We start from the raw sequence: 197650 nt of genomic DNA, 5'->3' as shown, positions 1-197650 counted from the left end.
TAATGGCGCGGGCCGCCGGGGCCTCGCGGACGTCGTGCGGGCGGCGGCCGGGGCCCGGAAGGCGTGCGCCGGCCGCCGGGCTCACTTCTCCTCGTCCTCCGGGGGCTGCACGTTCCTCGGGTGGGTGGACTTCACGTGGGCGCGCAGCCGGGCCGTGACGTCCTCGGGGGGCAGGAAGCGGGACCAGCGTTCGGGGAACTCGGAGGGCATGTCGGGGTCGGCCTCGCCGGCCGCGGTGGTGCGGGCCACGTACTCGGCGACCTGCGCCTGCCGCAGCCGCTCGTTGGCCTCGCGGGCCGCGGCCGTCGCGGCGGCCGGCCAGACCCGGTCGATGGCCGCGTTGACCGCGGCGCCGACGAGCACCGCGAACGCGGACACACCGATCCACAGCAGTACGGCGACGGGGGCGGCGAGGGAGCCGTAGATGGTGGGGCCCTCGACGGTGTTCGTCAGGTAGAGCCGCAGCAGGAAACTGCCGAGCACCCACATGGCGAGGGCGACCAGCGCGCCGGGCACGTCCTCGATCCACGGGGAGCGCACGGGCACGGAGACGTGGTACAGCGTGGTGAGGAAGGCGACGGAGAGCAGGATCACGACCGGCCAGTAGAGGATCTGGACGAGCGTCGTCGACCCGGGCACCACCCGGACGACCGCGTCCGGGCCGGCCACCATCAGCGGCAGCGCGACGGAGCCGATCAGCAGGGCCACGATGAACAGCAGGAAGGCCAGCAGCCGGGTCTTGACGATGCCCCGCACGCCGTCGAGGCCGTACATGACGGTGATGGTCTCGATGAAGACGTTCACCGCGCGGGAGCCCGACCACACGGCGATCAGGAAGCCGAGGGAGATCACGTCGGGCCGGCCGCCCTTGGTGACGTCCCGCAGGATCGGCTCCGCGATCTCCCTCACGCCCCGGTCGGACAGCACCGTCCGCGAGGCGTCCAGCAGGTTGCGCTGCACGCTCTGGATGGTGTCGGCGCCGGTCCAGGCGTCGACGTAGCCGAGCAGGCCGATCAGGCTGAGCAGCAGCGGGGGGACCGACAGCAGCGTGAAGAACGCCGCCTCCGCCGCCAGGCCCAGGATGCGGTACTCCATGCACGAGTTGACGGTGTCCTTCAGCAGCAGCCAGGCGGTCCTGCGCTTGGAGACGTTCCGGTAGAGGGCCCGGGCCCGGTGGAGGCGGCCGGAGGGCGCGTCGGGGGATTCACTTGCTGGCTGCACGACCTAAAGGTATCCGTCGTGCCAGGTCGCACTCACCCACAGGCCGGATCGGCGGGTGAGGCCGGCGTACCGCGGGGTACGTTCGTGGACATGGCAGGCACCACGCACACCGTGACCAATCAGGCTCCCCCACTGGTGCAGTACGACGTGTTCGGCGCCGACCGGGCGCTGGTGGAGGCGGTGGAGCGGCATCTGGCGCCGGACGTGCGGGACGAGGGCCGCTCCGAGCTGTCGGGGCTGGGGCGGAGCGCCGGGTCCGCGCAGGTGCAGGAGTGGGGGGTACTGGCCGACCAGAACCCGCCGCGGCTGCGCACCCACGACCGCTACGGTCACCGGATCGACGAGGTCGACTTCCACCCGTCCTGGCACCGGCTGCTCGGCAAGGGCGTCTCGGCGGGGCTGACGGCGGCCTGGGGGCGGCCGGGCGGGCATGTGCGGCGGGCGGCGGCGTTCGTGGTGTGGACGCAGGTGGAGGCCGGCACCTGCTGCCCGCTGTCGATGACCCACGCGGCGGTCCCCGCCCTGCGCGCGGACCCGGCCCTGGCGGCGGAGTGGGAGCCGCGGCTGACGTCGGTGGTCTACGACCGTGCCCTGCGGCCCGCGGGGCACAAGCCCGGTGCCCTGTTCGGGATGGGCATGACGGAGAAGCAGGGCGGCAGCGACGTACGGGCGAACACGACGGCGGCCCGGCCGCTGGCTCAGGACGGCGCCTACGAGCTGACCGGGCACAAGTGGTTCTGCTCGGCGCCGATGTCGGACGCCTTCCTGGTGCTGGCGCAGGCGCCCGGCGGCCTGACGTGCTTCCTGGTGCCGCGGGTGCTGGAGGACGGCACGCGCAACGTGTTCCTCCTCCAGCGGCTCAAGGACAAACTGGGCAACCGGTCCAACGCGTCCGCCGAGGTGGAGTTCGACGGGACGTGGGCGCGCCGGGTCGGGGACGAGGGGGCCGGGGTGCGCACCGTCATCGGGATGGTGGCGGCGGCCCGGCTGGACTGCGTGCTGGGCTCGGCGGGGCTGATGCGGCAGGCCGTGGCGCAGGCGGTGCACCACTGCGCCCACCGGGAGGCGTTCGGCGGGAAGCTCGTCGACAAGCCGCTGATGCGCAATGTGCTGGCCGATCTGGCGCTGGAGTCGGAGGCGGCCACCACGCTGGCGCTGCGGCTGGCGGCGGCGTACGACGACGACGGCGAGCAGGAGCGGGCGCTGCTGCGGATCGCGGTGCCGGCGGCGAAGTACTGGGTGACCAAGCGGTGCGCGCCCCTCGCGGTGGAGGCGGCGGAGTGCCTGGGCGGGAACGGGTACGTCGAGGAGTCGGGGATGCCCCGGCTGGTGCGGGAGTCCCCGCTGAACTCGATCTGGGAGGGCGCGGGCAACATCCAGGCGCTGGACGTGCTGCGGGCGCTGCGCCGGGAGCCGGCGGCGCTGGACGCGTATCTGCGGGAGGTCGGGCGGGCGCGCGGGGCGGACCACCGGCTGGACGCCGCGATCAAGGACCTGCTGACGGAACTGGCGGACCTGGAGGGCGTCGAGGGGCGGGCGCGGCGGCTGGCGGAGCGCCTCGCGCTGGTGCTCCAGGGGTCGCTGCTGGTGCGGTACGCGCCGCCGCAGGTGGCGGACGCGTTCTGCGCGGCGCGGCTGGGCGGGGACGGGGGCGCGGCGTTCGGGACGCTGCCGCACACGCTGGACCTGGCGTCGGTGGTGGAGCGGGCCCGGCCGGTGTCCTGAGCGGCGGCGGGCGCGACGCGGGGGTGGTGCTGCGCCGACACGGCACCACCCCCGCCGCACAGGCCCCTTACGAGCCGTGGACGCCGCTCGGGACGGCGTCGCCCAAGTCTCGGACGGCCGGGGGTTCCCCACCAGGGTTGCAGGGGGTTGCAACGTGGTGTCGCCGCGGCCGTACCGGGCGTTCGCCCCGGGGGCGGACGGCAGTATGGGTCCCGACAGCCTTTCTCCCGGGAGGACCGGTGGCGCTCTCGCCGATGGACGTGACGCGGTTGGCCGCCGTCGACACGGCGCGTGCGGCGCGGGTGCTCGACGAGGTCCGCTCCGCCGCGCTCTCCGGGCGGCGCGCGCCCGTGGCCCCCCGCCCGGTGATCGGGCAGTCCTGGGAGCGGATGCTGCGCGGCGGGGTGGACCCGGACCACGACTTCCGCAGTGGGCTGCTGTCCCGCGAGGAGGTGCAGCGGCGGCGGGAGGCGTCGCCGCTGCGGCAGGTGCTGCCGGTGCTGCGGGAGGGGCTGCTGTCGGTCGCGGACGCCGCCCACCACATCATGGTGGTGGCCGACGGGGAGGGCCGGGTGCTGTGGCGGGAGGGCAGCGCGCCGGTGCTGCGCAAGGCCGACGGGCTGGGCCTGGAGATCGGCGCGGACTGGCGCGAGGAGGTCGTCGGCACCAACGGGGTGGGCACGCCGGCGGTGACGCGGCACCCCGTGCAGGTGTTCGCCGCCGAGCACTTCGTGCGGTCGCACGCCACCTGGACGTGTGCCGGGGCGCCGATCACCGATCCCCGCGACGGGCGGCTGATCGGCGTGGTGGACGTGAGCGGGCCGCTGGAGACGATGCACCCGGCCACGCTGGCGTGGGTCGACTCGGTGGCCAAGCTCTCCGAGGCGCGGCTGCGGGAGACGCATCTGCGGTCGCTGGAGCGGCTGCGCGCGGTGGCGGCGCCGGTGCTGGCCCGGATCGGCGGGCGTGCGCTGGTCGTGGACCGGCAGGGGTGGACGGCGGCGGTGACGGGGATGCCGTACACGGAGCGGCTGGCGCTGCCCGGGTCGGTGTCGGCGGGCATGCGGTGGCTGCCGGCGCTGGGCCGCTGCTCGCTGGAGCCGCTGGCCGGGGGCTGGCTGGTGCGGGCGGCGGACGAACCGGCGGCGCGCGCCGCGACCCGGATCGTGCTGGATCTCGGGGGGCCGCGCCGCTGGTCGGTGGAGGTGTCCGGCGGGGCGGGCTCCTGGACCCGGGAGCTGAGCCCCCGGCACGCCGAGTTGCTCTACCTGCTGGCCGTGCACCGCGCGGGGCGCAGTGCCGCGGACCTCGCCCGGGACGTCCTCGGCGACCCGGCCCGCACGGTGACGGTGCGCGCGGAGATGTCCCGCGTGCGCCGCTACCTGGGCCCCCTCCTGGACCACCGCCCCTACCGCTTCACGGAGACCGCCGAGGTGGAGACCGTCCTCCCGGACGACCCCCACGACCTGTTCCCCCACTCGACGGCCCCGTTCCTGGGCCGCCGGCGGCGACCGGCGCGGGGGGACTGACCCCCCGCCCGTCAAGACCGCGCGGGGCCGTACGGACGTGCCCCGGAGCGCCTCGGCGGGTCACGGTTTCGCGGATTTGCGGGGTCCTCCTCTCCCGCCCCGGCCCACTGCCGTAGCATCCCGCTACGGGCCACCCCAGCTGCTCCACGGTCAACCCTCGGACCACCGGACGCAGTTGGCTCGTCTCGGGAGGATGTCATGAAGCATCGCGGCAGACACCGCCGGCACAGGCGGAGCAGGGCGCTGCGGGCGGCGCTGGCCGGGACCGCCCTCGCGCTGACCGCGGCCGCCACCATGATCAGCGCCTCCCAGGCCACCGACGCCGACGACCCCGGGGCGCTGAAGCCGCTCACCGCGTCCGCCGAGACCGCGCCGCTGCGGCTGACCGAGCACCCCGTGGAGCGCGACGCGCTGGACCGGCTCTCCGGCGCGATGGGCCGGCCGGTCGGCGTCGGTTCCGTGCTCGCCGATCCCGACGGCGCCCTGGGCGACGCCGAGGAGTGCACGGCCGACGACCGGCGGGCCCTGCCGACCGAGCCCGTCGCGACCCACGCGTACTGCTGGCCGGGCGCCGACACCGACGGCTGGCGGTCCGGCGCGGTCACCACCTCCGGGGACGCGGACGACGACGGCCGCTGGGGCGAGCACCGGGTGATCCTCTCGGGGTGGAGCCGCGACACCGGCACGCCGTCCGGGGACGGTCTCGCCCGCGTCGCCTACGTGGACGCCGGCGACCCGGACGACCTCCGCTACACCTGGGTCCTGCTGGCCGTTCCGGTGGACGGCGGCCGCGACTACCGCGGACTCGGCTCCGCCGTGTCCGGCATGGTCTGGTACCAGGACAAACTGCTGGTCACCGCGGGCCCGGCGGACGACAGCGCGCTGTACGTGTACGACGTGGACCGGGTCCAGCGGGCCACCGTGAACGGCACGGCGGTCGGGCGGGTGCCCGGCGGCTGGTCGGCGGCGGGAGCGCGGTACGTGCTGCCGGCCGTCGCCTCCTACCGGACGGACGGGGCCGGCGCGCCCCGGCCGGGCGGCATCTCCCTGGACCGCACCACCGCGCCCGACAGCGTGGTCGCGCACGGGACGGCGCCCGCGGACGAGGACGGGCCGACCCGGCTGTGGCGGTACGCCTTCAGTACCGGGCCGGAGCGCGCGGGACTGCTCGACCCGGACCCGGTCGGGGTGTACGAGACGGAACTGACCGAGGTGCGCAGCGTGCTGTCGTACCGGTCGGGCTGGTACCTGGGCCGGACGACCGGGACACCGGACGAGCGCGGCACGCTGTGGCGGCAGGACGCGGACGGGGCGCGCCCCACCCGGTGCGGCGCGGACGGGACGCACCGCTGCTGGAGCGCCGGGGCGGTGTCCCTGTCCTACTGGGAGGGGAGCGGCGACGTGTGGTCCCAGTCCGGCCGGATGCTGTTCGCCCTGCCGCTGGCGTCCGTGGACCGTTCCCTGGACCGGTAGCCGTCCGCGCCTTGATCAGGCGTTCGACAGGAGCTCGTGCCGGATGGTTCCCTTTCGGGCATGACGACCATCTCCGTGACCACCTGGTCCCTGGAGCAGACCGCGCCCACCGACCTCCTCCCGGCCGCCGTGCCCGAGGGGGACGTGCGGGTCGTCCGCTCCGAGGTGCCCTCCCCCGAGTTCAGCCGTTTCCTGTACGCCTCGGTCGGCGGGGACGTCCGCTGGACCGACCGGCTGGGCTGGACGTACGCGCGGTGGCTGGAACACCTGGACCGGCCCGAGGTGGAGACGTGGGTCGCCTACGACCGCGGGACGCCGGCCGGGTACGTGGAGCTGGAGGCCCAGGGGGACGGGGCCGTCGAGATCGTCTACTTCGGGCTGCTGCCCGCCTTCCGGGGGCGGCGCATCGGCGGGCACCTGCTGTCGTACGGCACGGCCCGCGCCTGGGACCTGGCGGACCGCCGGCCGGAGCTGAAGCCGACCGCGCGGGTGTGGCTGCACACCTGCAGCAAGGACGGCGAGTACGCCCTGGACAACTACCGGCGCCGCGGCTTCACCCTGTTCGACACCAGGGTCGAGGACGAGCCGGAGGCGCCGACGCCGGGCCCGTGGACCGGGGCCTACCCCGTCTGACCAGCACGGACAAGACCGCCTGCGGCGCTTGTGACCAAGGACACCCTTGTCTCTCATTCCGAGACAAGGGTGTCCGCATCTTGGACGAAGCTGGACTGTGTCCAGATCGCCGTGCCACGCTTCCGTCATGCCTGGAACTGGAATCGCCTTGGTGAGTCGGCGGCACGTCGACCTCGGCCGCATGTCCAGCGCCATCTGTCCGGCGCGCTGAGAGCACCCAGCACCGCCCGACCTTCCTCATCTCCACCACACTCCCGCGCAATGACGCGCACCTGCGCCCGCGCGCACGCACGCGCAGGTCAGAGCATCCCTCCCGCCTGTCCCGAAGGACGTATCAACCATGGCCGCCACCCCGCAGAACCCTGCCTCCGCGCAGCAGCCTGCCACCGCGACTCCCCGCCGCAAGGTGAGCCGTCACCGCGGCGAGGGACAGTGGGCCGCGGGGCACTTCACTCCGCTCAACGGCAACGAGCAGGTGAAGAAGGACGACGACGGTCTCAATGTGCGGACACGCATTGAGACGATCTACTCCAAGCGCGGTTTCGACTCGATCGACCCCAGCGACCTGCGCGGCCGGATGCGCTGGTGGGGTCTGTACACCCAGCGCAGGCCCGGGATCGACGGCGGCAAGACCGCCGTCCTGGAGCCGGAGGAGCTGGACGACGAGTACTTCATGCTGCGGGTGCGCATCGACGGCGGGGCGCTGACGACCCGGCAGCTGCGGGTGATCGGCGAGATCTCCCAGGAGTTCGCGCGCGGCACCGCCGACATCACCGACCGGCAGAACGTCCAGTACCACTGGATCCGGGTCGAGGACGTCCCCGAGATCTGGAACCGGCTGGAGGCCGTCGGCCTGTCCACGGTCACCGCCTGCGGCGACACCCCCCGCGTGATGATCGGCTCCCCCGTCGCCGGCATCGCCGAGGACGAGATCATCGACGGCACCCCGGCGCTGGAGGAGATCAAGCGCCGCGTCCTGGGCAACAAGGCGTACTCGAACCTGCCCCGGAAGTTCAAGACGGCCATCTCCGGCTCGCCCGTCCTCGACGTGGTGCACGAGATCAACGACGTGGCGTTCGTCGGTGTCCGCCACCCCGAGCACGGGCCGGGCTTCGACCTGTGGGTCGGCGGCGGACTGTCCACCAACCCCAAGCTGGGCGTGCGGCTGGGCACCTGGGTGCCGATCGAGGACGTCCCCGACGTCTACGAGGGCGTCCTGTCGATCTTCCGCGACTACGGCTACCGCCGGCTGCGCAACCGCGCCCGCCTGAAGTTCCTGGTCGCCGACTGGGGTGCGGAGAAGTTCCGCCAGGTACTGGAGGACGAGTACCTCCACCGCAGGCTGACCGACGGTCCGGCGCCCGAGCAGCCGGCGCAGCGGTGGCGCGACCACATCGGTGTGCACCGCCAGAAGGACGGCCGCTTCTACGTCGGTTTCGCCCCGCGCGTCGGCCGCGTGGACGGCACCACGCTCACCAAGATCGCCGACCTCGCGGAGGCCCACGGCTCGGGCCGGGTGCGGACCACCGTCGAGCAGAAGATGATCATCCTCGACGTCGAGGAGGACCGGGTCGACTCCCTCGTGGAGTCCCTGGAGGCGCTGGACCTCAGCGCGAGGCCCTCCCCGTTCCGGCGCGGCACGATGGCCTGCACCGGCATCGAGTTCTGCAAGCTCGCCATCGTCGAGACCAAGGCGCGCGGCGCCTCGCTGATCGACGAACTCGAGCGCCGCATCCCGGACTTCGACGAGCCGATCACCATCAACCTCAACGGCTGCCCGAACGCCTGCGCCCGTATCCAGGTGGCGGACATCGGTCTCAAGGGCCAGCTGATGCTCGACGAGCAGGGGCGGCAGGTCGAGGGCTACCAGGTGCACCTCGGCGGCGCGCTCGGCCTGGAGGCCGGCTTCGGCCGCAAGGTGCGCGGTCTGAAGGTCACCGCGGACGAACTCCCCGACTACGTCGAGCGGGTCCTCAAGCGCTTCCAGGAGGAGCGCGAGGACGGCGAGCGGTTCGCGGCCTGGGTCGGCCGCGCGCCGGAGGAGGCCCTGTCGTGAGCGAGCGTGCGGCTCCGTTCCACTGCCCCTACTGCGGGGACGAGGACCTGCGTCCCGGGGAGCAGGGCCACGGCGCCTGGGAATGCGGCGCGTGCAACCGAGCCTTTCAGCTGAAGTTCCTCGGGCTGCTCGCCCGGGGGCTCGAGCGATCCGACACGGGAGGGGACCGGACATGACGACTGTTCAGGACGAGCGCACCGCCGAGGACCTGAAGGCGCTGGCCGAGCAGGCGGGCCGGGACCTGGAGGACGCCTCCGCGCCGGAGATCCTCCGGTGGGCCGCCGAGACCTTCGGCAAGCGGTTCTGCGTGACCTCCTCGATGGAGGACGCGGTGGTCGCCCACCTCGCCTCCCGCGCACTGCCCGGCGTCGACGTGGTGTTCCTCGACACCGGCTACCACTTCCCGGAGACCATCGGCACCCGCGACGCGGTGGAGGCCGTGATGGACGTGAACGTCATCACGCTGACCCCGCGGCAGACGGTCGCCGAACAGGACGCGGAGTACGGCCCGAAGCTGCACGACCGCGACCCCGACCTGTGCTGCAGGCTGCGCAAGGTCCGGCCGCTGGAGGAGGGTCTGAAGGGCTACGCGGCCTGGGCGACCGGCCTGCGCCGCGACGAGTCCCCGACCCGGGCGAACACCCCGGTCGTCGGCTGGGACGAGAAGCGGCGGAAGGTGAAGATCTCCCCCATCGCGAAGTGGTCACAGGAAGATGTGCAAGCGTACGTCGACGAGCACGGCGTCCTCACGAACCCGCTGCTGATGGACGGCTATGCCTCCGTGGGCTGCGCGCCCTGCACCCGGCGGGTGCTGGAGGGCGAGGACGCGCGCGCCGGCCGCTGGGCGGGCCGCGCCAAGACCGAGTGCGGGCTGCACGGCTGACATGACGACCGCCGGACCATCGAGATTCAGGGAGAACCACGTGACGACCGGAGCCACCGTCTGGCTCACGGGTCTGCCGAGCGCAGGCAAGACCACCATCGCCCACGAGCTGGCGGGCCGGCTGCGCGAGCAGGGCCGCCGGGTCGAGGTGCTCGACGGCGACGAGATCCGCGAGTTCCTCTCCGCGGGCCTCGGCTTCGCCCGCGAGGACCGGCACACCAACGTGCAGCGCATCGGCTTCGTCGCCGAACTGCTCGCCCGTAACGGCGTCACCGCGCTCGTCCCGGTCATCGCCCCGTACGCGGACAGCCGGGACGCGGTCCGCAAGCGGCACGAGGCGAACGGCACGCCGTACGTCGAGGTGCACGTGGCGACCCCGGTCGAGGTGTGCTCGGTACGCGACGTGAAGGGCCTGTACGCCAAGCAGGCCGCGGGTGAACTCACCGGGCTGACCGGTGTGGACGACCCGTACGAGGAGCCCGAGACGCCCGATCTGCGGATCGAGTCGCAGAACCAGACCGTGCAGGAGTCCGCGGCGTCGGTGCACGCCCTGCTCAGCGAAAGGGGACTTCTGTGAGCGACGCACGCGCGGCCACTCAGCCGCGGACGACCACGAAGGCCGCACCTCTGCGCCGCGCGGGCGGAGAAGCGAACGAAAGGGGCGCAGCATGACGACCGTCGCCACCGTCGAAGAGGGGACGGAGAACCCGTACGCCCTCTCCCACCTGGACGCCCTCGAGTCCGAGGCGGTACACATCTTCCGCGAGGTGGCGGGCGAGTTCGAGAAGCCGGTGATCCTGTTCTCCGGCGGCAAGGACTCCATCCTCATGCTGCACCTGGCGCTGAAGGCGTTCACCCCGGCGCCGGTCCCGTTCTCGCTGCTGCACGTCGACACCGGGCACAACTTCCCCGAGGTCCTCGACTACCGCGACCGCACGGTCGCGAAGCACGGACTGCGGCTGCACGTCGCCTCCGTGCAGGACTACATCGACCGCGGGGTGCTGAAGGAGCGCCCGGACGGCACCCGCAACCCGCTGCAGACCGTGCCGCTCACCGAGAAGATCCAGAGCGAGAGGTTCGACGCCGTCTTCGGCGGCGGACGCCGGGACGAGGAGAAGGCCCGCGCGAAGGAGCGGGTGTTCTCGCTGCGCGACGAGTTCTCCCAGTGGGACCCGCGCCGCCAGCGCCCCGAGCTGTGGAACCTGTACAACGGCCGGCACGCCCCCGGTGAGCACGTCCGCGTGTTCCCGCTCTCCAACTGGACCGAGCTGGACGTCTGGCAGTACATCGCCCGCGAGGGCATCGAGCTCCCGGAGATCTACTACGCGCACGAGCGCGAGGTGTTCGCCCGCAATGGCATGTGGCTGACCGCCGGCGAGTGGGGCGGCCCGAAGGACGGCGAGAAGGTCGAGAAGCGGCTGGTGCGCTACCGGACCGTGGGCGACATGTCCTGCACCGGCGCGGTGGACTCCGACGCCGACACCATCGAGAAGGTGATCACCGAGATCGCCGCCTCCCGGCTCACCGAGCGCGGTGCCACCCGCGCCGACGACAAGCTCTCCGAGGCCGCGATGGAAGACCGCAAGCGCGAGGGGTACTTCTAACCATGAGCACCATCACGAGCGAGGAGCTCGCGGCCACCACGCTGCTGCGGTTCGCCACCGCCGGTTCCGTCGACGACGGCAAGTCCACCCTGGTGGGCCGGCTGCTGCACGACTCCAAGTCGGTCCTCACCGACCAGCTGGAGGCCGTGGAGCGGGTGTCGGCGAGCCGGGGCCAGGAGACGCCCGACCTGGCGCTGCTCACCGACGGCCTGCGGGCCGAGCGGGAGCAGGGCATCACCATCGACGTGGCCTACCGCTACTTCGCCACGCCCCGGCGGCGGTTCATCCTCGCCGACACCCCGGGCCACGTGCAGTACACGCGGAACATGGTCACCGGCGCCTCCACGGCCGAGCTGACCGTGATCCTGGTCGACGCCCGCAACGGCGTCGTCGAGCAGACCCGCCGGCACGCCGCCATCGCCGCCCTGCTGCGGGTGCCGCACGTCGTGCTCGCCGTCAACAAGATGGACCTGGTCGACTACCGGGAGCCCGTGTTCGCGGCGATAGCCGAGGAGTTCACGGCGTACGCGACCGAGCTCGGCGTTCCCGAGGTCACCGCGATCCCGATCTCGGCGCTGGTCGGCGACAACGTGGTGGAGCCGTCCGCGCACATGGACTGGTACGGCGGGCCGACGGTCCTTGAGCACCTGGAGACCGTCCCGGTCAGCCACGACCTGGCGCACTGCCACGCGCGGCTGCCCGTGCAGTACGTGATCCGGCCGCAGAGCGCCGAGCACCCGGACTACCGGGGCTACGCGGGCCAGATCGCCGCGGGCACCTTCCGGGTCGGCGACGAGGTGACCGTGCTGCCGTCCGGGCGGACGACGACGGTCACCGGGATCGACCTGCTGGGCGAGCCGGTCGACACGGCCTGGACGCCGCAGTCGGTGACGCTGCTGCTCGCCGACGACATCGACATCTCCCGCGGTGACCTGATCGTCCCCAGCAAGGACGCGCCGGCCACCTCGCAGGACGTCGAGGCCACCGTGTGCCATGTCGCCGACCAGCCGCTGACCGTCGGCCACCGGGTGCTGCTCAAGCACGGCACCCGCACCGTCAAGGCGATCGTGAAGGACATCCCGTCCCGGCTGACGCTGGACGACCTGTCGCTGCACCCGCACCCCGGGCGGCTCACCGCCAACGACATCGGCCGGGTGAAGATCCGTACCGCCGAGCCGCTGCCCGCCGACTCCTACGCGGACTCGCGGCGCACCGGTTCGTTCATCCTCATCGACCCCAGCGACGGCACCACGCTCACCGCCGGCATGGTCGGTGAGTCCTTCGCCGCACCGGAGCCCGTCAAGGACGAGGCCGGGGACGACGGGTGGGACTTCTGAGCATGAACCCCACCGACTTCTACTCCGGGTTCGCGAAGGAGGGCGGCCGCGTCGGCAGCGGATTCCTCGGCAGCGGCCAGGGGGGAGTGGACCGATGTGCGCGATGACGCGGACGCACCGCCCGGGCGCCCCCGCCCCCCGCCGCCGTAGACGAAAACCCGCCGACTTCCCGGCCACGGCCTGAGAGACCGTGACCGCCGGGCCTCCGAGAGGAACACCTCCCGTGCCTGCCACATCCGCCTTGCGCCGTGCCCTCGCGGTCATGGCCGTGCTCCCGCTGCTCGCCCTGGCCGCCTGCGGCTACGGCTCCCAGGCCAAGGACGACGACACCGTGAAGGTCGCCGCGGGGGCGAAGAAGGTCGACGGTCTCGACTCCGTCAGGATCGGCTACTTCGGCAACCTCACGCACGGCACCGCGCTGGTGGGCAACAAGAAGGGCCTGTTCCAGAAGGCGCTCGGCGCCACGGAGGCGAAGTACGCCGTCTTCAACGCGGGGCCGTCGGAGATCGAGGCGCTCAACTCCGGTTCCCTAGACATCGGGTTCATCGGCCCGTCCCCCGCCGTCAACGGCTACACCAAGTCGGGCGGCAGGAACCTGCGGATCATCGGCGGTTCGGCGTCCGGCGGGGTGAAGCTCGTGGTGGACCCGGACAGGGTGAAGTCACTGAAGGACGTCAGGGGCAAGCGGATCGCCACCCCGCAGCTGGGCAACACCCAGGACGTCGCGTTCCTCAACTGGGTCGCCGAGCAGGGCTGGGAGGTCGACCCCCAGAGCGGCAGGGGCGACGTCACGGTCGTCCGCAGCGACAACAAGGTCACCCCGGACGCGTTCAGGGCCGGGTCGGTCGACGGCGCCTGGGTGCCGGAGCCGACCGCGTCGAAGCTGGTCGCCGAGGGCGGCAGGGTGCTGCTGGACGAGGCGACGCTGTGGCCGGACGGGAAGTTCGTGATCACGAACATCATCGTGCGCCAGGAGTTCCTGGCGGAGCACCCGAAGGCCGTCGAGGCGGTGCTGAAGGCGTCCGTCGAGACCAACCGGTGGATCAACGCCCATCCGGACGAGGCGAGGACCGCCGCCAACGAGCAGCTGGCGGCCGACTCCGGCAAGGCGCTGCCCGCCGAGGTGCTGGACCCGGCGTGGGAGTCGATCGGGTTCACCGACGACCCGCTGGCCGCCACGCTCGGCGCCCAGGCGGAGCACGCCGTCGAGGCGGGCCTGCTGGAGCGGCCCGACCTGGCCGGCATCTACGACCTCACGCTGCTCAACGAGGTCCTGGAGGCCGCCGGTGAGCCCACCGTCGACGACGCCGGACTCGGCGCCGAATAAGCCCGGATCACGAAGAGTCCCCAGGAGGTGACGACCATGGGCACGACCCTCGCCAAGGCCGCCGACGGCATCGGGGCGGCCACGCACGCCGCCCGGATCGAGCATGTCTCGAAGTCGTTCGCGGGCCCCGCCGGACAGCAGCTCGTGCTGGACGACATCACCCTCGATGTCGCGCCCGGTGAGTTCGTCACCCTCCTGGGTGCCTCGGGCTGCGGCAAGTCCACGCTGCTCAACCTGGTCGCGGGGCTCGACCGCCCCACGGCCGGCACGATCGCCACGGACGGGCGGCCGGCCCTGATGTTCCAGGAGCACGCCCTCTTCCCGTGGCTGACCGCGGGCAAGAACGTCGAACTCGCCCTGAAGCTGCGGGGTGTGCAGAAGAACGAGCGCCGCGAACGGGCCGAGGAGCTGCTCGAGCTCGTCCGGCTGAAGGGCGCGCACGGCAAGCGGGTGCACGAGCTGTCCGGCGGTATGCGGCAGCGGGTGGCGCTGGCCCGGGCGCTCGCCCAGGACAGCCGGCTGCTGCTGATGGACGAGCCGTTCGCGGCCCTGGACGCCATCACGCGGGACGTGCTGCACGACGAGCTGACCCGGATCTGGCGCGAGACGCGGCTCTCCGTCCTGTTCGTCACGCACAACGTGCGCGAGGCCGTCCGGCTCGCGCAGCGGGTGGTGCTGCTGTCCTCCCGTCCGGGCCGGATCGCCCGCGAGTGGACGGTGGGCATTCCGCATCCGCGCCGCATCGAGGACACCGCCGTGGCGGAACTGTCCGTCGAGATCACCGAAGAACTCCGTGGGGAGATCCGCCGTCATGGCCAGCACTGAGACGACCGCGAAGGACAAGGACGGGGGCGACCTCGCCGGTCTGGAGGCGGGGCTCGACGCACTGGAGACGGTGCAGACCGGACGCAAGCCGCTGCGGCAGACCTTCGTGGAGAAGATCCTGCCGCCGGTCGTCGCCGTCGCGCTGGTGCTGGCGGTGTGGCAGGCCCTGGTCTCCTTCAAGATCGTCGACGATCCGACCAAGCTGCCCTCCCCGGGCGCCGTGTGGGACGTCGTCCGCCGGGCGTGGCTCCAGGGGGAGCTGCTCGGCTACATCTGGACCAGCGTCTCGCGCGGTCTGCTCGGCTTCCTCTTCGCGCTGCTGATCGGCACCCCGCTGGGGCTGCTGGTGGCGCGGGTGAGGTTCGTGCGCGCGGCGATCGGGCCGATCCTGTCCGGTCTGCAGTCCCTGCCGTCGGTGGCGTGGGTGCCGCCGGCGGTGATCTGGCTGGGTCTGAACAACCAGATGATGTACGCCGTCATCCTGCTCGGCGCGGTCCCCTCGATCGCCAATGGCCTGGTCTCCGGCGTCGACCAGGTGCCCCCGCTGTTCCTGCGGGCCGGCCGGACGCTGGGCGCGACGGGGCTGAAGGGCACCTGGCACGTCGTGCTGCCGGCCGCGCTGCCGGGCTATGTGGCGGGTCTGAAGCAGGGCTGGGCGTTCTCCTGGCGTTCGCTGATGGCCGCGGAGATCATCGCGTCCTTCCCGGACCTCGGCGTGGGACTCGGCCAGCTCCTGGAGAACGGCCGCAACGCCAGCGACATGGCCATGGTCTTCGAGGCCATCCTGCTGATCCTGACCGTCGGTATCGCCATCGACCTGCTGATCTTCAGTCCGCTGGAGCGGTGGGTGCTGCGCAGCCGCGGTCTGCTGGTGAAGGGCTGAGGGACACCATGCGCCGTCCGGTACTTCTCGTCGTCGCCCACGGCAGCCGCGACCCGCGGCACGCCGCCACCGTGCACGACCTGGTGCGGCGGGTGCGGTCGCTGCGGCCGGGGCTGCGGGTGGAGACCGGGTTCCTGGACTTCAACGTCCCCTCCGTCAAAGGGGTGCTGGAGTCCCTGGACGCGGAGGGCGTCCGCGACGTGGTCGCCCTCCCGCTGCTGCTGACCCGCGCCTTCCACGCCAAGGCGGACATCCCCGCGGTGCTGGCCCAGGCACCGCCCCGGCTGCGGATCCGCCAGGCCGAGGTGCTGGGCCCGTCCCCGCTGCTGCTGTCGGCGCTGGAACGCCGGCTGTACGAGGCGGGCCTGACGCCCGCCGACAAGTCCTCGACCGGGGTCGTCCTGGCCTCGGCGGGGTCCTCCGACCCGGAGGCGATCGCGGTGATCGCAGCAATCGCGCGGGAGTGGCGGCACACCGGTTGGTGCGCCGTGCGGCCTGCGTTCGCCTCCGCATCCCTGCCCCGCACCGAGCAGGCGGTAAGCGAACTGCGCGCCCTCGGCTGCGCGCGCGTCGCCGTCGCGCCGTACGTCCTGGCCCCCGGCTTCCTCCCGGACCGGATCGCCCGGGGCGCGGCCGGAGCGGACGTCCTCGCGGACGTGCTGGGCCCGGCGCCGGAGGTGGCGCGGGTGCTGCTGGAGCGGTACGACGAGGCGCGGGTGCCGCTGCTCGCGGCGGTCGGCGCCTGACCTCACTCCCCGGTGAGTTCGACGAGCCTCACCACGGTGTTCCAGTTGCGGCTGGTGGCGACGACGCCCTTGGTGATGCGGGGCCTGGCCAGGTGCTCGGCGAGTCTGGAGCGGCCCAGGCCGTCCGGGGCGTACAGGTAGAGTGCGCGGTCGCCCAGCCGGAACTCCTCGGGCCGGTACGCCTCCGGGTCGATCCCGGCGAAGCGCTCGGGGGTGACGGGCGCGGAGAAGTACGTGACGTGGAGCTGCCTGGGCTCCAGTTCGTCGGCCGGGTACGGGCAGGCCTCGACGATCCCCTTCAGATAGGCGTGGTCGCGCACGATCACGTCCACGGGGAAGCCGAAGTGCCGCTCGATCGCCGCCGACAGCCCGGCGGCCAGTGACTCCTCGTCGCCGTGCGCGGCGGTGAACACGGCCTGGCCGCTCTGCAGATGGGTGCGCACCCCGTCGTGACCGAGCCCCTCCACGAGGGTGCGCAGTTCGGCCATCGGCACCTTCCTGCCGCCGCCCACGTTGATGCCGCGCAGCAGCGCCGCGTATCTCGTTGCCATGCGCACACCCTAGGACGGCCGTCGTACCCCCCGCACCGGAACCCTGATCACCGGCCCCGGCGTCCCCGGACAGGTGTAGGGGGCCGCTGTCCTCCCCAGTGGGGAGGAGGCGGGCGCCGATGGGATGACCCGGGGTTCCCGAGCTTCACCGGACAGCACGACGAGACGGTCTTATCCGGCCCCTACCTTCGAAAGTGTCAGGTGGCGGCAGGGGGTCGCTGCCGAACACGAGGGAGCGAGCCCGTCATGGGGAACGGAGAATCACGGGTGCGGGGCCTCGCCGCACGGGCCGGCGGCTGGAGCGCCCGGCACCGCTGGGCGGCCGTCGGCATCTGGGTGCTGTTCGTCGTGCTGGCGATGGGACTCGGTTCGGCCGCGGGCCGGGTCGACGTCGGCGACAGCGATCAGCTCAAGGGGGAGACCAGCACCGCCGCCCGCATCATCGAGGACGCCGGCATCGAGGAGCCGGTCGGTGAGACCGTGCTGATCCAGGCCCGGGACGGCGGTCCGAAGGCCACGGACGCCGCGTTCAGGTCGGCGGTCACCGCGGTCGTCACGGCGGTGGAGCGGACCGGCGAGGTCACGGACGTCACCTCGCCGTACGAGAGCGGCACCCTCTCGAAGGACGGGCGCAGCGCGCTGGTCCGGTTCGACGTGCGCGGCGACCCGGACACCGCCGGTGAGCGGATCGAGCCGGTGCTGAAGGCCGTGGAGGAGGTGCAGAAGGACCACGAGTCGCTGCGGATCGAGGAGATCGGCGGCGCCAGCATGATGAAGACGTTCGACGACGCGTTCGGCGACGACTTCAAGAAGGCCGAGTACTCCGCGGTGCCGGTGGCCCTCGGCATCCTGCTGATCGCGTTCGGCGCGCTGGTGGCGGCGCTGCTGCCGGTGGCGCTGGCGATCACCGCGATCATGGCGACGATGGGCCTGATGGGCCTGGTCAGCCATCTGCAGCCGATGAGCGAGACCGCGAACTCGGTGATGCTGCTGGTGGGCCTGGCCGTCGGCGTCGACTACTGCCTGTTCTACCTGCGCCGCGAACGTGAGGAGCGGGCGGCCGGACGGGACGCGCGGACCGCGCTGCGGATCGCCGCCGCCACCAGCGGCCGCGCGATCGTGGTCTCCGGTGTCACGGTCTGTGTGGCCATGGCGGGCATGCTGTTCACCGGGCTCGCCGAGTTCGAGGCGATGGGTCTGGCCTCGCTGATGGTCGTGGCGGTCGCCATGGTCGGTTCCGTCACCGTCCTGCCCGCGCTCCTCTCGCTGCTGGGCGAGCGGGTCGAGAAGGGCCGCGTGCCGTTCCTGCGCCGGCGGCGCACCGGCGGCAGCGGTGACAGCCGGTTCTGGTCGGCCGTACTGGAGCGGGTGCTCGCCAGGCCGGTGCTGTCGGTCGTGGTGGCGACCGGTGCGCTGCTGGCGGTGGCCGCTCCGGCGGTCGGGATGAAGACGCAGAACCTCACGCTGGACCAGGAGTTCGGCGACTCGCTGCCGATCGTGCAGACGTACAACCGGGTCAACGACGCCTTCCCGGGCGGCTCGGAGCCGGCCGAGGTGGTCGTCGAGGCGGACGACATCAACGCGCCCGAGGTGCGGTCCGCGCTCGCCGCGTTCCGTGAGCGGGCGATCAGTTCGGGGGCCTCGCGCGGTCCGGTCGAGATCAAGCTGCACGACCAGCGGAACGTCGCGTTCGTCCACGTCCCGCTGGTGGGAGGCTCCGACCAGGACAAGGCGGGCGAGAGCCTGGACAAGCTGCGCGACGAGGTACGGCCCGCCACGCTCGGCGAGGTCGACGGCGTCGAGGCGCCGATCACCGGGCAGGTGGCCGGTTCGAAGGACTTCAACGACCAGCTGGTCGGCTCCGTCGTCCCGGTCTTCGCCTTCGTGGTGGTCTTCGCCTTCCTGGTGATGCTGCTGTCGTTCCGCTCGCTGACGGTCGCGATCACCTCGATCGTGCTGAACCTGCTGTCGGTGGGCGCCGCGTACGGCATCCTCGTGGCGGTCTTCCAGCACGGCTGGGGCGCGTCCCTGGTGGGCGCGGAGGGCGTCGGCGCGATCATCACCTGGCTGCCGCTGTTCCTCTTCGTGATCCTGTTCGGCCTGTCGACGGACTACCACGTGTTCGTGGTCTCCCGGATCCGCGAGGCCCGGCTGCGGGGCCGCACGACGCGGGACGCGGTCCGGCACGGTGTGGTCACCACGGCCGGTGTGGTCACCAGTGCCGCGATCATCATGGTCGCCGTGTTCGGGATCTTCGGGACGCTGTCCATGCAGTCCATGAAGCAGATGGGCGTCGGTCTCGCGGCGGCGGTGCTCATCGACGCGACGATCATCCGGGGAGTGCTGCTGCCCGCGGTGATGACGCTGCTCGGCGAGCGCAACTGGTACCTGCCGAAGTGGCTGGACCGGATGCCCGACCTGACCCACGACGAGTCGCCGGAGGCGGTGGCGCCGCCGGCGGCACGGGACGACGAGGGCGAGCGGGTGCCGGTGTGATCCGGTAGCGCGACGAGGGCCCGGCGGGTTTCCGCCGGGCCCTTCTCACAACTGCGGGCAATCGTGCCGCAGGGCGGCACGGGTGGGCGGTGGGGGTACCTCCCGCTCGAGCGGAGCCGAGAGTGGGGGAGGCACCCCGCAAGCGCCGGGCCGCGCGACCCGCCCCGCCCGCAGCCACGTCAGCGCCTCGTAGGCAGCTCCGCCTCGATGAGGTCGGCCGCCCTTCGGGTGCCGCCCTCCTCCGCCATGTCGGCCTGGATGTCCTTCAGCCGCCGCGCGACCTCCGGGTCGTCCACCAGGGCGAGGGCCGCCGCCCTCAGTACCTCCGCGTTCGCCTCGCCGGCCGGAACATGCCGAGCCACCCCCAGCCCCTGGAGCATGTCCGCGTTGCCGAACTGGTCCACGGCCTGCGGGACGGCGATCATCGGCGTGGCCGTGGCCAGCCCCTCCTGGCTGCCGCCGGCCCCGGCATGGGTGACGAACAGGTCAGCCTGCCTGAGGATCGCGAGCTGCGGCACCCAGGACCGCACCTCGACGTTCTCCGGCACCTCCCCCAGCTCGGCGCGGCCGACGTGCCTGCCGACCTGGAGCACCAGGTGCCAGCCGGGCAGGCCGCCGAAGGCCTTGACGCACTCCCGGTAGAAGGCCGGCTGCTTGGTGAAGGACGACCCGAGCGACACCAGGACGACCTTCTCGGCGCCGGCGGGCCGCTGCCAGTCGCCCTCGGCGCCGCGGTCGCCCTGGCAGGCACCGACGAAGGAGTACACGCTCTCGTCGACCCGGTCGGCGTGGGGCTGCAGCGCCTTGGGGATCAGGACGATCGAGCGGTCCGGGCGGCCCGCGAAGTCGTCCGGGTGCAGGGTGATCCCGTTCTCCTCGAGCCAGGAGCGGAAACGGGCGTAGTACGCCTGCCCCCGCTCGGTCTTCTTCGGCTCCTCCCACATCGGTTCGGCGACCTCCGCCTCGTACCCGTCCCAGGCGACGAGGTTCGGCGAGAGGGAGACGGCGGGCACGCCCCAGCGGTGGGCGAGCACGCGGGCCGGGTAGGAGGTGATGTCGTGCAGGACGAGGTCGGGGGTGTCGCCCTCGTAGGCCGCGATGAGCTGCGGAAGCGCCTGGACGGCGTCGTCGAGGAACGGCTCCACGTTGTCCAGCAGGGTGGTGCCCCAGGCCTCCGGGTCGTCGTCGGGGCCCGGCAGCGTGCTGTTCCACGGCTTGGGTTCGGCGCCCGTGGCGGCGACCTTCTCGGCGAACAGCGGCGGGATCGCGTACGTGACCCGGTGGCCGCGCGCCACCAGCTCGCGGATCACCTCGAGGCTCGGGTTCACGTGGCCGTGGGCGGCGATGGAGAACATGGCGATGTGAGCGGGACTGGTCATGACCGGACCATAGACGAGACGATACGTCTCGTGCAACGGGTTATCGGGCGGTCGCGCTCAGCGCCGGCAGCGGGCCGGGACCGGATCACCGTCCTCCTCCAGCCGCTCGCACAGCCCGTCCGGACCGGCCGCCCCGCTGCGGTACTCCCGGAGCGCCGGGGCGGCCACCTCGCCCTTCCGCTCCGGATCGCCCCGTGCGGTCCGCGCGGGGGCCGGGCGCGGAGGCGTGGCGAGCGCGGTGCCGGGCGTCGGTGACGAGCACGCGCGGTTCCCGGAGGAAGGGCACGCCCGCGGCCGGGCGCGCGGGGCGCGGATCTCCTCGCCTCGGTCACCGATGTCAGGGAGTCATCCCTTCTGCGCGGCGCGGGCGGGCCCGGTCATGGCCGTGCAGGCGTTCCGCCTCGTCGAGGCACCGCGCGCACCGCCGCCACCGGCGCGAATGCGACACTGGCCGACGGATGGCCGGACACCGGCGGCCGGACGGGGCCGGTGAGCGGGCGTGGACGGACACGGAGGCGGACGGATGGACGAGGCACGGGCGCGGGAGATACTCGCGGCGGCGGGGGTGCTGCCCGGCGCGGCGGCGGACGCGCGGCTGCTCGCCCTCGGTGAGAACGCGGTGTTCGCCGCCGGTGACCTGGCCGTCAAGGTGGGCCGGGACGCCGAGCTGCTGGAGCGGGCCCGCCGGGAGCTGGCCGTCGCGGAGTGGCTGGCGGAGGAGGGCGTGCCGGCGGTGCGGGCGGCCGAGCCGGAGGCGCTGCTGGTCGAGGGGCATCCGGTGACCGTGTGGCACCGGCTGCCGGAGCCCGTGCGGCCCGCCGGCCCCCGGGATCTGGCCGAACTGCTGCGGCTGGTCCACGCGCTCCCCGCTCCCCCGTTCGCGCTGCCGCCCCGCGAGCTGCTGGACGGTGTGGAACGCTGGCTGCGGCTGGCGGGCGACGCCGTCGACCCCGCGGACGCGGCGTACCTGCGCGAGCGGCGTGACGGTTTCGCCTCGGCCGCGGCGGCGCTGACGCCCCGTCTGCCGCCGGGCACCGTCCACGGGGACGCGCTGCCCCGCAACGTGCACATCGGGCCGGACGGGCCGGTCCTGGTCGACCTGGAGACCTTCTCGGCCGATCTGCGCGAGCACGACCTGGTGGTCATGGCCCTCTCCCACGACCGCTACGGGCTGCCGGACGAGGCGTACGCGTCCTTCACCGCCGCCTACGGCTGGGACGTGCGCGCCTGGGAGGGCTGCTCGGTGCTGCGCGGCGCGCGGGAGACCGCCAGCTGCGCCTGGGTCGCCCAGCACGCGCCGGGCAATCCCAGGGCGCTGGCCGAGTTCGAACGCCGGGTGGCGTCGCTGCGGGACGGCGACGAGACCGTGCGCTGGTACCCCTTCTGACCCCGGACCGCCGGACGCGTCAGACGCGCCCGCCCACCGGCTCCCGCAGCGGCCAGGTGCCGTCGATCACCGCGGTGGCGTCGCCCTTGCGGCGCAGGAAGTCCTGGAAGTCCGCCGCCCACCGCGCGTACCACTCGATCTGCCGGTGGTGCAGTTCCGCCGGATCGAGGGCCGCGACCTCGGGGTGGCGGACGGCTATCGCACAGGCCAGCCGGGCCGCGGCGAGGGCGTCGGCGGTCGCGTCGTGCGCCGCGTCGAGGACGACGCCGTACTCCGCGCAGACCGCTTCGAGGTTGCGCTTGCCGCGCCGGTAGCGGTCGACGGAACGGTCGATGGTGTACGGATCGATGACCGGTGCGGGATCGACGCCGCCCAGACGGTCGCGCAGGGACGGCAGTCCGTACCGCCGCAGTTCGGCGGAGAGCAGGCTCAGGTCGAAGGCGGCGTTGTAGGCGACCACCGGGACGCCCCTCTTCCAGTGGGCGGTGAGGGTGCCGGCGATGGCGTCGGCGACCTGGGCGGCGGGACTGCCCTCGGCGGTCGCCCGCTCGTTGCTGATGCCGTGCACCGCCACGGCGTCCTGCGGGATGGGCACGCCCGGGTCGGCCAGCCACTCCCGGCGGTCCGTCGGCTCCCCCGCCCTGACCTCGATCACGGCTCCCGTGACGATCCGTGCCTCGCGCGGGTCGGTCCCCGTCGTCTCCAGGTCGAAGCCGATCAGCGGCTTCCGGTGCCAGCCCATGGACTGCCCCCTTCTGTGTGGTGCGTTCCCCCAGTGGTTCCCACCTTCGCACGCACCACTGACAATCAGAGGATCGCGTTCCGCTTACCGGCCTCTCCCCGGGGCGTTCAGGACACCGGCCGCGAATCCGCCCACATCAGCTCGAACTCCTCGCGATAGGTGGGGAACAGCCCGCCCTCCTCGACCTCGCCCGGCTTGACCACGTTGGCCGCGTTGCGCAGGACCAGTACCGGCGCCTCCATGCCCCGGGTCCGGCGCAGGTGGTTCTGCACGACCGCGACGCCGTCCGACCCGTCCCCGTCCACGAGGTAGGCGGTGCAGCGGGGCGTCTCGTCGTAGACCTGGATCTCGAAGGCGCCGGGGTCGCGCAGCCGGGAGCGGACGCGGCGCATGTGGAGGATGTTCATCTCGACGCTGCGGCCGAGCTCGCCGCGCTTGAGGCCGAGCTCGCGCTCGCGGCGCTTGACCGCGCTGGAGGCCGGGTTCAGGAACAGCAGCCGCACCCGGCAGCCGGACTCCGCCAGCCGCACCAGCCGGCGCCCGGAGAAGTTCTGCACCAGCAGGTTGAGGCCGATGCCGAGGGCGTCGAGCCGGCGGGCCGCGCCGAAGATGTCCTCGGCCGGGAACTGGCGCAGCAGCCGCACCCGGTCCGGGTGGACGGCGACCACGTCGGCGTACCGGTCGCCGACCAGGTCCTCGACCGCGTCGACGGGCAGCCGGCGCGCGGACGGCACGTCGCCGCCGGCGCCGAGCATCTCAAGGAGTCGCGCTGAGGCCCGCTCGGCCTGGCTGAGGACCGCCTCGGACAGCGCGCGGTTGCGGGAGACGACGTTCCGGGTGACCTCCAGCTCGTCCAGGGCGAGTTCGACGTCCCGGCGGTCGTCGAAGTACGGCTCGAAGCAGGGCCAGTGCGCCACCATCAGCTCGCGCAGCTGCGGCAGCGTGAGGAAGGACAGCACGTTGTCGTCGGCCGGGTCGAGCAGATAGCCCTTGCGGCGGCTGACCTCGCGCACCGCGACCGCGCGCTGCACCCACTCCTGCCCGGCGGGCCCGGCGGCGGCGACCACCCAGTCGTCGCCGTGCACGGGCTCGTAGATGGGGCGCAGGACGGCGGCCACGACCGCGCGCAGCCGCTGCTCGACGAGGTTCAGCCAGATGTAGGCGCGCCCGGCCCGCTGGGCGCGGGTGCGCACCTCGCGCCAGGCGTCGGCGCCCCAGTCCAGCTCCGGCCCGATCGAGCCCGCGTCCATCGGCCGTGCCAGGGACACCGCACCGGGCGGGACGTCCGTGGAACTGCTCCCCTCGTGACCGTCGTCACCCGGGGGCAGTTCCAGCCCTCCCGCGCCCACCCGCGTACCGCCTTCCGCTCCCCCGAGCACTCCCGTCCCGACGATCAAGGAGAGTACTCCGCCAGCGGTGCACGGTGCAGCCCGATGGACAGGGTCGTTTCCCAACTTCCCGCATTCACCGGACCGTTCCGCCCCGAGGACCCCCGGGAGTGAGCGGATTCATAGCGGGATCGGCGGCGGACGCGGGTCATCGGAGCCGGAGGCCTGGGTAGAAGGTGATTCCCGTCCTTTCGGGGAGACACGGAAACACTCGGAGCCAAGGCGCCCCACCGGCGCCGTACACCTGAAAGAGTCGTGTCCATGCAGGTCTGGCCTGGCGAGGCGTATCCGCTCGGTGCCACGTACGACGGCGCCGGAACGAATTTCGCGGTCTTCACGGAAGCCGCGGACCGAGTAGAGCTGTGTCTGCTGCACGACGACGGCTCCGAGACCGCGGTCGAGCTGCGCGAGAGCGACGGGTTCGTGCGGCACGCGTACCTGCCCGGGGTGATGCCCGGGCAGCGGTACGGCTTCCGCGCGCACGGGCCGTACGCCCCCGAGCGGGGGCTTCGCTGCAATTCCGCGAAGCTGCTGCTCGACCCGTACGCGCGTGCGATCAGTGGCTCGATCGAGTGGGGCGAGGAGGTGTACGGCTACCACTTCGACGACCCCGGCCGGCGCAACGACCTCGACTCGGCGCCCCACACGATGACGTCGGTCGTGGTCAATCCGTACTTCGACTGGGGCGACGACCGGAGCCCCCGTACGGAGTACCACCACACGGTGATCTACGAGGCGCACGTCAAGGGCCTCACCATGCGCCATCCGGGGCTGCCGGAGGAGCTGCGCGGCACCTACGCGGGCCTCGCGCACCCGGCGGTGATCGAGCACCTGACCGAGCTGGGGGTGACGGCGCTGGAGCTGATGCCGGTGCACCAGTTCGTCAACGACCACCGCCTGGTGGACATGGGCCTGAACAACTACTGGGGCTACAACACCATCGGGTTCTTCGCCCCGCACAACGCCTACGCGTCCTGGGGCGACCGGGGCCAGCAGGTGCTGGAGTTCAAGTCGGCGGTGAAGGCGCTGCACGAGGCGGGGATCGAGGTGATCCTCGACGTGGTCTACAACCACACCGCCGAGGGCAACCACCTGGGTCCGACCCTGTCCTTCAAGGGCCTCGACAACCCCTCGTACTACCGGCTGACCGACGACCCCCAGTACTACATGGACACGACGGGCACCGGGAACTCCCTCCTCATGCGGTCCCCGCACGTACTGCAGATGATCATGGACTCGCTGCGGTACTGGGTCACCGAGATGCACGTCGACGGGTTCCGCTTCGACCTGGCGGCGACCCTCGCCCGGCAGTTCCACGAGGTGGACCGGCTGTCGTCGTTCTTCGACCTGGTGCAGCAGGACCCGGTCGTCTCCCAGGTGAAGCTGATCGCCGAGCCCTGGGACGTCGGGGAGGGCGGCTACCAGGTGGGCAACTTCCCGCCGCTGTGGACCGAGTGGAACGGCAAGTACCGCGACACCGTGCGGGACCTGTGGCGGGGCGAGCCGCGCGCGCTCGCGGAGTTCGCCTCCCGGCTGACCGGCTCCTCCGACCTGTACCAGGACGACGGACGGCGCCCGCTGGCCTCGATCAACTTCGTGACCTGCCACGACGGCTTCACGCTGCACGATCTCGTGTCGTACAACGACAAGCACAACGAGGCCAACGGCGAGGACAACCGGGACGGCGAGAGCCACAACCGGTCCTGGAACTGCGGTGCCGAGGGCGGCACCGACGACCCGGAGGTGCTGCGGCTGCGGGCCCGGCAGATGCGGAACTTCATCGCCACGCTGATGCTCTCCCAGGGCGTGCCGATGATCAGCCACGGCGACGAGGTGGCCCGCACCCAGCGCGGCAACAACAACGCCTACTGCCAGGACAACGAGCTGGCCTGGCTGGACTGGCCCGTGCCCGGCGGGGAGGAGGAGGGCGGGGAGGACCCGCGCCGGCGGCTGCTGGAGTTCACCCGCGCGATGGTGTGGCTGCGCAAGGACCATCCGGTGTTCCGGCGGCGCCGCTTCTTCCACGGCCGGCCGGTGGAGGGCACCCACGACGACCTCTCCGACATCGCCTGGTTCACCCCCGAGGGCGCGGAGATGACCCAGCGGGACTGGGACTCCGCGCGGGCGTCGGCGCTGACGGTGTTCCTCAACGGCAACGCGATCTCCGAGCCCGGGCAGCGCGGGGAGCGCATCACCGACGACTCGTTCCTGCTGATGTTCAACGCCTCCCCCAAGCCGCTGGACTTCGTCGTGCCGGTCGACCACGGCCCGCAGTGGCGGGTGGTCGTCGACACCGCCCGCGCGGACGGCGTACCGCCGGGCACCGGTCCGAAGGTGACGGCCGGCACCCGGCTGACGCTGGCCGACCGGAGCATGACGGTGCTGCAGCGGCCGGCGTAGCGACACGTCCGGCGCGCCGGGCACACCCGGCGCATCCGGCACAGCACGGAACCACCCGTCCGGGCGGCGGGTGGTTCACCGGGAGGAGCGATGACACGAAAGGCGGCCACGCGGGTACGTAGGTTCCCATGACCTCTGAGCGACCTGACCCGGCGGTGCCCACGGCCACCTACCGGCTGCAGCTGCAGCCCGGCTTCCCGTTCGGCGCGGCGGCGGACGCCGTGCCGTACGTGGCCTCGCTCGGCGTGTCCCACCTGCATCTGTCGCCCGTGCTGGAGGCCGTGCCCGGCTCGCAGCACGGCTACGACGTGGTGGACCACACACGCGTGCGCGAGGAACTGGGCGGCGAGGAGGGCCTGCGGGAGCTGGCGCGCACCGCGCGGGAGCACGGTCTCGGCCTGGTCCTGGACATCGTCCCCAACCACATGGCGATGTCCCCGCGGCACAACCGGGCCCTGTGGGAGGTGCTGCGCGACGGCCCCGCGTCGCGCCGCGCGCGGTGGTTCGACATCGACTGGGAGGCGCAGGGCGGCCAGGTGCTGCTGCCGGTGCTCGGGGGGCCGCTCGGCCAGGAGGCCGGGCACCTGAGGACGGACGGCGACGTGCTGCGCTACCACGACCACGTGTTCCCGCTGCGCGAGGGGACGGCCGGGCTGCCGCTGCCGCAGCTGCTGGACGCGCAGTGGTACCGCCCCGTGTGGTGGCGCCTGGCGCGGACCGAGCTGAACTACCGGCGCTTCTTCAGCATCTCCGAGCTGATCGGGGTGCGGGTGGAGGATCCGGAGGTGTTCGAGGCCACGCACGCCAAGATCCTTCAGCTGCTCCGGGAGGGCGTGATCGACGGGCTGCGCGTCGACCACCCCGACGGGCTCGCCGACCCCGGCGCCTATCTGCGGCGGCTGCACGAGGCCACGGGCGGACGGTGGACGGTGGTGGAGAAGATCCTCGCCGACGGGGAGCGGCTGCCCGCCTCCTGGCCGGTCGCCGGCACCACCGGCTACGACGCCCTGCGGCACGTGGACGGGCTGTTCACGGACCCGGCGGGGTCCGGGGAGCTGCTCGGCCGGTACCGGCGGTTCGCGGCCCCGCGGACGGACCGGGGCGGCGACTGGGACGCCACGGTGCGGCGGGCCGCGTACGAGGTGCTCACGCACGAGCTGGCCACCGAGGTGGACCGGCTGACCCGGGTGGCGAGCCGGCTGTGCGCGACCGCTCCGGAGACCGGGCTGCGCGACCGCGCGCCCTGGGCGCTGCGCACCGCCCTGCGGGAGCTGCTGGTACGGCTGGAGGTGTACCGCCCCTACGCCTCCGTGGACGCGGCCGGTGTGGTCACCGAGGAGGCCGCCGCCGAGGCCCGGCTCGCCTTCGCCGTCCCCGAGGAGGCCGGGGCGGTGGACGTCGTGCGGGACCTGGTGCTCGGGCGGTACGGGGACGGGGCGGAGTACGTGGAGTTCCGTACGCGGTTCGCGCAGACCGCGTCGGCGCTGCGGGCCAAGTCCGTGGAGGACACGGCGTTCTACCGCTACGTGCCGCTGCTGTCGGCGACGGAGGTGGGCGGGAACCCCGGTGACCCGGCGGTGTCCCCGGAGCGGTTCCACGCGTACTGCGCGCGCGTGCAGCGCGACTGGCCGTCGACCGGGACGGTCGTCTCGACCCACGACACCAAGCGCAGTGCCGATGTGCGGGCGGCGCTCCAGGTGCTCACCGAGTGCCCGGAGCGCTGGGCGGACGTCGTGGCGGAGGTCACCCGCGCGGGCGAGGGCGTGCCGGACGCGCAGCTGGCGTGGGCGGCCTGGCAGACGGTGTTCGGGCTCGGCCCGGCGGAGGAGGAGCGGGTTCAGGGGGCGCTGCTGAAGCACGTGCGGGAGGCGGGGCTGCACACGAGCTGGACGGAGCAGCAGCCGTCGTACGAGGAGGCGGTGGCGCGGTTCGTGGCGGCGGGGCCGTGCGGGGCGCCGGGCGGGCGGGTGACGGCGCTGCGCGCCTCGCTGGGGGCGCACATCCGGGCGAACGTGCTGGGCACGGCGCTGGTCCAGCTGACGATGCCGGGGGTGCCCGACCTCTACCAGGGCACGGAGCACGAGTACCGGGCGCTGGTCGACCCGGACAACCGGCGGACCGTGCGGTTCACGGACGACGGGAGCGGCAAGGAGGCGGTGACGCGGGCGGCACTGCGGCTGCGGGCGCGGCGGCCGGACGTCTTCGGTGCCAGGGCGTCGTACGACCCGCTGCCGGCCGAGGGCCCCGCGGCCGCGCACTGCCTCGCGTTCGTGCGCTCCGGCGAGGTGCTCACCGTCGTGACCCGCCTGTCGCTGCGCCTGGAGGAGGAGGGCGGCTGGCGTGACACACGGCTGCCGCTGCCCCGGGGACGGTGGGTCGGGGTGCTGGAGGCCGGACGGGAGTTCACCGGGCACGTACGCCTGGACGAGCTGCTCGGGCGGTCACCCGTGGCACTGCTGGAACGGCTCCCGGACCGGCCCGCGCCCGAAGTGCCGCACGGCGGGCTTGCCGTATCGTCTTCATGACGCATCGAATGAGTGTTTGGTGGGAAAGACGTGAGCACAGAGAGCAATACACGCCTGCTGGTCGACACACTGACCGCGCGGCGTGACGATTTCCTCGCGCAGTGGACCCGGACCGTCGGCGAGGACCTGCGCGGCAGGCTGAGCCTGGCCGAGCTCGGACGCGAACTGGGCGAGCTGTACGAAGCCGTCCTCGAGGCGCTGTCCGCCGGATCGCTGGACAGCCGCGGGGAGCAGTTCGCCGAGGCACGCAGCCTGCTGATCGAGCTGTCCCGCAACCGCGCCCGGCAGGGCTTCACCCCCACCGACACCGCCCGCAGTGTCTTCGCCCTCAAGGAGGTGCTGGAGCCCTCCCTCACGGACGACGCGGACAGCGTACGGGCCTACCTCCAGTTCTCCCGCCTGCTGGACGACCTCGGCCTGCTGACCTCCGAGGCCTACCTGCGCACCCGCGAGGAGATCATCTCCTCCCAGGCCGAGCAGCTCCTCGAACTGTCGACGCCCGTGGTCAAGCTGTGGGACGGCGTCGTGGGCGTCCCCCTGGTGGGCACCCTCGACTCGGCCCGTACCCAGGTCGTCATGGAGAAGCTGCTGCAGACCCTCGTCGACACCGACTCCACGCACGCCATCATCGACATCACCGGCGTCCCGACCGTGGACACCCAGGTCGCGCAGCACCTGCTGAAGACGGTGGTCGCCGCGCGCATGATGGGCGCCCGGTGCACTATCTCGGGCATCCGGCCGCAGATCGCGCAGACCATCGTGGCGCTCGGCATCGAGTTCGGTGACATCCCCACCAACGCCTCGCTGTCGGACGCGCTGCGCCAGGCGCTGAAGGAAGTCGCGCTGGACGCCGAGGACGACGTGCGGGGTCTCCTGTGACCGACCGCGTCCCCGTCCTCAAGATCGGTGAGGTCCTCCTGGTCTCCATCCAGACCGACCTGGACGACCAGATGGTCCTCGACCTCCAGGAGGACCTGTCCAACCGCATCGTCGCGACCGGCGCCAAGGGCGTCGTGATCGACATCTCCGCCCTGGAGATCGTCGACTCCTTCGTCGGGCGCATGCTGGCCAACAACGCCGCCGTCTCGCGCATCCTCGGCGCCGAGACCATCGTCGTGGGCATGCGGCCCGCGGTCGCGATGACCCTGGTCGAGCTCGGACTGTCCATGAGCGGCGTGCGCACGGCCCTCAACCTGGAGCGCGGGCTCAAGCTGCTACGGCGCATCGCCGCGGGCCGCGCATGAAGGACTACGCGGCCGCGAGCACCTCGACCGAGAGCGTGCCGGTCGCCACCAGCGGCGACGTGGTCAGCATGCGGCAGACGGTGCGCACCCTCTCACAACGGTGCGGCCTGTCGCTGGTGCACCAGACGAAGCTCGTCACGGCCGCCAGCGAGCTCGGGCGGAACATGCTGGTGTACGGCGGAGGGGGCGTCGTCCGCGCGGCCCCGGTCGTCGACGCGGGCCGTTCCGGCGTCTTCGTGGAGTTCCGGGACAAGGGCCCGGGCATAGCGGACGTCGAGCTGGCGCTGACCGACGGCTGGACGTCGGGCAACGGCATGGGACTCGGCCTCAGCGGCGCCAGGCGGCTCGTGGACGAGTTCGACATCGAGTCCGGGCCGTCCGGCACGACCGTGCGCATTGTGAAGTGGGGCAGGTGAACGGCGGCCTCCTCGTCGAGGCCGGTGACGTGCACTGGCTGCGCGCGGACGTGGCGCTGGCCGCCGCCGCCCGCCGCCAGGCCGCGCAGCTCGCCCGCGGCGTCTGCTTCTCCGAGGACCGGGTGGCCCGCGTCGAGCTGTGCGTGACGGAGATGGCCACCAATCTCCTCAAGCACGCGCACGACGGCTCGCTGGCCCTGCGGGTGGTGCGCACCGGCGGCCGTGCCGCCGTGGAGTGCCTGTCCCTGGACAACGGGCCCGGCATCGACGACCTGCGCCGGGCCCTGCTCGACGGCACGTCGACCGCCGGCAGCCTGGGCATCGGCATGGGAGCCATCGGCCGGCTCGCCGACGTCAGCGGCGTCCACTCCCTGCACGGCCGGGGCACGGTGGTCCAGGCCCGCTTCTGGGCCGACGGGCGGGTACCGGCTCCGCGTCCGGTGGAGGCCGCCGGCCTGACCCGCCCGATCAGCGGCGAGCTGATGTGCGGTGACACCTGGACCGTGCGCACCGCGGACGGTCACGGACCCGACGCCCTGCTGCTGATGATGTGCGACGGGCTCGGACACGGCCCCCTGGCGGCCAGGGCCGCCGAGCGGGCCGCCGGCGCCTTCCGCGAAAGCACCCGGACGAGTCCGGCCGACGTCCTGCAGGACATCCACCGGAACCTGCGCGGCACCCGCGGCGCGGCCGTCGCGGTCGCGCTGGTCGACGTCGCCGCCCAGCGCGTCCGGCTGAGCGGGGTCGGCAACGTCACGGCGCTGGTCGGCGCCGCGGACACCCGGCACGGTCTGCTGTCCGTGCCCGGTATCGTCGGGGTGCAGATGCCCAGGCCGCGCACCTTCGAGGCGCCCTTCCCGCACGGAGCGGCCCTGGTCATGCACACCGACGGCCTCAGCGACCGGTGGAAGCCCGCGGACTTCCCCGGTCTGTTCGCCCAGGACCCGGTCGTGACCGCCGCGCAGATCCTCAACCAGGCCGCGGTCCGCAGGGACGACGCCGGGATCGTCGTCGCCGCGCACGGACAGCGATGACCGCCGGGGCACCCGTCCACGAGTTGGCGACCCTCCTCCTCACGCGGGACGGGGACGTGGTCACGCTGCGCCGGTGCGCCCAGGCCGCCTGCCGGGCGGCGGGCCTGACGGGCGGTTCCCTGGTCCGGCTGACCACCGTGGTGAGCGAGGCCGGGGAACAGCTGAAGGGCGCCTCGGACCTGACCGCGCAGCTGTGCCTCGAGGAACGGGACGGGGTGCGCCTCTCCGTGCGTTTCGACTGGCGGGGAGCCCACCGGCCGCCGTCGGCCCTGCTGACCGCCGCCTCCCGCCTGCTCGACGGCAGCTCCCTGCGGCTCTCGGACGGGGACGGCCGCCACCGGCTCGTGCTCGCCCAGCGCATCCCCGCGCCGACGGCGTCCGCCGCCGAGCTGGCCGGCGAGGTGCGCGGTTCGCTGGTCGGCGCCGACACCGCGGCCGACCTGATCGAGGCCCTGCGCACGCAGAACCGTCATCTGCTGTCCGCGCTGGACGAGTCCCAGCGCCAGCAGGAGGAGCTCCAACGGCTCAATGCCGAACTGGAGGAGACCAACGCCGGCGTCCTCGCGCTCTACTCCGAGCTGGCGAGCGAGCTGGAGGAGACCAACAGCGGGGTCGTCGCCCTCTACGCGGAACTGGAGGACAAGACCCGCCAGCTCGAACTGGCCGACGAGTACAAGACCCGCTTCTGGGCCAACGTCAGCCACGAGCTGCGGTCGCCGGTGAACTCCGTCATCGCCCTCGCCCAGCTGCTGCTGGACACGGCGGCGGACCCGCTCTCCGACGAGCAGCGCCACCAGGTGGCCATGGTGCACGCGTCCGGCAGCACGCTGCTGGCCCTCGTCGACGAACTCCTCGACGTCGCCAAGGCCGAGTCCGGCCGTCTGGAGCCGCACCTCGCCGAGGTGGACCTGCGCTCGCTGCTGCACCAGTTGCGCGGCATGCTGCAGAGCACGGCGCAGCCCGGGGTCACCCTGCGCATCCCGGACCGGGCGTCGCACGGCACGCTCGTCACCGACGAGGTCATGCTGACCAGGATCCTGCGGAACGTGCTGTCGAACGCGCTGAAGTTCACGAGCGACGGCTCGGTGGTGCTGGACGTCGCCGAGGAGGACCGCGAGGACGGCGCCCACGTCGTCTTCCTGGTCGAGGACACCGGCGTCGGCATCCCGGCCCCCGAAATCGAGCGGGTGTTCGAGGAGTTCTACCAGGTGCGCGGGCCGCACCAGCGGGGGCGGCCCGGCACCGGCCTCGGGCTGCCGTACGCCCGCAAGCTGACGGAACTCCTGGGCGGCACCCTGAGGCTGGACAGCGAGGTGGGGGTCGGCACCCGGGTGGTCATCGAGGTGCCCGCCCGGCCGGCGGCTCGGGAGAGGCGGGCCACGGCCGCCCGCGGTCCGGTGCGCTCGGTCCTGGTGGTCGACGACGACGAGGCCTTCATGACCGGTTTCCGGGCCATGCTGAAGGGCGTGGCCGAGACGGTCACCACGCTCGCGGACGGCGCCGAGGCCGTCGCGGCCGTCGAGCGGGGACGGCCCGACGTGGTCTTCCTGGACCTCAACATGCCGGACCCGGACGGCTACGAGGTCCGGCGGCTGCTGGCCCGGGAACCGGCGACGGCCGACGTACCCGTGATCGTCCTGACCGCGCTCGAACCCGCTCTCGTCGACCGGACGCGCCTCGCGGGCGCCCACGCCGTGCTGAACAAGTCGCACCTGACCGCCGCGACCCTCGCGGACGCCCTGGAGCGGCTGCCGGCCGGGCCGCCCGCGGCGCAGGACCCCCTTCCCGCCCAGCCGAAGTCGTCCACGGCCAAGGAACACCCATGACCCTTCCCCTCGACGCGGAGAACCGTCCGGCACGCATCCTGGTGGTGGACGACATCCCCACCAACCGCTACGTCCTCGCCACCACCCTGCGCCGGGCCGGGCACGAGGTCACCGAGGCCGAGGACGGCACCCGCGCGCTCGAACTGCTCGACGGGCCGGGTCCCCCGCCCGAGCTCGCCGTCGTCGACGTCCGGCTGCCCGACATGACCGGCTTCGAGGTCTGCGAGCGCATCAAGGGCAACCCCGCCACGGCCGCGGTCCCGGTGATCAACGTCTCCGCCTCCGCCATCACCGTCGACGACCGGGCGCAGGGGCTCTACCGCGGGGCCGACGCGTATCTGGTCGAACCCATCGCCCCCGACGAACTGCTCGCGACGGTCACCGCCAACCTGCGCTACGCCCGGGCCCGCCGCCGCGCGGAACTCCTCGCGGACCGCCTGAACCTGCTCAACCGCATCACGCTGGCGCTGTACAGCGCCGCCGACGCGCAGGAACTGGCCAGGGTGACGGCCGAGGGGGCGGCGGCCGTCCTCCGCTGCGAGGCGGCGGCCTTCCTCACCGCACCGGAGGGCGGCGCGCTGGTCGCCCACACCTGGCACGACCGGGACGCCTCCACGCCGTGCGACGGGCCGCAGGTGCACGCCGTCCCCGCCTGGCCGCACCGCGGTGACGCCCGGGCACGGCAGGGACAGGCGGCCGCGTTCGGCCTGCCCTGCCTGCCACCGGACCTGAGGGCCCCGGAGGGACGGCGCACCGTGCTCGGCCGCGCCAAGCCCGACCGCCCGCCCGTCGCCGTCGTCATCCCGGCGGGCGCGGCCGTCACGCCGGACGACGAGCAACTGCTCGACCAACTCGTCCAGGCCGGCGCGCTGGCCCTGGAGGCACTGCGCAGCTACAGCGAGGAGCACGCGCTCGCGCTCACCCTGCAGCGCAGCTTCCTGCCCGAGAGCCTGCCGGAGACCGCGCGGGCGGATCTGGCGGTGCGCTATCTGCCCGCCGGCGAGCACACCGAGATCGGCGGTGACTTCTACGAGGCCATCGACACGCCGGACGGCCTGGTCGTGGCGGTGGGCGACGTCGCCGGCCACTCCCTGGACGCGGCCGTGGTGATGGGCCAGGTCAGGCACGCGCTGCGCGCCTACGCGGTGGAGGGGCACCCGCCCGAGGTGATCCTCGAACGGCTCGACCACCTGCTGACCTCCGTCGAGCCCGGCGTCACGGTGACGCTGTGCATCGTGCTGATCGAGTCCGGCTCCGACGCCGTCCGCGTCGCGAACGCCGGGCACCTGCCCCCGCTGCTGCACAGCCCCGACGGCACGACCGCCTACCTCCACGAGCACGGACCACTGCTCGGCCTCGGCCTGCCCCACCCGGCGGCCCACAGGGTCACCGTGACGCCCGGTTCGCTGCTCCTCCTGGTCACGGACGGGCTGGTCGAGCGCCGTCACGTCAATCTCCAGCACTCCCTGGACGTCCTCGCCTCCGTGGTCGGCGAGATGTCCAGGGACCCCGAGGAGGCCTGCGCCCAGCTGCTGGAGCGTCTGCCGCCGGACGGCAGCGACGACGTGGCCCTCCTGGCGGTACGGCTGCACGGCGCCCGGGCCGAACGGCCGCGAGAGCCGCACCCGGCGTCGGCGGAACGCGGACCGCACCGGAAGTGACGCACGCGTGGTGCCCCGGGTCCGGGCGTGCCTCCGGGCGCCCTCCACGGGCTCCCCGTCGCGCTCTTGACACCGCCCCCCGGCCGTGGGGTACTGCGCAGTGCGATGCGGATTCGGGCGGTGACGGGGGGTGGGTCCGCTGCGGGAGTCGCGTTATCCGACGGTGGCCGAACTGGTGCGCTCCGCCCGCGCGCTGGCCGTGCAATGGCCCGGTCTGTGCGTCCTGCGGCAGGTGGGGGCGTCCCGCGCGGGCCGGCCGTTGCACCTGCTGTCCGTCGGACACGCGAGGCGGGCCGTGCTGGTGGTCGCCGGCGCCCACGCCAACGAGCCGGCCGGCGGGGGCACGCTGCTCGCGCTGGCCCGGCGGACGGTCCGGGAGCGGGAGCTGCGCGACGGCGTCTCGTGGCACTTCCTGCTGTGCGCGGACCCCGACGGGGCGAGCCTCCATGTGACGCCGGCGCCGCGCAGTCTGTACGACTACCACCTGGGGTTCTTCCGTCCGGCGGGGCCGGAGCAGCCGGAGTGGGCGCCGTCGGTGCTGCCGCCCGGCCGGCTGCCGCCCGAGACCCGGGCGCTGACCGGGGTCATCGACGAGGTCCGGCCCTATCTGCAGGTGTCCCTGCACGGCACCGATCTGGGCGGCAGCTGGGTGCAGCTGACGAGGGACGTGCCCGGGCTCGCGGAGCCGTTCGCCAAGTCGGCGGCGCAGCTGCACATCCCGGTGGAGACGGGCGCCTCGGACGCGGCGGGCTGGCCGGCGTCCGGTCCCGGGGTGCACGTGATGCCCGTGCCGGAGGCCGCGCCGGCCTATCCGAGCCTGACCGACGACGCGCGGCACAGCACCTGGTACCACGCCCACCGGTACGGCGGTCTGACGGCGGTGATCGAGGTGCCGATGTGGGCCGCCGACCTGGTGGGCGACCCCGCGCCGCATCCGGACCCGGACGCGGCGCTGCGCCGTCTCGCGGACCGGCTGCTGCGGGACGCGGACGAGGTGCGGCGGGTGCTGGAGGAGACGCGACCGCGGCACGGGGACGCGGGCGGGCCGCTGCTGCGGGCGGCCGCCTGGGGGCTGGAGCTGGTGCCGGGACTGGCCGCCGACCTGGTCCGCACGCCGCCCGCGGACGGCACGCGGGCGTACGTGGGCAGCGTGGACGCGTTCACGCGCCGGGTGCCGCTCAGGGCGGCGGCGATGCTGCGGCGGGCGCTGCGGGAGAGCGACGCGGGGGCGGCGGACCGGCTGGAGGGGCTGGTCGCGCGCTGGAGCGCCGCCTTCGCCGGCCGCTTCCGCGCCCGCTGGGTGCCGGTGAACCACCAGGTCGAACACCAGTCCCGCACGGTGCTGGCGGCGGCCCGCCACGCCCGCGACCACGCCCCCTGGACGTAGCCGCGGGCAGTCGCGCCTCCGGGGCGCGGCGGCACCGGGCCGCACGTCGGCGCGGCGGCCCCGCTACGGGGCGTCCAGGGCGAAAACCGAACCCGTCCGGGCGGACATCGTGCAGGTGTTGGGGAAGGTTTCGGTGTATTCGACGGGCTCTCCGCGCCACCTCCCGTGTGCGTGGGCGGTCACCGGGGCGAAGATCATCGGGCAGACGACGTCCTTCGCCGGGATGTCGGCGATGCGCCCGTGCGCCGCGGCCAGCTCCGCGCAGGCGTCGGCGGCGCGCCGGTGTCCCCGGGGCGGGTCGCACCGCAGCACGGTGCCGTTCTCCGCGGTGGACCGCGTCTCCCCGTGGCTGACCGTGAGCATCAGCCGGCTGTCCTCGGCGACGTGCCCGGCGCCGGCCCGCGCGGGCGCCGGGCAGGCGAGCAGGACGAGGGCGGCGAGCAGTCCCGCCCGTACCGCTTTCAGTGAGGTGTGCGTCATTCCCGGTGCATCGGCACGACGGTGTCCGGACCCCACCCCGGCTCACCCGAACGGAAGGCTCCGCGTCCGGCCGGTCCGCACGCGGCGGGGACGGCCCGCGCCCGGTACCCGGCCGCGATCCGGCGGCCGGCGCACCGCGCGTCGATGGGCCGGCCCGGCTCCGGCGGCGCCCCGGCCGGGACGCGCCCGGCGTGCGCACCGTCGGCCACGGCTTCGGGGTGCGTCAACGCCGCGACGAACGCGGGGATTTCGCCGGGGACCCGCCGGGGGGTCAGTGCGCCGCGAGCCGGTAGGTGATCTGCCCGAAGCCGATCTGGTCGCCCTCGCGGACCACGGCCGCGCCGACCACCCGGCGCCCGTTCACCGTGGTGCCGTTGGTGGAGCCGAGGTCCCGCAGCACCCAGAGGCCACCCTGGTGGCGGAGTTCGGCGTGCACGCGGGAGACCGTCTCGTGACTGAGCCGCAGTCCGCTGCCCGGGTCGCGGCCTATGCGCAGGGGGTGGCCGGTCGTCGGGTGCGGCAGCAGCAGCTTGGGGAGCTTCTCGGCCTGCCAGGCCCGGCGCAGCCGCACGGTGAATCCGGAGACGGCCTCCACGGTGCCGAACACCACGCGGGAGAGGCGGCTTTCCTGCGGGAGGTCGGCGGTGAGCGCGGCGAGTTCGTCGGAACGGCGTGCCGCGAGCGCGAGTTCCATGCGCCGGACGAACGTGTCGTGGGACAGGCGGCCCATGGCGACGCCGTCCCGCAGCACGCTCAACGCCTTGTCGCGCTCCGCGTCGGAGAGCCGCGCGGGGTACGTGTGGAACTCGAAGGACGACGTCACGCCGCTGATTGTCGGTCAGTGACGGCCGGGCTGTCCAGGAAGCGGGAAAACGGCCGCCCCGCGCGCGTGCCCGGCGACACCTTCCGCAAAAGGGCGGATCCCCCGGCGAATTGATCTCCCATGAAGCACGATGGACGGGCTACATCACGGTGAGCAGACGAAGGGGAACCGTCCGTGCAGTTCGAGGTGTGGGCACCGCAGGCCGGCCGAGTGACGCTCCAGTGCGACGGCGTCACGCGGGCGTTGGAACGTGATCCGGAGCGGGAGGGGTGGTGGCGGGGGGAGGCCGGGGCGCACGACGGCTCCCGGTACGGCTTCGCGCTGGACGGCGGTCCCGTCCTGCCCGATCCGCGCTCGCGCCGGCAGCCGGACGGACCGGACGGCCTGAGCGCCGTCGTCGACCACGACCGGTTCGCCTGGCGCGCGGAGTGGGCCGGGCGTCCGCTGCCCGGCGCGGTGCTGTACGAGCTGCACGTGGGCACGTACACGCGCGAGGGCACCTTCGACGCCGCCGCCGAGCGGCTCGGTCATCTCGCGGAGCTGGGCGTGACGCATGTGGAGCTGATGCCGGTGTGCCCGTTCCCGGGCCGGCACGGATGGGGGTACGAGGGGGTCTCGCTGTGGGCGGTGCACGAGCCGTACGGCGGGCCCGAGGGACTGAAGCGGTTCGTCGACCGGGCGCACGCGCTCGGCCTCGGCGTCGTGCTGGACGTCGTGCACAACCACCTGGGACCCTCCGGGAACTACCTGCCGCTGTTCGGGCCGTACTTCACGGACACCCATCACACCCCGTGGGGGGCGGCGGTCAATCTGGACGCGCCCGGCTCCGACGAGGTGCGCGCGTTCCTCGTGGAGAGCGCGCTGGCGTGGCTGCGGGACTACCGGTTCGACGGGCTGCGGCTGGACGCGGTGCACGCGCTGGCGGACACGCGCGCGTGCCACTTCCTGGAGGAGCTGTCCGGGGCCGTGGACGCCCTCGCCGCCGACACCGGCCGGCCCCTGTTCCTGATCGCCGAGTCGGATCTGAACGACCCCAGGACCGTCCGGCCCCGCGCGGAGGGCGGCTGGGGGCTGCACGCACAGTGGAACGACGACTTCCACCACGCCCTGCACACCGCGCTGACCGGTGAGGCGCAGGGCTACTACGCCGACTTCGCGCGCGCCCCGTTCGCGGCCCTCGCCAAGACGCTCACGGGCGGCTTCTTCCACGACGGCACGTACTCCAGCTTCCGGGGCCGCAGCCACGGCCGCCCCCTGGACCGCAACCGGGTGGCCGGGCACCGGCTCCTCGGCTACAGCCAGACCCACGACCAGGTCGGCAACCGCGCCCGGGGGGACCGCCTGGCCGCCCTGGTCTCCCCCGGGCTGCTGGCCTGCGCGGCGGCCCTCACGCTGACCGCTCCCTTCACGCCCATGCTGTTCATGGGCGAGGAGTGGGCGGCGGGCACGCCCTGGCAGTTCTTCACCGACCACACCGACCCGGAGCTCGCCGAGGCGGTGAGCGCGGGCCGGCGGCGGGAGTTCGCCGCGCACGGCTGGGCCGAGCAGGACGTGCCCGACCCGCAGGACCCCGCCACCCGCGACCGCTCCTGCCTCGACTGGTCGGAGCCGGAACGCGAGCCCCACGCGCGCGTGCTGTCCTGGTACCGGCTCCTCCTCTCCCTGCGCCGCGAACAGCCGGACCTCACCGACCCCGATCTCGGCGACACCAAGGTGGCCCACGACGAGGAGCACCGCTGGCTGGCCTTCCGGCGGGGGGACGTCCGGGTCGCCGTCAACCTCGGCCGGGAACCGGCGGCGATCCCGCTGGGCGTCCCCGGCGCGCGCGTCCTCGCGGCGTGGGAACCGGTGGACACGCCGGGCCCGGACGGGGTGCTGCGGCTGCCCGCGGAGTCGGCGGTGGTGCTGCTGCAGGACTGACGGCCGCGGCTACGGGGCTTCGTCGCCGCCCCCGAGGTCCGTCACGCGTTCCAGCATGATCGGCTCCCAGGCGCGGCGCAGCCGGGCGTGCAGGACGGGCGGCGGGATGGCGGTGCGGCCGGTGAGGGCCTCGGCGAGGTGGCGGACGGAGTCGCAGCGGGCCAGCCACAGGCCGCGCAGACAGGGGCGGGCGCCGTAGCCGGCGAGGGTGGCGGCGCGTACGGCGGCCGGGGCTCCGACGGCGAGCGCGAGGCCCGCGATGTCCTCGGCGGGGTCGCCGACCACCGCCGCGTCCCAGCCGAGGACGCCCCGTACGCGGCCGTCCGCGCTCACCACGAGGTGCCCGCCGGTGAGGGCGTGGTGGACGAGCACGGCCGTGCCGGGCTGGGCGGCGAGCTGGACCGCGGCGGGCGGGGTGAGCCGGTTCAGCCGGCCCGGGTCGAACTCGTCGGCCTCGGCGAGCCGTCCGGCGGCCTCCGCGGCGGCGCGGCGCAGGGCTTCCAGGGAGCGCGGGGAGACGCGCGGCACGCCGAGCGTCTCCGCCTGCCGCACCGGCACCTCCCGCAGCCCCGTGAGCAGCCCGGCGAGGTCGGCCTCGCCGACGGCGGACACGCGGTGCTCCTCCGCCGTCCCGCCGGTCAGCCGGGTGTCCAGGGTGCAGAGCAGACCGGGCGCCCACTCGCCGTACGCCACGGCGGACGGCAGCGCGACCGCGACGTGCGGGCGGACGAGGTCGCGCAGCCGCAGTTCGCGGCGGCGGCGCAGGCTCGCCTCACGGTCCGGGGCGAGGCGCAGCACGTGGCGGGTGCCGACCCACCAGGCGGCGGGCCCGTCGCCCGCGGCGACGGGCCGGACGTCGGGTCCTGCGGCGGATTCCGTGCCGCCGCCCCCGCCGCCGTCCTTCAGCAGGGAGCGGGCCAGTCGGCGGACGGTGTCCGCGGTGGGTGTCGGTGCCTGGGTCATGATCGCGCCGTTGCCGTTCGGGGAGCCAGGGAGGGGACGGGGGGAGCCGTTCAGTCCACTATGACCATCTCCCGCGCGGTGTTGTTCAGCCGCCGTCCGCCGTCCTCGGTCACGGTCACGATGTCCTCGATGCGCACGCCGAACCGGCCGGGCAGGTAGACGCCGGGTTCGACGGAGAAGCACATGCCGGGCACGAGGGGCTGCTCCTCGCCCTCGATCATGTACGGCGGCTCGTGCGTGGTGACGCCGATGCCGTGCCCGGTGCGGTGGATGAAGTACTCCCCGTACCCCGCGCCGGCGATGACCCCGCGGGCGGCCCGGTCGACCTCCTGGCAGGCGGCCCCGGGCCGCACCGCGCGAAAGCCCGCCTCCTGCGCCTCGCGCACGAGGTCGTGCACCCGGCGCTCCTCGTCGGTGGGTTCGCCGACGTGGACGGTGCGGGAGGTGTCGGACCCGTAGCCGTCCTTGAGGCCGCCGAAGTCGAGGACGACCATGTCGCCGTGCTCGATGACGCGGTCGCCGGTCTCGTGGTGCGGGTTGGCGCCGTCGGGTCCGGAGGCGACGATCGTGAAGTCGACCCGGGAGTGTCCGAACCGGCGCAGCAGGGCGGCCAGGTCGGCGGCGACGTCGGTCTCGCGGCGGCCGGCGAAGGCGACGCCCCTGATCTCCTCGAAGGCCGCGTCCGCCGCGGCCCCGGCGGCGGCCAGGAGCTCCAGCTCCGCCGCGTCCTTGACGGCGCGGAGCATCGGCAGGGCCTCGGTGAGGGAGGCGTACGAGGTGCCGGGCAGCGCCTTCTGCAGGCCGAGCAGGTGCATGGCCCAGGCGTTGTCGCTGACGCCGAACCGCCCGTCCGCGTCCAGCAGGGCGGCGGTGGCCGCGTAGGGGTCCTTGCCGTCGGTCCAGTCGCGCAGGGTGAGGGCCGGGGCGCCGGGGGCGCGCTCGGCGTCCGGGGCCTCCAGGGCGGGGACGACGAGTACGGGTTCCCTGCCGGCCGCCAGGACGAGCAGGGTGAGCCGCTCGGTGACGGCGGTGGGGGTGTAGCCGGTGAGCCACACCAGGTCGGGGCCGGGCGCCACGAGCAGTCCGGCGAGCCCGGCGTCGGCGGCCTGCCGCGCCGCGCGCTCCATACGGGCCTCGTAGTCGTCGGCGGTGAAGGACGCGGACACGGCGCCGGTCATTCGGGGGCCTCCCAGGGCGACAGCAGGGTACGGGCAGCATCCTGCCCGGCGGGCGGGGGTGGCGCGAGCCGGTTCGCGGTGTTCGCCCCGCGGCCCACCACACCTAATGGTGGGGCATTGCTCTTCCATTAGATCTGATGATGTGATCTAGATCTGATGATGTGATCACACTGAACCGTCAACAGGCGCTTCGGGGAGGCCCACGACCGTGCTCGTGCTCGCACACATCAGCGATCTGCATCTGGACGGAACCGCGCGGGCGACGGAGCGCGCCCGGCGGGTGCGGGACCGGCTGTGGGAGCTGCCGGTCCGGCCGGACGCGCTGCTGGTGACCGGGGACATCGCGGACCACGGCACCGAGTCCGAGTACGAGGAGGCGGCCCGCCTGCTGGGACTGCGCGACGGGAGCGCCCCGTTCCCCGTGCTGACCTGCCCGGGCAACCACGACGTCCGGGCGCCGTACCGCACGGCGCTGCTGGGCCGGCCGGCCGCCGACGGGCCGGTCAACAGCGCGCACGTGCTGGACGGCGGCGCGGTGCTGATGTGCGACTCGAGCGTCCCCGGCCGCGACGACGGGGAGCTGGACGCGGAGACCCACGCCTGGATCGAGTCGACGCTCGACGGGCTCGACGACGGCCTTTTGGCCCTGCTCGCCTTCCACCACCCGCCGGTGCCGCTGCATCACCCCCTGCCGGACTCCTACCCCCTGCGCGACCCCGGGCGGCTGGCGGCCCTGCTGGCGCGCCGGCCCGAGGTCGTCGGGCTGATCACCGGTCACGCCCACACCCCGGCCGCCACGACGTTCGCGGGCCGCCCGGTGCTGGTGGGACCGGGCGTGACCTGGACGCTGCGGCTGCCCTGGGAGGGCGAGCAGATCGCGGACCGGGACGCCCCGGTCGGACTCGCCTTCCACGTGCTGGACGACGAGGGCCGGCTCACCAGCCACTTCCGCGTGGTCACGTGACGATGCCGGGGACGGCCGTCAGCTGCCGGTGGTCACCGCCGCGGTGACGCACCGTCAGTCTCACCTCGTCGCCCGGACGGGCCCGGGCGACGGCGCGTGCCAGGTCGGCGGCCGAGTCGACACGGGTGGCGCCGAAGGCGAGGAGGACGTCGCCGCGCACGAGCCCGGCCGAGGACCCCGGTCCGGGCACGTGCACGGCGACGACCAGCGCCCCGGGTCCCCTGTCGTCGGCCACCTCCACGCCGAGCCTGGTGGCCACGGGCGCGGACGGGGCGGGCCGCGGTGCCGCGGCCGGGGCGGCCGGAGGCGTCCCCGGCCGCCGCTCCGGACCGGCGAGCCCGCCCGTGCCGACGACCGCGGCCCCCACCGCCCCCAGCCCGGCTCCGGACAGCACCAGGACCACCCCCGCCGTCACTCCGAGCAGCACGGTCACCAGCCGCCGCCCGCGCCGGCGCCCGGGGCGCCGACCGGGCGGGCCGGAGCCCGGCCCGGCGCCGGATCCGCCCCCGCCCCCGTCGCCGGGCATCGGCCTGGGCCGCAACGCGGTCTGTTCCATGGTTCGCCTCCGGCGGCAGTGCGGGCGGTGCTGGGCGTCAGACGAGGACCGGCGGTGCCGGTACCCGGTCCGGAAGGAAGCCGTGGACCCGGCCGGACAGGTACTCGTCCTTGTACCGGTCGACGCTGCGGTGCCAGTTGAGGATGCCCGCCATCCAGTTCCGCAGGTCCGCCACATAGCCCCGCATGACCGCCCGCGCCTCGTCCGACAGCTGGAAGTCGTCGTAGACGGCGGGCAGTTCGTGCTCCACGACATGCTCGAACTGGCGCATGCGCTGGTTCATCAGGTCCTGCACCACGGGCAGCGCGGTCGGATAGTCGACGCCGAAGAAGTTCTGCACCACGAGGACCGCGTTGTGCATCTCGCCCTCGAACTCGATCTCCTTCTGGTACGAGAAGATGTCGTTGAGGAGGCACGCGTAGTCGATCGCCGCGTTCTCCAGGGAGCGGACGGGACCGCTGCGGTAGACCTCCGGTGGCACCGCCGGTCCGTGTCCGGCGCGGCAGAGGCCCAGGGTGAGGTCGGAGCCGAAGGTGGCGCGCCGCATCTCCAGGTAGTCCACGGGGTCCGGGACGCGGTTTTGGATCTGGTTGGACAGCTCCCACACCCAGGCCTCGGTCATCGTGTCGACGGCCGACCTCAGGGGGCGGCGCTCGTCGGGTGTCATCCCGGCCGTCGTACGCCTCCACAGGTCGATCAGCGCCCGCTCCATGGCGTTGACGGGCGGCGGGACCTCCTCGGAGTCGAGGGGCATGCAGGCCGACAGGCGGGCCGTGGTCAGCCGGGCGGCGGCCAGGTCGCGGCGGTGGCCGTAGACGAGGGGGTAGTAGTCGTCGCCGTAGGTGCCGAAGGCCAGCCAGCCGGAGGCGAGGTCGAGCTCCTCCTGGGTGGCGTCCGGGTCGAGGCCCGCCGCGCACAGGGGGAGGTCGCAGCTGGCGAGTTTGGCCTCGTCCCAGACGCCCTCACCGAGGAAGCCGATCCGCCGGGACCACTCCAGCAGGTGCCGCCGCGCGCCGTCGAGCGCGGGGCTGAGCTCCAGCGGGAACGGCATGCGGATCTCGGGGATGATCGACGGACCGACCTTCCGGAACGGCACGTGCGTGTGGGCGCGCAGCCTCTCGGCCCCCGCGCCGGCGAGCAGCGCGCCGACGTCGGCGGCGGACGTCCCGGGACCGGACGGGGACTGCCAGGGAGCGCCCGCGCGCGCGCCCTCGTTCATGTAGCGGCTGGAGCGCAGGTGCCACTCGTGTCCGCCGGACTGCCAGTCCTGCAGGCCCTTCGCGTACGCCCCGACGGCCGCGGTCTCGGCCGGGGTGAGCCCGTTCTCCAGCGCCACCGCGGGGACTTCGGTGAACGCGGTGTGCTCGAACTGGTGGAGCCGCGAGGTGAGGACGTCGTTGACGATGTCGGCGGCCTCCTGGGTGGTGCAGCCGAAGAAGGTCTCCAGGACGAGCACGCCGTTGCTGAGTTCGCCCTCGTCCTCGACCTCCCGCTGGTAGGAGAACAGGTCGTTGCGCAGGTGCACGGCGTCGGAAAAGGTCTCCATCAGCACCCTCAGCGGCCTGGTCCCGGCGACGGCGGCGGGCACTTCGGCGGTCGCGTACTCCACGAGCCCGGCGGACCAGGGCGCGCCGCCCACCTTGCGGCGCATCTCGATGTATTCGACGGGGTTGGCGATCCGCCCCTCGTTGATGTTGGACAACTCCCACAGGGACTCGTTGAGGAGGTGTTCGGTGGCGAGGGCGAACCGGCGGCGCCAGCCGGCGGACATCGCCGGCACGGTGCGCGCCCACAGGTCGGCGAGGCCCGCCTCGACCGGGTTCCCCGGTTCGGGAACGGGGGCCGCCGGGTCGAGCGGCATGAACAGCGGCAGCCGGTCCAGATGGGCCTTGCCGGCGGCGCGGTCCTGGGTGCGTTTGAACTTCTCCAGGAAGTGGTCGTCGAAGAAGAAGACCCACACGTACCAGTCGGTGATGAGCGAGAGGGCGGGTCCGTCGCAGTCGGGATGGGTGTAGGCGCAGAGCAGGCCGTAGTCGTGCGCGTCGAGGTCGGCCTGCTCCCAGACCCCGCTGCCCTCCAGCATGCCCATCTCGCGCGCCCACCCGGTCGAGTGGGCGCGGGCCTCGTCGACATGCGGGTTGAGCCGCGCGGGATGCGGCAGGTAGAAGTGCGGGAGTTCGAACGGCTGCGTCATGGCCGGGGGCTACCCGCGGCCCGGTGGCGGCATCCACCGGGCCCCGCATGATCACACCATCGCGTGAACCGTGCCCCGTACGGGAGTTGCGGACCCTATGTCCGGACCTGGATCAGCGCGTGGGTGCCGCCGGTGCGCCAGCGCTGCCCCTCCGCCGCGACCAGCGCCGCCTCGGTGTCTGCGGTCAGTCCGGTGATCACGTCGGACTTCAGGGTGCGCAGGGCGGCGACCGGGCCCGGGAAGTAACCGGTGACCTCCGTGAAGGGTGTGGTCGGGGGCCAGTACCGGTCGCCCACGAGACGGCGGTAGTTGAGGTCGCCCTTGACGACGGTGAGCGCGGCGGCCGCGAAGTCCGCGCGGAGGTCGTCCGGCATGTCCGTGTACGGCAGCGGCGAGCAGGAGAACGGGTGGGCGCGGAGGGTGAGCCGGCCGTCGGTGAGCGCGGTCCACAGGCCGCGCCCGTACTCGGCCGCCGCGCCCTCGGCGCCGGTGAGCCGGCGCACCGCGTCGACGACGTCGGCGGTGGTGGCGTCGGAGACGTAGTACGGGTACGGCTTGACGTGCAGCACCGCCCGGGCGATACGGCCGTGGGCCAGCAGGTGGGCGACGAGCAGGAGGTCCGGGACGAGTTCGCGGCCCGCGTTGTCGGCGACCAGGCACAGCGTGCCGGTGCCGGAGGCGCCGAGCAGCGGCCACAGGCGTTCGCCGTCGTCGGCCACCAGGGCGGGTACGGCGGCCGCCTCCTCGGCGCCCTCGGCGGACAGCCGGAAGCCGAGGTCGGCGCGGTTGCCCCACAGGGAGCCGTGCAGCAGGGCGCGGGCCCGTTCGTCCTCCGGCTGCCGGGCGAGGTCGTCGAGCACGGCCAGTTCCTCGTCCGTGGCGGGCGAGTCGAGTTCGGCGAGCTTGGACGGGCGGAACGGGTCGATGCCCTGCCAGGGGCCGGGGGCGAAGTAGCCCACCGCGTGCAGCAGCCGGCGGTAGAACCAGCTCTCGGACCACAGCCACGGCACGTCGTACCAGGAGCGGCCGGCGTAGGTGTCCGCCCCCCATGCCTCCCAGTCGCGCCGGTCGTGCGCGTCGGCGGGGAGGGGTTCGATCGTGCCCGCGGTGCAGTCGGCGAGCAGCGCGTCGAGCGCGCGGTGCTGCTCGGGCCCGTACGGGAAGGCCTCGCGCACCTGCCGGATGATGGCGGGGTGCCGCTCGGCCAGCACGCTGTGGGGGAAGGTGCCGGGCTCGTCGGCGACGATCACGGGCGCGGTGGGGTGGTCGGACATGCGGCTCACCGTAACGCGCGCGGGTCGTCCGCGCCGTGGGTCACACCGGTGCGATCTCCCGCTCCAGCCGTGCGGCCAGGCTGAGATAGCGGGCGCGCCGGGTGACGGGGACCAGGCCCCGGATGAGGATCTGCCACATCTCGGCCGTGCGGCGGGGCTGCCGGGCGACGGATTCACGGGAGCGGCCGACGACGCGGGTGCCGACGAAGAAGCAGACCAGGGAGTGCGCCACGACGTCGATGTCGACGTCCGGGTGGACGTCGGACTCCCTGACGGCGCCCATGAGCCGGGCCGCGACGATGTCCAGCCACTCGGTGAAGGGATGGCTCAGCGGGGGGCGCGGCCGGGTGCCTCCGGTGGCGAGCCGCAGTCCGGCCCGCAGGACGGGGTCCTCGGCCGACATCCTGGCTATGCCGAAGGTGAGGCGCATCAGCGCCTCCAGGGAGGTGTGCCCCCGGACCTCGGTGTCCCGGGCCAGCCGGCGGCTGGTCGCGGACTGGAGCTCCAGGATGGCGTGGGCGAGGTCCTCCTTCGCGGCGAAGTGGAAGTAGAGGGCCCCCTTGGTGACCTGGGCGTGCTCGACGATGTCGCTGAGACTGGTCGATTCATAGCCCTGTCGGTCGAACAGCTCGGCGGCGGCCGTGATGATCGTCGCACGGGTCTGCTCGGCGCGTACCTGCCTCGCCATCGCCTGAACTCCTGAGCCGGAAAGGAACGGGTCGTGCTGTTTGTTTTCACGTTTGGCACACGATATCTCACGATGCGGCCGCGTTCACCACGTGAACAGCCCAAGGGACTTGGGCATATCGGCCATAACGAACGAGCCCCTCCAAAGAAAACAGCACGTCCGGTATCTAAGTGTGTCAGGTGCCGGGGAAAAAGAGAACGGCGGGCCGACCGGTGCCCGTCCGCACCGGTCGGCCCGCCTTTTCGGGGGTGGATCAGAAGGTCAGCTGCCAGCCGTTGAGCCGGCCGGTGTCGTAGGACGCCGTGTCCTGCACCCGCAGCCTCCAGATGCCGTTCGCGGTCTCGGCGGACGCGTTCACCGTGTAGGTGGTCCGCACGTCGTCCGCGGAGTCCGAGGAACCGGCGGACTTCAGGCGGTACACCGAGCCGTCCGGCGCCACCAGGTCGACGACCAGGTCACCGCGGTAGGTGTGGGTGATGTCCACGCCCACCTGGAGGGCGGACGGCGCGTTGCCGCTGCGGCCGCCGACCGTGATCGGCGACTCGACCGCGGAGCCGTTGTCCGGGATGGCGACGGCGGTGGTGCTGGAGTACGTGGAGCCGGTGGACGTACCGCCCTTGACGGCCTGGACGGTCTTGGCGGCGTCCGCCAGGCCCGCGCCGCAGCCGCCGGAGCAGGTGCCGGGCAGCGCACGGGCGTTGGACTTGATCACCGACTCGATCCGGTCCGGGGTGAGGGCGGGGGCGGCCGACTTCATCAGCGCGGCGAGGCCCGCGATGTGCGGGGTGGCCATGCTGGTGCCCTGGTAGTAGGCGTAGTTCTCGGTCGACGGGGTGCGGGTGCCGGAGTTCAGCGTGGACAGGATGCCGTTGGCCGCGGTCGCGGTCTCACCGCCGGGCGCGGCGATGTCCACGGTCGTGCCGTAGTTGGAGTAGGAGGCGCGGTTTCCGGAGCGGTCGGTGGCGGCGACGGTGATGACGTTGCCGCAGTTCGCCGGGGAGGAGTTGGCGGCGTTCTGGTTCTCGTTGCCGGCCGCGACGACCACCGTGGTGCCCCGGCTCACGGCGCCGTTGATGGCGCTCTGGGTGGCGGTGGAGCAGGCGCCGCCCCCGCCGAGGCTCATGTTGATCACCTTGGCGACGTCGGCGTTGGCGGGCACGCCGGAGACGGCGCCGCCGGACGCCCAGGTGATGGCGTCGATGATGTCGGAGTCGTAGCCGCCGCACTTGCCGAGCACCCGCACCGGGGAGATCTTCGCGCCGTACGCGACGCCGGCGACGCCCTTGCCGTTGTCGGTGGCCGCGGCGATGGTGCCCGCGACATGGGTGCCGTGCCAGGAGGAACCGCCGCCGGTCGCCTGGCCGCACTCGCCGGCGGCGTACCAGTCGCCCGGGTCCGCCGGGTCGCCGTCGCGGCCGTTGCCGTCGACGGAGACGGCGGTGTCGGAGATGAAGTCGTAGCCGCCGACGATGTTCGCGGCGAGGTCGGAGTGGGTGACGTACCCGGTGTCGATGACGGCGACGGTGACGCCGCTGCCGGTGGCGAGGTCCCAGGCCCCCGGCACCCGCATGCCGGCGGTGGTCTCGAACAGGTCCCACTGCTTGCCGTACTCGGTGTCGTTCGGGGTGGCCAGCGGCTTGTTGAGGCGGTCCGGTACGACGTAGGCGACCTGCGGGTCGGCCCGGTACGCGGCGACGACGCCGGCGACGTCCGCCGTGGTGGGCTCGGTGCCCAGGCCGACGAGGGCGGCGCCGGTGCCGAGGCGGCGCCGGAAGTCGACGTCCTCGCCGGCCTCCTCGCCCTTGGTGGCGGCGTCCGCGGCGGCGGCCTCGTCCGACTTCGCCTCGGCGGCACCGGACTTGTAGCCGACGATGAGCCGTTCGGCCGGGGTGCCCGGGGCGGCCTCGGTGCGGGCCGCGGGGGCGGCCGGCGCCTCGGAGGGGGTGTCCTGGGCGGCGGCGGCCTGGGCGGACGCGGCCGTCAGCAGGGCGGCGGAGAGCGCGGCGACGGATATCAGCTTCCGTCTCGGGGAGGAGCCGTGGGGAGAGCTCGAGGAGGTGCGCAAGGGTGTGCCTTTCGTGCCGGGACTCCGGGCAGCGCGGAGTGTGGGGAGAGGAATCGATTCGCCTCGTCGTCGAAGCGGCGTGGGGTGAATCGAGGTGCGGCGGATCGGCCGGCCGGGCGCGAGCAGCCGACCGTCCGGGGTGTCCGGCGGGCCGACCGCGGTCGAACGATAGGCAGCGCGCGGGCTGCCCGGATACGGGGGAAACCCTCGATCCGGCCGGGAACCCACCCTCGCCGGAAGGCGGTTGACCGGGAACGGACCGCTATGCCCGCATCGCCGCGGAGGCGAACGCGCCAGGTGTCCGCCCGGTGGTGCGCGGAGGGCTCCCGGCGTTCCCCGCGCGCCGGCGCGTTCCGCGCGGATCCGACGGGCCCGGCCGCGGCCCGGCGGGGCCGCTCACCCGGCCCGGCCCGCCCGGGGAGCCGTCCGCCGAGGTGACGGACCCGTACCGGCGGACGGCGCCCACCGGTGCCGGACCGGACGGAACGTCATGCGCGGTACGGCGGGACGGCGGTGCTCCGGACGCGTACCGCGCGTGCCGGGACGGGGTGTTCCCGGGAGGAGGCCGCACCCGTGGGACCGGCGCCGGGGAGTCAGGCGCCCTCGTCACCGTCCCGGGGCCCTCCGCCCCGCTGCTCGCGGGCGGGAGCCGGAGCCGCTCCGTACCGTCCATACGGTTCGGCGGCGGGAGACGGCCGCACCGTACTCACCGTTCATCACAATGCGGCAGCATCGCCTCACTTCGCGTGGCTGTTCACTTGACGACCGGTGGTCCCACAGGGTTGGCTCCGGGCCAGTGAGAGTCACCCGTTCGGCGCATGCCCTCCGCGGTTCCGTCGGTACTCTCCCCCCTGCTCTTGCTCGGCCGCACAGCGAGGTCCGTACCCCTCATGAACACTCGTCCCCCGTCCCGCCGCCTTCAAAGACGCCGCCTGGCGGCGCTGGCAGCCGCCGTCGGTCTGCTGGCGACCGGCTGCTCGGCCTTCGGCTCGGCCGACGACTCCTCGGACTCCGCCGGCGCGGGCGCCTCCGGCGCCGGACGGATCAGGGTCGCGATGGTCACCCACGGCAGCGAGGACGACGCCTTCTGGGACCGGGTGCAGAAGGGTGCCGAGGCGGCGGCCGCCAAGGACGGCATCGAGCTGACCTACCTGAGCGACCCGGACCCGGCGGGGCAGGCCGCGCTGGTCCGCGAGGCGATCCGCGACGGTGTCGACGGCATCGCGCTGACGCTGGCCAAGCCGGCGGCCATGAAGGGCCCGGTCAACGAGGCACGGGCCGCGGACATCCCCGTGGTCGGGCTCAACTCCGGCATCGACGCCTGGAAGTCGGCGGGGCTGCTGGAGTTCTTCGGCCAGGACGAGAGCGTGGCCGGCCGGGCCGTCGGCGAGAAGCTGGACGAGCTGAAGGCCGAGCACGCCCTGTGCGTCGTCCACGAGCGCGGCAACGTCGCCCTGGAGGCCCGCTGCGCCGGCGTGAAGAAGGCGTTCGGCGGGACGACCGAGAACCTCTACGTGGACGGCACCGACATGCGCGCCGTCTCCGGCATCATCAGCGCCCGGCTGCGGCAGGACCCGACCATCGACGAGGTCGTCACCAACGGGGCGGACTTCGCGCTCACCGCGGTCGAGGCCGTCTCGGAGGCGGACAGCGAGGCCGACGTCGCCACCTTCGACCTCAACGAGGACCTGGTGGACGCCGTGCGCGGCGGCAACGTCCAGTTCGCCGTCGACCAGCAGCCCTATCTGCAGGGCTACCTCGCCGTCGACGCGCTGTGGCTGTACCGGACCAACGGCAACATCAGCGGCGGCGGGGTCGCGCCCGTGCTCACCGGGCCGGCGTTCGTCACGAAGGCCAACGCGGCCTCGGTCGCCGGGTTCGCCGCCGACGGAACCCGCTGACGGGCCCGCCCGTGCGCACTTCCCCCACCATCCGACCGCTCTAGGACCACGATGTCTCCACGGACAGGTGCCCGGCGCCGTCTCGGCTCCATACGTCTCTCGCTGTTCCTCCTCGCCCTGGTGCCCAGTGTCACCCTCGCCGGCATGTGGGGCCTGACGACGATCCAGATGTTCTCCGAGGGCCTGCAACTGCGTTCCCAGACGGGACTGAGCCGGTCGACCGGTGCGATGGGCACGCACGCCGCGCTCGCGCTGCAGCAGGAGCGCAGACTGACCGCCGCGTGGCTGGCCGAACCGGACACCCCCCGGACCGCCCTCGGGGCCCAGCGCGAGAAGACCGACGCGGCGGTGGCGAAGCTGGTCGGTCAGGCGGACGCGATCGCCGAGGCGCCGGCGCGCGTCTCGGACCGCCTGTACGGGGTGCTCGGCTCGGTGGGCAGCCTGGAGTACTACCGGGACCAGGTGGACCGGCCCAGCGACATCACCGCCGAGCAGGCGCTCGACCAGTACACCTCGATCATCGACGACCAGATCCACGCCTTCCAGGAACTCTCCCAGGTCGACGACGGGGACCTGACCTCCCAGGCCCAGCCGCTGATCGCGCTGGAGCACGCGGCGGAGCTGGTCTCCGAGGAGGACGCGCGGCTCACCCTCGCCTGGCCCTCCGGGCGCATGGACACGCAGGACTGGAGCGAGTTCGCGGAGCTGGTGCACACCCGCCGCTGGCTGGTCGAGGACCAGATCATCCCCTCCCTGCGCGGCGAGACCAAGGCGCAGACCGAGCAGATCCTGCGGAGTTCCGAGTGGCGCGCCCTGGAGGCGGTCGAGGACCAGGTGCTCGCGACCCCGCCCACGGGCAGGAGGAGCAGCGTCGAACTGCCGGACCTGCGGGAGCGGTGGGACGACGCCATGGACCGGGTCTCCCCGCAGTACGCCGCCATGATCCGCCAGCAGACCGACGCGCTGCTCACCCGCAGCGCCGACGAGGCCCGCAGCCTGCTGCTGACGGCCGCCTCGCTGAGCGCCGGCGGACTGCTCGCGCTGCTGCTGTGCGTCGGCCTGTCCTGGCGCATCACCCGCTCGCTGTCCCGCCGGCTGCGCGGTCTGCGGGTGGCCACCCTCGGCCTGGCCGAGGAGCGGCTGCCCGACGTGGTGGCCCGGCTGGAGCGGGGCGAGAAGGTCGACGCGGAGTCGGCGACGACCCCACTGGACTACGGCCACGACGAACTGGGCCAGGTCGCCCAGGCGTTCAACGCCGCGCAGCGCACGGCCGTGCACACCGCGGTCGAACTCGCCGACACCCGGCGCGGTTTCCAGAAGGTCATCCTCGGCATCGCGCGGCAGAGCCAGAACCTGGTCAACCTCCAGCTCAGCAAGCTCGACGCGCTGGAGCGCCGGCACACCGACCCCGAGGTCCTCAAGGGCCTGTACGAACTGGACTCCACCGCCAGCCAGTTGCGCCGGTACGAGGAGAACCTGGTCATCGTCAGCGGTGAGCGTCCCGGCCGTTCCTGGAGCGAACCGGTCGCGCTGATCGACATCGTGCGCAGTGCCGTCGGAGAGGTCGCCGAGTACCAGCGGGTGGAGGTGCTCACCGAGGAGGAGGTGTCGCTCGCCCCGCCCGCGGTGGCCGACGTCATCCATCTGCTGGCCGAGCTGATCGACAACGCGACGGTGTACTCGCCGGCCCCGAGCCCCGTCGGGGTGCGGGCGGCGATGGTGGCCAAGGGCCTCGCCGTCGAGATCGAGGACCGGGGCCTCGGCATGTCGGACGACGACTACGCCTCCCTGAACGCCCAGTTGGCCAGGGCTCCGCAGTTCGACGTGGTGGCGCTCGCCGACGACCTCCGGCTCGGCATGTTCGTGATCTCCCAGCTCGCGCACCGGCACGGCATCTCCGTGACCCTGCGTCCCTCGCCGTACGGCGGGACGACGGCGATCGTGCTGATCCCGCACGAGATCGTGGTGCGGGACGTGCCGTCCGGCGGTGACCGGCGGGAAACGCCCACCGAGGTCGCGCGGGACCGGGCCGACGACCGGCGCGAGGAGACCGCGGCGCCCCGGCCGGCGCCCGCCGCCCGTACCGTCCCCGCGCCGGCCGCGGCGGCGCCCGCACCCCGCCGGGACGGGCTCACCCCGCTCCCCCGCCGGGTGCCGCAGACCAGTCTGGCCGCCGAACTCCGCGAGGAGTCCGTGCCGGACGCCGAGGACGACTCGGGCTTCACCGCGGAACATGCCGCCTCCTCCCTCGCCGGCTTCCAGCGCGGCACGTCCCAGGCGCGGGACGACGACACCGACGAGGCCGGGCCGCCGGACGACGCGGACGGGACGGCCGCACCGGCGCGCGTTCCCGCCGGGCTCCCGACTCCGCACGCCGACCGCCGACCGCCGACCGCTTACGAAGGAACACCGTCATGACACGCCCCATCCCCGCCACCCACACCCAGCTGGACCAGCTGCTGACCGGACTCGTCGAGCGGGTCGCCGACGTGAACCAGGCCGTGGTGCTCTCCGAGGACGGGCTGGTGGTGAGCAAGTCCACCGGCTTCCTGCGGGACGACGCGGAACGCCTGGCGGCGACCGCGTCCGGCCTGATGAGCCTCAGCAAGGGCGTCAGCATGGACTTCCGCGGCGGCCCGGTGCGCCAGGCGCTCATCGAGATGGCGCACAGCTACCTGATCCTCACCTCGGCCGGTCCCGGCGCCCATCTGGTCGTGCTGACCGGTCCGGGCGCGGACGTCGGCGTGGTGGCGTACCAGATGAACATGCTGGTGAAGAAGATCGGCGAGCACCTCAGCGCGGCCCCGCGGGACATCGCCGGGCCGGCCGTCGACCCCGGCGTGTGAGGTGGGCGGAAGCGACTCGGCGGGCCGGCTCGTACGGCCGTTCACCCTGACCGGTGGCCGGACCCGGCCCAGCCGCGCCGACTTCACGCTCATCACGACGGTGACGGCGGCGGATCCGCAGCCCGAGGGGGCGGCCCGGCCGCAGCCCGAGCACGTCCGGATCCTGCGGATGTGCGCCGAGCCGGTGGCGGTCGCCGAGCTCGCCGCGCGTCTCGACCTTCCCATGAGCGTGGTCGTCATCATGCTGTGCGACCTGCTGGAGGCGGGCCGGATCACCGTCCGCCCGCCGCACCCCGTCGACCGCACCACTGTGGACCTGGATCTGCTGCAGAAAGTGAGGGAGGGCCTTGGCCGGCTCTGACACCACCGCCCGGGCATCCGCGGCGCGTCCGGCACCCGACACGGTCAAGATCCTGATCGCCGGTGGCTTCGGCGTGGGCAAGACGACCATGGTCGGCTCGGTCAGCGAGATCGTCCCGCTGCGCACCGAGGAGCCGCTGACCATGGCGGGTCTGGACGTCGACGACCTGAACGGCGTCGAGGAGAAGCGGGCCACCACGGTCGCCCTGGACTTCGGCCGGATCTCCGTCTCGGACGACCTCGTGCTGTACCTCTTCGGCACGCCGGGGCAGCAGCGGTTCTGGTTCATGTGGAACGACCTGGCCGTCGGCGCCCTGGGCGCGGTGGTGCTGGTGGACGTGCGCAGGCCCAGGACCAGCTTCGCCGCGATCGACTTCTTCGAGCGCCGGGGCATCCCGTTCGTGATCGCCGTCAACGGCTTCCACGGGGAGCACCCGTACCCGGTCGAGGACATCCGTGAGGCGCTGACGCTGCCGGACGGCGTGCCGGTGCTGCTGTGCGACGCGCGGGAGCGGGAGTCGTGCCGGGACGTGCTGATCGCGCTGATCGACCGGCTGATCGCGCAGGCGGTCCCGGCGCCGTGAACGGCCCGTGGGGTGCGGCCCGTTCGCCGCACCCCGTGCGGGGTCAGTCCAGGCCGGCCGACTTCAGCCAGGCCTTCGCCACGTCCAGCGGGTCCTTCTTCTCCAGCTGCACCTGGGCGTCCAGGTCGAGGAGGGTCTCGGTGTCGAGCTTCGCGGAGACCGCGTTCAGCGCCTCCACGCCCTCCTGCGGCAGCCCCTCCTTGCGGACCAGCGGGGTGACGTTGGCGAAGCCGAAGAGGTTCTCCGGGTCCTTCAGGACGACGAACTTCTCCTTGACTATGGTCGGGTCCGTGGTGAAGACGTCCGCGGCCTGGACCTCGTTCCTGCTGAGCGCCGCCTGGGTGAGCGGGCCGCCCGCGTCGAGCGCCTTGAACGACTTGAACTTCAGTCCGTAGACGGTCTCCAGGCCCTTCAGCCCCTGCTGCCGGGTCTGGAACTCGGGCGAGCCGCCGATCACCATCTCCGGCGCCGTGTCCTTGAGGTCGGCGAGGGTCGACCCGGCGGTGAGGCCGTACTTCTCCGCCGTCTCCGCGTTGACGCCGATGGAGTCCTTGTCCTCGGCCGGCGACGACTCCAGCAGCGTCAGCGACTTGTCCAGCTCGGCCCTGGCGGCCTCGTTCACGGCGTCCGCCGAGCCCTGCTCCGCATCGGGGTCGAGGTAGGCGAGGAGGGAGCCGTTGTACTCCGGCAGGACCGTGATGGAGCCGTTCTTCATCAGGCCGTACGTCGTCTCACGGCTGCCGATGTTGTGCTTGTAGGTGACCTTGAGGCCCTTCGCCCGGAGCGCCTCGCCGTAGATGTCGGCGAGCAGGGTGCTCTCGGCGAAGTTGTTCGAGCCGACGACGACGGTGCCGGCCTCGGCCTTCTCGCCGCCGAGGGGGTTGTCCGGGGTCTCGTCGGAGGAGGAACAGCCCGCGAGCAGCGCCGCCGCGGCGGTGAGCAGGGCGGCCGCCGCGCCGGTGTGCCTCGTCCTGGACCTGCTGCTCTTCGCGGTAGGAGTCATTCGCCGATCCAATCCAGCCGTTCACGGTGAGTCAAGAACGTCCGGGTCACGTTTGCCGTACATCTGACCGGACGTCAGCGCCTGCGCACTCCGGGGGAGACCACCAGCCGTCCCGCCGCCCAGAAGACCACGAGGGTGAGCAGCGCCAGGACGGCCACCAGCGTGGCGCCGCCGACCACCTTCTCGTAGTCGCGCTGGTAGAGCCCGTCGATGATGTACCGGCCGAGTCCGCCGAGACTGACGTAGGCGGCGATGGTGGCCGTCGACACGATCTGGATGGCCGCGGAGCGCAGGCCGCTGAGGATCAGCGGGAGCGCCACGGGCACCTCGACCTGGAAGAGGACCCGCGACTCGTGCATGCCCATGCCCCTGGCGGCGTCCACCGGGGCGGGGTCCACGGAGCGGACCGCCTCGTAGGTGGTCACCAGGATCGGCGGGACGGCCAGCACGACCAGCGGGATCATGACGGGCAGCAGACCGAAGCCGATCAGCAGCACGGCCAGCACCAGCAGGCCGAAACTGGGCAGGGCGCGGGCGGCGTTGGCGAGGAAGGCGAGCGCGTTGCCGCCGCGTCCGGTGTGGCCGGTCAGCAGACCGACGGGCAGCCCGATCGCGGCGGCCGCGGCGAGGGCCAGCACCGAGTACTGGAGGTGCTCCCGGAAGCGCTGCGGGATGCCGTCGTAGCCGTGCCAGTGGGCGCTGTCGCTGAAGAAGGCGTCGACGAAGGTGAGGACGTTCACCGGACCGCTCCCTCCGGGGTGGTCTCCGCCCGCCGCGCGGCGGGCTCCGGGCGGGTGCCGCCGCGCGGCATCCACGGCGTCAGCAGCACCCGCAGCACGACCAGCAGGGCGTCGCAGGCGATCGCCAGGACGGCCATCGTGACCACGGCGTTCACCGCGAGTTCGGGCCGGTCGTACTTCTGCGCGGCGGCGAGCAGGTTGCCGAGGGCGCCCTGGTTGCCGATCAGGGCGCCGACACTGACCAGGGAGATGCTGGACGCGGTGGCGACCCGGAGCCCGGCGATGACGGCGGGCGCCGCGATCGGCAACTGGACCTGGAGGTAACGGCGTACGGGGCCGAAGCCCATGGCGGTGGCCGCGGCGATGGTCTCGTCCGGCACCGAGCGCACGCCGTCGACGACGGCCGGGACCAGGACGACCAGGCTGTACAGGGCCAGCGGGATCATCACGGTGAGTTCGGTCTGGCCGGTGTAGTCGATGAGGACGACGAAGAACGCCAGGGAGGGGACGGCGTACAGCACGGTCGTCAGGCCGAGCACGGGCGGGTACAGCCAGCGGAAGCGCCCGCACAGCTGCGCGATCGGCAGCGCGAGGAGCAGTCCGGCGGCCACCGGCAGCAGGGCCTCCCTCATGTGCAGTCCGATCAGCCCGGCCCAGCTGTGCTGGAGGTCGCTGGGGATGTCGAAGAAGCCGGTCATCCCGCGACCTTCTCCCCGCCCACGCGACCGGCCGCGTGGGCGGTGCGGATGGCCTCGCCGATGGCCTGCTGGGAGACGACGCCGGTCACCCGGCCGCCGTCGTCCACGGCGACCGCCCAGCCGACGGGTGAGAGCACGGCGCGGTCGAGGACGGCCCGCAGGGAGTCGGTCCCGGGCACGAACGGCCGCCCGTACGGCAGCAGTCGGTCGGTCCTGACGTCCCCAGCGGTCAGCTCCTCGCGGGCGGCCCAGCCGAGCGGGCGGCCGTCGGGGTCGGTGACCAGGAGGTGGGGGGCCTCGGTGGCGGCGATCCGGCCGGCGGTGGCGTCGGCCGGGATCACGGCGTCGGTGGTCAGCTCCAGTGCGGTGGAGGGGAAGAAGGACAGCCGCCGGATGCCGCGGTCGGCGCCGAGGAAGTCCTCGACGAAGCCGTCCGCGGGGTTCGACAGCAGTTCGGCGGGCGGCGCGTACTGGGCGAGCCGGCCGCCCTCGCGCAGCACGGCGACCATGGTGCCCAGTTTGACCGCCTCGTCGATGTCGTGGGTGACGAAGACGATGGTCTTGCCCAGCTCGTCCTGGATGCGCAGGAGTTCGTCCTGCAGCCCCTTGCGCACCACGGGGTCGACGGCGGAGAACGGCTCGTCCATCAGCAGCACCGGCGGATCCGCGGCGAGCGCCCGCGCCACGCCGACGCGCTGCTGCTGGCCGCCGGAGAGCTGGTACGGGTACCGCTCGGCCAGCGAGGGGTCCAGGCCCACCCGCTCCATCAGCTCCGCCGCCCGTTCCCGGGCCCGCTGCCTGCCCCAGCCGAGCAGGCGGGGCACGGTGGCGATGTTGTCGACGATCGTGCGGTGCTGGAAGAGCCCGGCGTTCTGGATGACGTACCCCATGGACCGGCGCAGTGCGGTGACCGGCTGCCGCCGGGTGTCCTCACCGTCGAGGAGGATCGTTCCCTCGGTGGGTTCGACCATCCGGTTGATCATGCGGAGGGTGGTCGTCTTGCCGCATCCCGAGGGTCCGACGAGGACGGTGATCGAGCGGTCGGGGATCTCCAGCGACAGCCGGTCGACCGCCACCGTGCCGTCCGGGTACCGCTTCGTGACTGAATCGATCCGTATCAAGACGCGGAACACCCTTCCGGTGGACGGACGGTACTGGCCTGGGCCTGACGGTCTGACGCCGGTCGAGTCTAAACGGCGCCCCCGGCAAGCGCCTTGAAGCGCCGGACACCCGTGTCGCCGGGGGCACGGGCGCCGGGAAACGCTCGGGGGGCGCTGCGGTGCCGCGCGGGACGGGCGGTCATGCCGCCTCCCCCGCCGCGTCCGCCGCCGGGAAGCCCGGGGACCGCAGGACCCGGCGGTCCGCCGTCACGGCGAAGACCTCGCAGCCGGGGCGGGCGGCGGCCCATGCGACGCCCTCCGGGCCCAGGGCGTAGGCCGCGGTGGCGACCGCGTCCGCCCGGGTCAGGGTGGGGGCGGTGACGGTCAGGGCGAGCAGGCCGGTCGCCGGGCGGCCGGTGCGCCCGTCGACGATGTGGTCGCCGCGTTCGTAGCGCGCGGAGGTCGCGACCGCGCCGTCGGTGAGCTCCAGGACGGTGCACAGCCGGTCGGCGTGTTCCGGGTGCCGTACGCCCACCCGCCACGGCCCGCCCGCGGCGACCACGTCCCCGCCGGCGTTGAGGCAGAACCGCCGCGCTCCCGCCGCCCGCAGCAGCTCGGCGCCCTTCTGCACCGACCAGCCCTTCACCACCGCGCACGGATCGAGGCGCCGCCCCGGCAGCCGCACGTCGAACGCGCCCCCGGTGGCGATCCGGTACCGCTCGCACAGGTCGAGGATCCCGGTCAGCTCGGGGCTGATCCGGTCCGGGCCCAGCTCGCCCCGGTCCAGGCGGGAGACCTCGCTGTCCTCGTGGAACGGGCTGAAGCGGGCGTCGGCCTCGCGCAGCCAGGCGAAGAGGCCGTCCGCCGCGGACTCCCCGAACCCCTCGTCGTCGACGCGCAGTGACACCGGGAAGCCCATGACGTGTTCGACGCGCCGCATCTCAGGAGCCCTGCGCGTCGAGGGCGGCCTGCAGCGACTCGCGGTAGCCGTCGCTGGTGACGGTGGCGCCGGAGACCGTGTCGACGTCGGCGCTCTGTGCCTCCAGTGTCTCCTCGATCAGCACCGGTACGGCGGCCGTGGTCTGCGGGTGGTCCGGCTGCCGGAGCATCCGCACCGCGCTGATGCGGTCGCCGTCGAGGGTGACCTCGACCTGGACGGGGCCCTTCTCGGTGTCGACGGTGGGGCCGGCCACCACCCGGGTGGTGCTGCCCGGGGAGCCCGGGGACGCGGACACCGAGGGGGCGGGCGCGGGTCCGGCGACCGCGGGCTCCGGGGCGGACGGGGTGTAGCGCCAGACCGGGACCAGTCCGGCCACGGTCAGGGCCAGGACGGGCAGTGCTCGTTTCACGGTGTTCTCCTCGTTCCCTGCGTTCCCTGCGTTCCCGTCGTTCCCTGCGTTCCCGTCGTTCGCCCCGCGTCCGTCATCCGGCCAGGCTGAAGCGCTCGTAGTGGATCTGCCGCTTCGGTACGCCCAGTTCGCGCAGGCCGCGCAGGACCGCGGTGGTCATGCCGGGCGGGCCGCAGACGTAGACGTCCCGGCCGGTGAGGTCGGGGACCAGGCGGGACAGCTCGCCGGGGGCGAGCCGGTCCGGTACGGGCGGGCCGGTGATCAGGTGGAGTTCGGCGCCCTTGGCGAGGGCGAGTTCGCGCAGTTCGTCGTGGAGCACGGCGTCGGCCTCCGTGCTCACGCGGTAGAGGACGACGGCGTGGCCGTCCAGCTCCTCCAGCAGGGCCCGGATCGGGGTGACGCCCACGCCGCCGGCGATGAGCAGGGCGTCCGGGCGGGTGCGGTGCAGGGTGGTGAAGGCGCCGTAGGGGCCCTCGGCGAAGACGCGGGTGCCGGGCTTCAGGTGGCGCAGGGCCGCGCTGCCGTCGCCGGCCGCCTTCACGGTGAGCCGCAGGGTGCGGCCGTCGGGCGCGGCGGACAGGGAGAACGGGTTCGCCTGCCACCAGCGGTCCTTCGTCAGGAACCGCCACAGGAAGAACTGGCCGGCGCGGGCGGGCAGCCGGTCCAGGTCACGGCCGGTGATGTGGACGGAGACCACGTGGTCGTTCTCGGGGACGACGGCCGTGACCCGCAGCCGGTGGCGCAGGTTCCGCCAGAGCGGGAGGACCAGCCGGCCGGCGAACACCGCGGCGAGAGCGGCGCCCCACAGTCCGTACCAGTAGGCGGTGGCGGCCGTCGAGGCGGTGAAGGTGGAGCCGACGGCGACCTGGTGGGTGAAGGCCAGCACCACGGCGACGTAGGTGTAGAGGTGGATGAAGTGCCAGGTCTCGTAGGCGAGGCGGCGCCGGGCGCGGCGGGCGGAGACCGCGCCGACGACGAGGATCAGCGCCAGCGCGACGACCGCGCGCAGCACGCCCTCGACGGTCTCGGCGAGGTCGACGAGCTGGTTCACCGGGTCCATCGAGGACATCTCGGCGTAGCCGAAGGTGATGAAGACGGCGTGGCCGAGGAGCGTCCACAGCAGTCCGAAGCCGACCCGGCGGTGCCACAGGGTCAGCCGGTCCATGCCGATCCGGCGGTCCAGCCAGGGCAGCCGGGCCACCAGCAGCAGCTGGAGCGCCATCAGCAGGGCGGCGTACAGGCCGGTGAGGCGGCCGAGTACGACGAGGGCGTTGGCGCCGAAGCCCGCCTGGACGAAGAGGACGGCCACCACCAGCGCGTTCGCGGCGGACAGGGCGTACAGGCCGATGCGCGCCGCCGCTCCGGGGCGTCGCCTCGCGGTGGGGGGTGCGGGAGGCGGGTGGACAGCTGTCACGCCGGAAACTCCTTGATCGGGTCCTGTAGGACACCGAGCTTGGTCACAGACGCTGTCGATTCCCTGTCGGTCGACTTTCAGGTTTTTATCGATCAGGACGCGGTGGTGCACCGCCTCTGGCGCCGGAGGCGGTGTGCCGCAGTATGGGCGGGTGGAAAAAGTACGACTCCTCGTCGTGGACGACGACCCGCCGATAGCCGACCTGGTGGCGACGGTCGCCCGCTACGAGGGCTGGGAGGCGGTCACCGCCAACTCGGGTGAGGAGGCGCTGCGCCGCGCCGCCGGGTTCCGCCCGGACATCGTGGTGCTCGACCTGATGCTGCCGGACGTCGACGGCTTCGGCGTCCTGGACCGGCTGCGGCGTTCCGGGACGATGGTGCCGGTGGTGTTCCTCACCGCCCGGGACGGGGTCGCCGACCGGGTGGCGGGGCTGACCCGGGGCGGGGACGACTACCTGGTCAAGCCGTTCGCCGTGGAGGAGCTGATGGCCCGGCTGCGGACGGTGCTGCGGCGCAGCGCGGGGCCGGGGTACCGGCGGTCGGTGCTGCGGGTGGCGGACCTGACGATGGACGAGGACACCCGCGAGGTGCGGCGCGGCGAGCGGCTGCTGTCGCTGACGCCGACCGAGTACGAGGTGCTGCGCTATCTGATGCGGCGCTCGCCCACCGTGCTGACCAAGGCGCAGATCCTGGACCACGTGTGGGAGTACGGCTTCGGGGGCCGTTCCAACGTGGTGGAGCTGGTGGTGAGCCGGCTGCGGCGCAAGCTGGACGACACCGGTGCGCCGCTGATCCAGACGGTGCGGGGCTTCGGGTACGTGATCCGGCAGGCCGCCGAGTGAGGGCGGTCGTCCGGCGGCCGCGGGAGACGTACCGGCGGATGCGCCTGGGCACCCGGCTGGCGCTGGGCCTCGGGGTGCTGTCGCTGGCGGTGTTCGCGGTCGTCGGCACCGCGCTCACCACGTCCATGCACGACTATCTGGAGCGGCAGCTGGGCGACCAGCTGAAGCTGATCCAGGCCGTGCAGGCCAAGGACGCCGCGGCGCACGGCACGGTCCGGCGGAAGCCGTACTACGGCTGGTACACGGCGGTGTACGACGTCTCCGGCGACGCCGTCACCCTGCGCAGGCCCTCCGACGTGCCCGAGGACACCCGCGCCCTGGCCGACCTCGCGCGGGCGATGGCGCGCTCCGACACCGACCTGACGCGCACCGCGCGCATCCGCGGGGAGGGCACCTACCGGCTGCGCGGCTGCGAGGTCGAACCGGGGGTGGTGCTGGTGAGCGCCGCGCCCGTGGAGGACATCGAGGAGACCGTCGGGCAGCTGATCACCGTGCAGGTCGTGGTGTTCGCGCTGGCGCTGCTGGCCCTGGTGGTGTTCGGGCGGCGGATGCTGCGGCGCGGGCTGAAGCCGCTGAGCGACATGGCGCACACCGCGCACGGCATCGCCTCGCACGACCTGACCGAGTCGGCGGCCCGGCTGCCGCTGCGCGCGGGCGGACGGGACGGCGGCCCGGAGGTGGCGGAGCTGCGCACCGCGTTCAACACGATGCTGGAGCACATCGACGGCTCCCTCGCGGTGCGCGCGGAGGCGGAGCTGCGGCTGCGCCGGTTCGTGGCGGACGCCTCGCACGAACTGCGCACCCCGCTGATGTCGGTGCGCGGCTACGCGGACCTGTTCCAGTACGCCGCCGCCAACGAACCCGCCGAACGCGAGCGGCACCTGGCCCGGCTGCGGGCGGAGGCCGCCCGGATGGGCGTGCTCCTCGACGATCTGCTGCTGCTCGCCCGGCTGGACGCGGCGGAGGTGGAGGCGCCGCTGCGGACGGCGGACACGGATCTGGCGGAGCTGGTCCAGCAGGCCGCCGACGCGTTCCGGGCGAGCCACCCGGGGCATCCGCTGACGGTGACGGCCGGCGCCGGCCCGCTGGTCCTGCGGCTCGATCCGCAGCGCGTACGGCAGGTCCTGGACAACCTGCTCACCAACGCCGCCGTGCACACCCCGGCCGGTACCCGGGTGTCCGTGGCGGTCCGCGTCGCCGGTGACTCGGCGCTGGTGCGGGTCACCGACGCGGGCCCCGGTGTCCCGGCGGAGGACCGGGAGCGGGTCTTCGACCGCTTCTACCGGGTCGACAAGGCCCGCAGCCGGGACCGGGGCGGCAGCGGGCTGGGCCTCGCGGTCGCCCGGTCCCTGGTGCGGGCGCACGGCGGCGGGATCGAGCTGAGCGGCGGACCGGGGGCGACGGTCTTCACCGTACGGCTGCCCCTGAGCGGTGCGGACGGGGCGCACCGCGGGGGCCCCTGACGGATCAGCCCTCCGCGGGCCGCAGCCGCAGCGAGATGCTGTTGATGCAGTACCGCTGGTCCGTGGGCGTCGCATACCCCTCACCCGCGAACACGTGTCCGAGGTGGGAGCCGCAGCGGGCGCAGCGGACCTCGGTGCGCACCATTCCGTGCGACCGGTCCTCCACCAGTTCCACGGCGTCGGTGTCCTTCGGGTCGTAGAAGGACGGCCAGCCGCAGTGCGACTCGAACTTGGTGGTCGAGGTGAACAGCTCGGCGCCGCAGGCGCGACAGGAGTAGACGCCCTCGGCCCTGGTGTCGGTGTACTCGCCGGTGAAGGCGGGTTCCGTGGCCGCCTGGCGCAGAACGGCGTACTCGGACGGGGACAGTTCCGCGCGCCACTGCTCGTCCGGCTTCTCCACGTCGTACGGCATGAGAATCGAGCCCCTTACTTCGACAGACGGTCCAGGATGCGCGGGCCGAGGTCGGTGACGTCGCCCGCTCCCATGGTGAGAACGAGATCACCGGGCTTCGCCATTCCCGCGATCACCTCGGGGATCTCCGCCTTGTCGTGGACGGCGGCGACGTCCGCGCCGGCCGCCCGGGCCGCCTCGATGATCAGCTCGCTGGTGACGCCGGGGATCGGGTCCTCGCGGGCCGGGTAGACGTCCAGCACCACCGAGGCGTCGGCCAGGGACAGCGACCGGCCCATCTCCTTGCCCAGCTCGCGGGTGCGGGAGAACAGGTGCGGCTGGAAGACGACGAGGATGCGGGCGTCCCCGACGGCGGCGCGCATCGCCTCCAGGTCGGCGGTCATCTCGGTCGGGTGGTGCGCGTAGGAGTCGACGACCTGCACGCCGGCGGCCTCGCCCTTGAGCTGGAGGCGCCGCTTCACCCCGGTGTACGCGGCCAGCGCGGGGGCCAGCTCGGCGGCCGGGACGCCGAGCGCCACGCCCGCGACGAGCGCGGCCACGGCGTTGTGCGCGTAGTGCCGGCCGGGGACCGACACGGTGAAGGTGAGCGGGGCGCCGTCGAGCTCGACGGTCACCTCGCTCTTCAGCCCCTGCGGGACGACCGACAGCACGCGCACGTCGGCGTCCGCCGACTCGCCGTACGTCACCGTCCGCACCGAGCCGTCCAGCCGCCGGGTCAGCTCGCGGGCGCCCTCGTGGTCGGCGGAGATCACCAGGGTGCCGCCGGGCACGATCCGGCCGACGAACGTCCCGAAGGACTCGTGGATCTCCTCCATGGAGGCGTAGTTGGCGTGGTGGTCCAGCTCCACGTTGAGGATGATCGCGACCTCGGGCGCGTACGTGTGGAAGCTGCGGTCCGACTCGTCGGCCTCGGCGACGAAGATCTCGCCGGCGCCGTGCAGCGCGTTGGAGCCGGGGGCGTCCAGGTCGCCGCCGATCGCGTACGACGGCTCGCGGCCCAGCTCGGTGAGGGAGACGGCCAGCATGGAGGTGGTGGTGGTCTTGCCGTGGGTGCCGGCCACCGCGATCGGCCGCAGCCCGTCCATCAGGGCGGCGAGGGCGTCGGAGCGGTGCACCACCGGGATGCCCAGTTCGGCCGCCCGGACCAGTTCGGGGTTGTCCTCGCGGATCGCGGAGGAGACGACCACACAGCTGGCGTCGTCGGCGAGGTGCCCGGCGGCGTGCCCGATGTGGACGGTGGCGCCCAGCGCGCGCAGGGCGTCGGCGGTCGCGGAGTCCTTGGCGTCGCTGCCGGCCACCTTCGCCCCGCGCTGGGCGAGGATCTTGGCGATGCCCGACATCCCGGCGCCGCCGATGCCGATGAAGTGCGGTCGGTCCATGGCGGTAGGAAGGCCGGGTGCCATGCGTGTTCTCCCAGTGGTGCGACGAGCGGGACGGCGGTCTTCGCGCTCCCGCCGGAGGCCGGGAGAGCGCCGCCCCAGCCTATGCCTTGCTGTGCGAGAAGAGTTTCAGCACCGGCACCCCGACCTTGTGCCGGGCCCGGGAGGCCCAGTCGCGGTGGAAGAACTCCTCCACGTAGTGCGGGTCGGTCAGGACGATCACCTCGTCCGCGCCGACCTCCTCCACGACGGCCTTCAGCGCGTCCAGGGGGTGGTCCTCGACGAGCCGGCCGTCCGCCGTGTCGCCGGTCGCGCGCAGGGCCTGCAGGGACACCTCCAGGGCCCGCTCCCCCATGGTCTTGGCCTCCTCGCCCTCGGGGGTCTCGCCCTCGCGGACGGCCTCGTCGAGCTCGCCGAGCGCGACGTCGTCGATCGCCCTCAGCAGCCGGTCGGCCTGTTCGCCGCGCGGCTGGAGCAGCACGTGGAAGGAGACCGGCTCGTCGCCGTGCAAGGTGGTGACGAACTCCACGTCGGCGGACGTCAGGGCCTTCTCGATCATCAGTACGCTGGTGAACACCAGGCGCCCCTTCTCCTCGGAGGGCCCTGGGGCCCCGCTCTGCTCCGTGGGCCGGGCCCGGCCCTGCGGAAACCATCCTGCCCCGTGTTCGCACGGGTACTGCCGGATTCAGTGTCGCCTCTTCCCGCAGCTGCCGGACGGATGCGTTCCGCCGATCACCGGACAAGCGGCCACCATGGGGCGCTCCCCCGCGGACGTCAGGACCGCTGGTACCGCGTGAAGAGGAAACCGTCCTCCTCCAACATCGACTTCAGCGTGAAACGCCGCGGAAGTGTTACGGACGGTCCACCGGCGATGCGCTGCGCGTCACCGGCGGTGAGCATCGGCGAGACGGTCAGGCAGAGCTCGTCCAGCACCCCGGCCGCCACCAGCCGGCCCAGCAGCCGCGGCCCGCCCTCGGTCAGCAGCCTGGTGTGCCCGAGGTCGGCGAGGGCCCGCACCGCCCGCGCGGGGTCCACCGTTTCCCCCTCCCCGGCGGTGACCACCCGAACGCCCGCCCGCTCGGCGGCGGCCACCCGGTCCGGGGCCGCCCCGGCGCCGGTCAGCAGCAGGGTGGGCACCAGGGGGGAGGTGAACAGCGGCAGCGAGAAGTCCAGGTCCAGGCCGGCCGTCACCACCGCGATCACGGGCGCGGGCCCCTGTCCGGCCGCCTCCCGCGCGGCCGCGAACTCCGCGCGTGCGCGTGCCGGACGGTACCCCTCCTGACGTACCGTCTGCGCGCCGACGACCACGACGTCGGCGAGCGCCCGCAGCGTGCCGAAGATCCGCATGTCGGCCGCGCAGGAGATGGGCTGCGAGCGGCCGTCGTGCTGGGCGGCCCCGTCGAGGGTGGACACCATGTTGGCCCGCAGCCACGGCTCCCGGCCGCCGGGCCCCGGCCCGGGGTAGGCGTACGCGGCGGCGAGCTCGGCGAGGCTCCACTCGCGGGCCGCTGTCTCGTCGGTCACGTCGGTCACGGGGAACAGGCGTCGCATACGGTGCAGTCTTCCACGGGCCGTAGCATGGGGGACCGTGTCGTCCTCCTCCCCCGCCTCCGGCCCCGGTCCCCTGGCCGACGTGGCTCCGCTGTCCCTGTGCGCCCGTGAGCCGCGCGTGCCCGCGGACCGGCTCGTCGCCGAGATGGTGCCGCCGCCGCGGTTCGACTCGGTCCGCTTCGACACCTACATCCCGGACCCGAACCAGCCGAGCCAGACCGAGGCCGTGCGCGTCCTCGGCGGCTTCGCGGCCGGCCTCGACGGGGCGGCGGCCGGCGCCCCGGGCCGGCGCCGGCTGTTCGGCTTCGGCAGGGCGCCGAAGAAGGCCCCGGCCGGGCCGCGCGGCGTCTACCTCGACGGCGGCTACGGCGTCGGCAAGACCCACCTGCTGGCCTCCCTGTGGCACGCCACCCCCGCCGAGCCCTCCCGCAAGGCGTTCGGCACCTTCGTGGAGCTGACCAACCTGGTCGGCGCCCTCGGCTTCCAGCAGACCGTGCAGACCCTCTCCGGGCACCGCCTGCTGTGCATCGACGAGTTCGAGCTGGACGACCCGGGCGACACCGTCCTCGTCTCCACCCTGCTGGGGAAGCTGGTCGAGGCCGGCGTGGCGCTCGCCGCCACCTCGAACACGCTGCCGGGCAAGCTCGGCGAGGGCCGGTTCGCGGCGGCGGACTTCCTGCGCGAGATCCAGGGCCTGTCGGCCCACTTCCGCGCCCTGCGCATCGACGGCGAGGACTACCGCCACCGGGGCCTGCCCGAGGCGCCGGCCCCGTACTCCGACGAGCTGGTGACGCGGACGGCGCAGGCCACCGAGGGCGCCTCGCTCGACGCCTTCCCCGACCTGCTGGAGCATCTCGCGCGGGTCCACCCCAGCCGCTACGGCGCCCTGACCGACGGACTCCGCGCGGTGTGCCTCACCGGTGTGCGTCCGGTGCCGGACCAGTCGACCGCGCTCAGGCTGGTCGTCCTCGCGGACCGGCTCTACGACCGCGAGGTGCCCGTGCTCGCCTCGGGACTGCCGTTCGACCGGCTGTTCAGCGAGGAGATGCTGAAGGGCGGCTACCGCAAGAAGTACTTCCGGGCGATCTCACGGCTCACCGCGCTGGCCCGCGACGCGGGACGGCTCGCCGAGGCCCGGTGAACCGCGTGCCGGATACCCGATCGAGTCGTCACTGATCAAGGGCGTATTCGCGCCAACACACCCTTCCTTTTCAGGCTCTCTTCGCCACGAAACATTGAGTTAACCCTGCAAACGACTTTGCAGGGTTAACGTGTTTCTTGACCAACCGTTGACCAAGCCTTGGTGTGCGGAAGAGGTGTGAACCACCTTGTGGAGCAAGCGTGTTCCAAGGTCCGGTGATCGCGGCCCCACCCCGGCCGCTCACTGTCGCTTTACCTGCGCTTCACTTCTCCGCATTTCCCGCACCCTTCGCACACGTGCACACATTCCGTGAGGCAAAGGCCATGGGTCAGCGGAGTCCGACCTTTGTCATGCCCGTCCGACGCGTCCCCACGCGCGCCAGGAGGAATCACCAGATGCAGCCCCTCATCGACAACGCCCGCACGTTCGGACAGCGCCCTGAGGAGTTCGCCCGCCTCGCCGAGGGTCAGTCCCCCGACGTCCTGTTCATCACCTGCTCCGACTCCAGGGTCGTACCGGCCCTGATCACGGGCGCCCGGCCCGGCGAGCTCTTCGAGCTGCGCACCGCGGGCAACATCGTCCCGCCGTACACCCCCGGACGCCCCACCTCCGAGGCGGCCACCGTCGAGTACGCGGTGGGGGTCCTCGGCGTCACGGACATCGTGGTCTGCGGCCACTCCCACTGCGGGGCCATCGGCGCGCTGGTGCGCGGCGAGGACCTGAACGGCGTGCCCGCCGTACGCGACTGGCTGGCGCACGCCGCCGACGAGCCGGCGTCGGCCGACGCGGCGGACCCGGCCTGCGCCGAGGCGGTCCAGCACCACGTGCTGGCCCAGCTGCTGCGGCTGCGCTCGTACCCGTGCGTCGAACAGCGGCTGGCCTCGGGCCTGCTGCGGCTGCGCGGCTGGTACTACGAGGTGCACACCGGAGCCGTACGCGAACACCGCGCGGACACCGACTCCTTCGAAGCGCTGTGAGCACGGCCGTGTCCAAGTTCCCCCATCTGCGGCAGGACTTCGCCGCCTCACTCGTCGTCTTCCTCGTCGCGCTCCCGCTGTGCGTGGGCGTCGCCGTCGCCTCCGGCGTCCCGGCCGAACTCGGCCTGGTCACCGGCATCGTGGGCGGGCTGGTCACCGGAATGCTGCCGGGCAGCAGTCTGCAGGTGTCCGGCCCGGCCGCCGGGCTGACCGTACTGGTCTTCGAGGCCGTCGACACCTACGGGCTGCCCGCGCTCGGGGTGATCGTGCTGGCCACCGGGCTGCTCCAGCTGGCCATGGGCGCGCTGCGGCTCGGGCGCTGGTTCCGCGCGATATCGCTCTCGGTGGTCGAGGGCATGCTGGCCGGCATCGGTCTCGTGCTCATCGCGGGCCAGCTGTACGCGGCGGCCGGGCTGGCGGCGCCCGCCTCCGGCGTCGACAAGATCCTCGGGCTGCCGGGGGCCGCCGTGGACGCGCTCGGCGACACCGAGGCGCTCGCCTCGCTCGCGGTCGGCGCGGGCACCGTCGCCGTGATGGTGCTGTGGCGCCGGATACCGGGCCCGGCCGGCGCCGTACCGGGCGCGCTGGCGGCGGTCCTGCTGGCGACGGCGGTCACCCTCGCGTTCGGTGTCCCCGTCGCGACGGTCGAGGTGCAGGGCCTGCTCGACGCCGTCCAGCCGCCCGGCGCGGACGTCTTCGGCGGACTGGAGGCCGGTGTCCTCGGCACGATCGTCGCCTTCACCCTGATCGCCTCCGCCGAGAGCCTGTTCAGCGCCGCCGCGGTGGACCGGCTGCACGACGGTCCGCGCACCCAGTACAACAAGGAGCTGATGGCGCAGGGCGCGGGCAACGCGGTCTGCGGGGTCCTGGGCGCGCTGCCGATGACCGCGGTCATCGTGCGCAGCTCGGCCAACGTCCGGGCGGGCGCGAGGACCAAGGCGTCCCGGGTGATGCACGGCGTGTGGCTGCTGCTGTTCGCCGCGCTGCTGCCGTCCGCGCTGGCGCTGATCCCGCTGCCCGCGCTGGCCGGCATCCTGGTCCACGCCGGCTGGAAGCTGATCCCGTTCCGGGCCGTGGCCGCGCTCTGGCGGGGCCACCGGGGCGAGGCGCTGATCCTGGTGGTCACCGCCGTGTCCATCGTCGTGGTGAACATGTTCGAGGGCGTGCTGATCGGTCTGGCCCTGTCGGTCGTCAAGACGGCCTGGGAGGCCTCGCAGGCGAAGCTGGAGGTCGTGGACAAGGGGGCGGGCCCCATCCAGGTGCACCTGTCGGGCAACGCGACCTTCCTGCGCCTCCCGAAGATCCTGGACACCCTGGAGTCCCTCCCCCAGGACCGCCCCGTCGAACTGGACCTCACCGGCCTCCACCACGTGGACCACGCCTGCCACACGGCCCTGAGGAACTGGTCCGAACGCCACAGCACACCGGGCACGGCCCCGGTGAAACTCACGGAGACACCGGTCGCGGCTCCCTAGCGGCGCGGGGAGGCGCGCCTCTTCCGGGGCGCGGGGCTGAGAAAATGTGCGGCTCCGCCGCGTGGGCGCGAACGGAGGTCCGGGGCGGAGCCCCCGGGACGGGAAGGGAAGGGGCGGCGGGGGCGGAACACCCCCCGCCGCCCACCCCGGCGTGGCCCCGTACCGGACAACGGGCATATCGTTGCAGAAGCGGACACAAGCAGACCTCTGATCAGGAGGTCACCATGATCAACGAGATCCTCACCGCAGTCGCTGCCGCAGCCGCCGCCGGCACGGTCTACGTCATGGCGGCAGCCCGGGTCGTCAAGCAGTACGAGCGCGGCGTCGTCTTCCGCCTGGGCCGCCTGCACGGCGCCGTGCGCCCGCCCGGCTTCACCCTCGTCATTCCCGGCGTGGACCACCTGCGCAAGGTCAACCTGCAGATCGTCACGATGCCGGTACCGGCCCAGGAGGGCATCACCCGGGACAACGTCACCGTCCGGGTCGACGCGGTCGTCTACTTCAAGGTCGTCGACGCCTCGGCGGCCATCGTCAACGTCGAGGACTACCGCTTCGCGGTCTCCCAGATGGCACAGACCTCGCTGCGGTCGATCATCGGCAAGAGCGACCTCGACGACCTGCTGTCCAACCGGGAGAAGCTGAACCAGGGCCTGGAGCTGATGATCGACAGCCCGGCGATCGGCTGGGGCGTGCAGATCGACCGCGTCGAGATCAAGGACGTCTCCCTGCCCGACACCATGAAGCGGTCCATGGCCCGCCAGGCCGAGGCCGACCGCGAACGCCGGGCCCGCGTCATCAACGCCGACGCCGAACTCCAGGCGTCCAGGAAACTCGCCGAGGCGGCCCAGGAGATGTCGGAGACCCCCTCCGCCCTCCAGCTCCGCCTGCTGCAGACCATCGTGGCCGTCGCCGCCGAGAAGAACTCCACCCTCGTCCTGCCCTTCCCGGTCGAACTCCTCCGCTTCCTCGAACGGGCCCAGCAGCACGCGCCGGACCACGTGACGGAAGCCCGCCCGGGGCCCGACGGCCGCACCCCCGGCCCGTGACACGTGCTACACGCGTGGTTCCCGGGACCCGGACCAGGTGATAGACACGACCGGGTCACAGTTCCTGTCCGCCAGCAGGAAGGTTTCCCCATGTCAGAAACCGGGTCCGCCACCGGCTCCCCCGCGACCCGCCGTCAGGTGCTCGCCCGTTCCGGCGCCCTCGGCATCGGCATCGCCTTCACCGGTGCCCTCTCCGAACTCTTCACCGGCACCGCCGCCGCCCGGAACCTCGGCCACAGCGGCTACGGCCCCCTGGTCCCCGATCCCGCCGGACTGCTCGACCTGCCGAAGGGCTTCCGTTACGAGGTCCTCTCCCGCGAGGGCGACCCGCTGCGCTCCGGCGAGGGACCGGTCCCCTCCAACCACGACGGCATGGCCGCCTTCGCCGGCCGCCACGGGCGCGTCCACCTGGTCCGCAACCACGAGAACCGCGCGAACGGCAGAACCCCCGTCCCGGTGGTCGACGGCCTGACCTACGACCCGGAGGGCAAGGGGGGCTGTACGGCGCTCACCCTGGACCACCACGGCCGGGTGCTGTCGGAACGGGTCGCGATCGCCGGTACGGCCGTGAACTGCTCGGGCGGACCGACCCCCTGGGGCACCTGGCTGACCTGCGAGGAGACCGAGGACAAGGCCGGCACGGGCGGCTACACCAAGGACCACGGCTACATCTTCGAGGTCGACGGCGCCGACCCGCACCGCACGGGCGCCGTACCGCTGACCGCGATGGGCCGCTTCCAGCACGAGGCGGTCGCCGTGGACCCGAGGCGGGGCGTGGTCTACGAGACCGAGGACGCCTTCGAACGGCCCTTCGGCCTCTTCTACCGCTTCCTGCCCCGAAAGCCCCTGGGCGGCACCGGTTCGCTGCGCGCGGGCGGCCGGCTCCAGGCCATGCGGGTGCCCGGGGTGCCCGACCTGTCCTCGATCCAGGACATCGGCGCCCGCTTCGACGGCATCGAGTGGGTGGACGTGCCCGACCCGCAGGCCGCCCTGACGCCCATCCGCCACCAGGACTTCGGCCCGAAGGGCATCACCCACGCGCAGAAGCTGGAGGGCTGTTACTGGGGCGGACGCTCGGTCTACTTCGTCTCGTCCTTCGCCCGCAGCACCGAGGGGTCGGCGGCCGACCACTACGGCCAGATCTGGCGCTACGACCCGGACCGGCACCGCCTCACCCTGGTGATCGTCTTCGGTCCGGACACGGACATCCGGCTGCCGGGCGAGTCGCCGGACAACATCTGCCTCGCGCCCGGCGGCGGCCTGATGGTGTGCGAGGACGGCGGAGGCGCCCAGTACGTCTACGGCGTCACGCGCCGGGGCGAGGTCTACGCGATGGCGCGCGGGCGCCAGAACATCGGCACCCCCGAGGAACCGGAGTGGGGCGAGTTCGCCGGGGTCACCTTCTCCCCGGACGGCCGCACGATGTACGTCAACTGCTACGTGCCCGGCACGACGTTCGCCGTGACGGGCCCCTGGGGCGGGTAGCCGCGCCCCGCGCGGGGCGGAGGGCGCGCGGGTGCGCCGCCCTCCGCCCCGCCGCGGGGTTCAGCCCGTGACGAGCGCGTCCATCTGGCCGACGGCCTGGCTCATTCCCTCCACCATGCCCATCTCGGCCAGCCGCTCCATCTGCTCCCGGGTGTCGAAGACGGACCGCAGCTCCATCCGGGTGCCGCCCTCGAGCGCGGTGAGCGTCATCCGTACCGAGGTGGTCGGCATCTCGGGGTTCGGCTTCCCCTCCTGGTCGGAGAAGCCGTCGGTGAACTCGAGGGCGGTCGGCGGCGTGACCGAGGAGACCCGCCACCAGCCGCCGTACCTCTCGCCCTCCGGGCCGGTCATGTAGTACTTCATGCCGCCCCCGGGCGTCAGGTCGTGCTCCTCGAAGGTCGCCGGGTAGTTCGGCGGGCCCCACCAGCGCTCCAGCAGCCGCGGGTCGGCCCACAGCTGCCACACCCGCTCCACGGAAGCGGTGAAGTCGGCGATGAGGGTGAGCGTCAGCTTGTCGACGTCCTCGTCCACGGTGGTGACAGTCATCCGTCCGGTCCTTTCGCAGTGTCGCCGTCGGGTTCGGGTCCGGATCCGGGTCCGGGGGGCGGGCCGGCGGGGCGCCCGGTGATCCCGGTGGCCCCGGTGAGCAGACCGGACATCCGGTCCACCCGCGCCCGCCAGGCCGCCTCCAGTTCGTCCAGGGCCTGCCGCGCCCGGCCCACCGCATCGGGATCGGTGCGCACGAGCTGCTCCCGTCCGCGTCGCTCCTTGGTGACCAGGCCGGCCCGCTCCAGCACCGTGACGTGTTTCTGCACCGCGGCGAAGCTCATCGGGTATGCCGCGGCCAGACGTGACACGGACAGCTCACCCCGGACACAGCGACGGAGTATGTCCCGCCGCGTCGTGTCGGCCAGGGCGTGGAACAGCCGGTCCACGGTTTCGTCGGTCTCGCCGATCCCATCTACAACCATTTGGTTGTACGTTAGTCCCGTGCCCGCCGCCGCGCAACAGGAGGGCCCGGCCGGTGAACCGGACGCACCGGGGTACTCGGCGTCGCATGACGGAGAAGCAGCACGCGGGGGGCTCGTACTGGCTCGAGACCGCGCCGGGCGGCCGGTACGCCGCACTGACCGAGGACCTCGACGTCGACGTGGCCGTGATCGGCGCGGGCATCGCCGGACTGTGCACGGCCCGGGAGCTGGCGCGGGCCGGGAAGAGCGTCGCGGTCCTGGAGGCCGGACGGGTCGCGGCCGGCGTCACCGGGCACACCACGGCCAAGGTCACCGCCCTGCACACCCTGGTCTACGACAAGCTGCGCCGCACCCGGGGCGCCGAGGGCGCGCGGCTGTACGCCCGCTCGCAGTCCGAGGCGATCGAGCACACCGCCCGGGTCGTGGAGGAGCTCGGCATCGACTGCGCGTGGGAGCGCCGCAGCTCGTACACCTACGTCCGTGACGCGGACCGGGTGGAGGAACTGCGCGCGGAGGCGCGGGCGGCACGGGATGCGGGCCTGCCGGCCTCCTTCGTGACGGAGACCGGCCTGCCGTTCCCGGTGGCGGGCGCCGTCGAGGTGACGGACCAGGCGCAGTTCCATCCGCGCAAGTACCTGCTGGCCCTCGCGGACGACATCGTCGCGCACGGCGGGCGCATCCACGAGGACACCACCGTCCTCGGCCTGGAGGAGGGCGCGCCGAACCGCCTGTCGACGGCGGCCGGGGCGACGGTCACGGCCCGGGACGTGGTGGTCGCCACCCACTACCCGGTCTTCGACCGGGCGCTGCTGTTCACCCGCCTCTCCCCGCGCCGCGAACTGGTCGTCGCCGGGCCGGTCCCGGCCGATCAGGACCCCGGCGGCATGTACATCACCCCGGAGGAGAACACCCGCTCGGTGCGCACGGCTCCCTACGGGGAGGACGGCACCCGCCGCTTCCTCGTGATCACCGGTGAGCACTTCACGCCGGGCACGGGCGACACGCGTGCGCTCTTCGGCCGTCTCTCCACGTGGGCCCGCACGCACTTCCCCGACGTGGAGCTCACCCACTCCTGGGCCACCCAGGACAACGATCCCACCGACACCGTGCCGCTCGTCGGCCCGCTGCACCCCGGCGCCCGGCACACCTACGTCGCCACCGGCTTCGGCGGCTGGGGCATGAGCGGCGGCATGATGGCGGGCCTGCTGCTGACCGCGCAGATCACCGGCGGGGAGTGCGCGTGGAGCGAGCTGTACGACCCGCGCCGGCTGGCCTCCGCGGTGCGTGAGGCGCCGTCCTTCCTGAAGCACCAGGCGCAGGTGGCCAAGCACTTCGTCGGCGACCGGCTGCGTCCGGCGCCGCCGGCGGAGGCGCTGCCGCCGGGCGAGGGTGCCGTGGTCCGCACGGAGGAGGGCCGGCTCGCGGTCTACCGCGACGACGACGGCGCCCTGCACGCCGTCTCCGCCCGCTGCACCCACATGGGCTGCCTGGTGGACTTCAACGCCGCCGAACGCGCCTGGGAGTGCCCCTGCCACGGCTCCCGCTTCGACACGGACGGCAAGGTCATCCAGGGCCCGGCGACGAGGCCCCTGGAGCGGCGCGACATCTGAGGCGGCGGGGCGGACGCCCACCCGGGTGACACGGGGACCGGCTTCCGGGCACGACGCACGAAAGACCAAGAAGCCGCTCATATTGTCATACGGTGATCACTCTCGTACGCCGAGCAGCCGCCGTATGCGTGCTGGCCACCGCGCTCGCCGCCTGCGCCGCCCCCCGCCCCGCCCCGCAGGCGCCCCGCCCCGCGCCCTCGGCGCCCGCCGTGCCCTCGGCGCCGGTGCCTGCCACGCTCGCCCCGGGACCGTCCGGCCTGACCCCGGTCTTCCGCAACGGCCCGCGCACCGGCGACCGGACGGTCGCCCTCACCTTCGACGCCGACATGACCGCCGACCAGGGTCCGAGGGCGGCGGCGGGCGAGCGGTTCGACCACCCGCGGCTCATCGCCACCCTGCGCGCGCTGAAGGTGCCGGCCACGGTGTTCATGACGGGCCGCTGGGCCGAGGAGTACCCGGACCAGGCCCGCTCCATCGGCCGGGACCCGCTCTTCGAGGTCGCCAACCACTCCTACAGCCACTACGCCTTCACCGGCGACTGCTACGGCCTGCCGACCGTCTCCGCCGACCGGATGCGGACGGACGTGGAGCGGGCGTACGCGGCGTTCCGGAAGGCGGGCGTACCCGACCCGAAGCCGTACTTCCGCTTCCCCGGCGGCTGCTACGACCGCACCGCGCTCAAGGCGCTGACCCCGGCCGGTGTGACGGCCGTGCAGTGGGACGTGGTGGGCGGCGACGCGTTCGCCACGGACGCGCGGGCGGTGGCCCGGCAGGTGCTGGACGGCGTACGCCCCGGCTCGGTGGTGGTCCTGCACTGCACCCGCAGCGCGGCCCCGACGACGGAACGGGCCGTACGGACCGTCGTCCCGGAGCTGCGCCGCCAGGGCTACCGCTTCGTGAAGGTCTCCGAACTGATCGCGGCGGCGAACGGCCGGGGCTGAACCGCCCTGCGCCGGAGCCCCTGTGCCGGAGTCCCCGCGCTGGAGTCCCTACGCTGGAGTCATGAGCGACACCGACGACGACTACTGCCTGATCGACGTCACCCGGCCGCCCAGGGCCGACGGCCCGCCGTACGCGGCGTGCGTGCTGTGCCGGGAGCCGACGGAGTACCCGGAGTCGTACAAGGGCATCACGCTGTGCCCGGTCTGCGAATGGCGGGAGGCCGAGCGCACGTCCTGCTCGGGCTGACGGCACTCCCGCGCGGGTTGGCACACTGGCCCCGTGAGCGATAACCGAACCCCTGCCGCCGACAGCCCCTTCCGCCCCGACCCCGGCGCCCGCGACGAGGCACCCCAGTTCGTCCTGCCCCTGGTGGTCCGCATCGAGCGGGCGGCTCCCCCGGCCCGTACGGACGCCCTGGAGACGGCGGCCCGCGCGTTGCTGGTGATACTGACCGACGAGCGCTCGGTCGGCGAGGGCGAGTGGGCGCGGGCGATGCGCGACTGGCAGGACGCCCGCATCCGCAAGGTGGTGCGCCGGGCGCGCGGTGCGGAGTGGCGCCGCGCGGAGGCCCTCCCGGGGATCACGGTCACCGGCAAGTCGGCGGAGGTCCGCGTCTTCCCGCCCGTCCCCCTGGACGGCTGGCCCAAGGACCTGGCCCGCCTCCAGGTCTCCGGCACCGACCTCGACGACCCGGACCCCGTACCCCCGGCGGACCCGGCGGCCCCCGTCCTCTGGCTGAACCCCACCCTCGACATGTCGGCCGGCAAGGCCATGGCCCAGGCGGGCCACGCCGCCCAACTGGCCTGGTGGGAACTCACCGACGAGGCCCGCGCCGCCTGGCAGGCCACCGGCTTCCCCCTCGCCGTCCGCACCGCCGACCCCGCCCACTGGCCCGCCCTGACGGCCGGCGGCCTCCCCACGGTCCGCGACGCGGGCTTCACGGAGATCGCCCCGGGCTCCTGCACGGTGGTGGCGGACCACCCGGCGTTGCGGTGAGTCCGGGCGGACACGGCTCCTCCTCCCCTTCCGCCCCCGCGGACGCGTCGCTCACGTCACGGAGTTGAACAGGTCGACCGCGCTCTGCTGGCGTGCCGCGTCCACCGTGTCGAGCGGGCCGTACCAGCGCAGCCCGTACTGGCCGAGGGCGTTGCGGTCGTTCGCGTGGGCGCGGTCGGCCTGACGCCGGAGGTACGCGGTGTACGGGTGGTCCGGGAGCACGGCATCGAGCTCGCCCAGTCCCCGTACGTGCGCCCCCTTGAACGACGGTCCGTCCGCTCCGCAGTCGCCGCTCTCGCACGGGTCGCGCAGGATGCCGTCCGCCGTGTTCAGCGCGGACGAGGTGGTGGCGGCGTCGGCGATGCGCCGCGCGTCGGCGAGCAGGGCGCCGTCACCCGTCGCCCGGTGCAGCTCGGTCAGGGCGCCGAGGAGCACGCCCTGGTTGTACGACCAGACCGTGTCGCCGTTGTTGCGGCAGGTGCCCAGGTCGATGCCGTCGTTGACCAGGTGCGAGCCGTTGACCATGCCCGTGCCCCGGAACCAGGACCAGCCGGCCCGTGCCCGGTCCAGGTGGGTCCTCTCCCCCGGCATCCGGTTGTGCAGGGCCGCGTTGAGCTCGATGTAGAGGGAGTTCGCGATCGCGTTCTTGTAGGTCCGCGCGGTGCTCCACCACACCCCGCCGCCGCAGGTGGTGTCCCAGTGGGCGGCCATGTGGTCGGCGTCCGCGCGGGCGGTGGCGAGGTAGCGGCTGTCGCCGGTCAGATCGTAGGCGGCCACCCAGGCCAGACCCCACCAGCCGGTGTCGTCGATGTAGTCGTTGCGGAACCGCCCGCCGTGCGCGTTCACGTTCAGGTCGTAGGTGCGGGCGACAGCGTACGCGTAACTGCCCATGCCCGAGACGCGGATGTTGTCGATGACGGCCGTGAGCGCGTTCGCCGAGTTCCACCAGCCGGTGGTGTCGAACAGGCCCGTCGAGTGGTTGTAGAAGGTCATCAGCCCGGTGGCCGCGGCGGTGCGCCGGTCGCCGGCGTTCCAGGTGGTGCGGGCCCAGGGTGTGCAGGCGATCTCGGGGCGGTCACCGGCCTTGCCGCAGGCCCGCAGCGCGCCCACGCCGTGGGCGCCCCAGTCGTCCACGTTGTACATCAGGGTGCGCCACCCGCGCTGCCCCGGGGGAACACCGGTATTGCCGAGCCGGCTTCCCGAACTCCAGGTCCGGCCGCCGTCGAAGGAGCGGTCGAGCCAGACCTCGTCGCCCGGACCGCCGTTGCCGAGGGAGGCCCAGCCCATCGCGTCGGCGTCGTCGAAGTGCAGGACGACCGACCGTGCGTGGACGGTCGCCGTGACGGGTGTGCGGTCGCCCGGGGAGAGGGCGGGGTCACGGCCGTCGCAGTATGTGTTGCAGATGCCGGCCGCGCTCGCCGTGTCACCGGCGGACGCGGTCCGCGGCAGCAGCGCGCACGAGGCGAGGACGAGGGCGAGGACCGCGGCGGACCGCCGTCGGCGGGGTCTGCGTGAACGGTTCACGGGCGGACTGCTCCCTGGGTGAGGCGCCTTCCTGCCCTGACACGACCCGGCGCATTCCCGTGCCGTCCCTTCGACGAACGCGACGGCTCGGGCGCACGGGGCAGGATGTTCGGCGGATGTGGGGGGTGAGAGCGCTCCCGCAAAGTAGTACCGAGCGCGGGGAACGTCAACGAGCCCGGCCGGAAAGGAGATCGCTCAGGAAACGGCGACCGGGAGCGGTTCTCCCGGCCCCGGGGGCGGCTGCGGCCGTCGTGTCCGCTCGGGGCACCGCGGGCCGCGTCCGCAGGACCCGCGTGGACGGCGCGACGGCCCGCTCCTCTCGGCCACGCCTCCCCCTCCACCGCGGCGCGCGGCCGCCGGGCGGGCTCGTCGGGTGCCGGGCCCGTGCCTGGCGTACCCCGTGCCCGGCCGAAGCTCAAATGTTGCTCTGAAGGTGGCCGGGGCGCGGTTCGCGGGGGTGCCGGGGGGCCATATCCCCCTCACCTACGGGGGGCCGGACATGCCGGTGGAGGAGGGGACGATGGTGCGACTGGGGACGGGGATCGGGTGGCGGCCGGAGATCGCGGAGGCCGTCGAGGGCATGCCGGGGATCGACTGGGTCGAGGTCGTGGCCGAGAACGTGTGTCCCGGGCATCTGCCCGAGTCGCTGGTGCGGCTGCGCGAGCGGGGGGTGACCGTCGTACCGCACGGCGTCTCGCTGGGGCTGGGCGGGGCCGAGCGGCCCGACGGGGGGCGGCTGGCCGCCCTCGCCGAGCGGGCCGGGGCGCTCCGGTCGCCGCTCGTCACCGAGCACATCGCGTTCGTCCGGGCGGGCGGGGCGCTGACCGCCTCGTCGCCGATCGAGGCCGGGCACCTGCTGCCCGTACCGCGCACCCGTGACGCCCTCGACGTGCTGTGCGAGAACGTCCGTATCGCGCAGGACGCGCTGCCCGTGCCGCTCGCCGTGGAGAACATAGCCGCGCTGATCTCCTGGCCCGGCGAGGAGATGACCGAGGGTCAGTTCCTGTACGAGCTGGCCGACCGGACCGGCGTACGGCTCCTCATCGACGTCGCCAACCTGCACACCAACCACGTCAACCGGGGCGAGGACCCGGCCAAGGCGCTCGCCGAACTCCCCCTGGAGGCCATCGCGTACGTCCATGTCGCGGGCGGGTTCGAGCGGGACGGCGTGTGGCACGACAGCCACGCCCACCCCGTTCCGCGGCCCGTGCTCGACGTGCTCACCGACCTCGCCTCCCGGGTCTCCCCTCCCGGCGTGCTGCTGGAGCGGGACGAGAACTTCCCGGAGGCGGAGGAGATGGAGCGGGAGTTGGGCGCGATCCGGCGGGCGGTCGAGGAGGGGGCGGAGCGACGGAAGGCGGGCGCGGCCCCGGCCGTGGGTGTCCGCCCCGCGCCGCGGCGGGGCTCCCTCGAGGCCGCCCGGGAGCGGCTCGCGCTCGCGCAGACCGCGGTGCTGTCCGCGCTGGTGGCCGGGACGCCCGTACCGGAGGGGTTCGACCGGGTGCGGATGGGGGTGCAGGCGCGGGCGCTCGCCGCCAAGCGGGCCGATGTCGTCGCCAAGGTCGCGCCCGAGCTGCCGGTGATCCTCGGGGACGGGTACCGGGCCGCCTTCCTCGCGTACGCGCAGACGCGGCCGATGACCGGCGGCTACCGGCGGGACGCGCTGGACTTCGCCGCGCACGTGCTGGCCGGGCGGCCGGGGGACGCGTCGGTGCGGCGCGCGCTGCGGGCGTGGTGGCTGGAGCGGTCGGGACCGGAGCCGCGGTCGCACCGGCCGGCGGTGCGGCTGGCGCGGGCCACCCGGCGGGTGCTGCTGCGGCACTGACCGCCGTCGTCCGACAATCCGAGCGGAACGTCGCATACCCACGACGTTCCGTCCCGGATCGTGAACACGGCATGGTGCCGTCGCGGCCACGCGCTTACAAACGACTCATGTTCTGGGTCCCTCTCCTGCTCCTGGCCTGGGCCGTCGCCGGCGTGGCGTGCCTGCGGCTGTGTCTGGCCGCCGTGCGCGGCGCCGCCGAGGCCGACTCCGACGACGCGGGGGCGGGACGCGGTCTGACGCTGTACGAGGCCGCGTTCCTGTCCGGTGGCCCCGGGCGGGTCGCCGACCTCACGCTCGTCGCGATGGCCCGTCAGCGGCGGCTGCTGCTGGCGCACACCGGCTGGGCCACGGTGGTCGATCCGCGTGGGCGGGACGAGATGGAACGGTCGGTGATAGGGGCGATAGGGCCTCAGGGGCAGTCGCCGCTCGCGCCGGTGCGGGCCGCCGCGGCGACCGCGGACGCCGTGCGCGGGATCGCCGAACGGCTGGTCGGCGCCGGGCTGGCGGTGCCCGACGGTGCCGGTACGACCGTCGCGGACGCGGTGCGGCAGGTGCGGCTCGCCGTGCCGGCCGTGGCGGGACTGGGGGCGGCCGCCCTGCTCATGCCCGTCCCGTCGGACATGCCGCGCCTTCTGGTGGCGCTGTGGTTCGCGCTGCCGCTGATCCTCGTGCTGGGCTGTCTGGCCATCGCGCGGTTCGAGGTCCACCCGTACGCACCCTGGGCCTCCCCGGCCGGCCGGCGTCTGCTGGGCGCCCTGCCCCGCGGTACCGGTGACGCCGGTGACGACCGTGCGTACCTCGTCTCCGTCGCCGTGCGCGGCATCCGCGCGGTGCGCGAACCGGAACTGCGCGCGGCCTTCGCGCACCGGACGCCTCCTCGGGGGCGTTGACGCCGACACCCCGGCGCGCGGTGCTTGCCTCACGCCACCGACGAACGAAACATCCCTTTTGTCGCCGTCGTGCACCGAAGGGATCGTCGATGAGAACCGCCGCCGCCGTTCATGTGGCCGCCGGGTCCTTGCTGCTCACCACCCTGGCCGCCGCCCCGGCCGGCGCGGGAACCCCCACCGCCGAGCTGCGCGGCACCGCGACGGCCGCCGCGCGGGCCGCGGCCGAGGGCATCGACTTCGGCGCGTGCCCCGCCGAGCAGGAGCTCCCCGGCGCCGTCCGGTGCGGCACGGTCCGCGTCCCGCTCGACTACGCCCGCCCGAACGGAAAGCAGATCGAACTCACCGTCAGCCGCGTCCGGGCCACCGGGAAGGACCCCGACGACAGCAGGCGCAAGGTGCCCCGGCAGGGGGCCCTGGTCCACAACCCGGGCGGGCCGGGCGCCGGCGGCATGTACTTCCCCCTGATGGGCGTGCTGCCCGGGTGGAAGCGCGTCGCGGCGGCGTACGACCTCGTCGGCTACGCCCCGCGCGGGGTGGGCCGTTCGGCACCGCTGTCCTGCACGGACCCGGGGACGTTCTTCAAGGGCCCCTCGGAGGCGCCGGTCCACCCCTCGGCGGCGTACAAGCGGGAGCGCGTCGCGCGGGCCGAGGCGTACGCGCGGGACTGCGCCGAGCGGACCGGCGACGCGCTGCGGCACTACCACTCCCTCAACAACGCCCGCGACCTGGACGTCCTGCGCGCCGCGCTCGGCGAGAACCGGCTGACGTTCCTGGGGTCGTCGTACGGCACGTACTTCGGGGCGCTGTACGCCACGCTGTTCCCCTCGCACGTGCGGCGGATGGTGTTCGACTCGGCGGTGAACCCGGCCCCGGAGCGGATCTGGTACCGCAACAACCTCGGCCAGTCGGCGGCGTTCGAGGACCGCTGGGCGGACTTCCGGGCGTGGACCGCCCGGCACGACGACGTGTACGGGCTGGGGAGCACGGCGCGCGAGGTGCAGGACAGCTACGACAAGGTTCGTGCGCGGCTGGCGGAGGAGCCGGCGGGCGGAAAGGTCGGGCCCGAGCAGTTGCAGGCGGCGTTCCTGAAGGCCGGGTACTACGACGACCACTGGCCGCACCGCGCGCAGGCGCTGTCGGCGTATCTGAAGGGCGATCCCGCGCCGCTGGTCGAGCAGGCCCAGGAGTACCGGGAGGCCGCGGCGGAGGCGGAGAACGCGCGGGCGGTGTACCTCGCCGTGGAGTGCAACGACGCGCCCTGGCCGACGGACTGGGCGGTGTGGGACCGGGACAACACCCGGCTCGCGCGCCGGGCGCCCTTCGAGACCTGGGGCAATGTGTGGACGAACCTGCCGTGCGCCTACTGGCGGGCGCCCCGGCAGCGGCCGCTGGACGTGCGCGCGGGGAGCGGTGAGCTGCCGCCGACGCTGATCCTGGCGGCGGAGCGGGACGCGGCCACCCCGTACGACGGCGCCCTGGAGCTGCACCGGCGGCTGGCGGGGTCGGCGCTGGTGACCGAGCGGGACGCCGGCAGCCACGGCCTGGCGGGCGGGGCCAACGCCTGCGTGCACGCCCACCTGGAGGCGTACCTGCTGGAGGGCCGGGTCCCGGCGCGGCGCGCCTCCTGCGCACCGCACCCGGAACCCGAGCCGGCGGACCGGCGGGCCGGGGCGGACCGGCCCGCCGCCTGATCAGGCCAGGCCCGCGACCAGTTCCGCGACGTCCTTGCGGCGGCCCGTGAAGAACGGGACCTCCTCGCGGACGTGCATCCGGGCCTCCGAGCCGCGCAGGTGACGCATGAGGTCGACGATCCGGTGCAGTTCGTCGGCCTCGAAGGCGAGGATCCACTCGTAGTCGCCCAGCGAGAACGAGGCCACCGTGTTGGCGCGCACGTCCGGGTAGCCGCGGGCCATCTTGCCGTGGTCGGCGAGCATGCGCCGGCGGTCCTCGTCGGGCAGCAGGTACCAGTCGTAGGAGCGCACGAAGGGGTAGACGCTCACGTAGTCGCGGGCCGTCTCGTCGGCGAGGAACGCCGGGATGTGCGACCGGTTGAACTCGGCGGGCCGGTGCAGCGCCATGTTCGACCAGACCGGCTCCAGCGCACGGCCCAGCCGGGTGCGGCGGAAGAGGTTGTAGGCCTCCTGGAGCTGGTCGGCGGTCTCGGCGTGCCACCAGATCATGAGGTCGGCGTCCGCGCGCAGGCCCGACAGGTCGTAGGTGCCGCGGATCGTGACGTCCTTGGCGGCGAGCTGGTCGAACAGCTCCTGGACCTCGTCGGCGTACCCGGCGCGGTCCTCCGGCAGTACGTCCTTCAGTTTGAAGACCGACCAGAGGGTGTAGCGGATGACCTCGTTGAGGTCCTTGGCCAGCTTGCCCTTGTTGGGGATCCGGTCGGGGGCGGGGGTGGTGGCGTCGTCGCTCATGTCTCTTATTCTCCTGCTCCTCCGTGGAGGCTTTGCACCGGGTGGGCGGTGAGCTGCTGCACAGCGCGCAGGTCACCGTGGATCTGGTCGGCGGCGGCGTACGCGCTCGCGATGCACGCGGGGACGCCGACGCCGTCGTAGGCCGCGCCGCACACGGCGAGACCGGCGAGGCCCGCGAGGTGCTCGCGGACGCGGGCCACGCGCGCGTGGTGGCCGACGGGGTACTGGGGCAGGCCGTTCTCCCAGCGGGTGACGCGCGTGGCGACCGGGGTGGCGTCCAGGCCGACGGCGGCCTTCAGGTCGTGCCGGGAGACCTCCACGAGGCCGTCGTCGTCGCGGCGGAGGATCTCCGTCTCGCCGTGGCGGCCCACGGAGGTGCGCAGGACGACCAGGTCGGGGTTCTCGTCGGCGATCCAGCCCCACTTGGCGGAGGCGAAGGTGGAGGCCTTGATGGTGTGCCCGTCGACGGGCGGCACCAGGAATCCGCTGCCCCCGGGCAGATCGGTCTCCGCGCGGCGGTAGGCGAGGGTGATCAGCGCCATGGAGGCGTACTCGACGCCGGCGAGTTCGGCGGCGGCGCCGGGCGCCTCGGCGCGCAGCAGGCCGGCGGCGGCCGGGGCGGGGACGGCGACGACGACCGCGTCGGCGTGCAGGACGCGGTCCCCGGCGACGACCCGCCAGCCGTCCCGCGGTTCCCGGCGCAGCTCCGTGACCGGTGTGCCGGTGAGGATCTCCGCGCCGCCCGCCCGCAGCGCGTCGGCGACCGCGAGCGGGAGGGTGCCCACCCCGCCCGCGATGCCCGTGAAGACGGGACCCGCCTGCGGCGCGGCGGCGGACCTGGCCTGGATCCCGCGGACCGCCTCGGTGAGGGAGGTGTGGGTGCGGGCGGCCTCGAAGAGCTGCGGCACCGCCGAGCGCATCGAGATGCGGTACGCGTCGCCCGCGTAGACCCCGCCGAGCAGGGGTTCCACCAGGCGGTCGACGACCTCGCGGCCGACGCGCGCCGCCACGTACTCACCGACCGCCACGTCGTCGCCGACCTCGGTGCGGGGCAGGTCGGCGTCGCGCCCGATCCGGGCCAGTCCCTCGTCGGACAGGACGCCGGCGAGGGCTTCGGCGGTGCCGGGCACGCCCATGACGTGCCCCTTGGGCATGGGGTGCAGGGCTCCCCGGGTCCACAGCGAGGCGGTGGCGGTGGCGGGCGGCTGGAGCCGGTCGGCGAGGCCCACCTCGCGGGCGAGGCCCACCGCCTCGGGGCGGCGGGCCAGCAGCGACTCGGCGCCGAGGTCGACGCGCGCGCCCGCGATCTCTCCCGGCAGCAGCTTGCCGCCGACCCGGTCCGAGGCCTCCAGCACGGTGACCCGCGCCCCGTGCGCCCGCAGCCGGTGGGCGGCGGCCAGCCCGGCGATTCCGGCTCCGACGACGACGTGCCGCCCGGAGCCCGCATGTGATCCGCTCATGACCCCACCCTCTCAAACGCCACCGGCACTCCCGACAGGGCCATGTGGCCCTGTCGAGTCCCCACCGTGACCGCATCGGGACCGTCCGGCGCCAACGTCCCGCACCCCTCGCGCGTCGAAGGAACGTCGGTCATCACCACACGGGGGAGCCCCACATGCGCGCACGACGATCCGTACGACCCGCCCACACCCTGGCCGGGGTGCTGCTGGCGGCGGCCCTCGCCACCGGCGGGTGCAGCGCCGCGGGGGACGACTCCGGCGGCTCGTCGGCCGCCGACAAGGCCGCCGCCGCGCCGGCGGAGGGACAGGCCGCCCAGGAGGACGCGAAGCAGGGAGCCCCCGGCGGCGCGGCGGACGGCGCGCGGGCGACCGCGCCGCCGAGGACCACCGCGAACCACATCATCCGCACCGCCTCCCTGACCGTGCGGGTGAAGGACGTCCCGAAGGCCCTGGACGAGGCCCGGACGACGACCGGGGCAGCGGGCGGCTACGTCGGCGACGAGACCACCGACCGGGACGAGGAGGGCCGTGAACACACCCGCGTGGTGCTGCGCGTGCCCGTGGAGAAGTACGACGAGGTCCTCGCCGCCCTGGAGGGCACGGGCGAGCTCCTCGAACGCAGCGCCAAGGCGCAGGACGTCACCGACCAGGTGGTCGACGTGGAGAGCCGGATCACGACCCAGCGGGCCAGCGTGGCCCGTATCCGCGAGCTGATGGACCGGGCCACCAGGCTCAGTGACGTGGTCACCCTGGAGGGCGAGCTGAGCAGCCGTCAGGCCGACCTGGAGGCGCTGCTCGCCCGGCAGGCGTCCCTGAAGGACCGCACGGGCCTGGCCACCGTCACCCTGTCCCTGTCCGAGGCTCCGGCGGAGGAGGCCGCAGAGGACGGCGATCCCGGTTTCACGGACGCCCTCGCGGGCGGCTGGGACGCGTTCGTGACGATGCTGCGCTGGCTGGCGGTGGCGATCGGCGCGGTGCTGCCGTTCGCGGCGGTGGCGGCGCTGCTCGTCCTGCTGTGGCGGAAGGCCGTACGTCCCCGGCTGCCGCGGCGGCCGGAGCCGGCGCCCGTGACGGGCGCCCCCGGCCCGCTGCCGGCGGCCCCGCCGGTGCCGTCGTCGGCGCCCCGCCGGGCGTCCGGCGGGGACGGGGAGGGCTGAGGGACCCTCGAGCGGACTCGAAATCCCCCGCCCCCGTAGCGTGTTCACATGAACATGAGCGAGGCGCGCGGTGCGCGGGAACGCCTGGTGGTGATCGGCGGTGACGCCGCGGGGATGTCCGCGGCGTCACAGGCCCGCCGGCTGAAGGGTCCGGACGAGCTGGAGATCGTGGCGTTCGAACGCGGCCGCTTCACCTCCTTCTCGGCGTGCGGCATCCCCTACTGGGTGGGCGGTGACGTCCCCGGGCGGGACCGGCTGATCGCGCGCACCGCCGAGGAGCACCGCGCGCGGGACATCGATCTGCGGCTGCGCACCGAGGTCGTGGAACTCGACCTCGACCGGGGGCGGGTACGCGCGCGGGACGTCGATTCCGGCGCCGAGTCCTGGACGTCGTACGACGAACTGGTGATCGCGACCGGTGCGCGGCCGATCCGCCCGGACCTGCCCGGCATGGACGCCCCCGGGGTGCACGGCGTGCAGACCCTCGGCGACGGACAGGCCCTCCTCGACACGCTGTCCCGCACGCGCGGGCGCCGCGCGGTGGTCGTCGGGGCGGGGTACATCGGCGTGGAGATGGCCGAGGCGATGATCAAGCGCGGCTACGAGGTGACGGTCGTCAACCGCGGCGAGGAGCCGATGGCGACCCTCGACCCCGACATGGGGCGCCTGGTGCGCCGGGCCATGGAGGGCATGGGCATCACCATGGTGAACGACGCCGAGGTCACCGGGCTGCTCACGGGGGACGACGGCGGGGTGCGGGCGGTCGCCACCGAGGACGCCGAGTACCCGGCGGACGTCGTCGTGCTCGGCATCGGGGTGCGCCCGGAGACGGCCCTGGCACGGGCCGCGGGGCTTCCCCTGGGGGAACACGGCGGACTGCTCACCGACCGGTCGATGCGGGTGCGCGGGCACGAGAACGTCTGGGCCGGCGGCGACTGCGTGGAGGTCCTCGACCTGGTCTCCGGGCAGCAGCGGCACATCCCGCTGGGCACGCACGCCAACAAGCACGGCCAGGTCATCGGCGCCAACGTCGGCGGCGGCTACGCCACCTTCCCGGGCGTGGTCGGTACGGCGGTCAGCAAGGTGTGCGACCTGGAGATCGCGCGCACCGGGCTGCGGGAGAAGGACGCCCGCCGCGTGGGCCTGCGCTTCGAGGCGGTCACCATCGAGTCGACCAGCCGCGCGGGCTACTACCCGAACGCCTCCCCCATGACGGTGAAGATGCTCGCCGAACTGCGCACCGGCCGCCTCCTCGGCGTCCAGATCGTCGGCCGCGAGGGCGCGGGCAAGCGCGTCGACGTCGCGGCGGTCGCCCTCACGGCCGGCATGACGGTGGACCTGATGACGTCCCTGGACCTGGGCTACGCCCCGCCGTTCTCCCCGGTCTGGGACCCGGTCCTGGTGGCGGCCAGGAAGGCGGCGGCGAGAATCCGGGCGACCATGTGAAGAGGGGCGGTGCGACGCCCCTGGAAGGGGCGCGGGGAACCGCGCGACCGGCCGCACACGGCCGGCACCCCGTACGGCGGCCGCATCCCTGCGGCGCCGCCCGGCGGACCCTCACGCCGTCCCGTTGATCCTCTCGATCGCCTGCCGGGCCTGCTCGGCCGGCGGGCGGGCCGGCAACGACGACACCGACGCGTTGGCGTCCGGCACCGGCGCCGACACCGCCGGCTTCGCGTGCGCGGCCCCCCGCACCGAGCGCAGCCGATGGCTCACCGCCTCGTCCAGCGTCACCGGCCGCCGCGTCTGCGCGGCGAGCCGCGCCGCCTCCTGGCCGAGCCGGGCGACGTCCTCCCACGGGAGGCGCACCACGAGCGTGAGTTCGGCCTCGCCGTCGGGCAGCGCGTGCATCGCGGTGGGCACTCGGTCGTTCATCGGCTGTTCCTCCCCATCGGCCCGGCGGCCCCTTCCCCGCGCCGCGGGCGGTCGACGAGTCATACGCGCGGGCGGACGGCGGTGTTCAGCGGCGCCGCTGATTCACCGGCCGCCGCCCGGGCACAAGGGGGATGTGGTCATCCCCGTCCATGACGTGAATCCCGCGCGGCGCACCCCCTGGGTGACGTACGCGCTCCTCGCCGCCAACGTCGTCGTCTTCGTCGCCCTCACGCCGGGTGTCGTCGGTTCGCTGACCGGTGGGAGCGATCTGGCCGACCTGTGCCGCCTCCAGGCGTTCCTGGACCGCTACGCGGTGGTGCCGCGGGAGCTGATCCACCACCGGATGCCGGACCTGGTGCCCACCGGCGGCACCGGGGTGGGCCCGCAGGGGCCGGGGTGCGTGATCGGCGCGCCGGGCTACGACAAGTCGCCGGAGCTGAGCGTCCTGACGGCGATGTTCCTGCACGGCGGCTGGCTGCACCTGCTGGGCAACATGCTCTTCCTGTGGGTCTTCGGAAACAACGTCGAGGACCGGATGGGGCACATCCGCTTCCTGCTCTTCTACCTCGTCTGCGGGTACGCCGCCTCGTACGGCTTCGCCCTGCTCGACGCCGGCTCGGGCGAGCCCCTGATCGGCGCCTCCGGGGCCGTCGCCGGGGTGCTGGGCGCCTATCTGGTGCTGTATCCGAAGGCGCGCGTCTGGGTGCTGGTGCCGTTCCTGATCTTCCTGCCGCTGCGGCTGCCGGCCTGGATCGTGCTGGGCCTGTGGTTCGTGCTCCAGGCGGTGTACTCGTCCGGCGAGGGGGTCACCGACGCCGGGACGGTGGCGTACGCGGCGCACGTCGTCGGCTTCGTGGCCGGCATGCTGCTCGCCTGGCCGCTGCGCCCGGGCACACCGCCGCCGCCCGAGCCGCGCGGCGTCCTCTTCGGCCGGCGGGCGCGGCCGGGCTGGGGGTAGCGGCGGGATCCGCCGCGCCCCAGGGACAGCGGCGGGATCCGCCACTGTCCCAGAGAGAGCGGCACGGTCCGCCGCGCCCCAGGGACAGCGGCGCGGTCCACCACGCTCCGGGACAGCGGCACGGCCCGCCACGCCCAGGAAGCGCGGCACGGCCCGCCACGCCCAGGAACCGCAGCAAGGCCCGCCACGCCCAGGAAGCGCGGCACGGCCCGCCACGCCCAGGGACCGCGGCACGGTCCCGCTACGCCCCCTTCGCGGACAGTGCCGCCACCAGCACCGGGGTGACCTGCTCCACCTGCCACGGACGGGCCCCGTGCTCGGCGAGAGCCGCCCCGACGGACTCGGCGTTCACCACCGCCGGCGGCTCCCAGCAGACCCTGCGCACCGTGTCCGGCGTGATCAGGTTCTCCGGCGGCATGTTCAGCCGTTCGGCGAGCGCGCCGACCGCCGCCCGCGCCGCGGACAGCCGCGCCGCCGCCGCCGGGTCCTTGTCGGCCCACGCGCGCGGCGGCGGAGGGCCGGTCACCGGCTGGCCGGGCTGGGGCAGCCGGTCCTCGCCCAGCTCCCGCGCCCGGTCGACGGCCGCCTGCCACTGCTCCAGCTGGCGCCGCCCCACGCGCTGCCCGAACCCGTTGAGCGCGGCGAGGGCGTGGAGGTTGGCCGGGAGGGCGAGCGCGGCCTCCACGATCGCCGCGTCCGAGAGCACCTTGCCGGGGGAGACGTCCCGGCGCCGGGCGATCCGGTCGCGGGTCTGCCACAGCTCCCGCACGACGGCCATCTGCCGGCGCCGGCGCACCTTGTGCATGCCGGAGGTGCGCCGCCAGGGGTCCTTGCGGGGCTCGGGCGGCGGTGCCGAGGCGATCGCGTCGAACTCCTGCCGGGCCCAGTCCAGCTTGCCCTGCCGGTCCAGCTCCTTCTCCAGCGCGTCGCGCAGGTCGACCAGGAGCTCGACGTCGAGGGCGGCGTAGCGCAGCCAGGGCTCGGGCAGCGGGCGGGTGGACCAGTCGACGGCGGAGTGGCCCTTCTCCAGGACGAAGCCGAGCACGTTCTCGACCATCGCGCCGAGCCCGACCCGGGGGAACCCGGCGAGGCGTCCGGCCAGCTCGGTGTCGAAGAGACGGGTGGGCACCATGCCTATCTCGCGGAGGCAGGGCAGGTCCTGGGTGGCGGCGTGCAGCACCCACTCGACGCCGGACAGCACCTCGCCGAGACCGGACAGGTCGGGGCAGGCGACGGGGTCGATCAACGCGGTCCCGGCGCCCTCGCGGCGCAGCTGGACGAGGTAGGCGCGCTGGCCGTAGCGGTAGCCGGAGGCGCGCTCGGCGTCCACGGCGACGGGGCCGCTGCCCGCGGCGAAGGCGGCGACCACCTCGGCGAGGCCGGCCTCGTCCGCGATCACGGGCGGAATGCCCTCGCGCGGTTCGAGCAAGGGGATCGGCGCCTCCGTAGCAGAAGATCCGCCGTCGTCCGGAGGGGCGCCTCCGGTGGTGCGCAGTGAACGGTCTGCTGCGGTGTCGTGGGCGTCGGTCACCTGTCAAGGGTATCCGTGTCACGAAGGCGCCCGTCGACGGTCGTGTTCCGTGACGGGCGCCGGTGGGTCGTATTCCGGTCAGAAGGAGGAAAGATCGTGTTCGTGAACCCGTGGGCGGGGCGGAACGGGGCGGGGGGATGCGGTCAGTGGATGATGCCGGTGCGCAGGGCCACCGCCACCATGCCGGCGCGGTCGCCCGTGCCGAGCTTGCGGGCGATGCGGGCGAGGTGGCTCTTGACGGTCAGTGCGGACAGGCCCATCGAGACGCCGATCGCCTTGTTCGACTGGCCCTCCGCCACCAGCCGCAGCACCTCGACCTCGCGGCCGGACAGTTCCCGGTAGCCGCCCGGGTGGCTCGGGGCACCCGGGGGGCGGCGGTGCAGGCGTGCGGCGGCGGCGCCGATGGGTGCGGCACCGGGACGGGTGGGGAGCCCGAGGTTGGTGCGGGTGCCGGTGACGACGTAACCCTTCACTCCGCCGGCGAGGGCGTTGCGCACGGCGCCGATGTCGTCGGCCGCGGAGAGGGCGAGGCCGTTGGGCCAGCCCGCCGCGCGGGTCTCCGAGAGGAGGGTGAGGCCGGAACCATCCGGCAGGTGGACTTCGGCGACGCAGATGTCGCGGGGGTTGCCGATGCGGGGACGAGCCTCCGCGACGGACGAGGCCTCGATGACATCGCGTACACCGAGCGCCCACAGATGGCGGGTGACGGTGGAACGGACGCGCGGGTCGGCCACGACCACCATGGCGGTCGGCTTGTTCGGGCGGTAGGCGACCAGGCTTGCGGGCTGCTCGAGGAGAACGGACACCAGGCCTCCTGGGTGCGGGACGGGGCCGGTTCGTGGGGGGTGAAGCCGGGACGAACCATGCTTTCAAGGTCACAGTCGTCTTCGGCAATAAACCTGGCGTCCTTTAACGAATGATCACGAAGTGATGAGTAACAATCCGGGCAATTCGGACGCGCGAGCGATCATTCGAAGACCGAACGGTTTCGATCTACGTCGCAACGCTTCCGAAAGTGGCCGTGTCGACAAAGAGACGGGCGTCGGCGACCGCCGGGAGCACCCGCGGGAGGCTCAGCGCGACTGCGGTCCCCTCCGCTGCGGCAGCGTCACCACGGACGCGTCCCCCGGAGCGGCCGGCGGCAGCCCCGCGACCTGCGCCAGCAGATCGGACCACGCGACCAGGTGGGCGGCCGTGTCCGGAACCCCGCCCAGGCCCTCCCGGGGCGTCCAGGAGGCCCGGATCTCGATCTGCGAGGCGGCGGGCCGCGCGGACAGCCCGCCGAAGTAGTGGGAACTCGCACGGGTCACCGTGCCGCTCGGCTCGCCGCACGCCAGTCCGCGCGCCGCCAGCGCGCCGGTCAGCCAGGACCAGCACACCTCCGGCAGCAGCGGATCCGCCGCCATCTCCGGCTCCAGCTCCGCGCGCACCAGCGTCACCAGGCGGAAGGCGCCCTGCCAGGCGTCGTGTCCGGCCGGGTCGTGCAGCAGCACCAGCCGGCCGTCGGCCAGGTCCTCCTCGCCGTCGACGACCGCCGCCTCCAGCGCGTACGCGTACGGGGCGAGCCGCTTCGGGGCCGGCGCGGGATCCACCTCGATCCGCGGCCGCAGCCGCGCACCGCGCAGCGCCTCGACCGCGGCCCGGAAGGGCGGTGGGGGCGCACCCCCCGTACCCCCCTGTCCGGGGTCCCCTCCGGTCTCCTTCCGTTCGTCCATTCCGCCAGCGCCGTCCGACAGTCGTCCCTGAGCCGCAGCCATGCGGGGAAGATTAAGCGGAACGGGCCCCCGGCGCAGGGAGGGACACCCGCGCCGCCCGGGGGTGTCCGGATCCCGCCCCGCGGGCCCTGGGGTCCGGGCGTGCCGGCGGGTCGTGCGAGACTTGCCGGTGTGAGTGCCAACGCAAGCCCGACGGGCCAGACGCCGACCGCGACCACCCCTCCCGTCAGGAACGACGCAGTCCAGGAATCGGCCTTCCTCAAGGCGTGCCGGCGCGAGCCCGTGCCGCACACACCGGTGTGGTTCATGCGGCAGGCCGGGCGCTCACTGCCGGAGTACCGCAAGGTCCGCGAGGGCGTCGGGATGCTCGACTCCTGCATGCGCCCCGACCTGGTCACCGAGATCACGCTCCAGCCGGTGCGCCGCCACCGCGTCGACGCGGCGATCTACTTCAGCGACATCGTCGTCCCCCTCAAGGCCATCGGCATCGACCTCGACATCAAGCCCGGCGTCGGCCCGGTCGTCGAGCAGCCGGTGCGCACCCGCGCCGACCTCGCCCGGCTACGCGACCTCACCCCCGAGGACGTCTCCTACGTCACCGAGGCGATCGGCATGCTGACCCGCGAGCTCGGGTCCACCCCGCTGATCGGCTTCGCGGGCGCCCCGTTCACCCTCGCGAGCTACCTCGTCGAGGGCGGCCCGTCCCGTACGTACGAGAACGCCAAGGCGATGATGTACGGCGACCCCGGGCTCTGGGCCGACCTGCTCGACCGCCTCGCCGACATCACGGCCGCGTTCCTCGAGGTGCAGATCGCGGCCGGCGCCTCCGCCGTCCAGCTCTTCGACTCCTGGGCCGGCGCGCTCTCCCCGGCCGACTACCGGCGCTCGGTGCTGCCCGCCTCGGCGAAGGTGTTCGACACGGTGGCCGGCCACGGCGTCCCGCGCATCCACTTCGGCGTCGGCACCGGTGAACTGCTGGGGCTCATGGGCGAGGCCGGCGCGGACGTCGTGGGCGTCGACTGGCGCGTCCCGCTGGACGAGGCCGCCCGCCGCGTCGGCCCCGGCAAGGCGCTCCAGGGCAACCTGGACCCGACCGTGCTGTTCGCCGGCCGGGAGGCGGTCGAGACCAAGGCGCGGGAGGTCCTGGACACGGCCGCCGGTCTGGAGGGCCACGTCTTCAACCTCGGCCACGGCGTCATGCCGTCCACCGACCCGGACGCCCTGACCCGTCTCGTGGAGTACGTCCACACGCAGACGGCGCGCTGACCCACCGCGTACGCGCCGCACGCGCGTCGGAACCCGGGAGCGGGGTACTGGGCACACGTTGCCCGCCGCGTTCGCTCCCGGGTGCGGGCAGGTGGAGGCCTCATGAGGCTCGAGATGTTCGACCCCGCCCCGATCGGCGTCGTCGTCACCCAGGGGCCGGAGCAGCGGCCCGAGTACACCGGCGCCGTGGAGCCGCTGCCGCCCGGCTCGACCCTGCTGCTGTACACCGACGGGCTGGTGGAGCGCCGGGAGGAGGACCTGACCGTCGGTCTGGAGCGGCTGCGTCACCACGCCTCGGCGGCCGTCCGCCGCCCTCTGGAGGCCTTCTGCGACACCCTGCTCGCCGACCAGCTGACCGTCGACAACGACGACGACGTCGCCGTACTGGCCCTGCGCCTCCCGGCGCGGTGAGCCCCCTACTTCGTCGCCCCCCTCGTGAAGCCGTTGTAGATGAAGCGCTGGAGGAAGAGGAAGACGAGCAGGGTGGGGAGGATGACCAGGACCGCGCCCGCCGAGATGGTCTCCCAGTGCGCGCCGAAGGGGCCCTTGAAGCGGAACAGGGACGTCGAGATCACGCCGAGGTCCTCGGAGGGCATGTAGAGGAAGGGGATGTAGAAGTCGTTGTAGACGGTGATCCCCTTCACGATGACCACGGTCGCGATCGCCGGTTTGAGCAGCGGGAGGATCACCTTGCGGTAGATCGTGAAGGCGCCCGCCCCGTCCAGGCGGGCCGCCTCGTCCAGGGAGACCGGGATGGAACGGATGAACTGCAGGAAGATGTAGATCGACACGATGTCCGTGCCCATGTAGAGCGCGATCGGCGCCCACAGGCTGTCGAACATGCCGAAGCTGTTGACGATCTGGAAGGTCGCCACCTGGGTGGTCACCCCGGGGACCAGCGCGGCGAGCAGGAACAGGGCGACGACCGGCTTCCGGAAGCGGAAGTGGAAACGGTCGATCGCGTACGCCGTCATCGAGCCGATGAGGATCGTGCCGCCGACGGCGACGACCAGGACGACCGCCGTGTTGCCGAACGCGGACAGCATCCGGCCGTCCCGGAACGCCGTCACGTAGTTGTCGAAGTTCAGCGGGTCGTCGGGCAGGGCCAGCGCTCCGCTGCCGTTCGCCATCTCCCCGGACGACTTCAGCGAGGTCAGGAAGACCACGGTGAGCGGCAGCAGCACGACGAGCGCCGCGAGGATCAGCGACAGGTACACCGACGCGCGGGCCACGGTGCGGCGGGTCATACCACATCCACCTTTTCGTCGGGGACGATGCGCCGCTGCACCCAGGTGACCGCCAGGACGATCAGCAGCAGGACGACGGCGGCGGCCGAGGCGAGCCCGGTCTTGTTGAACTGGAAGGCCAGCTTCACGGTCTGGATCACGAACGTCTCGGTGCCGGTGGCACCGCCGGTCATGATGTACGGGATCTCGAAGACCGAGAGCGAGCCGGAGACGGAGAGGACGACGCTCAGGCTCAGTACCGGCTTGATGCCGGGCGCGATGATGTGCCGGAACTGGTGCCAGCGGCTCGCCCCGTCGATCTCGGCCGCCTCGTACAGCTCGCCCGGGATGGACTGGACGGCGCCGAGGAAGAGGACGAAGTTCAGGCCCAGGTGGCGCCAGACGGAGACGCCGGCGAGTGAGGTGTTCGCGGAGAACGGCGTGCCCAGCCAGGCGTGGTCGGACTCGACGCCGAGGAGGCGCAGTACGGAGTCGAGGGTGCCGCCGTCCTGGAAGAAGTAGAGGAAGACGAAGCCGATCGCCACCCCGTTGATCAGGTACGGGAAGAACAGCACGCCCTTGAAGAAGTTCCGGAAGCGGATGTCGAAGCTGAGGACCGTGGCGAAGTAGAGGGCGAGGACGATCTGCACCACGGACGCGGCCAGGTAGTAGCCGCTGACGAAGAAGACCTCGAACAGCTCGGAGCGGGTGAGGAGTTCGGTGTAGTTCTCGGCGCCGGTCCAGTTCAGTCCGGGGCTGATGCCGTCCCAGTCGGTGAAGCTGTACGCGATCATGTTGGCGATCGGCGCGTAGGTGAAGGTCAGGAGCAGGGCCAGCGGGGCGATCAGGAAGAGCCACGGGGTGAGGCGGAGCGCCAGCCGGGTGCGGCGCGGGGCGGGCGCGGCACGCTTCGCCCCGGCGGGCGCGGCCGGGGTGTCCGGCCGCGCCGCCTTGCGGGTGGTGTCCGTCATCAGGACCCCAGCGAGTTCCGCGCCTCGGCCCAGCGCTCGCCGAGGTCGCCGAAGAAGTCGTCGAGGCCGCCCTTGCGCGCGCCGCGGGCGAGGTCGACGAGTTCCTGGCGGTAGTCGGGCTTGTAGATGCCGACCTCGGACTGGTTGTCGATGGACTTGACCTCGGCGCCCTTGGCGTCGTCGAGGTCGATCAGCTTGACGCCCTTCTCCTCGTACGGCTCGAGGATGTCGGGCAGCGGGGCGTCCTTGAGCGGCGACAGGGCGAGGTTGGCCTCCGCGTAGCCGGACTTGTCGGTGAACCAGTCGATCCAGGCGCGGGCGGCTTCCTTGTTGTCGGAGTTGACGTTGACGGCCTGCTGGTAGTCCGGGGAGGTCACCGCGCAGAAGGCGCCGTCCTTCTGCGCGGGGAAGGGCATGAAGCCGATGTCGTCGGGGTCGGCGCCGGCCTGCTCGGCGGCGGCCCGCATCTGGACGACCGCCCAGGAGCCGAGCCACATGGTGGCGATCTCGCCCTTGGCCAGCTTGGGTTTGGACGCCTCCCAGTTGGTGGTGGTCGGGTCCTTCTCCACGAGGCCGCCGCGCACCATGTCGTGGAGCAGGGTGTCGCCGACGCGCAGGTCGGCGCCCTCGGCCCACGGGTCGCCCTCGGCGAGCTCCGTGGTGGCGCCCGTGTCGCAGCCGACGGAGCCGTTGACGTTGGTCCACTGGGTCAGCGGCCACATGTCCTTGAAGTTGGTGTAGTACGGCACCGCGTCGGTCTTCGATCCGATCGCCTCGAGGTCGTCGAGGAACTCGGCCGGGGTGGTGGGCCAGTCGGTGACGCCGGCCTCGCTCCACACCTTCTTGTTGTAGAGGAAGCCGGGGACGACCCCGAGGGGGCTCTGGCCGTACACCTTGCCGTCGACGGTGGAGTAGTCGGTGAAGCGGTACTTGGCGCCGCGTTCCTCCGCGGTGCCGAGGGAGGCGAAGAACCTCGGGTAGTCCTTCTTCTCAATGACCGCCGGGATCATGAGGACGTCGCCGTAGTTCTCCGTGTTCATGCGGATCTTGACCTCGCCCTCGTAGTCGGTGAGGCCGTCGAACTCGACCTTCACACCGGGGTAGGTCCTGTTGAACTCGGCGGCGTACTTCTTCATCGTCCCGTCCTGCACCAGGTCGGTGCGGTGGGTGAGGACCGTGAGGGAGCCCCTGACCTTCGACGGGTCGTCGGGGGCCTCGGCGTCCGCGCCCTTCGAGGAGCCTCCCGAACCCGTGCAGGCGGATGCCAGCAGGGCGAGGACGGCGATCGGTCCGGCTAGTACCTTGCGGCGGTTCATGTGCACCAGCTCCGTTCACGGGGCGGACGAGCACGAGTGGGTTGGCTGGTTCGGCACTCTGGCAGCACCTCACTGAACCGGTAAAGTCTCTATTCCGCCAACGATGCCAAAACCTTGCCCAGACACCACTCGACCGGTTTAGGGAGTGTGCATGCGTCAGGTCACACCGCTCACCGAGGGATGGACCCTGCGACACCCGGACGGCACGGGGGACGCGCTCCCCGCCTCGGTGCCGGGGTGCGTGCACACCGATCTGCTGGCGGCCGGGCTGATCCCCGATCCGTTCCTCGGCCGGAACGAGGCCGAGGTGGCGTGGGTGGGCCGGCGGGACTGGACGTACGAGACCGGGCTGACCGCCGCGGCGGGCGCGCACGAGCGGACGGATCTGGTCTTCGACGGTCTCGACACCGTCGCCGAGGTCCTGCTCGACGGCCGGACGCTGGGCCGGGTGCGGAACATGCACCGCTCGTACCGCTTCGACGTGACGGGGCTGAGCGGGCGGCTCACCGTGCGGTTCGCGTCCGCCTACGCCGAGGCGGAGGCGGTGCGCGGCGCGGTGGGCGAGCGGCCGGGGGCGTACGCCGAGCCGTACCAGTACGTGCGCAAGATGGCCTGCTCGTTCGGCTGGGACTGGGGGCCGACGCTGGTGACGGCCGGCATCTGGCGGCCGGTGCGGCTGGAGCACTGGTCGACGGCCCGGATCGCCCGGGTGCGCCCCCTGGTCACCGTGGAGGACGGCGTGGGGCAGGTCGAGCTGGCGGTCGACGTGGAGCGCTCCCGGGTCGAGGCGCCGCTCACCGTGGAGGCGGCCGTCGGCGGCGTGCGCGCCCGCGCGCGGATCGACGGCACCCGGGGGACGGTGCGCCTGCGGGTGCCGGACGCACGGCTGTGGTGGCCCCGGGGCTACGGCGGACAGCCGCTCCACGACCTGGAGCTGACGCTGCTCGACGGCGAGGAGGAGCTGGATTCGTGGCGGCGCCGGATCGGGTTCCGGACGGTGGAGCTGGACACCTCGGCCGACGCCCACGGCACCGGGTTCACCCTGGTCGTCAACGGGGAGCGGCTGTTCGCGCGGGGCGTCAACTGGATCCCGGACGACGTCTTCCCGTCCCGGATCACCCGTGAGCGCTACCGTCGGCGGCTGGAGCAGGCGGCCGGCGCGGGCGTGGACCTGGTCCGCGTCTGGGGCGGCGGGATCTACGAGAGCGAGGACTTCTACGACGCCTGCGACGAGCTGGGGCTGCTGGTCTGGCAGGACTTCCCGTTCGCGTGCGCGGCCTACCCCGAGGAGCAGCCACTGCGCGGGGAGGTGGAGGCGGAGGCCCGGGAGAACGTCGTCCGGCTGATGCCCCATCCCTCACTGGTGCTGTGGAACGGCAACAACGAGAACCTGTGGGGGTTCCGGGACTGGGACTGGGAGCCGGGGCTGGCCGGGGACTCCTGGGGCGAGGGGTACTACCTGGGCGTACTGCCGCGCGTGGTGGCCGAGTCGGATCCGACGCGGCCGTACACGGCGGGCAGCCCCTGGTCCGGGTCCTGGCTGCACCACCCCAACGACCCGGCGCACGGCACGCACCACTCCTGGGAGGTGTGGAACCGCACCGACTACGCCGACTACCGCCTCCACGTGCCGCGTTTCGTCGCCGAGTTCGGCTGGCAGGCGCCGCCCGCGCACGCCACGCTGCGGCGGGCGCTGCCCGGGGAGGAGCTCGCCCCGGACTCCCCCGGCATGCTGCACCACCAGAAGGCGGACGACGGCAACGGCAAGCTGGAGCGCGGGCTTGCCCGCCACTTCGCCGTGCCGGAGGGGGACTTCGACCGCTGGCACTACCTGACGCAGGTCAACCAGGCACGCGCGATCGCCGCCGGGATCGAGCACTGGCGCTCGCACTGGCCGGTGTGCGCGGGCACGGTGGTGTGGCAGCTCAACGACTGCTGGCCGGTGACCTCGTGGGCCGCGATCGACGGGGACGGGCGGGAGAAGCCGCTCTACCACGAGCTGCGGCGGCTGTACGCGGACCGGCTGCTGACCGTGCGCGCGGACGGCGAGGGGCTGGTGGTGGCCGCGGTCAACCAGTCCGCCGAGGCCTGGCACGGCACGCTGCGGCTGCGCCGGATGTCCGTCGACGGCACGGTGACCGGGGAGGCGGCCCCGGTGCTGGCCGCCGAGGGGCGGACCGTGGCGGTGGTCGAGGTGCCGGCCGGCCTGGTCCCGGCCGGCCCGAAGGAGTTCCTGGTCGCCGACGCATGGGGGTCGCCCCGCTCGGGCGGGGCCGGGAGCGGGGGAGGTCCGCGGGCGCTGCACTTCCCGGTGCCGGACCGGGAGATCCCGTACCCGCGGCCCGAGTTCGAGGTCGCGCTCGCGCCGGGCGGGATCACGGTCACGGCCCGCACCCTCGTACGGGACCTGCTGCTCCAGGCCGACCGGCTGGATCCGGAGGCGGTGGCCGACCGGGGGCTGGTGACCCTGCTGCCCGGCGAAGAGGTGACCATCGGGGTGCGGGGCTGGAAGACTCCGGACCCGGAAACCGCCCGTTGCGCCCTGTACTGCGTGGAGCCCACTCGATGACGGCAACGCCGACCCCCCGCGTCACCATCAAGGACGTCGCCGCGCGCGCCGGCGTGTCCAAGGGGGCCGTGTCCCTGGCCTTCAACCGGAAACCCGGTCTGTCGGAGGCGACCCGCGACCGGATCTTCCGGGCGGCGCGGGAGCTGGGGTGGGCGCCGAGTCCGACGGCGCGCACGCTGGCCGGGTCGCGGGTGGACGTGGTGGGTCTCGCGGTGTGCCGGCCCGCCCGGCTGCTCGGCCTGGAGCCGTTCTACATGGAGTTCGTCTCCGGGGTGGAGAGCGTCCTGGTCGAGCGGTCCTGCTCGCTGCTGCTGCGGCTGGTGCGCAGCCCGGACGAGGAGGTCGGGCTGATGGAGTCGTGGTGGAGGGGCCGGCAGATCGGGGGGTCGATCCTGGTGGACTTCCGGGCCGGCGACCCCCGCCCGGCGGTGGCCGAGCGGCTGGGCCTGCCGGCGGTGGCCGTCGGGCACCCGTCGCTGACGGGCGGGCTGACCTCCGTGTGGACGGACGACGCCACGGCCGTGACCGAGGCGGTGCGGTACCTGGCGGCGCTCGGGCACCGGCGGATCGCCCGGGTGGGCGGCGCGGCGGCGCTCGGGCACACCTCGATCCGCACGACCGCGTTCGACGAGGCGGTGCGGGCGCTGGAGCCGCCGGCGCGGGCCTGGCAGGTGGCCACGGACTTCTCCGGGGACGCGGGGGCGCGGGCCACCCGCTCGCTGCTGACCGCCGCGCCGGGCGACCGGCCGACGGCGATCGTGTACGACAACGACATCATGGCGGTGGCGGGGCTGTCGGTGGCGGCGGAGATGGGGCTGCGGGTGCCGGACGAGGTGTCGCTGCTGGCGTGGGACGACTCGCAGCTGTGCCGGCTGACGCATCCGACGCTGTCGGCGATGAGCCATGACGTCCACGGGTTCGGGGCGGAGGTGGCCCGAACGCTGTTCGGCGTCATCAGCGGGGAGGGACCGGGGTCCCACCCCGTACCGACCCCCGTGCTGACGCCCCGGGGCTCCACTGCCCCACCGTGATCCGCCTCCGCCGCCCCTTCCCGTCCCCGTCCCCCGGGGGCGGTGCTTCCGGACCCCCGCTCCTCAAGCGCCGGAGAGGCTGATTTTCAGCCTCTCCGGCGCTTGAGGAGCGGGGTCTGGGGCGGAGCCCCGGGTTCGGGACGGGAAGGGGCGGCGGGGGCGGGAGAACCCCTCACCGGACGCCGCCGTACGTGTGATGTTCGCCGCTCCAGGCGGCGGGACTGTGCAGTCACGTTACCCACAAGTAGCATGACCCGTAAGCAAGCGCTCAGCGTCCCGCACCCTGGAGGAGAGCCATCGTGCCTCGTACCGTCAGGGACGTCGTCTTCGTCGACGGCGTCCGTACCCCGTTCGGCAAGGCGGGCCCGAAGGGCATCTACCACGAGACCCGCGCCGACGACCTCGTCGTGAAGGCGATCCGGGAGCTGCTGCGCCGCAACCCCGGTCTCGACCCGAAGAGGATCGACGAGGTCGCCATCGCCGCGACCACGCAGATCGGCGACCAGGGCCTGACCATCGGCCGCACGGCCGGCATCCTCGCGGGCCTGCCCACCTCGGTCCCGGGCTACTCCATCGACCGCATGTGCGCCGGCGCCCTGACCGCCGTCACCACGGTGGCCGGCTCCGTCGCCTTCGGCGCGTACGACGTCGCCATCGCGGGCGGCGTCGAGCACATGGGCCGCCACCCGATGGGCGAGGGCGTGGACCCCAACCCGCGCTTCGTGAGCGAGAAGCTGGTCGACGAGTCCGCCCTGTTCATGGGCATGACCGCGGAGAACCTGCACGACCGCTACCCGCAGATCACCAAGCGGCGCGCCGACGAGTACGCGGTCCGCTCCCAGGAGAAGGCCGCCAAGGCGTACGCCAACGGCAGGATCCAGGCCGACCTGGTGCCGGTCTCGGTGCGCCGCACCAACGAGGAGGCCGGCGAGACGGGCTGGGGCCTGGTCACCGCCGACGAGCCGATGCGCCCGGGCACCACCCTGGAGAACCTGGCGAACCTCAAGACCCCGTTCCGCGTGCACGGCCGGGTCACCGCCGGCAACGCGGCCGGTCTGAACGACGGCGCCACCGCCTCGGTCATCGCCTCCGAGGACTTCGCCCGCGAGAACGGGCTCCCGGTCAAGATGCGCCTGGTCTCCTACTCCTTCGCGGGTGTGGAGCCCGAGGTCATGGGCTACGGCCCGATCCCGGCCACGGAGAAGGCGCTGGCCCAGGCGGGCCTGTCCATCTCCGACATCGGCCTGTTCGAGATCAACGAGGCCTTCGCCGTCCAGGTCCTCGCCTTCCTGGACCACTACGGCATCGCCGACGACGACGAGCGCGTCAACCAGTACGGCGGCGCCATCGCCTTCGGCCACCCGCTGGCCTCCTCCGGCGTCCGTCTGATGACGCAGCTGGCCCGCCAGTTCGAGGAGCAGCCGCAGGTCCGCTACGGCCTGACCACCATGTGCGTCGGCTTCGGCATGGGCGCGACGGTCATCTGGGAGAACCCGCACTTCGAGGGGGACAAGTGAGCACCACCGCAGAGCTTCTGAAGGGTGCGGCCGAGCTGTTCCCCGGCGAGGTCGTCACCAGCGCGCACGTACGCCACTTCGACCTCCCCCTGGGGGCCGGGCGCTTCGCGCTCATCACCCTCGACAACGGCCACGACCACACCAAGCCGACCACGCTCGGCCCGCAGTCGCTGGCGAACCTCGACACCGCGATCGACCGGGTCGAGAAGGAGGCCGCGGACGGCGACATCGTCGGCGTCGGCGTCACCGGCAAGCCGTTCATCTTCGCGGTCGGCGCCGACCTCAAGGGCGTCGAGCTGCTGAAGCGGCACGAGGACGCGCTGGCCATCGGCAAGGGCGGCCACGACGTCTTCAAGCGGCTGTCGAAGCTGGCCGTGCCGACGTTCGCGTACTACAACGGCGCCGCCATGGGCGGTGGCGTCGAGGTCGGTCTGCACTGCACCTACCGCACGGTGTCGGCGGCCGTCCCGGCGTTCTCGCTGCCCGAGGTCTTCCTCGGCCTGGTCCCCGGCTGGGGCGGCTGCACCCTGCTGCCGAACCTGATCGGCGCCGACAAGGCCGTCTCGGTCATCATCGAGAACAGCCTCAACCAGAACAAGCAGCTCAAGGGCGCGCAGGTCCACGAACTCGGCATCGCGGACGCGATCTTCGAGGGCGCGGACTTCCTGGAGCAGTCGCTGATCTGGACGGCGGCCGTCCTCAAGGGCGAGATCGTCGTCGAGCGTCCGGTGATCGACCGCGGTGAGGCCTGGGACCAGGCCGTCGCCAAGGGCCGCTTCATCGCCGACTCCAAGGTGCACGGCGCCGCCCCGGCCGCCTACCGCGCGCTGGACATCATCGCCGCCGCCCGGAACGGCGACCTCCAGCAGGGCTACGACGCCGAGGACCGGGCGCTCGCCGACCTCATCATGGGCGGTGAACTGCGCTCCGGCATCTACGCGTTCAACCTGGTGCAGAAGCGCGGCAAGCGTCCCGCGGGCGCCCCGGACAAGAACCTGGCCCGCCCGGTCACCAAGGTCGGTGTCGTCGGCGCCGGCCTGATGGCGTCGCAGCTGGCCCTGCTCTTCCTGCGCCGCCTGGAGGTGCCGGTCGTGCTGACCGACATCGACCAGGAGCGCGTCGACAAGGGTGTGGGTTACGTCCACGCCGAGATCGACAAGCTGCTCGGCAAGGGCCGCGTCAACCAGGACAAGGCCAACCGCCTCAAGGCGCTGGTCTCGGGTGTGCTGGACAAGGCCGAGGGCTTCGCGGACGCCGACTTCGTCATCGAAGCGGTCTTCGAGGAGATGGGCGTCAAGCAGAAGGTGTTCGCCGAGGTCGAGGCGGTCGCCCCGGCGCACGCGATCCTGGCGACGAACACCTCCTCCCTCTCCGTGACGGAGATGGCGTCGAAGCTGAGGCACCCCGAGCGGGTCGTCGGCTTCCACTTCTTCAACCCGGTCGCGGTCCTCCCGCTCCTGGAGATCGTCCGCGGCGAGCAGACGGACGAGGCCTCGCTGGCCACGGCGTTCGGCGTCGCCAAGAAGCTGAAGAAGACCGCGGTGCTGGTCAAGGACGCCCCGGCGTTCGTGGTCAACCGCATCCTGACCCGCTTCATGGGCGAGATCCAGAACGTCATCGACGAGGGCACGCCGGTCGAGGTCGCGGAGAAGGCGGTGGAGCCGCTCGGCCTGCCGATGTCCCCGCTGGTCCTCCTCGAGCTGGTCGGCCCGGCGATCGGCCTGCACGTCTCCGAGACCCTGAACCGGGCCTTCCCGGACCGCTTCACGGTCTCCCCGAACCTCAAGGCGGTCGTCGAGGCGGGCAAGCGCGGCTTCTACGTCTACGACAGCGGCAAGCCCGAGCTGGACCCGGAGGTCGCAGCGCTGCTGAAGCAGGGCGACACCGTCCTCACCGAGGAGCAGGTCCGCACCCGCGTCCTGGACGCGGTGGCCCAGGAGATCGGCCTGATGCTCGACGAGGGCGTCGTCGCCGAGGCCCAGGACGTCGACCTGTGCCTGATCACCGGCGCCGGCTGGCCCTTCCACCTGGGCGGCATCACGCCGTACCTGGACCGCGAGGGCGTGTCGGAGCGGGTGAACGGGAAGCGGTTCCTGAAGCCCGGGGTGGCCTCGGTCCCGGCGTGACGGCCGTACGCGACTGAGGAGGGCCTCCGCGGTGCGCGGGGGCCCTCCTCCGTTCCCTCAGTGGATTCCGCCGTAGTAGACGTCCCTCGCCCCCATGGACGCGACGTCCATGACGGTGAAGGGAAGCTGTGTGACCGGGGACTCCGCTCCCGAGGCGTGCACGGCGAAGACGTCGACGAGGTGCGTGCCCGGGCTCCAGGCCCAGCCCGACTCCCACGACCAGGTGCCGTTCGGGGCGACCGCGACGCCGCCCAGGAACACACCGTTCTCCCGGAACCCGACCTGCGCGGCGTCCGTGGCGGACCCGGTGAACACGACCCTGGGGTCCATCACCTGCTCGTGGGCCACCGGCTCCAGCACCACCGGTGCCCCGGAGCTCCGCCCGACCGTCGACACCCCGGAGCCCCAGTCCGTGCCGGCCGTCCCGGACGCGGGCGCAGCGGCGCCCCCGGTGGGTGCTTCGACCGCCGTGAAGTTCACCTCGGTCCGCTCGGTCTGGTAGCCCGCCGCGTCCACCGCGTACACCTTCACCGGATGCCTGCCCGTGCTCCAGGCCCTGCCCAGTTCCCAGGACCAGGTGCCGTCGGCGCCGACGTCGGTCTGCCCCAGGTACTTGCCGTGCTCCCAGACGATCACACGGACGGCACCGCGGGCGTGGCCCGTCAGCCGCACGGCGTCCCTGCGCACCTCCTCCTGGAAGGCGGGCGCGGTGATCACCGGCGGCGGGAACTCCGGGCCCCTCACCACCGACGTGGCGGAGAGGTACGACGTGATGGCCTGCCGGTCCCGGTCGGGTTCCTCGTACCCGTTGCGCACGTGGCCCAGGCGCGGCGCGATCCCGTCGATCAGGAAGTTGGCGATGCCCATCAGGACGGGGACGTTGCGCCCCGCCACCTGGGTGTGGTCGGCGATGTGGGGGGAGTCGCTGAAGATGAAGTTGAAGTTCTCGTAGTGCCGGAAGAGCCCCAGGAAGGGTTCCACCTGCGTGGGGTACTGGTCGTCCTGAGCCGCGGACACCAGGTAGATGTTGGCCGTGTGGTTGGCCCCCGCACGCAGCAGGTCCGGGATGAGCGCGTCCACGATCCGCACGTTCTGCTCGGGCACGCCCTCGCCGAGCATGAACCGGGCGACGCCCGGATGCACGTCCCGGACGTACGTGCCGACCAGGAACTGCGGCGCGATGGCGACGATGTTGCGGAAGCCGTACTTCAGACCGAAGTAGAGGGCCGCGCTGCCGCCCTTCGAACCGCCCCACAGGGTGACGGAGTCCGGGGTCAGGTCGAGAGCATTCATCACCTTGGATATGAGGGTGACGACGGACTGCTCCAAGGAGAAGTCCATCTCCTTGCACAGGTAGTAGCTCCGGTTGTCCTCGAACTTGTCACGGATCCAGAGAATGTTCGCCCGGAGCTTGTCGAACACGCCGTTGGACCAGCCGTAGTCACCGGGCGCGGCGAAGTTCGCGAAGACGACGACCAGATGGCGGTTGCCCTTCTGCGCGTGGGCGAACCGGTACTCCACCGGGAAGGTCCCGGACGCCTCGATGCCCGTGAGCAGCTGCCGTCCCTTCGGGGGTGCTTTGGACATGTGCGAACTCCACTCCTGTTGTGTCTCGGAAGGCGGGCGACAGGTACCTCCCGTGACGGGTCGCGTACTCGGTGCCCTGCGGCTGTCACACCGGCCGTGGCGCTCGCCGCCGGGAAGGACGCGACGGCGCGGGAGAGTCGGCTCCGGTCACGTCCGCACCGTGACGTACCGTGCGACGGTGAACCGGACGTCGGTGCGCTCGGACTGGTAGCCGTTGGGGTCGACGGCGAAGAGTCTGACCAGGTGTTCGCCCGTCCCCCACTGGCTGCCCCGGTCCCAGGTCCAGCCACCGTCGGGGCCGACCGGAGCCGACGCCAGGTACGTGCCGTTCTGCCAGATGCTCACGCGGACCGCTCCGGGCGCGCGGCCCGCGAAGCGGACCGCCTCGGGCGGCAGCACGGACCGCGCTTCGGGCAGGGTGACGACCGGTGCGGCGAACGACTCCTGCACCACGGACGTCGACCTGAGATAGGCCTCGATACCCGACCTGTCGGCGTCCGGCTCCTCGTACCCGTGACGGGTGAGGCCCAGACGCGGGGCGATGCCCTCGACGAGCAGGTAGGCGATGCCCAGCAGAGGGGGCGTGTTGCGCTGGGTCACCTTTCCGTGCCCGGTGATGAAGGGGGACTCGCTGAAGACGAAGTTGAAGTTGCGGTAGCGCTGCAGCAGTCCCAGGAACGGCTCCACCTGGGTGCCGTACTGCTCATCCTGCGGCGAGGACACCAGGTAGATGTTGGCCTCGGGGTTCGCACCGGACGCCAGCAGTTCGGGCAGTACCGCGTCGAGGACTCCGACGTTGTCGTCCGGCATCGTCTCGCCCAGCATGTGACGGCCGACCTCGGGGTAGACGTCGCGCACGAACGTGCCGATCCGCAGCTGGGGCACACTGGCGACGATGTTCCCGAACCCGTACCTCAGCCCGAAGTAGAGGGCCGCGCTGCCGCCCTTGGAACTCCCCCACAGGGTGACATCGCCGGGTGTCAGTCCCAGGGACGTCATGACCCTCGAGATGAGTCCGATGACGGATCTCTCGACGGAGAAGTCCATCCCCTTGCACAGGTAGTAGGTGTTCCGACCGTCGAACAGGTCACGGATCCAGAGGATGTTCGACCGGAGGCTGTCGAAGACACCGGTGGCCCACCCGTAGTCGTCCGGCGCGAAGATGTTGGCGAAGACGACGGTCAGGTGCCGGTTGCCGTTCCTCGCGTGGGCGAACCGGTACTCGACGGGGCAGGGACCGGAGGCGTCGATCCCCTGGATGACCTGCCGGCCCTTCGCTGCTGCATCAGACATGGTGCGGTGCCACTTTCCGATCGGAGATCATGTACGGATGCCGCGCACCGTCTCCCCGTCCCCGCCCTCCGAACGCAGGCGTCGCAAGGGCCGGTACCTGGCTGCCTCGGCGGCATTGGTGGGACTCGTGGGCACGGTGGCCGTCGTGCAGACGGCGGGCCCTTCCCGCTTCCCCGCTTCGCCCCGGACACTGAGCACGGCGACCTGGAACATGTGCGGGGTACGGGAGTGGAACTGCGCGGGCACCGGGAGCCGTGCCGCGAAGAAACGGGAACTGAAGCGTCTCGCCACCCGGTTCGGAGTGGAGGTGATCCTGCTGCAGGAAGCCTGCGCCACGGACGTGGAGGCGGTGCGCAGAGACCTGGGCCCCGCCTGGCACACCGCGTTCCACCCCTACACCTGGAGCGACGGCACCGGACGTACGGGCACGGTGCGGTGCGGCGCGGCGGGGCCCGCCGGTCGTGCCGTGCTCTCGGCGTACCCCCTGTCCGCCGTGCGCACGGTGCCTTCGCGGCAGCCCTCGGTCGGCGTGCGGCGCGGCATCCTCTGCACGTCGATCGCGGCGCACGACGTCAGGGTGTGCGCCGCCCATCTCAGCCCGCCCCGGAGCGACCGGTCCGACCCCGGCCGGGAACTCCGCGACGACCAGCTGAACGCACTGGTGGGCGCGGTGCCCGAACAGCGGACCGTCTACGGCGGAGACCTGAACGTGGATCCGCCGGGAGAGGACAACCCCGACTCCTGGGTGTGGCCGGACCGGCCGTACCGCGTCCACCGGGAGTGCGACCAGGAGCCCGACGGGCCCGGAGCGGCGCGGGCGACGCATGTCTCGCGGCACAAGCTGGACTACCTCTTCACCGGACTGCCCGTGCTCGGGTGCCGGGTGCGCGACACCGGCGTCTCCGACCACCTGGCCCTGCTGATCCGGGTGGACACCCGCACCGGCTGAGGCCGTACCGGGGGGAACGAGCGGGGGGCGGGTCATCGGATGCCCGGACCGTCCGGCACGGCCGGGCACGCCGACGGCCGGCCGCCCGGCGAAGCCGTCGCCGTCACACGATCACTTCTTCGAAGGCCTGCGCCGCGGTGGGCTGGGCGGGTACGGCGCCGATCAGCCCCGCGGGCGCGTGCTGGCCGGTGAACCACTGCGTCGTGCCCCAGTGAACGGGGGTCATCGGCCTTCCCGCCTGCTGGGTGCCGACGGTGCCGACGGCCGGTGCGTGCGCCTGCCCGGGCTCGAGGTCTCCACCCGCGACCAGCATCCGGTCGGCGAGCCGCGCGGCGGCGTAACCGTCGTCCAGGTCGCAGAACTCCTGCTGGAACCAGCGGTACCGCTCGGCGTAGAGGTCCTGGATCCGGTCGATGTCGCGGATGGCGGTCACCAGCTCCTCGGACGTGTAGAGAAGGGGGCCCGGGGCGCTGCCCTCGAAGTCGAAGTAGAACCCGCGCAGGGTGTCGCGGTAGTGATCCAGGTCGTAGGTGAAGAACAGGATGGGCCGCCCGGTGTTGACGTAGTCGAACATCAGGGAGGAGTAGTCGGTGATCATCACGTCGGTGATCAGCGAGAGGTCGGCCATGTCCGGGTAGTCGGAGACGTCGAAGACGAATCCGTCGCCGGCGCCCGGCACCGGGTCCACGACGTTGGGGTGGCGGCGCACCATGAGGACGTGGTCGGCCCCGAGCTGCGCACGCGCGGCCTCCAGGTCGATGCGGAAGTCCAGCTTGTACTTCCCGGGCGCGTAGAACTGGTCGTCGCGCCAGGTCGGCGCGTACAGCACCACCCGCTTGCCCTCCGGCAGTCCGATCCGGTGGCGGATCTGCTGCTCCCGGGCTTCCATGCCGGGCCGGCGCAGGATGTCGTTGCGCGGGTAGCCGCTCTCCACCATCTCGCCGGGGAAGCCGAAGGCGCGCTTGAGGATCGGGGTGGAGAAACTGTTGGGGGACACCAGCATGTCCCAGTTCTGCACCTCCTTCTCGACGCGTTCCAGATAGCGCTGGTCGGCGAAGTGGATGGACTCGATGTCGTGGCCGATCTTCTTCAGCGGTGTGCCGTGCCACGTCTGCACGACGACCTGGCCGTCCCGCTTCTTGAACCAGTCCGGGAGGTGGTTGTTGGCGACGACGTACCGGCTGGTGGCGAGGGCCTCGTACCACTGCGGTGACCACATGCGGACGGGCGTCGCCGTGGGCGGCACCTGGACCTGGTCGTCGCGTACCACCCACAGGTGGTCGAGGTCGACACGACGGCGCACGAGTTCCTCGTGCAGGGCGCGGGGGCTGTCGGAGTACTGGGTGCCCTTGAAGGCGTCGAAGAGCACGGCGTCGCGCACCGGCTCCCGGCGGGCCGCGGGGTAGGCCTTGGTGCGCAGCAGCTTCTGCCGGTAGGGGCCGCGGGCGTGATCGGGCATCGCCGAGTGGACGAGGAGCGACAGCCGGTCGTATGCCTCGGCCTGCGTCTCGTAGCGGCGTTCGTTCCTCTCGTACTCCTGCGGGAACGTTTCGATGAGATCCTGTTCGATCTTCACCATCAGGTCTTCGAGGCGGTCCTCGCGCGCCACGGCGGAGAGGTCCTGGCGGCGCAGGAAGAAGTCCCACCGTCCGGCCGCGAGCGGGATGTCCCCGGCCAGGGTCCGCATGGCGGCGGGGGCCAGTACGCAGCGGAACCCGTAGCCGTCCCAGACCAGGGGCACCGAACGTTCCGCGCCGTGCGCACGCGAACGGACCACCAGGTGAGCGGCCCGGTACTCCTCCTGGGTCAGCCGGTCCGCGGCCAGGTAGCGGCCCTCGATCTCCAGCGAGCCGTCCTCCCGCCACTCGCACCGGGTCGCGAGGGGAAGGGTCGCGCGTTCGAAGAGCACGAGATAGCCGGATCCGTTGCGGTGGACGACGACCTCGCGGTCGCCCTCCCGGGTCTGCAGTGACGCCGGCATGCGGTAGTGCCCGTCCGCCGTCTCCTCCGCCATGACGGGGTACATGGTCATCTTGCGGCCCTCGACGTGGAAGGTCGTCTTCCACCCGTTGCTGCCCATGCCCCAGGCCTGCGGGACGTCCGCGTCCGTCCCCGCGTGGACGCGGGACTTCGGCACCAGGCTGCTCAGGGGCAGCTTGGCGGAGAACGTGCACCAACCGTCGCCGCCGGGCGTGAAGTGGACGCGTGCGTCGTGCCGCCCGGCTCCGCTCATGCTGGTGACACGGAGCTTGCCCCACTCCGGCACCTTGGGGCCGAGGTAGACGCCGCGCAGCTCCAGCTGGTCGCCGACGAGACGGTGCTGGGTGATCCGGCAGCGCACGATCTCGACGCGCAGCTTGAGTTTGCCCTGGAGGAAGACCGGGAGGAGGCGCGTGTTCTTGTCGACGTACCGGTAGGGCGGGTTGGCGGCGCTGCCCGCACCGCCCCGGTCGATGCCCCGGTACCGGAACAGCCCGCGGCTGAGGACGCCGGCGGCCACGTCCCAGGTGCCCTCGACCCACTGGCCCTTGCGCTTGAGGCGCGTGGTGTCGATCCGCGCCTCGAAGCCGGCCCAGTCATAGCAATAACGATTCTGCTTCGAGTCCTCGGTGGCCTGCGGCGCGTAGACGGTCTTCGCCGTGGTGATCGTCATGCGGCCCTGCTTCTTGTTCCGCAGGGCGATCGCCTTGACCGACATGTGCTTCTTGTGCACGTTGATGAACCGGACGTAGGCGGTTCCGGTGAGGATGAGCATGTCGGACTGGGAGCCCCACCTGGCGCCGGAGAGCGAGCCGTGCAGGGAGAACTCCTTGTCCAGGCGGTAGGCCTTCTTGTCGAGGCCCACCTCCCGGTCGCCGAGGTAGGGGTAGTTGAGATAGCGCCGGAACCGCCGCTGCACGGGCATGGGACCGCCACGACGCTCGAACTCGATGACGTCGAGGAGTTCGGCCAGCCGCCGCTCGCGCACCAGCAGCCACTTGACGCGGGCGTCCGCGGGCAGCTCGTCGATGAGGGTGAGGTCGGTCTCGTCGAGGAACTCGTTGGCCCACTGCATGAAGGAGTGCTGATACTCCTCGTCGGCGTCCGGGAGCACCTTCAGGTGGAGCATGAGGTCGGACTTCAGGCACGCGAGGTCGTACTTCCGCTTGCTGTCCGCGTACTCCCGGGAGTCCTGGTCGCCGAGGAAGCGGCTCACGGACTGCACGGCCGCGACCCGGTCGCGCAGGTTCGACAGTTCGGAGTGGCGCTGGGTGATGGAGGGCGCCGCTCCCCCCTCCCGGCGGCGCCAGAAGTAGACGACGTCCGTGAGGACGTCGACCTTGGCGGCACTGAAGTGGGCGTACATGTTGACCCACGAGTCCTCGTACATCACGCCTTCGGGGAACCTGATGGAGTGGTGGTCCCAGAAGGAGCGGCGGAAGAGCTTGTTCCAGACGGTGCGGTCGTAGATCAGCGCCTCGAACTTCGTGATGTGCGTGCCGCGCCGGTTCTTCTGCATCGGGCCCTTGTGCAGCGGTGACTGCCACTTCTTGGTGGAGTTCATCATCTGCACGTTGCCCGAGACGAAATCCGCCTCGGATTCCTCGAGGGTGCGCACCAGGAGTTCGTAGGCGTACTCGGGGATGACGTCGTCGCCGTCCACGAAGGCGAGGAACTCCGCCGCGGGGTGGGTGTTGCGCAGGCCGGTGTTGCGTGCGTGCCCCGGCCCGTGGGCGTGCTGGCGAACGAGGCGGAAACGGCGGTCGGCCGCGCAGAAGTCGGCCGCGATCCGCACCGATCCGTCGGTGGAACCGTCGTCGACGAGAACGACCTCGAAATCACGGAACGACTGGCGCGCGATGGACTCCAGGCATTCGGCGAGATAGGCCTCGACGTCCTGAAAGGGCACGACGACACTCAGGCGCGGGTAAACCACCAACTCGTACTCCTACCAAGACATTTCGCCCACCAGGACATCAGCAGTCCACACTGGACGCTCCACCCCATACGCGGCGCACCGCGGCATCCGCCGCCACGCCCCGCCAGCACCCCCGGCCTCGCGAGAGCCCCCCTCCACACCGGCCACAGGTTCCCCACATCTTAAGCCACCCTTATAGGTGGTCAAGATTGATTCATGTGGCATTCATCGCTCTGCCGTGCTATCTGCACCCACTCGGCACCGAGTCATGAGCCGCTGCCTATAGTTCTCCCACTGACGTGACCGCATCAGTGGGCCGGTCTTCCCCCCACCCGGGCCCTGCCACTCCGCCACGCGGAGCCCGTGAGGAGAGGAACCGAGCATCATGACGCAGAGCGCCACCACGGAGTCAGGGCGTGCGCAGCCGGCGCCCGGCGACGGACGCCGCCGGGCGCAGCGCCCCCGCCGGCGCTGGGGACGCATCGTCCTGCTGTCGTTCCTGGCCGTCCTGCTCGCGGCGGGGGGCACGGGATACTGGCTCTACAGCGACCTGAACGGCAACATCGACGGAGTCGACCTGGACGAGGCCCTCGGCGAGGACCGTCCGGAGAAACTGCCGACGTCCGGACAGAACGTGCTGGTCCTCGGCTCGGACTCGCGCGCCGGCGCGAACGCCGGACTGGGCACCGGTCAGGTGTCGGGCGCCCGGTCGGACACCGCGCTGGTGATGCACATCCCCGAAGGGCGCCGGCAGGCCGTCGCCGTGAGCATCCCGCGCGACACGCTCGTCACCCGCCCGGAGTGCGCCAAGGCGGACGGCTCCACCCTCCCGGCGGCCGAGCGCGTCATGTTCAACTCCGTGTACTCGACGGCCGGTCCGGCCTGTGTGGTCAAGACCGTGGAGAAGATGTCCGGCGTCCGCATGGACCACTACATGGAGATCGACTTCGCCGGTTTCAAAGGACTGGTCGACGCCATCGGCGGTGTGACCGTGACCGTCGAGGAGCCCATCAAGGACACCTCCAGCGGCCTCGATCTGAGCGCCGGGACCCACAAGCTGGACGGCACCCAGTCCCTGGCGTTCGTGCGGACCCGGCACGGCGTCGGTGACGGCAGCGACCTGGGCCGCATAGGACTCCAGCAGCAGTTCATGATCGCCCTGCTGAGCGAGGTGAAGCGGCAGGACCTGTTCGGCAGCCCCACCAAGACGTACAAGATCGCCGACACGCTGACCTCGGCGCTGACCACCGACTCCGAACTGGCCTCGCTGACCAGCCTGGCCGACTTCGCGCGCAGCATGAACGGGGTCGACCCGGCGTCCATGGAAACGATCATGCTCCCGGTGGCGTACGACAAGGCCGACCCGAACCGGGTGGTGGCCGCACAGCCCCAGGCCGATCAGCTGTGGGAGGCGATCCGCTCCGACGCGGAGATCCCCGAGTCCGCGAAGAAGTCGCCCGCGACGGGCGGCTGACCTCCGGTACGACGGCGCGACGGCGCCGGCCGCTCAGCCCCCGAGCGTGTCCCACCGTGTGAGGGCGAGGCCGTCGCCCTCGTCCTGGCGGGCGACCCTGGGCCTGCCGTCGGTGCCGATCAGCGCCATCACCACACGGCCCCGCCCGTCCAGGGCCAGGGCCGGAGCGCCCTGGCAGGACTCGGCCAGCGCGTACCACCAGAATCCGGCGGCCTCGTTCTCGGTGCCGCCCATGCCGAGCACGGCCGCACCGTCCCGGCCGCGGTAGGCGAGGACGACGCAGTCGTAGCCGTCCAGCGACGTGCGGAGCACCGCGTACGGCCGCTCGGCCGGGGTACCGCCCAGGGCGGCCGGCCAGCCGCCCGCCCGCCAGGCCGCAGCCCCGTTGCTCTCCGCGTCCGTCCAGAAGAACGTGGCCCGGCCGGGCCCGGTCTCCAGGGCCGCGACCGTGCCCGGCGCGGGCCGCAGCGAGAAGCCGCGGGGGCCCGTGAAGTCGCCGCCGGGAGCGGACTGCCGCCAGACGAGCACGCCCGTCTCGGCAGCGGCGCAGACCTCGATCCGTCCGTCGGTGAGCGCGATCGCCGCGGGCCGGGCGTCGATGCCGCCACCGCGCAGGTCCTCCCAGGCCCGCCACTTGCCGTTCGGGGCCTCGCGCCGGAGCACCAGACCGCCGTGCTCACCGCGGAGGAAGACGTGCACGGTGCCGTCCGGGGCCACCGCCCCGGACGGCGCAGCGGGCGGACCGGACCCTTCCGGGTTGCGGCAGGGGTTGCCGAGGGACCGCCAGTCGCTGAAGGCGAGACCGGTCTGGTACTGGATGGCGTGCACGATGTCCACGTTCCGTTCGCCCCCGGCGCCGGTACGCTCCCGGCGGCCGAGGAAGTGGACGTAGGCGTTGGCTCCCTGGACCACCGTCAGATGCGTCAGTCCGGTCACCGGCACGAAGTGCGGCCCGCTCCACTCCGGGCCTCCGACGGCGGTCTCCGTCCAGCGCAGCAGACCGCCCCCGGTGGGGGCGTACAACGTCAGCCGGCCGTCCTTGCCGCGGGTGAGCCAGTCTCCGTGGGCCACTCCGGACGCGACCTCGTGACGCTCCTCGGCGGTGTGCCCGCCCTTGACGGAGGCACCCGTGGGACCTGCCGGCTTTCTCCGCATCGCCTGGTGAACCTTCCTGAAGCCCGCCGCATCACCGACACGGGACCCCTAAAACTCGGCACATCATATGCCGATCGTTCACCTGTTCCCCGGGCTCCGTCCCATCGGTTCGGCCGTCGGACCGTACGCCGTCCCCGGAGCGCCGGGCGGCCGAGGACCGTACGGCCGTGCCCGTCGGCGAGGTGGAGGGCGGTGTGTTCCGCGGAGGCGGCCGGTGCGCGGAGCGTGCCCAGGCGTACGGAGGCGTCGGTTCCGTACGCTCCGTCCGCCCGCCGGAACGCCGGCGGGGCGGCCCCGCGTGGGACCCTGACCGTATGCACGACACCGCCGCCCCGCTCGTGATCGTCGACGCCGCGAACGTCGTCGGGTCGGTGCCCGACGGGTGGTGGCGGGACCGCCGGGGCGCCGCGGAGCGCCTGCGCGACCGGCTGGCCGCGGACGGACTGCCCGGCCGTCCCGGTCCGGTGGAGATCGTCCTGGTGGTCGAGGGGGCGGCACGCGGGGTGGAGCCGGTACCCGGGGTCCGGGTGGAGTCCGCCCCGGGCAGCGGCGACGACCACATGGTCGCGCTGGTGGCCGGGGCGGGGGACCGGCCGGTCCTGGTCGTCACGGCCGACCGCGAGCTGCGCCGCAGGGTGACCGCCCTGGGCGCGGACGTCACCGGTCCGCGGTCCGTGCCCCGCTGAGACCGGCGGCGCCCGGTGCCCTCCACGTGCCGGCGTCCGGGTCCGGCCGCCGGCGGACCGGGCGGGCGAGGTGGGCCGGGGTGCGTCCGGCGGCCGGGTCGCCCCCCGGCCGTGGCGGCCCGCTCCGGCGGCGTCGGTACCGGCGGCCAGGAGGCGCTCGGCGGTGGACGGGACCTCGGCGGGGTGAGCGGTTCGGGGCCGCGTCCGGCCACGGCGGCCTCCGTACCGCCGCGGGCGACGTAGCCGGTCTCGCCGGCCGGCCCCGGGCCGGTGCCGTACCCGCCCGGCCGGCGCCGCGCCGGGCGGAGCGGGTACGACGGCCCGCGCCGGTTCAGCGGGAGCCCGGGCCGCCGGACGGTCCGAGGGGCGCTCCGGGCTCCGTCCCCTCGCGCTGGGCCATACGGCTGTGGGTGCGGCTGTAGAGGAAGTAGACGACGACGCCGATCACCATCCAGACGCCGAAGCGGACCCAGGTCTCGGCGGGCAGGTTCAGCATCAGCCACAGGGAGGCGGCGACCGACACGATCGGCAGGACGGGCACCCAGGGGGTGCGGAACGACCGGTGCAGGTCGGGCCGGGTCCTGCGGAGGATGATCACGCTGATCGCGACGATCACGAAGGCGAACAGGGTGCCGATGTTCACCAGCGCGGCGAGCTCGTTCAGCGGGGTGAAGCCGGCGAGGACCGCGATGAGGACACCGAGCAGGATGGTCGGCCGGTGCGGGGTCTTGAACCGGGGGTGGACCCGGGAGAAGAACCGGGGCAGCAGTCCGTCACGGCTCATCGCGAAGAAGACCCGGGTCTGGCCGAGCAGCAGGATCATGCAGACGGTCGTCAGGCCGACGGCGGCGCCGAAGCTGATGAAGCCCGCGAACCAGGGGTGCCCGGTGGCCTTGAAGGCGTCCGCCAGCGGGGCGTCCACGGAGAGTTCCCGGTAGTTCTGCATGCCGGTGACGACGATCGACACCAGGACGTACAGCACGGTGCAGATGAACAGGGAGCCGAGGATGCCGCGGGGCATGTCGCGCTGCGGGTTCTTGGTCTCCTCGGCGGCCGTGGCGACGATGTCGAAGCCGATGAAGGCGAAGAACACCACCGAGGCGGCGGTGAAGATGCCCATCACGCCGAAGTTGGCCGGGGCCCAGCCGAACATCAGCTGGATGAGCGGGGACTGCAGGCTGTCGCCGGCGGGCACGGGCTTCGACTCCGGGATGAACGGGTCGTAGTTGTCGGCGGTGATGAAGAAGGCCCCCGCGATGATCACCACGAGGACCACGGTCACCTTGATCGCGACGACGACCGAGGTGACGCGGGCGGAGAGCTTCATGCCGAGGACGAGGATGCCGGTGAGCACCAGCACCAGGGCGGCGGCGAGGATGTCGAACCCGAAGACGTCGGAGCCCTCGCGGCTGCCCAGCACCGCGGGCAGCTGCCAGCCCGCGTTGTCCATGAGCGACTGGATGTAGCCCGACCAGCCGACGGCCACCACCGCCGTGCCGAGCGCGAACTCCAGGACCAGGTCCCAGCCGATGATCCAGGCCGGCAGCTCACCGAGGGAGGCGTACGAGAAGGTGTAGGCGGAGCCCGCCACCGGGACGGTGGAGGCGAACTCGGCGTAGCAGAGCGCTGCGAGCCCGCAGACGACGCCGGCCACCACGAAGGCCAGGGCCGTGGCGGGCCCGGCGTTGTTCTTGGCGACCGTGCCGGTGAGGACGAAGATGCCGGTGCCGATGATGACACCGACGCCGAAGACGGTCAGGTCCAGCGCGGACAGGGATTTCCTGAGCGCGTGCTCGGGTTCCTCCGTGTCACGGATGGACTGCTCGACCTTCTTCGTCCGGAAGAGAGGGCTTGTCACGGGTACCTCCCACGCTTGTCGTCCTCGACATGATCGAGAGGGGGCGTAGCTCGTATGCCCCGGCGCGGGCGCTTTCACGCAGATGGGCCGCGCGCGCCACTCTTCACAGTGGCACGGGCGGCCCGTCCGGGCGACGCGTGGGCGACCCGTCAGTCGCGGGCCGGCTCCACCGCGTCCACGGTGTCGGTGGAGGACCGGTCGGTGGGGGTCGTCCCCCCGCTCGAGCGGAGCCGGGAGTGGGGGAGGCCGTCGAGCTTCGCGACCAGACCGGTGACCTGGCGGGCGATGTCGGGGGCGGTCAGTCCGATCTCGGCCATGACCTCGGCGCGGGAGGCGTGGTCGAGGAAGCGCGGCGGGATGCCGAAGTCGCGCAGCGGTACGTCCACGCCGGCGTCGCGCAGGGCCTGGGCGATCGCGGAGCCGACGCCGCCGACGCGCGAGTTGTCCTCGACGGTGACGACCACGCGGTGCTTCTCGGCGAGCGGGGCCATGGCCTCGTCGACGGGCTTGACCCAGCGCGGGTCGACGACGGTGGTGGAGATGCCCTGCCGGTCGAGCAGGGCGGCGATCTCCAGGCACATCGGCGCGAGGGCGCCCACGGAGACCAGCAGGACGTCGGGGGCGTCGGTGCCGGGCTCACGCAGGACGTCCATGCCGCCGACGCGGCCCACGGCGGGCACGGCGGGGCCGACGGCGCCCTTGGAGAAGCGCACCACGGTGGGGGCGTCCTCGACGGCGACGGCCTCGCGGAGCTGGGCGCGCACCTGGTCGGCGTCGCGCGGGGCGGCCAGCCGCAGCCCGGGGACGACCTGGAGGATCGACATGTCCCACATGCCGTTGTGGGAGGCGCCGTCGGTGCCGGTGACGCCGGCCCGGTCGAGCACGAACGTCACGCCGCACTTGTGCAGGGCCACGTCCATCAGCACCTGGTCGAAGGCGCGGTTGAGGAAGGTGGCGTACACGGCGAAGACGGGGTGCACCCCGGCGTGCGCGAGGCCGGCCGCGGAGACGGCGCCATGCTGCTCGGCGATGCCGACGTCGTAGACCCGGTCGGGGAAGCGCTTGGCGAACTTGTCGAGGCCGACCGGCTGGAGCATGGCGGCGGTGATGGCGACGACGTCCTCGCGCTCCTCGCCGAGCCTGACCATCTCCTCGCCGAAGACGGAGGTCCAGTCGGCGCCCGAGGTGGCGATCGGCAGACCCGTGTCGGGGTGGATCTTGCCGACGGCGTGGAAGCGGTCGGCCTCGTCCTGGAGGGCGGGCTGGTAGCCGCGGCCCTTCTCGGTGAGGCAGTGCACGATCACCGGGCCGTTGAAGCGCTTGGCGCGGGCCAGGGCGGACTCCAGGGCCTCGATGTCGTGGCCGTCGATGGGGCCGACGTACTTCAGGCCGAGGTCCTCGAACATGCCCTGCGGGGCGATGAAGTCCTTCAGGCCCTTCTTGGCGCCGTGCAGCGTGTCGAAGAGGGGCTTGCCGACGACCGGGGTCCGCTCCAGGAGGTCCTTGGTGCGGGTCAGGAAGCGCTCGTAGCCGTCGGTGGTGCGCAGGGTCGCCAGGTGGTTGGCGAGGCCGCCGATGGTCGGCGAGTAGGAGCGCTCGTTGTCGTTGACGACGATGACGAGCGGGCGGTCCTTGGCGTCGGCGATGTTGTTCAGCGCCTCCCAGGCCATGCCGCCGGTCAGCGCGCCGTCACCGATGACCGCGACGACGTGGCTGTCGCGCTTCTTGATCTGGTTGGCCTTGGCGATGCCGTCGGCCCAGCCGAGGACGGTGGAGGCGTGGCTGTTCTCGATGACGTCGTGCTCGGACTCGGCCTGCGAGGGGTAGCCCGACAGGCCGCCCTTCATCTTCAGCCGGGAGAAGTCCTGCCGGCCGGTCAGCAGCTTGTGGACGTAGGACTGGTGGCCGGTGTCCCAGAGCACCTTGTCCCTGGGCGACTCGAAGACCCGGTGCAGGGCGATGGTGAGCTCCACCACACCGAGGTTGGGGCCGAGGTGGCCGCCGGTCTTGGAGACCGCGTCGACGAGGAAGGCCCGGATCTCCCCGGCCAGCTGGTCGAGCTCCTCCGGGCTGAGCCGGTCCAGATCGCGCGGTCCCCTGATGCGGGTCAGCAGCGGCACCCGTGCCTCCTTGCAGTAGAGCTGATCGAGCTGTTGCCGGGCGGGTCGAGTCTAATGTTCCGCTCCGCCGAACGGTCTCCGGGCCGTGCGTCATGCGTCACCCGGTCAGCAGTACCCACAAACGACGCGACCGTGCCCGGCACCTGTGAGGCGCCGGGCACGGTCACACCCTCGAGGGGCGCGGGGAACTGCGCGATCGACCACCGCGCACCCGCGGCACGGCTGCTACGCGCGCCCCGCGGTCTTCTGCGTCTTGCGGGTGACCGCGTCGATGACGACGGTCGCCAGCAGCACACCACCGGTGATCATGTACTGCACCGGCGAGGCGATGCCCTCCAGCGCCAGCCCGTACGTGATCGAGATGATGACCATCACACCGAGCAGCGCGTCCCAGGTGCGGCCACGGCCGCCGAAGAGGGACGTGCCACCGATGACGGCCGCGGCGATGACGTTCATCAGGAACTCACCGGTGCCCGCGCCCTGGTTGGCGGAGGCGATCTTCGAGGCGACGAACAGGCCGCCGATCGCGGCGAAGGTACCGGCGATCGCGAAGACCGAGATCCGGACCATCTCCACGTTGATGCCGGCGCGGCGGGACGCCTCGACGCTGCCGCCGAGCGCGAAGACCTTGCGGCCGTACGCGGTGCGGCGCAGCACGAAGTCCGTGAGCACCAGGAACGCGAGGAAGATCACCACGGCCAGCGGCAGGCCCTTGTACTGGTTGAAGACGATCGCGACGGCGAACGCCAGGATCGCGAGCAGTACGGTCCGCACGATGATCTCGTTCAGCGGGCGGGACGGCACACCGGCGGCCTCACGGCGGCGGTTGTCGAAGAACGCGAGGAGGAAGTACCCCACGGTCGCGACGAGGGCCAGGCCGTACGCGGCGGCCACGTCCGAGAAGTAGTAGCTGGTCAGCTTGACGACGATGCCCTCGGAGTCGAGGTTGATGGTGCCGTTGTCGCCGAGGATCTGCAGCATGAAGCCCTGCCAGAACAGCAGTCCGGCCAGGGTCACGGCGAAGGCCGGGACGCCGATGCGGGCGAAGATGAAGCCGTGGACGGCGCCGGCCACCGTGCCGGTGAGGATCGCCAGCACCAGGGCCAGCACCTCGTTCATCCCGTGCGTGACGTTCATGACCGCGAAGGCCGCGCCCGCGACACCGCTGACCGAGCCGACCGACAGGTCGATCTCGCCGAGCAGCAGGACGAAGACGATACCGACGGCGATCATGCCCGTGCCGACCATGGCGACGGACATGTCGGAGAAGTTGCCGGCGGTGAGGAAGTTGGAGTTCAGGCTGGTGAAGATGGCCCAGATGATCAGCAGGCCGACCACGACGGGGAGGGAGCCGAGGTCACCGGCCTTCATCTTCCGCTTGAACTCGTTCCAGTAGCCCGCGAGGCCCTGTTCGCGTACCAGCAGCCTGGGGTCCACCACGGTGACCGCCGCGGCGGCCGCCTCGGGGTTCTCCACGGCGTGGTCCTCGGTGGGGGTGGAGGTCTTCTCGGTGCTCACTTCTTGATCTCCCCATTGGTGCGCGCCGCACGACGGGTCACGGCGTTGTCCGTGGCGCCCGTGATGGCGGAGATGATCTCTTCCTGCGAGGTCGACTTGACCTCGAAGACGCCGTTGTTGCGCCCGAGGCGCAGGACGGCGACCTTGTCCGCCACGGCCTTCACATCGGCCATGTTGTGGCTGATGAGGATGACGGCGTGGCCGCGCTCGCGCAGCCGCTCGACGAGGTCGAGGACCTGCGCGGTCTGCTCGACGCCGAGGGCGGCGGTGGGCTCGTCGAGGATCACCAGCTTGGGCTCGCCGAGCATGGACCGGGCGATGGCCACGACCTGGCGCTGACCGCCGGAGAGGGAGGCGATCGGGATCCGGACGCTGGGGATGCGGATCGACAGGGTGTCGAGGAGCTCGCGGGAGCGGCGCTCCATCTCCACCTCGTCCAGGACTCCGCGCCTGCGGATCTCCCGGCCCAGGTAGAGGTTGCCGACGACATCGATGTTGTCGCACAGCGCGAGGTCCTGGTAGACCGTCGCGATGCCCAGGTTCTGGGCGTCGTGCGGCTTGCTGATCTGGACGGCCTTGCCGTCCCACTCGATGGATCCCTCATCGATGGGATGCACGCCGGCGATCGTCTTGACCAGCGTGGACTTTCCGGCGCCGTTGTCGCCCACCAGGGCGACCACCTCACCGGCGTGGACCTCAAGCTCTACGTCGGTGAGCGCCTGGACAGCACCGAAACGCTTGGAGACCCCGCGCAACGCCAGCACGGGCGTAGCGGACACGTGAACCATCTCCTTCGCCGCCTGACCCGGCGGGAGGTTGTGCAGAAGATTTGGGGGGTGTTCCGTCCGGCGCCCCGCGTAGCTTGCGGGGCTGATGTGTGCGGGGCGCCGGCGGAGCGCGTGGCAGTCGGCCCCGTGCGGGGAGTCCGGGTCACGGACTCCCTCATCGGTCACGGGACTCGGGGACTGCTTACTTGAGGCCGATCTTGTCGCAGGCGGCCTTGTACTTGCCCGCGCAGATCTCCTCGACGGTGTAGACGCCGTCCTTGATCACGGTGTCGTTGATGTTCTCCTGGGTCAGCGACACGACCGGGACGAGAACTGCGGCGACACCCTTGGTGGTGGGGCTGTCGACCTTGTCCTTGGCGATGGAGTCCAGCGACTTGCCCTGGGCGAGCGCGACGGCCATCTCCGCGGCGGCGTCGGCCTCCGGGGCGTACGGCTTGTAGACGCTCATGTACTGCTCGCCGGTGACGATGCGCTGCACACCCGCGAGTTCGGCGTCCTGGCCGGTGACCGGGACGTCCTCGATGCCAGCGGCCTTCAGGGCGGTGATGATGCCGCCCGCCATGCCGTCGTTGGCGGAGTAGACGCCGACGATCTTCTTCTTGCCGAGGGCGGAGATGGCGCCTTCCATGTTGGCGTTGGCGTTCTCCGGCTTCCACTCCTTGGTGTCGTACTCGCGGCCGATCTTCACCTTGCCGTCGAGGACGGAGTGCGCGCCCTCCTTGAACATGGCGGCGTTCGGGTCGGTGGAGGACCCGTTCATCATGACGATCTGGCCGTCCTTGGCCTTGTCGCCCAGGGCCTCGAGGAGGGCCTCGCCCTGGGTCTTGCCGACGGTCACGTTGTCGAACGAGGTGTAGGCGTCGATCGGACCCTCGGCGAGGCGGTCGTAGGCCACGACCGGGATGCCGGCGTCCTTGGCCTTCTTCACCGAGCCGGCGATGGCCTTGGAGTCCACCGCGTCCACGATGAGCACGTCCACCTTGTTGGTGACCATCGTGTCGACCTGCTGGTTCTGCAGGCTGGCGTCCTGCTTGGCGTTGGCGTAGACGACCTCGCCCTTGTTGTTCGTGAGCTCCTTGACCTTCTTCTCGATCAAGGGCTTGTCGAACTTCTCGTACCGCGCGGTCTGGTTCTCCGGCAGGAGCAGACCGACCTTGATGTCGTCGCCCTTGGCGGCGGAGTCACCGGAGTCCTTCTTGTCGCCCGACTCGGCGGCGCTGCCGCAAGCGGCGAGCGAGACGGCCATCGCACCGGCGGCGATGGCAACGGCGGCACGACGCATACGCGTGTTCACTTCTACAAAACCTCCCTGACGAGGCCGCGTCGTTGCGGCCGAGGTGGCTGGAAGTCAACTCGGCCACGCGTGCGACGTCAAGAAGTAAATCCTTAACGAGATGGCAACGGTGCCATCCGTTCTCTAAGTGAAGGCAGGGGTGGCCGCGGTGAGCGACCCGGTCGCCGTACCGTCCAAAAGCGTCGAATCGCCCATCTCGCTCAGCGCGAGGGCGAGCGCTCCGAGCACCTCGGCACGACCCCCAAGTGCCCCGGGGAGAACGGACAGTTGACGTGCCGCACTGGGGATCGCATAGCGGCCGACGGACTCCCGGATCGGCCCGAGCACCAGCTCACCGGCCTCGGCGAGATCACCGCCGAGGACCACCCGGCTCGGGTTCAGCAGGTTGCAGAGATTGGCGACTCCACTGCCGATGTGGCGGCCGACGTCGGCGATCACCCGACGGCAGCCGGGGTCCCCGTCCCGCGCCAGCCGTACGACGCCCTCCATCGTGAGGCCGGTGCCGTGACTGGGCTGGAGCAGCGGGAGCACGTAGCGCGCGGCCGTGAAGGTCTCCAGGCAGCCGCGGTTGCCGCAGCGGCAGACGGGGCCGGATTCGTCGAGTGTAATATGCCCGATTTCACCCGCGGTGCCGCCCGGGCCGCGATAGATCTTCCCGTCGATCACCAGACCCGCGCCGACACCACTGGCGACCTTGATGTACGCCAGGTCGCGCACCCCCCGGCCGCTCCCCCAGACCATCTCGCCGAGGGCGCCGAGGTTGGCGTCGTTGTCCACGTGCACCGGCACGCCGAGCCGCCCCCGCAGCTCCTCGGCGGGCTTGGTGCCGGTCCAGCCGGGCAGGATCGCGGTCGAGCCCAGGGTCCCGGACTCCACGTCGATCGGCCCCGGTACGCCGAGGCCCACGCCGGCGACCTTGGACGGGTCCGCTCCGGTCGCCTCGATCAACCGTTTGACCAGTTGTTCCGCCCGGTCCAGGCCCTGTGCCGAGGAGGCGTCCACGTCCAAGGGCTCGGACTCCTCGGCCAGCACCTGATGGGCGAGGTTCCCGACCGCGACCCGCAGATGGGTGTGCCCGAAATCGACCCCGACGACGATCCCGGCGTCCCCGCTCAGCGAGACGCTGCGCGCCCGGCGCCCGCCCGCCGAGGTGGGTGTGACCTCGACCGTTCCGCGGTCCTTCAGTTCCCGGACGATGTTGGAGACCGTGGCCGCGGACAGGCCGGTCGTCCTCGCGATCTCGGCCTGGGTGAGGGAACCCGCAAGACGTACTGCCCGGACGACCCGCTCCAGGTTGGCTCGGTGCAGCGACGACTGCGACCCCGGAGTCTCCACGACGACCTCCTGCGCGCGGGGCCGCTTCGGCGAGACCCCGTTCATGTCCAACTAGTGAACTCTAAGCTGAGCTGTTCGGGTCGCCTCCCGTCAAGAGGTTGAACCGTTTCCGGATGCATGGACACACGTGCACGCGCCGCTCCCAGGGGCGGGAGCGGCGCGTGCACGAGGCGTTCCGGTGCGTCACTTCAAGGCGGCGGAGGCGCCTCACTTCAAGGTGGCGGAGGTGAGGCCGGCCTGCACCTGGCGCTGGAAGGACAGGTAGACCACCAGCATGGGCACCATGGCGATCGTCACGCCCGCGAAGAGCACGGGAAGGTCCGAGGCGTACCCCTGCTGCTGCTGGAGCTGGATCAGCCCCTGGGTCAGCACGTAGCGTTCCGGGTCGTCACCGCTCTGCGGCTGCATCAGCACCGTCGGCAGGATGTACTGGTTCCACTGGCCCAGCGTGTTGAAGATGCCGACGCTCAGCAGACCGGGCTTGGCCATGGGCAGCATCACCTGGAAGAAGGTCCGGGTGTGCGAGGCCCCGTCGAGGATCGCCGCCTCGAAGACCGCCGTGGGCAGGGTCCGGAAGAAGGCGTGCATGAAGAACACCGTGAACGGCAGCGAGTAGGCGACGTACACCAGGGCCAGTCCGTGGTAGGTGTTCAGCATGTCCAGCCGTTTGACCATGAAGAACAGCGGGACCAGGGCCAGGAAGACGGGGAACATCGCGCCGGCGACGAAGAAGTAGTACAGCAGGCGGTTGCCCCGGAAGTCGTAGCGGGCCAGCACGTACGCCGCCATCGAACCGAACAGCATCGTCAGCGGCACCGAGATGACCAGCACGATGACGGTGCTGGTGAAGTAGTCGCCGATGCCCTTCTCCCAGGCGCGGGAGAAGACGCCCGGGTCCCAGTTCCGCGGCCATCCGAAGGCCGAGCCGCCGATCTGCGCGTCGGTCCTGAAGGAGCTGAGCACCAGCCACAGCAGCGGCAGCACGATCAGCACCGCCCACAGGGCGAGGAAGCCGTGCGAGAAGACGTTCAGCACGACGCCCTCGCCGCGCCGGCCGCCGGGACGGACGGTGTCCCCGCCCGCCGGCGGCGGGGGCGGGGTGGGGCCCTGGGTGGGGGCGGTTTCCTTGGGGGGTGCGCTCATCGTCGTTGCTCCGCCTCAGAACTCGATGCGCTCGCGACGGGTGGCGCGCAGCATGACCACGGACACGATCAGGGTGAGGAGCAGCATGACCACGCCCATGGCGCAGGCGTAGCCGCTCCGGCCGTACAGCAGGAAGTTCCGCATCATCACGGTCGACATGACCTCGCTGTGGTGGTCGGGGCCGCCGCCGTAGTCCCCGGCGGTCATGGTGGAGACCAGGATGAACATGTCCATCGCGGCGATGCCGAGGTAGACCCAGGCGGTCTGCACGGAGTCCCACAGCAGTGGCAGGGTGATGCGGAAGAAGGACTGGGTGCGGCTCGCTCCGTCGATGAGAGCGGCCTCGTAGACGTCGCGGGGAATGGACTGCATGGCGGCGGAGAACAGCACCAGGTAGAAACCGACGCCGTGCCAGACGACCACCGCGATGAGTGCCCACAGCACGAAGTTCGGCTCGTTGAGCCATTCCACGGGATCGTTCTCGTCGACCAGTCCGATTTCGATCAGTACGCCGTTGAGCATGCCGCCGCCGTCACTGCGGTAGACCGCTCCGAAGAGCACCGCCAGGATGGCCAGCGACAGCACCTGCGGGAAGAAATAAACGACCCGGTAGTACCTCGATCCGGCCACCCCGGAGACGCCTCCGGAACGTCCGCGTCCGCCCGCGTTCAGCATGAAGGCGAAGAACAGCGCGAGCAGAATGGTGACCACCGGGATGAACACCAGGAACAGGATGTTGTGCCAGATAGCCCCCATGAAGACGTCGTCCTCGAACAACGCCGTGTAGTTGTCCAGGCCGACGAACTCGAAGGTCTGCGACTGGCCCTTCCAGTCGGTCAGCGAATAACCGAACGTCTGGATGTACGGCCAGATCACGAAGATGAGATAGAGCGCCACGGGAAAGAGGAGAAATCCCGCGACGAACCGGTGCTGTCCTTTGCGCATGGCGTTCCTGCCCCTGGGTGTGGCCGCTGCGGGCCGGGGGTCGCCCCGGCCCCGGACGCGGTCGGTCGAGCGGGATCAGTCGCGGCGGTTCTGCTTCGAGGCCGGGTCCTCGGCCTGCTTGTCGACCGCGGCCTGGGCGCGCTTGAGCCACTCCTTGGGCTGGATGCGCTTGGCCATCAGCTCGTTGGAGGCGTTCTCGATGGCGGTGTTCATCTCGCTGTACCACTCGGTGTACAGGTAGCGGAAGGTGTTGTCGCCGGCCGCCTTGGACGCCTCGACGGTGGACTGGGTACCCGGGCGCAGTCGCACGTTCGGGTCGACGCCGTCCTTGAGGATGGTCAGCGAGTTCGCCTCCCTGGCGAACAGGGTCGACCATTCCTTGGAGAGCATCATCCGCATGAACTCCTTGGCCGCGGGGAGGTTCTTGGCCTTGGAGGGGATGATGAAGGGCTCCCCGGAGCCGGCCCGGATCGCCTCGAAGGGCAGCGCGCTGTCCGGCAGCAGGGGCATCGGCAGGAACTTCATGTCGAAGTCGTCCGGTGTCGCCTTCAGTTGCTCGTTCTCCAGCCAGGAACCGCTGGTGATGAAGGCGGCCTTGTACTGGTTCCAGCGGGTCTGGGACTCGGTGTGGGTCAGGCCGTTCGTACCGGGCATCAGATAGCCCTTCTCGACGACCTCGTAGACGGCCTCGACGGCCTCCGTGGCGGCGTCGGAGCCGACGAACGCCTTGGGGTCGAGGTTGTCGATCGCCTTCATGGCGTCCAGGCCGCCCTTCTTGGCGATCAGGTCCATGATGGCGACGTTGATGTAGTACGGGTACTTGCCCTGGTGCGCGAGGCCGCCGATGCCCTGGGACTTGGCGTCCTTGCAGAGGGCGAGGAAGTCGTCCCAGGTCCTGGGCGCCTCCCAGCCCTTCTCCCGGAAGAGCTTGCCGGAGTACCACAGACCCCACACCGTGTAGATGTAGTTGAGGGCGACGAGCTTGCCCTCCTGCATGCCCGTGTCGAGCGTGCCGGGGACGAGGGTGTCGCGGACCTTCGTGTCCGGGTCGTCGACGGACGGCGCGTCGAGCACCTCGGCGAGGTCGAGCAGTTGGCCGTTCCTGGCCAGTACGTCGATCGGGATCTGCTGGGCGCCGGAGTCGTCGACGATGTCCGGCGGGTTGCCCGCGTTGAACCGGGGCTGGAGCTTGCCCGTGATCTCCTGGGTGCCGGTGTGGACGGAGGTGACGCCCCACTTCTTCTTGAAGGCGGCCTCCCACGCCTTGGCGTAGTCGTCGCCGTAACCGCCCTTGAAGATGACGACGTCGAGTTTGCCGCCTTTCTTGACCCCGAACGGGTTGGCCTCGGACGTCTTGCCCTCGTTCTCCCCGGAATTGTCGTTTCCGCCCCCGCTGGCGCACGCGGACAGGAAGCTCGTCGCCGGTACGGAAACCAGGCCGAGCGCGGCGGACCGCTTGATCAGCGCGCGGCGTCCCACGCCGGTCGTGGCGTGGTCACCGGCGCCTTCGTTCTCGGCGGAACCGGTGCCGCGGTTCTCGGCGGAAGTGGATCCCATGCTCAAGTCCTCGCCTTCTCCAGGACTCTGGCGGTGAACCGGATCCTCCCCGGCACCGCGTTCGGGTCTCGCTGGGTCGTGCAGGAAGTGCGGCCGTACATGGCCGGGTGCGGTGAAGACACCCCGGAGTGCCGACAGGTATAGTCCACTTCACGCCGACGGAGCAAGATCGAACGCAAGGTTCGCCTCCGGTCTTTTCCGAGTTGAGACCTCCCGGAAATACCGGCCTCCGGCATGTTCTCCAGCGGAAAAATCACCGCCGCGGGACTGGAATGCCACATTCAACCCCCTTGACACCAGCGGCCACTTGACGCACTACTAGACCTTGCGTATGTGGCTGACAACGTTGTCCGGCGCAGGGAGGGTACTCACGCATGCACAGCAGGGTTCGGCACAGATGGGGGACGGCGGTCGTCGCGGCGACCGCCTTCGCTTTGGCCGCGGGCTCACAGGGCGTCGCGGTGGCGCTGCCCCAGGCACCGCCGAAGGCGGACCGTGAGTTCGCGTCGTCGTTCGAGTCCGGGGAACCCGCCCCGGACTGGCTGAACACCGTCGAGACCACGCGGGGCGGCGGGAAGCGCGCCTCGGGCGTGGACGGCGGTTACAGCTCCGGCATTCCGGGCAACGTCACCGACCATGTCACGGACGTCCGCGCCAGCGCGGAGAACACCGGCGGCGGGGAGGTGAAGGAGAACCTCGTCGACGGCGAGCCGAGCAGCAAGTGGCTGGCCTTCGAGTCCACCGGCTGGGTGGAGTTCGACCTGGACTCCCCCGTCAAGGCGGTCCGTTACGCCCTCACGTCCGCCAACGACGCCGCCGAGCGCGACCCGAGGGACTGGACCCTCAAGGGGTCCGTCGACGGCGAGGACTGGAAGACCCTCGACACCCGCTCGGGCGAGACGTTCGCGGAGCGCTTCCAGACCAGGCTCTACGACATCGACGCGGCGGCCGTCGCCGAGTACCGGCACTTCCGGCTGGAGATCACCAGGAACGGCAGCGGCGGCATAGTCCAGCTCGCCGACGTCCAGTTCTCCACCGGCGACGCCGAGGCGCCGGTCCCGCAGGACATGCTCTCGCTGGTCGACCGCGGCCCGACCGGCTCGCCGACGGCCAAGGCGGGCGCCGGCTTCACCGGCAAGCGCGCCCTGCGGTACGCCGGCCGGCACACCGCCGAGGGGCGGGCGTACTCGTACAACAAGGTGTTCGACGTCAACACGAGGGTCGACCGGAACACCGAACTGTCGTACCGCGTCTTCCCCTCGATGGCGGACGGCGACCTCGACTACGACTCCACCAACGTCTCCGTCGACCTCGCCTTCACCGACGGCACCTACCTGAGCGACCTGCGCGCCACCGACCAGCACGGGTTCCCGCTGACCCCGCGGGGACAGGGCGCGTCGAAGGTCCTCTACGTCAACCAGTGGAACAACGTGGTCTCCCGGATCGGTTCGGTGGCCGCCGGCAAGACCGTCGACCGGATCCTGGTGGCGTACGACTCCCCCGAGGGCGAGACCAGGTTCCGGGGCTGGCTGGACGACGTGGCGCTGAAGCCGGTGAGGCCCGAGCGGCCGAAGGCCCACCTCTCCGACTACGCGGTGACGACCCGGGGCACCAACTCCAGCGGCGGGTTCTCGCGCGGCAACAACTTCCCCGCGACGGCCGTGCCGCACGGGTTCAACTTCTGGACCCCGGTCACCAACGCCGGTTCGCTGAGCTGGCTGTACGACTACGCGCGCGGCAACAACGCGGACAACCTGCCGACGATCCAGGCGTTCAGCGCGAGCCACGAGCCGAGCCCGTGGATGGGTGACCGGCAGACCTTCCAGGTGATGCCGTCGGCCGCCTCCGGCACCCCGGACACCGGCCGCGAGGAGCGCGAGCTGGCGTTCCGGCACGAGAACGAGACCGCGCGGCCGTACTACTACGGGGTGCGGTTCGAGAACGGCCTGAAGGCCGAGCTGGCGCCGGCCGACCACGCGGCGGCGATGCGCTTCACCTTCCCCGGCGACGACGCGAGCGTGCTGTTCGACAACGTCACCGACCAGGCCGGCCTGACCCTCGACGAGGAGAACGGCACCTTCACCGGCTACTCGGACGTCAAGTCCGGGCTCTCCACGGGCGCCACCCGGCTGTTCGTCTACGGCGAGTTCGACAAGAAGGTCACCGGGGGCGGCTCCAGCGGCGTCAAGGGCCACCTGCGCTTCGACGCGGGCGACGACCGCCGGGTCACGCTGCGCCTGGCCACCTCCCTGATCAGCGTCGACCAGGCCAAGGACAATCTGCGCCAGGAGATCCCCGAGGGCCGCGGCTTCGAGGCGGTCAAGAAGAGCGCCCAGCGCCAGTGGGACGGGATCCTCGGCAAGGTCGAGGTCGAGGGCGCCACCCCCGACCAGCTGACCACGCTCTACTCCGGCCTCTACCGGCTGTACCTGTACCCGAACGCCGGCCACGAGAAGGTCGGCGGAACGTACAAGTACGCCTCCCCGTTCTCGAAGATGGAGAAGGCCGACACCCCGACGCACACCGGCGCGAAGATCGTCGACGGCAAGGTGTACGTCAACAACGGCTTCTGGGACACCTACCGGACCACCTGGCCGGCGTACTCCTTCCTGACCCCGTCCAAGGCCGGTGAACTGGTCGACGGGTTCGTTCAGCACTACAAGGACGGCGGCTGGACCTCGCGCTGGTCCTCCCCCGGCTACGCCGACCTGATGACCGGCACCTCCTCGGACGTCGCCTTCGCCGACGCGTACGTCAAGGGCGTCGACTTCGACGCGGAGGCCGCGTACGACGCGGCGGTGAAGAACGCCACCGTCGTGCCCCCGTCGTCGGGTGTGGGCCGCAAGGGCATGGCGACCTCGCCGTTCCTCGGCTACACCGCCACCGACACCCACGAGGGCCTGTCGTGGGCGCTGGAGGGCTACCTCAACGACTACGGCATCGCGAAGATGGGCGAGGCCCTCTACGAGAGGACGGGCGAGAAGCGCTACCAGGAGGAGTCCGCGTACTTCCTCGACCGCGCCCGGGACTACGTGAACCTCTTCGACTCCGAGGCCGGTTTCTTCCAGGGCAGGAACGCCGAGGGCGACTGGCGCGTGGAGTCCTCGAAGTACGACCCGCGCGTGTGGGGCCACGACTACACCGAGACCAACGGCTGGGGCTACGCCTTCACCGCCCCGCAGGACAGCCGCGGTCTGGCCAACCTGTACGGCGGCCGGGACGGCCTCGGCGACAAGCTCGACGAGTACCTGTCCACGCCCGAGACGGCCTCCCCCGAGTTCAAGGGCTCCTACGGCGGTGTCATCCACGAGATGACCGAGGCGCGGGACGTCCGGATGGGCATGTACGGCCACTCCAACCAGGTCGCCCACCACGCCCTGTACATGTACGACGCGGCCGGGCAGCCCTGGAAGACGCAGAAGAACGTGCGCGAGGTGCTGTCCCGCCTGTACACCGGCAGCGAGATCGGCCAGGGCTACCACGGCGACGAGGACAACGGCGAGCAGTCGGCCTGGTACCTGTTCTCCTCGCTCGGCTTCTACCCGCTGGTGATGGGCAGCGGCGAGTACGCCATCGGCTCCCCGCTGTTCAAGAAGGCCACCGTGCACCTGGAGAACGGCCGCGAGCTGGTCGTCAAGGCGCCGCGGAACAGCGCGAAGAACGTCTACGTGCAGGGCCTGAAGGTCAACGGCAAGCGCTGGAACTCCACTTCGCTGCCGCACTCGGTGATCTCGAAGGGCGGTGTCCTGGAGTTCGACATGGGCCCGCGTCCGTCGTCGTGGGGCACGGGCGAGAACGCGGCGCCCGTGTCGATCACGAAGGACGACGAGGTGCCCACGCCCCGCAAGGACGTGCTGAAGGGCGGGGGCGCCCTGTTCGACGACACGTCGGTGACCGGCGCCACGGTGTCCACCGTGGAGCTGCCCGTCACCGGGGACACCGAGGCGGTGCAGTACACGCTGACCTCCTCGGACCGCACCACGGCGCCCACCGGCTGGGTGCTGCAGGGCTCGGCCGACGGGGAGAGGTGGACGGACCTCGACCAGCGGGCCGACGAGTCGTTCCGCTGGGACCGGCAGACGCGGGCCTTCTCGGTCGGCGAGCCGGGGGCCTACGCGCACTACCGGCTGGTGCTGACCGGTGAGGCGGCGCTGGCGGAGGTGGAACTGCTGGGCTGACGCCGCGCCGGGGGCGGGTCCGGACGCGGTCCGGACCCGCCCCCTCGCTGTGCGGCGGCACCGCCGGACCGCACGACGCGGGGCGCCCGCCGAGCGGGGCGTACGCGGCGCGGGGCGTACGCGGCGCGGGGCGTACGCGGCGCGGGGCGTAGGCGGCGCGGGGTGCGGCGCCGGACGGGCCGGCTCGGGGCAGTGTCGGGCGGCTGGGGGCACTGTCGGGCGGCAGAGGGCGGTGGGGGGGCGGCTCGGGGCACTTGCGAGCGGCTGAGGGAAGTGGGGGCGGCTGTAGGGCGGTTGACGGAACATACGGGGGTGCGTGGAGGGGGCGAGGCGGGAGCGCCCCGGCGGCGGGTTCCGGTCCACCTGAACATGGGAGCGCTCCCACCTCACCTGTGAGGGGACCGTAGCGCCGGGCGGCGTGGTTGTAAACGGTTGTCGCAGGGCGGACCCGTGCCACCGTCAGTCGGTGGCGCCGACCACCCGCTCGACCTCGTCCGCCCCGGCGTCTCCTTCGAAGAGCCGGACCACCTCCACCAGCACACGCTCCCCGCCCGGGACGCCGAGCGCGGCACGCACCGTGTTCACCACGTCCTCGCGGAGCCGGATCCCCCTGATGTCCACCGGGCGGCCGAGCTGCTCCCCCAGCACCGCCGCGAACTGCGCACGGCCCTGCGCGTCCGCCATGCACGCCAGCTCGTACATCGTCGAGGTGAGCCACAGCAGCCGCGTGTCCCGCCCGTGTGCGTCGCCGCCCCGTCCCGACCCACCGGAGTTCCCACGCGGCACGTCCGGCCGGGGACCGGGGCCCCGGGCGGGTGACGCCGGCACACGTGCCCCACCGACGGAACGGTGACCGACGGCAGGGCGATCGCTCCGGTGCAGCAGTTGCCGCACGCTCTCGGCGGCAGGCCGCCCTTCGAAGAGCGCGATCAACGAGAGCAGAACTCCCGGACCTCCGGTCGCGTTCAGCGCGGCGCGCACCAGCGCGACGACGTCCTCCCGCATACGGACGCCCCGCACGTCGACCGGGCGGCCCAAGTGCTCCCCCAGGACCGTTGCGAACTGCACACGGCCCTGCGCGTCGTCCATGCACGCCAGCTCGCACATCGCCTCGGTGAGCAGCGCCATCCTGGCGAGCGCGTCCGCAGGGCGCGGAACGTCCGGGCGCCCGGTATGCGGCGGACCGTGGGCGGCATCAGGGTGTGGCGCCGGGAAAGCGGGGCCGGGCGGTCCTCCCTCGTCGTGCGGCCGGTCCTGCGCCCGGGGGTTCAGGACCGACCGTGCCACCACGAGCCGCCTTTCCAGCTCGGCCCACATCTGCGGCCGCTGCGCGACGCGGGCGTCCTGCAGTTCGTCGCACACGTACTCGTACAGTTCCTGCACGTCGACCAGGCCGTCCCGGTTGCGGTCCGCCTCACCGGTGCGGAGTCCCTCGATGACGGCCCCGGTGAACCGGGAGGGCTGCGGGTCCAGTTCGGTGATCCGCTCGCCCTCCCAGGCGTATTCGGTGCGATTGGTCGCGGTGAGCACCGCGCGGCCGTGTCCGGCCAGTTCGTCCTTGACGTGGACCGTGGTGTCGCCCTTGCTGCCGGTCAGGAAGGCGCCGCTGTAGCAGCAGTCCAGGAGCAGGACGATCGACCGCGCCCGGCAGGAGCGCATCCGCTGGTGCACGAACAGGGCGGGGACGGAGGTGGAGGCGAGCAGCCGCCGGTCGGTGTCGGAAGCGGCGAAGTGCAGTTCGCCGTTGTCGTTCTTGAGGCCGTGGCAGGAGAGGTGCAGCAGGAGCAGGTCGTCCCGGCGGCGGTCGAGGAAGAAGCGTTCGATGGCACGGGACACTTCCCGGTGGCTGCCGTCGACGACCGTGCTCACCTCGAAGCCGCCGATCCGCGGGTCCTCGAGCACCTCCGCCAGCGCCTGGGCGTCCCTGGCGGGCGAGCGCAGTCGCCGCAGGGCCCCGTCCTCGTACCGGCCCGTCGCGACGAGCAGCGCGTAGCGGCCTGCGGACACGGCCGTGCGTCCGTCAGTCGCCCCGGCCGTCGGCCGGTTCCGCCCCGGGACCGTGCGCGGCCAGGAAGGCGTCGACGATCCGCTGCTGGTCGGCGGAGGAGACGGCCTCCAGGTCCAGGCTGTCCTCGCCGAGGGTGATGCTGACCGTGCGCACCGGGCGGTTCTCGATCCAGGTCCGCACCAGGTCGAGCACCGAGCGGAGCGCGATGGGCGCCAGGGTCACGGCGAGCGCGCCGACGGCGATCGCGTCCACCGGCTTGGCCCCGTCGGGAACGTCCCCGGAGCGGTCCGGCTCGACGCCGTCGACGTCCAGTTCGAGCAGGCGCTCGCGCAACCGGAGCGTCAGCTCGTCGAGTTCCTCCTGGTCGCTGTCCCGCCGCCCGGTCAGGACGAGACGCATGCGCTGGGTACCGCGGCTCACCGTCACCCCCGTCATCCGATGAGGTGTCAGCCTACAACGGCGGCAACGGCGAGGGCCGTATCCCCGTCACCGGGGATACGGCCCTCGACTTCCCTGCCGTACCGCTTACTTGCGGATCAGGCTGCGCAGCACGTACTGCAGGATGCCACCGTTGCGGTAGTAGTCGGCCTCACCGGGGGTGTCGATGCGGACGACCGCGTCGAACTCGACACCGGTGTCGGTGGTGACCTTCACCGTGCGCGGGGTGGTGCCGTCGTTCAGCTCGGTGACGCCGGAGACGGAGAAGGTCTCCTCGCCGGTCAGACCGAGGGAGGCCGCGGACTGGCCCTCCGGGAACTGCAGCGGCAGGACGCCCATGCCGATGAGGTTGGAGCGGTGGATGCGCTCGTAGGACTCGGCGATGACGGCCTTGACGCCGAGCAGCGCGGTGCCCTTGGCGGCCCAGTCGCGGGACGAGCCGGAGCCGTACTCCTTGCCGGCCAGGACGACCAGCGGGATGCCCTGCTCGATGTAGTTGCGGGAGGCGTCGTAGATGAACGACACCGGGCCGCCGTCCTGCGTGAAGTCGCGGGTGTAGCCGCCCTCGGTGCCCGGCGCGATCTGGTTGCGCAGGCGGATGTTGGCGAACGTACCGCGGATCATGACCTCGTGGTTGCCGCGGCGCGAGCCGTAGCTGTTGAAGTCGCGGCGCTCGATGCCGTGCTCCGTGAGGTACTTGCCGGCCGGGGTGTCGGCCTTGATGGCGCCGGCCGGGGAGATGTGGTCGGTGGTGACCGAGTCGCCCAGCTTGGCGAGCACGCGGGCGCCGGTGATGTCCTCGACCGGGGCCGGCTCCATGCCCATGCCCTCGAAGTACGGGGGCTTGCGGACGTAGGTGGACTCGGCGTCCCACTCGAAGGTGTCGCCGGTGGGGATCGGCAGCGCCTGCCACTGGGCGTCGCCGGCGAAGACGTCGCTGTAGGACTTGGAGAACATGTCCTCGCCGATGGCGTGGGCGACGACGTCGTTGACCTCGGCCTCGGAGGGCCAGATGTCCTTCAGGTAGACCGGGTTGCCGTCGGTGTCGGTGCCGAGGGCCTCCTTGGTGATGTCCACCTTCATGGAGCCGGCGATCGCGTAGGCGACGACCAGCGGCGGGGACGCCAGGTAGTTCATCTTGACGTCGGGGTTGATCCGGCCCTCGAAGTTGCGGTTGCCGGAGAGCACCGAGGTGACGGCGAGGTCGTGGTCGTTGACCGCCTTGGAGACCTCCTCCGGCAGCGGGCCGGAGTTGCCGATGCAGGTGGTGCAGCCGTAGCCGACGAGGTTGAAGCCGACCTTGTCGAGGTACGGGGTGAGGCCCGCCTTGTCGAAGTAGTCGGTGACGACCTTGGAGCCCGGGGCGAGGGTGGTCTTGACCCACGGCTTGCGGGTCAGGCCCTTCTCCACCGCCTTCTTGGCCACCAGCGCGGCGGCGACCATGACGTACGGGTTGGAGGTGTTGGTGCAGGAGGTGATGGCCGCGACCGTCACCGCGCCGTGGTCCAGTTCGTAGGTCGTGCCGTCGGCGGCGGTGACCTGGACCGGGTTGGACGGGGCGCCGTCCGGGATGGTGGACGGGGCGTCGGAGCCGGGGAAGGACTCCTTGCTGGCCTCGTACTCGTCGTTGACGTAGGTGCGCACGTCCTGCTTGAACTGCTCGGCGGCGTTCGCCAGGACGATGCGGTCCTGCGGGCGCTTCGGGCCGGCGATGGAGGGGACGACGGTGGAGAGGTCCAGCTCGAGCTTCTCGGAGAAGTCCGGCTCGGCCTTCGGGTCCAGCCAGAGGCCCTGCTCCTTGGCGTACGCCTCGACGAGGGCGACCTGCTGGTCGCTGCGGCCGGTCAGGCGCAGGTAGCTCAGCGTCTCGTCGTCGATCGGGAAGATCGCGGCGGTGGAGCCGAACTCCGGCGACATGTTGCCGATGGTGGCGCGGTTGGCCAGGGAGGTGGCGGCCACGCCCTCGCCGTAGAACTCGACGAACTTGCCCACGACGCCGTGCTTGCGCAGCATCTCGGTGATGGTGAGCACCAGGTCGGTGGCGGTGGTGCCCGGCTTGAGCTCACCGGTCAGCTTGAAGCCGACGACGCGCGGGATCAGCATGGAGACCGGCTGGCCGAGCATGGCGGCCTCGGCCTCGATGCCGCCGACGCCCCAGCCGAGGACGCCGAGGCCGTTGACCATGGTGGTGTGCGAGTCGGTGCCGACCAGGGTGTCGGGGTAGGCCTTGCCGTCGCGGACCATCACCACACGGGCCAGGTGCTCGATGTTCACCTGGTGGACGATGCCGGTGCCGGGCGGGACGACCTTGAAGTCGTCGAAGGCGGTCTGGCCCCAGCGCAGGAACTGGTAGCGCTCGCGGTTGCGGCCGTACTCCAGGTCGACGTTCTGCTTGAAGGCGTCGTGGGTGCCGAACTTGTCGGCGATGACGGAGTGGTCGATGACCATCTCGGCCGGGGAGAGCGGGTTGATCTTGTTCGGGTCGCCGCCCAGCTCCTTGACGGCCTCACGCATGGTGGCGAGGTCCACGACACAGGGCACGCCGGTGAAGTCCTGCATGATCACGCGGGCCGGCGTGAACTGGATCTCCTGCGACGGCTGGGCCTGGGAGTCCCAGCCGCCCAGGGCGCGGATGTGGTCGGCGGTGATGTTCGCGCCGTCCTCGGTGCGGAGCAGGTTCTCCAGCAGCACCTTCAGGCTGTAGGGAAGGCGCGCGGAGCCCTCGACCTTGTCCAGCCGGAAGATCTCGTACGACTCGTCGCCCACCTGCAGCGTGCTGCGGGCGTCGAAGCTGTTCGCCGACACGACAGTCTCCTTCATTGATGTGCGCGTTCCACCGCATCCTGCCGCCACGCCACCCTGGCCGATCCGCTAAGGTAAGGCTAAGTTAGGTAGCCCTTACCTGGGTGGCGGCTGCGATGCGCCTCGGCAGATATCTCGATGTCGAGATAACTCTAATACACGAGGGCCGAATGGTCATGCCCGGACCGGCGCGCCTCTCCCCGCCCCGCCCCGGCGCACCCCACCCCGCCCCACCCACCCCGCCCTGCCGCCGCACCGCCACCACCGCCACGCCGCCGCCACGCCGCCACCACCGCCACGCCGCCGCCACCGCCGCGCCACCGGATGTCATCAGCGCGCCCGGGCGGGGTAACCGACTGATACGGAGTCAGCTTCGGACGGGAAGGAATGCGGGAATGCCGCTCACGTTTCGCAAGAGCTTTCGGATCCTCCCGGGGGTCCGGCTGAACATCAACAAGCGGTCGTGGTCCATCACCACCGGCAGCAAGAACGGCCCCCGGTACACCCGCAGCAGTACGGGACGTCGTACGACATCGGTTGATTTGCCCGGACCTTTCGGGTGGCGCCGGACCCGTCAGACCCGTCGCACCGGGGGACACTGACATCGCGTCACCCGAACGGACCCCCCAAGAGGCGCCATCTCATATCTGAGATAACCTCATCCTCATGTCAGACGACTACCTCGTACGCATCGGCAAGCTCATCCGTGACGCCCGGCAGCACCGCGGGTGGACGCAGACACAGCTCGCCGAGGCGCTCAACACCAGCCAGAGCGCCGTCAATCGGATCGAGCGCGGCAACCAGAACATCAGCCTTGAGATGATCGCCCGGATCGGCGAGGCCCTGGACAGCGAGATCGTCTCCCTGGGCTACGCCGGGCCGATGCATCTGCGCGTGGTGGGCGGCCGCCGGCTCTCCGGCGCCATCGACGTGAAGACCAGCAAGAACGCGTGCGTGGCACTGCTGTGCGGCTCGCTGCTCAACAAGGGGCGCACGGTGCTGCGCCGCGTCGCGCGCATCGAGGAGGTCTACCGCCTCCTGGAGGTGCTGAACTCCATCGGCGTGCGCACCCGCTGGATCAACGACGGCGTCGACCTGGAGATCGTGCCGCCGGCCGAGCTGGACCTCGCGTCCATCGACGCGGAGGCCGCCCGCCGCACCCGCTCCATCATCATGTTCCTCGGCCCGCTGCTGCACCGCCTGGACCGCTTCATGCTGCCGTACGCCGGCGGCTGCGACCTCGGGACGCGCACCGTCGAACCGCACATGATCGCGCTGCGCCGGTTCGGCCTGGACATCGCCGCGACCGAGGGCCAGTACCACGCGGTGGTCGACCGCTCCGTCGCGCCCGGCCGCCCGATCGTGCTGACCGAGCGCGGGGACACCGTCACCGAGAACGCGCTGCTCGCCGCCGCGCGCCACGACGGCATCACCGTCATCCGCAACGCCTCCTCCAACTACATGGTCCAGGACCTGTGCTTCTTCCTGGAGGCCCTCGGCGTCAAGGTCGACGGCATCGGCACCACCACGCTCACCGTGCACGGCGTGCCCACCATCGACGTCGACGTCGACTACTCCCCCTCCGAGGACCCGGTCGAGGCGATGAGCCTGGTGGCCGCGGCCGTGGTGACAGAGTCGGAGCTGACGGTCCGCCGGGTCCCCATCGAGTTCCTGGAGATCGAGCTGGCGGTCCTGGAGGAGATGGGCCTCGACCACGACCGCTCCCCCGAGTACTTCGCCGACAACGGCCGCACGCGCCTGGTGGACCTGACCGTCCGCCCCTCCAAGCTGGAGGCGCCGATCGACAAGATCCACCCGATGCCGTTCCCGGGCCTGAACATCGACAACGTCCCGTTCTTCGCGGCGATCGCGGCGGTGGCCCAGGGCAAGACCCTCATCCACGACTGGGTCTACGACAACCGCGCCATCTACCTGACCGACCTCAACCGCCTCGGCGGCCGCCTCCAGTTGCTCGACCCGCACCGCGTCCTGGTCGAGGGCCCGACCCGCTGGCGCGCCGCGGAGATGATGTGCCCGCCGGCGCTGCGGCCGGCCGTGGTCGTCCTGCTGGCGATGATGGCGGCGGAGGGCACGTCGGTTCTGCGCAACGTGTACGTCATCAACCGCGGCTACGAGGACCTGGCGGAGCGGCTGAACTCGATCGGGGCGCAGATCGAGATCTTCCGGGACATCTGATCGTCGTGATGTCGTGCCCCTTGGAGGCAAGGGGCACGACACCTCAACACGCAAGCCGACCTGCGGATACTCACCTTCACGCCCCTCCATTGATCACTGTTGCTTTTCAGCGCCTTGTGCAACGCACGCGCAAGATGATCTTGAAGACCTGATGCCCCATCAGTGAAGCCGGACTCGGCGCAGCGGTCACATGCGGTGATGACGGACCCGTTCGACCATTGCCGTGAGAGCGATACCTGCGCCCTCTCACTCGAACGGCATGGACCACGCCGACATGAGGGTCAAGCACAAGGAGACCAAACGCGGCGGGCTCGCGGTCAACATCATCGAGTACTAGGAAAGTGGGCCCTGACCAGCGAGCTCGTAACTTTCAGCGCTGCCAGGGCCTTCCCCGCTTACGCGGCGGAATGCCCCTGGAACAGGCTTGAAAAGATGTCCCTGCCACGCCTCACTCTTGGGGGTTGGGCTTGGCCGCCTGCCGGAAGACCAGGCCCTTGGGACACCTCGGGGCGTGGAGTGCGTCGGTGCACGTGGTCAGGTAGCGAGACGTGCGCATTACGAGACCGTGAGCCATCATGTCGGCTGATGCCGCATAGCGCCGCTGAGTGCCATTCAACCTGATCAGAGCACGTACGACAGCTGCGGCGGTGGTGTAGCGGACGCGGTAGCCAGCCATGGCGGCTGCGGTGCCCAGCGCGGTCAACAGGTGCGACTTGCCCGCGCCGGAGTCCCCAGTCAGACACAGCGGGTGACCCTTGGCGATCCACTCGCAGGTGGCGAGATTGTGGATGACCGCAGGATCAACGTTCGGATTGACGCTGCAGTCGAACTCCCGCAGCGACTTCTCGCGGGGGAAGTGAGCCGCCCGGATGCGGTGTTCGGCCCGACACCGATCCCGATCCTCGCACTCGGCCATCAACAACTCGGCGAGAAAACCCGTGTAGGACAAGGCCCTCGCGTTCGGCCCGGGCGATCGTGTCGGCGGCCCGGGCTCGTATGGTGGGCAGCCGCAGCAGGCGGCAGGCACAATCCCTCGTTCTGGATCAGCCGATCGCCGCAGCCGACCGCAGAGCGATCCGGAGCCTCCCCTTCCTGGCGTGGAACAGTTTCGGACAGCGAGCGGGAAGGTCGATTTCGTTGAGTTTCGGAAGTGACACCCTGCGGGAGCGCCGACAAACCGGTAACCATCTCCCGCATCGTCGGCTCCCGCTTCGGATTTCGTTGGTATTTCGTAGCTCTTCACGCTCCGCTCAAGAGCGACCTATTCGAACGTCGCCCCAGAGCCGCGCAAAATGTGACCGTAAGGCGCCACATCCCACGATTGACACCCCGTCAGCCCCAACCTACTCTCCGTTCAGGTCGGCGAACATTGAACGATATATCGAACAATCGTCAGGCGGGCCGGTGGGACGTCCCAAGAGACGATTGCTCACATCGGTTCCAGCGTCGGTCAAGAGCCGCCCCCGACACGGCTGGACTCCGGGCCGTGGTCCACCAGCACGCGTCGCCCGCCCGTACACCTCCACTGATCGCCGCCTTCCGCACTTCAGCGCCAGCGCGAACACAGAAGAGGAATCCCATGGGTAGCATCACACGCCGTCACACGATGTCATCGCCGCCCGGACCGCGCACGCGGCCGACGTGGCGCGTCATGGCGCTCTCCACCTCGTCGGCGCCGCCGGCGCACGGAGTCCGGCGTACACCGGCTTCACCGACCGGACCATGACCATCGGCCCCTGAAACGTCCAGCTCCTTTACCAGGGTCTGAAACCCGGACGGCGGCGACTACGCCCGACTCCCCTGCCGTCCCGGCCTCGCCACCACCTGCTCTCCCTGCTGGAAACGGTCGCCCGATACGGCTACCCGCCTGTGAGAGCAGACGCGATCGGCCGGGCGGCTCCGCTCTCCGTTGGTGGAAGCCGGCGCATTTCCACCGACGAGGGCTTCAACCCCGCGGGCCCGCGGGCCCGCTCGCCTCCTGGCAGACCCGCCGCCCCGGAACTCCCCTGTCCACCCGCACCATCCGACAAGGAGCACAACATGGCCATGAACAGGCGTACCTTCCTGGAACTGGGCGCAGCCGGAGCCGTGGCCGCCGTCCATGCGTACGGCACCACCGCGGCAACGGCATCCTCGCTCGCCCCGGCAGCCGCGCCGACCCAGCGCTTCGCCATCGGGGTGAGGGAGTACGCCTGGAGCCGCGGCAGCCGTCGGCTGACCACCCGGATCTTCTACCCCGCCACCGGCACCCCGGGCGGCAATCCCGTCGTCAACGCCCCCATCGCGGGCGGCGTCTTCCCCATCTGCGAGTTCAGCCACGGCCTCGGCGGCAACCCGGAGAGCTACGCACCGCTGGTCCGGCCCCTGGCCGAGGCCGGATTCGTCGTCCCCGCACCCGTCTTCCCCACCACCTCCAGCGGCACCTCGGGCAACATCCAGGACGTCTACAACGGAAACCAGTCCATGGATGTCTCCCAGGTCATCACCAACACCCTCGCCCTCAACACCACGGCCGGCGACCCGTTCGCCGGGCACCTCGACACCACCACCGGCGTCGGCGTCGCGGGTCACTCGCTGGGCGGCATGACCACCCACGGGCTGCTGACCGCCTGGCCGGACAGCCGGATAGCCGCCGCCGCGCCCTTCGCCTGTGTCGACATGGGCAACCCCAGCACCACGGTCACGGCCAACGTCCTGTTCGTCCACGGCGATCAGGACCCCATCTGCCAGTACTCCTCCGCGCGCCAGGCCTACGGGGAACTGCCCGCGCCCAAGGCGTTCCTCGCCCACCGCGGCACGGGCCACGACCAGTACATATGGAGCGGCTACAACCACACCCAGACCGTCGCCACCTACGTGGACTGGATGCGCTGGAGTCTCTACGCCGACACCGCCGCCCGCGACCGCCTCCCCGCCGACGCCACCTCCAACACCAGCACCACCACCTGGGAAGCCGTCCTCACCCCCCTCCCCACCGGGCGGATCGTCAGCCTCCGCTCCCGGGCCAACAACCAGTACGTCTGCGCGGAGAACGCCGGAGCCGACCCACTCATCGCCAACCGCACCGCCATCGGCGACTGGGAACGATTCGACCTGCTCGACCTGGGCGGAGGCGCCGTCGCACTGCGCGCCCGCGTCAACGGCCGATACGTCTGCGCCGAGGACGCCGGCGCCAACGCGCTCATCGCCAACCGCACCGCCGTCGGCCCCTGGGAGACCTTCCAGCGCGTGAACAACTCCGACGGCACCACCAGCCTGCGCGCACAGGCCAACAACCTGTACGTCAGCGCCGGGAACGCCGGAACCGCCCCGCTCATCGCCAACCGCACAACGATCGGCCCCTCCGAGTCGTTCGACCTCATCAACGTCTGACCGGCCGCGGACGAGGAGCGCGAACCCCCGCGGGCGATCCGTCATACGCGTGCTCAGAAGTTGTTGTCCCACTCCGATTCGGGCCCTGGAGCGGCGCTGGACAACAGCTTCTCGCGCAACGGACGGGCACGCCTCTTCGCGGACACCTCTTCCCCGACGCCCCGTCCACGGCAGCCGACCGGAACTCGGGCGACCCGGTCACCCCCCTCTTCCCGGCGCCGTTCTGCGGCGTCCCGACCCAGGAGCGCACCATGACTCCTCACACGAATCGCAGACATTTCCTGGCCCTCTCCGCCGCGGGCGTGGCCGCTGGTGCCCTCACCGGCGCCGGCTCCGCCACGACCGCGCACGCTGCCTCTCCTGCCGACGCCTCGGCCGAGGCCGACCGGCCCCTGGCCGCGGGCCCGCTGCGCCTGTGGTACACGAGCGCGGCGAGCGAATGGCTCCGCCTTCAAGGGAGCCGCGCAGTTTTTCCTCGACACCCTCGTCCAGGATCCGGGCACCGGCTATATGGTCACCTGCCCGTCCACCTCCCCGGAGAACTCCCATCACGGGGGTGTCTCGGTCTGCGCCGGCCCCACCATGGACATGCAGATCCTGCGCGATCTCTTCCAGGCGGTCGCCGACGCCTCGACGCTGCTGGGCACCGACGCGGACTTCCGCAGCCGGGTGCTGACACTGCGCGGCCGACTGGCACCCATCAAGGTCGGTGCCCAAGGGCAGATCCAGGAGTGGCAGGCCGACTGGGACGCCGGCGCCCCCGAACAGACCCACCGGCACGTCTCGCACCTGTACGGCCTGCACCCCAGCAACCAGATCACGGTCCGCGGCACCCCGTCCCTGGCTCAGGCGGCCCGCACCACCCTTGAACGGCGCGGCGATGCCGGCACCGGCTGGTCCCTCGCGTGGAAGTTCAACTTCTGGGCCCGGCTGGAGGACGGCCGCCGCTCCTACAAGCTGCTGCGCGACCAGCTGACACCGGACCGCACTGCTCCCAACCTGTTCTGTCTGCACCCCCCTTTCCAGATCGACGGCAACTTCGGCGCCACCGCGGGCATCGCCGAATGGCTGCTGCAATCCCACGCCGGCGAAGTCCAGCTGCTGCCCGCGCTGCCCCCCGAACTCCCAGGCGGCCAGGTCACCGGTCTGGTCGAACGAGCCACCCGCCGCGCGATCAACGCCCTCAACCAGCTCGGTTGCACCGTCACCCTCAACCCGATCGAGGGCGCAGCCTGACTATCGCACAGCCCGGACACCCGGCGGCCCACTGAGACCACCGGGCATCCAGCCATGCGCACACCCACCCTGACCTGTTCTATACCGGGACATCTGAAAGGTACTCGCAGAAGACGCCGCCACACCCCTCCTGAGCTGCATGAACGCAAGGCTGGAGGGGTCGTGGCGGCACCTTCGGGACTTCTCCGCCGACCGGCCTCAGGCCAGGGGGACCGTGCGGGGCACGCCCCGGCGGAACACCGTCCAGGTGCGGAAGCCGATGTCGTGCAGCACGCGCACCACGTCCGGGTACTGGTCGCAGACGCGCTCGGGGACGTGCGCGTCGGAGGCGAAGGTGAGGGGCACGCCGAAGTGGTGGGCGCGCTCCAGGAGGTCGTGCTCCGGGTACCAGCCGCCGTGCATCTTGGTATTGCCCGAGGTGTTGACCTCCATCACGGCACCGGCGTCGCGGATCGCCCGGAGCATCTCGTCGGCCGCGGCCGGCGCGGGGACGGTCCCCAGTTCCGGGTGGTTGCCCTTGAGGGCGTCCACGTGCCCCATCACCTGGAAGAGCCCCGAGCGCGCGCACTCCGCCACCGCACGGAAGTACCGCCCCTTGACCGCGGCCAGTCCGTCCTCACCGTCCTCGACGGTCTCCCAGCGGGTGGTGTCGAAGATGTCCCGGCCCTCGAACATATGGACGGAGCCGATGACGTAGTCCAGCGGGTACCCGGCCAGCTCCCTGGAGTAAGGGTCCATCCGGCCCCGGAAGAAGTCCGCCTCGGTGGAGACGAGGATCTCGATGTCGCGGGCGAACTCCTCCTTCAGCGCCAAGGCCTCGGCGATGTACGAGGGAAACTCCGACTTGGGCATCGCCACCGGGGGCAGCGCGTGGTCGGCCTCCTCCGCGAACATGGGTGTGTGGTCCGACAGGCCGAGCACCTTGACGCCCTTGTCGAGCGCCGCCGTGACGTAGTCGCGCAGCGAACCGGTGGCGTGCCCGCACCGCTCGTGGTGCGTGTGGAGGTCGATCACCGGCTCACACCGCCAGGTATCCGCCGTCGACGGGCAGGTCGGTGCCGGTGATGAAGCTCGCCTCACCGGAGAGCAGGAACGCGATCGGCGCCGCGATCTCCTCAGGATCGGCGAACCGCTTCAGCAGGAACTTCCCGCCGTGTTCGGGCGCCGCCTCGGCCGTCGCCCGGTCCAGGCCCAGGGCCTCGCGGTGGAAGCGCTCGTTGTTGGCGTTCCAGACGGTGCCCGGGCTGACCGAGTTGACGCGGATGCCGCGCGGGGCCAGTTCCTCGGCCGTGCACCGGGTGAAGCCCAGCACGGCGGACTTCCCCGTGTTGTACGTCAGGTAGCCGCTCTGTGAGATGTGCGCCGAGATCGAGGCCATGTTGACGACGGCCGCGTCGGCGTCGCGTTCCGGGAGGCCCGCCACGAACTCACGGGTGACGAGGGAGAGTCCGACGATGGTCGGGTCGAGCGCGGCGTGCCAGTCCTCGGCGGTCGCCTCCAGCCCCTTGAAGACGAACCCGGCAGCCAGGTTGACCAGCAGTGTCGGCCGGTCCCAGCCGTCCGGGAGGTCCGCGAAGGCGGCTTTGACGGCCGCGGTGTCCATGACGTCGCCCACCGCGAGCCGGACCTCGTACCCCTCGGCCGTCCACTTCTCGGCCGCGGCCCGGCCGTGCTCCGCGCTCCTGTCGTAGACCAGGACCCGGCAGCCCTCGGAGCACAGGCGCTCGACGACCGCGGCTCCGATGCCCTGCGCGCCGCCGGTCACCATCGCGGTGCGTCCGGCGAGTCCTCGTGCCCGGCCCCTCATCCTGCCAACTCCTTCGTGGTGGTCCACCGTCCGACGAGGCGGACGGCCTCGTCGCGGTCCAGGTTCTCGGTGGCTCCGTGCGGGGACAGCGTCCGCCCGGTGCCGTCGGTGACGTCCGGGTCGGTGGCGAGCGCGGCCACCGCGTCCAGATCCACGCCCGCCCGGACCAGGACCCGGCCGAAGGAGGTGCCGTCCAGGCCGTCGCCGTCCCCGGCGGTGAAGTACCGCCAGTTCTGGAACATGCCCTCCAGGTGCCCCGCGGACAGGTGCACGGCGTTGCGCCCCTCCGAGAGCTCGATGCCGTGCTCGCGGGCGAGGGCCCCGAGGGCGCCCCGCAGCGATCCGGGTGCGGCGTGGAACGGGTGCAGCGCGCCGAGCACCTCGTCGCGCAGCTCCGCCACGGGTCGCTCGCTGTGGCACTCCAGCAGGCCGACCGAGGCGTCCGGGGTGCGGTACCCCTGGTCCAGGGCCGGCAGGAAGCCGTTGAGGACCACCGTGGGCCGGCCGCCCACCTCGGTGACGGAGGCGTACGAACCGGAGCCGAGCTTGTTGATGCCCGCCTCCCGGCAGCGGTCCTCCAGCGCGCGCGGCGACAGGCCGCCGTGAGCCATCGCCACGTAGGCCGGGAGGACGTCGCGGACGCCCGCCTCCTCCCGCAGGGCGTCGAGTTCGCGACGGGCGCCGGAGGTCAGCGCGGCGACGCCGTCGACGGCCACCCGGTGCAGGCGGGGATAGTGCAGCAACAGATCGCCGCGGGCGGCGAAGTCCGCGGCCGGGACCACCGCGCAGCGCAGGACGGTCACTCCCTGGCGGCCGAGTGCCTCCACCGCCGCCGCCGCCATGTCGGCGGCGTGCGGGGCGGTCATGACCTCGGGCTTGACCACGACGGCGACGTGGCTGCCGCCGTCGGGCGCCGGCGCCTGCGGCCGGCCGCTGTCGGCGCGGCGCCGGGTGTCCGGCGCCGCGGCCGACAGGGCGCGTGCCTCGTCGGGTGTCACCACAGGGTGATGCCCGTCTCGATCAGTTCCGCCGTCAGGTCGCCGGAGCTCGCGACCGTCTTCTCCACCAGCTCCTTCAGCGCGGTCTCGTCCGCGTCGGGGGAGGTGACGACGACCTCGTCCGGGGCCTCCAACGGGGCTTCCTTGGAGGTGAAGATGTGCACCTGCGAGGGTCCGCCGAACCGCTCGTGGACCTCGCGGGCCAGGCGCATGGCCATCACGTTGTAGATCTTCCCGGTGTGGTCGAGCGGGTTCTTGCCGGCGGGCGCCTCGATGCTCATCGGGCGCATCGGGGTGATGAGGCCGTTGACGCGGTTGCCGCGGCCGACGACACCGACGTCGCCGGTGTCGGCGACGGAGCCGATCGCGGTGAGGTACGGGCGGCCGTTGCGGTCGGTGGCGTTCATCAGCATCTGCACGTCCTGGATGCCGAGCGAGGCCACGTACGCCTCCAGCTCCTGCTGGATGACGGACTTGCGGGCCCAGTACTGGTCCATCGTCTCGATGTGGGCCGCGAGGAACGGCATGTTGACGACGAGGCTGAACGTGTCCCGGCGGCGGCTGCCGAAGACCTTGACGTCCCAGCCGGTGTCGGCGTGGCGCTTCTTGAAGTCGGCGCCGTTGACGAGGTTCTCCAGGCCGAGCACCACCGTCTCCAGGCGCGACAGCGGCGCGTAGCCGTGCAGCAGGTTGGTGTCGTTGGAGACGAGGCCGGGGGCCCGCAGCGGCACCAGGTCGGCCGCGGAGGCCGGCTGGTAGCGGGAGACGCCGCGGCCCGAGCCCTGGTGGTCGACGACGCCGAGCTCGACCACCAGGTGGCGCTCGGGATCGAAACCGGTGGTGACCTCGGAGAGGACGTCGGCGGCGGCACGGAACATGATGTCGTGCACCGGGATCTCGGTGGAGCCGACGCGGTAGGCGCCCTTGCCGAACACCTTGACGCGGTACGGGGCGGTGATCTCGCCCCGCCCGAAGTCGACGTCGGCGCCGCCGCCGTACAGCGTGACCTTGTCGAACCAGTGGTGGGCGACGCCGCCGAACTCCTTCAGGCAGTGCTGGGAGTAGTAGCGGGACATGCGCTCCGCCATGGCGTCGCACATGGTGTCGGGGTGGCCGACGCCCTTGCGCTCGACGAGCTCGTAGGGGAGGTCCTCGACGGTGCGGGAGTCTCGTTCGATCGACAGCATGGCCATCTCTTCTCGGGTGATGAGGGGGAGGTGGGAGAACGGGAGGCGGTCAGGCGCGCCAGGGGCGCGGTACCCGGCGGGCGGACGCCTCGTGGGTGTCGGCCCAGCGCCGGATCGACCGGTACAGCACGTCCCGCGTGTCGGGGACCCGGACGGTGACGTCGAAGGGGTCGGTCACCGACAGGTAGCCCTGATAGGCGCGGAAGGCGGTCACCTTCAGCAACTGCGCCCGGTCCAGGTACTCCTCGGCGAACGGCAGGTAGAAGCGGTTCCACTGCTGGGGCGTCACGTACGGCAGCCGGTCCAGCGGGGTCACGTCGTGCTCGGCGCGCCAGTCGTTCAGGGCCTCGAGAACGGTGTCGAAGGCGTCGCCGACCCGCTGGGCGCCGTCGCCCCGGCCGAGCACCGACAGCCGGTGCCCCTGCGGTGGACCGGAGTCGAGCAGCCGGGTCACGTGCTCGGCGACGTCTTCGGTGCTGACCATGTCCAGCAGGCCCTTCTCCTCCGCGACGAGCGCGGGCACGGCGCCGTTGCACATCGCGGCGGGCAGCCAGAAGAAGCCGCTGTAGCGGTCGAGCGCGCCGTCCGCCCGGGACCCCATGACGATCGGGAAGCGCACGATGTCGGCGCCGTCCCGCTCGGCGTTGACGATCCGCTCGGCATGCGCCTTGGACCACTCGTAGGAGTTGCGGTAGGCGTCGCGCGAGGGCGAGGTGATGTCGCCCTCGAGGCCCGTGACGAAGGACGAGGACAGGTGGACGAAGTGGGTCTCGGGGCCGGCCAGGGAGAGCACCGCGTGCAACGGCACGACGTTGGCGTCCTCGGCGTCCTCGTCGGGGAGGTTCCAGCGGGTGTCGGCGGCGCAGTGGACGACGGCGTCCCAGGGGCCGCGCAGCTCCTGCGGCGGCTCCTCCGTGCCGATGTGCCAGGCCCAGTGGTGCTCCCCCTCGCCGCCGCGGCGGCTGACACCGTGCGGTGTGTGGCCGGCCGCCCGCAGCGCGCGCATGACGGCGCTGCCGACGGCCCCCGTGGCGCCGGTGACCAGGATCCTCGCGGGCACGGTCACGAGACCGCCGTGATCCGCCGCTCGATGGCGTGCAGCATGTGCTCGGCGTTCTCCCGCAGTGCCTTGGTGGCGACGGGGTTGAGCATGTCGGCGAGGAGCGGGATCCCTATCTCGAAGTCGACGACGAAGGTGACGACCGAGGTGCCGTCGCCGGTGTCCTCGACGCGCCAGTACCCGTTGAAGACGTCGAGGTCCCCGGAGACCTGGTCGAAGGACATGACCCTCGCCTCGTGGTCGAGCGTGTCGGCCTCGATCCACTCCAGGACCGAGCCCTTGAGCAGGACGGACCACTCACTGGTACGGGCCCCGGTGTCGGTCTCGCCGATCACGGTGACCGACTCGACGTTCTCCATGTAGGCGGCGTAGTCCTCGAGGCGGGTGACGGCCGTCCAGGCCTCGGCCGCCGGGGCCTTGATCGGCAGGTTGACCTCGACATGCGGCATGGTGGTGTGTCTCCTTGTGTGGTGCCCGGGGTGGGTTCCGTGGCGTCCGGCGGCAGCGGCGGGGCGTCAGTCGGCCGGGTCGAAGGTGATCTCACGCCCTGTTCCGAAGCTGCCGACGACCTCGTCGCAGACCAGGAGGGACGGCGGGTGGTGGTGGGCGGCGAGCGAGTCGAGCGCGAGCCCGGCCGCCTGCTGTCCGCGCCCGTAGAGACGGCTGCCGACGACCGGGGTGAGGAGGGACACCACCCGGTCGCGGGTGTCGCTGAGGGTGGCGCGCAGGCCCACCGCGGCGGCCATGGCCGCCGCTCCGTCCAGGGTGCCGCTGTCGATGTCCGCGGCGAGCTGACGGCAGGCGCTGCCGAGGGTCAGCAGTTCGCGGGTGGCGCGGCCGAGCAGGGCGGTGCGCGGGCCGAAACGCCGCGAGACGTTCACCCCGTGGTACGCCGTGTCCAGCAGGCCGCTGAGGACACCGTGGTACGTGGCGGTCAGCAGCACCGAGAACCAGGCCATGCCGGAGGTGACGTTCTCGTCGATGACGTCGGCGGGGCCACGGTGGAAGACGAGCCGGTCGTCGACCTCGACGTCCCGCAGGACCAGCCGGGCGGTGTCGGACTCCCGCATGCCGAGCGTGGGCCACTCCCCCTCGGCGTCCAGTCCGGGCGAACTGCTCGGGATCAGGGCGAGAATGGTCTCGTCGGTGCCGGTGACGCGGGCCGTCAGGCAGACCAGGGTGGCTGTGGTGGCCAGCGAGCAGGGGTACTTGACGCCGCTGACGCGGTAGCCCTTCCCGGTCGGGACGGCCTCGGAGCGGCTGGTCATGAAGTTGGGGCTGCCGCCGGGCTCGGCGAACGCGGACGCCACGAGGGCGCCGGAGCGTGCGATGCCCTCCAGCAGCATCCACGTGGTGTCGCGGTGCCGTCGGAAGTAGTCGACCATCAGGCCGACCGTGAAGGCGTGCATGTTCAGGGCGACCGCGGCGGAGGGGTCGAGCCTGCCGAGCGTGCGCTGCGCCGCGGCCGTCCCGGCCAGGTTCGCGCCGGCGCCGCCGAGGTCCTCGGGGATCGGCAGCGCGGCGTATCCGCCCGCGGCGAGGTCCTTGATGCGTTCGGCGCCGGTGACTCCCTCGCGGAGCGGGGGCGGCGTCCACGCCGTGCTCCAGCCGGCGTCCAGCAGAGCCCGGTGCGGCGGCACGCCGTCGTCGGGGTGTCCTGCCGTGCTCTCGGCAGCCGTGCCCATGGTTCTCCCTTCGCCCGTCACGGACCGGCCGGCCCGGTGGCCCGCGTGCCCGGCTCGCCGTGACGGATCGACTCTAGGCAGCGCGGAGGTCGTAGTTCAGCGGGTGTTTCTTTGTGCGGAACGCGAGATCGCGCGGAGGCGGCTCCGCCGGTCGTCACCGGCCCGGCACGGGCCTCGCCCGGCCCGTCGTCACAGCCCGAGCAGGGTGAAGAACGCGTCCGGCACGGGAGCACCGGGCGTCACGCGGACGGTGTCCCAGCCGAGGGCCGCGGCGGGTACGAGGTCGAGTTCGGCCGAGTCGCCCACCATCACCCGGCGCTCGAAGTCGCCCTCGCCGATCCGCCGGAACGCGCGGGCGTCGGGCTTCTTCGGGCCGCCGTCGGCGGTGAACAGTCCCCGGTCGAAGACGTCGGGCGCCTCGGCCTGGCGCAGCAGATCCCACATCAGGGTGCCGGGCAGGTAGCAGTTGGACAGGAGCCGGAGCGTGTGGCCCGCCTCGTGCGCCCGGCGCGCGGCCTCCGCGACCGGCGCGCACAGGACGTATCCGCCGGGGTCGGCGCAGCCCAGCGCCCGCCACAGGGCCCCCTCCACCGCGGCCCGCTCCCGGACGGCGCCCTGGGCGCGCAGCGCGCCCTCCATCAGGTCGAGGGTCGCGGGCTGCGAGGCGCCCGGGTCCGTCATGACCTCGTAGAGGGTGCCGTAAACGGTGTGCACGACGGCGCCGGCGGACCTGGTGTCCAGCTCGAGCGCGTCGGCGAGGACGACGGTGAACCGTTCCGGGCCCGGCAGCGGCCGGGACGTGACCAGGGTGTCGAAACAGTCGAAGACGACGAGCGCGGACATGGGTGTCCCTCTCTGACGGCGTCCCGGATCCTGCGGCGTACCGCTCAGGACCAGGAGAGTTTGCGGTGGTCGGCCCGGAAGAAGACGAGGGTGACGGCGGTGAGGCCGGCCGTGAAGGCGCAGAGGACACCCGCCGGCAGCAGGACGTCCGCGACCCCGCCGCCGCGCAGGACGACCTCGTTGAAGCCGCGCATCGCCCAGTAGCTGGGCACGGCGGGAGCGAAGGGCTCCGCCCAGTCCGGCATCGCCGACTGGGGGGTCAGAGCGCCGCCGAGTCCCGCGAAGACCAGGGCCAGGATGTTGGCGATGACGCTGAGCTGGGAGATCGTGCGGCACAGCGCGACCAGCGCCATGCCCACCATGACCACGCAGAGCGCCAGCGGCAGCGCCACCACCACCAGGGCGAGGTGGGAACCCGTCACCCGCAGGTCGAACAGCGCTCCCCCGGCCCCGAAGATGACGGCGAGCTGGAGCACCGCGGCGGCCAGCGGCACGACGATGCGCGCGGCCAGCAGCTCGACCGGGCGGGCGGTGCTCGCGCGCAGCCGGTCCCAGGTGTTCCAGCCGTGTTCGCGGAACATGGCGAAGCCGACCACGTTCACCAGGAAGAAGAGGAACATCACCGCCATGCCGGGGACGCCCTGTTCGGCGCCGTTGGCGTCGGCGGCCTCGCCGCCGGCCCGCAGGGCGGCGCGGAACAGCGGCTGCATGAAGCCCATGATGAGCAGCGGCATGACCGTGCGGACCACCAGGGGCGCGGGGTCGCGCAGCAGCAGCCGGACGTCCTGCCGGACGAGGGCGGTGATCCGTGTCAGTGCCCCGTCACGCATGCTGCTCCGCCTCGATCCTGTCCGTGTTCGCGTGGTCTTCCCCGTTGCCGCCGTGCTGCCCTCCGGTGAGCCTCAGGAAGACGTTGTCGAGGCTGGGCCGGACGACGCGCAGGGCGGACAGCCGGGCGGCGGCGTCGCCCAGGGCGGCCAGCACCTGGGCCGTGACCAGGTGGGGCTGTTCCACCCGGACGAGGAGCGTGTCCCCCTGCCGGATCACCGGCCAGGGCAGGTCGAGTTCGGGAGGCGCGCCGGAGAAGACCAGTTCCACGGCGCTGTCGCCATGCCGCCGGACCAGGTCGTCGACGGAGCCGCGGGCGATGACGCGCCCCCGGTGCAGGACCGCCACGTCCGCGGCGAGGTCCTCGATCTCGGGGAGGTAGTGCGTGGAGTAGCAGACGGCGGTGCCCTGCGCGGCCAGCTCCCGTACGTGGGCGACGAGGCGGGCCCGGGTCTCCACGTCGACACCCGCGGTGGGCTCGTCGAGGAGCACCAGCCGCGGCCGGTGGATCAGTGCCATCGCGGTGTGCACACGGCGCTGCTGGCCGCCGGAGAGCCGGGACGCGGGGCGGTCCATCAGCCCGGTGAGCGCGAGGGGTTCGGCGACCTCCTCGGTGCGCCGCCGGGCCTCCTTGCCGCGCAGACCGGCCAGTTCGGCGAAGAACTGCAGGTTCTGACGTACCGTCAGGGGCGGGTAGATGCCCAGTTCCTGCGGGGCCAGGCCGAGTTCGCGGCGGGCCCGGCGCGGGTGCCGTGTCACGGAGTGACCCAGTACCTCGATCTCCCCGGCGTCCGGCCGCACGAGGCCCGCGATCAGGGACATCAGCGTGGTCTTGCCCGCGCCGTTGTGTCCCAGCAGGCCCACGATCGTGCCCTCGGCGATCTCCAGGTCGACGTGGTCGAGGGCGATCGTGCCGCCGTAGCTCTTGCCGGCTCCGCGCACGGAGAGGGCCGGTGGCCGGCTCCGCGCACGCACCGGCCCCGACTCAGTCGGCACGGCGCGTCCAGGCGTCCGGCAGCAGCGGGGGCAGACCGACGCGGTCCATCAGAGGCTGCCAGGTACGGGCGAGTTTGAAGCCCTTCATCATGCCGCTGCCGGACCGGACGTCGGGCAGCGGTTCGGTGTACCCGAGCTGCGCCTCGGTCTCCGCGAGGTGGTCGCGCAGCCGCTGGAGCCACGCCTCGCCGCGCTCACCGGCCGCGTCCAGCCCTTCGGCGGCGAGCGCCGTCCCGGCCTGTGCCTCCTCGACGGGAAGACCGGCGAACGGGTCGAAGGCGGCCTCGTCGTGGCCGTACATCAGCTCGCCCTCGGTGCGCAGCCCGCGGATCGACAGCGACAGCTGGATCAGGTCGTACGCCATGAGGACGGCGACCTCGTCCTGTCCGGCGGCGACGGCGCCCTCGACGTCCTCCAGGCGGGCCCGGCAGCCCAGGAGGAGGCGGGCGGCGCCGTGGCCGCGGAAGGTGAGCAGCCGCCGGAGGTCGGCGGACGCGTCGGCGGGGCCGGTGGCCGTGTCGCCGGTCACGGTGGTGGGGGAATGCGTCACGCGGGAACCTCCGGAGCCGGGTGGGCGACACCGAGCCACACCATGTTGTGCGTGAAGAGCGGAAGAAGATCCTCGGGGGGCGCGGCGTCGGCCGGCCCCGACCAGACGACGCCGTCGCTGTCGGCGGCCGGCAGGCCGAGCCGCCGTACTTCCAGGGCCCGCAGCTGCCAGCGGTCCACGACCGTGCGGTCGTCCAGTTCCGTGGCCCCGGCGCCGGTGGCCCAGCGCAGCACGGTGTGCAGCGTCCCGGCGGGGCCGACGAGGCGTTCGACGGCGTCGAGGCAGAACGGCACCCGCTCGCGGGGATCGGCGGGCGTCAGGACGGTGCGCAGCAGCCGCAGGTTCTCGTGGTCGCCGAGCACCTTCAGCTTCTCGCCCGCCCACTTGGCGGCGAAGTACAGTTCCCCGCCGTCGGCCGCACGGGCGTTCAGCGCGGCGACGACCGCCTCGCGGGCCCGGATCGCGGCCGTCTGCGGTTTGGCGTCGAGCAGCCAGCGGGCGGCCCGGGCGAGCCGGTGCGCCTCGACCACCCACCACTCCCGCAGGACTTTTGCGAGCCACGGCCCGCGCAGCCCCGCGTGCCAGACGTCCCAGGGCTCGACGACCGCGAGGGGCAGTCCGAGGGCGAGCCGGGAGACGGTGCTGAGGGTACGGCGCCGGTGGTTCCAGGCGTCCTCGGTGACGCTCTCGAAGCGCGGCCACGGCTCGGCGGTCAGCGCGGCGGCACTCGCCCGGACGGTGCTCGCCCGGCGGATGCCGATGTCGATCAGCGTGCCGTGCTCGTGGGACTGGATGGGGAAGCGCTTGAGATTCTCGTTCTCGACGAGCACCAGGAGATCGAGGTCGCTGCGCACGTTGCCGAAGCCCGCGAGCACCGACCCGGCGGCGACCGCGAGGGCCGGCGTCCCCATGCCCTGGTCGGCCTCCTTGAGCACGGCGTCCTTGCTCAGTCCCCGCAGGTCGAGGAAGGCGGCGAGGCGCCTCTCCAGGACATCCGGTTCGGGGAACGCCGCAGCGCCCGGGGAAGTGGTCTCCATGCGTCGGTGCACCTTTCGGATACGGACGGCGAGGATGATCACCCTGTCAAGGGCGTCGTCCGGGTTCAACGCGTGTTCCGGCAGCCGGAACACCGCTTCACAAGGACGCGCGCGGGGGGCTAGAACCGTGTCCCGACAGCTGCGGACCGTCCGCCCCGCCGACCGGCGGCACTCCCGTGAGGGGCACCGCGTCGTGCGGTCCGCGATCCGCCGGACCACGGAAGAGGACGGCTGCGCACATGACCGCGAACACCGGTGACAGGACGGCCCGGGAGGCGCTCACCGCCATCCGGCGGCACCTTTCGCCGCAACTGGCCCTCGTCTACGGCATGAACGGCTCGGGCGCCGTCGAGGCGCGGGGCGAGGGCGCGCGGATGCACCTCTCCGACGGCCGCACCGCGCTCGACTTCGGCAGTTACGCGGTGACGCTGCTGGGCCAGCGCCACCCGGCCGTGGTGGCGGCGGTGCGTGACGAGCTGGACGCGATGCCGGTGTCCAGCCGGGTCCTGGGCAACCGGGCCACCGCGGCGCTCGCCGGGGCGCTGGCCGGCTGGGCCGACCCGGGCCGCCTGACGAAGGTGTGGCTGGGGCTGAACGGCGGCGACGCGGTGGAGGCGGCGCTGAAACTGGCCCGCCGGGCCACCGGCCGCCGGCGGGTGATCGCGGTCGAGGGCGCCTACCACGGCAAGTCCATGGGCGCGCTGGCCGCGACCTGGAACGCCCGCTACCGCGAGTCCCTGGAGCCGCTCCTCGGCGGGGTGACCCACATTCCCGCGGACGTCTCCGCGGTACCCGGCGCCTTCGAGGGCGAGGAGGTCGCCGCCGTCCTGTTCGAGCCCGTGCAGGGCGAGGGCGGCGTACGGCCCCTGGACCCCGCGTTCCTGAAGGCCCTGGCCGACGCGGCCCGCGCCCACGGTGCGTTCGTCATCGCCGACGAGGTGCAGACCGGGCTGCGCCGCTGCGGCCCTCGCCTGGTCAGCACCGACCTCGGTCTCGAGCCGGACGCCGTACTGCTCGGCAAGGCACTGGGGGGCGGGGTGCAGCCGGTGTCCGCCGTGGTGGCGACGCCGGAGCTGTACGCGCCGCTCGCCGCGGACCCCTTCGCGCACACGACCACGTTCTCCGGGCACCCGCTCGGTGCCGCGGCCGGTGTGGCGGCGCTGCGTGTGGTGGAGGAACTCGCCCCGCGCGGCGCACGCCTGGCGGAGGTCCTCGGCTCCGGCCTGACCCGGCTGGCGGAGCGCCACGCCGGTCTGGTCACCGCGGTCCGCGGACAGGGCCTCCTGTGGGGCGTCGAGTTCGCGACGCAGGCCGCCGCCGGCGAGGTCCTGATGGAGCTCGGCCGCCGGGGCCTGGTCGTCTCGCCCTGTCTGGGCCGGCCGGAGGTGCTGCGGCTGCTGCCGCCGCTGGTCGCCACGGACGAGGACGCCGAGGAGGCACTCGCCCTGCTGGACGCCGTCTACTCGGCGGTGCCCGACGAGTTCCGGACGCCGGCCGCCGCGGCCCGGCCCTGACCGTCCGACGCCCCGCTCCACGACCGTCCGGGCCGGGCCCCGGCAGCAACGCAAGGAGGACGAGATGAGCACGGAACCCGGCGCCCCGGCCGGAACCCGGGACACACGAGAGACACGGAGCACGCAGGAGACACAGGCGGCGCCCGACCAGACCGGCGTCCAGTACCGCTACCACCGCGACCTGTTCCCCGCGCTGCACGACTGGGAGAACACCGAACGGGCCATCGTGGAGTTCACCGGCGAGCAGGGGCCCGACGGGCTCCTGGGCCTGGACCAGATGGGTCACTTCGGCCCACAGGGCTGCGACGCCGTGGTCGGCGCCGTCGTCGCCCGCCTGGGCTCCGGCCGTGCGGTGGACCTGTGCGAGCTGGGCAGCGGTTTCGGCGGCGCGCTGCGCTACACCGTGGACAAGCTCGCCGCCGCGGGCGTCGAGGTGCGGCGCTCCTACGGTGTCGACCTCGTCGCCGAGCACTGCGAGGTCAGCGCCCGGATCAGCCGCGCACAGGGCCGCACCACGATGACGGAGCTGTGCGCCTCGGCCACTGCCGTGCCCCTCCCCGCCGCCTCGCTCGACCTGGTGCTGGTCACGGGCTCGATGCCGCACTTCCCCGACCCGGGCGCCGTACTGCGCGAAGCTGCGCGGCTGCTGCGGCCCGGCGGGCTGCTGGTGCTCACCGAGGAGGTGAGCCTCACGCCGGACGGCGAGGAGCCCTCGGAGGCGTTCCGCGCGATCCATCCGCGCGGCGTCTTCTTCACCACGTCGCTGACCGACCGGACGGACCAGCTGGCCCGGGCCGGTTTCGGCGACGTGGAGCGCAAGGACCTGACCGACTGGGCCGTGGCACTGCTCGCCGACCGGCTGAAGGTGGTGCGCATCTTCCGCGGGAGCGTCGCGAACATCTACGGGGGAGCCTCGGCGGACCTCATCCGGGACACCCTGACCGCGGCCCGGGAGGAGTACCTCGCGGGCAGACTGCTGCCCACGCTGTTCGTGGCCGGGAAGCCGTAGCCGGGAAGGACGGCGGGTGCCGTACGCCGTCAGGAGGCGGTCAGCAGTTCGGGATTGCGCTGCAGGGCGCGGGAGACGGCGGCGCACGCGGCCTTGAGGTGCGCGGACGCCAGACCCACGTGGAACCCGGCCTGCGGCCCCGCGACGGCCAGTGCCCCGGCGACCGCGCCGGATGCCGTCAGCACCGGGGCGGCGACGCCGACCACGCCGGGCACGCCGCGGACGGCCGCGAAGCCCTGATGCCGCACGCGGGCCGACTCGACCTCCCGGACGCGCGCGCCCCGGCCGGCCACGGTGTCGTCCTCGGCGCCGAAGGCACGGAACACCCTCGTCGCGGCCCGGTCGGAGGCCCGGGTCTCCTCCGTGCCCAGTCCGCGGCCGGGTTCGTGGGCGCGCCGTACGGCGTCCACCAGGACGGCGTCCGCACCGGTGGGGTCGGCGATGAAGACGAACGCGCTGCCGTGGGTGAGCCGGTGCAGTTGTTCCGCGTGCGGGAAGGCGATGTCGCGGAGCATGAGCTGGCGGGGCACCCGGGCCCCCAGCATGAACAGGCCCATGCCGAGCCTGAGTCCCTTCTCCCCGCGCTCCAGCATGCCCTCCTTGACGAGCTCGGTGATGATGCGGTGGGCCGTCGCCTTGGGCATGTCGGCCCGGCGGGCGATCTCGGAGAGCGGGAGTTCCGGCTCGCCGGACCGAAAGGCGCGGAGGACGCCGAGACCGCGCGCGAGCATGGAGCGGGAGCTGTTATCGACGGACAAAGGGATGACCTCCATGTCGGGGCGGAACGGTGGTGCGGTGCCGGCCCGGTACGCGACGGGGCGTACCGGGCCGACGCGGGCTCCGAGAGGGGGAGCCGCTACGCGGCGAGGGCGCCGGCGGCGTGCCGGTCGCGCAGTTCCTCGGCGTGGGTGACGACCTTGCGGATGCCTTCGGCCCAGGCGTCCATCAGGTCGGGGCGCTCGTCGGAGTACGTGGGCAGCCGCAGCGCGCGGGCGATGTAGGCGTCGACGCCCGGGAACTCGTCGCCCCGGTACACGCGGTAGGTGTTGTCCCCGGGGTGGTACGTGCCGGGGTGCCAGGACGGGCTGCGGAAGGCGGCCTCGCGGTGCAGCGGAGGCGAGGTGGGCCGGGTGAGCGGGACGCCCTCGGCCCTGACGGCGGCCGTGAAGACGTCGACGGGCAGGCCGCCGAGCTCCTCGGCGACGTAGAGGGGCTGGTAGCTGACGTAGTGGGCGACGCGGTCGACGTGCCGCTGGCGCACCGGCGGGGTGATGCCGGGGATGTCGTCCAGGAGGGCGCCGAGCCGGCCGTAGTTCCGCTCGCGTCCTGTCAGCACGGTGTCGAGCCGGGCGAGGGCGCCCCGGGCGAGGGCCGCGCCGACCGGGTGGATGCGGTAGTTGAGGCCGAAGCCGGTCCGGCCGTAGGCGCCGTACTCGTCGCTGGTGACGTCCTCCTCGCCGCGGTCGATGCAGTGACCGAGCATCACCGCGCGCTCGTAGATCCTGCGGTCGTCGGTGACGAGAACGCCCCCCTCGCCCGCCGTGACCTGCTTCTTGGCCTGGAGGCTGAAGGCGGCGACATCACCGTGGCGGCCGACCGGCCGGCCCGAGCACTCCGCGCCGTGCGCCTGGGAGCAGTCCTCGACGACCGCGAGGCCGTGTTCGCGGGCGAAGGCGGTGATGCGCTCCATGTCGGCGGGGAAGCCCATCAGGTGGGTGACCACGACGGCCCTCGTGCGCGGCGTGAGGTGGGCGGCGAGCCCGTCGGGGTCGAGGATTCCGGTGTCGGGATCCACGTCGGCGAGGACGGGGACGCCGTTGCAGGTGAAGACCGGCATGGCGGTGGCGAGGAAGGTGTAGGCCGGGGCGATGACCTCGTCGCCGGGACGCAGATCCAGGCCGAAGAAGGCCGAGTGCAGGGCGGACGTGCCCGAGTTGACGGCGAGGGCGTGGGCGGCGCCGAGGCGCTCCCGGTAGCCGTTCTCCAGGGCCTGGACCTCGCCCTCGCTGCCGTTGTAGGTGATCTCACCGCGTCGCAGCAACGCGGTGACCGCTCCGATGTCCTCCTCGGTGATGTTCGGCCACTTGGGCCGCTCGGCCGGGGTCAGCAGGGGCTCTCCGCCGAGGAGCGCGAGTCGTGTCATGCCCGTTCCTTACTGAGTAGTTCTCGGATGTCGTTCGGGGTCCGCAACCGCAGGCAGGACACGGAGCGGGCCTGCATGCGGGCGAACAGTTCGGTGTTGGTGCGCCGGACCACGGGGAACTCCCGGTGGGCCCAGAGCACGAGCTGCAAGGCGCTGCCGGGACGTTCGCGGTTGCCGTTCCACAGCTCCTCCCGCGTGCGCAGCCGTCGTACGGTGCGACGCAGCAGCCGGGCCGTGGTGGTCCCGCGGGGCGGGTCGACCCAGACGACGGTGTCGGCTAGTTCCTCGAGGACCGGGTGGGCCGCGCCGTACTGCCCGTCCGCGATCCAGCCGTCGGTGCGGTCCAGGGCGGCGACGTCGGCGAGGAACTCGTCCTCGGGACGCCGCTGCCAGCCCGACGCCCAGAACATGGCGTCCAGCTCGTAGTGGGGCAGGCCCCGGGCCTCGGCGAGGGCGCGGGCGACGGTGCTCTTGCCCGCGCCCGAGGGGCCGACCACCCACACCCGGCTACCGGTCGTGCTCACGTTCTCCGCCCTCCTTCCCTTGCCGGGGGCGGTACGGGGACGTCTCCGTCCAGGAGCCGGGTCAGCGCGGCGGTTCCGTCGTGCAGGGCGGAGAAGTCCTGCCGGAGTTCGACGCCGGGGACCTGCGCCGCCAGGCGGGCGAGGAGGTCCTGCCGGACCGCCGGCGGAACGGGGTCGAAGAACGGCAGCAGGAAGTCGGCGTGCTTGACCACGGTGGGCAGTTCGTTGGCCGTGAGCCGGGCCAGGGTCTCCTCCGGTCCGAGGGGCACGACACCGGGTTCGGGGTGGAACCGGGGGAAAACCAGGACCCCGACCGGCGCCTCGGCCAGCAGCGGAGGGCCGCCCGCGAGGTCGCGCAGTTCCGCCGGGTGGAGCAGGCGATCGGTGTCGCCGGGCAGTCCGACGGCGGCGAAGGTGTCCCCGCGCACGGAGACCCGGCGGGGCCAGCCCCGTCCGGTCCAGCCGCCGGCGTCCGCACGGACGGAGACGTCGTCGTTGCCGACGAAGCGGAGCCCGTGACGCAGGGCGGACAGGACGGTGGAGGTCTTCCCCGCTCGCTTCGCCCCCAGCACGAGCGCGCCGCGCCCGTCGTCCCGGGCGACCAGCCCGGCGTGCAGGAAGACCTCCGGTTCCTCCGCGTGCATCAGCCGCAGCAGGATGCGGGTGAACCGGACCAGGTTGTGCCGCAGGAAGGAGCGCGGCATCGCCGGGTCGAACAGCACCTCGCGGGCCGTTCCGTCGTACCAGAGCCGGGTGGGGGGTTCGGTGGCGCTGGTGATGACCACCTCCTCCCCCGCCGGCCGCTTCCGGTCCGCGGTCCCGATCCGCCAGCGGGCGTCGTCGGGACCGCCGGGCTCGGTGGCGACCCGGACGTAGGGGCCGAGCAGTTCCCGGACGTACACGGCCGAGTCGCGGCTCACGTCCAGCGCCACCGCGTGCCCCGGGGTGCGGCACACGTACCTCGTCACCGCGGAGTTCCCTGCGGAGCTGTGGCGATGACGTCGGAGAGGATGCCGCGGACCGCGCCGGCGCCCTCGGCCCGCCAGCCGAGGTACCACTCCAGGATGCCCGGGGCGCGCCGCGCAACCTGCCGGAGGTAGTCGGGCGACGGGACGAAGTTCAGCTCCAGCACCGGGACGAGGGAGCCGAGTTCGTCCGGTGTGAGCGGCTCGCGCGCCGTCGCGGCGGCGAGGACCGCCCGGGCCCGGTCCGGCAGGACCTGGAAGCCGCCGCGGGCCTTGCGGGGCAGGAACAGCAGCGCCCGTGCCACGTCGTAGACGCGGGAGCGCAGCTGCAGCGCGTCCCAGTCGAGGACGCAGGCCAGCTCCCCGCTGTCGGAGTACAGCAGGTTGGAGCCCGCGACCTCGCCGTGGGTGAGGACCTCGGGGAGGTCTCCGTACCCGGCGAGTTCGGTGCGGGCCCGGCGCAGCACCGCCGCGTAGGCGCGCCGGGCGTGGGCGCGCACGGCGGCGCTCACGTACGGGGCGGCTATCTCGTCGACCTCGTCCAGCGCCGCGTGCGGGGGCCGCTCGGTGGTGAGCCAGAACTCCAGGTTGCGGGTGGAGCTCTGGCCGTCCGCGGGCAGCCCGTCGACCGGGACGCGGTGCAGTGCCGCCAGGAAGGCACCGGCCTGTTCGATGTCGCCCGGCCGGTCCACGTCGAAGGGCCGGCCCTCCCGCCAGGGCCGCAGTTGCCAGACGGAGCCGTCGTGGGCGGCCGAGCTGCCTCCCTCCGCTGTCGGCACGGGAACCGCGACCGGGATGCCGGCGGCGGTCAGCCGGGGCAGGGCGGCGTGCTCGAAGGCCAGCCACTGCGGGGCGACGTCCCGCCCGAGCCGCTTGAGCGCGTACTCCCCCTGCGAAGTGGTCACGCGCCAGACGGTGTTGACGCTCTCCCGGTTCAGTGACCACGCCCGGTGGCTACCGAGGCCGTAGCTCCGGTCGAGGACGCGGGCCACGGCGGGGTCGTGATCGGGCAGCCAGGAGGCGGGGTCAGGCATTCCCGTCGACCGCCTGCAGCGCGTGGTGCTCGCCGGCCTTGCGCACGAAGGCCTGGAAGTCGTGCAGTGCCTCGGACTCCTTGGCCCCCGTCTTCGGGCTCTTGAACAGGAAGGCGCAGACGGGGTCGATGACGCCGACCATGCCCTGGCGGGAGGCGCTGTGCGCGGTGCGGACGGCGTTGGCCAGCACCGCGGCGGCATTGGGGCTGTCCTCGACCTCCAGGCGTACCTCCATGTGCACGGGGGCGCCGATGATGCTTTCGCCCTCGATGCGCAGGAAGCACACCTTGCGGTCGCCGAGGTGCTTGACGAAGCCGTTGGGGCCCGCGGCGACCTCGCGGGAGTCGATGCCGGCGTTGGCGAGGGCCTTGCGCTTGGAGACCTGCTTCGAGCGGGACCTGGCCGGGTCGGAGAGGTTCAGGAAGTCGGTGTTGCCGCCGACGTTGAGCTGGTAGTTGTCCTTGACCTCGACACCGCGGCTCTGGAAGAGCTCGATCAGGGCGGTGTGCAGGGTGGTGGCGCCGAGGTGGCTGCGCAGGTCGTCGCCGAGGAGGGGGGCGCCGTGCTCGGTGAACAGGGCCACCAGCGCGGGGTCGTTGGCGACGGGCTCGGGGGTGGCGTTGACGAAGCCCGCGCCCGCCTCGGCGGCGGCCCTGGCGTACGTCTGGACGGCCTCGGTCGAGCCGGTGGGCAGCAGGCAGACCACGACGTCGGGTCGTGCGGCGGCCAGGGCGGCGGCCAGCGACTCCGGGGTCGCGACGGCGGTGGCGGAATGGGCGTCGACGGCGTCGCCGAGCGCGCCGTCGAGGCCGTCGAGCAGCGGGCCGGCCTGGACGGTGACGCCCAGGTGCGGCACGTCCACGTGGCGGACGGCGGCGGTGCGTCCCGCGTACACGGCCTCCGAGAGGTCCTGGCCCACCTTCAGGACGTCGACGTCGAAGGCCGCGACGAACTCCACGTCGCCGAGACGGTGACCGCCGATGTACTCGTGCATCACGCCGTTGGAGGGGCCGGGCCGCTCCCGGTCAAGGACCACGGACTGCACGAAACTGGAGGCGCAGGAGCCGACGCCGGCGAGCGCGACCCTGATCGCGTTGTTACTCAATGTATTCCTCCGGACGTATACCTGACGATCGTCAGGGACTACTCGGCGTACTGAGGCGTCTCACGCGGCGTCGAGGCGTCTCACGCGGCCGAGGATCGGCGCGAACAGTGGATCTGGTCCAGCAATGTTCGCCCGGTTGCGAAAAACGTATATCAGTGGACTCCATTTATCCACCAAGAGAATCCAAAGGAACGTGAGGGCATCTCTCCGACACGCATGACGGCGATATTTCCACACGCGCTTCATCGCGCATCGCGCCGAATTCGGGCACCTCACGCACGCCCCCGAAAAGCGCAGAGAAAGGGAGCCGAAAATGGGCACCACAGGCCGCCCCGCAAACCCTCGGGCAAAAACAGGAGGGGTTTACGGCGGGTACGGGTCCGCGAGATCATCGGCGCCGGGTGAACGGCGCCGGGGAAGAGAGCGGGGCGGCAGCTCCTTTCCGAACAAAGCAGCCCCGCCTCACGATTTCCGTCGTGCCGTGGAGGCCCTCGCACGGCACGACGGCGTCACGTCACGGTGAGCCCGGCGTCGACCATGAGGTTCTCACCGGTGATGAAACCGGCCTCCGAGGAGAGCAGGAAGGCGACGGCGGAGGCGATCTCCTCCGGGTCGGCGGTGCGGTGCAGCATGTGCCGGCCGCCGATGTCCGGACGGGCGTCCGCCTCCTCCCGCGACACCCCGTACTTCTCCTTGTAGCGGCGCGCGAGGTTGTCGCTCCAGACCGTTCCCGGGCTCACCGCGTTCACCCGGATCCCCGCCCCGGCCAGGTCGGTGGCCATGCACCGGGTCATGCCGATGATGGCGGCCTTGGTGGCGCTGTAGGTGACGGACCGGGGCTGCGCGATGTGCGCGGAGATCGAGGAGACGTTGACGACGCTGCCGCCGCCGGCGGCCTCCATCAGGGGCGCGCTGTGTTTGACCATCAGGGCGTGGCCCATGATGTTGACGTCCGTGACGCGCCGCCACTCCTCCACGGTGGCCTCGATCCCGCGCGTGATGAACGCGGCGGCGCAGTTCACGAGGAGTTCGACACCGCCGAACGCGGTCCGTGTCGCCTCCACCGCGGCCACCACGTCGCTCTCGTCGGAGATGTCGCCGTGCACGAAGCCGACGTGCTCACCGCCCGGGCGCCGTGTCAGCTCCGCGACCGCGGACTTCCCGAACTCTTCGTTCGTGTCCATGATCATGACGCGGGCGCCCTCCTCGACGAGGCGCTCGGCGACCGCCCTGCCGATCCCCTGGGCGCCGCCGGTCACCAGGGCGGGCCGTCCTCGCAGTCCCTTCACGTGCTGGTCCCTCCGGATTCCGTGCTCAGCTGCCGACGACATCGGGCTCGGCGGGGGCGCCGTCGGTGAGCACGGCGCGCAGCCGGGGTGCCAGATCGGCGGGCACCAGCCGGTCCGTGGCGGCGTCCAGCTCGTCCAGCGTCCACCACCGGTGACCGGAGACCGTGTCGATCTCCCCCTGGCTGAAGCCGCTGGTGTCGACGGAGAAGTGGGAGACGCGGCAGAGGTAGAACCGCTCGCGGCAGTCGTAGGTGTTGCCGCCCCAGGAGGCGACGGCCTCCCGGTACCAGATCTGGGGGCCGATCTCGAACTCCGTGCGTCCGGTCTCCTCCTCGACCTCCCGGCGCAGGGCTTCCTCGGGCGACTCCCCCTCCTTGATGCCACCGCCCACCGGGTACCAGAAGGTCTCGCCGTTGGCGTCGTCCACGCTGGAGAACAGCAGGAGTCTGTCGTCCTCGTCCAGCAGCAGGGCCCGGGCGCTGTAACGAATCTGCGGGGTGGTTGTCACGAGGGGTCTCCTGTCTTCTCGGCACCGGCGCGCGGGACGAGCCAGGCCGCCAGAACGTCGCTCTTGTAGGTGGCCGGCGTCCACGTGCCGTGCCGGGCGGGCACGGCGGCGGCCAGTTCGCCGAGCCGGCCCTTGACGTCACCGGCCGGTTCGGGGCTCGCGTCCGCGGACAGCCACCGGCCGCGGTACGCCGTGTCGGGTACGAGGATGTGCTCGGCCAGGGCGGCCACGGCCTCCCCCTCGGCGACCGGGCCGGACAGGGGCCGGGGTGCGCCGGTGTTCTCGAGCAGCACCAGCGCGTCGATCCGCGTGGAGGCCAGGAACTCGACACCGGCCAGACGCCGCATCTCCCCGTTGCTGAGCGAGATCTTGCCCTTGGGGTCCGGTCTGCGGGCGGCCGCCTCACCGTGTCTGATCAGTCTGTCCTTCTCGCCGGGCTCGATACCGAGACCGGCCGCCGCTTCCCGGGTGAGGCGGGTGGACAGCGGCAGACCGACCACGGCCCATTCCGGGCCGTCGGCCAGCAGCAGGCACCGGTCGGTGGCGACGCAGTGGCCGCCCGCGCGGGCGAGCTGGACGGAGGCCGAGGTCTTGCCGGCGCCGGAGGGGCCGGCGAGGACCACCCCGGTGCCGTCGGGCAGGACGGCCGCCGCGCCGTGCAGCATGAGCGCGCCGCGGTCGACGAAGTGCTCGCGCACCAGTTCCCGCATGGTGCGGGTGACGACGAGTCCCAGCTCGTGCTCGTGCGCGGTGACGATCTCCCAGGTGAGGAAGTCGGTGGTGATCAGGGCGTGCGGGAACTCGTGCCCCTCCTGCGAGACGAGGACGAACGCTCCGTCCTCGTTCCGGTGGCAGCCGTACCACCAGCCGGCGTAGGACTCACGACGCTCGGTCGCCGGTCTCGCGGTCAGCTCCGCGAGTCGCGACGGGGAGCTCACGGCTTCGATGTCGATCCGTGTGGCGGCCCGGTCCGGCTCCTCGCGGGCGAGACGGTGCTGGCTGCTGACGTAGTCGAGGACCCCGGGATCCTCGGCCCGGACCCGTAACTCCAGGTCGTGCCAGGTCGTCCGGGTCTCGCGTGGTAATCCCAAGGTGAAACGCCTCCATGACGCAGAAGAAGTGATCGTGCGGCGCCGGCCTGCGGGTGCTCTATCTCCCTCGCGTACCGGAGCCGAAGGCGGTCACGACCGATCCTCGTGTGGCGGATATCTCCGCAGGAGCTGCTTCTGCGCAGGGGCGCGTTCTCTTCAGCATTCCGCTTCTTTCTGTTGCGACAGACAGCGATCACCTCAGCGGATATCCGCTGCGACACTTTCCTTCATGTCACGGCAGAGCCTCACCGTATAGCCGGATCGCCTCCCCAAAGACATGAGAAGGACCGGGCAAAAAATTATCGGTTTTCACTGACTGGGCAGAGGGCGAACCGGTCGGTAAGTTACCGACCCGTTAGCCTCTGGGTCTTGCTTGCTGGCCCCATGGGGTTTACGGACTGCAAGCGATCATCTCAAACATCATTGAAACTTTCAACGCTCCGGTTCCCTTTCGGCGAGGGCGAGTGGGGCAGTTCCTTGTACGCAGGACCACCGGCACACCGGCTCACCCTCCTCATCCCTTCCGATAATGTGGCGCGAAATCGGCGCAGACTTGTCCGGTGTGGGCAGGTTCAACCTTTTCCGACCTCGGCCGAACGATGCCGGGCCGCCCCGGAGCCCACCTGACATGGCGCGGTTCTTTCCATGGGCCGGCGGTGAGGCGAGCGGCCGACGGGCCGACCGCGAGGCGCTGTCGAGCGTGAACTAGTGATGTCACTAGCCGGTCGTCGGAAGGTGACCGTCAAACCCGTCTCCGTGAGGCGGCCGTCCAGGAGGGGGCTGCGGTACCGGATATGACGAAGGCCCCTTCCTGCGCGCCGCCCGCACGAGGGCTGCGCGACGATCCGCCCCGATTTCCTCGACCGGGAGACGACCTCGCGGCCCGTCTCCGGGAGGACGCCGATGCCCAGGACACCGGCTTCCCTCGTGTGTTCGCCGGACCGGGACGTGTGAACGCCGAGCGGCGCCGGCGGCCGGAGGGGGTGGTCCGCCGTCCGGCGGTCGTCGGCGGCGCGGCCGTCCGCACCGGCGTTGCGGTGCGGACGGCCGTGCGTGCGGTGGGGCGCCGGCCGACGAGACCCCCTTCAGCGCCCCGGAGCGACGACATGACCTGTGCGGTCGTCCTGTCCACCGCCGACCTGCGCCTGCACGACCAGCCGCCGCGTGCCGCGCTCTCCTCGGCCGACGAGGTGGTGTCCGGCTCCCGGCGGACGTTCGCTCTCGTGCAAGCATCCGTGCACCGGTGGACTCCCGCCGTTCCCCGGTTCGTCCTACCTTCGGCGACCGACCGCACCTGGCGGACGGACCGGACGTGGAACGGCGATGAGTATGGACGAGCGAGCGGATGTGGTGGTCCCCGGTCCGGGGCCGGGCGGCGGACACCTCGCGGGGAACACGGTCCCCGCCGTACGCCGGCGGCAGGCCATGGCGGGCCGTGACCCCTGGGAGGCGCACCGGTCCGCCACGCCGCTCGAGCTCTTCCTCGACCTCTGCTTCGTCGTCGCCGTGGCACAGGCCTCGGAGGGTCTGCACGAGGCACTGACGCACGGTCATCACGCCTCGGGCATCCTGCGTTTCGCGCTGGTCTTCTTCACCGTGTGGTGGGCCTGGATGAACTTCACCTGGTTCGCCTCCGCCTACGACCCCGACGACACCCCCTACCGGCTCACGGTCCTGGCGCAGATCACGGGATCCCTCGTCCTCGCCGCCGGCGTCGGCCGTGCCTTCGAGCACGGGGACCTGCTCGTCATCACGCTCGGGTACGTGGTGCTGCGCACGGCTCTGGCGGCGCTGTGGCTCCGGGCCGGATTCGCCGACCCCGGCCGGCGCAGGACGACGCTCCGCTTCGCCGCCGGGGTGACGTCCTGCCAACTCGGATGGATCGGGCTTCTGTTCCTCCCGGAACAGCTACGGCTCCCGGGCATCGCCGTGATGATCGTGGCAGAGGTTCTGGTCCCGGTGTGGGCGCAGTCCGCCGGAATGACCCCGTGGCATCCGCACCACATCGCCGAGCGCTACGGGCTGTTCACCCTCATCGTCCTCGGGGAGTCCGTGGCGGCCGCCACGGTCGCCGTCCGGGGAGCGTTCGACCGGCATCACGGCACCGTCGCGCTGTACGCGCTGGCCGGCGGCGGCCTGCTGACGGCCTTCGCGATGTGGTGGCTGTACTTCACCAAGCCGGCGCACACGCTGCTCTCCACGACGCACCGGGCTCACCACAGACGTTTCACCTGGGCGTACGGTCACTACCTGATCTTCGCCTCGGCCACTGCGGAGGGAGCGGGGCTGGCCGCCTACGCCGACCATCTCACGCACCGTACCGGCACGTCGTCCGCGGGTGCCGCCATGGCGGTCACCGTCCCGGCCGCCGTCTTCCTGACCGCCGTGTGGGCGGTACACCTCCGGCCGCACCAGCGACGGACGGCCGAGTGCGTGCCGTTCGCCGTCGCCGCCGCCGGCGTCCTGCTGGCCTCGTGGTCCCCGGCGCCCGCGCTCGTCGCCGGCGTACTCCTGAGCGGTCTGGTCGCCGTGGTCACCGTGCGCCGGCCGGAGTGAGACGAGCACATACGAAGGCCGCGCGGCGGGCCCCGGAGGGGACGTACGCGCGGCCTTCGCGTGTGCTGCCGTCGACCCCGGCACCAAGGGGTGGCGCGCGCCGCGTCACGGATGGTTCCGCGGTTTCCCCCGCCCGGGGAACGGCGACGGCGCGGGAAGCGCCGTCGGTCCCGACGTCCGTCGCCCCGGCCCGCTTCGCACCGAAGCGCTCCGTCTCCGGGCCGGTCGTCTCGTCCGCGCCGGCCACGAGCGTCCGGGAAGGCGCGGTCCGCCACGTCGCGCCCGAGGCCCTCTCGGTGAACGCCGGGGCGAGCAGAGGCCCTTGCGCACCTGTGCACCGGCTCCGACCCCGCCGCGCACGGTGACACCCGCAGTGCGCTGCCGGACAAACTCCAGTGCGCTGACCAGAAACCGGACCGGGACGGCCCGACGTAGCGTCACTGACGAAGCGACCGCGGCACGCGTTCCTCGTGCACCTCGCCGATGTCCCGTCCGGAGTCGAGCGCGCGGCCTTGCCGGAGATCCCACGCTGCACACCCTCAGGAGGTTGTCGAAAGGTGTCCACGATGCCGGTCGGCGGGCTGACTCCCCGCGCCACCGACGACGCGGCGGACCTCGTCGTCCGCAATGCCAAGATCCACACCGGTGACCCGCGCCGTCCCCGGGCGGAGGCGATAGCCGTCCGCGACGGTGTCGTCACCGCCGTCGGTGACGACAAGGACGTGGCCGGCCAGGTGGGTCCCGCCACGCGCGTGGTCGACGCGCTCGGCCGCAGGATGATCCCGGGCCTCAACGACGCCCACCTGCACGTGATCCGCGGCGGTCTCAACTACGTGCTGGAACTGCGCTGGGACGGTGTCCGCTCGCTGCGTCAGGGCCTGGCCATGCTGCGCGAGCAGGCGGCCCGCACGCCCAGGGGGCAGTGGGTGCGGGTGGTCGGCGGCTGGTCGGCCGAGCAGTTCGCCGAACGCCGGCTGCCCACCGTCGCCGAGCTGAACGCCGCCGCACCGGACACCCCGGTCTTCGTCCTGCACCTCTACCAGTCCGCGGTCCTCAACCGCGCGGCCCTCAAGGCGGTGGGTTACGGCAAGGACACCCCCGATCCCCGGGGCGGGCAGATCATGCGGGGCCGCGACGGCGAGCCCACGGGCATGCTGCTGGCGGCTCCCAGCGCGCTGATCCTCTACTCGACGCTGGCCAAGGCGCCGGTGCTGGACGAGGAGCACCGCAAGACGTCCACCCGCCACTTCCTGCGGGAGCTGAACAGGTTCGGTCTCACCTCGGCGATCGACGCGGCGGGCGGGTTCCAGAACTTCCCCGACAACTACGGGACGGTGACGGAGCTGGCCAGGGAGGGCGAGCTGTCCCTGCGCATCGCCTACCACCTGTTCCCGCAGACCGCGGGGCAGGAGATCGACGACCTCACCCGGTGGATCGGCACGGTCCGGCCCGGGGACGGCGACGAATGGCTGCGTCTCAACGGCGCCGGCGAGAACCTCACCTGGGCGGCGGCGGACTTCGAGAACTTCGCCCAGCCCCGTCCCGAGCACGCCCCCGGCTACGAGGTGGAGTTCGAGAAGGCCGTGCGCCTCCTCATGGAGAACGGCTGGGGGTTCCGCCTGCACGCCACCTACGACGAGACCATCCGCCGCGACCTGGCCGTGTTCGAGAAGCTCGCCGCGGAGGGCCTCTTCCCGGGCGGCAACCGCTGGCTGTTCGACCACGCGGAGACCGTGTCGGCCGACAGTCTGGACCGTATCGCCGCCCTCGGCGGAGCCCTGTCGGTGCAGAACCGGCTGTCCTTCCAGGGCGAGGCGTTCGTCCGCCGCTACGGTGCCGGCGCCGCCGCGGACGCCCCGCCGATCCGCGCGATGCTGGACCGGGGCCTGACCGTCGGCGCCGGCACCGACGCCACCCGGGTCTCGTCGTACAACCCGTGGGTCGCGCTGCACTGGCTGGTCACCGGCCGCACGGTCGGCGACCTGGCCGTCCGCCCGCCGCACAACCGCGTCGACCGGGAGACGGCGCTGGCGATGTTCACCACGGCCGGTGCCGCGCTCACCGGCGAGCAGGACCTCAAGGGTGTGCTGCGGCCCGGTCTCCTCGGTGATCTCACCGTGCTGTCGGAGGACTACTTCTCGGTCCCCGACCCGGAGATCGCGCACATCGAAGCCCTGTTGACGGTCGTCGGCGGCCGCATCGTCTACGCCGCCGGCGAGTACGAGGGCATCGACGAGCAGCTGCCCCCGGTGACGCCCGGATGGAGCCCGGTGGCCCGCTTCGGCGGCTATCAGGCGAGCCCGGTGCCGGGCGGGCCGGGAGTCCGCCAGGCCGAACTCCTCGGCGAAGCCGTCGCGGAGTCGGAGCAGCACCGCCGGTGGCGCGCCCGCCGCGGCCTCCTTCCCGAGCACGACAGCCCGGTCCTCGATCCGTGCTTCTCCCTCTGAGCCGGGCGTACCGCCTCCGGACCCGGCCCCGGACCTTCCCTCCCGGATCGCGGACGACCGTCCGTGACCGTCGCACCTTCTCACCGAAAGGCATACCCATGGTCGACATCGCCGAGGTCACCGCCGCTCCCAGCCTCGACCTGCTGACCCCCGACAACTGCGCGGTGCTGTTCATCGATCACCAGCCGCAGATGTTCTTCGGCACGGGCAGCGGCGACCGCACCGCGATCATCAACGCGACGGTCGGTCTGGCGAAGGCCGCCAAGGTCTTCGACGTACCCGTCGTCCTGAGCACCGTGGCCGCCGAGTCCTTCTCCGGCCCGCTCATGCCACAGCTGGCGGACGTCCTGCCCGACCAGAAGATCATCGACCGCACCACGATGAACGCCTGGGAGGACGTCGCCTTCGTCGAGGCGGTCAAGGCGACCGGCCGGAAGAAGCTCGTCATCGCCGGCCTGTGGACCGAGGTCTGCGTCGTCCTGCCCGCGCTGTCCGCGCTCGCCCAGGGCTACGAGGTCTACGTCGTCACCGACGCGTGCGGCGGCGTCAGCCCGCAGGCCCACGAGCACGCCGTCCAGCGGATGGTCCAGGCCGGCGTGGCGCCGGTGACCTGGGTGCAGGTGCTCCTCGAGCTCCAGCGCGACTGGGCGCGCACCGGCACGTACCCGTCCGTCATGGACGTCGTGAAGGAGAACGGCGGCACCTACGGTCTCGGGGTCGTCTACGCGCAGGCCGTCATCGGCGAGCACGCCGCCGGCTGACCCGCTCCCCACGGTTGACGACGGACGTCAGGAACAGGCACATGGCAATGGACGACGGACTGTTGGTGCTCCGGCTGGTGGTGGGACTCCTCCTCGCCGGCCACGGAGTGCAGAAGGTCAGTTTCCGGCTGGGGGGCAGCGGACTGGCCGGGGGAACCGAGGAGTTCCGCCGTGACGGCTTCCGCGGCGGGAGGCTCACCGCCCTCGCCGCGGGCGGCAGCCAGATCGGTGCCGGTCTGTTCCTGGCGGCCGGCCTCCTCACTCCCGTGGCGGCGATGGCCGCCGCGGGGGTGATGACGGTGGCAGGCACCGTCAAACGGCACAAGGGGCTCTGGGTGCAGAACGACGGCTACGAGTACCCGCTGGTCCTCGTCGCCGTCGCCGCGGCCCTCGCTCTCACCGGCCCGGGCCGCTGGTCGCTCGACCACCTCCTCGGGCTGCTCCCCTGGCCGCTCTGGGCCTCCCTCGCGGCCGTCGTCATCGGCCCGGGCAGTGGCCTGATCACCCGCTCGGCGCTGCGGCACGCGCCGGCCGCGGGTGACACGACGGACGGAAGGACACGGCATGCGCGGGCTGCTGACTGACGCCGCGCGCACACTCGTCCCGCCGAAGGGCGACCCGCACGGCCCCCTGCCGCCGCTGATGCTGGTGCTGACGGTGGTGACCGGTCTCATCGACGCCGTGAGCTACCTGGCGCTCGGCCGGGTCTTCGTCGCCAACATGACCGGCAACGTGGTCTTCCTGGGCTTCGCCCTGGCGGGCGCGCCGGGGCTGTCCGCACCCGCCTCCATCGTCTCGATGGTCTCGTTCCTCACCGGAGCACTGGCGGGAGGGCGGTTCGGCACCCGGTTCGCGGCACACCGCGGCCGGCTCCTGACCGCGACGACGGCCGTCCAGGCCGTGCTCGTCGCCGGCACCGTCGTCGTGGTCGCGATCGCGCACGGCGAGGTGTCCGGCCCGGTCCGGTACACCCTCGTCGTGCTCCTGGGCATCGCCATGGGGATGCAGAACGCGGTCGCGCGACGCCTCGGGGTCCCGGACCTGACCACGACCGTCCTGACGCTCACCATGACAGGGCTGGCCGCGGACTCCTCGCCGGCCGGCGGGGCCGCTCCCCGCCCCGGCCGGCGTGTCCTCTCCGTCCTCGCCATGTTCCTCGGAGCCCTCGCGGGCGCCCTGCTCCTGGGGCACACCGAGCTCCTCCTCGTCCTGGGTCTGGCACTGCTGCTTCTCGTGGTGACGTCGGTGGTGACCCACCGGCTGTCGGCCTCCGCCCCCGCCTGGGCCGGGCCACCGTCATGAGGCTCGCGGACGGCTCGTCCTGGGCGCCGCTCGCGGCGCGCGTCTTCCGCGCGTTGTGGATCGCGCAGCTGGTGTCCAACACCGGCACCTGGATGCAGACGGTCGGCGCCCAGTGGCTCCTCCTCGGGCACGGCGCCTCCCTGGTGACGCTCGTGCAGACGGCCTCCAGCCTCCCGGTCGTCCTGCTCGCCCTTCCTTCCGGTGTGCTGGCCGACCGCTACGACCGTCGCAAGGTGCTCCTGGCCGCCCAGTTCTCCCTGCTCGCCGTCTCGACCGCGCTGACGGTGCTCGCGTTCCGGGGCACGCTCGCCCCCGGTCTCCTGCTCGCCCTCACCTTCCTGCTGGGCTGCGGCACCGCGCTGATGGGGCCCGCCTGGCAGGCGATCCAGCCGGAACTCGTGGAGCGCGAGCAGCTGGGGCAGGCGGCGGCGCTGGGCGCGGTGAACATGAACCTCGCCCGTGCCGTGGGCCCGGCCCTCGGGGGCGTGGTGGTCGCCGCGGCGGGCGCGGGCTGGGTCTTCGCGTTCAACGCCCTGTCGTACCTGGGCATCGCGACGGTGCTGCTGCTGTGGCGACGGCCGGTGACCCCACGGCCCGCCGTCCGGGGCGAAGGATTCCTGGCAGCCGTTCAGGCCGGCCGCCGCTACGTCCGGCACGCGCCCGGAGTCCGCCGGGTACTGCTGCGCACGGCCCTGTTCGTCCCGGGCGCGGCCGCCCTGTGGTCGCTTCTTCCGCTGGTCGCGAGCCGCTCCCTGGGACTGGGTCCGGGCGGGTACGGGGTCCTGCTCGGCGTCGTCGGCGTCGGCGCGGTGGCCGGCGCCTTCGCCCTTCCCGCCGCCCGCCGCGGGCTGGGGGTCAACGGCACCCTTGCCGCGGGCTCGACGGTCTTCGCCGTGACACTGGTGGTGCTGGCCACGGCTCCTCCTCCCTGGCTCGCGGCTGCCGCACTGCTGCCCGCGGGCCTCGCCTGGATCGGCGTGCTGTCCACCCTCAACGCCGCTGTCCAGCAGCGGTTGCCCGGCTGGGTCAGGGGCAGGGGACTCGCCGTCCATCTCATGGTGTTCCAGGGCGGGCAGGCGCTGACCGCGCCGGTGTGGGGGGCGCTGGCCGACGGGCCGGGACTGACCGCCTCACTGCTGATCGGCGCCGGCCTGCTGGTGGGCGGTGCCCTGAGTGTGCGTCGCCTGCCTCTGCGCGCCGCGGACGGGGACGACCCGAGCCCTTCCGACCATTGGCCCGTTCCGCCCCTGGTGTTCGAACCCGGACCGGCCGACGGTCCGGTCCTGGTCTCCGTCACGTACCGGATCGCTCCGCGGGACTGGCCCGCCTTCACCGACCGCATGCGGCACGTGGCCCGTTCCCGGCGCCGCACCGGAGCCCTGACCTGGGGTCTCTTCCAGGACGGCGGTGATCCCTGCCGGTTCGTCGAGAACTACCTGGTCGCCTCCTGGTCGGAGCACCTGGCCCAGCACCACGGCCGGCTCACGGCCGACGACCGCCGCTTCGAGGAGCAGGCCCGCGAACTGCTCGCCGAAGGCGTCGCACCGGAGGTGACCCATGCCTTCGACGCGACGTCCGGACCCGTCGTCACAGCCGGCGAGCATGACGCGGACGGGCCCCCGGGGACCGGTCCGCCGGCGGGCCGTCGGCGGTGAGCGGAGGCACGCCGTAGGCGCCGCGGCGCCTACGGCGTGGCCCCGCGCGCTGCCGTGCCGGCGAGGACTGCCTGGACGTGCGCCACTCACCGGGTGGCACCGGGAACGTCCTGCGGGGAGGGCGCGACACCGGTGAAGCCGCGCCGGTGGTCGCGGCCGAAGCGGTTTCGCCCGCGTCCTCACCGGCCCCTCCTCCCCTGACCCGAAGACGTCAGGGTCCTGGGGCCGGACGCGCCCCGGCACGACCGGGGCCCGGCTCGGCGCGGCACGCCGCTGCTCGAAGGGCACGCGTCCAGGACTCCGCCCCGTGGGCCTGCGGACCGTGGTCGGCCCGGCCGCGCGCTCGACGCGGCCGTCCAGGACCTCGGCGCCCCGGTCCTGACGCGGCTCCGTGGGCGGCGACGACTGCGCGGATCACGGCACGGAAGGGAAGGAGGCGCTCGTCGGTCTCAGGCGTCGAGGAGCCGTGCGGACGACGGGGCCTGCCGCGTCGGGCGCCGGGCGCCGCGCCACTCACGGGGGGACATCCCGTAGGCGGCCCGGAACACCCGGCTGAAATGGGCGGCACTGGTGAAACCCCATCGGTGTGCGACCGCGGCGATCGTGGCGCTCGCGTGGCCCTCCAGGTCGCGTCGGCACTCCTCCAGACGACGTCGCTGGATCCACCGGCCGACCGTGGCGTCCTCGCTCTCGAACAGTTTGTGCAGGTAGCGCAGGGAGATGTGATGGGCCCGGGCGATCGCCTGCGGGGTCAGACCGGGGTCCGTCAGGTGACGGTCGATGAACGCCTGGATCCGCAGCAGCAGTGCCCGGTTCCCGCCGGGCGTGTCCGCGGTCGACCGTCCGAGGACCTCGTCGGCCAGCACACCGAGCAGGTCCACGACGTTGCGGGCCATCAGCTCGCCGGTGCGGGATTGGTAGTTCCCGGCGCCTTCCACGAGCCCGGCCAGAAAGGGCGAGAGCAGACCGCCGAGGGAGGTGTCGGGGCCGAGCGGGCAGACCGTGACGCGTGCCAGGTCGGCCTCCCCCAGGCCCAGTACGTCTCTCGGCAGGACGAGCGACTTGGTCCGGAAGGACTGGGGGAGATCCAGTCGGAGGGGGCGCGCCATGTCGTAGACGAAGATGTCCCCAGGGCCGAGAAGGGCTTCACGGCCGTCCTGTTCCAGGCGGGCCACTCCTCTTTCCAGCAACTTGACGACGACGTACTCGTCCTGGTCGTCCTGGCCGGCGAGCCGGCGCGTGCGCAGGGCGGACAGGCAGTCGCCGTCGACCGTGACGGCCTGGAGCCGGCCGAGCGGTATCGCGTGGATCGCCCCGGAGTACACCTCGTCGGGGACGGTCATGTTCACGGCGCCGAAAGTCCGGGACAGTGCTTCGCGCCAGTACGCCCGCCGGTGCGGGACGGGCAGTCCGTCGGTGGTGTGGAAGCTGCCGGGGACACTTCCCTCCTGAACATACGGCGCCATGGTCTCCGCCCCTCGACTGGTGTGTGCCTACCGCAACACCGTGCCAGCCGGCCCCGGGGCGGCACATCGCGCGAATCCGCTAGATCGGCGCGACGTGGGCGGGGGGGTGTCTCGCGGGCCCGCCCCTCGGAGCGTCGTCCTCCCGGGGGACGGTTCAGTCGCCGGTCGCGATCCGCTGCGCGTCCCCGAGGGCTTCCTCCGGAGTCCGCTCCCCCGCCAGCGCCGACTGGATGGCGGTGTAGATCCCGGTCGCCGCCTTGGGCCACCTGACGCCGAGTTCGCCGGTACGGACGCGCGCCGTTTCCACGCTCCTGGTGAAGACCGTCATGGACGGGTTCCGCTCGGCGTACCGGGCGGCCACCGTGGCGCGGGAGGGCACGGTGAAGTGCTGTTCGGCCAGGGTGAGCATGTTCGGGGAGTCGTTCAGACAGGCGAGGACCCGGGCGGCCTTCTCCTGCCGGGCCTCGGAAGAAGTCCGCGGGACCGTCCACACCTCGCCGCCGAGGGGCGTGATCGGGGTCCGTCCCGCACGGGGAACGGGCACGGGGGCCACTCCCCAGCGCAGGTTCCCGTCCTCGTTCAGGGCCGGGATCCGCCAGGGGCCGTTGATCATCATGGCCGTCCTCCCGGCGGCGAACTGGTCGTGGACGTCGGCCTGGGTCCAGTTCAGCACCGACTTCGACATGGATCCGCTCTCCACCAGATCGACCCACAGCCGGAGCGCCTGAGCGGCCTGCGGGGTGTCCAGCTTCTTCTCGTGTCCTCCGTTGGACCACAGGAAGGGCAGGAACTGCCAGCTGCTCTCGAAGGTGGCGCTCGCGTCGACCGCCATGCCGTAACGCCCCGGACCGGTCAACTCGGCCGCGGCGTCCTTCAGTTCGTCCCAGGTCCGGGGTACCGCGACGCCGGCCTCGGCGAGCATGTCCTTGTTGTAGAAGAGGGCGACCGTGCTCACGTAGGGGGCCAGCCCGTAGACCTCTCCCCGGTACGTGCCCGCGGACAGGATGCCCTCGGCGAAGCCGCCGGTGTCGATGCCGTACCGGTCCAGCGGGGTCAGTGCGCCGGTCTGCGCGATCCGCTGGAGGTCGGGGTTGTCCAGCATCAGCAGATCGGGAAGGGTCCGCGAGGACGCCTGCCGCAGGACCCTGGGGACGAGCGACGCCGGCGGGACGCTCGTGTGCTCGATCCTGACGCCGGCGGTCCTGCCGCACGCGGTGAGCATCTCCCCCCACTGGGCGTGCTCGGACTCGTCGGTGTAGTAGTCGAGCACGGTGATGGAGTCGGCCTTGTCCGTGCCGGACCCGGCGCCGGTCCCCCCGGCACAGCCGGTGACGGCCAGTATCAGCGCCATGGTTCCGGTCAGGCGGGCGGCGATGCGCCGCCCCGGTCGTCGGGCTGCTGGAAACATGCTGGCGCCTTGTCGGGTGACTGTCCGTGGCGGAGTCCGGTGCCGCGGATCGACGGGCCCGGGAGGCCGTGGGAGCGGCTTCGACTGCGCCTTCTGTCCGAGCGCATTCTAAGCACCCGGGCAGAGCACCCCGCGGGGTGTCCGGAGCGATGCCCGCCTGCCCGAAGGCCCGGTCGCGCGCGGTCGTCGCCGCCACGGTCACCGTCCCTGCCCGGCCGCTTCGCGGATCATCGCCGCCACGCCGTCGGGCCGCGACAGCACGACGGCGTGGGAACCGTCCAGCACGTGCTCGGTGGCCGCCATGCGTTGCGCCATGAAGCGCTGAGCAGCGGGGTGGAGTATCCGGTCGGCGGTCGCGACGGCGTACCAGGACGGTTTCGAGGCCCACACCGGCGCGCCCGACCTGTCGGTCAGGGCGGCGCAGGCGATCGGGCGTTGCGCCACCGAGAGCACCTCCGCGAGACCGCGTGGCAGATCGGCGGCGTACACCTGCGGGAATCGTTCCCCGCGGATGTACAGCTCGTCGGCCGGGTCGTCGTGGATCCGCGTGGGGACGGCGGCGGTGAAGGTCGCGTCGGCCACCGGAGTGGGGGCGAAGCGGTTCATGATGTCCAGGACGGACTCCCCCGCGTCGGGACCGAACGCCGCGACGTAGCACAGGGCCACGACGTTGTCGGCGTCGGCGGCGGCCTGTGTGATGACCGAACCGCCGTAGTCGTGACCGACCAGCACGACGGGTACGTCGAGGGCACGCACCGTGCTCCCGAGGTACGCGGCGTCCTGCGCCAGCCCCCGCAGCGGGTTCGCCGGGGCGCGCACGGTCATCCCGGCGGTCTGGAGGAGGCCGGTGACCCCCGCCCACGACGAGGCGTCGGTGAACGCGCCGTGCACCAGCACGACGGTCGGCGGTACGGGACTGGATCCGTGCATGCCGGTGACCTCCGACCGGGTGAGGAGAGGTCCCAGACAAGCGGGTCCGGGTGCGGCAGGGCATCGCGTGAACGTACCAACCCGTCCCCTCAGTCGTCGGGCAGGGCCATGACCAGGTTGGCGAGCTGCACCCGGGAGTTGACCGACAGCTTGCGGAAGACGGACGTCAGGTGGGTGTTGACGGTGTGGGGGGAGACCACGAGCAGGTCCGCGGCCGACCGGTTGGTGTGCCCCTGGGCGACGAGGCGCGCGATCTTCTCCTCCGAGGGCGTGAGCGCGCCCCAGCCCCGCACGGGGCGTTGCCCGGTCGCCGTGCCGCGGCCGCTCGCCCCCGCGTCCTCGAAAGGCCTCTGCACCTGTGCCGCCATGGCGTGGGCGCCCGACTCGGCGAACGCGTCACGGGCCCGGGTCAGCGCGTCCACCGCCCGGCGTCTGCGGCCCGCGGCCAGGAGCGCCTGTCCGAGGTCCGCGTGCGCGGCGGCCCGGACCAGGGGACGGGGACTCGCGTCGAGCAGTCGGACGGAGTGCTCCAGCAGGTCCGGATCGTTCTTCACCAGCCCGAGGGCCTGCGCCGCGATGCCCGTGGCGGTCGGCACGGCGGGGTTGCGTTCGGCGTGGGCGGCGGCCTGTGCGGCCAGGTCCCCGGCGAGTTCGTGGTCCGCGCCGCGCAGGGCCGTGCGTATCGCGCAGTCGACCCAGTCGCGCAGGAGCCGCCAGCGCATGAAGGGGCCCTGCCGCTGCACTTGCCGGATCTTGTCGACGGCACGGCCGACGTCCCCGTCGGCCTCCGCGTGGACCGCTTCCAGGAAGCGCACCGCGGCGGTGTTGCCCCGGTTCGGTTTGGCCGCCAGCCGTTCCCGCGCCGCGGCCAGATGCTCCCGCGCCGCCGCCGGATCGCCGCGCAGCAGGGCGAGCCGGGAGCGGATCACGCGGCCGTTCACCTGCTGGACGCACACCTGCACCTCGTCCTCCAGCCGCTCCATGGTCTCGAAGTCGGCGTCGGCGTCGTCGAGTCTGCCGCGTCCAAGGTCGTGCTGGCCCTGGGCCCACAGCAGCATGGCCTGGCGCGTCGCCCCGGCGTCCGTCGCCCGCAGGAGCAGGCGTTCGCCGGACTCGAAGTCGTCCATGTGCAGGTGCGCGACGATCTCCTCGGGGAGGAAGGCGGAGTCGATGGCGCTCAGTGCGGCGAATCGTTCCAGCGCGAGTGCGTTCTCCCCCGCGTTCTGCGCGATCTCGCCGAGCCCGGACAGCGCCAGGACGTGTGCCTCCCGGTCGCCGGCGGCGCCCGCGGCACGCAGTGCGGTCTCGCCGGCCTCGCGCGCCGCGACCAGGTCGTGCTCGCGGGACATGGCCAGGGCACGCAGGCCGGCCAGCCTCGCCCCGATCTCCGGCGCGGCGCCCTCCATGGCCAGGGCGGCTTCGGCCCGGCGGCGCAGCTCGTCGGCGAGATCCAGGTTCCACAGCGTTCCGCCGAGGGCGGCCTGCAGCCGGCCGAACGCCTCCAGCGGCGGCCGCTCGGCCAGGAGCCGGTCACCCGTCGCCAGGGCCTCCCGGTTCCTGCCCGCCCGCGTCAGGCAGAGGATCGCCTGCTCACCCACGGTGAACCGCAGCGGCCGTGTGGACGGCACGAGCTCCAGTGCGCGCGTCGTCAGGTCGGCCGCGAGACCCGGGGTGACCGGCAGCACGGCGTCGGCCGCCCGCTGCAGCAGGGCCACGGCCTCCTCGTCCCCGGGCAGGGCGCCCCTGAGGATGTGCGGCACCGCGTCGATCGGCTGGTGCCCCGCGGCGACGAGGCCGCGGGCGGCCTCCCGGTGCAGCGCCTTCCGGGCCGACGGCGGGATGTCGGCGTAGACCGCCTGGCGCAGCAGGTCGTGCCGGAAGACCAGGTGATCACCGTCGTCGTCCAGGAGTCCGGCGCGCACGGCTTCTTCGAGCGCCGGGACCAGCGCGGCGGCCGGCTGACCGCAGAGCGCGGCGGCGGCGTGGAAGCCGAACCGGCGTCCCAGTACCGCTCCCATCTGCAGGAAGCGCAGTGTGCCGGGCTGCAGGGACCTGAGCCTGCCGCGCACGCCCACCACGAGCCCCGGCGGGACGAGGGCGTCCGAGGCCTCGTCGGTCCGCAGCCCCGCGAGCATCTCGACGGCCAGGAACGGGTTCCCGCCCGCTCCTTCGAGCAGGTCCCGTACACGTTCGCCGACAGCTGCCCCGATGGTGTCACCGGCCAGTTGAGCGATGGCCGCGCCGGACAGGGGTCCTAGGGACACGGTGACGGCCGGGAGCCGGCCGGTCGCGGCCGCGACGATCTCCTCCGCCGGGCCCGCGGGTTCCCGTCGCCCGGCCAGCAGCCACAGCACGGGGGAGCTTCGAAGGCGTGCCGGAAGCTGTTGCAGGGCGAACCGGCTCAGTGGGTCGGCCCACTGCACGTCGTCCAGGCCGATCAGTACCGGCACGCTGCCGGCTCTGGTCTCGATCGCCTCTGCCAGGCGCTCCACCAGCCAGATCCGCTGATCGTGGTTGCGGGTCAGATCGGCGAAGGCGTCGCCGGACAGCAGGGGTTGGTCGCCGTGCAGAACGGAGGCCGCCAACGACGAGAGCGGCACGATGTGATGCAGCTCGTCCGCCTTGCCGACGCCGGCCGAGAATCCCGCTGCCACGGCCTTGGAGACCACTTCGGCGAGCAGCGTGGTCTTGCCGATGCCCGGTTCGCCCTGGATGAGGGCCAGTCCGCCGCTCCCGGTGCCGGCCACGGCGGCGATCAGCGCCTCGAGCTCTTCGAGCTCGCTCTCCCGGCCGCGCAGACCGCTACGGGACAGCGGACCGCCTGTTCCCGCCATCTACGACCCGTTCCTCCCGCACGCGTCCGTCGCCTCCGGTCCCCGCCCGTGCCCACGGGTGACCGCTCTCCTCTCCGGGACGCGCTCTCCCGTCACCCGGCACCGCGCGTCGCCGAAGCCCGGTGCGGCGCGGCCGTCACCGGCACGGCGAGCGGGGCGGGACCCCGGATCCGGCGGCAGCCCGTGCTCCCGCCCCGCGGGAACCGGGCCGTGCCGATCACGTCCACCGTGGGCGCCCTCCGGCCGGCTGTGTCCGGAGACGGACGGCCGCCGCACGATCAGCCGGCCCGGCACCGCGTCCAGCCGTGGCGGACGGGACGACTCAGGTGGTCGGTCCGACGGCCGTGCGGCGGCTGCGGGGAGGCCACGCGTCGGCGGATCTTGTCCCACAGTGCACTCTAACCGTTCCCTGCGTGCACCCGGACCGCGGTGGCGCGGAGGCGCCGGACGCGGTGGAAACGCCCTGCCCGCCGACGCACGTCCGCCGGGCGGCACTTCTGGGCAAGAAGCGGTGCGCTCGGGAACAACACGGGGCCAAAGGCCCGCCTTAGCGTGATGCCACTCCGTGCCGCGCACCCCGCGAAGCCCCGGACATCGGCCGCCGAGGAGCCGATGCCGCCCGCACGGCGTCCCGCCTCATCGAGCCGGGGCGCGTCCCGCGCGCACCGGTCACACCGAACGAAGGAAGAGACGTTGCCTTACATCACCGTGGGTCAGGAGAACTCCACCACCATCGACCTCTACTACGAGGACCACGGGGCCGGGCAGCCGGTCGTCCTCATCCACGGCTTCCCGCTCGACGGGCACTCCTGGGAACGGCAGAGCGCCGTACTGCTGGACGCGGGCTACCGCGTGATCACCTACGACCGCCGCGGGTTCGGGCAGTCGAGCCAGCCGACGACCGGGTACGACTACGACACCTTCGCGGCCGACCTGAACACCGTGCTGGAGACCCTCGACCTGCGGGACGCCGTCCTGGTCGGCTTCTCCATGGGCACCGGGGAGGTCGCCCGGTACGTGTCCGCCTACGGTTCCGCCCGGATCGCCAAGGTCGCCTTCCTGGCGTCGCTGGAGCCCTACCTGCTGAAGACCGACGACAACCCCGACGGAGTCGCCCCCAAGGAGTTCTTCGACGGCGTCGTCGCGGCCGTCAAGGCGGACCGCTACGCGTACTACACGGACTTCTACAAGGACTTCTACAACCTCGACGAGAACCTCGGCACCCGGATCAGCGAGGAGGCCGTGCGCAACAGCTGGAACGTCGCGGCGGGCGGCGGCTTCTTCGCCGCGGCCGCCGCGCCGTCCACCTGGTACACCGACTTCCGGGCCGACATCCCGGCCATCGACGTACCGGCTCTGATCCTCCACGGAACGGGCGACCGGATCCTTCCGGTCGAGGGGACCGCGCGGCCGTTCCACAAGGCCCTGCCGTCCGCCGACTACGTGGAGCTCGAGGGCGCCCCGCACGGACTGCTGTGGACCCACGCGGAGGAGGTCAACGCCGCGCTCCTCGCCTTCCTGGGGAAGTGACCCGCCGCGGGGCCGCCCGGTCCCCCGGCTCCCGGTCACGCGGTGCCCGTTCACCGTCCGCACGGCTCCGGATCGGGCGGGGGAACGGATCCGCGCCCGGCGCACGGCCTCCGGCGCACCACGAGCGGCACGAGGGCGAGGAGGCGGTGCTGGGCGGTGCCGCGGCCCCGCTGGTGGTCACCGCGCTGGCGGAGAACTACAGCCCGTCGGTGGGCGGTTGGTTCATGAGCGCCACGGCCCTGCTCTCGCTGGTCTGCATCCTGGCGCTGCCGGAGACCCGGGACCGGGATCTGGAGAGGACCTGAGCCGTTCCGTTCCGTGTGCGTACCCCGGTTTCCCGGGGGACGCACACGAGTGTTCCCGTCAACGCTCCGACGCGAACCGCACGAACCGTCCCCAGCCTTCGCGGCCGACGGCGAAGGCCGGGCGGGTCACGTCCTTGGAGTCCCTTACGTGGACGGCCTGTTCGGTGATCGCGACCTCCACGCAGCTGTCACCCTGGGTGCCGCTGTAGCTGGACTTGAACCAGGCGAGTTCCGACATACCGCTGCTCATAGCTCTCCTCGCAGTCGCTCCAGCAGGTCCCGGGATTCCTTGGGGTTGAGGGCCTGCGAGCGCAGTGTGTCATAGCGTCGGCAGAGCAAGCTCACCTCTTTCGCGTCGGAGATCAGCCGTCCGTTCTGTTGCCCCCCGGAGTATCCGAGCCGCCGTCCCTCCAAGGTCTCCACCAACTGGACGGGCCCATCTAGGCACCCGTGGAACTCCAACTTCAACGGCACCACTTGAAGCGTCACGTTGCGCGGTGCGGTCAGCTCAAGCACGTGGTCCAGCATGTTCGCCTGGACCTGCGCCCCGCCCAGCCCGCGCCGGAAAACCGACTCCTCCACGATGAAGCCGAACGGCACGGTCGGCCGCTCCCGCATCATCGCCTGCCGTTCCATTCGAGCCGTGACCTGCGCCTCCGTCTGCTCGTCGGTCAGCAACGGGATGCTGTTGTCGAACACCGCCCGCGCATACGCCTCCGACTGCAACAACCCCGGCACCAACCGGCACTCGTACGTGCACAGGCTCACCGCCTCCCGCTCCAGCCGGGCCCACCGCCGGAACCACGCCGCCAGCCCCGCCTCCCCTCGCGTGAGATGCCGCGCGGCCTTCCGCAGCGCACCCGTGTTGCCCAGGGCCTCCTCCGCCCGCTCCACGAACGCCTCGTCCGGCATCCGGCGCCCCAACTCCACCGACTCCACCGTGTGCTTGGAGTACTGCACCCGGGCACCCAGGTCGACCCGGCTCAGCCCCGCGTGCTCACGCAACGCCTGGACGACGGCCCCGAACGTCCGCAGGCTGTCCGACGGATGCGGCTCCCGCTCCCACTCCCCCACCGGAACCGCCCGCGCGCCGGCGCTCCCGGCCACCTCCCCCTCGACCCCGACCACGTCCATCCGCCGCCCCTTTCCTCTCCTCCGTACCGCGCACCACGACGGCTCCTCACGCCGCCCGCGTCCACCTCCAGCCTGACGGATCATCAGACGTACCGTCCACTCTTCGTGTCCGTACGCTGACTCACCGTACGGGATGCCACACTCGTCCCCGCCCCCGTCCGACCGCCACCCTGAGATCACGGAGAACCGGGAGAAACCGTCCGCGTCCACCGCTCACCTGCGGAAACGACCGGGCGGCCGTCTCCCCTCCCGTGCACTCCCGCCCACCACGGGCGGCGGCGGCCGGACCCGGCCGCATCGAACGAACTGGAAGGTGCAGTCATGCGGAATGGAACCGAGCTCTACGCGCTCGACATCAGCGGGGCCTCGTTCACCAAGGCGTGCGGCGGCCCCTGCACCGAGGGGTGCGTGACCCTGGCCCGGATCGGCGAGGACGCCTGGGCGCTGGGCGACAGCAAGCGGCCGGACGCGCAGCCGCTGCGGTTCACCACCGAGGAGCTGGACGCCGCCGGTATCGACCCGGCGTGCTTCGGCCTCGGCGCCTGACCCTCCCCCTCCCCTCCCCGCCGCCGGCCGGACCGGATTCCTCCCCGCGTCCGGCCGCCGGCGCTCCTCGCGACGGGAGCAGCACGTGCACCACCACGCCTACCTCTGGACCGGCCCGAAGGCGCGCTTCGACGACGAGGCCCTGCGGCGGCCCCCGCACCCCGATCCGCCCCCGGCCGGAGGCAGGCCGGAACTGATCGAGCGCTACCGCCAGGTCGCCGCCGAGTTCCGCACGTCGGACCTCCCGCCCCTGGAGACGGCGTACTGGCTCGTCAAGCCCCGCTCACTGGTCCGGGGCACCTGGGACGAGGCGAAGGAGGCGGCGGCCTGGCTCGGCGAGCGGCTGGCCGAGTACACGCCCCGGTTCGCGGCGGAGGCCGACCGGGACACCGCGCGCCTGGCCCGGCTGGTGGACGCCGCCGCCGAACGCCTGCGCGCGGGCGCCGACGTCTCGTACGGCCACTACCTCGAACGCCCCTCGTACCTCGCCCTGGCCGTGGTCACGTGCTCCCCGAACCGCACGCTCCCCGAACTGGCCTGCCCCTGCGCGTAGAGCAGACCCGGCACCCGCCCCCGCCCGGAACCCGGAGCACACCGCGGTCCCCGGTCAAGGGGTGACGGACCCCAGGCCCTCGGCCGACTGACACCAAGGGCGCGCACCCGGCCGCACCCCACTCCGGGGTACGGCCCGTTCGGTTCACGGCCCGGATCGGCGAGGACGCTTGGGCGCTGGGCGACAGCACCACGCTCCCGCGCTCCTCACACGGCGCGGCGGAGGATCCGGCGCACCGTCCACGCCCCGCGTCCGCTCGAAGGCGGCCTCACGGATCCGCCCTCCGTGGCCGTCGCGGGCGGCCCGGCCCTACCGCGCGGGGGTTCCGCCCGGCCGTCCGTACGGCACGGGCCGGCCCGTGAAGGCGTCCAGCAGGATCCGTTCACCGACCGGCCGGTCGAGTTCCACCTCCACCGGATCGACGTCCCTCCTGCCGGGACAGGGACCGTCCGCCGCTCCGGCCACGGACGCGGACAGGACCACGCTGCCGTCCGTTTCCAGCACCCGCACACGAGGCCCGTCGTCGCAGGCTCCGTGGTGGGCCAGCACCGTGACGGACCGGCCGTCCCGGGCCACTTCGACCAGTCCCTCCAAGGCGGTCAACTCACTGCCGGACAGGTCACGGGCGGCGTCGATCGGCGGGTCGGGCCATGCGGAAGGGAGGACGGCGGCATGTTCGAGGGCCGTCTCGTACCCTTCCACGGTGAACAGCCACGCCGGAACGGTCGCCGGGCCGCGACTCGTCGCGTGGGTCATCTCACCGAGCCTCGCCCCGGTCACCGTGAGACCCGGTCCGTCGGGGTCGCCGCGGTCCAGGGTCTCGTACACCTGGCGAGCCCCGATCAGCGGGAGGGTGAGCGAACCGCCCCCCTTCCACCTCACTTCCCCGTCCTCCCGCGGGAGGACGGGGAGATCGCCGCGCAGAACGAAGTCGCCCGCCTCGAAGGCGCGTTCGTCGGCTTCGTCGTGGAAGCCTCCCTCGGGCGGCTCCACCACGTCCTCCACGGGGTGGTAGCCCTCGCGCCACGCACCGGCGGCTTCGGAGCCGTCCCAGGCGTCGGCGACCTCGCGGGCGCGCACCTCCGCGTACACCCCACGGGTTTCGTCCGGTCCTCCGCCGTCGCCGCTGCCCGCCTCCCCGTTCCCGCACGCGGCGAGCGAGCCCGCGCCGACGACGAGGACCGCGACCGGGAAGAGGTGAGCGAGAGTGTTCCTGCCGTACGTGGCCATGAGCCCCTCCGGGGTCGATGCGGACTGGACGATCGAAGGCCGGCCGCCCCGGGCCGGCCTTCGGTACCCGGCCGGGGGCGGAGTCCTCCGTCCCCAGCGTGCGTCTTCCGAGGCCGCCGGTGCCTCCGGAGCGAAGCGCCCGCTCACGAGGACGCCGCGCGGTGCGCCCGCCGCGGAGGTGAGGCCGCGGCGCACGCACCCCTCGAGTGCCGCCCGGCGGACGGCGTCAGTAGACCTCGAGGCCGTTCTCGATGAGCATCTTGTGCACCGGCTCGTAATAGGTGCGCCGGTCGGCCTGCGCGTCGGAGTCCCCACAGGCTTCTTCCACATGCGTGGCGCCGGACAGGATTCCCAGGGCGTACAGCCCCGAGTACAGGGGGCCGCCGCTGTCGCCCAGTTTGGCGCACAGATCGCTCTCGATCATGTTGTACAGGGTGACCCCGTCGTCATAGGTGATGGTCACGTTCTTCCTCGTCACCTTGCCGACCAGGTCCTGGGATATGGTTCCCAGGCGTTTCACGGATTCCCCGACCACGGCATCGCGGGAGTTCGTGAGGGACTGCTCCGATCCGTCCCTCAGCTGGAGGGATCCGACCGGGACGACTTCGGAGTTCTGGTAGTCGATGACGGCCCAGTCCCCGGGCTCGTATTCGAAGTCGACCTGCGGCCCCAGGTAGACCCCTCCGGCTCGCCTCTGCCACTCGTACTTCCCGCCGACGACGCAGTGCCCGGCGGTGAGCAGGAACTTGCTCCCACTGGAATTCTGCACGTTGAAGGCCGCGGTGCAGATCCGTCCCAGGGACGCCGCCGTGAGCCCTTCGCCGTCGTAGGTCTCGATCCCGAGGCCGCCCCGCATGTAGTAGGTGGCGGCCGCTCCCATCTCCCCCGAGTCCCCGTCGTGGCGGGCGACGGCCGTTTCGATCCTTCCCGGGAGTTCCTCGATGCGCACGGCATCCCCGTGCCTTTCGGCGACCTCCTCGATGCGGGCGCGATCGGCGTCGGACACTCCGTCGTGGAGCGTGACGACGACGGCGTTACTGCTCGGGTCGGGACCCCAGGCGGTGTTGGGAATTCCCGCCAGCCGGTCCAGCTCGGCGTGGATCGACTCGAGTTCGGCCGCGCTGTGGGGCACGATCCTCGCCGCTCCCCCCGCGTCCCGAACCGCCTCCGCCGCGGCCGGGTCGGTGACCGCGACGACGGGACGCCCCTCCTCGACATAGACGCCGGCCGCGCGGTCGTCGCCCAGCTCGGCAGCCAGCTCCGCCGCCTTCACGGGGTCCACGAGCGGAGCCGGGACCGAGCGGGCCTCGGGCGATTGGACCACGCACACGGTTAACAGGCTGCAGACCGCAACAGCGACGAACGAATGCCGCACACGACGTCTTTCCATCTGCTCTCCCCCTCGGCGCTGCACTTCTTCGGCGCATACTCGACTGCGCAGGTGAGAGGATCTCCGGCCTGCCTTACGAGGGGATGAACCCTGAGTGACCGCCGGGGCCGGAAGCGTGATGCCGGGCACGACCCGCCAGGCCGTACTCCGTGCGATGTCGCCGTCCCGCCCCGTGTGCACACGGGCGCGTGCACACGGGCGCGTGCACACGGGCGGACCGCGCGTCTGAACACCTCCGTGACCGGCGCTTCCGTATCCGCCCGCCCCGAAGCCGGCAGTTCATTGGATCAGGTCGGTGTGCGGGTGCTCGGGCGAGGTCGGGCAGACGTAAAGCTGCATGTTGTCGGTGCTGCCCACTTCCACCCTCGTCGGCTGCGCGGGGGACAGGCCGGCGGGGCGACCGGCGGCGTAGGCGGCCTGCTCCTCGTACGGCACCCAGCCGTGCGTACTGCTGTCCCATTCGAAGGAGGCGATGGTCAGCAGCGGGACCATCTGCGCGTCGCAGACGGCGCAGTACCGGCGGTACGGGTCGGTGCGGCCCCACGGCGGCCAGCCGCCGACCTTCCAGCCGGGAGCGTTGGCCAGATTGCCGTCGTAGAACTCCGCCGGGTACTCCGCGTACGAGCCGTCCACGTCCGCACCGGCCGCCTGCCATCTGCTCCAGTCCCCCACCACCTCTCTCAACTCCGGGCTCAGATCCAGGCTGTTGGGGTACTCGGTGATCGCTTCCGGGGCCAGCAGACACGGCTCCGGCACATAGCCCGAGTAGTTCGCCTCGTACGGTTCCGGTGGCGTGGCGAGGACGTCGACGACCGAGGCGGCGGACCGCCAGAACACCGCGGTCGCGGGCTTCCAGTTGGGCTCGTGGTCGTAGGGACACCAGAGGACCTGGAGCAGATCGGCCTCTCCGGGCGGCCGCAGCAGGGGTACGTCGCGCACGTACAGCTGGGCCACGGGCAACAGGGGGACCGGGCGTTCCGCGGGCCAGGGAGGGCCGGCGTCGAGGCGCTCCGCGTACCTCGCGGCCTTCCGTTCCATGGCCGCCTGCTCCTCGGGCGTGAACGAGGGGCCGTAGGGGTCCTCGTGCCGCCGGGCCCGACTGTGCCTGTCGAGCCGCACCTCCGCCGGCGACTGGCGGAACCCGCTGTCGCCGTGCAGGTGCGCGTCCTCGCAGTGCGGCCAGGGTTCGTCGGCCGGCCACAGCAACGGGCCCCCGACCGAGCTGTCCCCGACCGAAGGCGATCCCGGACGGGGATGCAGCCGGATCGCGGGACGCGCCAGCGGAGCCAGTTCGGGAAAGACCGCGGTCACCTCGACGGGCCGCGGTGGAGTCGTCCGTACGAAAACCATGCCGGTGATCCTGTCACCAGCCACCGACAGTCCCCGCCGCCTCGACCGGCGTCCACGCTCAACCGGCCGCGACGCCCGCCCACCCCAGCCGCGGTAACAGCGTGGACGGCGGGTCGGCCGACGCGCCACGCCGCCGCGAAGGCTCCCCACCGACCACCGACCACCGAACCGCTCGACCGACCCGGCCGCGGACGTGCTCCGGGACACCGGGAACCCTCTGCCGCCTTCCCGCGTTCCTCACACGGCGGCGCGAGGATCCGGCGTACCGCCCGCCTCCCCCCGTCCGTACGCTTACTCCCCGTACGGGGCGCGGCACTCGCCCCCGCCCGCGTCCGGCCGCCACTCTGACGCCATGAACCACGCAACACCCCACGTGGGCGCCCCTGTCCGCACCTTCACCCAGCTGCTGTCGTCCACGCGGCGCGGCGCCCGTCTCGCCCGGCTCCTCGCGGTGACCGAGCTGCGCTCCCGGGGCGCTTCCCACGACCTCACGGAGCGCGCCGAACTCGTCGTCGCGGAGCTCGCCGCCAACGCCGTCCTGCACGGCCGCGTACCCGGCCGCTGCTTCCGGCTGACCCTCGTCCTCGCCCCGGCCGCCGACCGCCTCCGCGTCGAGGTCAGCGACGCCCGCGGAGACCTCCGCCCGCTCCCCCGCCCCACGACCACCGCGTCCGACCCCCTCCCCACCGGCGGACGCGGCCTGACCCTCGTCACCGCCCTCGCCGACCACTGGGACTGCGTCCCCTACCCGCCCGTCGGCAAGACCGTCCGGGCGGAGCTGCTCGACATCACTCCTTGATCACTTCGCCGACCAACCGCGCGGCCCGCGAGGTGCACGCTCCGATACGCGCCGACATGATCACACGCCACCAGTTGCCTGCTGCCCCATCAGTCCTCACGACCGCTGCCTGCCAAACATAGGGGCATCCGGGAGGCCGCCTACGGAGCCATGATCGCCAGCCCTATGGCGCACCCGGGTCGGAGAGCAAAGAGAACGAGTAGCCCGAGATGCGGTCGTGCTCGTCACGGGGACCGAAGGGGTGCAGGGGAATCGCCAACTGTGTCCCACGTCAGTGCCCTTGTCAGTGCTTCGGTCTAGCCTTCGACCATGCGACCGCCCCTCGAGAACGTTCTCCGCAATGCGCTCGTACAGAACCTGGAGCTGATCGAACCGGGGCTCCGGCCGGTTCAGTTCGAGGAGTACCCGCTGCCCAACGCACACGGCACCAGGGGCAGCATCGACATCCTGGCCCGTGATCGCCATCAGATGTGGGTGGTCATCGAGCTGAAACGGTCCCGGTCCAGCGCGCGGCAGGCCCTGCACGAGGTCAACAAGTACACCGAGCTTCTCTGCCGTGAGAAGAACCTCGCGCCGGACCGCATTCGTGCGGTGATCGTCGCCATGCCGGATGACTGGGAGGAACTCCTGATCGCCGTCAGTCATGCCGCGCGTGACTGGAGTCATGATCTTCGCGGATACCAACTGCTCCTGGACAACAATGGCACCCCCATCAAAACCGAGCGGGTGGAGCTCCTGCCCCGGGCGTTTGAACCCCGCATCACCCCCATCCACAACCTGTTCTTCTTCGTCACGGAGGAACAGCGGGAGCAGGGCTGGAGGATTATCAGCAAGGTCGCGGACGAGCTGGGGGCGCTCGACCTGTTGGCGGCGGATCTTGACCGTGTAGCGGAGAAGCACTACATCCCTGCGCCTTTCGGCCTGTACCTGGCGATCGGCCGAGTGAACGAGGAACTCGCCGCGGTGGATCTCCTGGGTGGTTACGACGGGCCTGAGCCGTTCGCTGACGAGCACCAGGCGGAGTACCTGGCCCTCTGCGAGATCTGCAACCGTCTTGCGCGCAGCAAGCTGCGCGGAATGAACATGGAGTCCGCACGGCCAGGGCTGTTGAAGAATCTCCGTGACGACCCCAACTGGGCCATCCAAGGCTTCCGAGGTACCGGCGCCTACGACGTCACAGCCGCCTTCGAAGAGCAGGACCTGTTCCGCTTCCTTACCGGGGACGAACGAGGAGACAGTCAGATCCTGTACACGGGCACCGCCAGCCCGCAGGTATCCAGCCGCTGGAAGGCGTTCCGGCAGGAGGCCCGGCAGAGCCTGGCCGGCAACCACGAGTGGGATTCGCTGGTGGCCGGTTGGCTCGACGAAGTGGGCCCGAAGGTTGGTGAGGGAGACGTCGGACTGCACGTCTACAACCCCTGTGACCTCCTGCAAACAATCACCCATGGGTGGCCGGACGGCCTGGAGAATCTCCTGCCCATGGTCATGGGCGAAGCCGTACCCCGCCACGGCCTACGACACTCGGTACGTGGCGCCCTGTGTTGGAACGGTCGAGGCATGTCGTTGCCCGATGCGGTACGGCTCGTGTACCGCGATCCGCTGTTCCTGATGAGCGACATGTACGCGGGGGCCGTGTGGGAACGTGACCGAGAGCTCTTGGATCTCCTGGGGCTGCACTACGTGCTCCTGGAGAAGATCGGACCCGTTGGGTCCCGGGCGACGGTGGCCGAAGAGCACCGCATCTGGATACACCAAGATCAGGGTGCTCGCGTCTACTCCTCGGACACGGATCCTCGCGGGTACGCACAGGCGTACGCAACCATTGCGGCTGATGGCGAGATCGTCTCGATCGGGCAGTACCTCAACAGGCATTCCCACGAAGTGGAGCTGGTGGCTCGGGAGTACCGCGCCTTCACTCATGTCCTCTAGATGAGTGAGTCCGATGTTTGTGCTGGCCTCGACTACGGCGAAGGGCGCCCGTTGGTCAGTGTGTGAAGACAAACCTGGACGCCCTTCTGACGGCACTGTACGTGTTCATCGACGACCATGTGGCTCCCCGTCGCCGGATCGGGCGACCCCCGAAACTGACGGACGCCGAACTGTTGTGCCTCGCGGTCGCCCGGGTCCTGCTCGGTTTCCCCTCGGCTCGCCACTGGATCCGCTTCGCACATGCCCGGCTGGGGCACCTGTTCCGCTACCTGCCCCAGCAGTCCGCCTACAACAAGCGCCTGAATGCGGCCAGGCCGCTGATCAGCCAACGGAAGCCGGCGTCCTCCCGGCCTTCACGACCGCCGAGGACGCCGGGCGGGCCCTGGCACGGGCCGCGAGGACGGATCTACCTGTTGATCCAGATGCCGAAGTCCCGCGTGGCCGTGTAGAAGTCCTGGAAGCCCAGGCGCGCCCCCGCACTACGGGTCACCGTGCCCTTGGCGATCGCGCCGCCAGCGGCCGAGGCGGTGTAGATCGGGCCGCCGCTGTCACCGCTGCGGGCCGCCTCCCGGCCGTCCATCTGCTCTGCCTCCACCAGGTCTTCGGAGTCGTTGTAGAAGAAGAGGACCTTCATGTTGCAGACCGGGCCGCCCGTGGCCCGTGCGCTGGTGATTCCGGACTGGCACAGGTACTCACCCGGGAAGACGTGGTCCCAGCCGTCGACCCGCACGCCCGCGTCGCTGTCGGGTCCCCCGGTGTACATGAAGTTGTCGGAGTTCGTGGGGATGAGCATCACGTCGTGGGCGTCATTGGACTTGGTGGAGGTGCCGATGTAGGTGCCCTGCGGGTTGGTGAACCGATTGCCGCTCCGACCGCAGTGCTCAGCGGTGAGCAGGTAGGTCGCGCTTGCGTCACGCACACCGAACCCGGCCGTGCACGCCCCGCCATTGAAGTTTATCTGTGCTCCGCCCGACCACGGCGCACCGTCGTTCACACGCGAGCGTTCCTGGAGAGGCTCCTCGCTGATCGTCTTCACGGACACGCCGGCGATCCGGTCGACCGTGCTGTGGTCCTGCGCGACGGAGGCGGTGCGTGCTGCGCGGGTGGTGTCCTGTGCCAGGACCAGTCCGCTGCCGTCAGTGGGGATCTTGACGCTGTGGCCGAGCGAGGGGTCCTTCTCCAGCCGGGCTTGTAACAGCTCGGAGGCGTCCTTGAGTTCGGCCAGCGAGTGGTCCGCGGCGACGATGTGCACGGGGGCGGTTCTGCGGGCCCGCTCCGCGGCCCGCTGTACGGGCTCGGGCAGGTCGCCCTTCCACCACAGGGTGACGTGGTCTTCCTGAAGGCCGATGCCCGTGTAGCCCTCGTAGTGGCCCCGCTCCTGGGCCTTGGCCAGGATGCTCGCAGCGGCGACGAGGGGTCGCTGCTCGTTCATCTTCCGCAGGTTGTCGGCGCCGACAGCCTGTGAGATCGGGACGCTCTTCTCGCTGTTACCGTCGCGCTGCTGCTCGGCGCTGGCGCCAGGGGCGAGGGTGCCGACGAGCGCCATCGCCGCGGCCAGGGCCGAACCCGCAGCCCACAGGCTGGTTCTGCCGTAACTCATGAGTATGCCTTTCCTCTTGGCGTAGCAGTCTGTGATCAGACGGCACAGGCATCCTCATGGGCCCCGATTTACATTCGATCCACAAATGATTAATACCAACCAGATACTCGGGGGTCGGAAGTGAAACACGGAGTCGCACGTGCAGCCGGATCAAGCTGTCGGAGCTGCTGGACGCCGGTCTGATCAGCGCTGGAACCGTCCTCACCCCCGCGTGGGAGGAGTACGGGCAGGTGGGTTTCGTCGACGATCAGGGCCGCATCCGGCTCGACGAGCAGCTCCACGACACTCCGTCCGGAGCCGCCAACGCGGTCGGAGCGGGGGCCAACGGCTGGACCTTCTGACTGGCCGACACCCCCCCGAAGGGCAGGTTTCGCTGGCCGATCTGCGCGCCGCTCTGTCCGAGGAGGCCTGACACCTCACCCGCTTGTTGACGCTGTCAACCTGTAACCTGTGCGGTGTTCGACGCAGGCGTCGCCCTCTCCCGGAAGGTCACCCATGCCGCAGCCCGGCCGCCTCCCCGGCACGCCCGAGTTCCGCATCAAGCTCACCCCGGACGGCGCCGAGGCGCGCGGGTACCTGCTCACCGAGTTCGGCGGCAACGGCACGTACAAGTTCGCGCTGCGCGAGGGGTCCCTCGTGACCGCCGAGGAGTGGCCGGGGCTCGGCCGCCACGCCCGTCGGTTCCGGGCGGAACTGAGGGCGGGCGGCGCGCTCGTGGACGCCCCGGCCGCGCCCGGCCGACCCCAGGACGTGCCCGCGCGCTGGATGGTGACCCGGGACATCGAGTGCAACTCCTCCTCGGCCGCCGCCGCGCTGGTGTACGGCTACGACGCCTCCGGACCGGAGTCCTGGCGCACCGCCGAGGGGCATCCGCTCTCCGACTACCTGTCCACCGGCTGGCGTGCCCCGCACAAGGCGTGGCTGGTGCGCGGCTCCAACGTGTCGGGGCGCAACCTGGTGCGGGAGTCGTGGCTGAGGGAGGGGTTCGTCTCGCTCGCGGGCGCGCACCTGCCTCCGCTGGAGGAGTCCGACCCGACCAAGAGCGCGCTGCGCCGCTTCGTCGAGGAGGGGTACGAGGGGGCGGCCTCGTACCACCAGAAGCAGGGCCTGGTCGACGAGTTGCACGCCTTCCTGACGCAAATGCGGGTCGGGGACACGGTCGCCACCTTCGACGACGACCGGCTGCACCTCGGGCGGATCACCGGGGAGGCCGTGCAGAGCGCGTCGCCGGGCGGGCTGTCGAACCTGCGCCGGGCCGTCACCTGGCGGGCGGAGAGTCACCCGTACGAGGAGCTGCCGGGGGAAGTGCAGCAGAAGCTGTCCGTGCAGCACGACGTGGTGGACCTGACCGGGGTGCTCGACACGCTGGACGGGCTCACCGGACAGGGCGGGGGCACGGGCCCGGCGGAGAGCGGGGAGGCCGGCGAGCGGCCGGCGCAGCGGGAGCTGACGCTGCCGGAGGTCGGCGGGGAACTCGCCGCCGACCTCCTGGTCCACGACCCCGCCTGGCTGGAGGAGATACGGGAACTCCTGCTCGACGAGAAGCAGTTGGTGCTCTACGGGCCGCCCGGAACCGGCAAGACCTACCTGGCGATGAGGCTGGCCGAGCACTTCGGCGGCGGCCCCGAGCAGGTCAAGATCGTGCAGTTCCACCCGTCGTACTCCTACGAGGACTTCTTCGAGGGGTTCCGGCCCGTGGCGGACCCGGAGACGCGGGAGGTGGCGTTCCGGCTGACGGCGGGCCCGCTGCGGGAGCTCGCCGACCTCGCCTCCCGCGAGGGCAACCGGCACGTCCCGCACTTCCTGATCATCGACGAGATCAACCGCGCCAACCTGGCGAAGGTCTTCGGCGAGCTGTACTTCCTCCTGGAGTACCGGGACCGGTCCGTCCGGCTCACCTACTCCGGGGACGACTTCCCGCTGCCGCCCAACCTCTTCGTGATCGGCACGATGAACACCGCCGACCGGTCGATCGCGCTGGTGGACGCGGCGATGCGGCGCCGGTTCGCGTTCGTCGAACTGTCCCCGCGCACCGAGCCGACCGCCGGACTGCTCGCGCGCTGGCTGGAGCGCGAGGGCAGGGACCGGGAGCCCGCCCGCCTCCTCGACGCCCTCAACGCCCGCATCGACGACGCCGACTTCGCCATCGGGCCGTCGTACCTGATGAAGCCGGGCGTGTACCGCGACGGCGGTCTCGAACGGACCTGGCGCACGAAGATCCTGCCGCTCCTCGAGGAGCACCACTACGGCGAGGGGATCGACGTCGCCGCCCGCTACGGCCTCGACGCGCTGCGCGGGCGGCGGCCGTGACCGTGCCCCCGCCCGTACCCGTGTCCGAGGTGGTGCTGCACGAGTACGGGCCCGCCGTCTCCGCCCCGCTGGACGCCGCGGCCGGGCGGGCGCTGGCCGCCTCCGGCGTCCTGCGGAGCGCCGCCCCCGACCCCGGCCGGGACGGGCACTGGCTGCTGCGGGCGG

At 72.2% G+C, this 197650-nt stretch carries 165 protein-coding genes and 2 pseudogenes (1 of these 167 running past the window's edge); 82 read left to right on the top strand and 85 right to left on the bottom strand.

The window, feature by feature from the left end:
• Positions 1-81: 81 nt before the first annotated feature.
• The gene (locus ACFY3N_RS10760; protein WP_390816269.1) at positions 82-1221 is read right to left on the bottom strand and encodes a YihY/virulence factor BrkB family protein; all 1140 of its coding nucleotides are present in this window, start codon (positions 1219-1221) and stop codon (positions 82-84) included.
• A 90-nt stretch (positions 1222-1311) separates the two neighbouring features.
• Here ACFY3N_RS10760 and ACFY3N_RS10755 point away from each other — a divergent pair, with 90 nt between their 5' ends.
• The 15 genes from ACFY3N_RS10755 to ACFY3N_RS10685 all read left to right on the top strand — a co-directional run bounded on the left by ACFY3N_RS10755 (position 1312) and on the right by ACFY3N_RS10685 (position 16242).
• A complete protein-coding gene (locus ACFY3N_RS10755; protein WP_390816268.1) occupies positions 1312-2946 on the top strand; it encodes an acyl-CoA dehydrogenase family protein in 1635 nt (544 codons plus the stop codon).
• Positions 2947-3185: 239 nt separating this feature from the next.
• Entirely contained in the window at positions 3186-4475 is a 1290-nt protein-coding gene (locus ACFY3N_RS10750; RefSeq protein WP_390816267.1) for a GAF domain-containing protein, read from the top strand.
• 198 nt (positions 4476-4673) lie between these two features.
• The gene (locus tag ACFY3N_RS10745) at positions 4674-5948 is read left to right on the top strand and encodes a hypothetical protein (RefSeq protein ID WP_390816266.1); all 1275 of its coding nucleotides are present in this window, start codon (positions 4674-4676) and stop codon (positions 5946-5948) included.
• A 60-nt stretch (positions 5949-6008) separates the two neighbouring features.
• Positions 6009-6581: a GNAT family N-acetyltransferase gene (locus tag ACFY3N_RS10740; protein ID WP_390816265.1), complete on the top strand. Its 573-nt coding sequence runs from the start codon at positions 6009-6011 to the stop codon at positions 6579-6581.
• 127 nt (positions 6582-6708) lie between these two features.
• Positions 6709-6792: a putative leader peptide gene (locus ACFY3N_RS10735; RefSeq protein WP_310887545.1), complete on the top strand. Its 84-nt coding sequence runs from the start codon at positions 6709-6711 to the stop codon at positions 6790-6792.
• A gap of 129 nt (positions 6793-6921) precedes the next feature.
• Complete coding sequence (locus ACFY3N_RS10730; protein WP_390816264.1) at positions 6922-8637, top strand: nitrite/sulfite reductase; 1716 nt, start codon at positions 6922-6924, stop codon at positions 8635-8637.
• Complete coding sequence (locus ACFY3N_RS10725; protein ID WP_149547040.1) at positions 8634-8813, top strand: hypothetical protein; 180 nt, start codon at positions 8634-8636, stop codon at positions 8811-8813. Before ACFY3N_RS10730 ends, ACFY3N_RS10725 begins: the two co-directional genes overlap by 4 nt.
• On the top strand, positions 8810-9520 hold the full coding sequence (locus ACFY3N_RS10720) for a phosphoadenylyl-sulfate reductase (RefSeq protein WP_390816263.1): 711 nt from the start codon (positions 8810-8812) through the stop codon (positions 9518-9520). The genes ACFY3N_RS10725 and ACFY3N_RS10720 overlap by 4 nt, the downstream gene beginning before the upstream one ends.
• Positions 9521-9560: 40 nt before the next feature.
• Positions 9561-10097: an adenylyl-sulfate kinase gene (gene cysC, locus ACFY3N_RS10715; RefSeq protein ID WP_390816262.1), complete on the top strand. Its 537-nt coding sequence runs from the start codon at positions 9561-9563 to the stop codon at positions 10095-10097.
• Positions 10098-10188: 91 nt separating this feature from the next.
• Positions 10189-11124 carry a sulfate adenylyltransferase subunit CysD gene (gene cysD, locus ACFY3N_RS10710; protein WP_390816261.1) on the top strand — a complete coding sequence of 312 codons (936 nt, stop codon included), beginning with the start codon at positions 10189-10191 and terminating at the stop codon, positions 11122-11124.
• 2 nt (positions 11125-11126) lie between these two features.
• A complete protein-coding gene (locus ACFY3N_RS10705; protein ID WP_390816260.1) occupies positions 11127-12461 on the top strand; it encodes a sulfate adenylyltransferase subunit 1 in 1335 nt (444 codons plus the stop codon).
• Positions 12462-12684: 223 nt separating this feature from the next.
• On the top strand, positions 12685-13788 hold the full coding sequence (locus ACFY3N_RS10700) for an aliphatic sulfonate ABC transporter substrate-binding protein (protein WP_390816259.1): 1104 nt from the start codon (positions 12685-12687) through the stop codon (positions 13786-13788).
• Positions 13789-13824: 36 nt separating this feature from the next.
• Entirely contained in the window at positions 13825-14613 is a 789-nt protein-coding gene (locus ACFY3N_RS10695) for an ABC transporter ATP-binding protein (protein WP_390816258.1), read from the top strand.
• Positions 14600-15496 (top strand): ABC transporter permease, encoded by an 897-nt coding sequence (locus tag ACFY3N_RS10690; RefSeq protein ID WP_390816257.1) that lies wholly within the window; start codon positions 14600-14602, stop codon positions 15494-15496. The genes ACFY3N_RS10695 and ACFY3N_RS10690 overlap by 14 nt, the downstream gene beginning before the upstream one ends.
• Positions 15497-15504: 8 nt before the next feature.
• Positions 15505-16242, top strand: coding sequence for a sirohydrochlorin chelatase (locus ACFY3N_RS10685; RefSeq protein WP_390816256.1), 738 nt, complete (start codon positions 15505-15507; stop codon positions 16240-16242).
• A 2-nt stretch (positions 16243-16244) separates the two neighbouring features.
• Here the strand turns inward: ACFY3N_RS10685 and ACFY3N_RS10680 are convergent, their stop codons facing one another.
• Positions 16245-16793, bottom strand: a complete 549-nt coding sequence (locus tag ACFY3N_RS10680; RefSeq protein ID WP_390816255.1) for a DUF1697 domain-containing protein — start codon at positions 16791-16793, stop codon at positions 16245-16247.
• A gap of 246 nt (positions 16794-17039) precedes the next feature.
• On the opposite strand from ACFY3N_RS10680, the gene ACFY3N_RS10675 reads away from it, so the two are divergent.
• On the top strand, positions 17040-19289 hold the full coding sequence (locus ACFY3N_RS10675; protein WP_390816254.1) for an MMPL family transporter: 2250 nt from the start codon (positions 17040-17042) through the stop codon (positions 19287-19289).
• Positions 19290-19468: 179 nt separating this feature from the next.
• Here the strand turns inward: ACFY3N_RS10675 and mgt are convergent, their stop codons facing one another.
• Positions 19469-20668 (bottom strand): macrolide-inactivating glycosyltransferase, encoded by a 1200-nt coding sequence (gene mgt / locus ACFY3N_RS10670; RefSeq protein WP_390816253.1) that lies wholly within the window; start codon positions 20666-20668, stop codon positions 19469-19471.
• A 523-nt stretch (positions 20669-21191) separates the two neighbouring features.
• Between mgt and ACFY3N_RS10665 the strand changes: the two genes are divergently transcribed.
• Positions 21192-22055 (top strand): phosphotransferase, encoded by an 864-nt coding sequence (locus tag ACFY3N_RS10665; RefSeq protein WP_390816252.1) that lies wholly within the window; start codon positions 21192-21194, stop codon positions 22053-22055.
• Between the two features lie 19 nt (positions 22056-22074).
• Here the strand turns inward: ACFY3N_RS10665 and ACFY3N_RS10660 are convergent, their stop codons facing one another.
• Together ACFY3N_RS10660 and ACFY3N_RS10655 are read right to left on the bottom strand one after the other, a co-directional pair.
• On the bottom strand, positions 22075-22797 hold the full coding sequence (locus ACFY3N_RS10660; RefSeq protein WP_390816251.1) for a 3'-5' exonuclease: 723 nt from the start codon (positions 22795-22797) through the stop codon (positions 22075-22077).
• A gap of 107 nt (positions 22798-22904) precedes the next feature.
• Positions 22905-24176 carry an SAV2148 family HEPN domain-containing protein gene (locus ACFY3N_RS10655; protein ID WP_390816464.1) on the bottom strand — a complete coding sequence of 424 codons (1272 nt, stop codon included), beginning with the start codon at positions 24174-24176 and terminating at the stop codon, positions 22905-22907.
• Positions 24177-24446: 270 nt separating this feature from the next.
• Between ACFY3N_RS10655 and glgX the strand changes: the two genes are divergently transcribed.
• The 9 genes from glgX (at position 24447) to ACFY3N_RS10610 (ending at position 36678) form a co-directional block, all read left to right on the top strand.
• Complete coding sequence (glgX, locus tag ACFY3N_RS10650) at positions 24447-26585, top strand: glycogen debranching protein GlgX (protein ID WP_390816250.1); 2139 nt, start codon at positions 24447-24449, stop codon at positions 26583-26585.
• Between the two features lie 128 nt (positions 26586-26713).
• Entirely contained in the window at positions 26714-29110 is a 2397-nt protein-coding gene (treY, locus tag ACFY3N_RS10645; RefSeq protein ID WP_390816249.1) for a malto-oligosyltrehalose synthase, read from the top strand.
• 30 nt (positions 29111-29140) lie between these two features.
• Positions 29141-29989 (top strand): STAS domain-containing protein, encoded by an 849-nt coding sequence (locus ACFY3N_RS10640; RefSeq protein ID WP_390816248.1) that lies wholly within the window; start codon positions 29141-29143, stop codon positions 29987-29989.
• Entirely contained in the window at positions 29986-30354 is a 369-nt protein-coding gene (locus ACFY3N_RS10635) for an STAS domain-containing protein (RefSeq protein WP_381224918.1), read from the top strand. Before ACFY3N_RS10640 ends, ACFY3N_RS10635 begins: the two co-directional genes overlap by 4 nt.
• Positions 30351-30770 (top strand): anti-sigma regulatory factor, encoded by a 420-nt coding sequence (locus tag ACFY3N_RS10630; protein WP_390816247.1) that lies wholly within the window; start codon positions 30351-30353, stop codon positions 30768-30770. The genes ACFY3N_RS10635 and ACFY3N_RS10630 overlap by 4 nt, the downstream gene beginning before the upstream one ends.
• Positions 30758-31804, top strand: a complete 1047-nt coding sequence (locus tag ACFY3N_RS10625) for an anti-sigma regulatory factor (protein WP_390816246.1) — start codon at positions 30758-30760, stop codon at positions 31802-31804. The genes ACFY3N_RS10630 and ACFY3N_RS10625 overlap by 13 nt, the downstream gene beginning before the upstream one ends.
• A complete protein-coding gene (locus ACFY3N_RS10620; RefSeq protein WP_390816245.1) occupies positions 31801-33630 on the top strand; it encodes an ATP-binding protein in 1830 nt (609 codons plus the stop codon). Before ACFY3N_RS10625 ends, ACFY3N_RS10620 begins: the two co-directional genes overlap by 4 nt.
• Positions 33627-35291 carry a SpoIIE family protein phosphatase gene (locus ACFY3N_RS10615; protein WP_390816244.1) on the top strand — a complete coding sequence of 555 codons (1665 nt, stop codon included), beginning with the start codon at positions 33627-33629 and terminating at the stop codon, positions 35289-35291. Before ACFY3N_RS10620 ends, ACFY3N_RS10615 begins: the two co-directional genes overlap by 4 nt.
• 130 nt (positions 35292-35421) lie before the next feature.
• Complete coding sequence (locus ACFY3N_RS10610; RefSeq protein ID WP_390816243.1) at positions 35422-36678, top strand: M14 family zinc carboxypeptidase; 1257 nt, start codon at positions 35422-35424, stop codon at positions 36676-36678.
• 63 nt (positions 36679-36741) lie between these two features.
• Here the strand turns inward: ACFY3N_RS10610 and ACFY3N_RS10605 are convergent, their stop codons facing one another.
• Together ACFY3N_RS10605 and ACFY3N_RS10600 are read right to left on the bottom strand one after the other, a co-directional pair.
• Positions 36742-37158, bottom strand: coding sequence for an SSI family serine proteinase inhibitor (locus tag ACFY3N_RS10605; RefSeq protein ID WP_390816242.1), 417 nt, complete (start codon positions 37156-37158; stop codon positions 36742-36744).
• 271 nt (positions 37159-37429) lie between these two features.
• Positions 37430-37981 (bottom strand): FHA domain-containing protein, encoded by a 552-nt coding sequence (locus ACFY3N_RS10600; RefSeq protein ID WP_390816241.1) that lies wholly within the window; start codon positions 37979-37981, stop codon positions 37430-37432.
• A gap of 174 nt (positions 37982-38155) precedes the next feature.
• Here ACFY3N_RS10600 and treZ point away from each other — a divergent pair, with 174 nt between their 5' ends.
• Entirely contained in the window at positions 38156-39901 is a 1746-nt protein-coding gene (treZ, locus tag ACFY3N_RS10595) for a malto-oligosyltrehalose trehalohydrolase (RefSeq protein ID WP_390816240.1), read from the top strand.
• A 9-nt stretch (positions 39902-39910) separates the two neighbouring features.
• Here treZ and ACFY3N_RS10590 read toward each other — a convergent pair whose 3' ends face one another.
• Together ACFY3N_RS10590 and ACFY3N_RS10585 are read right to left on the bottom strand one after the other, a co-directional pair.
• Complete coding sequence (locus ACFY3N_RS10590) at positions 39911-40864, bottom strand: aminoglycoside phosphotransferase family protein (protein ID WP_390816239.1); 954 nt, start codon at positions 40862-40864, stop codon at positions 39911-39913.
• Between the two features lie 50 nt (positions 40865-40914).
• The gene (locus tag ACFY3N_RS10585) at positions 40915-42042 is read right to left on the bottom strand and encodes an aminopeptidase P family protein (protein WP_390816238.1); all 1128 of its coding nucleotides are present in this window, start codon (positions 42040-42042) and stop codon (positions 40915-40917) included.
• Positions 42043-42250: 208 nt separating this feature from the next.
• On the opposite strand from ACFY3N_RS10585, the gene ACFY3N_RS10580 reads away from it, so the two are divergent.
• Complete coding sequence (locus tag ACFY3N_RS10580; protein ID WP_390816237.1) at positions 42251-43006, top strand: metallophosphoesterase; 756 nt, start codon at positions 42251-42253, stop codon at positions 43004-43006.
• Here ACFY3N_RS10580 and ACFY3N_RS10575 read toward each other — a convergent pair.
• The 5 genes from ACFY3N_RS10575 to ACFY3N_RS10555 all read right to left on the bottom strand — a co-directional run bounded on the left by ACFY3N_RS10575 (position 42999) and on the right by ACFY3N_RS10555 (position 49783).
• Positions 42999-43562 carry a PDZ domain-containing protein gene (locus ACFY3N_RS10575; RefSeq protein WP_390816236.1) on the bottom strand — a complete coding sequence of 188 codons (564 nt, stop codon included), beginning with the start codon at positions 43560-43562 and terminating at the stop codon, positions 42999-43001. The two genes, ACFY3N_RS10580 and ACFY3N_RS10575, sit on opposite strands and share 8 nt — an antisense overlap.
• A 37-nt stretch (positions 43563-43599) precedes the next feature.
• Positions 43600-45756 carry a germacradienol/geosmin synthase Cyc2 gene (cyc2, locus tag ACFY3N_RS10570; protein WP_390816235.1) on the bottom strand — a complete coding sequence of 719 codons (2157 nt, stop codon included), beginning with the start codon at positions 45754-45756 and terminating at the stop codon, positions 43600-43602.
• A gap of 95 nt (positions 45757-45851) precedes the next feature.
• Positions 45852-47030, bottom strand: coding sequence for a damage-control phosphatase ARMT1 family protein (locus ACFY3N_RS10565; RefSeq protein WP_390816234.1), 1179 nt, complete (start codon positions 47028-47030; stop codon positions 45852-45854).
• Positions 47031-47070: 40 nt separating this feature from the next.
• Positions 47071-47718, bottom strand: coding sequence for a ScbR family autoregulator-binding transcription factor (locus tag ACFY3N_RS10560; RefSeq protein ID WP_390816233.1), 648 nt, complete (start codon positions 47716-47718; stop codon positions 47071-47073).
• A 253-nt stretch (positions 47719-47971) separates the two neighbouring features.
• The gene (locus ACFY3N_RS10555; protein ID WP_390816232.1) at positions 47972-49783 is read right to left on the bottom strand and encodes a S8 family serine peptidase; all 1812 of its coding nucleotides are present in this window, start codon (positions 49781-49783) and stop codon (positions 47972-47974) included.
• An 890-nt stretch (positions 49784-50673) separates the two neighbouring features.
• Here ACFY3N_RS10555 and ACFY3N_RS10550 point away from each other — a divergent pair.
• Genes ACFY3N_RS10550 through ACFY3N_RS10530 form a run of 5 tightly spaced genes read left to right on the top strand, consistent with a single transcriptional unit; the run spans position 50674 to position 55474 of the window.
• A complete protein-coding gene (locus tag ACFY3N_RS10550) occupies positions 50674-51684 on the top strand; it encodes a substrate-binding domain-containing protein (RefSeq protein ID WP_390816231.1) in 1011 nt (336 codons plus the stop codon).
• Between the two features lie 51 nt (positions 51685-51735).
• Positions 51736-54102 (top strand): nitrate- and nitrite sensing domain-containing protein, encoded by a 2367-nt coding sequence (locus tag ACFY3N_RS10545; protein WP_390816230.1) that lies wholly within the window; start codon positions 51736-51738, stop codon positions 54100-54102.
• Positions 54099-54530, top strand: a complete 432-nt coding sequence (locus ACFY3N_RS10540; RefSeq protein ID WP_085575286.1) for a roadblock/LC7 domain-containing protein — start codon at positions 54099-54101, stop codon at positions 54528-54530. The genes ACFY3N_RS10545 and ACFY3N_RS10540 overlap by 4 nt, the downstream gene beginning before the upstream one ends.
• Position 54531: 1 nt before the next feature.
• Positions 54532-54891 carry a DUF742 domain-containing protein gene (locus tag ACFY3N_RS10535; RefSeq protein ID WP_390816229.1) on the top strand — a complete coding sequence of 120 codons (360 nt, stop codon included), beginning with the start codon at positions 54532-54534 and terminating at the stop codon, positions 54889-54891.
• Positions 54878-55474: an ATP/GTP-binding protein gene (locus ACFY3N_RS10530; RefSeq protein WP_390816228.1), complete on the top strand. Its 597-nt coding sequence runs from the start codon at positions 54878-54880 to the stop codon at positions 55472-55474. Before ACFY3N_RS10535 ends, ACFY3N_RS10530 begins: the two co-directional genes overlap by 14 nt.
• A 43-nt stretch (positions 55475-55517) precedes the next feature.
• Here the strand turns inward: ACFY3N_RS10530 and ACFY3N_RS10525 are convergent, their stop codons facing one another.
• The 7 genes from ACFY3N_RS10525 to ACFY3N_RS10495 form a co-directional block, all read right to left on the bottom strand.
• Entirely contained in the window at positions 55518-56477 is a 960-nt protein-coding gene (locus ACFY3N_RS10525) for an ABC transporter substrate-binding protein (protein WP_390816227.1), read from the bottom strand.
• A 74-nt stretch (positions 56478-56551) separates the two neighbouring features.
• The gene (locus ACFY3N_RS10520) at positions 56552-57217 is read right to left on the bottom strand and encodes an ABC transporter permease (protein WP_390816226.1); all 666 of its coding nucleotides are present in this window, start codon (positions 57215-57217) and stop codon (positions 56552-56554) included.
• The gene (locus ACFY3N_RS10515; protein WP_390816225.1) at positions 57214-57915 is read right to left on the bottom strand and encodes an ABC transporter permease; all 702 of its coding nucleotides are present in this window, start codon (positions 57913-57915) and stop codon (positions 57214-57216) included. The genes ACFY3N_RS10520 and ACFY3N_RS10515 overlap by 4 nt, the downstream gene beginning before the upstream one ends.
• Entirely contained in the window at positions 57912-59036 is a 1125-nt protein-coding gene (locus ACFY3N_RS10510) for an ABC transporter ATP-binding protein (RefSeq protein WP_390816224.1), read from the bottom strand. The genes ACFY3N_RS10515 and ACFY3N_RS10510 overlap by 4 nt, the downstream gene beginning before the upstream one ends.
• 178 nt (positions 59037-59214) lie before the next feature.
• Positions 59215-59955: an FAD:protein FMN transferase gene (locus ACFY3N_RS10505; protein WP_390816223.1), complete on the bottom strand. Its 741-nt coding sequence runs from the start codon at positions 59953-59955 to the stop codon at positions 59215-59217.
• 1 nt (position 59956) lies between these two features.
• Entirely contained in the window at positions 59957-60364 is a 408-nt protein-coding gene (locus ACFY3N_RS10500) for an FMN-binding protein (protein ID WP_390816222.1), read from the bottom strand.
• Between the two features lie 73 nt (positions 60365-60437).
• Positions 60438-61778 carry a ferric reductase-like transmembrane domain-containing protein gene (locus tag ACFY3N_RS10495; RefSeq protein WP_390816221.1) on the bottom strand — a complete coding sequence of 447 codons (1341 nt, stop codon included), beginning with the start codon at positions 61776-61778 and terminating at the stop codon, positions 60438-60440.
• Between the two features lie 151 nt (positions 61779-61929).
• On the opposite strand from ACFY3N_RS10495, the gene ACFY3N_RS10490 reads away from it, so the two are divergent.
• Both ACFY3N_RS10490 and ACFY3N_RS10485 read left to right on the top strand, forming a co-directional pair.
• The gene (locus tag ACFY3N_RS10490; RefSeq protein WP_390816220.1) at positions 61930-62619 is read left to right on the top strand and encodes a response regulator transcription factor; all 690 of its coding nucleotides are present in this window, start codon (positions 61930-61932) and stop codon (positions 62617-62619) included.
• A gap of 38 nt (positions 62620-62657) precedes the next feature.
• Entirely contained in the window at positions 62658-64082 is a 1425-nt protein-coding gene (locus ACFY3N_RS10485; protein WP_390816219.1) for a sensor histidine kinase, read from the top strand.
• A 4-nt stretch (positions 64083-64086) separates the two neighbouring features.
• On the opposite strand, the gene msrB is transcribed toward ACFY3N_RS10485, so the two are convergent.
• From msrB to ACFY3N_RS10465, 4 genes are all read right to left on the bottom strand, one after another.
• Positions 64087-64494: a peptide-methionine (R)-S-oxide reductase MsrB gene (gene msrB / locus ACFY3N_RS10480; protein WP_390816218.1), complete on the bottom strand. Its 408-nt coding sequence runs from the start codon at positions 64492-64494 to the stop codon at positions 64087-64089.
• 14 nt (positions 64495-64508) lie between these two features.
• Positions 64509-65897: a UDP-N-acetylmuramate--L-alanine ligase gene (murC, locus tag ACFY3N_RS10475; protein WP_390816217.1), complete on the bottom strand. Its 1389-nt coding sequence runs from the start codon at positions 65895-65897 to the stop codon at positions 64509-64511.
• Between the two features lie 79 nt (positions 65898-65976).
• Positions 65977-66450, bottom strand: a complete 474-nt coding sequence (locus tag ACFY3N_RS10470; protein WP_390816216.1) for an indole-3-glycerol phosphate synthase — start codon at positions 66448-66450, stop codon at positions 65977-65979.
• A 197-nt stretch (positions 66451-66647) separates the two neighbouring features.
• Positions 66648-67424 (bottom strand): pyrimidine reductase family protein, encoded by a 777-nt coding sequence (locus ACFY3N_RS10465; protein ID WP_390816215.1) that lies wholly within the window; start codon positions 67422-67424, stop codon positions 66648-66650.
• A gap of 37 nt (positions 67425-67461) precedes the next feature.
• Here ACFY3N_RS10465 and zapE point away from each other — a divergent pair, with 37 nt between their 5' ends.
• The 5 genes from zapE to ACFY3N_RS10440 all read left to right on the top strand — a co-directional run bounded on the left by zapE (position 67462) and on the right by ACFY3N_RS10440 (position 73548).
• Positions 67462-68565, top strand: a complete 1104-nt coding sequence (gene zapE, locus ACFY3N_RS10460; protein ID WP_390816214.1) for a cell division protein ZapE — start codon at positions 67462-67464, stop codon at positions 68563-68565.
• A gap of 395 nt (positions 68566-68960) precedes the next feature.
• The gene (locus ACFY3N_RS10455) at positions 68961-69542 is read left to right on the top strand and encodes a carbonic anhydrase (protein ID WP_390816213.1); all 582 of its coding nucleotides are present in this window, start codon (positions 68961-68963) and stop codon (positions 69540-69542) included.
• Positions 69543-69550: 8 nt separating this feature from the next.
• Entirely contained in the window at positions 69551-71017 is a 1467-nt protein-coding gene (locus tag ACFY3N_RS10450; protein WP_390816212.1) for a SulP family inorganic anion transporter, read from the top strand.
• 224 nt (positions 71018-71241) lie between these two features.
• The gene (locus ACFY3N_RS10445; protein ID WP_390816211.1) at positions 71242-72063 is read left to right on the top strand and encodes a slipin family protein; all 822 of its coding nucleotides are present in this window, start codon (positions 71242-71244) and stop codon (positions 72061-72063) included.
• Between the two features lie 90 nt (positions 72064-72153).
• The gene (locus ACFY3N_RS10440) at positions 72154-73548 is read left to right on the top strand and encodes an alkaline phosphatase PhoX (RefSeq protein WP_390816210.1); all 1395 of its coding nucleotides are present in this window, start codon (positions 72154-72156) and stop codon (positions 73546-73548) included.
• 60 nt (positions 73549-73608) lie between these two features.
• Here ACFY3N_RS10440 and ACFY3N_RS10435 read toward each other — a convergent pair whose 3' ends face one another.
• Together ACFY3N_RS10435 and ACFY3N_RS10430 are read right to left on the bottom strand one after the other, a co-directional pair.
• The gene (locus tag ACFY3N_RS10435) at positions 73609-74094 is read right to left on the bottom strand and encodes an SRPBCC domain-containing protein (RefSeq protein ID WP_390816208.1); all 486 of its coding nucleotides are present in this window, start codon (positions 74092-74094) and stop codon (positions 73609-73611) included.
• On the bottom strand, positions 74091-74519 hold the full coding sequence (locus ACFY3N_RS10430) for an ArsR/SmtB family transcription factor (RefSeq protein WP_390816206.1): 429 nt from the start codon (positions 74517-74519) through the stop codon (positions 74091-74093). Before ACFY3N_RS10430 ends, ACFY3N_RS10435 begins: the two co-directional genes overlap by 4 nt.
• Before the next feature lie 86 nt (positions 74520-74605).
• Between ACFY3N_RS10430 and ACFY3N_RS10425 the strand changes: the two genes are divergently transcribed.
• The 4 genes from ACFY3N_RS10425 to ACFY3N_RS10410 all read left to right on the top strand — a co-directional run bounded on the left by ACFY3N_RS10425 (position 74606) and on the right by ACFY3N_RS10410 (position 78067).
• Complete coding sequence (locus tag ACFY3N_RS10425) at positions 74606-76129, top strand: FAD-dependent oxidoreductase (RefSeq protein ID WP_390816204.1); 1524 nt, start codon at positions 74606-74608, stop codon at positions 76127-76129.
• Between the two features lie 92 nt (positions 76130-76221).
• Complete coding sequence (locus tag ACFY3N_RS10420; protein WP_390816202.1) at positions 76222-77070, top strand: polysaccharide deacetylase family protein; 849 nt, start codon at positions 76222-76224, stop codon at positions 77068-77070.
• A 61-nt stretch (positions 77071-77131) separates the two neighbouring features.
• The gene (locus ACFY3N_RS10415; RefSeq protein ID WP_390816201.1) at positions 77132-77317 is read left to right on the top strand and encodes a hypothetical protein; all 186 of its coding nucleotides are present in this window, start codon (positions 77132-77134) and stop codon (positions 77315-77317) included.
• A gap of 33 nt (positions 77318-77350) precedes the next feature.
• Positions 77351-78067 carry an aminoacyl-tRNA hydrolase gene (locus ACFY3N_RS10410; protein WP_390816199.1) on the top strand — a complete coding sequence of 239 codons (717 nt, stop codon included), beginning with the start codon at positions 77351-77353 and terminating at the stop codon, positions 78065-78067.
• 51 nt (positions 78068-78118) lie between these two features.
• Here ACFY3N_RS10410 and ACFY3N_RS10405 read toward each other — a convergent pair whose 3' ends face one another.
• The gene (locus tag ACFY3N_RS10405) at positions 78119-79519 is read right to left on the bottom strand and encodes a glycoside hydrolase family 76 protein (protein WP_390816463.1); all 1401 of its coding nucleotides are present in this window, start codon (positions 79517-79519) and stop codon (positions 78119-78121) included.
• A 592-nt stretch (positions 79520-80111) separates the two neighbouring features.
• Between ACFY3N_RS10405 and ACFY3N_RS10400 the strand changes: the two genes are divergently transcribed.
• The 3 genes from ACFY3N_RS10400 to ACFY3N_RS10390 all read left to right on the top strand — a co-directional run bounded on the left by ACFY3N_RS10400 (position 80112) and on the right by ACFY3N_RS10390 (position 83997).
• Positions 80112-81416: a DUF692 family multinuclear iron-containing protein gene (locus ACFY3N_RS10400; protein WP_390816198.1), complete on the top strand. Its 1305-nt coding sequence runs from the start codon at positions 80112-80114 to the stop codon at positions 81414-81416.
• Between the two features lie 107 nt (positions 81417-81523).
• Positions 81524-82306: a TIGR04222 domain-containing membrane protein gene (locus tag ACFY3N_RS10395; RefSeq protein ID WP_390816196.1), complete on the top strand. Its 783-nt coding sequence runs from the start codon at positions 81524-81526 to the stop codon at positions 82304-82306.
• Between the two features lie 89 nt (positions 82307-82395).
• On the top strand, positions 82396-83997 hold the full coding sequence (locus ACFY3N_RS10390) for an alpha/beta hydrolase (protein WP_390816195.1): 1602 nt from the start codon (positions 82396-82398) through the stop codon (positions 83995-83997).
• On the opposite strand, the gene hemQ is transcribed toward ACFY3N_RS10390, so the two are convergent.
• Positions 83998-84729, bottom strand: a complete 732-nt coding sequence (gene hemQ, locus ACFY3N_RS10385; protein ID WP_390816193.1) for a hydrogen peroxide-dependent heme synthase — start codon at positions 84727-84729, stop codon at positions 83998-84000.
• Positions 84730-84734: 5 nt separating this feature from the next.
• Positions 84735-86189, bottom strand: coding sequence for a protoporphyrinogen oxidase (gene hemG, locus ACFY3N_RS10380; protein WP_390816192.1), 1455 nt, complete (start codon positions 86187-86189; stop codon positions 84735-84737).
• 155 nt (positions 86190-86344) lie between these two features.
• On the opposite strand from hemG, the gene ACFY3N_RS10375 reads away from it, so the two are divergent.
• Positions 86345-87346 (top strand): DUF4349 domain-containing protein, encoded by a 1002-nt coding sequence (locus tag ACFY3N_RS10375; protein WP_390816191.1) that lies wholly within the window; start codon positions 86345-86347, stop codon positions 87344-87346.
• Between the two features lie 48 nt (positions 87347-87394).
• Complete coding sequence (locus ACFY3N_RS10370; protein ID WP_390816189.1) at positions 87395-88792, top strand: FAD-dependent oxidoreductase; 1398 nt, start codon at positions 87395-87397, stop codon at positions 88790-88792.
• A gap of 111 nt (positions 88793-88903) precedes the next feature.
• On the opposite strand, the gene ACFY3N_RS10365 is transcribed toward ACFY3N_RS10370, so the two are convergent.
• On the bottom strand, positions 88904-89221 hold the full coding sequence (locus tag ACFY3N_RS10365) for a hypothetical protein (RefSeq protein ID WP_390816188.1): 318 nt from the start codon (positions 89219-89221) through the stop codon (positions 88904-88906).
• A 133-nt stretch (positions 89222-89354) separates the two neighbouring features.
• On the opposite strand from ACFY3N_RS10365, the gene ACFY3N_RS10360 reads away from it, so the two are divergent.
• Positions 89355-90179: a rhomboid family intramembrane serine protease gene (locus ACFY3N_RS10360; RefSeq protein ID WP_390816187.1), complete on the top strand. Its 825-nt coding sequence runs from the start codon at positions 89355-89357 to the stop codon at positions 90177-90179.
• 241 nt (positions 90180-90420) lie between these two features.
• Here ACFY3N_RS10360 and ACFY3N_RS10355 read toward each other — a convergent pair whose 3' ends face one another.
• The 3 genes from ACFY3N_RS10355 to ACFY3N_RS10345 form a co-directional block, all read right to left on the bottom strand.
• On the bottom strand, positions 90421-91710 hold the full coding sequence (locus tag ACFY3N_RS10355) for a ribonuclease D (RefSeq protein ID WP_390816186.1): 1290 nt from the start codon (positions 91708-91710) through the stop codon (positions 90421-90423).
• Between the two features lie 143 nt (positions 91711-91853).
• The gene (locus ACFY3N_RS10350; RefSeq protein ID WP_004923664.1) at positions 91854-92516 is read right to left on the bottom strand and encodes a response regulator transcription factor; all 663 of its coding nucleotides are present in this window, start codon (positions 92514-92516) and stop codon (positions 91854-91856) included.
• 267 nt (positions 92517-92783) lie between these two features.
• On the bottom strand, positions 92784-93467 hold the full coding sequence (locus ACFY3N_RS10345) for a DUF3000 domain-containing protein (protein ID WP_390816185.1): 684 nt from the start codon (positions 93465-93467) through the stop codon (positions 92784-92786).
• A gap of 129 nt (positions 93468-93596) precedes the next feature.
• On the opposite strand from ACFY3N_RS10345, the gene hemE reads away from it, so the two are divergent.
• Both hemE and ACFY3N_RS10335 read left to right on the top strand, forming a co-directional pair.
• Complete coding sequence (gene hemE, locus ACFY3N_RS10340) at positions 93597-94691, top strand: uroporphyrinogen decarboxylase (protein WP_390816184.1); 1095 nt, start codon at positions 93597-93599, stop codon at positions 94689-94691.
• 102 nt (positions 94692-94793) lie between these two features.
• Positions 94794-95102 (top strand): SpoIIE family protein phosphatase, encoded by a 309-nt coding sequence (locus ACFY3N_RS10335; RefSeq protein WP_390816183.1) that lies wholly within the window; start codon positions 94794-94796, stop codon positions 95100-95102.
• Positions 95103-95107: 5 nt separating this feature from the next.
• Here ACFY3N_RS10335 and ACFY3N_RS10330 read toward each other — a convergent pair whose 3' ends face one another.
• Genes ACFY3N_RS10330 through ACFY3N_RS10320 form a run of 3 tightly spaced genes read right to left on the bottom strand, consistent with a single transcriptional unit; the run spans position 95108 to position 98204 of the window.
• The gene (locus ACFY3N_RS10330) at positions 95108-95938 is read right to left on the bottom strand and encodes a carbohydrate ABC transporter permease (RefSeq protein ID WP_390816182.1); all 831 of its coding nucleotides are present in this window, start codon (positions 95936-95938) and stop codon (positions 95108-95110) included.
• On the bottom strand, positions 95935-96888 hold the full coding sequence (locus ACFY3N_RS10325; RefSeq protein ID WP_390816181.1) for a carbohydrate ABC transporter permease: 954 nt from the start codon (positions 96886-96888) through the stop codon (positions 95935-95937). Before ACFY3N_RS10325 ends, ACFY3N_RS10330 begins: the two co-directional genes overlap by 4 nt.
• On the bottom strand, positions 96888-98204 hold the full coding sequence (locus ACFY3N_RS10320; protein WP_390816180.1) for an ABC transporter substrate-binding protein: 1317 nt from the start codon (positions 98202-98204) through the stop codon (positions 96888-96890). Before ACFY3N_RS10320 ends, ACFY3N_RS10325 begins: the two co-directional genes overlap by 1 nt.
• 151 nt (positions 98205-98355) lie before the next feature.
• On the opposite strand from ACFY3N_RS10320, the gene ACFY3N_RS10315 reads away from it, so the two are divergent.
• The 4 genes from ACFY3N_RS10315 (at position 98356) to ACFY3N_RS10300 (ending at position 105447) form a co-directional block, all read left to right on the top strand.
• A complete protein-coding gene (locus ACFY3N_RS10315) occupies positions 98356-100773 on the top strand; it encodes a glycoside hydrolase family 2 protein (protein WP_390816179.1) in 2418 nt (805 codons plus the stop codon).
• Positions 100770-101804, top strand: a complete 1035-nt coding sequence (locus ACFY3N_RS10310) for a LacI family DNA-binding transcriptional regulator (RefSeq protein ID WP_390816178.1) — start codon at positions 100770-100772, stop codon at positions 101802-101804. Before ACFY3N_RS10315 ends, ACFY3N_RS10310 begins: the two co-directional genes overlap by 4 nt.
• A gap of 299 nt (positions 101805-102103) precedes the next feature.
• The gene (locus tag ACFY3N_RS10305) at positions 102104-103321 is read left to right on the top strand and encodes a thiolase family protein (protein WP_390816177.1); all 1218 of its coding nucleotides are present in this window, start codon (positions 102104-102106) and stop codon (positions 103319-103321) included.
• On the top strand, positions 103318-105447 hold the full coding sequence (locus ACFY3N_RS10300) for a 3-hydroxyacyl-CoA dehydrogenase NAD-binding domain-containing protein (protein ID WP_390816176.1): 2130 nt from the start codon (positions 103318-103320) through the stop codon (positions 105445-105447). Before ACFY3N_RS10305 ends, ACFY3N_RS10300 begins: the two co-directional genes overlap by 4 nt.
• A gap of 57 nt (positions 105448-105504) precedes the next feature.
• Here the strand turns inward: ACFY3N_RS10300 and ACFY3N_RS10295 are convergent, their stop codons facing one another.
• Both ACFY3N_RS10295 and ACFY3N_RS10290 read right to left on the bottom strand, forming a co-directional pair.
• The gene (locus ACFY3N_RS10295; RefSeq protein ID WP_390816175.1) at positions 105505-107034 is read right to left on the bottom strand and encodes a hypothetical protein; all 1530 of its coding nucleotides are present in this window, start codon (positions 107032-107034) and stop codon (positions 105505-105507) included.
• A 147-nt stretch (positions 107035-107181) separates the two neighbouring features.
• Positions 107182-108327 carry a hypothetical protein gene (locus ACFY3N_RS10290; RefSeq protein ID WP_390816174.1) on the bottom strand — a complete coding sequence of 382 codons (1146 nt, stop codon included), beginning with the start codon at positions 108325-108327 and terminating at the stop codon, positions 107182-107184.
• A gap of 37 nt (positions 108328-108364) precedes the next feature.
• On the opposite strand from ACFY3N_RS10290, the gene ACFY3N_RS10285 reads away from it, so the two are divergent.
• Positions 108365-109276 carry an endonuclease/exonuclease/phosphatase family protein gene (locus ACFY3N_RS10285; RefSeq protein WP_390816173.1) on the top strand — a complete coding sequence of 304 codons (912 nt, stop codon included), beginning with the start codon at positions 108365-108367 and terminating at the stop codon, positions 109274-109276.
• Positions 109277-109379: 103 nt separating this feature from the next.
• On the opposite strand, the gene ACFY3N_RS10280 is transcribed toward ACFY3N_RS10285, so the two are convergent.
• Complete coding sequence (locus tag ACFY3N_RS10280) at positions 109380-113165, bottom strand: CDP-glycerol glycerophosphotransferase family protein (RefSeq protein ID WP_390816172.1); 3786 nt, start codon at positions 113163-113165, stop codon at positions 109380-109382.
• Positions 113166-113559: 394 nt separating this feature from the next.
• Here ACFY3N_RS10280 and ACFY3N_RS10275 point away from each other — a divergent pair, with 394 nt between their 5' ends.
• Positions 113560-114648 carry an LCP family protein gene (locus ACFY3N_RS10275; RefSeq protein ID WP_390816171.1) on the top strand — a complete coding sequence of 363 codons (1089 nt, stop codon included), beginning with the start codon at positions 113560-113562 and terminating at the stop codon, positions 114646-114648.
• A gap of 33 nt (positions 114649-114681) precedes the next feature.
• Here the strand turns inward: ACFY3N_RS10275 and ACFY3N_RS10270 are convergent, their stop codons facing one another.
• Positions 114682-115803, bottom strand: a complete 1122-nt coding sequence (locus ACFY3N_RS10270) for a hypothetical protein (RefSeq protein WP_390816170.1) — start codon at positions 115801-115803, stop codon at positions 114682-114684.
• 314 nt (positions 115804-116117) lie between these two features.
• Here ACFY3N_RS10270 and ACFY3N_RS10265 point away from each other — a divergent pair, with 314 nt between their 5' ends.
• Positions 116118-116489, top strand: a complete 372-nt coding sequence (locus tag ACFY3N_RS10265; RefSeq protein ID WP_390816169.1) for an NTP pyrophosphohydrolase — start codon at positions 116118-116120, stop codon at positions 116487-116489.
• Between the two features lie 331 nt (positions 116490-116820).
• Here ACFY3N_RS10265 and ACFY3N_RS10260 read toward each other — a convergent pair whose 3' ends face one another.
• The 9 genes from ACFY3N_RS10260 to ngcE all read right to left on the bottom strand — a co-directional run bounded on the left by ACFY3N_RS10260 (position 116821) and on the right by ngcE (position 129047).
• Positions 116821-118347 carry an amino acid permease gene (locus tag ACFY3N_RS10260; protein ID WP_390816168.1) on the bottom strand — a complete coding sequence of 509 codons (1527 nt, stop codon included), beginning with the start codon at positions 118345-118347 and terminating at the stop codon, positions 116821-116823.
• Positions 118348-118496: 149 nt separating this feature from the next.
• Positions 118497-120467 (bottom strand): 1-deoxy-D-xylulose-5-phosphate synthase, encoded by a 1971-nt coding sequence (gene dxs, locus ACFY3N_RS10255; protein ID WP_390816167.1) that lies wholly within the window; start codon positions 120465-120467, stop codon positions 118497-118499.
• A gap of 225 nt (positions 120468-120692) precedes the next feature.
• Positions 120693-121985, bottom strand: coding sequence for a sugar ABC transporter permease (locus ACFY3N_RS10250; protein ID WP_390816166.1), 1293 nt, complete (start codon positions 121983-121985; stop codon positions 120693-120695).
• Positions 121982-122773: an ATP-binding cassette domain-containing protein gene (locus ACFY3N_RS10245; RefSeq protein ID WP_030832927.1), complete on the bottom strand. Its 792-nt coding sequence runs from the start codon at positions 122771-122773 to the stop codon at positions 121982-121984. Before ACFY3N_RS10245 ends, ACFY3N_RS10250 begins: the two co-directional genes overlap by 4 nt.
• Positions 122774-122954: 181 nt before the next feature.
• A complete protein-coding gene (locus ACFY3N_RS10240; RefSeq protein WP_390816462.1) occupies positions 122955-124055 on the bottom strand; it encodes a substrate-binding domain-containing protein in 1101 nt (366 codons plus the stop codon).
• 135 nt (positions 124056-124190) lie between these two features.
• Positions 124191-125402 (bottom strand): ROK family protein, encoded by a 1212-nt coding sequence (locus tag ACFY3N_RS10235; RefSeq protein ID WP_390816461.1) that lies wholly within the window; start codon positions 125400-125402, stop codon positions 124191-124193.
• Positions 125403-125609: 207 nt separating this feature from the next.
• On the bottom strand, positions 125610-126545 hold the full coding sequence (locus ACFY3N_RS10230; protein WP_390816165.1) for a carbohydrate ABC transporter permease: 936 nt from the start codon (positions 126543-126545) through the stop codon (positions 125610-125612).
• A gap of 15 nt (positions 126546-126560) precedes the next feature.
• Positions 126561-127490, bottom strand: coding sequence for a carbohydrate ABC transporter permease (locus ACFY3N_RS10225; protein WP_390816164.1), 930 nt, complete (start codon positions 127488-127490; stop codon positions 126561-126563).
• Between the two features lie 75 nt (positions 127491-127565).
• Positions 127566-129047: an N-acetylglucosamine/diacetylchitobiose ABC transporter substrate-binding protein gene (gene ngcE, locus ACFY3N_RS10220; RefSeq protein ID WP_390816163.1), complete on the bottom strand. Its 1482-nt coding sequence runs from the start codon at positions 129045-129047 to the stop codon at positions 127566-127568.
• A 374-nt stretch (positions 129048-129421) separates the two neighbouring features.
• Between ngcE and ACFY3N_RS10215 the strand changes: the two genes are divergently transcribed.
• Entirely contained in the window at positions 129422-133225 is a 3804-nt protein-coding gene (locus ACFY3N_RS10215) for a GH92 family glycosyl hydrolase (RefSeq protein ID WP_390816162.1), read from the top strand.
• A 459-nt stretch (positions 133226-133684) separates the two neighbouring features.
• Here the strand turns inward: ACFY3N_RS10215 and ACFY3N_RS10210 are convergent, their stop codons facing one another.
• The 3 genes from ACFY3N_RS10210 to acnA all read right to left on the bottom strand — a co-directional run bounded on the left by ACFY3N_RS10210 (position 133685) and on the right by acnA (position 138476).
• Positions 133685-135232 carry a caspase family protein gene (locus ACFY3N_RS10210; RefSeq protein ID WP_390816161.1) on the bottom strand — a complete coding sequence of 516 codons (1548 nt, stop codon included), beginning with the start codon at positions 135230-135232 and terminating at the stop codon, positions 133685-133687.
• Between the two features lie 13 nt (positions 135233-135245).
• Complete coding sequence (locus ACFY3N_RS10205) at positions 135246-135653, bottom strand: hypothetical protein (RefSeq protein ID WP_390816160.1); 408 nt, start codon at positions 135651-135653, stop codon at positions 135246-135248.
• A 105-nt stretch (positions 135654-135758) separates the two neighbouring features.
• A complete protein-coding gene (gene acnA / locus ACFY3N_RS10200; RefSeq protein ID WP_390816159.1) occupies positions 135759-138476 on the bottom strand; it encodes an aconitate hydratase AcnA in 2718 nt (905 codons plus the stop codon).
• 392 nt (positions 138477-138868) lie between these two features.
• On the opposite strand from acnA, the gene ACFY3N_RS10195 reads away from it, so the two are divergent.
• Together ACFY3N_RS10195 and ACFY3N_RS10190 are read left to right on the top strand one after the other, a co-directional pair.
• Positions 138869-139075: a DUF4236 domain-containing protein gene (locus ACFY3N_RS10195; protein ID WP_390816158.1), complete on the top strand. Its 207-nt coding sequence runs from the start codon at positions 138869-138871 to the stop codon at positions 139073-139075.
• A 64-nt stretch (positions 139076-139139) separates the two neighbouring features.
• Entirely contained in the window at positions 139140-140669 is a 1530-nt protein-coding gene (locus ACFY3N_RS10190) for a helix-turn-helix domain-containing protein (RefSeq protein ID WP_390816157.1), read from the top strand.
• A gap of 619 nt (positions 140670-141288) precedes the next feature.
• Here the strand turns inward: ACFY3N_RS10190 and ACFY3N_RS10185 are convergent.
• A pseudogene (locus ACFY3N_RS10185) lies at positions 141289-141685 on the bottom strand (ATP-binding protein); the annotation flags it as partial.
• A gap of 1024 nt (positions 141686-142709) precedes the next feature.
• Here ACFY3N_RS10185 and ACFY3N_RS10180 point away from each other — a divergent pair.
• Positions 142710-144041, top strand: coding sequence for an alpha/beta hydrolase (locus ACFY3N_RS10180; RefSeq protein ID WP_390816156.1), 1332 nt, complete (start codon positions 142710-142712; stop codon positions 144039-144041).
• A gap of 450 nt (positions 144042-144491) precedes the next feature.
• Positions 144492-145199, top strand: a pseudogene (locus ACFY3N_RS10175) (glycoside hydrolase family 95 protein); the annotation flags it as partial.
• Positions 145200-145475: 276 nt separating this feature from the next.
• Here the strand turns inward: ACFY3N_RS10175 and ACFY3N_RS10170 are convergent.
• The 12 genes from ACFY3N_RS10170 to ACFY3N_RS10115 form a co-directional block, all read right to left on the bottom strand.
• Entirely contained in the window at positions 145476-146291 is an 816-nt protein-coding gene (locus tag ACFY3N_RS10170) for a histidinol-phosphatase (RefSeq protein ID WP_390816155.1), read from the bottom strand.
• A gap of 4 nt (positions 146292-146295) precedes the next feature.
• Positions 146296-147084: an SDR family NAD(P)-dependent oxidoreductase gene (locus ACFY3N_RS10165; protein WP_390816154.1), complete on the bottom strand. Its 789-nt coding sequence runs from the start codon at positions 147082-147084 to the stop codon at positions 146296-146298.
• Positions 147081-148082 carry a hypothetical protein gene (locus ACFY3N_RS10160; RefSeq protein WP_390816153.1) on the bottom strand — a complete coding sequence of 334 codons (1002 nt, stop codon included), beginning with the start codon at positions 148080-148082 and terminating at the stop codon, positions 147081-147083. The genes ACFY3N_RS10165 and ACFY3N_RS10160 overlap by 4 nt, the downstream gene beginning before the upstream one ends.
• Positions 148079-149269, bottom strand: a complete 1191-nt coding sequence (locus ACFY3N_RS10155; RefSeq protein ID WP_390816152.1) for a methionine adenosyltransferase — start codon at positions 149267-149269, stop codon at positions 148079-148081. The genes ACFY3N_RS10160 and ACFY3N_RS10155 overlap by 4 nt, the downstream gene beginning before the upstream one ends.
• 49 nt (positions 149270-149318) lie before the next feature.
• Entirely contained in the window at positions 149319-150335 is a 1017-nt protein-coding gene (locus ACFY3N_RS10150; RefSeq protein WP_390816151.1) for an NAD-dependent epimerase/dehydratase family protein, read from the bottom strand.
• Entirely contained in the window at positions 150332-150778 is a 447-nt protein-coding gene (locus ACFY3N_RS10145; RefSeq protein ID WP_390816150.1) for a type II toxin-antitoxin system RatA family toxin, read from the bottom strand. Before ACFY3N_RS10145 ends, ACFY3N_RS10150 begins: the two co-directional genes overlap by 4 nt.
• A 66-nt stretch (positions 150779-150844) precedes the next feature.
• On the bottom strand, positions 150845-152014 hold the full coding sequence (locus ACFY3N_RS10140) for an acyl-CoA dehydrogenase family protein (RefSeq protein ID WP_390816149.1): 1170 nt from the start codon (positions 152012-152014) through the stop codon (positions 150845-150847).
• A gap of 189 nt (positions 152015-152203) precedes the next feature.
• Positions 152204-152857 (bottom strand): HAD family hydrolase, encoded by a 654-nt coding sequence (locus ACFY3N_RS10135; RefSeq protein WP_390816148.1) that lies wholly within the window; start codon positions 152855-152857, stop codon positions 152204-152206.
• A 44-nt stretch (positions 152858-152901) separates the two neighbouring features.
• On the bottom strand, positions 152902-153687 hold the full coding sequence (locus ACFY3N_RS10130; protein WP_390816147.1) for an ABC transporter permease: 786 nt from the start codon (positions 153685-153687) through the stop codon (positions 152902-152904).
• On the bottom strand, positions 153680-154681 hold the full coding sequence (locus tag ACFY3N_RS10125) for an ATP-binding cassette domain-containing protein (protein ID WP_390816146.1): 1002 nt from the start codon (positions 154679-154681) through the stop codon (positions 153680-153682). The genes ACFY3N_RS10130 and ACFY3N_RS10125 overlap by 8 nt, the downstream gene beginning before the upstream one ends.
• Entirely contained in the window at positions 154671-155231 is a 561-nt protein-coding gene (locus tag ACFY3N_RS10120; RefSeq protein WP_234318704.1) for a hypothetical protein, read from the bottom strand. Before ACFY3N_RS10120 ends, ACFY3N_RS10125 begins: the two co-directional genes overlap by 11 nt.
• Positions 155228-156268: a hypothetical protein gene (locus ACFY3N_RS10115; protein WP_390816145.1), complete on the bottom strand. Its 1041-nt coding sequence runs from the start codon at positions 156266-156268 to the stop codon at positions 155228-155230. The genes ACFY3N_RS10120 and ACFY3N_RS10115 overlap by 4 nt, the downstream gene beginning before the upstream one ends.
• Positions 156269-156507: 239 nt before the next feature.
• On the opposite strand from ACFY3N_RS10115, the gene ACFY3N_RS10110 reads away from it, so the two are divergent.
• Together ACFY3N_RS10110 and ACFY3N_RS10105 are read left to right on the top strand one after the other, a co-directional pair.
• Positions 156508-157782 carry an aspartate aminotransferase family protein gene (locus tag ACFY3N_RS10110; protein ID WP_390816144.1) on the top strand — a complete coding sequence of 425 codons (1275 nt, stop codon included), beginning with the start codon at positions 156508-156510 and terminating at the stop codon, positions 157780-157782.
• Between the two features lie 64 nt (positions 157783-157846).
• Positions 157847-158791 (top strand): class I SAM-dependent methyltransferase, encoded by a 945-nt coding sequence (locus ACFY3N_RS10105; protein ID WP_390816143.1) that lies wholly within the window; start codon positions 157847-157849, stop codon positions 158789-158791.
• Positions 158792-158820: 29 nt separating this feature from the next.
• Here ACFY3N_RS10105 and ACFY3N_RS10100 read toward each other — a convergent pair whose 3' ends face one another.
• From ACFY3N_RS10100 to ACFY3N_RS10060, 9 genes are all read right to left on the bottom strand, one after another.
• Positions 158821-159549, bottom strand: coding sequence for a helix-turn-helix domain-containing protein (locus ACFY3N_RS10100; protein WP_390816142.1), 729 nt, complete (start codon positions 159547-159549; stop codon positions 158821-158823).
• A 98-nt stretch (positions 159550-159647) separates the two neighbouring features.
• Positions 159648-160934: a DegT/DnrJ/EryC1/StrS family aminotransferase gene (locus ACFY3N_RS10095; protein ID WP_390816141.1), complete on the bottom strand. Its 1287-nt coding sequence runs from the start codon at positions 160932-160934 to the stop codon at positions 159648-159650.
• Positions 160931-161458, bottom strand: coding sequence for an adenylate kinase (locus tag ACFY3N_RS10090; protein ID WP_390816140.1), 528 nt, complete (start codon positions 161456-161458; stop codon positions 160931-160933). Before ACFY3N_RS10090 ends, ACFY3N_RS10095 begins: the two co-directional genes overlap by 4 nt.
• Entirely contained in the window at positions 161455-162426 is a 972-nt protein-coding gene (locus tag ACFY3N_RS10085; protein WP_390816139.1) for a hypothetical protein, read from the bottom strand. The genes ACFY3N_RS10090 and ACFY3N_RS10085 overlap by 4 nt, the downstream gene beginning before the upstream one ends.
• Entirely contained in the window at positions 162423-163457 is a 1035-nt protein-coding gene (locus tag ACFY3N_RS10080) for a phosphotransferase enzyme family protein (RefSeq protein ID WP_390816138.1), read from the bottom strand. Before ACFY3N_RS10080 ends, ACFY3N_RS10085 begins: the two co-directional genes overlap by 4 nt.
• Positions 163450-164562, bottom strand: a complete 1113-nt coding sequence (locus tag ACFY3N_RS10075; RefSeq protein WP_390816137.1) for an inositol-3-phosphate synthase — start codon at positions 164560-164562, stop codon at positions 163450-163452. The genes ACFY3N_RS10080 and ACFY3N_RS10075 overlap by 8 nt, the downstream gene beginning before the upstream one ends.
• A gap of 509 nt (positions 164563-165071) precedes the next feature.
• The gene (locus ACFY3N_RS10070; protein ID WP_386014707.1) at positions 165072-165851 is read right to left on the bottom strand and encodes an SDR family NAD(P)-dependent oxidoreductase; all 780 of its coding nucleotides are present in this window, start codon (positions 165849-165851) and stop codon (positions 165072-165074) included.
• A gap of 25 nt (positions 165852-165876) precedes the next feature.
• Positions 165877-166359 carry an NUDIX hydrolase gene (locus ACFY3N_RS10065; RefSeq protein WP_390816136.1) on the bottom strand — a complete coding sequence of 161 codons (483 nt, stop codon included), beginning with the start codon at positions 166357-166359 and terminating at the stop codon, positions 165877-165879.
• Complete coding sequence (locus ACFY3N_RS10060; protein ID WP_390816135.1) at positions 166356-167450, bottom strand: hypothetical protein; 1095 nt, start codon at positions 167448-167450, stop codon at positions 166356-166358. Before ACFY3N_RS10060 ends, ACFY3N_RS10065 begins: the two co-directional genes overlap by 4 nt.
• 1323 nt (positions 167451-168773) lie before the next feature.
• Here ACFY3N_RS10060 and ACFY3N_RS10055 point away from each other — a divergent pair.
• From ACFY3N_RS10055 to ACFY3N_RS10030, 6 genes are all read left to right on the top strand, one after another.
• On the top strand, positions 168774-170006 hold the full coding sequence (locus tag ACFY3N_RS10055; protein WP_390816134.1) for a low temperature requirement protein A: 1233 nt from the start codon (positions 168774-168776) through the stop codon (positions 170004-170006).
• Positions 170007-170572: 566 nt separating this feature from the next.
• The gene (locus ACFY3N_RS10050; RefSeq protein WP_390816460.1) at positions 170573-172453 is read left to right on the top strand and encodes an amidohydrolase; all 1881 of its coding nucleotides are present in this window, start codon (positions 170573-170575) and stop codon (positions 172451-172453) included.
• 98 nt (positions 172454-172551) lie between these two features.
• A complete protein-coding gene (locus ACFY3N_RS10045; RefSeq protein ID WP_390816133.1) occupies positions 172552-173214 on the top strand; it encodes a hydrolase in 663 nt (220 codons plus the stop codon).
• Positions 173215-173261: 47 nt separating this feature from the next.
• Positions 173262-173798, top strand: coding sequence for a DoxX family protein (locus tag ACFY3N_RS10040; protein WP_390816459.1), 537 nt, complete (start codon positions 173262-173264; stop codon positions 173796-173798).
• Complete coding sequence (locus ACFY3N_RS10035) at positions 173779-174516, top strand: YoaK family protein (protein WP_390816132.1); 738 nt, start codon at positions 173779-173781, stop codon at positions 174514-174516. The genes ACFY3N_RS10040 and ACFY3N_RS10035 overlap by 20 nt, the downstream gene beginning before the upstream one ends.
• Positions 174513-176171: an MFS transporter gene (locus tag ACFY3N_RS10030; protein ID WP_390816131.1), complete on the top strand. Its 1659-nt coding sequence runs from the start codon at positions 174513-174515 to the stop codon at positions 176169-176171. Before ACFY3N_RS10035 ends, ACFY3N_RS10030 begins: the two co-directional genes overlap by 4 nt.
• Before the next feature lie 449 nt (positions 176172-176620).
• Here ACFY3N_RS10030 and ACFY3N_RS10025 read toward each other — a convergent pair whose 3' ends face one another.
• The 4 genes from ACFY3N_RS10025 to ACFY3N_RS10010 form a co-directional block, all read right to left on the bottom strand.
• Positions 176621-177637 (bottom strand): helix-turn-helix domain-containing protein, encoded by a 1017-nt coding sequence (locus ACFY3N_RS10025; protein ID WP_390816130.1) that lies wholly within the window; start codon positions 177635-177637, stop codon positions 176621-176623.
• A 154-nt stretch (positions 177638-177791) separates the two neighbouring features.
• The gene (locus ACFY3N_RS10020) at positions 177792-179045 is read right to left on the bottom strand and encodes an ABC transporter substrate-binding protein (RefSeq protein ID WP_390816129.1); all 1254 of its coding nucleotides are present in this window, start codon (positions 179043-179045) and stop codon (positions 177792-177794) included.
• A 198-nt stretch (positions 179046-179243) separates the two neighbouring features.
• Positions 179244-179975: an alpha/beta fold hydrolase gene (locus ACFY3N_RS10015; protein WP_390816128.1), complete on the bottom strand. Its 732-nt coding sequence runs from the start codon at positions 179973-179975 to the stop codon at positions 179244-179246.
• A gap of 89 nt (positions 179976-180064) precedes the next feature.
• The gene (locus ACFY3N_RS10010) at positions 180065-182809 is read right to left on the bottom strand and encodes an AAA family ATPase (protein WP_390816127.1); all 2745 of its coding nucleotides are present in this window, start codon (positions 182807-182809) and stop codon (positions 180065-180067) included.
• Positions 182810-183502: 693 nt separating this feature from the next.
• Between ACFY3N_RS10010 and ACFY3N_RS10005 the strand changes: the two genes are divergently transcribed.
• Together ACFY3N_RS10005 and ACFY3N_RS10000 are read left to right on the top strand one after the other, a co-directional pair.
• The gene (locus tag ACFY3N_RS10005) at positions 183503-184339 is read left to right on the top strand and encodes an alpha/beta fold hydrolase (protein ID WP_390816126.1); all 837 of its coding nucleotides are present in this window, start codon (positions 183503-183505) and stop codon (positions 184337-184339) included.
• Between the two features lie 146 nt (positions 184340-184485).
• Positions 184486-184644: a hypothetical protein gene (locus tag ACFY3N_RS10000; RefSeq protein WP_390816125.1), complete on the top strand. Its 159-nt coding sequence runs from the start codon at positions 184486-184488 to the stop codon at positions 184642-184644.
• 58 nt (positions 184645-184702) lie between these two features.
• Here the strand turns inward: ACFY3N_RS10000 and ACFY3N_RS09995 are convergent, their stop codons facing one another.
• Positions 184703-184894 carry a DUF397 domain-containing protein gene (locus ACFY3N_RS09995; RefSeq protein WP_390816124.1) on the bottom strand — a complete coding sequence of 64 codons (192 nt, stop codon included), beginning with the start codon at positions 184892-184894 and terminating at the stop codon, positions 184703-184705.
• Entirely contained in the window at positions 184891-185778 is an 888-nt protein-coding gene (locus ACFY3N_RS09990) for a Scr1 family TA system antitoxin-like transcriptional regulator (RefSeq protein ID WP_390816123.1), read from the bottom strand. The genes ACFY3N_RS09995 and ACFY3N_RS09990 overlap by 4 nt, the downstream gene beginning before the upstream one ends.
• A gap of 321 nt (positions 185779-186099) precedes the next feature.
• Here ACFY3N_RS09990 and ACFY3N_RS09985 point away from each other — a divergent pair, with 321 nt between their 5' ends.
• Positions 186100-186324, top strand: a complete 225-nt coding sequence (locus ACFY3N_RS09985; RefSeq protein ID WP_390816122.1) for a DUF397 domain-containing protein — start codon at positions 186100-186102, stop codon at positions 186322-186324.
• Positions 186325-186409: 85 nt separating this feature from the next.
• Complete coding sequence (locus tag ACFY3N_RS09980) at positions 186410-186877, top strand: hypothetical protein (RefSeq protein ID WP_390816121.1); 468 nt, start codon at positions 186410-186412, stop codon at positions 186875-186877.
• A 309-nt stretch (positions 186878-187186) separates the two neighbouring features.
• Here ACFY3N_RS09980 and ACFY3N_RS09975 read toward each other — a convergent pair whose 3' ends face one another.
• The 3 genes from ACFY3N_RS09975 to ACFY3N_RS09965 form a co-directional block, all read right to left on the bottom strand.
• Complete coding sequence (locus ACFY3N_RS09975) at positions 187187-188107, bottom strand: hypothetical protein (RefSeq protein WP_390816120.1); 921 nt, start codon at positions 188105-188107, stop codon at positions 187187-187189.
• Between the two features lie 226 nt (positions 188108-188333).
• Positions 188334-189437, bottom strand: coding sequence for a S1 family peptidase (locus tag ACFY3N_RS09970; RefSeq protein ID WP_390816119.1), 1104 nt, complete (start codon positions 189435-189437; stop codon positions 188334-188336).
• A 339-nt stretch (positions 189438-189776) separates the two neighbouring features.
• A complete protein-coding gene (locus ACFY3N_RS09965) occupies positions 189777-190847 on the bottom strand; it encodes a hypothetical protein (protein ID WP_390816118.1) in 1071 nt (356 codons plus the stop codon).
• 352 nt (positions 190848-191199) lie between these two features.
• On the opposite strand from ACFY3N_RS09965, the gene ACFY3N_RS09960 reads away from it, so the two are divergent.
• From ACFY3N_RS09960 to ACFY3N_RS09950, 3 genes are all read left to right on the top strand, one after another.
• Positions 191200-191646: an ATP-binding protein gene (locus ACFY3N_RS09960; protein WP_390816117.1), complete on the top strand. Its 447-nt coding sequence runs from the start codon at positions 191200-191202 to the stop codon at positions 191644-191646.
• 309 nt (positions 191647-191955) lie between these two features.
• Positions 191956-193575 (top strand): endonuclease NucS domain-containing protein, encoded by a 1620-nt coding sequence (locus tag ACFY3N_RS09955; RefSeq protein WP_390816116.1) that lies wholly within the window; start codon positions 191956-191958, stop codon positions 193573-193575.
• Between the two features lie 62 nt (positions 193576-193637).
• Positions 193638-194024 carry a hypothetical protein gene (locus tag ACFY3N_RS09950; RefSeq protein ID WP_390816115.1) on the top strand — a complete coding sequence of 129 codons (387 nt, stop codon included), beginning with the start codon at positions 193638-193640 and terminating at the stop codon, positions 194022-194024.
• Here the strand turns inward: ACFY3N_RS09950 and ACFY3N_RS09945 are convergent.
• Positions 193982-195175, bottom strand: a complete 1194-nt coding sequence (locus ACFY3N_RS09945) for a trypsin-like serine protease (RefSeq protein ID WP_390816114.1) — start codon at positions 195173-195175, stop codon at positions 193982-193984. The genes ACFY3N_RS09950 and ACFY3N_RS09945 overlap by 43 nt on opposite strands.
• A 92-nt stretch (positions 195176-195267) precedes the next feature.
• Between ACFY3N_RS09945 and ACFY3N_RS09940 the strand changes: the two genes are divergently transcribed.
• From ACFY3N_RS09940 to ACFY3N_RS09930, 3 genes are all read left to right on the top strand, one after another.
• Complete coding sequence (locus tag ACFY3N_RS09940; RefSeq protein ID WP_390816458.1) at positions 195268-195516, top strand: hypothetical protein; 249 nt, start codon at positions 195268-195270, stop codon at positions 195514-195516.
• A 154-nt stretch (positions 195517-195670) separates the two neighbouring features.
• Positions 195671-197485, top strand: coding sequence for a DUF4357 domain-containing protein (locus ACFY3N_RS09935; protein WP_390816113.1), 1815 nt, complete (start codon positions 195671-195673; stop codon positions 197483-197485).
• Positions 197482-197650: the beginning of an McrC family protein gene (locus tag ACFY3N_RS09930; RefSeq protein WP_390816112.1), read on the top strand. Its footprint extends 1103 nt past the window's final position; the window shows 169 of its 1272 coding nt (coding positions 1-169); its start codon is at positions 197482-197484; its stop codon lies beyond the right edge, outside the window. The genes ACFY3N_RS09935 and ACFY3N_RS09930 overlap by 4 nt, the downstream gene beginning before the upstream one ends.

It is taken from the genome of Streptomyces sp. NPDC000348, from assembly GCF_042898795.1.
Taxonomy (GTDB): domain Bacteria; phylum Actinomycetota; class Actinomycetes; order Streptomycetales; family Streptomycetaceae; genus Streptomyces.
Note: the sequence above shows the minus strand (reverse complement) of the source record. Positions and strands in the feature narration are given on the sequence as shown.

What these genes read in the sequence shown, in the direction of transcription:
- ACFY3N_RS10755 (WP_390816268.1), top strand. Translation starts at nt 1,312, where the DNA reads ATGGCAGGCACCACGCACACCGTGACCAATCAGGCTCCCCCACTGGTG.
- ACFY3N_RS10745 (WP_390816266.1), top strand. Translation starts at nt 4,674, where the DNA reads ATGAAGCATCGCGGCAGACACCGCCGGCACAGGCGGAGCAGGGCGCTG.
- ACFY3N_RS10740 (WP_390816265.1), top strand. Translation starts at nt 6,009, where the DNA reads ATGACGACCATCTCCGTGACCACCTGGTCCCTGGAGCAGACCGCGCCC.
- ACFY3N_RS10735 (WP_310887545.1), top strand. Translation starts at nt 6,709, where the DNA reads ATGCCTGGAACTGGAATCGCCTTGGTGAGTCGGCGGCACGTCGACCTC.
- ACFY3N_RS10730 (WP_390816264.1), top strand. Translation starts at nt 6,922, where the DNA reads ATGGCCGCCACCCCGCAGAACCCTGCCTCCGCGCAGCAGCCTGCCACC.
- ACFY3N_RS10720 (WP_390816263.1), top strand. Translation starts at nt 8,810, where the DNA reads ATGACGACTGTTCAGGACGAGCGCACCGCCGAGGACCTGAAGGCGCTG.
- cysD (WP_390816261.1), top strand. Translation starts at nt 10,189, where the DNA reads ATGACGACCGTCGCCACCGTCGAAGAGGGGACGGAGAACCCGTACGCC.
- ACFY3N_RS10705 (WP_390816260.1), top strand. Translation starts at nt 11,127, where the DNA reads ATGAGCACCATCACGAGCGAGGAGCTCGCGGCCACCACGCTGCTGCGG.
- ACFY3N_RS10695 (WP_390816258.1), top strand. Translation starts at nt 13,825, where the DNA reads ATGGGCACGACCCTCGCCAAGGCCGCCGACGGCATCGGGGCGGCCACG.
- ACFY3N_RS10690 (WP_390816257.1), top strand. Translation starts at nt 14,600, where the DNA reads ATGGCCAGCACTGAGACGACCGCGAAGGACAAGGACGGGGGCGACCTC.
- ACFY3N_RS10685 (WP_390816256.1), top strand. Translation starts at nt 15,505, where the DNA reads ATGCGCCGTCCGGTACTTCTCGTCGTCGCCCACGGCAGCCGCGACCCG.
- ACFY3N_RS10680 (WP_390816255.1), bottom strand. Translation starts at nt 16,793, where the DNA reads ATGGCAACGAGATACGCGGCGCTGCTGCGCGGCATCAACGTGGGCGGC.
- ACFY3N_RS10675 (WP_390816254.1), top strand. Translation starts at nt 17,040, where the DNA reads ATGGGGAACGGAGAATCACGGGTGCGGGGCCTCGCCGCACGGGCCGGC.
- mgt (WP_390816253.1), bottom strand. Translation starts at nt 20,668, where the DNA reads ATGACCAGTCCCGCTCACATCGCCATGTTCTCCATCGCCGCCCACGGC.
- ACFY3N_RS10665 (WP_390816252.1), top strand. Translation starts at nt 21,192, where the DNA reads ATGGACGAGGCACGGGCGCGGGAGATACTCGCGGCGGCGGGGGTGCTG.
- ACFY3N_RS10660 (WP_390816251.1), bottom strand. Translation starts at nt 22,797, where the DNA reads ATGGGCTGGCACCGGAAGCCGCTGATCGGCTTCGACCTGGAGACGACG.
- glgX (WP_390816250.1), top strand. Translation starts at nt 24,447, where the DNA reads ATGCAGGTCTGGCCTGGCGAGGCGTATCCGCTCGGTGCCACGTACGAC.
- treY (WP_390816249.1), top strand. Translation starts at nt 26,714, where the DNA reads ATGACCTCTGAGCGACCTGACCCGGCGGTGCCCACGGCCACCTACCGG.
- ACFY3N_RS10630 (WP_390816247.1), top strand. Translation starts at nt 30,351, where the DNA reads ATGAAGGACTACGCGGCCGCGAGCACCTCGACCGAGAGCGTGCCGGTC.
- ACFY3N_RS10620 (WP_390816245.1), top strand. Translation starts at nt 31,801, where the DNA reads ATGACCGCCGGGGCACCCGTCCACGAGTTGGCGACCCTCCTCCTCACG.
- ACFY3N_RS10615 (WP_390816244.1), top strand. Translation starts at nt 33,627, where the DNA reads ATGACCCTTCCCCTCGACGCGGAGAACCGTCCGGCACGCATCCTGGTG.
- ACFY3N_RS10605 (WP_390816242.1), bottom strand. Translation starts at nt 37,158, where the DNA reads ATGACGCACACCTCACTGAAAGCGGTACGGGCGGGACTGCTCGCCGCC.
- ACFY3N_RS10590 (WP_390816239.1), bottom strand. Translation starts at nt 40,864, where the DNA reads ATGACCCAGGCACCGACACCCACCGCGGACACCGTCCGCCGACTGGCC.
- ACFY3N_RS10585 (WP_390816238.1), bottom strand. Translation starts at nt 42,042, where the DNA reads ATGACCGGCGCCGTGTCCGCGTCCTTCACCGCCGACGACTACGAGGCC.
- ACFY3N_RS10575 (WP_390816236.1), bottom strand. Translation starts at nt 43,562, where the DNA reads ATGGAACAGACCGCGTTGCGGCCCAGGCCGATGCCCGGCGACGGGGGC.
- cyc2 (WP_390816235.1), bottom strand. Translation starts at nt 45,756, where the DNA reads ATGACGCAGCCGTTCGAACTCCCGCACTTCTACCTGCCGCATCCCGCG.
- ACFY3N_RS10565 (WP_390816234.1), bottom strand. Translation starts at nt 47,030, where the DNA reads ATGTCCGACCACCCCACCGCGCCCGTGATCGTCGCCGACGAGCCCGGC.
- ACFY3N_RS10560 (WP_390816233.1), bottom strand. Translation starts at nt 47,718, where the DNA reads ATGGCGAGGCAGGTACGCGCCGAGCAGACCCGTGCGACGATCATCACG.
- ACFY3N_RS10550 (WP_390816231.1), top strand. Translation starts at nt 50,674, where the DNA reads ATGAACACTCGTCCCCCGTCCCGCCGCCTTCAAAGACGCCGCCTGGCG.
- ACFY3N_RS10545 (WP_390816230.1), top strand. Translation starts at nt 51,736, where the DNA reads ATGTCTCCACGGACAGGTGCCCGGCGCCGTCTCGGCTCCATACGTCTC.
- ACFY3N_RS10540 (WP_085575286.1), top strand. Translation starts at nt 54,099, where the DNA reads ATGACACGCCCCATCCCCGCCACCCACACCCAGCTGGACCAGCTGCTG.
- ACFY3N_RS10525 (WP_390816227.1), bottom strand. Translation starts at nt 56,477, where the DNA reads ATGACTCCTACCGCGAAGAGCAGCAGGTCCAGGACGAGGCACACCGGC.
- ACFY3N_RS10515 (WP_390816225.1), bottom strand. Translation starts at nt 57,915, where the DNA reads ATGACCGGCTTCTTCGACATCCCCAGCGACCTCCAGCACAGCTGGGCC.
- ACFY3N_RS10505 (WP_390816223.1), bottom strand. Translation starts at nt 59,955, where the DNA reads ATGCGGCGCGTCGAACACGTCATGGGCTTCCCGGTGTCACTGCGCGTC.
- ACFY3N_RS10485 (WP_390816219.1), top strand. Translation starts at nt 62,658, where the DNA reads ATGCGCCTGGGCACCCGGCTGGCGCTGGGCCTCGGGGTGCTGTCGCTG.
- msrB (WP_390816218.1), bottom strand. Translation starts at nt 64,494, where the DNA reads ATGCCGTACGACGTGGAGAAGCCGGACGAGCAGTGGCGCGCGGAACTG.
- murC (WP_390816217.1), bottom strand. Translation starts at nt 65,897, where the DNA reads ATGGCACCCGGCCTTCCTACCGCCATGGACCGACCGCACTTCATCGGC.
- ACFY3N_RS10465 (WP_390816215.1), bottom strand. Translation starts at nt 67,424, where the DNA reads ATGCGACGCCTGTTCCCCGTGACCGACGTGACCGACGAGACAGCGGCC.
- ACFY3N_RS10455 (WP_390816213.1), top strand. Translation starts at nt 68,961, where the DNA reads ATGCAGCCCCTCATCGACAACGCCCGCACGTTCGGACAGCGCCCTGAG.
- ACFY3N_RS10445 (WP_390816211.1), top strand. Translation starts at nt 71,242, where the DNA reads ATGATCAACGAGATCCTCACCGCAGTCGCTGCCGCAGCCGCCGCCGGC.
- ACFY3N_RS10440 (WP_390816210.1), top strand. Translation starts at nt 72,154, where the DNA reads ATGTCAGAAACCGGGTCCGCCACCGGCTCCCCCGCGACCCGCCGTCAG.
- ACFY3N_RS10435 (WP_390816208.1), bottom strand. Translation starts at nt 74,094, where the DNA reads ATGACTGTCACCACCGTGGACGAGGACGTCGACAAGCTGACGCTCACC.
- ACFY3N_RS10430 (WP_390816206.1), bottom strand. Translation starts at nt 74,519, where the DNA reads ATGGTTGTAGATGGGATCGGCGAGACCGACGAAACCGTGGACCGGCTG.
- ACFY3N_RS10425 (WP_390816204.1), top strand. Translation starts at nt 74,606, where the DNA reads ATGACGGAGAAGCAGCACGCGGGGGGCTCGTACTGGCTCGAGACCGCG.
- ACFY3N_RS10415 (WP_390816201.1), top strand. Translation starts at nt 77,132, where the DNA reads ATGAGCGACACCGACGACGACTACTGCCTGATCGACGTCACCCGGCCG.
- ACFY3N_RS10400 (WP_390816198.1), top strand. Translation starts at nt 80,112, where the DNA reads ATGGTGCGACTGGGGACGGGGATCGGGTGGCGGCCGGAGATCGCGGAG.
- ACFY3N_RS10395 (WP_390816196.1), top strand. Translation starts at nt 81,524, where the DNA reads ATGTTCTGGGTCCCTCTCCTGCTCCTGGCCTGGGCCGTCGCCGGCGTG.
- ACFY3N_RS10390 (WP_390816195.1), top strand. Translation starts at nt 82,396, where the DNA reads ATGAGAACCGCCGCCGCCGTTCATGTGGCCGCCGGGTCCTTGCTGCTC.
- hemQ (WP_390816193.1), bottom strand. Translation starts at nt 84,729, where the DNA reads ATGAGCGACGACGCCACCACCCCCGCCCCCGACCGGATCCCCAACAAG.
- hemG (WP_390816192.1), bottom strand. Translation starts at nt 86,189, where the DNA reads ATGAGCGGATCACATGCGGGCTCCGGGCGGCACGTCGTCGTCGGAGCC.
- ACFY3N_RS10375 (WP_390816191.1), top strand. Translation starts at nt 86,345, where the DNA reads ATGCGCGCACGACGATCCGTACGACCCGCCCACACCCTGGCCGGGGTG.
- ACFY3N_RS10370 (WP_390816189.1), top strand. Translation starts at nt 87,395, where the DNA reads ATGAACATGAGCGAGGCGCGCGGTGCGCGGGAACGCCTGGTGGTGATC.
- ACFY3N_RS10365 (WP_390816188.1), bottom strand. Translation starts at nt 89,221, where the DNA reads ATGAACGACCGAGTGCCCACCGCGATGCACGCGCTGCCCGACGGCGAG.
- ACFY3N_RS10345 (WP_390816185.1), bottom strand. Translation starts at nt 93,467, where the DNA reads ATGGCTGCGGCTCAGGGACGACTGTCGGACGGCGCTGGCGGAATGGAC.
- ACFY3N_RS10335 (WP_390816183.1), top strand. Translation starts at nt 94,794, where the DNA reads ATGAGGCTCGAGATGTTCGACCCCGCCCCGATCGGCGTCGTCGTCACC.
- ACFY3N_RS10330 (WP_390816182.1), bottom strand. Translation starts at nt 95,938, where the DNA reads ATGACCCGCCGCACCGTGGCCCGCGCGTCGGTGTACCTGTCGCTGATC.
- ACFY3N_RS10325 (WP_390816181.1), bottom strand. Translation starts at nt 96,888, where the DNA reads ATGACGGACACCACCCGCAAGGCGGCGCGGCCGGACACCCCGGCCGCG.
- ACFY3N_RS10320 (WP_390816180.1), bottom strand. Translation starts at nt 98,204, where the DNA reads ATGAACCGCCGCAAGGTACTAGCCGGACCGATCGCCGTCCTCGCCCTG.
- ACFY3N_RS10315 (WP_390816179.1), top strand. Translation starts at nt 98,356, where the DNA reads ATGCGTCAGGTCACACCGCTCACCGAGGGATGGACCCTGCGACACCCG.
- ACFY3N_RS10310 (WP_390816178.1), top strand. Translation starts at nt 100,770, where the DNA reads ATGACGGCAACGCCGACCCCCCGCGTCACCATCAAGGACGTCGCCGCG.
- ACFY3N_RS10295 (WP_390816175.1), bottom strand. Translation starts at nt 107,034, where the DNA reads ATGTCCAAAGCACCCCCGAAGGGACGGCAGCTGCTCACGGGCATCGAG.
- ACFY3N_RS10290 (WP_390816174.1), bottom strand. Translation starts at nt 108,327, where the DNA reads ATGTCTGATGCAGCAGCGAAGGGCCGGCAGGTCATCCAGGGGATCGAC.
- ACFY3N_RS10285 (WP_390816173.1), top strand. Translation starts at nt 108,365, where the DNA reads ATGCCGCGCACCGTCTCCCCGTCCCCGCCCTCCGAACGCAGGCGTCGC.
- ACFY3N_RS10275 (WP_390816171.1), top strand. Translation starts at nt 113,560, where the DNA reads ATGACGCAGAGCGCCACCACGGAGTCAGGGCGTGCGCAGCCGGCGCCC.
- ACFY3N_RS10270 (WP_390816170.1), bottom strand. Translation starts at nt 115,803, where the DNA reads ATGCGGAGAAAGCCGGCAGGTCCCACGGGTGCCTCCGTCAAGGGCGGG.
- ACFY3N_RS10265 (WP_390816169.1), top strand. Translation starts at nt 116,118, where the DNA reads ATGCACGACACCGCCGCCCCGCTCGTGATCGTCGACGCCGCGAACGTC.
- ACFY3N_RS10245 (WP_030832927.1), bottom strand. Translation starts at nt 122,773, where the DNA reads ATGGTTCACGTGTCCGCTACGCCCGTGCTGGCGTTGCGCGGGGTCTCC.
- ACFY3N_RS10240 (WP_390816462.1), bottom strand. Translation starts at nt 124,055, where the DNA reads ATGCGTCGTGCCGCCGTTGCCATCGCCGCCGGTGCGATGGCCGTCTCG.
- ACFY3N_RS10230 (WP_390816165.1), bottom strand. Translation starts at nt 126,545, where the DNA reads ATGAGCGCACCCCCCAAGGAAACCGCCCCCACCCAGGGCCCCACCCCG.
- ACFY3N_RS10225 (WP_390816164.1), bottom strand. Translation starts at nt 127,490, where the DNA reads ATGCGCAAAGGACAGCACCGGTTCGTCGCGGGATTTCTCCTCTTTCCC.
- ngcE (WP_390816163.1), bottom strand. Translation starts at nt 129,047, where the DNA reads ATGGGATCCACTTCCGCCGAGAACCGCGGCACCGGTTCCGCCGAGAAC.
- ACFY3N_RS10215 (WP_390816162.1), top strand. Translation starts at nt 129,422, where the DNA reads ATGCACAGCAGGGTTCGGCACAGATGGGGGACGGCGGTCGTCGCGGCG.
- ACFY3N_RS10195 (WP_390816158.1), top strand. Translation starts at nt 138,869, where the DNA reads ATGCCGCTCACGTTTCGCAAGAGCTTTCGGATCCTCCCGGGGGTCCGG.
- ACFY3N_RS10190 (WP_390816157.1), top strand. Translation starts at nt 139,140, where the DNA reads ATGTCAGACGACTACCTCGTACGCATCGGCAAGCTCATCCGTGACGCC.
- ACFY3N_RS10180 (WP_390816156.1), top strand. Translation starts at nt 142,710, where the DNA reads ATGGCCATGAACAGGCGTACCTTCCTGGAACTGGGCGCAGCCGGAGCC.
- ACFY3N_RS10165 (WP_390816154.1), bottom strand. Translation starts at nt 147,084, where the DNA reads ATGAGGGGCCGGGCACGAGGACTCGCCGGACGCACCGCGATGGTGACC.
- ACFY3N_RS10155 (WP_390816152.1), bottom strand. Translation starts at nt 149,269, where the DNA reads ATGCTGTCGATCGAACGAGACTCCCGCACCGTCGAGGACCTCCCCTAC.
- ACFY3N_RS10145 (WP_390816150.1), bottom strand. Translation starts at nt 150,778, where the DNA reads ATGCCGCATGTCGAGGTCAACCTGCCGATCAAGGCCCCGGCGGCCGAG.
- ACFY3N_RS10140 (WP_390816149.1), bottom strand. Translation starts at nt 152,014, where the DNA reads ATGGGCACGGCTGCCGAGAGCACGGCAGGACACCCCGACGACGGCGTG.
- ACFY3N_RS10135 (WP_390816148.1), bottom strand. Translation starts at nt 152,857, where the DNA reads ATGTCCGCGCTCGTCGTCTTCGACTGTTTCGACACCCTGGTCACGTCC.
- ACFY3N_RS10130 (WP_390816147.1), bottom strand. Translation starts at nt 153,687, where the DNA reads ATGCGTGACGGGGCACTGACACGGATCACCGCCCTCGTCCGGCAGGAC.
- ACFY3N_RS10115 (WP_390816145.1), bottom strand. Translation starts at nt 156,268, where the DNA reads ATGGAGACCACTTCCCCGGGCGCTGCGGCGTTCCCCGAACCGGATGTC.
- ACFY3N_RS10110 (WP_390816144.1), top strand. Translation starts at nt 156,508, where the DNA reads ATGACCGCGAACACCGGTGACAGGACGGCCCGGGAGGCGCTCACCGCC.
- ACFY3N_RS10105 (WP_390816143.1), top strand. Translation starts at nt 157,847, where the DNA reads ATGAGCACGGAACCCGGCGCCCCGGCCGGAACCCGGGACACACGAGAG.
- ACFY3N_RS10095 (WP_390816141.1), bottom strand. Translation starts at nt 160,934, where the DNA reads ATGACACGACTCGCGCTCCTCGGCGGAGAGCCCCTGCTGACCCCGGCC.
- ACFY3N_RS10080 (WP_390816138.1), bottom strand. Translation starts at nt 163,457, where the DNA reads ATGCCTGACCCCGCCTCCTGGCTGCCCGATCACGACCCCGCCGTGGCC.
- ACFY3N_RS10055 (WP_390816134.1), top strand. Translation starts at nt 168,774, where the DNA reads ATGAGTATGGACGAGCGAGCGGATGTGGTGGTCCCCGGTCCGGGGCCG.
- ACFY3N_RS10050 (WP_390816460.1), top strand. Translation starts at nt 170,573, where the DNA reads ATGCCGGTCGGCGGGCTGACTCCCCGCGCCACCGACGACGCGGCGGAC.
- ACFY3N_RS10045 (WP_390816133.1), top strand. Translation starts at nt 172,552, where the DNA reads ATGGTCGACATCGCCGAGGTCACCGCCGCTCCCAGCCTCGACCTGCTG.
- ACFY3N_RS10040 (WP_390816459.1), top strand. Translation starts at nt 173,262, where the DNA reads ATGGACGACGGACTGTTGGTGCTCCGGCTGGTGGTGGGACTCCTCCTC.
- ACFY3N_RS10035 (WP_390816132.1), top strand. Translation starts at nt 173,779, where the DNA reads ATGCGCGGGCTGCTGACTGACGCCGCGCGCACACTCGTCCCGCCGAAG.
- ACFY3N_RS10030 (WP_390816131.1), top strand. Translation starts at nt 174,513, where the DNA reads ATGAGGCTCGCGGACGGCTCGTCCTGGGCGCCGCTCGCGGCGCGCGTC.
- ACFY3N_RS10025 (WP_390816130.1), bottom strand. Translation starts at nt 177,637, where the DNA reads ATGGCGCCGTATGTTCAGGAGGGAAGTGTCCCCGGCAGCTTCCACACC.
- ACFY3N_RS10020 (WP_390816129.1), bottom strand. Translation starts at nt 179,045, where the DNA reads ATGTTTCCAGCAGCCCGACGACCGGGGCGGCGCATCGCCGCCCGCCTG.
- ACFY3N_RS10015 (WP_390816128.1), bottom strand. Translation starts at nt 179,975, where the DNA reads ATGCACGGATCCAGTCCCGTACCGCCGACCGTCGTGCTGGTGCACGGC.
- ACFY3N_RS10010 (WP_390816127.1), bottom strand. Translation starts at nt 182,809, where the DNA reads ATGGCGGGAACAGGCGGTCCGCTGTCCCGTAGCGGTCTGCGCGGCCGG.
- ACFY3N_RS09995 (WP_390816124.1), bottom strand. Translation starts at nt 184,894, where the DNA reads ATGAGCAGCGGTATGTCGGAACTCGCCTGGTTCAAGTCCAGCTACAGC.
- ACFY3N_RS09990 (WP_390816123.1), bottom strand. Translation starts at nt 185,778, where the DNA reads ATGGACGTGGTCGGGGTCGAGGGGGAGGTGGCCGGGAGCGCCGGCGCG.
- ACFY3N_RS09985 (WP_390816122.1), top strand. Translation starts at nt 186,100, where the DNA reads ATGCGGAATGGAACCGAGCTCTACGCGCTCGACATCAGCGGGGCCTCG.
- ACFY3N_RS09975 (WP_390816120.1), bottom strand. Translation starts at nt 188,107, where the DNA reads ATGGCCACGTACGGCAGGAACACTCTCGCTCACCTCTTCCCGGTCGCG.
- ACFY3N_RS09965 (WP_390816118.1), bottom strand. Translation starts at nt 190,847, where the DNA reads ATGGTTTTCGTACGGACGACTCCACCGCGGCCCGTCGAGGTGACCGCG.
- ACFY3N_RS09960 (WP_390816117.1), top strand. Translation starts at nt 191,200, where the DNA reads ATGAACCACGCAACACCCCACGTGGGCGCCCCTGTCCGCACCTTCACC.
- ACFY3N_RS09955 (WP_390816116.1), top strand. Translation starts at nt 191,956, where the DNA reads ATGCGACCGCCCCTCGAGAACGTTCTCCGCAATGCGCTCGTACAGAAC.
- ACFY3N_RS09945 (WP_390816114.1), bottom strand. Translation starts at nt 195,175, where the DNA reads ATGAGTTACGGCAGAACCAGCCTGTGGGCTGCGGGTTCGGCCCTGGCC.
- ACFY3N_RS09935 (WP_390816113.1), top strand. Translation starts at nt 195,671, where the DNA reads ATGCCGCAGCCCGGCCGCCTCCCCGGCACGCCCGAGTTCCGCATCAAG.